The organism is Tersicoccus mangrovi (genome assembly GCF_036881825.1).
Classification (GTDB): Bacteria; Actinomycetota; Actinomycetes; order Actinomycetales; family Micrococcaceae; genus Tersicoccus; species Tersicoccus mangrovi.
Window position 1 is genome coordinate 32,206 of sequence record NZ_JBAJMW010000003.1, and the last position, 179,623, is coordinate 211,828.

At 72.4% G+C, this 179,623-nt stretch carries 159 protein-coding genes, 6 tRNA genes, 1 other RNA gene and 4 riboswitches; of the genes, 74 read left to right on the forward strand and 92 right to left on the reverse strand.

Features of this window, described 5'->3' with window-relative positions; all coding sequences use genetic code 11:
* Positions 1-88: 88 nt before the first annotated feature.
* Complete coding sequence (locus V6N00_RS06255) at positions 89-808, reverse strand: HAD family hydrolase (RefSeq protein ID WP_334231226.1); 720 nt, start codon at positions 806-808, stop codon at positions 89-91.
* A 169-nt stretch (positions 809-977) separates the two neighbouring features.
* Here V6N00_RS06255 and V6N00_RS06260 point away from each other — a divergent pair.
* The 3 genes from V6N00_RS06260 to V6N00_RS06270 all read left to right on the forward strand — a co-directional run bounded on the left by V6N00_RS06260 (position 978) and on the right by V6N00_RS06270 (position 3,989).
* Positions 978-1,050: transfer RNA gene (locus V6N00_RS06260), tRNA-Thr, on the forward strand.
* A 190-nt stretch (positions 1,051-1,240) separates the two neighbouring features.
* A complete protein-coding gene (locus tag V6N00_RS06265; RefSeq protein ID WP_334231227.1) occupies positions 1,241-1,747 on the forward strand; it encodes a DUF805 domain-containing protein in 507 nt (168 codons plus the stop codon).
* Between the two features lie 184 nt (positions 1,748-1,931).
* Positions 1,932-3,989, forward strand: a complete 2,058-nt coding sequence (locus tag V6N00_RS06270) for a phosphocholine-specific phospholipase C (protein ID WP_334231228.1) — start codon at positions 1,932-1,934, stop codon at positions 3,987-3,989.
* 130 nt (positions 3,990-4,119) lie between these two features.
* On the opposite strand, the gene V6N00_RS06275 is transcribed toward V6N00_RS06270, so the two are convergent.
* The gene (locus tag V6N00_RS06275) at positions 4,120-4,965 is read right to left on the reverse strand and encodes a sigma-70 family RNA polymerase sigma factor (RefSeq protein WP_334231229.1); all 846 of its coding nucleotides are present in this window, start codon (positions 4,963-4,965) and stop codon (positions 4,120-4,122) included.
* 212 nt (positions 4,966-5,177) lie between these two features.
* On the opposite strand from V6N00_RS06275, the gene V6N00_RS06280 reads away from it, so the two are divergent.
* Positions 5,178-5,729, forward strand: coding sequence for a hypothetical protein (locus V6N00_RS06280; protein ID WP_334231230.1), 552 nt, complete (start codon positions 5,178-5,180; stop codon positions 5,727-5,729).
* Positions 5,730-5,776: 47 nt separating this feature from the next.
* Here V6N00_RS06280 and V6N00_RS06285 read toward each other — a convergent pair whose 3' ends face one another.
* The 29 genes from V6N00_RS06285 to V6N00_RS06425 form a co-directional block, all read right to left on the reverse strand.
* Positions 5,777-6,022 (reverse strand): carbon storage regulator, encoded by a 246-nt coding sequence (locus tag V6N00_RS06285; protein ID WP_334231231.1) that lies wholly within the window; start codon positions 6,020-6,022, stop codon positions 5,777-5,779.
* Between the two features lie 84 nt (positions 6,023-6,106).
* Positions 6,107-7,513, reverse strand: a complete 1,407-nt coding sequence (locus V6N00_RS06290) for a hypothetical protein (RefSeq protein ID WP_334231232.1) — start codon at positions 7,511-7,513, stop codon at positions 6,107-6,109.
* Complete coding sequence (locus V6N00_RS06295) at positions 7,485-9,521, reverse strand: flagellar biosynthesis protein FlhA (protein WP_416385041.1); 2,037 nt, start codon at positions 9,519-9,521, stop codon at positions 7,485-7,487. Before V6N00_RS06295 ends, V6N00_RS06290 begins: the two co-directional genes overlap by 29 nt.
* A gap of 64 nt (positions 9,522-9,585) precedes the next feature.
* Entirely contained in the window at positions 9,586-10,707 is a 1,122-nt protein-coding gene (locus V6N00_RS06300) for an EscU/YscU/HrcU family type III secretion system export apparatus switch protein (RefSeq protein ID WP_334231233.1), read from the reverse strand.
* A 1-nt stretch (position 10,708) separates the two neighbouring features.
* Positions 10,709-11,464, reverse strand: a complete 756-nt coding sequence (locus V6N00_RS06305) for a flagellar biosynthetic protein FliR (RefSeq protein WP_334231234.1) — start codon at positions 11,462-11,464, stop codon at positions 10,709-10,711.
* Complete coding sequence (gene fliQ / locus V6N00_RS06310) at positions 11,461-11,742, reverse strand: flagellar biosynthesis protein FliQ (protein WP_334231235.1); 282 nt, start codon at positions 11,740-11,742, stop codon at positions 11,461-11,463. Before fliQ ends, V6N00_RS06305 begins: the two co-directional genes overlap by 4 nt.
* Positions 11,739-12,581, reverse strand: coding sequence for a flagellar type III secretion system pore protein FliP (gene fliP / locus V6N00_RS06315; RefSeq protein WP_334231236.1), 843 nt, complete (start codon positions 12,579-12,581; stop codon positions 11,739-11,741). Before fliP ends, fliQ begins: the two co-directional genes overlap by 4 nt.
* A complete protein-coding gene (locus tag V6N00_RS06320; RefSeq protein WP_334231237.1) occupies positions 12,578-13,342 on the reverse strand; it encodes a FliO/MopB family protein in 765 nt (254 codons plus the stop codon). Before V6N00_RS06320 ends, fliP begins: the two co-directional genes overlap by 4 nt.
* Positions 13,342-14,049 (reverse strand): flagellar motor switch protein FliN, encoded by a 708-nt coding sequence (gene fliN / locus V6N00_RS06325; protein ID WP_334231238.1) that lies wholly within the window; start codon positions 14,047-14,049, stop codon positions 13,342-13,344. Before fliN ends, V6N00_RS06320 begins: the two co-directional genes overlap by 1 nt.
* Entirely contained in the window at positions 14,046-14,942 is an 897-nt protein-coding gene (locus V6N00_RS06330) for a flagellar motor switch protein FliM (RefSeq protein WP_334231239.1), read from the reverse strand. Before V6N00_RS06330 ends, fliN begins: the two co-directional genes overlap by 4 nt.
* Before the next feature lie 106 nt (positions 14,943-15,048).
* Positions 15,049-15,882: an OmpA/MotB family protein gene (locus V6N00_RS06335; RefSeq protein ID WP_334231240.1), complete on the reverse strand. Its 834-nt coding sequence runs from the start codon at positions 15,880-15,882 to the stop codon at positions 15,049-15,051.
* Entirely contained in the window at positions 15,879-16,709 is an 831-nt protein-coding gene (locus V6N00_RS06340) for a motility protein A (RefSeq protein ID WP_334231241.1), read from the reverse strand. Before V6N00_RS06340 ends, V6N00_RS06335 begins: the two co-directional genes overlap by 4 nt.
* Before the next feature lie 131 nt (positions 16,710-16,840).
* Entirely contained in the window at positions 16,841-17,161 is a 321-nt protein-coding gene (locus V6N00_RS06345; protein ID WP_334231242.1) for a flagellar FlbD family protein, read from the reverse strand.
* A gap of 297 nt (positions 17,162-17,458) precedes the next feature.
* A complete protein-coding gene (locus tag V6N00_RS06350) occupies positions 17,459-18,634 on the reverse strand; it encodes a flagellar hook protein FlgE (RefSeq protein ID WP_334231243.1) in 1,176 nt (391 codons plus the stop codon).
* A gap of 143 nt (positions 18,635-18,777) precedes the next feature.
* On the reverse strand, positions 18,778-19,215 hold the full coding sequence (locus V6N00_RS06355; RefSeq protein ID WP_334231244.1) for a flagellar hook assembly protein FlgD: 438 nt from the start codon (positions 19,213-19,215) through the stop codon (positions 18,778-18,780).
* 58 nt (positions 19,216-19,273) lie between these two features.
* Complete coding sequence (locus V6N00_RS06360) at positions 19,274-21,379, reverse strand: flagellar hook-length control protein FliK (RefSeq protein WP_334231245.1); 2,106 nt, start codon at positions 21,377-21,379, stop codon at positions 19,274-19,276.
* Positions 21,376-22,659, reverse strand: a complete 1,284-nt coding sequence (locus V6N00_RS06365) for a C40 family peptidase (protein WP_334231246.1) — start codon at positions 22,657-22,659, stop codon at positions 21,376-21,378. The genes V6N00_RS06360 and V6N00_RS06365 overlap by 4 nt, the downstream gene beginning before the upstream one ends.
* A 2-nt stretch (positions 22,660-22,661) precedes the next feature.
* Positions 22,662-23,087 carry a flagellar FliJ family protein gene (locus V6N00_RS06370; protein ID WP_334231247.1) on the reverse strand — a complete coding sequence of 142 codons (426 nt, stop codon included), beginning with the start codon at positions 23,085-23,087 and terminating at the stop codon, positions 22,662-22,664.
* Complete coding sequence (locus V6N00_RS06375) at positions 23,084-24,454, reverse strand: FliI/YscN family ATPase (RefSeq protein ID WP_334231248.1); 1,371 nt, start codon at positions 24,452-24,454, stop codon at positions 23,084-23,086. The genes V6N00_RS06370 and V6N00_RS06375 overlap by 4 nt, the downstream gene beginning before the upstream one ends.
* Positions 24,451-25,125 (reverse strand): FliH/SctL family protein, encoded by a 675-nt coding sequence (locus tag V6N00_RS06380; protein ID WP_334231249.1) that lies wholly within the window; start codon positions 25,123-25,125, stop codon positions 24,451-24,453. Before V6N00_RS06380 ends, V6N00_RS06375 begins: the two co-directional genes overlap by 4 nt.
* A complete protein-coding gene (gene fliG, locus V6N00_RS06385; RefSeq protein ID WP_334231250.1) occupies positions 25,115-26,137 on the reverse strand; it encodes a flagellar motor switch protein FliG in 1,023 nt (340 codons plus the stop codon). The genes V6N00_RS06380 and fliG overlap by 11 nt, the downstream gene beginning before the upstream one ends.
* Entirely contained in the window at positions 26,134-27,786 is a 1,653-nt protein-coding gene (gene fliF / locus V6N00_RS06390) for a flagellar basal-body MS-ring/collar protein FliF (RefSeq protein ID WP_334231251.1), read from the reverse strand. Before fliF ends, fliG begins: the two co-directional genes overlap by 4 nt.
* Positions 27,786-28,097 carry a flagellar hook-basal body complex protein FliE gene (fliE, locus tag V6N00_RS06395; protein WP_334231252.1) on the reverse strand — a complete coding sequence of 104 codons (312 nt, stop codon included), beginning with the start codon at positions 28,095-28,097 and terminating at the stop codon, positions 27,786-27,788. The genes fliF and fliE overlap by 1 nt, the downstream gene beginning before the upstream one ends.
* Positions 28,094-28,489: a flagellar basal body rod protein FlgC gene (locus tag V6N00_RS06400; RefSeq protein ID WP_334231253.1), complete on the reverse strand. Its 396-nt coding sequence runs from the start codon at positions 28,487-28,489 to the stop codon at positions 28,094-28,096. The genes fliE and V6N00_RS06400 overlap by 4 nt, the downstream gene beginning before the upstream one ends.
* Positions 28,486-28,830: a flagellar basal body rod protein FlgB gene (locus V6N00_RS06405; protein WP_334231254.1), complete on the reverse strand. Its 345-nt coding sequence runs from the start codon at positions 28,828-28,830 to the stop codon at positions 28,486-28,488. The genes V6N00_RS06400 and V6N00_RS06405 overlap by 4 nt, the downstream gene beginning before the upstream one ends.
* A gap of 169 nt (positions 28,831-28,999) precedes the next feature.
* A complete protein-coding gene (locus V6N00_RS06410; protein ID WP_334231255.1) occupies positions 29,000-29,452 on the reverse strand; it encodes a hypothetical protein in 453 nt (150 codons plus the stop codon).
* Complete coding sequence (gene fliS / locus V6N00_RS06415) at positions 29,445-29,873, reverse strand: flagellar export chaperone FliS (RefSeq protein ID WP_334231256.1); 429 nt, start codon at positions 29,871-29,873, stop codon at positions 29,445-29,447. Before fliS ends, V6N00_RS06410 begins: the two co-directional genes overlap by 8 nt.
* An 11-nt stretch (positions 29,874-29,884) precedes the next feature.
* Positions 29,885-31,294 carry a flagellar filament capping protein FliD gene (gene fliD, locus V6N00_RS06420; protein ID WP_334231257.1) on the reverse strand — a complete coding sequence of 470 codons (1,410 nt, stop codon included), beginning with the start codon at positions 31,292-31,294 and terminating at the stop codon, positions 29,885-29,887.
* A gap of 140 nt (positions 31,295-31,434) precedes the next feature.
* A complete protein-coding gene (locus V6N00_RS06425) occupies positions 31,435-32,307 on the reverse strand; it encodes a flagellin N-terminal helical domain-containing protein (protein ID WP_334231258.1) in 873 nt (290 codons plus the stop codon).
* A 230-nt stretch (positions 32,308-32,537) separates the two neighbouring features.
* Between V6N00_RS06425 and V6N00_RS06430 the strand changes: the two genes are divergently transcribed.
* Positions 32,538-33,683 (forward strand): AI-2E family transporter, encoded by a 1,146-nt coding sequence (locus V6N00_RS06430; RefSeq protein ID WP_334231259.1) that lies wholly within the window; start codon positions 32,538-32,540, stop codon positions 33,681-33,683.
* Positions 33,684-33,701: 18 nt separating this feature from the next.
* Here the strand turns inward: V6N00_RS06430 and V6N00_RS06435 are convergent, their stop codons facing one another.
* On the reverse strand, positions 33,702-34,406 hold the full coding sequence (locus tag V6N00_RS06435) for an alpha/beta fold hydrolase (RefSeq protein ID WP_334231260.1): 705 nt from the start codon (positions 34,404-34,406) through the stop codon (positions 33,702-33,704).
* A 335-nt stretch (positions 34,407-34,741) separates the two neighbouring features.
* Between V6N00_RS06435 and V6N00_RS06440 the strand changes: the two genes are divergently transcribed.
* From V6N00_RS06440 to V6N00_RS06460, 5 genes are all read left to right on the forward strand, one after another.
* Positions 34,742-35,224 (forward strand): flagellar protein FlgN, encoded by a 483-nt coding sequence (locus tag V6N00_RS06440; protein ID WP_334231261.1) that lies wholly within the window; start codon positions 34,742-34,744, stop codon positions 35,222-35,224.
* Between the two features lie 16 nt (positions 35,225-35,240).
* The gene (gene flgK, locus V6N00_RS06445) at positions 35,241-36,656 is read left to right on the forward strand and encodes a flagellar hook-associated protein FlgK (RefSeq protein WP_334231262.1); all 1,416 of its coding nucleotides are present in this window, start codon (positions 35,241-35,243) and stop codon (positions 36,654-36,656) included.
* On the forward strand, positions 36,656-37,543 hold the full coding sequence (locus tag V6N00_RS06450) for a flagellin N-terminal helical domain-containing protein (protein WP_334231263.1): 888 nt from the start codon (positions 36,656-36,658) through the stop codon (positions 37,541-37,543). Before flgK ends, V6N00_RS06450 begins: the two co-directional genes overlap by 1 nt.
* A 73-nt stretch (positions 37,544-37,616) precedes the next feature.
* Entirely contained in the window at positions 37,617-37,985 is a 369-nt protein-coding gene (locus V6N00_RS06455) for a flagellar assembly protein FliW (RefSeq protein WP_334231264.1), read from the forward strand.
* Between the two features lie 230 nt (positions 37,986-38,215).
* Entirely contained in the window at positions 38,216-39,376 is a 1,161-nt protein-coding gene (locus tag V6N00_RS06460) for an acyl-CoA dehydrogenase family protein (RefSeq protein ID WP_334231633.1), read from the forward strand.
* Positions 39,377-39,504: 128 nt separating this feature from the next.
* On the opposite strand, the gene V6N00_RS06465 is transcribed toward V6N00_RS06460, so the two are convergent.
* From V6N00_RS06465 to V6N00_RS06480, 4 genes are all read right to left on the reverse strand, one after another.
* Positions 39,505-39,963, reverse strand: a complete 459-nt coding sequence (locus V6N00_RS06465) for a hypothetical protein (RefSeq protein ID WP_334231265.1) — start codon at positions 39,961-39,963, stop codon at positions 39,505-39,507.
* 2 nt (positions 39,964-39,965) lie between these two features.
* Positions 39,966-40,214: a YbdD/YjiX family protein gene (locus V6N00_RS06470; protein WP_334231266.1), complete on the reverse strand. Its 249-nt coding sequence runs from the start codon at positions 40,212-40,214 to the stop codon at positions 39,966-39,968.
* Positions 40,214-42,520, reverse strand: a complete 2,307-nt coding sequence (locus tag V6N00_RS06475; protein ID WP_334231267.1) for a carbon starvation CstA family protein — start codon at positions 42,518-42,520, stop codon at positions 40,214-40,216. The genes V6N00_RS06470 and V6N00_RS06475 overlap by 1 nt, the downstream gene beginning before the upstream one ends.
* A gap of 145 nt (positions 42,521-42,665) precedes the next feature.
* Positions 42,666-43,643: an NAD(P)H-quinone oxidoreductase gene (locus V6N00_RS06480; RefSeq protein WP_334231268.1), complete on the reverse strand. Its 978-nt coding sequence runs from the start codon at positions 43,641-43,643 to the stop codon at positions 42,666-42,668.
* Between the two features lie 84 nt (positions 43,644-43,727).
* On the opposite strand from V6N00_RS06480, the gene V6N00_RS06485 reads away from it, so the two are divergent.
* Positions 43,728-43,815 (forward strand) — tRNA-Ser (locus V6N00_RS06485).
* A gap of 334 nt (positions 43,816-44,149) precedes the next feature.
* Positions 44,150-48,808: an ExeM/NucH family extracellular endonuclease gene (locus tag V6N00_RS06490; protein WP_334231269.1), complete on the forward strand. Its 4,659-nt coding sequence runs from the start codon at positions 44,150-44,152 to the stop codon at positions 48,806-48,808.
* A 117-nt stretch (positions 48,809-48,925) separates the two neighbouring features.
* On the opposite strand, the gene V6N00_RS06495 is transcribed toward V6N00_RS06490, so the two are convergent.
* The gene (locus V6N00_RS06495) at positions 48,926-50,950 is read right to left on the reverse strand and encodes an FAD/NAD(P)-binding protein (RefSeq protein ID WP_334231270.1); all 2,025 of its coding nucleotides are present in this window, start codon (positions 50,948-50,950) and stop codon (positions 48,926-48,928) included.
* 76 nt (positions 50,951-51,026) lie between these two features.
* On the opposite strand from V6N00_RS06495, the gene V6N00_RS06500 reads away from it, so the two are divergent.
* Complete coding sequence (locus tag V6N00_RS06500; RefSeq protein ID WP_334231271.1) at positions 51,027-53,228, forward strand: prolyl oligopeptidase family serine peptidase; 2,202 nt, start codon at positions 51,027-51,029, stop codon at positions 53,226-53,228.
* Between the two features lie 52 nt (positions 53,229-53,280).
* Here the strand turns inward: V6N00_RS06500 and V6N00_RS06505 are convergent, their stop codons facing one another.
* Positions 53,281-55,257, reverse strand: a complete 1,977-nt coding sequence (locus V6N00_RS06505) for a hypothetical protein (protein WP_334231272.1) — start codon at positions 55,255-55,257, stop codon at positions 53,281-53,283.
* 235 nt (positions 55,258-55,492) lie between these two features.
* Positions 55,493-55,581: transfer RNA gene (locus tag V6N00_RS06510), tRNA-Ser, on the reverse strand.
* Positions 55,582-55,710: 129 nt separating this feature from the next.
* Here V6N00_RS06510 and V6N00_RS06515 point away from each other — a divergent pair.
* Both V6N00_RS06515 and V6N00_RS06520 read left to right on the forward strand, forming a co-directional pair.
* Positions 55,711-56,364: an ArsR/SmtB family transcription factor gene (locus tag V6N00_RS06515; protein ID WP_334231273.1), complete on the forward strand. Its 654-nt coding sequence runs from the start codon at positions 55,711-55,713 to the stop codon at positions 56,362-56,364.
* On the forward strand, positions 56,361-56,576 hold the full coding sequence (locus V6N00_RS06520; protein ID WP_334231274.1) for a hypothetical protein: 216 nt from the start codon (positions 56,361-56,363) through the stop codon (positions 56,574-56,576). Before V6N00_RS06515 ends, V6N00_RS06520 begins: the two co-directional genes overlap by 4 nt.
* Positions 56,577-56,668: 92 nt before the next feature.
* On the opposite strand, the gene V6N00_RS06525 is transcribed toward V6N00_RS06520, so the two are convergent.
* Together V6N00_RS06525 and V6N00_RS06530 are read right to left on the reverse strand one after the other, a co-directional pair.
* Positions 56,669-58,138: an MFS transporter gene (locus V6N00_RS06525; protein ID WP_334231275.1), complete on the reverse strand. Its 1,470-nt coding sequence runs from the start codon at positions 58,136-58,138 to the stop codon at positions 56,669-56,671.
* Between the two features lie 60 nt (positions 58,139-58,198).
* Complete coding sequence (locus V6N00_RS06530) at positions 58,199-59,416, reverse strand: MFS transporter (RefSeq protein WP_334231276.1); 1,218 nt, start codon at positions 59,414-59,416, stop codon at positions 58,199-58,201.
* Positions 59,417-59,513: 97 nt separating this feature from the next.
* Between V6N00_RS06530 and V6N00_RS06535 the strand changes: the two genes are divergently transcribed.
* Positions 59,514-60,950 carry a phosphomannomutase/phosphoglucomutase gene (locus tag V6N00_RS06535; protein WP_334231277.1) on the forward strand — a complete coding sequence of 479 codons (1,437 nt, stop codon included), beginning with the start codon at positions 59,514-59,516 and terminating at the stop codon, positions 60,948-60,950.
* A gap of 204 nt (positions 60,951-61,154) precedes the next feature.
* Here the strand turns inward: V6N00_RS06535 and V6N00_RS06540 are convergent, their stop codons facing one another.
* Positions 61,155-62,099: an endonuclease domain-containing protein gene (locus V6N00_RS06540; protein ID WP_334231278.1), complete on the reverse strand. Its 945-nt coding sequence runs from the start codon at positions 62,097-62,099 to the stop codon at positions 61,155-61,157.
* Positions 62,100-62,331: 232 nt separating this feature from the next.
* Positions 62,332-64,200: a phosphoenolpyruvate carboxykinase (GTP) gene (locus V6N00_RS06545; RefSeq protein WP_334231279.1), complete on the reverse strand. Its 1,869-nt coding sequence runs from the start codon at positions 64,198-64,200 to the stop codon at positions 62,332-62,334.
* 305 nt (positions 64,201-64,505) lie between these two features.
* Here V6N00_RS06545 and V6N00_RS06550 point away from each other — a divergent pair.
* The 6 genes from V6N00_RS06550 (at position 64,506) to V6N00_RS06575 (ending at position 70,866) form a co-directional block, all read left to right on the forward strand.
* Positions 64,506-64,578, forward strand: a tRNA-Arg gene (locus tag V6N00_RS06550).
* A 233-nt stretch (positions 64,579-64,811) separates the two neighbouring features.
* A complete protein-coding gene (locus tag V6N00_RS06555; RefSeq protein ID WP_334231280.1) occupies positions 64,812-65,237 on the forward strand; it encodes an organic hydroperoxide resistance protein in 426 nt (141 codons plus the stop codon).
* 3 nt (positions 65,238-65,240) lie between these two features.
* Positions 65,241-66,686 (forward strand): dihydrolipoyl dehydrogenase family protein, encoded by a 1,446-nt coding sequence (locus V6N00_RS06560; RefSeq protein WP_334231281.1) that lies wholly within the window; start codon positions 65,241-65,243, stop codon positions 66,684-66,686.
* Between the two features lie 132 nt (positions 66,687-66,818).
* A complete protein-coding gene (locus V6N00_RS06565) occupies positions 66,819-67,643 on the forward strand; it encodes an ABC transporter ATP-binding protein (protein ID WP_334231282.1) in 825 nt (274 codons plus the stop codon).
* Positions 67,640-70,186, forward strand: a complete 2,547-nt coding sequence (locus V6N00_RS06570; protein ID WP_334231283.1) for a YhgE/Pip domain-containing protein — start codon at positions 67,640-67,642, stop codon at positions 70,184-70,186. Before V6N00_RS06565 ends, V6N00_RS06570 begins: the two co-directional genes overlap by 4 nt.
* Positions 70,183-70,866 carry a TetR/AcrR family transcriptional regulator gene (locus tag V6N00_RS06575; RefSeq protein WP_334231284.1) on the forward strand — a complete coding sequence of 228 codons (684 nt, stop codon included), beginning with the start codon at positions 70,183-70,185 and terminating at the stop codon, positions 70,864-70,866. Before V6N00_RS06570 ends, V6N00_RS06575 begins: the two co-directional genes overlap by 4 nt.
* A gap of 36 nt (positions 70,867-70,902) precedes the next feature.
* On the opposite strand, the gene V6N00_RS06580 is transcribed toward V6N00_RS06575, so the two are convergent.
* The 3 genes from V6N00_RS06580 to V6N00_RS06590 form a co-directional block, all read right to left on the reverse strand.
* Complete coding sequence (locus V6N00_RS06580; RefSeq protein ID WP_334231285.1) at positions 70,903-71,421, reverse strand: SixA phosphatase family protein; 519 nt, start codon at positions 71,419-71,421, stop codon at positions 70,903-70,905.
* A 49-nt stretch (positions 71,422-71,470) separates the two neighbouring features.
* Entirely contained in the window at positions 71,471-72,274 is an 804-nt protein-coding gene (locus V6N00_RS06585; protein WP_334231286.1) for a winged helix-turn-helix domain-containing protein, read from the reverse strand.
* A gap of 381 nt (positions 72,275-72,655) precedes the next feature.
* Positions 72,656-73,888: a hypothetical protein gene (locus tag V6N00_RS06590; RefSeq protein ID WP_334231287.1), complete on the reverse strand. Its 1,233-nt coding sequence runs from the start codon at positions 73,886-73,888 to the stop codon at positions 72,656-72,658.
* A 452-nt stretch (positions 73,889-74,340) separates the two neighbouring features.
* Between V6N00_RS06590 and V6N00_RS06595 the strand changes: the two genes are divergently transcribed.
* The 9 genes from V6N00_RS06595 (at position 74,341) to gcvH (ending at position 88,682) form a co-directional block, all read left to right on the forward strand.
* Positions 74,341-75,090, forward strand: a complete 750-nt coding sequence (locus tag V6N00_RS06595; RefSeq protein WP_334231288.1) for a response regulator transcription factor — start codon at positions 74,341-74,343, stop codon at positions 75,088-75,090.
* Between the two features lie 105 nt (positions 75,091-75,195).
* On the forward strand, positions 75,196-76,701 hold the full coding sequence (locus V6N00_RS06600) for a sensor histidine kinase (RefSeq protein ID WP_334231289.1): 1,506 nt from the start codon (positions 75,196-75,198) through the stop codon (positions 76,699-76,701).
* Between the two features lie 139 nt (positions 76,702-76,840).
* Positions 76,841-77,584, forward strand: coding sequence for a S1 family peptidase (locus V6N00_RS06605; protein WP_334231290.1), 744 nt, complete (start codon positions 76,841-76,843; stop codon positions 77,582-77,584).
* Between the two features lie 264 nt (positions 77,585-77,848).
* Positions 77,849-79,285, forward strand: coding sequence for a bifunctional glycosyltransferase family 2/GtrA family protein (locus V6N00_RS06610; RefSeq protein ID WP_334231291.1), 1,437 nt, complete (start codon positions 77,849-77,851; stop codon positions 79,283-79,285).
* Positions 79,282-81,459 (forward strand): glycosyltransferase family 39 protein, encoded by a 2,178-nt coding sequence (locus V6N00_RS06615; protein WP_334231292.1) that lies wholly within the window; start codon positions 79,282-79,284, stop codon positions 81,457-81,459. The genes V6N00_RS06610 and V6N00_RS06615 overlap by 4 nt, the downstream gene beginning before the upstream one ends.
* 129 nt (positions 81,460-81,588) lie before the next feature.
* A complete protein-coding gene (locus tag V6N00_RS06620) occupies positions 81,589-83,706 on the forward strand; it encodes an ArnT family glycosyltransferase (protein ID WP_334231293.1) in 2,118 nt (705 codons plus the stop codon).
* Positions 83,707-83,928: 222 nt separating this feature from the next.
* Positions 83,929-84,020, forward strand: a riboswitch (glycine riboswitch).
* A riboswitch (glycine riboswitch) is annotated at positions 84,021-84,124 on the forward strand.
* 49 nt (positions 84,125-84,173) lie between these two features.
* Positions 84,174-87,035: an aminomethyl-transferring glycine dehydrogenase gene (gene gcvP / locus V6N00_RS06625; protein ID WP_334231294.1), complete on the forward strand. Its 2,862-nt coding sequence runs from the start codon at positions 84,174-84,176 to the stop codon at positions 87,033-87,035.
* A 57-nt stretch (positions 87,036-87,092) separates the two neighbouring features.
* Positions 87,093-88,247, forward strand: coding sequence for a glycine cleavage system aminomethyltransferase GcvT (gene gcvT, locus V6N00_RS06630; RefSeq protein WP_334231295.1), 1,155 nt, complete (start codon positions 87,093-87,095; stop codon positions 88,245-88,247).
* Positions 88,248-88,301: 54 nt separating this feature from the next.
* Entirely contained in the window at positions 88,302-88,682 is a 381-nt protein-coding gene (gene gcvH, locus V6N00_RS06635) for a glycine cleavage system protein GcvH (RefSeq protein ID WP_334231296.1), read from the forward strand.
* A gap of 193 nt (positions 88,683-88,875) precedes the next feature.
* Here gcvH and ligD read toward each other — a convergent pair whose 3' ends face one another.
* The 3 genes from ligD to upp all read right to left on the reverse strand — a co-directional run bounded on the left by ligD (position 88,876) and on the right by upp (position 92,218).
* Positions 88,876-89,859 (reverse strand): non-homologous end-joining DNA ligase, encoded by a 984-nt coding sequence (ligD, locus tag V6N00_RS06640; protein ID WP_334231297.1) that lies wholly within the window; start codon positions 89,857-89,859, stop codon positions 88,876-88,878.
* A gap of 75 nt (positions 89,860-89,934) precedes the next feature.
* A complete protein-coding gene (locus V6N00_RS06645; RefSeq protein WP_334231298.1) occupies positions 89,935-91,470 on the reverse strand; it encodes an ATP-dependent DNA ligase in 1,536 nt (511 codons plus the stop codon).
* Between the two features lie 109 nt (positions 91,471-91,579).
* A complete protein-coding gene (gene upp, locus V6N00_RS06650; RefSeq protein WP_334231299.1) occupies positions 91,580-92,218 on the reverse strand; it encodes a uracil phosphoribosyltransferase in 639 nt (212 codons plus the stop codon).
* Between the two features lie 33 nt (positions 92,219-92,251).
* Here upp and tadA point away from each other — a divergent pair, with 33 nt between their 5' ends.
* The 6 genes from tadA to V6N00_RS06680 all read left to right on the forward strand — a co-directional run bounded on the left by tadA (position 92,252) and on the right by V6N00_RS06680 (position 96,283).
* On the forward strand, positions 92,252-92,734 hold the full coding sequence (gene tadA / locus V6N00_RS06655) for a tRNA adenosine(34) deaminase TadA (RefSeq protein ID WP_334231300.1): 483 nt from the start codon (positions 92,252-92,254) through the stop codon (positions 92,732-92,734).
* A 52-nt stretch (positions 92,735-92,786) separates the two neighbouring features.
* A tRNA-Ser gene (locus V6N00_RS06660) sits at positions 92,787-92,873 on the forward strand.
* 193 nt (positions 92,874-93,066) lie between these two features.
* Positions 93,067-94,098 carry an aldo/keto reductase gene (locus V6N00_RS06665; protein ID WP_334231301.1) on the forward strand — a complete coding sequence of 344 codons (1,032 nt, stop codon included), beginning with the start codon at positions 93,067-93,069 and terminating at the stop codon, positions 94,096-94,098.
* Positions 94,095-94,874 carry a histidine phosphatase family protein gene (locus V6N00_RS06670; RefSeq protein WP_334231302.1) on the forward strand — a complete coding sequence of 260 codons (780 nt, stop codon included), beginning with the start codon at positions 94,095-94,097 and terminating at the stop codon, positions 94,872-94,874. Before V6N00_RS06665 ends, V6N00_RS06670 begins: the two co-directional genes overlap by 4 nt.
* Positions 94,858-95,709 carry an ADP-dependent NAD(P)H-hydrate dehydratase gene (locus tag V6N00_RS06675; RefSeq protein WP_334231303.1) on the forward strand — a complete coding sequence of 284 codons (852 nt, stop codon included), beginning with the start codon at positions 94,858-94,860 and terminating at the stop codon, positions 95,707-95,709. The genes V6N00_RS06670 and V6N00_RS06675 overlap by 17 nt, the downstream gene beginning before the upstream one ends.
* A gap of 79 nt (positions 95,710-95,788) precedes the next feature.
* Positions 95,789-96,283: a GNAT family N-acetyltransferase gene (locus V6N00_RS06680; protein ID WP_334231304.1), complete on the forward strand. Its 495-nt coding sequence runs from the start codon at positions 95,789-95,791 to the stop codon at positions 96,281-96,283.
* A 66-nt stretch (positions 96,284-96,349) separates the two neighbouring features.
* Here the strand turns inward: V6N00_RS06680 and V6N00_RS06685 are convergent, their stop codons facing one another.
* Positions 96,350-96,688, reverse strand: a complete 339-nt coding sequence (locus V6N00_RS06685) for a hypothetical protein (RefSeq protein ID WP_334231652.1) — start codon at positions 96,686-96,688, stop codon at positions 96,350-96,352.
* Between the two features lie 31 nt (positions 96,689-96,719).
* On the opposite strand from V6N00_RS06685, the gene V6N00_RS06690 reads away from it, so the two are divergent.
* The 6 genes from V6N00_RS06690 (at position 96,720) to V6N00_RS06715 (ending at position 105,748) form a co-directional block, all read left to right on the forward strand.
* Entirely contained in the window at positions 96,720-97,103 is a 384-nt protein-coding gene (locus V6N00_RS06690; protein WP_334231634.1) for a DUF4232 domain-containing protein, read from the forward strand.
* A 56-nt stretch (positions 97,104-97,159) separates the two neighbouring features.
* Positions 97,160-102,202 (forward strand): Lhr family helicase, encoded by a 5,043-nt coding sequence (locus tag V6N00_RS06695; RefSeq protein WP_334231305.1) that lies wholly within the window; start codon positions 97,160-97,162, stop codon positions 102,200-102,202.
* Positions 102,195-103,019, forward strand: coding sequence for a DNA-formamidopyrimidine glycosylase family protein (locus tag V6N00_RS06700; protein WP_334231306.1), 825 nt, complete (start codon positions 102,195-102,197; stop codon positions 103,017-103,019). The genes V6N00_RS06695 and V6N00_RS06700 overlap by 8 nt, the downstream gene beginning before the upstream one ends.
* Before the next feature lie 108 nt (positions 103,020-103,127).
* Complete coding sequence (locus tag V6N00_RS06705; RefSeq protein WP_334231635.1) at positions 103,128-104,063, forward strand: pseudouridine synthase; 936 nt, start codon at positions 103,128-103,130, stop codon at positions 104,061-104,063.
* Positions 104,064-104,097: 34 nt separating this feature from the next.
* Positions 104,098-104,835, forward strand: coding sequence for a DedA family protein (locus V6N00_RS06710; RefSeq protein WP_334231307.1), 738 nt, complete (start codon positions 104,098-104,100; stop codon positions 104,833-104,835).
* A 37-nt stretch (positions 104,836-104,872) separates the two neighbouring features.
* On the forward strand, positions 104,873-105,748 hold the full coding sequence (locus V6N00_RS06715) for a tryptophan-rich sensory protein (RefSeq protein WP_334231308.1): 876 nt from the start codon (positions 104,873-104,875) through the stop codon (positions 105,746-105,748).
* Between the two features lie 109 nt (positions 105,749-105,857).
* Here the strand turns inward: V6N00_RS06715 and V6N00_RS06720 are convergent, their stop codons facing one another.
* Both V6N00_RS06720 and V6N00_RS06725 read right to left on the reverse strand, forming a co-directional pair.
* Complete coding sequence (locus tag V6N00_RS06720) at positions 105,858-106,424, reverse strand: SRPBCC domain-containing protein (RefSeq protein WP_334231309.1); 567 nt, start codon at positions 106,422-106,424, stop codon at positions 105,858-105,860.
* Positions 106,421-107,194: an SDR family NAD(P)-dependent oxidoreductase gene (locus V6N00_RS06725; protein WP_334231310.1), complete on the reverse strand. Its 774-nt coding sequence runs from the start codon at positions 107,192-107,194 to the stop codon at positions 106,421-106,423. Before V6N00_RS06725 ends, V6N00_RS06720 begins: the two co-directional genes overlap by 4 nt.
* A gap of 148 nt (positions 107,195-107,342) precedes the next feature.
* Here V6N00_RS06725 and V6N00_RS06730 point away from each other — a divergent pair, with 148 nt between their 5' ends.
* Positions 107,343-108,503: a glycoside hydrolase family 76 protein gene (locus V6N00_RS06730; protein WP_334231311.1), complete on the forward strand. Its 1,161-nt coding sequence runs from the start codon at positions 107,343-107,345 to the stop codon at positions 108,501-108,503.
* Positions 108,504-108,559: 56 nt separating this feature from the next.
* On the opposite strand, the gene V6N00_RS06735 is transcribed toward V6N00_RS06730, so the two are convergent.
* On the reverse strand, positions 108,560-109,366 hold the full coding sequence (locus V6N00_RS06735) for a phosphatase PAP2 family protein (protein WP_334231312.1): 807 nt from the start codon (positions 109,364-109,366) through the stop codon (positions 108,560-108,562).
* A 97-nt stretch (positions 109,367-109,463) separates the two neighbouring features.
* Between V6N00_RS06735 and V6N00_RS06740 the strand changes: the two genes are divergently transcribed.
* Complete coding sequence (locus V6N00_RS06740; protein ID WP_334231313.1) at positions 109,464-110,006, forward strand: NUDIX hydrolase family protein; 543 nt, start codon at positions 109,464-109,466, stop codon at positions 110,004-110,006.
* Between the two features lie 2 nt (positions 110,007-110,008).
* Here V6N00_RS06740 and V6N00_RS06745 read toward each other — a convergent pair whose 3' ends face one another.
* Together V6N00_RS06745 and V6N00_RS06750 are read right to left on the reverse strand one after the other, a co-directional pair.
* Positions 110,009-111,031: an FUSC family protein gene (locus V6N00_RS06745; protein WP_334231314.1), complete on the reverse strand. Its 1,023-nt coding sequence runs from the start codon at positions 111,029-111,031 to the stop codon at positions 110,009-110,011.
* Between the two features lie 290 nt (positions 111,032-111,321).
* A complete protein-coding gene (locus tag V6N00_RS06750) occupies positions 111,322-112,242 on the reverse strand; it encodes a hypothetical protein (RefSeq protein ID WP_334231315.1) in 921 nt (306 codons plus the stop codon).
* Between the two features lie 350 nt (positions 112,243-112,592).
* Here V6N00_RS06750 and tgt point away from each other — a divergent pair, with 350 nt between their 5' ends.
* Positions 112,593-113,876 carry a tRNA guanosine(34) transglycosylase Tgt gene (gene tgt, locus V6N00_RS06755; protein ID WP_334231316.1) on the forward strand — a complete coding sequence of 428 codons (1,284 nt, stop codon included), beginning with the start codon at positions 112,593-112,595 and terminating at the stop codon, positions 113,874-113,876.
* Positions 113,877-113,913: 37 nt separating this feature from the next.
* Here tgt and V6N00_RS06760 read toward each other — a convergent pair whose 3' ends face one another.
* Together V6N00_RS06760 and V6N00_RS06765 are read right to left on the reverse strand one after the other, a co-directional pair.
* Positions 113,914-114,507 carry a DUF4126 domain-containing protein gene (locus V6N00_RS06760; protein ID WP_334231317.1) on the reverse strand — a complete coding sequence of 198 codons (594 nt, stop codon included), beginning with the start codon at positions 114,505-114,507 and terminating at the stop codon, positions 113,914-113,916.
* Between the two features lie 59 nt (positions 114,508-114,566).
* Positions 114,567-115,280: a queuosine precursor transporter gene (locus V6N00_RS06765; RefSeq protein WP_334231318.1), complete on the reverse strand. Its 714-nt coding sequence runs from the start codon at positions 115,278-115,280 to the stop codon at positions 114,567-114,569.
* A 342-nt stretch (positions 115,281-115,622) separates the two neighbouring features.
* Between V6N00_RS06765 and V6N00_RS06770 the strand changes: the two genes are divergently transcribed.
* Positions 115,623-116,477, forward strand: coding sequence for a hydroxymethylpyrimidine/phosphomethylpyrimidine kinase (locus V6N00_RS06770; RefSeq protein ID WP_334231319.1), 855 nt, complete (start codon positions 115,623-115,625; stop codon positions 116,475-116,477).
* Positions 116,478-116,508: 31 nt separating this feature from the next.
* Here V6N00_RS06770 and V6N00_RS06775 read toward each other — a convergent pair whose 3' ends face one another.
* Positions 116,509-117,345, reverse strand: a complete 837-nt coding sequence (locus V6N00_RS06775; RefSeq protein ID WP_334231320.1) for an alpha/beta fold hydrolase — start codon at positions 117,343-117,345, stop codon at positions 116,509-116,511.
* A gap of 345 nt (positions 117,346-117,690) precedes the next feature.
* Between V6N00_RS06775 and V6N00_RS06780 the strand changes: the two genes are divergently transcribed.
* On the forward strand, positions 117,691-121,743 hold the full coding sequence (locus V6N00_RS06780; RefSeq protein ID WP_334231321.1) for a S8 family peptidase: 4,053 nt from the start codon (positions 117,691-117,693) through the stop codon (positions 121,741-121,743).
* A gap of 93 nt (positions 121,744-121,836) precedes the next feature.
* Here V6N00_RS06780 and V6N00_RS06785 read toward each other — a convergent pair whose 3' ends face one another.
* On the reverse strand, positions 121,837-122,475 hold the full coding sequence (locus V6N00_RS06785; protein WP_334231322.1) for a LytR C-terminal domain-containing protein: 639 nt from the start codon (positions 122,473-122,475) through the stop codon (positions 121,837-121,839).
* Between the two features lie 82 nt (positions 122,476-122,557).
* Positions 122,558-122,857: a type II toxin-antitoxin system VapB family antitoxin gene (locus V6N00_RS06790; protein ID WP_334231323.1), complete on the reverse strand. Its 300-nt coding sequence runs from the start codon at positions 122,855-122,857 to the stop codon at positions 122,558-122,560.
* A gap of 86 nt (positions 122,858-122,943) precedes the next feature.
* Between V6N00_RS06790 and V6N00_RS06795 the strand changes: the two genes are divergently transcribed.
* A complete protein-coding gene (locus tag V6N00_RS06795) occupies positions 122,944-123,837 on the forward strand; it encodes a hypothetical protein (RefSeq protein WP_334231324.1) in 894 nt (297 codons plus the stop codon).
* A gap of 47 nt (positions 123,838-123,884) precedes the next feature.
* Here V6N00_RS06795 and V6N00_RS06800 read toward each other — a convergent pair whose 3' ends face one another.
* The 9 genes from V6N00_RS06800 to V6N00_RS06840 all read right to left on the reverse strand — a co-directional run bounded on the left by V6N00_RS06800 (position 123,885) and on the right by V6N00_RS06840 (position 129,887).
* The gene (locus V6N00_RS06800; protein ID WP_334231325.1) at positions 123,885-124,793 is read right to left on the reverse strand and encodes an urease accessory protein UreD; all 909 of its coding nucleotides are present in this window, start codon (positions 124,791-124,793) and stop codon (positions 123,885-123,887) included.
* The gene (gene ureG, locus V6N00_RS06805; protein ID WP_334231326.1) at positions 124,790-125,401 is read right to left on the reverse strand and encodes an urease accessory protein UreG; all 612 of its coding nucleotides are present in this window, start codon (positions 125,399-125,401) and stop codon (positions 124,790-124,792) included. Before ureG ends, V6N00_RS06800 begins: the two co-directional genes overlap by 4 nt.
* A gap of 52 nt (positions 125,402-125,453) precedes the next feature.
* Positions 125,454-126,224, reverse strand: coding sequence for an urease accessory protein UreF (locus V6N00_RS06810; RefSeq protein WP_334231327.1), 771 nt, complete (start codon positions 126,222-126,224; stop codon positions 125,454-125,456).
* Positions 126,224-126,709: an urease accessory protein UreE gene (gene ureE, locus V6N00_RS06815; RefSeq protein ID WP_334231328.1), complete on the reverse strand. Its 486-nt coding sequence runs from the start codon at positions 126,707-126,709 to the stop codon at positions 126,224-126,226. The genes V6N00_RS06810 and ureE overlap by 1 nt, the downstream gene beginning before the upstream one ends.
* 60 nt (positions 126,710-126,769) lie before the next feature.
* Positions 126,770-128,497, reverse strand: a complete 1,728-nt coding sequence (ureC, locus tag V6N00_RS06820; RefSeq protein ID WP_334231329.1) for an urease subunit alpha — start codon at positions 128,495-128,497, stop codon at positions 126,770-126,772.
* Between the two features lie 58 nt (positions 128,498-128,555).
* Positions 128,556-128,864 carry an urease subunit beta gene (locus tag V6N00_RS06825; RefSeq protein ID WP_334231330.1) on the reverse strand — a complete coding sequence of 103 codons (309 nt, stop codon included), beginning with the start codon at positions 128,862-128,864 and terminating at the stop codon, positions 128,556-128,558.
* 11 nt (positions 128,865-128,875) lie between these two features.
* Positions 128,876-129,178 carry an urease subunit gamma gene (locus V6N00_RS06830; RefSeq protein ID WP_334231331.1) on the reverse strand — a complete coding sequence of 101 codons (303 nt, stop codon included), beginning with the start codon at positions 129,176-129,178 and terminating at the stop codon, positions 128,876-128,878.
* Between the two features lie 138 nt (positions 129,179-129,316).
* Positions 129,317-129,401: transfer RNA gene (locus V6N00_RS06835), tRNA-Ser, on the reverse strand.
* A 156-nt stretch (positions 129,402-129,557) separates the two neighbouring features.
* Positions 129,558-129,887, reverse strand: coding sequence for a hypothetical protein (locus V6N00_RS06840; protein WP_334231332.1), 330 nt, complete (start codon positions 129,885-129,887; stop codon positions 129,558-129,560).
* A gap of 243 nt (positions 129,888-130,130) precedes the next feature.
* Here V6N00_RS06840 and ffs point away from each other — a divergent pair.
* The 5 genes from ffs to V6N00_RS06865 all read left to right on the forward strand — a co-directional run bounded on the left by ffs (position 130,131) and on the right by V6N00_RS06865 (position 137,276).
* Positions 130,131-130,227: signal recognition particle sRNA small type (gene ffs, locus V6N00_RS06845), an RNA gene on the forward strand.
* 79 nt (positions 130,228-130,306) lie between these two features.
* On the forward strand, positions 130,307-134,119 hold the full coding sequence (locus V6N00_RS06850) for a DNA polymerase III subunit gamma and tau (RefSeq protein ID WP_334231333.1): 3,813 nt from the start codon (positions 130,307-130,309) through the stop codon (positions 134,117-134,119).
* Between the two features lie 120 nt (positions 134,120-134,239).
* Complete coding sequence (gene recR / locus V6N00_RS06855) at positions 134,240-134,833, forward strand: recombination mediator RecR (protein WP_334231334.1); 594 nt, start codon at positions 134,240-134,242, stop codon at positions 134,831-134,833.
* Between the two features lie 153 nt (positions 134,834-134,986).
* Positions 134,987-136,270: an aspartate kinase gene (locus V6N00_RS06860; RefSeq protein ID WP_334231335.1), complete on the forward strand. Its 1,284-nt coding sequence runs from the start codon at positions 134,987-134,989 to the stop codon at positions 136,268-136,270.
* A 55-nt stretch (positions 136,271-136,325) separates the two neighbouring features.
* Positions 136,326-137,276 carry a 3-methyladenine DNA glycosylase gene (locus tag V6N00_RS06865; RefSeq protein WP_334231336.1) on the forward strand — a complete coding sequence of 317 codons (951 nt, stop codon included), beginning with the start codon at positions 136,326-136,328 and terminating at the stop codon, positions 137,274-137,276.
* A 21-nt stretch (positions 137,277-137,297) separates the two neighbouring features.
* On the opposite strand, the gene V6N00_RS06870 is transcribed toward V6N00_RS06865, so the two are convergent.
* Positions 137,298-137,516, reverse strand: coding sequence for a hypothetical protein (locus V6N00_RS06870; protein WP_334231337.1), 219 nt, complete (start codon positions 137,514-137,516; stop codon positions 137,298-137,300).
* Positions 137,517-137,595: 79 nt separating this feature from the next.
* On the opposite strand from V6N00_RS06870, the gene V6N00_RS06875 reads away from it, so the two are divergent.
* Positions 137,596-139,203 (forward strand): amidohydrolase, encoded by a 1,608-nt coding sequence (locus tag V6N00_RS06875; protein WP_334231338.1) that lies wholly within the window; start codon positions 137,596-137,598, stop codon positions 139,201-139,203.
* A 6-nt stretch (positions 139,204-139,209) separates the two neighbouring features.
* On the opposite strand, the gene V6N00_RS06880 is transcribed toward V6N00_RS06875, so the two are convergent.
* Both V6N00_RS06880 and V6N00_RS06885 read right to left on the reverse strand, forming a co-directional pair.
* Positions 139,210-139,782 carry a TetR/AcrR family transcriptional regulator gene (locus tag V6N00_RS06880; RefSeq protein WP_334231339.1) on the reverse strand — a complete coding sequence of 191 codons (573 nt, stop codon included), beginning with the start codon at positions 139,780-139,782 and terminating at the stop codon, positions 139,210-139,212.
* A 5-nt stretch (positions 139,783-139,787) separates the two neighbouring features.
* Positions 139,788-140,561, reverse strand: coding sequence for a CPBP family intramembrane glutamic endopeptidase (locus V6N00_RS06885; RefSeq protein ID WP_334231340.1), 774 nt, complete (start codon positions 140,559-140,561; stop codon positions 139,788-139,790).
* 220 nt (positions 140,562-140,781) lie between these two features.
* Between V6N00_RS06885 and purS the strand changes: the two genes are divergently transcribed.
* From purS to purL, 3 genes are read left to right on the forward strand one after another with little or no spacing between them, the layout of a single operon-like run.
* On the forward strand, positions 140,782-141,051 hold the full coding sequence (purS, locus tag V6N00_RS06890) for a phosphoribosylformylglycinamidine synthase subunit PurS (protein ID WP_334231341.1): 270 nt from the start codon (positions 140,782-140,784) through the stop codon (positions 141,049-141,051).
* Positions 141,048-141,806: a phosphoribosylformylglycinamidine synthase subunit PurQ gene (gene purQ / locus V6N00_RS06895; protein ID WP_334231342.1), complete on the forward strand. Its 759-nt coding sequence runs from the start codon at positions 141,048-141,050 to the stop codon at positions 141,804-141,806. Before purS ends, purQ begins: the two co-directional genes overlap by 4 nt.
* Before the next feature lie 18 nt (positions 141,807-141,824).
* A complete protein-coding gene (gene purL, locus V6N00_RS06900; RefSeq protein WP_334231343.1) occupies positions 141,825-144,215 on the forward strand; it encodes a phosphoribosylformylglycinamidine synthase subunit PurL in 2,391 nt (796 codons plus the stop codon).
* 119 nt (positions 144,216-144,334) lie between these two features.
* Here the strand turns inward: purL and V6N00_RS06905 are convergent, their stop codons facing one another.
* Positions 144,335-145,249 (reverse strand): hypothetical protein, encoded by a 915-nt coding sequence (locus V6N00_RS06905; RefSeq protein WP_334231344.1) that lies wholly within the window; start codon positions 145,247-145,249, stop codon positions 144,335-144,337.
* Positions 145,250-145,398: 149 nt separating this feature from the next.
* On the opposite strand from V6N00_RS06905, the gene V6N00_RS06910 reads away from it, so the two are divergent.
* Positions 145,399-145,905 (forward strand): mycothiol transferase, encoded by a 507-nt coding sequence (locus V6N00_RS06910; RefSeq protein WP_334231345.1) that lies wholly within the window; start codon positions 145,399-145,401, stop codon positions 145,903-145,905.
* A gap of 61 nt (positions 145,906-145,966) precedes the next feature.
* On the opposite strand, the gene V6N00_RS06915 is transcribed toward V6N00_RS06910, so the two are convergent.
* Positions 145,967-148,462 (reverse strand): alpha-amylase family glycosyl hydrolase, encoded by a 2,496-nt coding sequence (locus V6N00_RS06915; protein WP_334231346.1) that lies wholly within the window; start codon positions 148,460-148,462, stop codon positions 145,967-145,969.
* A 114-nt stretch (positions 148,463-148,576) separates the two neighbouring features.
* Here V6N00_RS06915 and cls point away from each other — a divergent pair, with 114 nt between their 5' ends.
* On the forward strand, positions 148,577-150,049 hold the full coding sequence (cls, locus tag V6N00_RS06920; protein ID WP_416385051.1) for a cardiolipin synthase: 1,473 nt from the start codon (positions 148,577-148,579) through the stop codon (positions 150,047-150,049).
* Positions 150,050-150,139: 90 nt separating this feature from the next.
* On the opposite strand, the gene V6N00_RS06925 is transcribed toward cls, so the two are convergent.
* The 4 genes from V6N00_RS06925 to V6N00_RS06940 all read right to left on the reverse strand — a co-directional run bounded on the left by V6N00_RS06925 (position 150,140) and on the right by V6N00_RS06940 (position 155,252).
* Positions 150,140-152,284 carry an AMP-binding protein gene (locus V6N00_RS06925; RefSeq protein ID WP_334231636.1) on the reverse strand — a complete coding sequence of 715 codons (2,145 nt, stop codon included), beginning with the start codon at positions 152,282-152,284 and terminating at the stop codon, positions 150,140-150,142.
* Between the two features lie 17 nt (positions 152,285-152,301).
* The gene (locus tag V6N00_RS06930) at positions 152,302-153,153 is read right to left on the reverse strand and encodes an ABC transporter permease (RefSeq protein ID WP_334231348.1); all 852 of its coding nucleotides are present in this window, start codon (positions 153,151-153,153) and stop codon (positions 152,302-152,304) included.
* Positions 153,150-154,199 carry an aliphatic sulfonate ABC transporter substrate-binding protein gene (locus V6N00_RS06935; protein ID WP_334231349.1) on the reverse strand — a complete coding sequence of 350 codons (1,050 nt, stop codon included), beginning with the start codon at positions 154,197-154,199 and terminating at the stop codon, positions 153,150-153,152. The genes V6N00_RS06930 and V6N00_RS06935 overlap by 4 nt, the downstream gene beginning before the upstream one ends.
* A 180-nt stretch (positions 154,200-154,379) precedes the next feature.
* Positions 154,380-155,252 carry an ABC transporter ATP-binding protein gene (locus V6N00_RS06940; protein ID WP_416385042.1) on the reverse strand — a complete coding sequence of 291 codons (873 nt, stop codon included), beginning with the start codon at positions 155,250-155,252 and terminating at the stop codon, positions 154,380-154,382.
* Between the two features lie 9 nt (positions 155,253-155,261).
* Positions 155,262-155,354: riboswitch (SAM riboswitch) on the reverse strand.
* 133 nt (positions 155,355-155,487) lie between these two features.
* Between V6N00_RS06940 and V6N00_RS06945 the strand changes: the two genes are divergently transcribed.
* The 4 genes from V6N00_RS06945 (at position 155,488) to V6N00_RS06960 (ending at position 159,304) form a co-directional block, all read left to right on the forward strand.
* Entirely contained in the window at positions 155,488-155,913 is a 426-nt protein-coding gene (locus tag V6N00_RS06945) for a CoA-binding protein (protein WP_334231350.1), read from the forward strand.
* A gap of 97 nt (positions 155,914-156,010) precedes the next feature.
* Positions 156,011-156,112: riboswitch (SAM riboswitch) on the forward strand.
* 97 nt (positions 156,113-156,209) lie between these two features.
* The gene (gene sfnG / locus V6N00_RS06950) at positions 156,210-157,382 is read left to right on the forward strand and encodes a dimethylsulfone monooxygenase SfnG (protein ID WP_334231351.1); all 1,173 of its coding nucleotides are present in this window, start codon (positions 156,210-156,212) and stop codon (positions 157,380-157,382) included.
* A gap of 3 nt (positions 157,383-157,385) precedes the next feature.
* On the forward strand, positions 157,386-158,777 hold the full coding sequence (locus tag V6N00_RS06955; protein WP_334231352.1) for an O-acetylhomoserine aminocarboxypropyltransferase/cysteine synthase family protein: 1,392 nt from the start codon (positions 157,386-157,388) through the stop codon (positions 158,775-158,777).
* Positions 158,774-159,304 carry a CoA-binding protein gene (locus tag V6N00_RS06960; protein WP_334231353.1) on the forward strand — a complete coding sequence of 177 codons (531 nt, stop codon included), beginning with the start codon at positions 158,774-158,776 and terminating at the stop codon, positions 159,302-159,304. Before V6N00_RS06955 ends, V6N00_RS06960 begins: the two co-directional genes overlap by 4 nt.
* Positions 159,305-159,344: 40 nt before the next feature.
* On the opposite strand, the gene V6N00_RS06965 is transcribed toward V6N00_RS06960, so the two are convergent.
* Positions 159,345-159,962 (reverse strand): winged helix-turn-helix domain-containing protein, encoded by a 618-nt coding sequence (locus V6N00_RS06965; protein ID WP_334231354.1) that lies wholly within the window; start codon positions 159,960-159,962, stop codon positions 159,345-159,347.
* 93 nt (positions 159,963-160,055) lie between these two features.
* On the opposite strand from V6N00_RS06965, the gene V6N00_RS06970 reads away from it, so the two are divergent.
* Together V6N00_RS06970 and V6N00_RS06975 are read left to right on the forward strand one after the other, a co-directional pair.
* Complete coding sequence (locus V6N00_RS06970) at positions 160,056-161,405, forward strand: MFS transporter (protein WP_334231355.1); 1,350 nt, start codon at positions 160,056-160,058, stop codon at positions 161,403-161,405.
* A gap of 97 nt (positions 161,406-161,502) precedes the next feature.
* Complete coding sequence (locus V6N00_RS06975; RefSeq protein WP_334231356.1) at positions 161,503-162,036, forward strand: GNAT family N-acetyltransferase; 534 nt, start codon at positions 161,503-161,505, stop codon at positions 162,034-162,036.
* 50 nt (positions 162,037-162,086) lie between these two features.
* On the opposite strand, the gene V6N00_RS06980 is transcribed toward V6N00_RS06975, so the two are convergent.
* Genes V6N00_RS06980 through V6N00_RS06990 form a run of 3 tightly spaced genes read right to left on the reverse strand, consistent with a single transcriptional unit; the run spans position 162,087 to position 163,931 of the window.
* Entirely contained in the window at positions 162,087-162,725 is a 639-nt protein-coding gene (locus V6N00_RS06980; protein WP_334231357.1) for a DUF1990 family protein, read from the reverse strand.
* On the reverse strand, positions 162,718-163,104 hold the full coding sequence (locus tag V6N00_RS06985) for an MmcQ/YjbR family DNA-binding protein (protein WP_334231638.1): 387 nt from the start codon (positions 163,102-163,104) through the stop codon (positions 162,718-162,720). The genes V6N00_RS06980 and V6N00_RS06985 overlap by 8 nt, the downstream gene beginning before the upstream one ends.
* A gap of 11 nt (positions 163,105-163,115) precedes the next feature.
* Positions 163,116-163,931 carry a carbon-nitrogen hydrolase family protein gene (locus tag V6N00_RS06990; protein WP_334231358.1) on the reverse strand — a complete coding sequence of 272 codons (816 nt, stop codon included), beginning with the start codon at positions 163,929-163,931 and terminating at the stop codon, positions 163,116-163,118.
* 161 nt (positions 163,932-164,092) lie between these two features.
* Here V6N00_RS06990 and V6N00_RS06995 point away from each other — a divergent pair, with 161 nt between their 5' ends.
* Positions 164,093-164,944, forward strand: coding sequence for a DUF1206 domain-containing protein (locus V6N00_RS06995; protein WP_334231359.1), 852 nt, complete (start codon positions 164,093-164,095; stop codon positions 164,942-164,944).
* A gap of 54 nt (positions 164,945-164,998) precedes the next feature.
* Here V6N00_RS06995 and V6N00_RS07000 read toward each other — a convergent pair whose 3' ends face one another.
* Positions 164,999-166,285: an adenylosuccinate synthase gene (locus V6N00_RS07000; protein WP_334231360.1), complete on the reverse strand. Its 1,287-nt coding sequence runs from the start codon at positions 166,283-166,285 to the stop codon at positions 164,999-165,001.
* A 240-nt stretch (positions 166,286-166,525) separates the two neighbouring features.
* A complete protein-coding gene (locus V6N00_RS07005; protein ID WP_334231361.1) occupies positions 166,526-167,155 on the reverse strand; it encodes a thymidine kinase in 630 nt (209 codons plus the stop codon).
* Between the two features lie 70 nt (positions 167,156-167,225).
* Between V6N00_RS07005 and V6N00_RS07010 the strand changes: the two genes are divergently transcribed.
* Genes V6N00_RS07010 through V6N00_RS07020 form a run of 3 tightly spaced genes read left to right on the forward strand, consistent with a single transcriptional unit; the run spans position 167,226 to position 169,629 of the window.
* Positions 167,226-168,134 (forward strand): DUF72 domain-containing protein, encoded by a 909-nt coding sequence (locus V6N00_RS07010; RefSeq protein ID WP_334231362.1) that lies wholly within the window; start codon positions 167,226-167,228, stop codon positions 168,132-168,134.
* A 38-nt stretch (positions 168,135-168,172) separates the two neighbouring features.
* Positions 168,173-168,835 carry an HAD family hydrolase gene (locus V6N00_RS07015; RefSeq protein WP_334231363.1) on the forward strand — a complete coding sequence of 221 codons (663 nt, stop codon included), beginning with the start codon at positions 168,173-168,175 and terminating at the stop codon, positions 168,833-168,835.
* The gene (locus tag V6N00_RS07020; protein WP_334231364.1) at positions 168,832-169,629 is read left to right on the forward strand and encodes an alpha/beta hydrolase family protein; all 798 of its coding nucleotides are present in this window, start codon (positions 168,832-168,834) and stop codon (positions 169,627-169,629) included. Before V6N00_RS07015 ends, V6N00_RS07020 begins: the two co-directional genes overlap by 4 nt.
* A 195-nt stretch (positions 169,630-169,824) precedes the next feature.
* On the opposite strand, the gene V6N00_RS07025 is transcribed toward V6N00_RS07020, so the two are convergent.
* Positions 169,825-170,592, reverse strand: coding sequence for an SDR family oxidoreductase (locus V6N00_RS07025; RefSeq protein ID WP_334231365.1), 768 nt, complete (start codon positions 170,590-170,592; stop codon positions 169,825-169,827).
* Between the two features lie 126 nt (positions 170,593-170,718).
* On the opposite strand from V6N00_RS07025, the gene V6N00_RS07030 reads away from it, so the two are divergent.
* Positions 170,719-170,967, forward strand: coding sequence for a hypothetical protein (locus tag V6N00_RS07030; RefSeq protein ID WP_334231366.1), 249 nt, complete (start codon positions 170,719-170,721; stop codon positions 170,965-170,967).
* 146 nt (positions 170,968-171,113) lie between these two features.
* Here V6N00_RS07030 and V6N00_RS07035 read toward each other — a convergent pair whose 3' ends face one another.
* Positions 171,114-172,478 carry a kynureninase gene (locus V6N00_RS07035; protein ID WP_334231367.1) on the reverse strand — a complete coding sequence of 455 codons (1,365 nt, stop codon included), beginning with the start codon at positions 172,476-172,478 and terminating at the stop codon, positions 171,114-171,116.
* 70 nt (positions 172,479-172,548) lie between these two features.
* Between V6N00_RS07035 and V6N00_RS07040 the strand changes: the two genes are divergently transcribed.
* Positions 172,549-173,199, forward strand: a complete 651-nt coding sequence (locus V6N00_RS07040; protein WP_334231368.1) for a hypothetical protein — start codon at positions 172,549-172,551, stop codon at positions 173,197-173,199.
* A gap of 32 nt (positions 173,200-173,231) precedes the next feature.
* Here V6N00_RS07040 and V6N00_RS07045 read toward each other — a convergent pair whose 3' ends face one another.
* Positions 173,232-173,759 (reverse strand): VOC family protein, encoded by a 528-nt coding sequence (locus V6N00_RS07045; protein ID WP_334231369.1) that lies wholly within the window; start codon positions 173,757-173,759, stop codon positions 173,232-173,234.
* 86 nt (positions 173,760-173,845) lie between these two features.
* Between V6N00_RS07045 and V6N00_RS07050 the strand changes: the two genes are divergently transcribed.
* Positions 173,846-174,754, forward strand: coding sequence for an AraC family transcriptional regulator (locus V6N00_RS07050; protein ID WP_334231370.1), 909 nt, complete (start codon positions 173,846-173,848; stop codon positions 174,752-174,754).
* A 37-nt stretch (positions 174,755-174,791) separates the two neighbouring features.
* On the opposite strand, the gene V6N00_RS07055 is transcribed toward V6N00_RS07050, so the two are convergent.
* Positions 174,792-175,445, reverse strand: a complete 654-nt coding sequence (locus V6N00_RS07055; RefSeq protein WP_334231371.1) for a hypothetical protein — start codon at positions 175,443-175,445, stop codon at positions 174,792-174,794.
* Between the two features lie 137 nt (positions 175,446-175,582).
* Between V6N00_RS07055 and V6N00_RS07060 the strand changes: the two genes are divergently transcribed.
* Positions 175,583-176,233, forward strand: a complete 651-nt coding sequence (locus V6N00_RS07060; RefSeq protein WP_334231372.1) for a MarR family winged helix-turn-helix transcriptional regulator — start codon at positions 175,583-175,585, stop codon at positions 176,231-176,233.
* Positions 176,234-176,304: 71 nt separating this feature from the next.
* Here V6N00_RS07060 and ald read toward each other — a convergent pair whose 3' ends face one another.
* From ald to fbaA, 4 genes are all read right to left on the reverse strand, one after another.
* Positions 176,305-177,420 carry an alanine dehydrogenase gene (gene ald / locus V6N00_RS07065; protein WP_334231373.1) on the reverse strand — a complete coding sequence of 372 codons (1,116 nt, stop codon included), beginning with the start codon at positions 177,418-177,420 and terminating at the stop codon, positions 176,305-176,307.
* Between the two features lie 131 nt (positions 177,421-177,551).
* On the reverse strand, positions 177,552-177,866 hold the full coding sequence (locus tag V6N00_RS07070; RefSeq protein WP_334231374.1) for a hypothetical protein: 315 nt from the start codon (positions 177,864-177,866) through the stop codon (positions 177,552-177,554).
* Positions 177,867-177,869: 3 nt separating this feature from the next.
* The gene (locus V6N00_RS07075) at positions 177,870-178,310 is read right to left on the reverse strand and encodes a DUF3151 domain-containing protein (protein WP_334231375.1); all 441 of its coding nucleotides are present in this window, start codon (positions 178,308-178,310) and stop codon (positions 177,870-177,872) included.
* Positions 178,311-178,410: 100 nt separating this feature from the next.
* Positions 178,411-179,430: a class II fructose-bisphosphate aldolase gene (gene fbaA, locus V6N00_RS07080; protein ID WP_334231376.1), complete on the reverse strand. Its 1,020-nt coding sequence runs from the start codon at positions 179,428-179,430 to the stop codon at positions 178,411-178,413.
* Positions 179,431-179,623 lie beyond the last annotated feature (193 nt).

The following is a 179,623-nucleotide window of genomic DNA, read 5'->3' on the forward strand; positions in this document are numbered from 1 at the left end:
CCCCCCCCCCCCCCGGGAGGGGCCCCTCCGACGGCGTGCAACGCCCGGACCACCCCGGGGCCGGCACCGCGCGAGGGGCGAGCAGCCCTCAGGCCGCGTGGGAGGCGAGCACGCCGGGCACGGCCCGGACGGACGGAACGACGACGTCGGCCCCGGCCTCGAGCAGGTCCGCCTCGCCGTGCGGCCCGGTCAGCACCCCGATGTTGGCCCCGGCGCCCGCGCGGCGGCCGGCCAGCACCGCGGCCCGGCTGTCGCCGACCGTCATGACCGCGCGCACGTCGTCCAGGTCCAGGGCGAGCAGGGCGGTCAGCACCATGTCGGGGTAGGGCGCGCCGCGGCCGGCGTCGTCCGGGCACAGGCTCAGATCCACCAGGCCGGTCCACCCGAGCAGATCGAGGATCTGGTTCTGCGTCTGGCGGGAGAAGCCGGTGGTGAGGGCCACGTGCACGCCCTCGTCGCGCAGGCGCAGCAGGACGTCCACGGCGCCGTCGACGGCCCGGACGCGGCCGCCCGACGCCGCCGACGCGTATCCCCGCTCGAACACCCGGTTCGCGGCCAGCGCCGGCCCCGGCGCCGCGCCGAACAGGCGCTTGAACACCTCGAGGCGGGAGGAACCCATCGTCTGTTCGACGAAGCTGAGCATGGTCTGGTGGGCGGCGCTGCCGGGGGCGATCCCCTGGCTGGCCAGCGCCTCCCCGAAGCACTCGAGCACGAGCCCGTCGTCCTCGACGGTGGTGCCGTTCATGTCCAGGCAGACCAGGCGCGTGGGCACGGTCGACGATGACCGGTAGGTGTCCTGCGCGAGCATGGCGATGCGTCCTCTGGATGGGTGGGTGGGCCCGTCGCCTCAGCGTGCCGGGACCGGACGGACACCGGCTGAATGGCCACCCAACGGGGCGTGAACGCCACCGGTGGATCGCGTTTTGCCGTCCGATCCGCGCTGCCGTAGAGTATCGGAGGCGTGCTCGCGCGCCGGTGCCTCCTTAGCTCAGTCGGTAGAGCGTCTCACTCGTAATGAGAAGGTCGCCAGTTCGATTCTGGCAGGAGGCTCCCCCGGGCCCCCGTCGTTCCGTTCCACGGATCGGCGGGGGTCTCTCCGTTCCCCGGGCTCTCTCATCCCCGCGGTGACGTGCGGCGACATGCGCACCCCTTACGGACCGCCGGCGCCTGCCGACCGTACGATCAGCATGCATCCATCACCATGATGCATGCATCCGTTCACCATCAGGGGGAAACCACCATGTCCGCACCGTCCTATTCGACCCAGCCCGCCGGCCGCACGAGTGCGCCGCTCTCGGCGCCCCTGTACGGGGCCTCGTTCAAGCAGGCCGTGCAGCGCTTCTTCGCCAAGTACACCGTGTTCTCCGGCCGCGCGAGCCGCAGCGAGTACTGGTGGTGGTACCTGGCCTCCATCATCATCGTCGCCGTCCTCTACGCCGTGTTCTTCGCGGGCATGACGCCCACGACCACCACCCTGAGCTCGGGTGAGACGGCCACCGTCCCGGTTCCGGGGCCGCTGTCCGTCGTCGCGGGCATCGTGCTGGCCGTCTACGCCCTCGCCGTGCTGATCCCGCAGCTGGCCCTGACCGTGCGCCGGCTGCACGACGGCAACTTCAGCGGCTGGATGATCCTCCTCGGGCTCATCCCCTTCGTGGGCGGCCTGATCGTCCTGGTCCTGACCCTGCTGCCGTCCAACCCGCAGGGTCAGCGCTTCGACGAGGGCGCCGGCGCCGGCTACCGGGTCTGAGGGGGCCGGCCCCGGACATCACGCGGGGCCGCCCGACCCGACGCAACGACGACGAAGCCCCCGACCGCGCGGTCGGGGGCTTCGTCGTCCGCCGCGTCCAGTGTTCACTCGGTCTCCACCCGTCCGTCACCCGGCGGGGGCAGGCTTGCGCGGTGGTTTCCATCCCCCGCACGAGGAGCACCTGATGACCAACCTGAACCGTCGACGTTTCCTCCAGCTCTCCGGCGCCGGTGTGGCCGGCACCGCGATCTCCCAGATGCTCGGGCAGAGCATCGCGCGCGCCGCGTCGATCCCCGCCCACCGCGCCACCGGATCCATCAAGGACGTCGAGCACGTCGTGGTCTTCATGCAGGAGAACCGCGCCTTCGACCACTACTTCGGCACGCTCAAGGGCGTGCGCGGCTTCGCCGATCCCCACCCGGCGATCCTGCCCAGCGGCAAGGACGCCTTCCACCAGAACGACGGCACCCGCGACGTGCTGCCGTACCACCCGACGGCGCCGAACCTCGGCATGCAGTTCCTCGAGGACCTGGACCACTCGTGGAAGATGACGCACGAGGCGTTCAACGCGGGCCGGTACGACCGGTGGCTGCCGGCCAAGTCCGACGCGACGATGGCCTTCTACGAGCGCCGCGACATCCCGTTCCACTTCGCCCTGGCCGACGCCTTCACGGTGTGCGACCAGTACCACTGCTCGATGCTCGGCCCGACCGACCCCAACCGCTACTACCTGTTCACCGGCGGCGACGACCCGCACGGCCACGGCGGCGGCCCCGACCTGTGGAACGCCGAGAAGGGCTACTGGTGGAGCACCTACCCGGAGGCCCTCGAGAAGGCCGGGGTCAGCTGGAAGGTCTACCAGGACGCCGGTGACGGCCTCGACGCCGCCGACTCGTGGGGCTGGACGAAGGACGCCCACATCGGCAACTACGGCGACAACTCGCTGCTCTACTTCAAGCAGTACCAGAACGCCCAGCCCGGCAGCCCGCTGTACGAGAAGGCCCGCACCGGCACGAACGCGAAGGCCGGCGACGACCTGTTCCGCGTGCTGCGCGACGATGTGAAGCGCGGGACCCTCCCGCAGGTCTCCTACGTCGTCGCCCCCGAGGCGTACACGGAGCACTCGAACTGGCCGCCGAACTTCGGGGCCTGGTACGCGGCGAACGTCCTGGACATCCTGACCTCCGACCCCGAGGTGTGGAGCCGGACCGCGGTGTTCTTCATGTACGACGAGAACGACGGCTTCTTCGACCACCTCGTTCCCCCGCACCCGAACACGCCGCAGATCCCCGGCGCCTCGACGGTCTCGACCGACGGCGAGTGGTACGACGGGTCCGCCACCGCGTACGGCAACACCGACGTCCCCGGGCACTTCGGTCTCGGGGTGCGGGTGCCCCTGATCGTCGCGTCGCCGTGGAGCACGGGTGGCTGGGTCTGCTCGGAGACCTTCGACCACACGTCGGTCGTCCGGTTCCTCGAGACGCGGTTCGGCGTGCAGTCCCCGAACATCACGCCGTGGCGCCGCGCCGTCTGCGGGGACCTGACCAGTGCGTTCGACTTCTCGGCCGAGGGCGGTGCCCCTGCCCTGCCGGACACGTCCGCGTACCGGCCCGCCGACCACGACCGGCACCCCAACTACGTGCCCACCCCGCCGGCGGTCAACACGATGCCGGGCCAGGAGCCGGGGACCCGCCCGTCCCGCCGGCTCGGCTACGCGCTCGACGTCGAGACCCGCGTGTCCGGTGGCCGGCTCAGCGCGCACTGGGTGAACCGGGGCGCCGTGGGCGCCCACGTGCAGGTCCGCTCCCGGCAGCTGCCGGCCGGCCCGTACTCCTACACCGTGGGGGCCGGGGCGGCCCTGGACGCCTCGTGGACGCTGGGCGCGGAGTACGACGTGCAGATGCACGGACCCAACGGCTGGTACCGGCGCCTGGCGGGCACGACGGCGGAGGCGGACCTGCGCGTGACCGTCGCGGCGGACGGGAAGGCCGGGCACGCCCGGTTCCGGGTCACCAACGCCGGGACGGCACCAGCGGCGCTCACCCTGACGGACGCCTACCGCACCGGCACGCAGGAGCTCTCCGTGCCGACCGGTCAGAGCCGCACGGTGGTGGTCCCGACCGCGGGCGGCTGGTACGACGTCACGGTCACGTCCGCGCACCGGCCCGGCCTCGTCCGGGTGCTCGCCGGACGGCTGGAGAACGCCGGCCCGCTGACGAGCGACCCGCAGCTGGGCCGCTGACCCGCTGATTCCCGGGCCCGGCGGCCCGGGCCCGGGCGAACGAAGCCCCCTGACCGGCCGGTCAGGGGGCTTCGTCGTCATCCACGGGACCGCGGCCTGGCGCCGCGACCTCGCAGGGTCGGGGGCCGGGTCAGCCGGCGGCCGCGATCACCGGCGCGGTGCGCGGCGTGGTGGGTCGGTGGAAGGCGGTGGTCAGGTCGGCCAGGGCGCCGAGGTAGGCGCTGCGGCGACCGGCGGCCAGCTGCGGGCTGGCGACCGGCTCACGGGTGGGGTCGTCGGCGTAGTGCACGGCCAGGCCGTCACGCAGCAAGCGGATGCCCTCGGCCCGACGCTGCGAGACCGCGGCGTGCGTGACACCGAGCTCGGCGGCGACGTCCTTGACGGCCCGCCCCTGCAGGTAGACGGCCTCGACGACGATCCGGATGCTCTCGGGCAGCGCCTCGACGGCGGCGGCCAGGTAGCGGGAGCGCTCGGCGGCGAGGGTGGCCTCCTCCGGGCCGACCGCCGAGGAGGCGACGCGGTCCTCGACCGTCTCGTCGATGGTCGACACGGTCCGGGCGGCGTCCGCCAGAGCGGCGTCGACCTCGGCGCGCGTGGAACCCAGCGCGGCGGCGATCTCGTCGGAGGTGGGCGTCCGGCCCAGCGACGCGGTCAGCGTCTCGGAGACGGCGAGGGTGCTCTTGATGCGTTTGCGGGCGGACCGGGTGGCCCAGTCGCCTGCACGCAGGTCGTCCAGGAAAGCGCCCTGGATGCGGCGCCGGGCGAAGGCCCCGAAGGGGACACCCAGCTCTTCGTCGAAGGCGTCGGCGGCGAGCACGAGGGCCAGCGCACCGGCGGCGGCGAGATCGTCACGCGAGAGATGCGTGGCTCGCGCGCAGAGGTCTGAGACCAGGTAGCCGACGAGGGGCAGGTTCTCCACCACCAGCCGGTTACGGCGTTCGATATCCAATTTTCCCCACTTGAGACCAGTGGCCATCCGATTCCCCTACACCACGAGGACCGTCAGACCTGATGGGAGTCCGTCCGCGGTGCGGCCGGGCGACGCGAGATCAACCCCCAAAGCCGATCTGCGCGTTATGGGTAAAATATCACAAGCTTCAAGTTTTGGAAGAGGGAATATTACCCGGGACGGCGTGTCCCGCGGGATGAGGTTCTTCGGCGTGTCGCACTGGTGGGGAGGGGGAAATCGTGGTTGCTGCTGATCTGTCGAGCTTCGTGTGGAACGAACGGCGTGAGCTCGACGAGGTCCTCTATGCCCTGCAGACCGTGCGGCTGCATCTGGAGCACTCCGGCGAGCGCTGGCTCGAGCGCACCCTGGACGCGCTGCTCGTCTCCGTCGAGGCGCTCCGGGTGGCGACGCTCGAGCGCACCGTCATGTCGACGACCGACGTGGACCGTTCGCTGCGCGAGCTGGCCGCAGACGCGGACGCCCCGATGGACGCGATCCTCATCGACCACCGGACGGCCATGCGCGAGCGCATCCACGAGATCGAGGAGGAGAGCGCCCGGATCGTGACGCTGCTGACGGTCCGGGAGACCGCCGGCTCCGCCCCCGTGCAGCTCGACACGGATCTGGAGAGCGTGCTCAGCGCCGATGCGGCGGAACCCGTCGACAACTTGGACGTCGACCACGACGTCGACGCGGAGATCGCGGCGGCGCTGGCGGGGCAGGCGCGGCTGCGGGCGCGCGTCGCACTGACGGGCCTGGTGCCCTCGGAGCTGCGGGACCTGCTGCGCTGAGCCGGCACCGGCGGTGATGCGCGGCTCCCGGCTCGGAGGAGTGTGCCTCAGCCCTGGCCGGGCACCGGCGGAAGCTGGCCGAGCAGCGTCTGCTCGGTGGCCGGCGACTCGGCGGCCGCCTGCCGGTTGGCGTCGGCGACCGCGGTGAAGATCTCGTGGCGCTTGATCCGCACGTGGCGGGGCGCGTCGATCCCGATGCGGATCCCCTCACCCCCGCGGTTCTCGAGGAACGTGATGACGATGTCATCGCCCAGCATGATCTTCTCGCCGGGCTTGCGGGTCAGGACCAGCATCGGCGGACTCCTTCCCTGGATGGCGCCGTGGCGGCAGAATGCCTCCGGGTCGCCGTCTCGCTCCCGCTCACGGGAAGCCCCCGGTCACAGGAACGCGCGGGCCGCCGGACCGCCGTCGACCCAGCCTACCGGCAGGCCGAGCTCGTTGACCGTCTCGGGGCTCGCGGTCTCCTCCACGCCGACCACGGCGAGTGCGTCGATCGGCACCCGGGACGCGATGCGCCGTACCCACGGCTCGATGTCCTCGACCTTGTGCCGCGCGTCGACGACGAGCCACACCTGGTCCGCGCCGAGCCCGACGGCGGTGGACAGCTGCGCGGTCACCTCGGCGCGGGTGCCGAGGCTGATCGGCGAGCCCAGCCCGTAGCCGACGACCGCGCTCGTGCCCGCGCGGACGGCGCCGGCCCGGGCGGCGATCGCGGAGCGGGGGCTCTGCAGGCGCGGCAGCGTCGTGTCCTCCGCGGTGCCGGCGGTGTGCAGCTGGGCACCGATGGACGCAGCCATGGTGCGCGCAGCGGTGACGGCCCGGTTCCCGACGCCGAGGACGACGACCAGATCCCCGGGTGCGCCGAGGACGGCGGGCACGGGCGGCCCGGCGACGGCGGCCGTGACGGTCGGCACGAGGGCGGCCGGGGCTGAGCCGGCTGGACCGTCCGGCAGGTCGACGACGTCGAGGGCGTCCCCGGACTCACCGGTGGTGGGGGCACCGTCGAGGACGGCCGGGGCGGGCACCGCCGCCACGGACCCGGTCCACGGTTCGGTCCGGCGTTCGAGGCCGGACAGCGCCGTCACGGGGTCGGTGACGGCGGCCGCGAGGACGAGAGCGCTGTTGGCCGAGGGCGACGGACCGGCCGGCGGAGTGGTGGCCGGCGCGGCACCGCGCGCCTCGCTCCCGAGCCGGCTCAACAGGGCCGCGAAGTCGCGGCCGCGCGTGGCCGGAGTGTCGAGCTCGGGCACGACGGCGGCCGGCCGCGCGGGCGCGACGGGACGCGGGACGGCCGGAACGGCGGTGTCCGGAGCAGCAGTGGTCGAAGCAGCAGTGGTCGGGACAGCGGCGTCCGGGACGGCCGGCGTCGCCCGCGGGATCGGCCCGGTGCCCGGTCCCGCTGTCGGTGCCGTGGACAGGCCCGCGGAAACGCCGGCCGCCGTCCCCGGCGCGTGCAGCAGTTCCTCCTCGTCGTCGGCGGCGGCGAGCAGTGCCGCGAGGCCGGACCGGCCCGTCAGCTCGTGCGCCGCGGCACCGCGCGCGGCGGTCGATCGCAGCTCCGCGGCGGGGTCGCCGGCCGGGGACCCGGCCGCGTCGTCGTCGATCGCCATGCCCTCGGGCAGCTCCGCGACGACCTCGACGTGCCAGCGGCCGAGCAGACCGGCGATCCCGCCGTCGCGGACCTTGTCCGCGGAGACGAGCCGGGCCGCCCCGCCGTAGCGGCTGTGCAGGGTCTCGCGGACCTGCTCGAGCGTGTCACCGCTCAGGTGCAAGTGCGGCGCCATGGCGGACCACTCCGATCGTCTCGATGTTCACTGCGCTGGCGGTCACCTCGCTGTAGGACAGCACCGGCACGCCCGCGGGAGGGTGCGGCAGCAGGCGGCGCATCGCGGGGCGCAGGGCCGGCGCACACACGAGCACGCCCGCGCGTCCGGTCTGCTCGGCCGCGGAGACCGCCACGGTGAAGGCGTTCATGAAGGCGTCCAGGCGGGGCGCCTCGAGCACGAGCTGGGTGCCGTACTCCCCCGGCCGCAGGTCGGCCAGCAGGCTCATCTCGAGCGCCGGGTCGAGGGTGATGACCGGCAGGACGCCGTTCTCGGCGTGCTTCTGCACGATGACGGGGCCGAGTGCGTGGCGGGCCGACTCGATGAGCCCCTCGGGGTCGGCCGAGGACTTGGCGCGCAGGGAGAGCGCCTCGAGGATGCGCGGCAGGTCGTTGATCGGCACCTGCTCGGCGAGCAGCCCCTGGAGCACCCGGTGCAGTTCCGGCAGCGACAGCAGGGACGGCACGAGCCCGTCGACCGCCGCCGGGTGCGCCTCCTTGACCGCGTCGGTGAGGGCCTTGACGTCGTCGCTGGAGAGCAGCCGGGCCGCGTGGGCGGTGACGATCGAGGAGAGGTGGGTGACGATCACGGACACGCGGTCGATCACCGTGGCACCGGTCATCTCGGCGCTGTGCGCGAGCTCGGCGGGGATCCAGCGGCCGGCCAGCCCGAACACCGGTTCGACGACGGGGATGCCGGGCAGGGCGTCGAGGAACTCGCCGAGGGCGAGGACGGACCCGGCCGGCGCGGTGCCGCGCCCGACGTCGACCCCGGCCACGCGGATCAGGTAGGTCGCAGGCGGCAGCTCGACGCTGTCCCGGGTGCGGACCGGGGGCAGCACCATGCCCAGCTGCATCGCGATCTCCTGACGCAGCACCTTCACGCGCGAGAGCAGGTCGTCCCCGCCGCAGCCGACGAGGTCGATGAGGTCGGGGGCGAGCAGGATCTCGACGGGCTGGGCGCGCATCTGCTGCATCAGCACGGCTGTGGGGTCCGGCTCCGGGGCCGGCTCCGTCACGGCCTCGTCGGCCACGGACCGGTCCTTGATCCGCCGCGACGCGATGATCAGCACGGCGCCGACGGCGAGGAACGGCAAGGGCGGCATCCCGGGGATGAGCGCCATCGCGATCGCGGCGATCCCGGCGACGAGCAGCGCCGTGCGGGACTGGCTCAGCTGCGCCGACGCGGTGCGGCCGAGGTCCGCCTCCGCATTGGAGCGGGTGACGATCATGCCGGTGGAGACGGCCATCAGCAGGGCGGGGATCTGGGTGACGAGGCCGTCGCCGATGGTGAGCAGGCTGTAGGTGTTGATCGCGTCGGGCAGCGCCTGGCCGCGCTGCAGCATGCCGATCGCGATGCCGCCGATGATGTTGATGGCGATGATGACGATGCCGGCGATGGCGTCGCCCTTGACGAACTTGGACGCACCGTCCATCGCGCCGTAGAAGTCGGCCTCGGCGGAGACGTCCGCCCGGCGCTCGCGGGCCTGGGTGTCCGTGATCAGGCCGGCGTTCAGGTCCGCGTCGATGGCCATCTGCTTGCCGGGCATCGCGTCGAGGGTGAAGCGGGCGCCGACCTCGGCGACGCGCTCGGCGCCCTTGGTGACGACGATGAACTGGATGACGACGAGGATGAGGAAGATGACGGCGCCGATGATGAGCGAGCCGCCGACCGTCACCTGACCGAACGCGGCGATCACCTGCCCGGCGTGGCCCTGCCCGAGCACGAGGCGGGTCGAGGCGACGTTCAGGCCGAGCCGGAAGAGGGTGGCCACGAGCAGCAGCGACGGGAACACCGAGAAGTCCAGGGGCTTCTTGACGAACATGCTGGTGAGCAGGATGACGAGCGCCAGCAGGATGTTGCAGACGATCAGCACGTCCAGCAGGGCGGCCGGGATGGGCACGACGAGCAGCAGGACGATGCCGACGATGCCGACGGGCACCGCCATGCGGGTCAGTCCACGGTTCACGGTCGGGCTCCTTCGCAGGTCACGGGGGCGACGGGGGTCGAGTGGATCGAAGTGGTGCAGCGGGTCATCGGACGGCCACCCGCGGCCCGAGCAGCGCACCGGCCGCGTGCGGGGAGGTGGCGATCTCGTGCATCCCGCCGGTCACGCCCCGCGCGGCCAGGGACATGACGAAGGCGAGCACGCCGGCCACGGCCGTGTACAGCTCGATCGGGATCTCCTGGCCGATGTCGCACGCGCCGTGCAGGGCGCGGGCGAGCGGGATGTCCTTGACCATGGGTACGCCCTTGTCCTTCGCCTCGGCGCGGATCCGGTCGGCGATGCGGTCGGCGCCCTTGGCGACGACGCGCGGCGCGGACCGGCCCGGCTCGTACTTGAGGGCGACGGCGACGTGGGTCGGGTTGACGAGCACGACGTCGGCGTCGCCGATCGCGGCGATCATCCGGTTCCGGCTCATCGCCATCTGCCGGGCGCGGCGCTGCGAGCGGATCAACGGGTCGCCCTCGCTGGTCTTCGTCTCGTCCTTGACCTCGCGCTTGGTCATGCGGGTCTGCTTGCGGTTCCGGCGGGCGACGACGAGGACGTCGAGCCCGGCGAGGATGAGCCCCGCGGCCACCGCGCCCTGGAGCAGCGAGACGGCGCCACCCCCGGCCGCGGACAGCAGCCCCGCGATGGGCAGGCCGCCGGCCGTCATGAGCACCGGCACGAGGGACTGGATCGCGAACACGAGGACGACGCCGACCACGGCGGTCTTCAGCAGCGCCTTGGCGCCGCCCCACAGGGCCTGGGTGCCGAACATGCGCCCGAACCCGGCGACGAGGTTGAAGTGCTCCCCCGTGAGGCGGAACTTCTTGACGTGGATCCCGCCCTGCAGCACCGACCCGGCGAGCACGGCGGCCACGACGACGGCGAACAGGGGCCCGAGGACGCCGCCGAGGTCGGAGAACGCGTCACCGAGGGCCCGGGTGGCCGTCTCGGGATCGGGGTGGGCGATGACCTGCGGGACGACGGCGAGCTGCTTGCGCAGGGCGGCCTCGCCGGCGCCGATCGTGGGCACGAGCATGACGGCGGCAGCACCGACGGCGAGCCACGCGGTGGCGTCCTGCGAGCGGGCGAGCTTGCCCTTGGACCGGACCTCCCGCATCCGCTTGTCGGTGGCCTGCTCGGTTCTCTCCTGCGCGTCGGCCATGTCACCCCGCCCCGGTCAGGGCCTGGGCCGCGTCCCCGGCGAGCGCCGCGACGACCCGCGGCAGCGCGAGGAAGAGGATGGACCCGAGCGCCAGCGTCAGCATGATCTTCAGCGGGAAGCCGAGGGAGAACGCGTTCAGCGCCGGCGCCACGCGGGTCAGCAGCCCGAGCCCGACGTCGGCGAGGAAGAGGACGACCACCAGGGGCCCGGCGATCTGGACGGCCGAGACGAGCATGCCGCTGACGGCGGTGGTCAGCGCCTGCACGGGCCGGGCCAGGTCGAGGCCCCCGGCCAGCGGGATCGCGGAGAAGGAGCCGGTCAGGCCGGTGAGGACCAACTGGTAGCCGTCCGAGGCGATGAGCAGGGCGAGGGCCGTCATCTGCAGCAGCCGGGTGAACTGGGCGCCGTTGACCTGGGTCTGCGGGTCGTACATCTGCGCCATCTGGAAACCGCTGAAGACGTCGATCAGGGAGCCGGCCGACTGCACCGCCGAGAAGATGACGGAGACGAGGAAGCCGAGCGCGAGCCCCGTGGCCGCCTCGAGGGCGAGCCCCGTGATGAGGGTGACGGGGTCGACGTCGCCCCCGTGGTGGATCCGCCCGGTCACGGCCAGGGCCAGGCCCACGCCGAGCATCGCCTTGATCCGCGCGGGGAAGGCCGGCGAGGAGAAGGGCGGGGCGATGACGAGGAACGCGGTGAACCGCACGGCGGCCAGGCCGAGGGTCTGCAGCCATGCGAAGTCGATGGGCAGCGTCATCCGATGCCCCCCGCGAGCAGGTCGGGGATGCGGTCCATCATGTCGTGGGTGAAGCCGACCATCTCGGTGATCATCCAGTGGCCGCAGATCAGCAGGGCGAGCGCGACGGCGATCGCCTTGGGGACGAACGAGAGGGTCATCTCCTGGATCTGCGTGATCGACTGCAGCAGGGAGATGGCGAGGCCGACGACGAGGGCCGTCACGAGCACGGGCGCGGAGAGCTTGGCGGCCGTCAGCAGGGCCTGCAGGCCGATGTCGAGGACGGCACTGGTGTTCATCCGGTCCCCTGATAGCTCTTGATCAGCGACGTGATGATCAGGCCCCACCCGTCGACGAGCACGAACAGCAGGATCTTGAACGGCAGGGAGATGATCACCGGAGGCAGCATCATCATGCCCATCGACATCAGGGCCGCGGAGACGACCAGGTCGATGACGAGGAACGGGATGAAGATGACGAACCCGATGATGAAGGCCGCGCGCAGCTCCGAGATCATGAACGCCGGGATGAGGGTCTGCAGCGGCACCGCCGACGGGGTGGCCGGGTTCGCCAGGCCGGCGGCCCGGGTCATCAGGGCGATGTCCTCCTGGCGGGTGTGCGCCACCATGAACGTCTGCAGCGGCGCCGAGCCCAGCCGCAGCGCCGTGTCCACGGTGATGGTGCCGTGCAGGTAGGGCTGGATCGCGTCGGTGTTGATGTGCGAGACCACCGGGAACATGACGAACAGGGAGAGGAACAGCGCGAGCCCGGCGAGCACCTGGTTCGGCGGGATGGACGGCAGGGACAGCGCGTTCCGGGTCATGGCCAGGACGACGAAGATCTTGGTGAACGACGTCATCATCAGCAGCAGCGCGGGCGCCACCGAGAGCAGGGTGATGCCGATCAGGGTGACGACGGCGGCCGAGGGGGTGCCGTTCGCGCCGTTGATCTGCAGGTTCAGGCCGCCGGTACCGCCGGAGCCGGGCGCGGCCGGGGCGGTGGGGGCGGTCGGGACCGCGGGAGCGGTGGGAGCGGCGTGCGCGCCCGCCGCCGAGAGCAGGAGCACCGCGAGCACGAGGGCGGCGACCAGTCCGAGCGCGGCGAGCACGGACGGGAGGCGGACCCGTCCGGTCGTCACGACCGTCGCCCGCCGGCGACCCACCGCGCGGCGTCGCGAGCCTGCCGCCAGGTGTTCAGGTCGAGGATCGAACCGCTGAGCGGGCTGGTGGACACGGGCACGGCGGCCGCGTGCCGGCCGCGGGGGCGCACGTCGTCGGTGCGCGGGGCCGTGCTCGACGGGGCCGTGCTCGACGGGTCGGCCACGGGCACCACGGCGGGCGCGGTCGCGGCGAGCAGGATGCTGCCGTGGTCCGGTCCGCTGAAGGACGTGGTGACAGCCGCGGTGCCGGCGGGCAGATCCAGCGGCGGGGTCTTCGCCGCGGCCGGCAGGGCCGCCGTCGGCAGCGACGAGGCGCTCCGGCGTGCCGCGAAGCGCGACGGCGCGGACGGGAGGTGACCGAACGGAGCAGCGGCGGAAGCGGTGGCGTCGTCGAAGGTGGCAGTCGCGGCCGAGAGGGTGGAGGCGAAGGACCCGGTCCCACCGGCGGCGGGGGCTGCAGCTGCAGCCTGGACCGGCTCGGCGGCCGGGGTGGCCTCGGCACTGCGCAGCACGGAGACGCCGTGCTCGGTGACGCCGAGCAGCAGGCGCTGCCCGTCGGCGTCGAGCAGCACGACGGAGGCCTTGTGGCCGATGCCCTGCCGGCTCAGCACGCTGATCGCGGGGCCGGCCGCGCGCACGAGGCCGCCGCGCCGCTTGACCCGTCGCTGGAGCACCCAGATGAGGCCGAGGACCGCACCGAGGGAGACGAGGACCCGCAGGCCGAGGACGAAGGAATCCATCAGTTGGGCGCCTCGGCCACGTCGAGGATGCGGGTGATGCGCACGCCATAGTCCTGGTCGACGACCACGACCTCCCCGAGGGCGATCCGGCGGCCGTTGAGCATGATGTCCGCGGGCGCACCGGCGGAGCGGTCGAGCTCGATCACGTGGCCGGGCTCGAGGGCGAGGGCGTCGATGATCCGCATCCGGGCGCGGCCGATCTCCACCGTCAGGTTCATCTCGACGTCGTTGATGCGGCCGAGCCGGTCCGCGAAGGAGGCGTCCAGCACGCCGGCGGGGCCGGTGGCCCCACCCACGGCGGCGCGGACGCGGATGGCGAACCAGCCGAACACGGCGAGACCGTCGGAGATCTCGTAGACCTCCGTCTGCGGGTCGAGCAGCAGGTCCGTCGCGTCGGTCTCGGCCAGGTCGGAGAGGGCGCCGGGCGCGAACGGCTCGACGGCGTGCTCGACGGCCGGGCGCAGCACGTCGGTGGCCTGCACGAGGTCGCTCGCGCCTGCCCCGGCCGCGGCGGCCAGGAAGGCGGTGTCCCGCAGCAGGACCGCGACGTCGACGGCGTTCGCACCGACGTGACCGGCGGTCACGGCGCGCGGGGCGAAGGCGACGGCGGCGGAGGGCTCCACGCGGCCGGTCACGGCCAGGCCCGGGTGCGGCAGGTACGCGGCCAGCAGGTCGGCGGACTGGGCGCCGGTGGTGGTGACGGTCAACGGAGGTTCTCCTCGGTGCTGATGATGAGGGCGCCGGTGCGGGCGCCCGTGCGGGTGGCGGTCGCGCCGGCGAGGGGGACGCCGTCGACGGTCACCCGGAAGGGCTGGTGGGTCCCGTGCGGGAGCATCACGGTGTCGCCGACCGCGAGGCGGAGCACCCCGTGGCTGGTGACCCGCCGCGGGGTGAGGGTCACGGCCACGTCCACGGGCACCTCGGCCAGCTGCGCGCGGACCTGGCCGGGCGCGTCGGCCGCGGCGATGGTCGGGTTGACGGCGCCGAGCCGGGGCAGCAGCACCGACGCGGGCAGGACGACGGTCGCGGGCGCGGCCGTGTGGGCGACCCGGACGATGAAGGTCGCGACGACCATGACGTCACCGGGAGCGGCCGCCTGGGCGAACTGGGGGTGGTGCTGGATGGACTCGACGCGGGAGGAGCCGGGCAGCAGGTGCCCGAGCGAGTAGTGCAGGTCCTCGAGCGCCTCGTTGATGAGCCGCTGAATGAGTTCCTTCTCGACCGGGGTGAAGATGCGGTCCGCGTCCTGCCGCTCCCCCGTGCCGCCGAGCATCCGGGCGATCCAGCCCAGCGCGGCGGCGGTCGGGAACTGGACGATGATCGTGTCCTCGCTGTCCATCGGGACGCAGAGGACCATCGCGGTGGTCGCGGGCAGGCTGGCCGCGTACTCGTCGTAGGTCTGCACGATCAGGGACTGCAGGCCGACGCTGGACGTGACGCGGACGCGGGCGGTGAGCTGGGTGCCCCACTGGCGGGCGAAGGTCTCGAAGCCGAGTTCGAGGATGCGGCTGTGCCGGCGAGCCAGCGTCGTGGGGCGACGGAAGTCGTACACCGCCACCTGCTTGTCCTCGACCGGGGACTCCGCTTCCTGCACGCTCACGCCTCTGACTATCGGCCCGGGCCCCGTTCGGGTAAGGCCCGCGGCGGGTCGGTGCGGGGCGGCGACCGGCCGCGGAGGGGTCCCGACGTGGGGCGGGACGGCCGGGTCAGTGCTTCGTCGAGGTGGCCGCTGCGGCCCTCTCCGCGGTCGCGGCGGCGGCGGGCAGCAGCTTGCGCACGGCGTCGGGCTGGTCCGAGAGCAGCACGATGTCGACGCGCCGGTTCCGCTCGTGGTCCGCGGCGGTGCGACCCGTCGTCAGGGGCCGGGAGGAACCGAAACCGGTCGCGCGGATCACGTCCGCGGGCACGCCGTCGTGCTCCACCAGGCGGCGCAGCACCGTGGTGGCCCGGGCGGTGGACAGCTCCCACACGGACGGGTAGACGGTCAGCAGGTCCGCGGTGTGGCCCTCGATCGAGATCTGCTTCTTCGACGCGGTCATCGTCGACGCGATGGTGTCGAGGACCCGGTCCGCGTGGGCGTTCAGGTCGGCGCTGTCGGGTTGGAAGAACGTCTGCGTGCCGACCAGGCGCACGGTCAGGCCCCGGGAGTCGACGGTCATCGTCACGTTGCCGGACAGGCCCGCCTTGTCGAGGGCCGTCTGCATCTTCTTCTGCAGACCGGTGAGGTCCTTCGCCTCGGCGACGGCGAGGGTCTGGTTGCCGCTGAAGCCCTGGGCGTCCTTGTTGACGTCCTTGGCGGGCACGACGGTGCCCTCGGCCGTGTCCACGCTCGTGGAGACCGTGGTCCCGAAGCCCGTGGCCAGCGAGTTGCGCAGCTTCTCGAACTTCGCGGAGTCGACCGTGGACATCGCGTACAGCACGATGAACATGCACATGAGCACGGTGACCATGTCCATGTAGGACGCCATCCACCGTTCGTCGACGTGGTGCTCCTCGCCCTCGTGGTCGGAGCGACGGCGACGACGGCGGGACGCGCTCACGCCGCGTCCAGCGTGAGGGAGTCGGCGGTGGCGCCGGCCCCGGACTTCGCCTTGCCGGCCTTGGCCTTGCCGTCCTTGCGCTGGGTCACGGGGACCATCGCCTTGAGCCGCTCGGCGAGCAGCAGCGGCTGGGTGCCGGACTGGACGGCGAGCAGGCCCTCCATGAGCAGGAGCATCCGCTCGCTCTCCAGCTCGGCGAGACGGCCGAGCCGGCCCGAGAGGGGCAGCCAGATGAAGTTGGCGGACAGCAGGCCCCAGAGGGTGGCGACGAAGGCGCTGGCGATCATGTGCCCGAGCTCCTCGGGCTTGGAGAGGTTCTCGAGCACGTGGGTCAGGGACACGACGGTGCCGACGATGCCGATGGTCGGGGCGTAGCCGCCGAGGACGGCGAAGAACCTGGCGGCCGCCTTGTCCGACTTCGAGCGGGTGGACATCTCGTCCTCGAGCAGGATGCGCAGGTCCTCCGGGTCGGTGCCGTCGGCGATGTTCTGCAGCGCACCCGCCAGGAACGGGTCCTTGCTGCTCGCGGCCTCGGACTCGAGGGCGAGCAGGCCGTCCGCGCGCGCCTTCTCGGCCAGGCCGATGATCGTGTCGATGCTCTGCTGCGGGGGCGTGGTCTTGCCCATCAGGGCCCGCGGGATCGACGAGAACGCATGAATCCCGTCCTTGAGGGTGTTGCCGGCGAACCCGACGGCGATCGTGGCGCCGAACACGAGGATCATGGGCGCCGGCAGGAGCAGCGCGGTGATCGAGGCACCTTCGAGGGTGACCATGGCGACGACGGAGCCGAACGCCAGCACCAGGCCGATCAGTGTGGCGGGATCCAAGGGGTGCTCCTCGTGCTGGTGTGGATGGGGCTCGGTGGTGCTGTCCGACGAGGGAGGCCGTTTGGGGGACGGCCGCCCCGGACGCCGGTGGGGGCGGCGGTGCGGTCAGGTGGGTGGAACGGTCAGGCGGGTCAGGGAGCCGGGTGCAGGACGGTCGGCACCGCGGCGGTGGTCAGTTCGGGGACGAGCCCGGCGCCCTGCACGTCCCGCGGATGCGGGTCGGGGACCAGGCTCAACCGGGGGGCGACCTCGTCGCTGAGCGAGCGGGCCGTCGCGACCACCCGCGCGCGGTACCGGGCGATCAGGTCGATCACCGTGTCCATCGACTCGGAGACCACGTAGGTGGTGCCGTCGACCATCACCAGGTAGGTGTCGGGGCTGGCGTGGACCCGCTCGATCAGATCGGGATTGACCGCGAAGCGGGTCCCGTTCAGCCGGGTGACGACGATCATGGGCGCGGTTCCTCGTCCGAAGTGGTCGCGTCCGGTCGAACGCGTCACCGGTCACTGTCGGCACGTCGGGCCCCTCCGGTAAGGCCCGGCTCGCGGTCCTGCTCGCGGTCCGAGCGGGCCGCGGACGTGCCCCGGCCGCAGATCGGACGAGCGCCGGAGGAGCGCCGGCCGAGCGCCCGACGCGCTCCCGAGAATGGCACGGATGTGGCGCCGGAACGGACGCCGGGAACGCCGACGGCCCGGATCCGGCAGTGCCGGATCCGGGCCGTCGGACGTGCGGGACGCCGGGCCGAGAGGTCAGCGCTTGAGGTCGACGAGCTCCTGCAGCACCTGGTCGGACGTCGTGACGATGCGGGCGTTGGCCTGGAAGCCGCGCTGCGCGACGATCAGGTTGGTGAACTGCTGGGAGAGGTCCACGTTGGACATCTCGAGCTGGCCGCCGGAGAGGGAGCCGAAGCCGCCGTTGCCGGCCGTGCCCAGCTGCGGGACACCCGAGTTGGCGCTGGGCTGGAAGGCGGTGTTGCCGACCTTCTCCAGGCCCGCCGGGTTGGTGAAGCGGGCGAGCGCCACCTGGCCGATGACGAACTTGCCGCCGTTGCTGAACGAGCCGGTGAGCGTGCCGTCGGACCCGAGGCTGAAGGACTCGAGGGTGCCCGCCGCCGAGCCGTTGGTCGCGCTGCCGGTCACGGTGTTGACCCCGGCGTAGCCGGTCAGGTCGCCCATGTCGACGGTCACGCCCCCGACCTGCAGCGGGCCGGTGGACTGCAGCTGGCCGCCGGTCAGGGTGAGGCTCGTGGCCCCCGTGCCGCCGTTGCCGTCGGTACCGGTGATGTCCCAGCCGGTCGCGGTGCGGGTCATGGTCAGGCTGAGGGTCCGGGCGGCGCCGAGCTGGTCGAACACGCGCACGTCCTTCGTCGTCGTCGAGCCCGTCGCGATGTCGGCGGGCAGGTTGCCCTCGAGCTTGGCCTGCGTCGTCGTGCTCGCCGGCATGGTCAGGGTCCGGGGCACGGACAGGTCGGTCGGCTGGGCGCCGGTGGTGACCCTGCCGTTGGCGTCCGCCATCCAGCCCTGCAGGATGGCGCCGTCCGGGCTGACCAGGCGGCCCATGCCGTCGAAGTCGAAGGAGCCCGCGCGGGTGTAGGTGGTGCTGCCGCCCTTGCTCGTGACGAAGAAGCCGTCACCGGAGATCATCATGTCGGTCGCGCGGCCGGTGGACTGCGCGGCGCCCTGGGTGAAGTCGTTGGTGACGGCGGCGACCTGCACCCCGAGGCCGATCTGCGCCGGGTTGGTGCCACCGGTCGTGCCCTGCGGGGCGCCCGCGTTCTTGGTCAGCTGCGAGAGCGTGTCCTGGAACTGGGTCGTCGAGGCCTTGAAGCCGGTGGAGTTGGCGTTGGCGATGTTGTTGCCGGTGACGTCGAGCATCGTCTGGTGCGCGCGCAGGCCGGAGATGCCGGAGTACAGGGAGCGGAGCATGATGCCGCCTTTCGGTGTCGGGGGCCGGTCGGTGCCGGCCGGTCGCCGTGGGTGGTGGTGGAGGTTCGAGTCGGGGTACGCGTTCGAGCGGGAGCTGCGGTGACGGTCGGGTCTGGTCTGGCGGGTCTGGCGGGTCTGTCGGGTCAGGCGTCGACGCCGAGCACGTCCGCGTAGTGCACGCGGGTGCCGCCGATGGACAGCGTGGGATCGGAGCCCTTCTGGGTGTCGGAGCCGGCGTAGGTGACGCCGTCCACCAGGCCGGTGGTCGTCGCACCGTCGGCGCCGCGGTAGGACACGGTCTTGCCCACGAGCGCGGCGGACGCGGCCCGGACCTGGGTGTCGCGGGCGGTGGTCGTGTCCTCGGCCAGCTGGGTGAGCTTCTCCATCATCGACAGCTGGGTCGTCTGGGAGATCATCTGCCCGGTGTCCATCGGGGAGCTCGGGTCCTGGTTCTTCAGCTGCGTGACGAGCAGGGACATGAACACGTCCGAGCCCATGGTCTGCACCGGGGTGCGGGTGGCCGTGGTCGTGGTGGCGGTGCCGGTGGCGCCGCTGACGCCGCTGACGGGGTCGATCGACATGGTGCTCCTTCTCTGCGGGTCGGTGGTGCTGGTCAGGTGGTCGGTGCGGTGCTGCGGGTCAGGCGAGGACGTCGAGCCGGCCGTGGGAGCCGGCCGCGGACAGCGTCCCGGGCGGGGCCGCCCGGGACGTCGCGCCGACGGCGCCGAGCCGGCCGCTGTCCGCCGAGGATCGCGACCGCCCTCGGCCGCCCGTGGTGCCGGGCTGGCCTCCCGGCTGGCCCCCCTGCTGGCCGAAGGTCTGGGGAGCTGACCGGTCCGAGAGGTCGAGGTCGGCGGTCAGGCCGGTCTCGGCGAGCGTGCGTCGCAGGTCGGCGAGCGCGGACCGGACGGCGTCGCGCCCGGCGTCCGTCGGCGCGAACAGCTCGATCCGCACCGTGCCTCCCTCGATCAGGGCCTGCACGGTGATGGGGCCGAGGTCGCGCGGGTGGACGTCGATGGTCAGCTCGTGCCGCCCCTCCCCCGCGGTGCGCAGGCCGGCCAGGGCCCGGCCGAGCTGGGCGTGCAGCTGCGGGGGCACGGGCGGCTGGGACGTCACGGTCGGTGCGGCGGCGCCGGCCGGTGACGTGGCCGTCGCCCCGGTGGGAGTGGCCGCGGCGGCGAAGGCGCTCGCGGCGTCGGTCGACGCCGTTCCGGTCGCCTCGGCGGCACCGGTCCGGGTCGGCCCGGCGCCCCGGAGGGTCGTGCGGGCGCCGTCCGCGGACAGGGCAGCCGTCGCGAGCAGGGCTGGGGTGGCCGCCGCCGTCGGTGCCGCTGTCGCGGGCGCCGCGGTGGTCGCGGTGGCGGGCACCGGCGAGCCGGCGGCGGTGGTGCCGGCGGCGTCGGTGCCGGTGGTCCCGGTGCCGGTGGGCGTGGCCGTCGGGATGCCGTCGGCCTGGGCGCCCGCCTGCTGGGTCCCGGTGTGCTGGGTCCCGGTCTGCTGGCCACCGGACTGCTGCGAAGCCGTGCCCACGGAACCGGCGTCACCGGACGGGGTGGTGCCCGCGCTCGTCGCCGAGCCGGCCGCGGCCGTCACGGAGCCGCTCGAGGCCGTCACAAAGCCGTCCGTGCCGTTCTCCCTGGCGGTGTCGGCGGTGGTCGCCACGGCAGTGGTCGGCGGGACAGTGGTCGGCGCGGCAGTGGTCGGCGCGGCAGCGGTCGGCGCGGCAGCGGTCGGCGCGAGAGCGGTCGGGGCCGTGCCGGCAGCGGTGGCCGAGGCCGTCGAGGTGGCGGCAGCCGTCGTGCCGGTCGCCGGGGTGCCGGTCGCGCCCGTCGGGGGCCGAGCCGAACCGGTCCCGGTGGCCGTCGGTGCGGCAGCGGTGACGGTGGCTCCGGCCGCGGTGCCGGTCGCGGTCCCCGCGGTGACGGCCGGGGTGTCGGTCGTCCGCTCAGCTCGCGGCGCGAGCACCGGCAGGGCGCGGTGGGCACCGGCGTGGACGTGTCCCGTCGCCCCTGTTCCGGTCGCGCCGGCGCCGAACACGTTCGCGGCGGTCAACCCGGTGGCGTCCGACGGCGTGAGGGTGGTGGTCCCGGTCCCCGTCGCGGCCGTCATGCCGGTGGCCGTCGCGGCGGCCGTCGTGGAAGTAGCGGCCCCGGACACCGGAGCGGCACCCGAGACGGTGGTCGTCGGGGCAGCAGTTTCCGAGGTGGCAGTCCCCGGGACAGCAGCTCCGGCGGCGGCCGCCGCGGCGGCACCGGTCGCCGGATCCGCCGTCGCGCCCGTCGTGGACGACACCGTGGCGCCGGCGTGGTCGTGCGGGTTCGCGCCACCCGTCGACACGGGCGCCGTCGCGTCCGCCGATGCATCGGTGCGCGGCGTTCCGTCGCTGGTGCGCGCCGGTTCCCCGTGCCGGGCCTGCGCCCGCGGAGTGCCGGCCAGGCGCTGATCGGCCAGGCGCTGATCAGCACGGTCACGGTCGGCGCGGCACAGCTCGGCGCGCGTCAGGCCGCGTGCCTCCGCCGGGGTATCCCCACGCGTCGAGGTGGCGCGCCCGTCGTCCGCCGGTCGCGCGTCGTCGCGGCGGGTCACCGAGGCCGGCGCGGTCGACGCCGTGTCCGCGCCGCCGAGCAGGTCGGAGAGCCGGTCGGCGAACCGCTGGCCGGACGCGGCGTCGCCGGTCGACCGGGGGCGCGGGTCGGTCGCACGGTTCGCGGGAGCCGTCGTCATCGTCGTCGGAAGGCTGGTCATCGGGCCACCACGCTCAGGTCCTGGGCCAGCTGACGTGCCTGGCTCTCCCACTTGGCATACGCGTCCGGGTACGCGGAGACCTGGACGCGCTGGGCGGCCACGGTCAGGGGCAGCTGCTGCCAGCCCGGGATGGTCTGCAGCCGGTCGAGGAACATGTCGGTCGACCGCGTCGGGTTCATCGCGTCGGAGACCGTGCCCCACGAGAACATCGAGCCGTTGACCTGCTGCTGGAACAGGCCGACGGAGTAGCCGTCCACGCCCTGCGCCGACTGGTCGGGCGCGAGGGCCTGCGAACCGGGAACCTTCGGGTTCCAGTACATGCGCAGGTTGGACTCCTGCATCGCGGTGGCGAGCGCGATCTCGGCCGCCCGCTGCGGCAGCCCGCGTTCCTTGACCCGGTTGACGATCTGCTGGGCGTACTGCTTCTGCGACGCCGTCAGCGGCACCGACGTCGCCCCCACCGTGACGGGCGCGGACGCGGCGGCGACGCCGACCGTGGACCCGGTCCCGGTCAGCGCGGTCCCCGTCGGGCCGATGAGGGCGGAGGTGGCGGAGCTCGAGGTGGAGTCCGGGACGATGCGGCGGATCGCGGTGAGGTTGCTGTACTTCTCCCACGCGTCGCGCACCTGGATCGTTTTGCCGGGCACGGGCGCGTCGATCGCCTTGCCGTCGCCGACGTAGATGGCGATGTGGTCGCCGCCGAAGCTGATCAGCAGGTCGCCCGGCTTGGCGTCCTTCAGCGACGCGACGGGCGTGCCGTGCGTCATCTGGTCGCGGACGAGGCGGGGCAGTTGGATGCCGACGTCCTTGAACACCCGCTGGACGAAGCCGGAGCAGTCCATGCCGACCGCCGGGTCGGTGCCGCCCCACACGTAGGGGACGCCGACGTACTTCTTCGCGGCATCGACGACGTCGGTGCCGGTCACTCCCCCCGCAGCGGTCCCGACGGTCGCTGCGCCCGAGACGGCGTCGACGGACGAGGCGCTCGCGAGCGCCGAGGCGGCAGCCGTGGCCGGGTCGGTGATCGAGGAGAGGCCCGAGTACGTGGACAGGCCCGGCACCGCGGAGGCGTCCAGTCCCGTGGAGGCGGACGACGAGGAGACGGCGCCGGCCGCGAGGGCCTTCGCCAGGGCCGCCTGGAAGGCCGGCGAGTTCGTCGACGTCGAGCTGGACGTGCCGGACGATCCGCTGCCGACGGCGGCGGTGGACGTGGTGCGCGTGGGGGCGAGGGAGGCGAGGGTCGCGTGGATCTGCGCCATCCGGCCGAGGGCCTCGGTCATGCTCACGGGGTCGGCCCCCGTCCGTGCCGGGTGACAGCCAGTTCGTCCAGGGCTGCCTGGTCGGCCGCGAGTTCGGCGTGGGCGGTCCGCTCGTCGTGCCGTTCCTCGAGCTTCTCCAGGCCCGCGGTCGCGGTGCGGGCGGCGGTCCACGCGTCCCTCAGGTCGCGCTCGGCCTGCTCGGCGGTCATCGTCGCGGCGTCGAGCTCCGCGAGCAGGGCCACCGTGGAGGACCGGGCGGCGGCGATGGCGCGCAGGCTCGCGACGCTGTCCGGCGTCGTGTCCCCCGCGACGGCGCGCCCGTACAGGTCGTCCCGGCGGGAGCGGGCGGCGCGGTGCTCGGCGGCGGCGGAGCCCCAGCGCGCGGCGGCGGCGTCCTCGTTCAGGCGCCGCAGCCGGAGCAGGCCGGCCAGCCGGAACGGGGCGCTCATGCGGCCACCCCCAGCAGCCCGCACAGGTCGCCGAGACGACGCCAGGCGTCGGCCGGTGCCGTGCTCTCCTCGATCGGCTGGCGCAGGAACCCGTCGATTGCGTCGCGGTGGGCGACGGCGGCGTCGACGAGCGGGTTGCTTCCGGGCTGGTACGCGCCGACGTCGAGCAGGTCCTGGGCGGAGCGGCGGGCCGCGAGCACGCGGCGCAGCCCGGTCGCCAGGGCCTTCTGCCGCGGGTCGGTGACCTTGGACGCGAGGCGGGAGACGGAGCCGAGGGCGTCGACGGACGGGAAGTGGCCGGACACGGCGAGCGCCCGGTCGAGGACCACGTGCCCGTCGAGGATGGACCGGGCCGAGTCCGCGACGGGGTCGTTGTGGTCGTCACCGTCGACGAGCACGGTGTAGATGCCGGTGATGGACCCGGTCGACGCGGTGCCGGCGCGCTCGAGCAGCCGGGCGAGGACGGCGAAGGTCGAGGGCGGGTAGCCGCGGGTCGCGGGCGGTTCGCCGGCGGACAGGCCGATCTCCCGCTGCGCCATGGCGACGCGGGTCAGGGAGTCCATCATGAGCAGCACGTCGGAGCCCTCGTCGCGCAGCGCCTCGGCGATCCGGGTGGCGGTGCCGGCGGCGCGCAGGCGCATCAGGGCCGGCTCGTCGCCGGTCGCGACGACGACGACGGAGCGGGCCAGGCCCTCGGGGCCGAGGTCGTCCTCGAGGAACTCGCGCACCTCGCGGCCACGCTCGCCGACGAGGGCGATGACGGCGACGTCGGCAGCGGTGCCGCGCGCGACCATCGACAGCAGAGACGACTTGCCGACGCCGGAACCGGCGAACAGGCCGAGCCGCTGGCCCCGCCCGACGGTGGTCAGCGTGTCCAGGACACGGACACCGGTGGCGATGGGGTCGGCGATCCGGGCGCGGCCCATCGCGGACGGCGCGGTGTTGGCCCAAGGGACGGTGTGCACGCCGGTCAGCGAGCCGCGGCCGTCGATGGGCCGGCCGAGGCCGTCGATGACGCGGCCGAGCAGGCCCCGGCCGACGGGCACGGTCGAACCGCCGGGACGGCGGCGCACCGGGTCGTCCACGCGGATGCCCTCGAGCGGGCCGAGCGGCATGCAGGTCAGGGTCTGCGCGGCGGCGACGACCTCGACCTCGACGCCGGCGCCCTCACCGACCGCGAGCACGTCGCCGACGGAGCCGGGCAGGCCGGCCACGGTCAGACCGAGGCCGCGCACGGCGGTGACGGCGCCGCGGCGCTCGGGAGCGGCGGCGCGCAGGGCGGCGGCCAGGCGCGCCGGCACGGGGGTGCGGCGGGTCGCGGGGGCGGCGTCGAGCGCGTCGAGGAGGGGCAGGGTCACGATGCTCATGCGACGTCCTCCGCCCGCGGAGCGAGAGGCGCAGAGAGCGGCGCGGAGAGCGCGGCCCGGACCCGCGCGACGGCGGTGCCGAGCCGGGCGTCGAGCGTCCCGGCGGAGTAGTCGGCGAGGGCGTCGCCCGCGGCGACGGCCGGGTCGGCCACGAGGGCCGCGCCGACGGGCACGAGCTCTGCGGCGAGGCCGGCGTCCTGCACGAGCGCGGCGTCGGCGGGGTTCAGGCGCACGCGGACGACGTCGTCGGCGTCGTCGGCCGCGACGGCCCGGGTCAGGGCGGCGCGGGCGGCGGCGAACGGGTCGCGCTGCGTGTGGTCGCCGAGCATCGCCTCGGCCAGGTCGACGACGGCGTCCACGAAGCGGGCGTCCCACTCGGCGAGCACGGGGGCGGTGCGGGCGCGCAGCTGGCCGGCGGCGAGCTGCAGGGCGACGGTCGCGGCCTCGAGCCGGGCGTGGTCGGCCTCGGCCCGGGCGCGCTGCTCGGCCTCGTACCGGTCCTGGCTCAGCCGCGCGGCCACCTCGGCGCTGCGCAGCCCGGCCGCGTAGCCGGCGGCGTGGCCGCGGGTGAAGCCCTCGGTCTGGCCCTGGTCGGCCCCGGGCGCGGAGACGCGCGGGAAGACGACGGGCACGGGCTGGGCCCGGCGCACGGTGGGCGTGTCAGTCGACAAAGTCGTCCTCCCCTCGGCGCAGGGTGATCTCGCCGTCGGCCTCGAGCGCCCGGATGCTGCGGACGACCTCGGCGCGGGCCTGCTCGACCTCGGAGGCGCGCACCGGTCCGGTGGACGCCATCTCCGCCTGCAGGATCTCGCGGTTGCGGTCCGAGACGTTGCAGAGGACGACCTCGACGACGGGGGCGGGCGCGCCCTTCATGGCGCGGGCCAGCAGGGCCGGGTCGAGGCCGCGCAGGATCCGCTGGACGTCGCGGCGTTCGAAGGTCACGAGGTCCTCGAAGGTGAGCATCCGGGCGCGGACCTCCTCGGCGAGCACGGGGTCGCGCTCGTCGAGGCCGTCCAGGACGGCCCGCTCGGTCGCGACGTCGGCCCGGTTGATGATGTTCAGCAGGGGCTGCAGGCCGCCGACGGTGGCCGCGCGGCGCGGCACGCCGGAGGTGCCGACGCGGGCGCGCAGGGTCTCGGCGACGACGCCGATGGCCTCGGGGGTGGCGGTGCCCATGACGGCGATCGCGCGGGCGATCTCGACGGACCGGGACCGGTCCAGACCGGCGAGCACGGCGGAGGCCTGCTGCGGGTCCAGGTGCGCGAGCACGAGCGCGGCCGTCTCCGGCAGTTCCCCGTCGAGCAGGTTGACCAGGTCGCCCGCCTCGATGTCCTCGAGGAACTCGAAGGAACGGCCCGCGGCGGTGGAGGTGACCCGGTCCATCACGCCGGCGGCCCGCTCGGCCCCGAAGGAGGCCTCGAGCAGATCGGCGGCCACACCACGGCCGCCGAGCGGCGTGCGCCGCCCCGACAGGGCGAGATCGTGGAACTCGGCGATGACCGACTCGGCGGTCTCCGAGTCGACCCGGTTCAAGCGCACGATCTCGCCGGCGATCTCCTCGGCCTCGGCCTCGCTGAACTGTGCGAGGACGCGCGCGGCGTTCTCGGCGCTCATCTGCATCAGCACGACGGCGGCCTTCTGGGTGCCGTTGAGGGGGCGCGGCAGCGCGGCGGGCTGGTTCACACCCGGGCCCGATCATCCATCATGCCGCGCAGGTAGTCGGCCGCGACCTTCGGGTCGGCGCCGCCGAGGGCGTCGACCTGGGAGCGGCGCAGCTCGACGTCGGAGTCGATCGGGGTGATCGCCTCGAGCGGGGCCGCCAGCGGGATCGCCGAGGTCATCGGGGCGGGGCCGATCGCCTCGACGGCGGGACCCTCGACGGCGACGGGGCCGTCGACCATCTCCTGCAGCGTCAGCGGGGAGCCGCCGAGTTCGAGGGGCTGGCGCGCGGTGCGGCGGGACCGCAGCCACAGGATGCCGACGATGATCAGGAGCAGGAAGAGGCCGCCGACGCCGAGGAAGATGTTGGTCCACATCTGCTGGTTGGCGCGGGCGTCGGCCTCGGCCTGGGCGGCCTTCAGGGCGGCGTCGGCCTGCTGGGCCGCGCTGGTGCTGAAGGGGACGACCTGCAGGGACAGGGTGTCGCCGCGCTGAGCGTTGATGCCGGCGGCCGCGGACACCAGCTGGTTCAGGGAGGCGACGTTCAGGCCGCCCGCGGCGCTCTGGTTGACGGCCACGGAGACCGACTGGCGCTTGAGGGAGCCGGCCGGGAGGGAGCGCTGCTCGGTGACCTTGTCCACGGCGTTGTTCCGGGTCGTGGAGCTGGACGTGTAGTTGCCGTTGCCGTTGGCCGCGGCGCTCGCACCACCCGAGGCGGTGTTGCCCGGGACCGCGATGTTGTCCGGCCCGAGCACGCCGGTGGAACCGCCGTTGCCGGTGCCCTTGTACGCCTCGGTGGTGGTGGTCTCGCTGAGGGGCTCGGTGCCCTTGGTGGTCGTGAAGGACTCGGTGGTCCGGTCCGCGGACTGGGTCTCGATCTCCGGGGTGACGGCGACGGTCGCGTTGCCCGGCCCGACGACGCGGTCGAGCACCGCCTGCACGGACGCCTGGGTCTGCTTCTGGTAGTCCGAGGCCTGGGCGCCGACCGTGCCCGTGGTCCCGGTGCCGACGGCCGAGAGCACCGCGCCCGTGCTGTCCACGACGGAGACGTTCTTGGGGGTCAGCTTCTCCACGGACGCGCTGGTCAGGTGGACGATCGCCTGCACCTGGTCGGTGCTGACGGTCTGGCCGGGACGGGTCTTGATGAACACCGAGGCCGTGGGATCCGCCGTCTGGGCCGTGAAGACCGTCTGGTCCGGGATGGCCAGCTGCACCGAGGCCGTCTCGACGCCGTCGAGGTGGCTGATGGTCGCCGCGAGCTCGCCCTCGATGGCGCGCTTGTAGGTGACCTTCTGCTGGAACTCCGAGGAGGTCACGCCCATCTTGTCCAGCAGCGAGTATCCGGTGGCCGGGGCCGCGGGCAGGCCGGCGGCCGCGGCCTTGAGCCGCTCGTCGTAGACCTTGTCGTCGGGCACGAGCACGGTCGAGCCGCCGTCGGCGATCTGGTACGGAACGCCGTCCTTGCGCACCTGGTCGACGACGGCGCTCGCGTCGGCGTCCTTCAGGCCGGAGAACAGGGGGCTGTAGGTGGGGCGCGTCAGCCAGCTGGTCAGGGCGATGCCGCCGAGCACGAGCACGGCGATGCCGATCAGGGCGATCGTGCGCTGGCCGATCGTGAACCGGCCCCAGATCGCGGAGAAGCGGCGAGCGAGGTTGCTCAGGGCGGGAGGCATCAGGCCTGCATCCTCATCATCTCGTTGAAGCCGCTGATCGCCTGGTTCCGGACGGTGGCGATGAGCTCCATGGTGGTCTGGGCGCGGGCGGCCGCGATGGTGGCCTTGTGGATGTCGGTGAGGTCACCGGTCACGGCCTGCACGGCGAGGGTGTCGGACGTCGTCTGCTGCTGCTGCACGCCGTCGAGCACACCGGACAGGGTGCCGGCGAAGGCGCTCCCGCTGCCGGACGTGCCGGTGGTCGCGCCCGTGCCCGCGGCGGCGGGCAGGTACCCGGTGCCGGTGACGGCGCCGATCGCCATCTGGCTCATGAGTTCTTCCCGATCTGCAGGGCGGCCTGGTAGGTCTCCTTGGCGCGGTCCACGACCGCGGCGTTCGCCTGGTAGCCGCGCTGGGCCATGATCAGGGACGTCATCTGCTCGTTGAGGTCCACGTCGGGGTACCGGACGTTGCCGTTCGCGTCGGCCAGCGGGTGGTCCGGCTGGTGCACGATGCGGCCCGTGGCGTCGCCCTCGGGGGTGCTGCGGATGTAGACGCCGCTCGTGCCGGCCCCCGCCTGCGCCTCGATGTACCGGGCACGGAACGCGGAGTCGGAGGTGCGGGTGACGGTGTTGACGTTGGCGATGTTGTCGGAGATCGCGTCCAGCCACTTGCGGTGCACGGTCAGGGCGGTGCCGGCGATGCCGATCGCGTCGAAGGTCATGACGCCGTCCTCATCGCGGCGCGCAGCGCGTTGGACTCGTTGCCGATCGCGGAGGACGCGAACTGGTAGCGCAGCACGGTGTCGACGTTGGAGAGGGTCTCGGTGTCGAGGTTGACGTTGTTGCCGTTCAGCTGCGTGGGCTCGAGCGACAGGGACGTCGTGGGGGTGACCTGGCCGCTGCCGGCGTCGACGGAGGCGGCGAGGGCGCTCTCGAAGGACACCCGCTGGGCCCGGTAGTTGGGGGTGTCGACGTTGGCGATGTTGTCCGCAATGGCACGCTGCCGCGCCGCCAGCCCGTCGAGGGCGCTGGCGAGCGCGGTGTTCGTCACGGAATCGAGCACGGCTGTCCTGCCTGTCCTGCAGCAACGACGGCCGATCCGTGGCCGGGAGGTGAGCGATCCGTGCTCACCGGCCACTATCGGCCGTCGTCGCAGAGGCGTTAGCCGTGGTCAGAGGCGTGTTCTGGTCCCTGCTCCGGGCCTTGTTCCGGCGCCTGTTGCCGGGCCGGCGTCAGCCGACGACGTCGATGTACGCGGGCCCGTGCACCGCGGTGTTGGCACGGACCGCATGGACCGCTGCCAGGTGCCGCGCGGTGGCGCCCTTGGCCGCCTCCAGCAGGGCGGCCGTGGCGCGCTGGCGGGTGATCAGGCGCTGCACCCGACCGCCGAGGTACTCGGGGACGGGGCCGAGCCCCGGCGGCGGGACCCAGGGGTCCCGCCGCAGCCCGGACGCGTCGGCACCGGCAGCCACCGATGCCGACGCGCCGGTGGGTGCCGGTCCCCCGACCGGAACCCCCCGTGTGGCCGCCGGTGACCCGGTTCCCCCCAAGCCGGCGGCCGACGGATCCGCGAGCAGTCGGTCCGCCTCGTCGAGCGCGAGCTCGAGCGCATCCAGGACCGCGAGCCAGCGGACGGTGTTGAGCTCCCCGTAGGAGCCCAGTAGATCGGGGAGTGGCTCAGCCAACGCTCCACCCTCCCGCAGCCGGGGCCGGAGCGGCCGGGGCGGGGACGGCGTCGGCCGCGATGTGCCAGCTCTCCTGCAGGGGCGCGAGCAGGGCGATGGCCTCCCGCGTCCGCTCGACATCGCGGCGCACGTTCGCCGTGATGAGGGCGGTGTGCACGTAGGTGTAGATGCCGCGCAGGCCGTCGGCGCCGTCCCACAGGTCCGAGCGCAGGCTCGCGGAGAGCTCGGTGATGATGTCCTGGGCGTGCAGCAGCTCGGTGGAGGCGGCGGCCCACCGCTGCTCGAGCTGCGCGGCCTCGGCGCGACGCAGATCCAGCAGCAGGCGGTCGTAGAGCATGGTCAGCAGGCGGGCGGGGCTGGCGGAGAGCACGGCGTCGCGGGTGTACTGCGCGCGCTGGCGGGCCTGCAGGAGGGTGGTCATCGTCGCGGTCCTTAGTTGGAGCTGGAGCTGGAGCTGTAGCTCGTGGACGGGAGGCTGGAGATCTGGCTGGTGAGCCAGGACTGCTGGCTCTTCAGGGCCCCGAGGGAGCCCTCCATGGCGTTGTAGAGGGACTGCAGGGTCGCCCTGCGGGCGGCCAGGCGGGTGTCCCAGCTGCTGATCTGGTCGGTCAGGTCGGAGTCCTCCGCCTGCCGGCCCTGGATCATGGTGGACAGGCTGCCCGACGCCGGGGAGGACGCGGAGTTCGCTGCGTCGGTCACCCGCGTCGCGAGGGCCGCGAGGGCCGCCTGCGTCCCGGCGGGGTCGGTCGCCAGGGCGGAGCGCAGCGTGTCCTCGTTGAAGGTGAACGTCCCGTCCTTGTTCAGCTCGATACCCCACGTGGCCGGGGACTTCCCGTTGATCGGCTGGTATGCGGCGGCCCCGATCTGGTCGCTGACCATCGAGACCGTCGAGTTACCGGTGAACACCCCCGACGTCACGCTGCTCGTGCCGGTGGTCGAGGTGGTGGTGACGCTGCTCTTGGACGAGATCGCGGAGAGCACGCCGTTGACGGCGTCCACCAGGGCGGACGTCCGCTTGACGACGCCGTCCTTGTCCAGGCCCACGGAGATCGTCACCGGGCTGTCCGGCACGGTCGTCGCGGTCACGTCCACCCCGGGCAGCACCCCGGTGAACGTGTTGGTCGAGGAGGTGATGACCTGTTCGGCCGCGGTACCGGCATAGAGCCGCGCCGAGGCGTCCTGGGCGGTGCTGACGACGGCGGCCCCGGACTCGCCCATCAGATCGGTCGCGGTGCCGGCGGTGACGTCGGCGGCCGTGCCCCGGTAGACGGTGAAGCCGCCGGCGGCACCGGAGGTCGTCGCGCTGAACTGCAGCCGGTACTGGGCCGTTCCGTCCGCCGCGGTGCCGGCCTTGACCTTGACCGCGGTGGCCGGGCCACCGGAGGCGTTGACCGCGTCGACGACGTCCTGCAGGGACGTCGAGGCGGGGGTGATCTCCGTGGTCCTGCCGGTGGCGTCGACGAGCGTGAGCGTGGCGACCGAGCCGTCCGCGTTGGTGGGCCAGGCGGTCATCGTCCCGGTCACGTCGACCTGGCTCTGGGCGAGTCGGTCGATGGTCAGGGCGAAGGTGCCGGCGGGCGCGCCCGTGGCGGCGGTGGCCGTCACCGAGGGGGCCGACGTCGTGGCGGTGAGCGCCGAGGTGGCGGTGGGGCCGCCGAGCGTGCGCCCGGTGTCCGCGAGCGCGGCGACCTTGGTGTTGAGCTGCTGCAGCGCCGAGATGAGGGTCTGGCCGGTCTGCTGGCGCAACTGGAGCTGCTGCTGCGGCAGCTGCTCCACCTTCATCAGGGAGTTGATCAGCGACGTCGTGTCCAGTCCACTGGCGAGTCCGTCGATCGAGGCCATGGTTCCTCCGTAGCCGAGGGGTCGTACCGTCCCCGGTCACCGGGGCCTGCGTGGCCCGGGGGCGGCGGCGGTCGGCGCACTGTCGCGCCGGCCACCGCCGTCCCGGGTCACCGGGGCCGCCCCTGCGGGCGGCCCGGCTATCAGCCGAGGAGCTTCAGGACGCCCTGGCCGGACTGGTTGGCCTGGGCCAGCATGGCGGTACCGGCCTGCGCGATGATGGAGTCCTTGGTGTAGGTCACCATCTCGGCCGCCATGTCGGTGTCCGTGATGTGCGACTGGGCCGCCGACAGGTTCTGCGCGGTCACGTTCAGCGAGTTGATCGCGTGCTGGAACCGGTTGGAGACCGCGCCGAGGGAGGCGCGCGCCGTCGAGACGTCCTTGATCGCGGCGTCGACCGTGGAGATGGTGGTCAGCGCGGCGGAGGAGCTGGCGAACCCGTCGGTGGTGACGATGGAGGTCTTCAGGTTCGTCGCCAGGCTCTTGATGTCGGCGCCGGTCATGCTGCCCAGGTCGACGGTGATCTGGTCGTTCGCGGTCGAGCCGGCACCCACCTGGAAGGTGAGCTTGCCGTCGTTGGCGGGACCCGAGGTGGCGCCCTGCAGCAGGTTGATCCCGTTGAAGTTGGTGTTGTCGGCGAGCCGACCCAGCTCGTCGACGAGACCGGTGACCTCGGTGGTGATCGCCTTGCGGGAGTCCGCGTTGTTCGAGTCGTTGCCGGCCTGCACCGCGAGGTCGCGGACACGCTGCAGGATGGAGTGCACCTCGTTGAGGGCGCCTTCCGCGGTCTGGACCACGTTGACGCCGTCCTGGGCGTTGCGGGCGGCGATGTTGTTGCCGTTGACCTGCGAACGCAGGCCCTCGGAGATCGCCAGGCCGGCCGCGTCGTCGGACGCCGTGTTGATGCGCAGGCCGCTGGAGAGCTTCGCCATCGACTTGGACATATCCGTCTGCGTCTTGGACAGGTTCAGGTAGGCGTTGTTGGCGGCCAGGTTGGTGTTGATGGTCATAGCCATGGTGGTTCATCCTCCGTGATTGGTGTTCGTGTACTGCCTGAGCCCGTCCGTGGGCTCGCAATCAGACCTATCGGCACCGGTCACGGGGTGGTTAGGCGCGGCGTCGAGAAGTTCTCCGCCGGCCCGTCCTGCCTGGACACGAGCCGATGCGACGCCGATGAGAGAACACATCCGGGCCTGGAGGCGTAGAACTGTCAGCAGACTTACTCATCGTTCTCAGGGAGGTCACCATGGCGAGCACAGCCCAGGAAACCGACGCGACCCCGTCGACCCTCGCGGGCGCGAGCGCCGTACCGCGCCGTCTGCTCTGGCAGGACGACTACGGCCGGGTCGCCACCCGGGCCGGCCAGACGCTGCTGATCGTCGGCCTGATCGCCGTGATCGTCTGGGCGATCACCCGGGTGCCCCTGGCACTCATCCCCGTGATCCTCGCCCTGATCCTGGCGTCGGCGATCACGCCGCTGGTCGGCTGGCTGTCCCGGCACCGGTGGCCCCGGTGGCTCGCGGTGCTCTCGTCCTTCGTGCTCATCCTGGCCATCTTCGCCGGCGTCATCACCGCCGTCGTCGAACTCGTGCGCGCCCAGTGGCGGGGTCTGGAGTCGAACGCGGTGAGCAGCGTCGACCGACTCCACGCCTTCCTCACCGGCCCACTCGGGCTGACCGATCAGCAGATCGAGGACACACGGCAGCAGGTGACGCACTTCTTCTCGAGCGGGGCGGTCGGCAGCGAGGCCCTCACCGGGGTGCGGGCGGTCGGCGAGGTGGCCGCCGGTGGGGTGCTGATGGCGGTCATCCTCTTCTTCTTCCTCAAGGACGGCGGGAAGATCAGGGCCTTCCTGTTCGGGTTCCTGCCCGAGCCCCAGCGGGACAAGGCCCATCGCGCGGCGGAACTGAGCACGCACGTGCTCGGCGGTTACGTGCGCGGTACCGCGATCATCGCCGCCATCGACGCCATCATCGTGTGCGCGGCCCTGCTGATCCTGCGGGTTCCCCTCGCCGTGCCCCTGGCCGTCTTCGTCTTCATCGGCGGGTTCATCCCGATCGTCGGCGCCACCGCCGCCGGTGTCCTCGCCGTCGTGGTGGCCCTCGCCTTCAACGGCCCGGTGCCGGCGCTGATCGTCCTCGTGGTGCTCGTCGGGGCGAATCAGCTCGAGCACCACGTGCTCCAGCCCGTCCTGATGGGCAAGGTCCTGCACATCCACGGCCTGGCCATCCTGTTGTCCCTGACGGTGGGCGCCTTCCTGGCCGGCATCGTCGGCGCGCTGCTGGCCGTGCCCGTGGCCGCGGTCAGCTGGACCGTGTACAAGGTGTGGGCCGGCCGGGACACGCCCGGCCCTCAGCCGATCGACCCCGCCCAGCCCGGAGCGGTCGTCTGACCCGACCGGGCACCGCCCTCAGCCGGCGAGCAGGGCCTCGATCTGCTCGACGACGAGGTCGGGCCGGGTGATGAAGGGGTGGTGTCCCGTGGGCAGGTCGGCCGAGCGGGTCGCGCGGCGGGCGTGCTCCCGCTGCAACCCGACGGTGGTGCTGCGGTCCTCGGTGCACACGAGGTAGCTGGAGTCGACGTCGACCCATCCGGCGGCCGTCGTCGGCGTGACGAAGGCACCCGCCGCCTGGGCCGTGACGCGGCTGAACGCCTCCTGCTGGGTGCGGGCGTCGGCGTCCTGGAGGAACCGCTGTCCGAACGAGGCCGCGTCGTACCCGGCGATCTGCAGGAGCCCGTCCCCCGCGTCGCCGACCGCCACCGGGTCGGGCTCGTCCCCCATGATGGCGGCCTGCGCCTGCCCGATCTCGGACAGGTACGAGGACACGTACACCAGGTGGGACACGGCGGGGTGCCGCCCGGCCTCGGCGATGACCGTGCCGCCGTAGGAGTGGCCGACCACGATCGCCTCGTCGAGGGTGTCGAGCTCGCGGCGCAGCGCGGCCGCGTCGGCCACCAGCCCTCCCGCGGCCTCGCCCGGGGTCGTCTCGCCGCACGAGGGCAGGGCCAGGGCGCGGCTGCGGATGCCGGTGCGCTGCTCGAGCAGCTCGCCGGTCGGCCGCCACCACCAGACGCCGTCCCGGACCAGGGCACCGTGCACGAAGATCAGTTCCACCTGCGTTCCTTTCCGGACATTCCTGTTCCTCCTGGTCGGGCGACCATCTCCGTCGATTCTGCTGCGCGGATCCGTCGCGGAGGGCGTTCCGCGACGGATTCCGCCGACGCCGAGAGCGAACGGCCGGCCGGGGGCGCCCGACTCCCGTTGCCTTCTCCCCGTCGCCGTCGCCGCCCTCATTGCCGCAGCTGAACCTCCTTACCCATCGGCGAGCAATGCCAATAGAGAGGGGTACGGCGTCGAGCACACGGCGCCGGTCGGCCCGAGCGATCGGCCGACCATTGAGGCCTCCGCGGACGTCACCGGGTGGCCGATCACGAAGGAGTAGCCCGGGCATGTCGTTCACCGACCTGTCAGCCCAGCTGTGGCGCGAGCGCGAACTGCTGGACACGCTGACCTTCCGCCTCGAGGTGGAGCAGCTGCTGCTGACCGCGGGCCGGACCCGGCGCCTGCCGCAGGCGACCGCGGAGGTGGAGCAGGTCGTCGACCAGCTCGCCGTCGCCGGGCTGGAGCGGACCGTGATGGTCGCGGCGCTGGCCCAGGAGTGGGGCACGCCCGCTGACGTCACCCTGCGGGAGCTGGCCGAGGCCGCCCCCGACGGCGCGTGGCAGGACATCCTGGCCTCCCACCTGGCCGCCATGGTCGAGCAGACCGCCGCGATCCGGTCGCTGCGGGACGCCAACGACCAGTTCCTGCGGGCCGCCTCCCGCGCCACCGAGGAGACGATGGCGACCCTGACCCCGTCGTCGCGCACGTACGACGCCACCGGCTCCGCGGCTCCCTCGTCGCTGTCCCGGTTCCTCGACCAGACCCTCTGAGCACCCGAAAGGCACCATGAGCAGCTTCGCGGGACTCCAGCTCGCCCAGCGCGGACTCAACGCCGCCCAGCAGGCGCTGGCGATCACGGGTCAGAACATCACCAATGTGTCGACGCCCGGCTACACCCGGCAGCGGGTCGAGCAGGCCGCCGTCGCGCCGACCGCCGCCACCTTCGGCACCCTCGCTTCCCCCGTCGGCTCCGGCGTCGCCGTGACCGGCATCAGCCGGCTCGGCGACGCGCTGCTGGACACCGGGGTGCGCACCAGTGCCGCCGCGGCCGGGTACGCCGACGTCCGCGCCACCACGTACAGCTCGCTCGAGGACGCGTACGGAGAACCGGGGACGACGGCGATCTCCGGCCGGCTCTCCGCGTTCTGGTCCGCCTGGGGCGACTTCTCCAACAACCCGGACCAGCCCGGGGTCGGCGCGACCGTGCTGCAGACCGGCAGGGATCTCGGTGACGCCCTCTCTACCGCCCGCGCCGCCGTCACCACCCAGTGGCAGGACCGGCGCGCCGACGTCGACACGATGACCACGCAGGTCAACGACACCGCCGCCCGCATCGCCGACCTCAACCGGGCGATCAACACCACCACCGCCACGGGCGGCAACGCGAGCGAACTGATGGACGAGCGGGCGCGGCTGGCGGAGGACCTCGCGTCGACCGCCGGGGCCACCGCCCGGGTCGAGGCCGACGGCGGGATGACCGTGCGGCTGAACGGCACCTGGCTGGTCAGCGGCACGTCCGCCCGCACCCTGACCGTCACCGGGCCGACCGACCCGTCCGCCGGCGGCACCGTCGGCGTCGCCTGGCAGGACGCGCCCGGCACCCCGGTCGCCCTCACCGGGGGCCGGCTCGCCGCGACGCTGGGCGTGCTCGCCCCCGCCGACGGCAACGGCACCGGCGGCGCGATCGCCGAGGCCGCCGCGACCCTCGACGGGCTCGCCACAACGATCGCCGATGCCGTCAACGCCGCCCACCGGGCCGGCACGACGAGCAGCGGCGCCCCCGCCGGCGACTTCTTCGCCCTCACCCCCGGCCGGCCGGCCGCCGCGGCGCTGACGGTGGTCCCCACCGACCCGTCGGGCCTGGCGAGCGGGGCCGCGGGCAGCGGGCCGCTCGGCGGCGCGGGAGCGGACGCCGTCGCCCGCGTGGGCAGCGGCGCGAACGCCCCCGACCGGCAGTGGGCCACCGCTGTCGCCTCCCTCGGGGCCGCTGCCCGATCCGCGACCGGGCAGCAGACCATCACCGCCGCCTCGGCCACCGCCGCCAAGACCGCGCAGACCTCGTCGTCCTCCGTCAGCCTGGACGAGGAGAACGTCTCCCTGCTCGCCGCGCAGCATGCCTACCAGGCGGCCGCACGCGTGCTGACGACGATCGACCAGACCCTCGACACCCTCATCAACCACACCGGGACCGTAGGACTCTGATGACCTTCCGCATCACCACCCAGACCATGGCCGCGGCCGCGAGCCGGAATCTCGCCGCCGCGCAGACCCGGCTCGCCGGCGCGCAGGAGACGGCCACGTCGCTGCGCCGCATCACCCGGCCCTCCGACGACCCCGCCGGTGCCGCGCAGGCGATGCGGGTGCGCGCCGACGCCGCCGCGAACGCACAGTACTCGCGCAACATCGACAACGGCACCGCGTGGCTGACCAGCGTCGACTCGGCCCTCGGCGACGCCACGGACCGGCTCATCGCCGCCCGGGACCAGGTGCAGCAGTCCCTCAACGACGCCCGCACCCCCGCCGACCGTGCCGCGATCGCGCAGGTGATCGACGGACTACGGGCGGACCTGCTGGCGACCGCGAACACCACCCACCAGGGCCGCAACATCTTCGCCGCCACGGCCGACGCCCCGGTCGCCTTCGCCGACGGCAACCCGCCGACCTACACCGGCGTCGCCGGCGACACGGTGCAGCGCCGGTACGGCCCGGACCAGACGGTGCGGGTGGACGCCGACGGCGCCGCCGTCTTCGGCACCGGCACCAGCTCCGTCTTCGGTCTGCTCGACTCCATCTCCGCCGAGCTGCGCGCCGGCGGCACCGGTGCCGGTCGCCTCGCCCAACTCGACACCGCCATCACGACCGTCACCACCGCCCGCGCGGACGCCGGCGCCAGGCTGTCCAGCCTCACCGCCGCGAAGGATGCCAACGCGACGGCCAAGGTCGCCCTCGAGGCCAACCGATCCGCGATCGAGGACGTCGACCTCGGCACCGCCGTCCTCGACCTGCAGGTGCAGCAGACCAGCTACCAGGCCGCGCTCGCCGTGACCGCGAAGACCCTGCAGCCGACGCTGATGGATTTCCTGCGCTGATCCTCGGTCTTCTGCGACGATGATGGACCTGGTGTGATGACGACGAACCACCGATGAGGATGGACTGCCTTCGATGAGCGTGCTGACCCTGACCGAGCCGATGCCGGGCCTGGATCCGTGGACGGACTACACCCTCGAGGCCGTGACCGGCGCCCCGGGGCTGTTCAGCCTCCGCCCCGCCGCGGAGACCGACCTGCGGTTGTTCCTGCTCGACGCCTCCGTCTACGTCCCCGCGTACGCGCCGGACCTCACCGACGCCGCCGAGGGCCTCGGCCTGGCCGCCGGGGAGGCGGCCCGCGTGCTCGTCGTCGCGACACCCGGCAAGGCGACGACGACGGTCAACCTCCTCGCCCCCGTCGTCGTCAACGAGCGCACCGGCACGGGCGCCCAGGTGATCCTCAACGACCAGGACTACCCGCTCTCGGCGCCGCTGTCCCGCTGACCCGGTCGGCCCTTCCCCGGCCGGTTCCCCGACCCACGGATTGAGCGGTCGGCCCGTCCCCGTACCGTCCCGGTCCGCCGGCACCCGCGCGCGACGTGGCCGTCGTCACGTCGGCGTGGCATTCTGGCAGGATGACCGCGCACCCGGACACCACCGACCGCACCAGCTCCAGCTCCAGTTCCCGCACTGCAGCCGAGGTCCCCGCCGACCCGTCGGCCGGCATGGGCACCATGGCCGATCCCGGCGACCTGATCGGCCTGGACGCCCTGCTCAGCCAGGACGAGCGGGACCTCCGCGACCGGGTGCGCACCTTCGTGGACGAGTCGATCCGCCCCCACATCGCCGACTGGTACGAGGACGCGGTGTTTCCGCTGCACCTCGTCCCCGAGTTCGGCCGGCTCGGGCTGCTCGGCATGCATCTGGAGGGCTACGGCTGCCCCGGCCGGTCCGCCGTCGAGTACGGCCTCGCCGCCGCGGAGCTCGAGGCCGGTGACTCCGGGCTGCGCACGTTCGTCTCGGTGCAGGGATCGCTCGCGATGACGGCGATCCACCGGCACGGCTCCGAGGAGCAGAAGACCGAATGGCTGCCCCGGATGGCGGCGGGCGAGGTGATCGGCTGCTTCGGGCTGACCGAGCCGACCGCCGGCTCGGACCCCTCCTCGATGGCCACCGTCGCCAGGCGCGACGGCGACGACTGGGTGATCAACGGCGCCAAGCGCTGGATCGGGCTCGCCTCGGTCGCGCAGATCGCCGTGATCTGGGCGCAGACCGACGACGGTGTGCGCGGCTTCCTCGTCCCGACCGACGCCCCGGGGTTCACCGCGACCCCGATCGCGCCCAAGCTCTCGATGCGCGCCTCGATCCAGTGCGACATCGAACTGACCGACGTGCGGCTGCCCGCCTCGGCGATGCTGCCCGGAGCGCGCGGGCTGCGCGGGCCGTTCACGTGCCTGAACGAGGCGCGCTACGGCATCATCTGGGGGTCGATGGGCGCCGCCCGGGACAGCTTCCAGGCCGCCCTCGCGTACGCGAAGCAGCGGCTGCAGTTCGACCGGCCGCTCGCCGGCTACCAGCTGACCCAGCAGAAGCTGGTCGACATGGCCGTCGAGATCAACAAGGGTCTCCTGCTGGCGCTGCACCTGGGCCGGCTCAAGGACGCCGGGCAGCTGGCCCCGCACCAGATCTCGCTGGGCAAGCTCAACAACTGCCGGGAGGCGATCGCCATCTGCCGCGAGGCGCGCACCGTGTTCGGTGGCAACGGCATCACCCTGGATCACGCGCCGCTGCGGCACGCCAACAACCTCGAGTCGGTGCGCACCTACGAGGGCACCGACGAGGTGCACACCCTGATCCTCGGCCAGCACCTCACCGGCGAGTCGGCGTTCCGCTGAGCCGCTGACCTGCATCGCTGGACCGGGCGGCCGCGCCCGGCCGGCGGCGGCCCCGGTCCTCGTGTGGCGGTCCGAGCCGGCGCCCGGCTCGGCCGTCACAGGCCTCCCGACGACGCGCTGAGCCGGGCTCAGTCCTCGCCGGGGCCGGCGGCGAAGGCGTCCTCGGCAGCGCTCACGAACTCCGCGACGCCCGCCGCCCGCCGGTGGACGGCGTCGAGGCCGCCGGCGCCGAGCCGGACCATGGCCGCCGCCTCGGCGGTCGCGGCCAGCGCGTTGCCGCTGCGCGTCAGGGCCCGGTGCACGTCGGAGAGCCAGCCGTGCGCGGAGGCGGGGATGTCGGTGCCCTCGCTCGGCGCCGCCCGGTGCGCCCCCTCGCAGACCACGCGCACCCGGGGCAGCAGGCTTGCGAGCTCGTCGCCGGTGATGACGAGCGCGTTGGCCGTCGCGACGTCGGGGATCTCCTCGATCACCTGGTGGTAGCGGTCCAGCGCCCGCTGGAACCGGTCGTGCGCGCGGCGCCACACCCCGCGGCCGAGCCGTGCGTCGTCACGGCGGGCAGCGCGCCCCCCGGAGAAGAAGCCGGCCATGGTCAGCAGCAGCGCCCCTGCGGGTTCTTGTCCTGCCAGTCGTTGCGCGCCCGCCAGTAGTCGCGCTCGCTCATCACAGGTTCACCCGGGTGCGTGGCCTGCCGGTGCGCCACGTACGTCTCGTAGGCGTCCTCCCCCATCACGCCGCGCACGTACCAGCGCACCGTCGCCCACCAGCCGCTCGGGCGGCGGGCCGATCCGCAGGACCGTCCGCCCGTGGCGGACGGTCCCGGGAACGGGGTGGAGGACATCAGTGGCCCACTCGCTGCGGCTGCGACTCGGCCGGCACCTCGGCCCAGCGCCCTTCCAGCGCCTTCTCCGAGGGCGTGGTGATGAACCCGGCGGGTGCGTAGATGCGGGACGCCACCGGGGTGTCCTCGGTGTTCGGGCCGCCGCGGTGCCGCAGAGCCCGGACCGTCGTGACGATCGCCGCGACGATGACGATGATCGACAGCGTCACGAAGACGATCGACAGGGTGCCCTGGATGAACGAGTTGCGGACCACCGCCTCCATCGCCGCGGTCGTCTTGGCGGTGCCCAGGCTCGTCTTCCCGGCCGCCAGCGCGTCCCGGTACAGGGCGTGCTGCGCCCAGTAGCCCACGGCCGGCACCGGCGAGAAGATCTTGAACATCGACGCCGTGATGGTCACGACCGCCGCGAAGGCCAGTGGTAGGGCCACGACCCACAGCTTCCCGACCACCCCGCGCCGGGCGACGATCGCCATGCACACGGCCAGCGCGATCGCGGCGAGGAGCTGGTTGGCGATGCCGAACAGCGGGAAGAGGGTGTTGATGCCGCCGAGCGGATCGGTGACGCCCATGATCAGGATGGCGCCCCACGCGGCCACCATGACCGCCGTCGCGATCCACGAGCCGACCACCCACGAGGTGTCACGGAAGCGCGGGATCACGCTGCCGAGCCAGTCCTGCAGCATGAAGCGGGCCACGCGGGTGCCGGCGTCCACCGCGGTGAGGATGAACAGCGCCTCGAACATGATGGCGAAGTGGTACCAGAAGCTCATCATCCCGCCGCCGCCGAACCACTGCTGCATGATGTGGGCCATGCCGACGGCCAGCGTCGGGGCGCCACCGGTGCGGGAGATGATGCTCTGCTCCCCCACGTCGTTCGCCGTCTGGGTGAGCATGTCCGGGGTCAGGTTGACTCCCTGCAGGCCCAGGCTGTTGACGAAGGCGACGGCGCCCTGCACGGTGCCACCCGTCGAAGCGGGCGAGGAGTTCATCGCGAAGTAGATGCCCCGGTCGATCGAGATCGCGGCGACGAGCGCCATGATCGCGACGAAGGACTCCATGAGCATGCCGCCGTACCCGATCAGGCGGGTCTGCCGCTCCTTCTCGATGAGCTTCGGCGTCGTGCCCGAGGCGATCAGCGCGTGGAAGCCGGAGAGGGCACCGCACGCGATGGTGACGAAGAGGAACGGGAAGAGGGAGCCGGGCACCACGGGCCCGTTCTCCTTGCTGGCGAACTCGCTGAAGGCAGGCACGGAGATCTCGGGCCGGACGACGATGATCGCGATGGCCAGCAGCGCGATGGTGCCGATCTTCATGAACGTCGAGAGGTAGTCGCGCGGTGCGAGCAGCAGCCACACCGGCAGCACGGCGGCGATGAACCCGTAGATGATGATCATCCACGCGAGCGTCACCTTGTCGAGGTGGAACAGGGCGTTGCCCCACTCGCTCGCCCCGACCCAGCGGCCGGCCACGATCGCGAGGATGAGCAGCACGAAGCCGATGATCGAGACCTCGGTGACCCGGCCCGGCCGGATGAACCGCAGGTAGACGCCCATGAAGAGGGCGATCGGGATGGTCATGCCGACGGAGAAGACGCCCCACGTGCTCTCGCCCAGGGCGTTGACCACGACGAGGGCGAGGATCGCCACGATGATGACCATGATGACGAGCGTCGCGATCTGCGCGGCGATGCCGCCGATGACGCCGAGCTCGTCGCGGGCCATCTGCCCGAGCGACCGGCCGCCGCGGCGCATGGAGAAGAAGAGGACCAGGTAGTCCTGCACGGCGCCGGCGAGCACGACGCCGACGATGATCCAGATGGTGCCGGGCAGGTAGCCCATCTGCGCGGCCAGGACGGGCCCGACCAGCGGACCGGCGCCGGCGATCGCGGCGAAGTGGTGGCCGTAGAGCACCCGGCGGTCGGTCGGCATGTAGTCGCGGCCGTTGGCCTTGTACTCGGCCGGGGTGGCGCGCCGGTCGTCGGGCTTCGTGATCCAGCGCTCGATGTACCGGGAGTAGAAGCGGTAGGCGATCAGGTAGGTCGCGACGGCCGCGAACACGAACCAGATCGCGTTGACGGTCTCACCGCGCACGAGGGCGAGCATCACCCAGGCGACGCCACCGAGCAGGGCGATGGCCACCCAGAGGGCGATCTTGGCCGGCGTCCACTTCCGGTGGTCCGCCTCGAGCACGTCGGCGTCGACCGCCGCGGGCGGCAGATCGGGGTCCGCCTGCAGGGTGTCCGCCGACGGGCGCACCGCGCCGTCTCGTTCGTCGTCCGGGCGGTCGTCACTGCGGTGTGAACCCATGACCCTCTCCTCGAGTGCTCGTGATGATGGCGAGCGCGTGGCGCCGCAGGCTGCCCGGCCTGCGGCGTCGCTCGTCCTTCGAGGTTACCCCCGGGCACCGACCGAACGTGGCGGCGGTCACGGAAGGGGTCCGTGCGAGCGGCTCTCAGGTCGTGAGCAGGACCTTGCCGATATGGCTGCCGGAGTCGAAGTACTCGTGGGCCGCGGCTGCCTCGGCGAGCGGGAACCGGCGGTCGATCAGCGGCGCGAGGCGCCCGGACTCGATCAGCGGCCACACGTGCTCGCGCACGGCGGCGATGATCTGCGCCTTCTCCGGCCGGGGCCGGGCGCGCAGCGTCGTACCGATCACCGAGGCGCGCTTGCCCATCAGCCGCCCGATGTTCAGCTCGGCGCGGCTGCCCTGCTGGGTGGCGATGATGACGAGCCGCCCGTTCGCGGCGATGGCCTGCAGGTTGCGGTCCAGGTAGGCGCCGCCGACGACGTCGAGGATGACGTCGACGCCCTTCCCGTCGGTCAGCTCCCCGATGCGCTCGACGAAGTCCTCGGTCGTGTAGTCGATCCCGGCGACGGCGCCCAGCTTCACGGACGCGTCGATCTTCTGCTGCGAGGACGCGGTGACGTAGACGTGGGCGCCCACCGCGGTGGCGAGCTGGATCGCGGTGGTGCCGATGCCGCCGGCGCCGCCGTGGACGAGCAGGGTCTCGCCCTCCTGCAGGCGCGCGTGCAGCGACAGGTTGGCCCAGACGGTCGCGACGGTCTCGGGCAGCCCGGCGGCGTCGACCAGGTCCACCCCGGCCGGAACGGGCAGCACCTGCCCGGCGGGCACGGCGACCTTCTCGGCGTAGCCTCCGCCGGCGAGCAGGGCGCACACCTGGTCTCCGACGGCGAAGCCGTCCACGCCGTCGCCGACCGCGCTGACCGTGCCGGAGACCTCCAGGCCCGGCAGCTCCGACTCCCCGGGCGGCGGCGGGTAGTGGCCCTTGCGCTGGTTGACGTCGGCGCGGTTGATGCCGGCGGCGGCGACGTCGATGACGACGTCACCCGGTGCGGGCTCCGGATCCGGCAGGTCGGTGAGGACGAGCGACTCGGGGCCGCCGAACGTGGGCAGCTGGATGGCCTTCATCTGCCCCATTGTGCCCCGTCGGTCTTCGGTCCGTCGGTGTCGCTTTGTTGCCGCACAGCTGCCCGTGACAGACTGGCAGGCCCAGGAAGGTTGTCCGAGCGGCCGATGGAGCTGGTCTTGAAAACCAGTGTGCGGTGACCCCGTACCGAGGGTTCGAATCCCTCACCTTCCGCTCCTGAGGTCGGCCGGCCCGGTTCCCTCTCGTGTTCGGCCGAGAGTGACATCTTCGGCCGAATTCCCGGCCGATGATGTTGTTCCCGACCGACCGGACGTCCGCTCGGTCCCGCGCAACGACGCACCGCCCCCGCGTCGCCGCCCCGCCTCACCGCTCGGCGGATCCCCGTTACCCGCCGGTCACCGGCAGCAATCCCCTGTTCACGCAACCCTGATGGGATGCCCTCGGACGGTTGTGTCGGAGGTCACCACTAGCCTCCGGGACACCGGCACCACCATCACTCGCACCGGCCGTCTCATCACCGGCCGGGCCCGAACGGGAGTCCCTGCACATGCCCTTCCTGAGAGCCCCATCAGCCCGAGATCTCCAGCGAGGAGCGGTCAGCGCCGTCCTCGCCACCGCCCTGATCGTTTCCCCCCTGCTCGCCTTTCCCGCCGCGGCGGTGGACGCGCCCGCCACATCATCGACGCCCGGCGTCGTCATCAGTGAGGCCTACACCAACGGCGGTAGCGCCAACGCCCCGTACAAGAACAAGTTCGTCGAGCTCTACAACGGCGCCGACGCCGCCGTGAGCGTGGACGGCTGGTCCGTCCAGTACCGTGCGGCCAGCAGCACCGCCGCCCCGACCGGCGTCATCCCGCTGACCGGCAGCATCCCGGCGAAGGGCCACTACCTGGTGGCCGCCTCCTCGAACGGCGCCAGCGGCGCGGCCCTACCGACCGCCGACGCCACCGGCGGCACCTCCTTCGCCGGCACCGCCGGCACGATCGTGCTGGCGAATCAGGCGACCGCGGTCTCCGGGCTGCCCACCGGCTCCGTGACCGGCGCGCAGCGGCCCAGCGGCGTCGTCGACGTCCTCGGCTACGGCACGTCCAACACCTTCGAGACGAAGGCCGCCGCGGCGCCCGCCGCGAACACCGACCCGAAGTCCATCATCCGGACCGGCGCGGACACCGACGACAACAGCGCCGACTTCGCCCTCACGTCCGACGTGACGCCGCAGAACACGGCGTCGTCGACGGGTGAGCCGACGCCGCAGCCCACCGCGACCGCGTCGCCCACGGCCAGCCCCACGGCGACCGCCTCGCCCACGGCCAGCCCCACCGCCAGCCCCACGGCGACCGCATCGCCCACCGCCACCGCCACCGCCAGCCCGACAGCCACGGCCTCCCCGACGGCTCCGGCCGACGTCACGCCCATCGCCCAGATCCAGGGCACGGGTCCGACCAGCGGAATGGTCAACCAGACGGTCACGACGCGCGGTCGCGTCACCGCGGCCTACCCGACGGGCGGCTTCAACGGCTACTACATCCAGACCGCGGGCACCGGCGGCGACGTCGACCCGGCCACGCACCGGGCCTCGGACGCGATCTTCGTCTACTCCCCCGCGACCGTCGCCGACGTGAAGGCCGGCGACTACGTGCAGGTCACCGGCACCGTCGGCGAGTACTACGGCCTCACGCAGCTCATGGTCGCGGCCGGCGGTCTCACCCGGCTGACCGAGGCCGCACCCGAGGTCAAGGCCGCCACGGTCGGCCTGCCCACGGACGAGGCGCAGAAGGAGTCGCTCGAGGGCATGCTCGTCGCCCCGGCCGGCGACTTCACCGTCACCGACAACTACAGCCTCAACCAGTACGGCGAGATCGGCCTGACGCCGGGCACGAAGCCCCTCGTCAACCCGACCGCGGCCGTCGCGCCCGGTGACGCCGCGAAGGCGGCCGCCGCCGACAACACGGCCAGGACCGTCACGCTGGACGACGGCGCCACCACGAACTTCCTCGGCAGCGCCGCGAACAAGGCGATCCCCCTGCCCTACCTGACGCCGGAGAGGTCCATCCGCGTCGGGGCGGCGGCGACCTTCGCCACCGACGTCGTCCTCGACTACCGGAACAACGCCTGGAAGTACCAGCCGCTCACCGCGCTGACGGCCGGGAACGCGGCCACGGTGCAGCCGGCCACCTTCAGCGACACCCGGCAGGCCGCCCCGAAGAACGTCGGCGGTGCCGTCAAGATCGCCACGTTCAACGTCCTGAACTACTTCACCACCACGGGTGACTCGCTCGCCGGCTGCAAGCCCTACACGGACCGGGACGGCCAGCCCGTCACGGTCAGCGGTGGTTGCGACGCCCGCGGCGCCTGGGACGCGGCCAACCTCAAGCGACAGCAGGACAAGCACGTCGCCGCCATCAACGGCCTGACCGCCGACGTCGTCGCGCTCGAGGAGATCGAGAACTCCGCGAAGTTCGGCAAGAACCGCGACGACGCCCTGAAGAACCTCGTCGCCGCGCTCAATGCCGGCACCGGGGCGGACACCTGGGCCTACGTCCCGTCGCCCGCCGCCGTGCCGCCGCTCGCGGACGAGGACGTCATCCGGTCCGCCTTCATCTACAAGAAGGCCGTCGTGGAGCCGGTCGGCGAGTCCGTCATGCTCCTGGACTCCCTCGCCTTCAGCAACGCCCGGGAGCCGCTCTCCCAGGTGTTCAAGCCGGTCGGCGCCCCGGACGCGTCCCGGTTCATGGTCATCGGCAACCACTTCAAGTCCAAGGGCTCCTCGGGGGCCACCGGGGCGGACGTGGACTCCGGTGACGGGCAGGGTGCGTACAACGCCGCCCGCACGAAGCAGGCCGACGCCCTCCTCGCCTTCGCCGACGCCCGGAAGAAGGACACCGGCGTCAGCAAGCTCTTCCTCGTCGGTGACTTCAACTCCTACGACCACGAGGACCCGGTGCAGCACATCCTCGCGGCGGGCTACGTGAGCCAGGAGGCGAAGACCGGCAAGCAGACCTACGCCTTCGGTGGAGCCGTCGGCTCCCTCGACCACGTGTTCGCCACCCCCGAGGCGAACACCGCGGTCACCGGCGCCGACATCTGGGACATCAACGCCGACGAGTCGGTCGCCCTGGAGTACAGCCGATGGAACTACAACGCGACGACCTTCTACCGGCCCGACGCCTACCGGTCCAGCGACCACGACCCCATCGTGGTCGGCCTGAACCCGGCACCACCGGCACCGGCCACCACCGACATCAATCTGCTGAACATCAACGACTTCCACGGGCGGATCGACGGCAACACCGTCGCCTTCGCCGGCACCGTGGAGCAGCTCAAGGCCGCCGCGCCCACGGGGCAGACGGTGTTCCTCTCCGCCGGTGACAACATCGGCGCCTCCCTGTTCGCCTCCTCCGTGGCGCAGGACCAGCCGACCATCGACGTCCTGAACGCTCTCGGCCTGAAAGCATCCGCGGTCGGCAACCACGAGTTCGACCAGGGCTGGGCGGACCTGCGGGACCGGGTGCGCACGGCCGCGGACTTCACCTATCTCGGCGCCAACGTCTACGCGAAGGGCACGAAGAACCCGGTGCTGGACGAGTACCGGATCGTCGACGTCAAGGGCGTGAAGGTCGCCGTGATCGGCGCCGTCACGCAGGAGACACCGAGCCTCGTGAGCCCCGGCGGCATCGCCGACCTCGACTTCGGGGACCCGGTCGAGGCGGTCAACCGCGTGGCCACCCGGCTGCACGATCAGAAGCTCGCCGACGTCATCGTGGCCGAGTACCACGAGGGTGCGGGCGCCGGTACGCCGGAGAAGGCGACCCTCGAGCAGGAGATCGCCGCCGGCGGAGCGTTCGCGTCCATCGTCACCGGCACCAGCCCCTGGGTGAATGCCATCTTCACCGGTCACACGCACAAGCAGTACGCGTGGGACGGGCCCGTGCCGGGCCAGGCCGGCAAGACCCGCCCGATCCTGCAGACCGGCAGCTACGGGGAGAACATCGGCCAGATCGCCCTGGCCTGGGACCCGGCCGCCTCTGCCGTCAGCGGGTACACCGTGCGGAACGTTCCGCGCACGACGACGCCGGCCGATCAGCTGGTGGCGACCTACCCGGCCGTCGCGAAGGTCAAGCAGATCACCGACGCGGCGCTGGCGAAGGCGGCCGAGGTGGGCAACCAGCCGGTCGGCAAGGTGACCGCGGACATCACGACCGCGTTCTCCGGCGGGGTGCGGGACGATCGGGCGAGTGAGTCCACCCTCGGCCACCTGGTCGCGGACGCCCTGCTGGACCGGCTCAAGGACCCGACGGTCGGCGGCGCCGAGATCAGCGTCGTCAACCCCGGCGGCCTGCGCAATGAGCTCTACTACGCCTCTGCGGACGGCAACCAGGACGGCACCATCACCTACGCCGAGGCCAACGCGGTGCTGCCGTTCGTGAACAACCTGTGGACCACGTCGCTCACCGGCACCCAGGTCAAGGAGCTGCTCGAGCAGCAGTGGCAGCCGGCCGGCAACTCCCGGCCGTTCCTGGCACTGAGCGTCTCGAAGAACGTGGCGTTCACGGTCGATCCGGCGCAGCCGGCCGGCTCGCGCGTCACCTCCGTGCGGATCAACGGGGCGCCGCTTGACCCGGCCCGGTCCTACCGGGTCGGCACGTTCAGCTTCCTGGCGCAGGGCGGTGACAACTTCACCGCCTTCACGAAGGGCACCAACACGAAGGACTCGGGGCTGATCGACCGGGACGCCTGGATCTCCTACCTCAAGGCGAACAGCCCGGTCTCGCCGGACTTCGCCCGGCGCGGCGTGCAGGCCACCGGCCTGCCGACCGGTCCGGTGACGGCCGGGTCGTCGGTCAGCATCGCGCTCTCCTCGCTCGACCTGACGTCGCTCGGCAGCCCGGCGAACACGGCCGTTACGGCCACGTTCACGGACGCGAAGGGCGTCACGACGACGCTCGGCACCACCCCGGTGTCGAACGGGGCGGCCTCGGTCACGGTCACCGTCCCGGCGAAGGCGGCCGCCGGCGCGGGCACGCTGCGGCTGGTCACGGCGCCGACGTCGACGACCGTCACGGTGCCGGTCACCGTCCAGGCGGCCACCCCGCCGCCGGGGCAGCAGTGCGTGCCGCCGACGCCGCCGACGTCGGGCGGGATCGCGGCCTGGCTGAAGTACCTGGCCGACCTGATCAGGTACGGCATCTGCCGCGTCCGCGGCTGATCTGCCTGACGACGGCTCCCCGATCGATTCGCAGGGGCATCCCGGTTCACACCGGGATGCCCCTGTGGCGTTCCCGGGCAGCCCGGCGACGTTTGGGGGCGCGGTTCCGAGGCGGCGTCAGGCGTTGGTGGCGGCGGCCGTCGCGATGATGTCGGCGGCGATCCGGTCGGCGTCCCACAGGGTGCGGCCGCCGGATCGGGCGGAGCTGTGCGCCTCAGCCGCGATCGCCGTCCCGAGCTGCACGGACGAGAGGGGAAGGCCGATGACGTACAGGCCGTCCACCGTACGGCCGGCCGCGTCGATCGCCCGGTACGGCGGCAGGGTCACGTCCACGCCGGAGGTCACCTCGGGGGTGCCGGTCACGCCCATCATGGACCGCGGGCGGATCAGCCCGTCCGCGAGCATCCCGGTCAGCAGCGGCGACTCGGCCCGGGCGATCGCGTTGGCCGGGGCCGTCGCCTCGAGCATGACCCGCGCCGTCACCGGCGGGCGCGCGACCCACGGGGACGAGGCGACGAATGCCTCTCCGGACTCCTCGACGCCGAACTGCGGGTCGGGCCCGAGAAAGTGGACGACGCCGGCCTCGGCGAGCGCGATCAGCTGTTCGATCCGCTGCACGGGCGGCCCGCTGGCCAGGCCTTCGACGAACGGCTCGAACCAGCCGCGCAGCTCCCGCAGCCACGACTCGTCCGTGATGCCGCCGTCGGCGACCACGGTCTTGAGCAGGTACCGGCCAGCGTTCAGCGCGCCGATCGCGACCTTGAGCGGGTCGTCCTCCCCGCGGGCGGACCCGGCGGCGTCCCCGTGCAGGTACTCGAGCACGTCGGCGTCGAACGCCTCGGCGCTCTCCCAGGACCGGCGGCCGAGCGGCTGGGCGAGCTTGTCCGGGTTGATCCGGGCATGCTCGTGCACGTACTGCGCGGTCAGTTTCCCCAGCCGGTCGTCCCACGCCGGGTCGTCGCCGCGGGCCGGCTCGGTGAGCAGCGCGTCGAGCTCGGTCAGGAAGCGGGAGCCATCGCCGAGCAGGTCGGACGGCGTGGTCTCGGCCATCGTCGCGTAGTAGGCCCAGAGGGCGTCCCGCCGCATCAGCGGCCAGAGATCGTGCCGGAACGTCAGCGTGGCGCCCTCCCGGCGCAGCGACCGGGCGGCGTCGTCGGTGAAGAACCGCAACCGCACCCGGCGCGGCACGTAGGTCTGCAGCACCGCCTTGGCCCGGTAGGGCACCCCCCGGCGCGAGGCGGCATGGAGCACGGGCTCCCGACCGGACGGCCGGTAGGTGTAGCGGGTGCGGCCGCCGTCCTGCCACGGCTCGAAGACCCCGCCGCGGCCCTCCGTCAGCTCGGCCATCAGGTCGAAGAAGTTCAGCCCGAGTCCGCGCACGAGCACCGGTTCCCCGGCGCGCACGTCGGTCAGGTCGACGTCGGCCGGGATGGCGGGCGGCTGGTAGCGCAGCCCGTGGGTGGCGGCCGCGTCGCGCAGCAGCTGCTGGTCCGGCCGCAGCCGGCTCTCCTGGTGGCCGTAGGCGAGGGCGACGGCGTCGGCCTCGAGGGTGACAGTGGTCCTACCGTCCTCCTCCGTCCTGTTCCGGTCCCCGTCGTCCAGCGTCAGCGAGAAGCGTCGCGCACCGGCGGCCGGCTCCGCGCCGGCTTTGCGCCTGGTCACTCCGGTGACCGTCGCGCGATGCTCGGTGACGGTGACGTTGCCCGGGGCGGCGGCCCGCAGTTCGGCGAGTGTCGCCGCGAGGTAACGCCCGTACAGCCGCCGGGTGGGGAAGTCGCTGGAGGTGAGCCCGCACAGCTCGCCCCACTCGCGCCCGTCGAGCCCGGACCCGGTACGGTCGTCCTCGCCCTCGCGGGTCAGCCGTTCGCGCCAGGCGTCGAAGGTCGACCCGGCCACGCCGGGCACCTCGAGTGCACCGTCGGGCACGACGGTCGGGAAGAGGGACGGCGTGTTCATCAGGGGCAGCCGCGACTGGTCGGCGCGCCACACGCGCCCCGGGCCGGGCGGGAAGGGGTCGATCAGGTGGAGGTCCACGTGCACGTCGGGGTTCACCCGCGCGTGGGCCAGCAGCCGTTCCAGGACCGAGGTACCGCGGGGCCCGGCGCCGACGACGGCGACCGTGACCTCCCGTGGTTGACCCATTCGGTCAGCCTATCGGGCGGCACCGCGTCTTCCCGCCGGCGGCAGAACCGTCGGAGGGCCGCCCTACGATGGCTCCATGAGCGACCCCCGCGCCACCAGCGCCGCATCCACCAGCTCGTCCAGCACCCCCGCCACCACCAGCAGCGATCCGGCCGGCAGTGACCCGATCGCCACCATCGCCCCCGAGCCGGCCGACGAGTTCCTCTGGCTCGAGGACATCCACGGCACGGAGCCGCTGGCGTGGGCCGAGCAGGAGAACGCGCGCACGGAGGCCGCGCTCGATGCCGATGCGTACGATCACCTGCGCGAGCAGATCCTTGCCGTCCTGGACGACACCGCCAAGATCCCGGACGTCACCAAGCGCGGTCCGTACTACTACAACTTCTGGCGGGACGAGACGAATCCGCGTGGCCTGTGGCGGCGCACGACGTGGGCGTCCTACCAGCAGGAGCAGCCGGAGTGGGACGTGCTGCTCGACATCGACGCGCTCGCCGCGGCCGACGGCACCCCGTGGGTGTTCTCCGGAGCCAACCTGCTGCGTCCCGAACCCGGTGAACCCTGGCGGCGCGGACTGGTCAAGCTCTCCCCCGACGGCGGCGACGCGGTGCGGGTGCGCGAGTTCGACGTCGAGGACAAGGCGTTCGTCGCCGGCGGCTTCGATCTGCCGACCGCGAAGACGCAGGTCAGTTGGGTGGACGCGGACACGATCTTCGTCGGCACCGACGTCGGTCCCGGCTCGATGACGACGTCGTCCTACCCCCGCACCGGACGACGGCTCACCCGCGGCCAGGACCTCACCGACGCGCCCGTGCTGTGGGAAGTGCCCGAGGAGCACCTGATGGCCGTCCTCGCGCACGACCGCACGCCGGGCTTCGAGCGGGACGTCGCCGTCGACGTCATCGACTTCTTCCGCAGCCGCACGCATGTCGCGCGCGACGAGAGCAGCGGCGGGTCCGGCCCGACGTGGCAGCACATCGACGTGCCCGACGACGTCAACATCGACCTGCACCAGCAGTGGCTGCTGTTCCGCCCGCAGACGGACTGGGACCACGACGGCACCACTGTGCCGGCCGGCACGCTCGCCGTCGCCCCGCTCGAGGCGTTCCTCGCGGGGCAGCGGGAACTGACCACCGTCTTCGCGCCGGACGAGCGGACGTCCCTGCAGGGCTGGAGCTGGACCGCGAACCACCTGATCCTCACCCTGCTCACCGACGTCGCGTCCCGCGTGCTGGTCCTCGACCCGTCGGCGGGCTTCACCGGGACCGAGCTGCCCGACGCGCCGGAGCTGAGCACCGTGCACGCCGCGGCGGTCGACGACGAGGACCCGGAGGACGGCGACGACTACTGGCTCACCGTCTCCGGTTTCCTCACCCCGACGACGCTGCAGCGCGGCCGACTCGGCGGCACCGGCAGCGAGGGAGAACCGGCGCGCACCGTGAAGACCTCGCCGTCGTTCTTCGACGCGGACGACCTGCAGGTGGAGCAGCACTTCGTCACCTCGGCCGACGGCACGCGCGTGCCCTACTTCCAGATCGGGCCGAAGGATCTCGAGCTCGACGGCGCCAACCCGACGCTGCTCAACGGGTACGGCGGCTTCGAGATCTCCCGCACGCCTGTCTACAGCGGGGCGATCGGGCGGAGCTGGCTGACCCGCCGCACCGCCGAGGGTCGCCGCGGCGTCTACGTCATCGCGAACATCCGCGGTGGCGGTGAGTACGGGCCGGGCTGGCACCGGGCCGCCCTGCAGGCCAACCGGCCACGCGCGTACGAGGACTTCGCCGCCGTCGCGCAGGACCTCATCGACCGCGGCGTGACGTCCCGTGCCCACCTGGGCTGTTCCGGTGGGTCGAACGGCGGCCTGCTGGTGGGCAACATGCTCACGACGTACCCGCACCTGTTCGGCGCCATCTCCTGCGGCGTGCCGCTGCTGGACATGCGCCGCTACACGAAGCTGTCCGCCGGGTACTCCTGGATCGCCGAGTACGGCGACCCGGACGACCCCGAGCAGTGGGCGTTCATCCGCACCTTCTCGCCGTACCACAACCTCGTTCCGGGCACTGACTACCCGGCGACGCTGATCTACACCGCCACCTCCGACGACCGGGTCGGGCCCGTCCAGGCCCGCAAGATGGCCGCCCGGATGGAGGCGATGGGCGTCGAGAACGTCTGGTTCTACGAGGCGCTGGAGGGCGGCCACGCGGCGGCGTCGGACAACCGGCAGGCGGCCCAGATGGCGGCGCTGAGCAGCCAGTTCCTGTGGCAACAGCTCGCCGGCTGAGGCAGACGCCCCGCGCGGACCACCGGGACGGCGGAGGCTGGAGGGGCTGCCGTCAGCGGATGTACCAGACGACGTCGTCGTTGTACCCGTTGGCGTAGGCGACCCTGCCCTGCCCGACGTCGCCGTTCAGGTCGAACGCGAGCTTGCCCTGCGTGCACTGACCGCGGGCGAGTGTCACCGTGCCCAGCTCGCCCGAGCCGACCCCGGTGCGGGTCGCCCGGAGCGCTCCGCCGCCCCAGAGGACGAAGTCGCCGGGCGCCACCCGCTGCTGGATGCTCGGACTCACACCGCGGGCCCGGGTGTCCTCGCCGGCGCAGAAGTCGACGGTGAGGGTCGTCCGGGTCCCGTAGGCGCCCGATCGGACGGTGTCGACGTTCCTCACGGTCACCGTCGACCCGTTCCCGAGTTTCACCGTCTCGCCGACGGACACGCGTTCCTGCACGGGACCGGGCGCGCCGAACGCCTGGGAGATGGCCATGAAGGCGATGAAGCCGAGCATCAGGACCGCGAGGACGACGACGGGGCGCAGCCACCGGCGTGACCGGAGGCCGAGGGCCCGGATGGCCGCGGTGCGTTCGGAGTCGGTGGAGCGGGCCCGTGGCACGCCCTTCAACCGGCGGTCGAGCAGGGAGCGCAGCGCCTTCGGGCGCTGGAACGTGTCGACGACGAAGGACACCCGGCGCATCGCGGCGTCGACGACCGTCATCCCGGAGGCATCGTCCTCGACGACGATCACGGCGTCGGCCAGACTGACGCCCGCGTCGGCCCCCGGCCGGGTGCCCCCGTGGTAGTCGGGGCGCAGCATGGTGGGTCCGATGCCGAGCTTCGCGGGCGCATCCGCGACCCGGGGATCCCGCTGCCGGGCGATCCAGGTGCTGAAGGAGCGGAGGTGTTCCGTCGGCAGGTCGGGCACCAGGGGGTCGAACCCGGGCACCGGCTCGCTCCCGCGTTCCCGCGCCAGGTGCACGGAACCGAGGGCCAGCCCGAGGGCGGACCGCACCTGGGCGGCAGTCGGCGGGGCCTCCTCGGGCAGGCCGAGCACCCGCCGTTCCCGCTGCCACGCCGGGGAGGGCGCCTGCGCCCGGTTCTCGACGGCCGTGTCGACGGCTCGGTCCGGGATGGGCAACGGAGCGAGGGCCAGGCGGTCGATCACCCGGTCGCGGGGCTCACCGGTGAGCGTCTCGGCGGTCTGCAGCGTCAGGATCAGGTGCTCGTGCAGCTCGGTCACCTGCACGCCCACGGGCACGTCGGTCCCGGCGACGTCGGCGACGGTCTCGGCCAGACAGCCGGCCAGCACGTCCGCGGCGGCCAGCCCGGCGAGGCCGCGGGGCACGACGACGGAGAACAGCACCGAGCCGCCCGTGGCCTCCAGCGTCCCGGCCCGGTCGACGGTCGGCCCGTCGGACCGGCGCACCGGTTCGCGGGAGCGCATGTCGGCGCCGCCGGCCAGGACGCGACCGGGCAGCTCGGCGTCGTTGGTGAAGAAGACGCCGGGGACCTCACCGGTGAACGGCGAGAGCCGGCGCAGGAGGGCACGGCCCCGTTCGAGCGCGTCGGGAACCGTGACGCCGAGCCAGATCAGGGAGAGAGCACTGGCGCCACAGCGCGCGGCCACGTCGGTGCCCCAGACGGACACGCGCGCCGGCACCGGGTCGACGTCGTCGTCCAGGTGCGGAGCGACGGCCAGGTCACCCATCGGACCACTGGTCGCACCGTCGACCGGGCCACCGACCACCGCGGGCAGGCGCTCCCATGCCGACACGACGGCGTCCCGTCGCCCGCGCACCGTCACGGTCAAGGTCGTCTCCTTGACCAGCGCGGCGACCTCGGGAACGGACACGTCGCCGGCCCCCAGCTCCACCGGACGCCCGAGTTCGCGCCGGAGCACACCGGCCGCGTACCGCAGGGCGCCCAGGTCCGCGGCGGTCTCGTCGAGCAGCCCGTGCGCGACCGTCCAGCCGATCACGGTCTGGTCGACGTCGTCCTCGAGTACCTGCCAGTCGACTCCGTCGACCTTCTCCCACGCCATCGGCGTCCCCCTCCGGTCCGGACGCCGCGTGCGCGGCGGCCCTGTCGATTGAACCATCGACCGGGCCGAGCTCGATGTCAGCATGGCCGTCGGTCACCCCGCGCCACGCTCCGCGACCGTGCCCATGACCGCGGCGCACGAGACAGGACGAGGCAGAAACGACGAACGGCCCGGACCCTCGAGGGGTCCGGGCCGTTCCCGGTGCTGCAACCGGCATCCATGCGGACGCCGTTCGCGGAGACGGGGGGATTTGAACCCCCGGTCGAGTTTTAGCCCGACCCTTCATTAGCAGTGAAGTCCATTCGGCCGCTCTGGCACGTCTCCAGCGCTGTCACCAGCCTCCCTAGGGTAACCAGAACCGGTCAGACTGCACAAAACACCGCGTCGATGCGGGTGTCGCAGATCACAAACCTTTCTTTGCAAATATATCTTTGCAATGCTATCGTGGTGGTCATGTCCGAGATCCCGCCCACCGATGCCCTCCCCGTGCTGGCCGGTCCGGTCCGGGACGTCGGCGTCGAGTCCCTCAAGGCCCTCGGCCACCCGCTGCGCGTGCAGATCCTCAACACGCTCAGCCAGTTCGGGCCCCAGACCGCCAGCTCGCTCGCCGAGCGCCTCGGCGGCACCAGCGGGTCCTTCAGCTACCACCTGCGCCAGCTGGCCCGGCACGACTTCATCCGGGACGTGCCCGACCGCGGCAACGCCCGCGACCGCTGGTGGGAGCGCACCCCCGGCTCCATCAACGTCAACCCGCTCGCCGTCGCCGACAACCCCGCCGGCGTCGAGGCCGCCCACGTGATCCTGCGCGAGTGGGGTCGCAACCGCGCCGCCCTGCTCGCCGCCTTCGAGGAGCGGGGCGAGCAGGAACTCCCGCGCCCCTGGTTCGAGGCGAGCGTCCTGGAGGCGGCCAACGTCCGCGTCACCGCCGAGGAGCTGGATCGCATCAGCCACCAGGTGACCCGTGCCGTGGAGGCGATCATCGCCCCCTACCGGAACCGCGAGCCGGCCGAGGACGCCCGCGCCGTCCAGCTCCAGCTCAACGTGTTCCCGATTCTCGATCCGCCCGTCATCCCCACCACCACCACCTCCGAAGGAGAAGTCCGATGAGCGCCCTGGACACCAGCGCCCTGATGATCGTCCGTCCCACCACCCCGCGCACCCCCGCCACGCTGCTGACCCGGCTGCTCAAGCCGGCCACCACCGGCCGCACCGTCGCCCGCCGCGAGCGCTACCTCCAGCAGGTCGAGGACTTCCGCACCACGCACAGCGACCACGGCACCCTCCGCACCGGCGGCAGCGCCTGGCCCGAGTTCGACTGACACCGGCCCGGCACAGCCCGGACGGTCCCGCGTCCGCATCCGGGTGACACGAAGCCCCGGCACCGTCACGGTGCCGGGGCTTCGTCGTCGCGTCAGGCGGTCGCCCGTCGGCGGGGGGAGACCGCGGGCTGCTGCGAGGAGACCGGTGCCGCGATGTCCTCCAGCGACTTCCGGGCGGCGTCGACGCCGAGGACGATCTCCACGACCCCCGCGGCGATCATCAGTCCGGCGCCGATGAAGTAGCCCATGGCGACCGCACCGATCCCCTGCTCGACGAAGGTGCCGAAGAGCAGCGGTCCGATGATGCCGCCGAGACCCGTGCCCACGGCGTAGAAGAAGGCGATGGCCATCGCCCGGGTCTCCATCGGGAAGATCTCGCTGACCGTCAGGTACGCCGAACTGGCGCCGGCGGAGGCGAAGAAGAACACGATGCACCAGCACACGGTCAACGCGACCGCGCTGAGCACCTGCGCCTGGAACAGCAGCCCCGTCACCACGAGCAGCACGCCCGAGCCGATGTAGCTGCCGGCAATCATGGGGCGCCGTCCGAGCGTGTCGAAGAGCCGGCCGAGGACGAGCGGTCCGGCGAAGTTGCCCAGCGCGATCGGCACGAGGAACCACGGGGCGGCGCCGCCCGAGACCCCGAGCAGCTTGGTCAGCACGAGCGCGTACGTGAAGAAGACGGCGTTGTAGAGGAACGCCTGCCCCACGAAGAGGCTCAGTCCCAGCACGGACCGCTTCGGGTACTGCCCGAAGGCGACCTTGATGATGGTGCCGAAGCCGGTCGACTTCCGCTGGTGGATGGTCAGCGACTGCTGCACCGGTTCGAGCGTCGCCCCGGTCTCGCCCTCCACGCGGTGCTCGATGCCCTCGACCAGCTGCTCGGCGTCGTCGTTGCGGCCGTGGATGAACATCCACCGGGGCGACTCGGGCACGTGCCGCCGGACGAGCAGGATGACGAGGCCGAGCACCGCACCGAGGCCGAACGCGAGCCGCCAGCCGAGGTCGGCGGCGAAGAGGTGGGTGTTGAGCAGGACCACGGAGAGCACAGCTCCGGCCGCCGCGCCAAGCCAGTAGGACCCGTTGATCGCCAGGTCGACGACGCCGCGGTGCCGGGCGGGGATCAGTTCGTCGATCGCGGAGTTGATCGCGGCGTACTCGCCGCCGATGCCGGCACCGGTGAAGAACCGGCAGATGAAGAAGAAGATCGGGTTGAAGGAGAACGCCGTCGCCACGGTGGCCGCCAGGTAGAGCAGCAGCGTGATCATGAAGAGGCGTTTCCGGCCCCAGCGGTCCGTCAGGTAGCCGAACACGAGCGAGCCCACGCACGCGCCGGCCACGTAGATCGCGGCGGCGAGGCCGATCTGGCCGGCCGTCAGGCCGAGCCCTGAGGCGCCCTCCGTGAGCCGATCGCTGATCGAGCCGATGATGGTGACCTCGAGGCCGTCGAGGATCCAGACGGTGCCGAGCCCGACGACGATCATCCAGTGCCAGCCCGCCCACGGCAGCCGGTCCAGCCGGCCGGGGATGCGGGTCTTGATGGTCTCCAGTCGTTGCGTCATCGATAAGCCCCCTTGCGATTGCTGCCTGTCCGGGCAGCATAGACCCGTCCAGGCCGCCGGTCAGGCGGTGGCGGGTCTTGCCTCTCCGCGCGGGAGCACGAGCAGGGCGAGGACGCCGGCGAGGGCGGCGAGCCCGATGACGAGCGTGACGGTCCCCGACCACCCCCACCAGCCGAACAGGACGCCACCGAGCCAGCCGAACACGCTGGAGCCGAGGTAGTACGCCAGGTTGTAGAGGGACGTGGCCTGGGCGCGCCCCGTCGTCGCCTGGAACCCGGCCCAGCCCGAGGCGATCGAGTGGGCCCCGAAGAAACCGGCGGTGAGCACGAGCACGCCGGCGAGGATCACGGGCAGCCACGGCGTCGTCGTCATGAGCACCCCGGCGCTCATCACCGCCGTCGAGCCGAGCAGCACCGTGCGCCGCCCCCGTCGCGCCGCGAGCCGGCCCGCCAGGGGCGAGGAGACGGTGCCGGCGAGGTAGGCCACGAAGATGGCGCTGATCAGCGCGTGCGGCAGGTGCCACGGCGGCCCCTCGAGCCGGAACCCGAGGTAGTTGTAGATCGCGACGAAGCCGCCCATCAGCAGCATGCCCTGGGCGAAGACGGTGAGCATGCGCGGGTTGCGCAGGTGCATCAACAGGAGGACGACGACGCCCTCGGCCCGGTCCTGCCGGCGGACGGCGACGAAACCGCGGGGCCGTGGTGCCAGCAGCACGAACCCGACGGCGGCGATCGCGGCGAGGATCGAGACGGTCAGCATCCCGGCACGCCAGCCCAGCCATTCGCCCACGGGCCCGGCGGTGATCCGGCCCAGCAGGCCGCCGACCGTGGTCCCCGCGACGTACGTGCCGGCCGCGAGCGCCGCGTGGAACGGGTGGACCTCCTCGTTCAGGTACGCGACGGCGAGGGCGGGCACCCCGCCCAGGGCCACCCCCTCGGCCACGCGCAGCGTCAGCATCACCCCGTAGTCCGGGGTGACGGCAACCGCGAGACCGAGCACGGTGGCGAGCACGATGGCGGCGCGCATCGCCTGCACCCGGCCGAACCGGTCGGCCACAAAGGACCAGACGACGACGGAGAGGGCGAGCCCGGCGGTGGCCGCCGAGATGGTCAGCCCGGCGTCGGAGGCACTGATCCTCAGGTCCGCGGCGATGAGCGGGAGCACGCCCTGCGGAGAGTAGAGCTGGGCGAAGGTGACGACGCCGGCGCAGGCCAGGGCCGCGATGACGCGTCGGTAGCCCGGGGTACCCCGCAGGTACCCGGCGAACTCAGCGGTCATCGATCTCGCTCACCGGTCCACGGTAGCCCGACCTCGGGTTCGTCCCGTCCACGGTGCGCCCGGGTGCGCGGTGCCGCCGGTTCGTTACCCTTGTCGCGTGAACCAGCAGACTCCCGTGAATCAGCAGACGCCCGAGACGATCGACCTCTCCGCGTCCTTCAAGGCCTACGACGTGCGCGGCATCGTCGGGGAGACCATCACGGAGGAGACGGTGCGCGCCACGGGAGCCGCCTTCGTCGACGTCCTCGGCCTGTCCGGCCGGACGGTGCTGATCGGCGGCGACATGCGCCCCTCCTCACCCGCGTTCGCGAAGGCCTTCGCCGACGGCGCCGCCACCCGCGGAGCCGAGGTGCAGCTGCTGGACCTGATCTCCACGGACGAGCTCTACTTCGCGTGCGGGACGCTGGACGCCGCGGGCGTCACGTTCACCGCCTCGCACAACCCCGCCGAGTACAACGGCATCAAGATGTCGCGCGCCGGCGCCGTGCCCGTCTCCTCCGAGTCCGGCCTGAACGAGATCCGCGACGCCGCCCAGCAGTACCTGGCCGCGGGCACCATCGAGCCGGCCGGGCAGCGGGGTGAGATCGGCCTGAGCGACGTGCTCCCCGACTACGCCGCGTACCTTCGCTCCCTCGTGGACCTGAGCGGCATCCGACCGCTGAAGGTCGTGGTCGACGCGGGCAACGGCATGGCGGGGATGACGACGCCGGCGGTCCTCGGCGACGCGATGCTCCCCGCCCTGCCGCTGGACATCGTGCCGCTGTACTTCGAGCTGGACGGCAGCTTCCCGAACCACCCGGCCAACCCGCTCGAGCCGGAGAACCTGGCCGACCTGCAGGCCGCCGTCGTCGAGCACGGCGCGGACCTGGGCCTGGCGTTCGACGGCGACGCGGACCGCTGCTTCGTCATCGACGAGAAGGGGCAGCCCGTCTCGCCGTCCGCCGTCACGGGCCTCGTCGCGAGGCGGGAGATCGCCCGCTCGCGGGCCGCCGGCGAGGAGCACCCCGTCATCATCCACAACCTCATCACCTCCCGGGCGGTGCCCGAGCTGGTGGAGCGGGAGGGCGGCCGGCCGGTGCGCACCCGCGTGGGGCACTCGTTCATCAAGGCGGTGATGGCGTCGGAGGGCGCCGTCTTCGGCGGCGAGCACTCCGCGCACTACTACTTCCGCGACTTCTTCAATGCCGACACCGGCATGCTCGCGGCGATGCACGTGCTCGCGGCCCTCGGCGAGCAGGACCGACCGCTCTCGGAACTCGGCGCGGAGTACGAGCCGTACGTCTCCTCCGGGGAGATCAACTCGACGGTCGAGGACAAGGCCGCGGCGGTGGACCGGGTGCGTGAGGACTTCGCCGACGACGACGTCACCGTCGACGAGCTCGATGGCACGACCTTCAGCGCGGCCGACGGCTCCTGGTGGTTCAACCTGCGCCCGTCGAACACTGAGCCGTTCCTGCGGTACAACGGGGAGGCCGCGGACCGGGCGCTGATGGAGCGGATCCGGGACCGGGTGCTCGCCCTCGTCCGGGCGTAACGGCACCGCCCTCGGTCCGGCCAGGGCCGCGGCGCGCGGCGCGGCGTGTCCTCTCCCTCGGGCGCCCCCCAGGACCGGCCCCCTCGGCAGTTGGGCCTGTTACTCCCGCCGAGGTGGTGGTGATGCCACCCCTTCCGGTAGTACCTGTCCCATCCGCGACGTGGATCCCCGGGAGCCCGGCCGCATCCGTACAGGCAGCTCCCTTCAGCCCACCGCTGGCCGTTGCGTCGACGCGGCAAGCGCCACGGTGATGAGTCGACGGAAGGCCTCGGTGTTCCGTGTCACGTCCGCCCAACCGATTCGAATGACGCGCCAACCCGCGTTGATGAGCGCCTTCTCCCGACGTCGCTCTTCGTAGAGGGCCTCGGCGGTCGGCCGGTAGTCGAAGTACTTTCCGCGACCGTCGAATTCGAGAACGATGCGGCGGTCCGGCCACGCGAAGTCCACGCGATGGTCGCCGATGGCCGTCGGGATCCAGCACTGGCTGACCGGGAGGGGAACCGCCCATTCGTGCAGGAGGACGCGTGTCAGGGTCTCCCCCGCGGACTCAGCGGCCGGATCCAGCCGGTCGATGACGAGCGCGAGACGGCGCACGCCGTGCCGCCCCGGGTTGTCGGCGATCCAGGACCGGAGCGCACCGCTGTCGAGTCCGCGTCGAGCTGCTTGATCGGCGATGACGAGGGCCTCCCGGTGGGACGCCACGGTCGCCACGTCTCGGACGACGTCTTCCAGGCCGCTGATGTGCAGCCCGTGCGCCGTCGTCGTCGGAACGATCTGCACGGCCAACCGGTGGTACGACACCCCGGTGCGCGTCCCCCGCCCGGAGACCGGTGCCGCAACACGCGCGTGCATCTGATCCGGCACGGCGAGCAGATGCAGACCATGCAGCGCAGCCGCGGAATGGTGGCTGATCACGGCAGCGTCCGACAAGGAGAAGCCGCCGGCATAGACCACCACGCGGTAGCGATCGTCGGCGTCGAGGCGTTGCCAGCGGTCCTGGCTGATGTACCACCCACGCCTGACCCGTCGCAGCACGCCACGATCGACGAGCCGCCTCACCCGATTCGGCGGGTACCCCGACAGTTCGAGCGTGCGGCTGGAGCGCAGACCCAACGCGTCAGGTGAGGGCGCCGGCCGGATCTCGTGCATGCGCACACTGTCGCAGGAGAGACCGCCCAGAGACAGGATCGGGTCCGCTCCTGTGGACAAGTCCGACGGCGTCCGTCGGCCGCCGTGACAATAAGGGACCTGCGTGACAACGTCAGAAGGGACAGTTCCTCCCACTCCGCTGGTGCCGTGCACCGCCTCGCCGGGAGGAACTGTCCCTTCTGGCGGAGGGCCGAGTGCTCGGCCGAGCAGCCGAGCCGGTGTCCCGGAGGCGTCACACCTCCAGGCGGACCTCCAGCCGGTGGTACTGGCGCACCATCTCCGGCGGCAGCGAGTCGTGCAGCACGTTGAACCACTGGTGGATGCCCGGCAGCTCCTTGCGCCACTCCTCGACGTCGACCTTCAGCGCGTCGCCGAGCTGCTGCTCCGAGATGTCCAGGCCGGTCAGGTCGAGGTCCTCGGGACGGGGCACGATGCCGATCGGCGTCTGCTCCCCCGACGCCTCACCCTCGAGCCGCCCGACGATCCACTTGAGCACCCGCGAGTTCTCCCCGAATCCGGGCCACGCGAACTTGCCGTCCCGGTCCCGCCGGAACCAGTTGACGTAGAAGATCTTCGGCATGTGCCCGGCGTGGGTCTTGCCGAGCTTGACCCAGTGCGCCAGGTAGTCGCCGGCGTTGTAGCCGATGAACGGCAGCATCGCCATGGGGTCGCGGCGCACGACGCCGACAGCACCGGACGCGGCGGCCGTCGTCTCCGAGGACAGCGTCGCACCCTCGAACACGCCGTGCTCCCAGTCGAACGACTCGTGCACCAGGGGCACCGTCGTCTTGCGCCGGCCGCCGAAGATGATGGCCGACAGGGGCACGCCGTCCGGGTCGTCGTACTCGGGGGCAAGGATGTCGACCTGCTTGATCGGCGTGCAGAACCGGGAGTTCGGGTGCGCGGCCGGGTTCTTCGACGCCGGGGTCCAGGACCGGCCCCGCCAGTCGGTCAGGTGCGCGGGCACCTCGTCGGTCATGCCCTCCCACCACACGCCGCCGTCGTCGGTCAGGGCGACGTTGGTGAAGATGGTGTTGCCCTTGGCGACGGCGCGCATCGCGTTGGGGTTGGTGGACCAGCCGGTGCCGGGCGCGACGCCGAACAGGCCGGCCTCGGGGTTGACGACCCGCAGGGTGCCGGACTCGTCGAACCGCATCCACGCGATGTCGTCGCCCACCATCTCGGCCTTCCAGCCCTCCACGGTCGGCTCGATCATGGCGAAGTTCGTCTTGCCGCACGCGGACGGGAAGGCGCCGGCGACGTAGTGCGCCCGCTGCTGCGGGTCGGTGATCTTCAGGACGAGCATGTGCTCGGCGAGCCAGCCCTCGTCGTGCGCGATGGCCGACGCGATCCGCAGCGCGTAGCACTTCTTGCCCAGCAGGGCGTTGCCGCCGTAGCCGGAGCCGTAGGACCAGATGGCCCGGTCCTCGGGGAACTGCACGATGTACTTGGTCTCGCTGCACGGCCACGGCACGTCGTCCTGGCCGTTGTCCAGGGGCTGGCCCACCGAGTGCAGCGCCTCGACGAAGAACGCGTCCGTCGCGGTCATCTTGTCCAGGACGGCGGAGCCGATCGTGGCCATGATCCGCATCGAGCAGACGACGTAGGGGCTGTCGGTCAGTTCGACGCCGAACTTGGGGTCGGTCGCGTCGAGGCTGCCCATGACGAAGGGGATGACGTACATGGTGCGCCCGTGCATGCTGCCCCGGTAGAGGCCGCGCAGGGTGGCCTTCATGTCCTCGGGGTCCATCCAGTTGTTGGTGGGCCCGGAGCCGCGCTCCTCCTTCGAGCAGATGAAGGTCTGCTCCTCGACGCGGGCGACGTCCTCGGGATCGGAGAACGCCGCGAAGGAGTTGGGGAACTTGTCCTCGGCCAGGCGGACCAGGGTGCCGGTCTCGACCATCTCGTCGGTCAGGCGGGTCCATTCGGCCTCGCTGCCGTCGACCCAGACGAGCGTGTCCGGCTCGGTCAGGTCGGTGACCTCGCGGACCCAGGCGAGCAGCCGGGCGTGCGTGGTCGGCGCGTTCTCGAGCGCGTCCCTCACGGCAGCGTTCGCGCCGCTCGGACTCGCCGTGCTCGTTTCCTGAACCGTACCGGCCATGGCATTTCCCTTCGTTGGGATCTGGGGTGCCCTCATCGTAGGGGGACCGTTGGTGCGCGAACCCCGGACCGGGCGGCCGTCGGCCGTCCCACGAGGGCGGCGGCACGCCGTCGCTAGGAGGGAGACTAGATGGTCGTGATCCAGGTCACGTAGACCGGTATAGACGTGTGACGCCGGACGCGCCATCCCACGTCATCCGCGCACGCCCGCCGGATTTGGGCGTGAACCCGGCCCCGGTGTATGGTTTTATCCGGCCCGTTCGCCGTTGTCACCCTCCAGTTCGGAGCGTCAACACGGCGGGCCACGCGCCCGTAGCTCAACGGATAGAGCATCTGACTACGGATCAGAAGGTTGGGGGTTCGAATCCCTTCGGGCGCACTTTCCTGACAGCAGCCCCGGTTCCTCGCGGACCGGGGCTGCTGTCGTTCCCGGGCCGGTACGGCCCTGCGACGGCCGACGACGCCGCGACGGGCCGGCGCCACCTCCGTTCCCCGACCGGGAATGAACCTTCCTCCGCCCACCTTGGCACCGGTGACGGGCCTCGTCATGATGGACGAGTGCCACGGGTGGGCCGACCGGCTCGCCCGCCGCCCCAGGGAAGGTGCGAACCCATGGAACCGCTCTACACCGCCGAAGCCCTCGCGACCGGAGCCGGCCGCAACGGCCACACCCGGACGCCGGACGGCAAGGTCGACTTCGACCTCTCCATCCCCACGAGCATGGGCGGGGACGGCGTCGGCACCAACCCCGAGCAGCTGTTCGCGGCCGGTTACGCGGCGTGCTTCCACAGCGCCCTGCAGGGCGTGGCTCGCAAGGCGAAGGTCGACCTGGGCGACTCCACCGTCGGCGCCCGTGTCTCGATCGGACGCAACGACGACGGCGAGGGCTTCGGTCTCGCCGTCGAGCTCGAGGTGACCATCCCCGACCTGCCGCACGAGCAGGCGCAGGAGCTCGCGGACGCCGCCCACCGGGTCTGCCCGTACTCGAACGCCACCCGCGGCAACATCCCCGTCACCGTCACCGTCTCGGACGACTGAGCCGTGTCCGACGCAGCGGGACAGCAGAACACCCTGACCACCGACGTCGTCGTCATCGGCGCCGGGCCCGTCGGCGAGAACGCGGCCGACCGGGTCATCGCCGGCGGCCTGACGGCCGTCGTCGTCGAGGCCGATCTCGCCGGCGGCGAGTGCTCCTACTGGGCGTGCATGCCGTCCAAGGCGCTGATCCGGCCGCTGACGGCAGTGCACGCCGCGCGCTCGGTGGACGGTGCCGCCCAGTCGGTCACCGGGTCCGTCGACGTCGACAAGGTCTTCGCCCGCCGGGACGAGTTCACCTCGCACTGGGACGACGCCGGGCAGGTCGAGTGGATCGAGGGCATCGGCGCGACGTTCCTGCGTGGCCACGGCCGGATCAGCGGCGAGCGCGAGGTCACGGTCACCGGGCAGGACGGCACGACGACGGTGATCACCGCGCGGCAGGCCGTCGTCCTGGCCACCGGCTCGACGCCGGTGACCCCGCCGATCGACGGCCTCGACGGTGTCGACTTCTGGGGCACCCGCGAGGCCACGTCGGCGCACGAGGTGCCCGGCCGGCTGGCCGTGCTCGGCGGCGGCGTCGCCGGCATGGAGATGGCCCAGGCGTTCGCCCGGCTCGGCTCGACGGTCACCGTGATCGCCCGCTCCGGCGTGCTGGCCAAGTTCCCCCGGCCCGCGGTCGAGGTCGTCCTGGACGCCCTGCGCGAGGAGGGCCTGACCGTCCACGAGAACACGGCGACCACGCGGGTCGAGGCGGCCGAGGATGGCACGATCACCGTGACGCTCGACGACGCGGAGCCGGTCGTCGCGGACCGGCTGCTCGTCTCGACGGGCCGCCGGCCGAACACCGGCGACCTCGGACTCGAGCACGCCGGCGTGCAGCTGACGACGAAGGGCGGCCTGCCTGAGGTCGCCCCCACCGGGCAGGTCGCGGGCTCGGACTGGCTGTTCGCCGTCGGCGACGTCGCAGGCAAGGTGCTGCTGACCCACCAGGGCAAGTACGAGGCACGCGCGACGGGCGACTTCATCGCCGCGCGCGCCGAAGGCTCCACCCCGGATGCCGGGCGATTCAGCAGGTATGCCGCGACGGCGGACGAGGTCGCGGTCCCCCAGGCCGTGTTCACCGACCCCGAGCTGACGATGGTCGGCCGCACCGCCGAGCAGGCCCGCGACGCGGGACTGGACGTGCGGACCGTCGAGCTGCCGATCGCGGTCGCCGGCTCGTCCCTGCACGCCGACGGATACACCGGCTGGGCGCAACTGGTGATCGACACGGCCGACGACACCCTGGCCGGCGTCACCTTCGCCGGCCCCGACGTCGCCGAGCTGCTGTACTCGGCGACCGTCGCCGTGGCCGGCCAGGTGCCACTGGACCGCCTCTGGCACGCGGTGCCCGCGTACCCGACGATCAGCGAGGTGTGGCTGCGCTTGCTGGAGAAGGCGGGTCGCTGACCTCCTCTCCGCCTCGACACCGGATCCGCCCGGCCCGTCCCGACGGACCGGGCGGTTCCGTGTTCCCGAGATCACCGTCGCGCACGAGACGTCCTACTTGAACTGACCGGTCAGTCTAAATAGAATTCTCGGGTGCTCACGGCCCGACGCGTCCTCGTCCACGGACGCCACAGCGATCTCCTCCCTCCCACGACGCTCACCGCCCTGGAGTCCGAACCCCATCTCGTCCTGGCCACCACGGCCGAGGAACGCACCGCACTCGCCCTGACGCTCAGCGGCCGGATGCGTCCGGACGGCGGCACCGTGATGTGGGGTCACGACGACGGGATCGGCAAGCTCCGCTCGCACGTCGGCCTCGTGGACTCCCCCGGAGTCAACGAGCCCGAGCGGCACCAGCGGATGCGCGACGTCATCGCCGAGGACCTCTCCCTGCTGCCCCGGCCCATCCGGCGTCGAGCAGCGGTGCGCGGCTGGGCCGTCGACCACGGTCACGCGGACCTGCTCGACCAGTGGCCCGACCAGCTGAGCGCGACGCGCCGGCTGCGCCTGCTGGCCGACCTCGCCCTCGCCGACGACCGGGTCTCAGCACTCGTGCTCGACGGCCCCGACCGGCTCACCTTCGACAGCGCCGCCTGGCTCGACGTCGTGACGGATTTCGCCGCCCGCGGCCTCGTCGTGATCGCCGTCGTCACCGACGTCCCCGACGGCTGGACCGGGCCGGTCACCGTGATCGGCGCGGCGACGGAAGAGCCCGACGAGGGCCGCCGCCCGGATGACACAGAACCCTCGGACGATGCGCTCGACACCGCCCTGCCCGTCCCGGGTTTCCCGGACGAGCACGAACCGGACGAGGGCGAACCGGCCGACCCCGAGCCGGTCGAGCCCGCGACCGCACCCCTCACCACCCACGACCTCACCCACGAACCGACCGCCGAGACGGCGAAGGACGACCGATGACCACCCTGAGACTGGCCCAGTCCGAACTGAAGCGCATGACGAGCGGGCGCCTGCCCCGCCTGGCCCTCGTCGCGATGATCCTCGTCCCGCTCCTGTACGGCGCCATGTACCTCTACGCGAACTGGAATCCGTACGGCAATCTCGGCAGCATCCGTGCCGCCCTGGTCGTCGACGACGACGGGGCGACGATCGGCGGCAAGCAGCAGAACGTCGGCGACGAGATCGCGAGGAACCTGACGGACTCGAAGACCTTCGACTGGGTACGGGTGACGTCCGCCGACCGCGCGAACGCCGGCGTCGAGTCGGGCGACTACGCCTTCGCCGTGACCATCCCCGCCGACTTCAGCACGCGCCTCGCGTCGCCCGACAACCTCACGACCGGCAGACCCGCGCAGCAGGCCGCGCTGTCCATCACGACCAACGACGCCAACAACTACCTGCTCGGCACCATCGCCGGGAAGGTGACGACGCAGATCCACGACTCGGTCGCCAAGCAGGTCAGCACCAAGACCGCCGACGCGCTGCTCACCTCGATCGGCACGATCCACGACCAGCTCGGCAAGGCCGCCGACGGCGCCGGGCAGCTGAAGGACGGCGCCCAGCAGCTCGCGGACGGCGCGGGCAGGCTCAAGGACGGCACCGCCCAGGGCGTCACCGGCACCGTCTCCCTCGTCGACGGCGAGAAGAAGCTGGTGGCCGGCACCGACCAGCTCAGCACCGGCGCGACCCGGCTGAACAGCGGCCTCGGCACCCTCCAGCAGAAGACAGCGGACCTGCCCGCCCAGACCCGGCAGCTCGCCGACGGCGCCGCCCAGCTGAACAGCGGCCTCGGCACCCTGCAGCAGAAGACCGCCGATCTGCCCGCCCAGAGCCGACAGCTCGCCGACGGCGCCGCCCAGCTGAACACCGGGCTCGGCACGATCGAGGACGGACTGGCCGGCCTGCCCGCGCAGACCCGGCAGCTCGCCGACGGTGCGGCGCAGCTGAACACCGGCCTCGGCACCCTCCAGGAGCAGACCGCGGGCCTGCCGGCGCAGACCCGGCAGCTCGCCGACGGCGCGGCGCAGGTCGCGGCCGGCGACGCGGCGCTGTCCACCGCGGTGCAGGGCATGGCGCAGCAGCTGGACGCGGTGCCCGACGCCGCGCGTCAGCGGATGGTCGCCACGACCGATCAGTTGCGCGCCGACGGCGTGATCGACGACGCGACCGCGAAGCAGATCATCGCCCGCTACGACGCCGCTCCGACCTCGCCCGCACTGGACGCCGCCCGGCAGCGCGTCGGCCAGGCGGCCGGCCAGGTCGAGGCGCTCTCGACCGGCGCCGGTCAGGTCTCCGCCGGTGCCGCGAAGCTCGCCGACGCGGCCCCGGCGCTGAGCAACGGCATCGCCTCCGCCCACACCGGCGCGGGACAGCTGGCCGACGGCACCGCGAAACTCGCGGACGGGACGGCAGCCCTGGGCAGCGGCATCGCCTCCGCCCACGCCGGTGCGGGCCGGCTCGCGGACGGCACCGCGAAGCTCGCGGCCGCCGCCCCGGCTCTGACCGACGGCATCGCCTCCGCCCACACCGGTGCGGGCCGGCTCGCCGACGGCACCGCGAAGCTCGCCGACGCCACCCCCGCCCTCACCGACGGCATCGCCTCCGCCCACGCCGGCGCCGGGCAGCTCGCCTCGGGGGCGTCCAGCCTCTCCGCAGGCCAGCACGACGCCCTCACCGGTGCGGAGAAGCTCGCCTCCGGCACCGCACAGCTCGACTCCGGCGCGCAGAGCCTGAAGGACGGCGCGACGAAGCTGGCCGGTGGCGCGACCCAGTTGCACGACCAGCTCGCCCGCGGTGCCGGCCAGGTGCCGAACCCCGACGCGACACAGAAGCAGAACTACTCCCAGGTGATCGGCGACCCCGTGTCCGTCGGTGCGGTCAACCAGGCCAAGGCGACCTCCTACGGCGCCGGGCTCGCCCCGTTCTTCATGGTCCTCGCCCTGTGGATCGGCCTGTTCATGCTCGCCCAGACGATGCGCCCCATCTCCGAGCGCGCCCTGGCGTCGAACGGTCAGGCCTGGAAGATCGCCGTCGGCGGCTGGCTCCCGTTCGTCGCCGTCGCCGTCGTGCAGGCCACCGTGCTGTACCTCGTCGTGCTGTTCGCGATCGGCCTGGACGTCGCGCATCCCGTGCTCACGTGGCTGCTGATGCTGGCGGCCGCCCTGGCGTTCAGCGCCCTCATCCAGGGGCTGATCGCCCTGCTCGGGGCCGTCGGGAAGTTCCTGGTCCTCATCCTGCTGGTCCTCCAGCTGGTCGGCTCGGGCGGCACGTTCCCGTGGCAGACCGTTCCGGCGCCGCTGCAGTTCGTCCACGTGGTGCTGCCGATGGGCCGGGTGATCGACGAGATGCGCACGCTGATCTACGGCGCGGACCTCTCGTTCCTGCCCGCGGTGTTCCTCAGCCTGCTCGGGTACGTGATGATCGGAGTGTGCCTCTCGACCCTCGCCGCCCGCCGTCACCGGTTCTGGACGCTGTCCCGCCTCCAGCCGCAGATCGCGCTGTGAGCGCCGTCGCCGCCGACCCGGTCCCAGCCACGGCCCCGGCCCCGGCTCCGGCCGAGGACTCAGGCCCGGCGGTCCGTTCCGGCGGTGGGCGGGGCAGCCGCCCGGGCCGCACCGCCCGTACCCGGGCGAAGCTGTTCGAGGCGGCCATCACGCTGCTGGGCGAGCGCGGCCCGGCGAACGTGTCGATCGACGAGATCGCCGCGGCCGCCGGCGTCTCCAAGGGCACGGTCTACTACAACTTCTCCAGCAAGGCCGACCTCGTGGCGAAGGTGCTCGAATCCGGGGTCGACCTCATGGAGGAGCGGCTGCTCGGCGTCGACGACACCGCCGATCCCGTCGACCAGGTCGCCGACATGGTGGGACGTGCTCTCGACTTCCTCACCGAGTACCCCTCCTTCACGCGACTGTGGATGAGCGAGATGTGGCGCCCGATGAGCCAGTGGTATGCGGAGCTGAATGCGCTGCGGGGCCGGCTGCTGAGCCTGATCCAGGACCGGCTCGAGGCCGTCGCCGGGACCCACGACGTCGATCCCACCCTCCCGATCGAGCAGCTGGCGGTGACCCTGATGGGCTCGACCATGTTCACCGGCCTGTCCCGCGACACCCACGGCGCGACACTGGACCGCGCGACCGCGGTCGCCGTCGTCATGGCCGCGGTACGCGGGTGGGTGCGCGACTGACTCGCGACGACGCGGGACTCGTCAGCGCGGGACTCGTCAGCGGGGGACGGCGAACGCGGTGACGGCGGCGTCGCGCCGGTCGAGCTCTGCCCAGGGCAGGTCCAGCTCCAGCACGGCCAGGCCGAGGGTCGGGTAGTCGGTGCCGAGGTCGGTCACGGCGTCCTGGTCCGACTCCGGCGAGGCCAGCCGGAGGGCGACGTTCTGCACCGCCGGGAAATGGGCGACGACCAGCAGGGTGCGCACCGTCTCCGGCACGTGGTTGATGACCGTGAGCATGCCCGTCGTGCCCGCGTTGTAGAGGTCGTCGCGCAGCTGCGGCGTCGGCGCCTTCTCCCCCAGCTCCTGGCACACCCAGGTGGTGGTCTGCCGCGTCCGCAGGGCGCTCGAACAGAGGATAAAGTCCGGGACGACGTCGTGCTCGCGCATCCAGCGGCCGGCGGCCGGGGCCTCGTCGTGACCGCGCGCCGCGAGCGGCCGGTCATGGTCGGTCACCTCGGGCGCCGTGGCCGCCTTGGCGTGGCGCAGCAGCAGGAGACGACGCTGATCGGGGCTCATCCGGCGAGTCTATCCAGCCGGACGAACCCCGATCGGTCGGGTCGGATCGCTAGATGGAGTACTCGGGCGCGGCCCAGACGACGACCTCGGGGTGGTCGTAGAACCGGTAGCCCTGGCCGCGCACGGTGCGGACCGTGTTGGCGAGCCGGCCGAGCTTGGAGCGCAGCCGGCGGATGTGCACGTCGATGGTGCGCTCGTTCGGCGCCTCCTCGGCGTTGCGCCACAGACCGGTCAGCAGCTCGTCCCGGCTGACGGTGCGGGTGCCGTTCTCCACGAGGAAGTTCAGCAGCTCGAACTCCTTGAACGTGAGGTTCAGCAGTTCGCCGTCGAGGAACACCTCGCGCCGCGACAGGTCGATGAGGACGCCGGTCGGGCGGTTGACGGTCGGCACGGGCGCCGGTTCGGGCTGCCGCGACCGGACGCCGGTGATGGTCGGGTCGCCGAGCGTGCTGCGGACGACCTCGAGATCGCTGCCGACGGCGTCGTTGGGTGCCAGAGCGACCGCCGCGTAGCTGTCGGCACCGGGGACCACGGAGCGCACATGGGCGCGCAGCTCCTGGACGAGCTTGACCAGGCTGGTGCCGCTCTCGGCGGCCGCCTGCTCGTCGAGGCCGACGTAGATGACGAAGCCGCGGGCCGAGCTCTCGGACTCGGCGGCCGTCACCTCGTCCGGCGCGGGCGCGGCAGCGGTGTCAGTGCCGGACGGCACCGAGCGCAGACCGGAGAAGTGGCCGACGACGGGCATGGGACCGGTCGGCGGAAGCGGGCGGCGAGTGACGAGACCACGCGGCGCAGCGGACTTCTGGCGGTTGCGCAGGGAGATGTGGACGTATCCGGACGAGGCGACAGACATGGGAACCTCACGTGACGACGAAGGTGAACGACTCAGGAATGCGGGCGCGATCCGATCGGATCGAGCGCGGACGCGACGGCTGGCTGGATGAACCGATTCAGCGGGGCATTCGTCGACAACACATTCGCCGCACGGTGGGGTCGACACCGATGCGAGAGATCACGGTCGTGTTGTTCACGTCTCGATTGTGTCGCGCAATCGACCGTACGTGCAAGTAACATAGGCTTCTTTTGTCCACATCGTGAGACGCGTTGTCTCATCTCACTTTCGTCACGAACGCAGAGCGCCGGGCATCGACACCGCCACACGCCTCTGACGTGGGCAGATGTTGATCACCCGGCGTTCTGCGCCTTACTCGCGCACGAACCCGAAAATCAAGTGCTAGCTGGTGGTGCCGTCCGACCCGCTCATCGTGCCGCCGGAGTTGCTCGAGCCGCTGGAGCCGTTGGAGCTCGAACCACTCGAGCTCTGGCCGCTCTGGCTCTGGCTCTGGCTGGTGGTGGACACGGTGGTCAGCCGGATGCTCGTGGCCGTCGCGGAGCCGGACGACGACGTCGTGGCCACCACCGTGACCGTGGCCCCCGTCGTGAGGTCGCCGGCCGACAGCCCGGACGAGGAACTCCCCGACTGACCCGACTGGCCCGACGACGAGTTCCCGGACTGGCCCTGGCCGGACTGACTCTGGCCGGCCTGGCCGTCCCCGTCCTGGTCGAGGTCACCCGGTGGCATGCCACCAGAACCCTGCATGCCACCAGAACCCTGCATGCCACCAGAGCCCTGCATCCCGCCGGGGCCCTGCTGAGTGCCCTGGTTCTGCAGCCCCTGCTGGCCGCGGTCCCCGCCGAGCGAGGTGCGGGTGATCTGGGTGCTGCTGTCGATCGCGTACGTCTTGCTGTACCCGTCGCTGCTCTTGACGGTGATCGAGGTCGTGCTGGCCGCCGTGATGGTGCCGTTCTGCAGCAGCATCGTGACCGTGCTGCCGCTGCGCGAGGTGACGAACTCGCCGTGGAGCGCCGAGCCGAGCTCCGAGCTGACGCCGGTGCCGAGTCCGCCGCCGAGGCCGGACTGGCCGAAGCCGCCGCGGCCCAGGCCGGCGAACCCCTCGCCCGCACCTCCGCGGCCACCCGCCTGCGTCGAGGTCGCCGAGGATGCCGCGACCGCCGCGGCCCCGCCGCCGAGGGCGACGCCGACCGCGACGCCGGCCGCGAGCAGGGACTTCTTCAACGTCCAGGGCCGGGACGACGATGCCGACGGGGGCGCGCCCCACGTCGTGCGGCCCTGCCAGCCGTCGCCGTACGCACCATGCGCCGGCTGACTGGGGGGCATGGCGCGCCCGTCCGTGCCGTCGGGACCAGAGTAGGGCTGCGAGTACGGGCCGGTGGAGGAATCGGGGTACGACCCGGAGTACGGGCCGGACGCGGGAGCCGAGCCCCACGGCTGCGAGCCGGAGGTCGAGCCGTTCGCCGCGCCGGACGTGTGACGGCCGGGGGAGGTCGGCGGGAGCGGAGGCAGCGCGGACGGGCCGGCACCCGGGTCGGAGTGCTGGGCATCGGCACCGCTGGCAGCGCGGCGGGCCTCGGGGTCGCGCGGGTCATGCGGGTACTGCTCGGACATGGGGGTCCTTCCTGTGGGGCTGCCGGAGCAGGCCGGGTACGTCGATGTCTCGAGTCTTCGATCGGGGCCTGTGTCGCGGCTGTGCCCGGTCCCACGCGTCACTGTGCAGTTGAGGTGACCGGTGCAGTTGAGACGACCGGTGCAGTTGAGACGACCGGTGCAGTCGGACGTGCCGGTGCAGTTGGATGTGCCGGTGCAGATGAGGATCCCCGGGCGATACCGAGCGGTCGCTCATCCAGCCGCCCCCGCCGACCCGGCGCGGATCGGGCCGGCCGGACGGCGACGAGACTAGGCTGGGCGCACGATCCTGTGGCCCGGAGCGGAGCCGCGACGCCGCGTTCGCATGCGCCGTGCAGCTCAGTCGATCCCCACCTCACAGCTCTCTCACACGCACAGCTCCGTCACAGGTTCGGCCCAGCAGGGAGCTACCCCGGGACCGGAGACTCGATGTCATGACCGCACGCCAGCAGCGCACCGCCCTGATCGACAGCCTTCCCCGCCTCGAGCACCCGGACGGCTCGCCGATCCGCGCGCTCGTCGTGGACGACGAGCCGTCGCTGGCGGAACTGGTGAGCATCGGGCTGCGGATGGTCGGCTGGGACGTCGAGACCGTGCACGACGGCGAGAACGCCGTCACCGTCGCCCGCTCGTTCCGGCCCGACGTCCTCGTCCTGGACTGGATGCTCCCGGGCTTCGACGGCGTGCAGACGTTGCAGCGCATCCGGCAGTTCGCTCCCGATGTCCCCGCGCTCTTCCTCACCGCGAAGGACGACGTCGAGGACCGCATCCAGGGCCTGAGCGCCGGCGGCGACGACTACGTGACCAAGCCCTTCAGCATGGAGGAGGTGCTGATCCGCCTGCACCGGCTCGTCCAGCGGTCCGGCGTCGCGGCGATCGACGACGCCGAGCTCGTCGTCGGGGATCTCACCCTGAACGTCGACACCCGGGAGGTCACCCGCGGCGGCGACGCGGTCGCGCTGACCGCCACCCAGTTCGAGCTGCTGCGCTATCTGATGGAGAACCCGCGACGTGTGCTCTCCAAGGCGCAGATCCTGGACCGGGTGTGGAACTACGACTTCGGCGGCCAGGCCAACATCGTCGAGCTGTACATCTCCTACCTGCGGAAGAAGATCGACGTCGGCCGCGAACCGATGATCCACACCGTCCGCGGGGCCGGTTACGTGATCAAGCCGGCCGCCTGAGCAGCACGGCCCGGAGCTCGACCGACCCGACCACCCACCCCGAATCGCCACCCAGAACTGCACGACCCAGAACAGCGCGACACCGTCGAACGGAGGCACGACACGATGAGCACGCTCGCGGGCGCTCCGGCGACCCGGGTCCGGGGCCCGGCCGGCTGGCACCTGCGCACCCGGGTCATCGCGGTCGCGCTGCTGATGCTCGCCACCATCTGCGTCACGGTGGGCCTCGTGACCCTCACCGCTGTCAACCTGTTCGTCACGAACCAGCTCGACGGGCGCCTCCACGAGGCGTCCCAGCGCGCCGTGAACTTCAGCGCTCCCCCGCCCGGCGGCGGCGACCACGACGCCTCGGACCCGCTGCAGGCGCGCGGGCAGGGTGCGGGCACCCTCAACGCCCTCATCGTCGGCGGCGCCGTCAACACGTCCGGCGTGATCGACCGGAACGGCAACCGGCAGTCCCTCTCGGCGTCGGACCGCTCGGCACTCGCCTCGCTGCCGACGACGTCGGAACCGGCCGAACGCAACCTGTCCATCGGCGACTACCGGCTCGTGGCCACCCAGGTCACCAACGGCGTCGTGGTCACCGGGCTGCCACTGACCGACCGCAACGACCTCCTCCGGGACATCACCGGCACCTTCGCCCTCGTCTCGCTCGGCGGCCTCGCGCTGACCGGCGTCATCGGCGTCGTCGTCATCCGGCGCACGCTGCGCCCGCTCGAGGACGTCAGCGCCGTCGCCACCCAGGTCGCACGGTTGCCGCTGGACGCCGGCGAGGTGCGGCTCGCGCAACGGGTGCCCCCGCGGCTCGCGGACCCGCACACCGAGGTCGGCTCGGTGGGCCACGCACTGAACCAGATGCTCGACAACGTCTCCTCCGCCCTCGACGCCCGCCAGCGCAGCGAGACCCGCGTGCGGCAGTTCGTCGCCGACGCCTCGCACGAGCTGCGCACCCCGCTCGCGGCGATCCGCGGCTACACCGACCTGGTGCGGATGACGGAGGACCTGAGCGAGGACGGCGCCCGATCGCTCGGCCGGGTCGAGTCCCAGTCGCGGCGGATGACGTCGCTCGTCGAGGACCTGCTGCTGCTCGCGCGGCTCGACGAGGGCCAGCAGCCCGAGTTCGCCGACGTCGACCTGGGCGAACTCGTCGTCGAGGTCGTCACCGACGCGCAGGTCACCGCGCGGGATCACCACTGGGTCATCGCCGTGCCCGACGACCCGGTCCCCGTGCGCGCCGATCCCCGGCAGCTCACGCAGGTGCTGACGAATCTGCTCTCGAACGCCCGCAAGCACACCGACGCCGGCACGACCGTGACGACCACGGTGAGCCGGTCGAGCGACGGGCGCGACGCGGTCCTCTCCGTCGTCGACACGGGGCCCGGCATCGACCCCGAGTTCCTCGAGCAGATCTTCGCCCGGTTCGCCCGGGCCGACGCCGCACGCAGCGGCACCGACGGCACCACCGGACTCGGCCTGGCCATCGTCGAGGCCATCGTGGCGGCACACGGCGGCCGGATCGAGGTATCGTCGCGGCCGGGGCGGACCGAGTTCGCCGTCCGCCTGCCGCTCGTCTCGCGCAGCCGGCCCGCCGTCGGGGCCGGAGCCGCCTGATGTGACAACAAGTTGTCAACACATTTGTCACAGGATGTTGTCACGCGTGATTGACAAACCTGTGTGATCTGCGCGACGCTGATCCGGTGATCCCGCACCGGAGCGGATGCCCGGTGCCACTCGAGGAGAGGGCACGACCATGAGAACGTTGACGAAGCTCGCTGCCGCGCTCACGCTGGCGACGGTACCCTTCCTGGCCATCGCCCCCGCCGCTTCCGCCGCGCCGTACGGCAAGAGCGCCCCGAGCGGCTCGACCATCCAGATCGTCGGCGGCGAGCAGGCCCCGGCAACGCCGTGGGCCGTGCAGCTGATCTTCAAGCAGGGCACCGGCACGTACGGCTGCACCGGCGAGCAGGTCAACGCCCGGTGGGTCCTCACGGCCCGCCACTGCGTCGACGGCACGACGGCGATGAACGTCTACCACAGCAACAGCACGACCAACCGCGGCACCCCCACCGCCGCGGACTCGTGGGGCTACGGGCCCGCCGGCGACGTCGCGCTCGTGCACCTGAGCACCGCGGTGAACCTGAGCAGCTACCCCTCGCTCAACCTCTCCTACTCGCCCACGAAGACCGGCACGGCCACCATCATGGGCTACGGTCTGCGCGCCGACGCGACCCCCTCCACGGGTCTGTACCAGGCCACGGTGCAGCGCAACGGCCGCACCCGGGACGCCTACCGCGGCATCGCCCAGCACGTCAACGGCGTGACCGGCGCGTCCAACCACGGCGACTCCGGTGGCCCGATCATCGTCAACGGCGCCATCGTCGGCGTGTGCTCCACCGGTGACTCCGCCGATCCGGGCAGCGACATCCACGCCGGGTCGAACTACGCGGTGCTGTCCCAGGACGCCAGCTGGATCCGCACCACCATCAGCCAGTGAGCTGATCCGTCAAGACCCGGGAACAGGGGATCCCCCACCTCTGAACCCGTGATCCGAGCCCGGGGTCTCCCCCACCCCAGCGCTGCTCGGACCGATCGAGGCTGGCCGCATCATCGATGCGGCCAGCCTCGACTGCTTTCCGGGAACGGTCCGCTGACCGGTCGATCCGGCTGACGCCGGGCATCCCGGGGTTCGCCGACATCCACAGTCGTCGCACAGCCACCCGCTACGAGCGGCAAAAGTGGCGTCACGACAGTGGTCGGTATGACAGCTCCGATCTCCGCTCCCCTGCTCGTCGCCGGTGTCGCGACGGACCCCCCGACGGTGGCGCCGCGCCTGCAGCGGGGACCCGTGGACACCACCGGCCCCGTCCCCGTCCTCGACGTCACCATCCCCGTGTACAACGAGGAGAAGGACATCGAGGCGGCGCTCCGTCGCCTGCACCGGCACCTGACGGACCAGTTCCCGCACAGCTTCGCCATCACCGTCGCGGACAACGCGAGCACCGACGACACGCTGCCGGTCGCCGAGCGGGTCGCTCGGGAGCTGCCCGAGGTGCGAGTCGTCCACCTCGACGAGAAGGGGCGGGGGCGGGCGCTGCGCCGCGTGTGGTCCGACTCCCCGTCGCCCGTGCTCGCCTACATGGACGTCGACCTCTCCACCGACCTCGCGGCGCTCGGCCCCCTGGTGGCACCGCTGATCTCGGGCCACTCGGACGTCTCCATCGGCACCCGCCTGGCTCGCGGCTCCCGCGTCGTGCGCGGTGCCAAGCGGGAGTTCATCTCCCGCTCGTACAACCTGCTCCTGCGCTCCTCCCTCGGCGCCCGGTTCTCCGACGCGCAGTGCGGCTTCAAGGCCATCCGCGGGGACGTCGCCCGGATGCTGCTGCCCTACACCGAGGACAACGCCTGGTTCTTCGACACCGAGCTGCTCGTCCTCGCCGAACGCAGCGGCCTGCGGATCGCCGAGGTGCCGGTGGACTGGACGGACGATCCCGACTCGACGGTCGACATCGTGCGGACGGCCGTCGACGACGTCAAGGGGATCGTGCGGATCAGCCGGGACCTCGTCCGCGGGCGGATCCCTGTCGAACAGCTGCGCACCGCCGTCGGGCGCGGCACCATCCCCGGCCAGACGTCGACCCTGTTCACCCAGGTCGTGCGCTTCGGCGTCGTGGGCGTCGCCTCGACGCTCGCCTACCTCGGGATCTTCGTGCTGTTCCGGCTGTGGGTCGACCCGCAGGCGGCCAACCTGATCGCGCTGCTGACGACCGCGATCGGCAACACCGCCGCGAACCGGATCTTCACCTTCGGCGTCAGCGGCTCCGCGGGGGCGCTCAAGCACCACGTGCAGGGGCTGATCGTCTTCGGCATCGGCCTGGCCCTCACCTCGGGCGCCCTCGCCGCCGTGCATGCGTCCGGTTCCCCGCACCGCGCCGTCGAGGTGGCCGCCGTCGTCGGCGCCAACCTCCTCGCCACCCTCGTCCGGTTCCTCCTGTTCCGGCTCTGGGTGTTCCGGCCCGGCTCCCGCGGCGCGAGCCGGACGGGCGGCACTCCCGTCTCCGACGTTCCCGTGACCACCGCGCCGGCCAACCCGCTGGCTGACGCCATCGCCGGAATGGCGCCGACCCCGGCCCTCAGCACCCCCTCGATCCCCGCCTCCCCCGCCTCCCCGGCCTTCACGAAGGACACGAACCGATGAGCACCTCGACCTCCGCGACCGGCACCCCGGAGCGCCGGACCACCGCCCCGCCCCGCTACCTCCTGGACGCGACCTCCGCGACGGACGTGATCGATCACCCGCAGCAGCACGCGGACCGGCACGCCGCCCCTGACGACGAGCGGACCCGCCGGTCCCACGCCGCCGGTCGGGGGATCGGCCGCTGGGTGACGGGCGGCGACCAGCCCCGCCGGGTCCGGCCGTCCGCCCTGGGCCTGCTGCTGGGCACCGGGCTCCTCTACTTCTGGAACCTGACGATCTCCGGCTACGGCAACTCCTTCTACGCCGCCGCCATCCAGGCCGGGACGAAGAGCTGGACGGCGCTGCTGTTCGGCTCCCTCGACGCCGGCAACGCCATCACGGTGGACAAGCCGCCGGCCTCCCTGTGGCTCCCGGCCCTGCTCGGCCGCCTGTTCGGCTTCAACTCGTTCACGGTGCTCGCCCCGCAGGCCCTCATGGGCGTGGCCGCGGTCGGGTTGCTGTACGCCGCGGTCAAACGGACGAGCGGCCCCGCGGCCGGGCTCATCGCCGGTGCGGCGCTCGCCCTCACGCCGGTCGCGACCCTGATGTTCCGCTTCGACAACCCGGACGCCCTGCTCACGCTGTGCCTCGTCGCGGCGGGCTACGCGGTGGTGCGGGCTTGTCAGAAGCACGGCGCGCGCTGGCTCTTCCTCGCCGGCGCGCTGCTCGGCCTGGCGTTCCTGACCAAGATGCTGCAGGGCTTCCTCACCATCCCCGCGCTCGCCCTCGCCTACCTGTGGGCGGCGAACACCGGGATCGGTCGGCGCCTCCTGAACCTGCTCGCCGCGCTCGGCGGCATCCTCGTCGTCGCCGGCAGCTACCTGCTCGTCTTCCAGCTCACCCCCGCGGATGCGCGGCCCTACATGGCCGGCACGCAGACCAACAGCTTCCTCGAGCTCACCTTCGGCTACAACGGCCTCGGCCGCATCTTCGGCGGCGAGGGCAACGGCGGCGGTGGCGGCGGCATGGGCGGAGGCGGCAACACCGGCTTCGGCGGCTCCACCGGCGTCCTGCGCATGTTCAACTCCGCGTTCGGCTCCGAGGTCTCCTGGCTGATCCCGGCCGCCGTGATCCTTCTCGTCGCCGGCCTCTGGTTCACCCGGCGAGCGCCGCGCACCGACCTGACGCGGGCCTCCCTCATCCTCTGGGGCGGCTGGATGATCGTGACCGCCGGCATCTTCTCCTTCATGGAGGGCACGATCCACCCGTACTACGCCGTCGCCCTGGCGCCCGGCATCGCCGCCCTCGTCGGCATCGGCGCCGTCGAGCTCTGGCGCGGCCGGACGTACCTCGCCCCGCGCATCGTCCTGGCGGTCAGCATCCTCGCGACCGCCGTCTGGTCCTTCGCCCTGCTGTCCACCGCATCGAGCTGGCTGCCGTGGCTGAAGTGGGTGCAGCTCGCGCTCGGCGTGCTGACCGCGACCGCGCTGGTGTTCCGGCTCGACGCGGTGCGCCGGATGGGCGTGGCCGTGATCATCGCGGCCCTGCTCTCCTCGGGCCTCGGCATGGGCTCGTGGGCGATCGCGACGGCGGCGTCGGCGCACTCCGGGTCGATCCCGACGTCCGGCCCGGCGAGCGCCGGCGGCGGCATGGGTGGCGCTCGGGCCGGCGGTATGCCCGGCGGTACGACGGGCCAGGCACCCGGCGGCACGACGGGTCAGACTCCCGGCGGCACGACGGGTCAGACTCCCGGCGGCACGACGGGCCAGAACGGGACGACCGGCCAGGCTCCCGGCGGTACCACCGGCCAGGCACCGACGGGGCAGGCACCCGGCGGCATGGGTGAGGCGGGCGGCGCCAACGCCGAGCTGACGGCGCTGCTGCAGAAGACGACCACCACCTGGTCCGCGGCCATCTCGGGGGCGACCGGTGCGGCCGATCTCGAGCTCGCGTCCAACACGTCGGTGATCGCGCTCGGCGGCTGGAACGGCTCGGATCCCTCCCCGACGCTGGCCCAGTTCCAGCAGATGGTCCGCGACGGGAAGATCAGCTACTTCATCTCCGGTGGCGGCATGGGCGGCGGCGGAGGGATGGGCGGCGGCTCGTCGTCCTCGTCCGAGATCGCCCAGTGGGTGGCCGCGAACTACACCGCCACCACCGTCGGCTCGAGCACGGTCTACGACCTGCGCTCCTGACCCCACCGCCACCATCTGACCCCCACCTCCCGCCAGCTCGTCGATAGACGTTCACCGGTGCTCCGATTCGGGCCCGATCGAACATCTGTCGACGAGCTGGCGGACCCCTCTCCCCGAAGGAGAAGACGCATGACGACCTCCCTCGCCGGCTCGACCGGCACGTTCGACGCCGCGGGCCCCGGCCGGGGAACCGACGCCCACGCCGATGACCCGGCCGGCAGCCCGTCCGCTCGACGCAGCCGGCGCACCGCCCGCCGCGTCGCGGGCGACCCCGGCCGGACCCGCCTGGCCCGGGGTGCTTCCCGGCTGGGCAGCCGGGTGCGGCCGACGCGGCAGACCTGGCCGGTGTACGCGCTGCTCGTCGCGACCGCCGTCCTCTACCTGGCGGGCCTGGACGCCTCCGGCTGGGCCAACCCCTTCTACTCCGCGGCGGCACAGGCCGGGTCGCAGAATTTCACGGCCTTCCTCTTCGGTTCCTCCGACGCCGCCAACGCGATCACCGTGGACAAACCGCCGGCGTCCCTGTGGTTCATGGCGATCTCGGTCAAGCTGTTCGGCCTGAACTCGTTCGCCATCCTCCTGCCGCAGGCGCTGATGGGCGTCGCGGCCGTCGGCACCGTGTACGCCGCGGTGACCCGGGTGGCCGGCCGGGTCGGCGGCCTGATCGGCGGCGCCGCCCTCGCGGTGACGCCCGTCGCGACGCTGATGTTCCGATTCAACAACCCGGACGCGCTGCTGGTGCTCCTCCTCAGCCTCGCCGCGTACGCCACGGTCCGGTCCATCCAGAGCGGCCGGGCCCGCTGGCTGATCGCCTGTGGCGTGCTCATCGGCTTCGCCTTCCTGACCAAGCAGCTGCAGGCCCTGCTCGTCGTCCCCGGCTTCGGGCTGGTCTACCTGGTGGCCGCGCCGCACCGCGTCGGCCGGCGGCTCCTGCACCTGCTCGGGGCGATGGCCGCGCTCGTCGTCTCGGCGGGCTGGTGGATCGCGCTGGTCGAACTGACCCCGGCGCAGTACCGCCCGTACATCGGCGGCACGCAGACCAACTCGATCCTCGAGCTGACCTTCGGCTACAACGGGTTCGGCCGGCTCACGGGCGACGAGGTGGGCAGCGTCGGCGGCGGCGGGGCGACGTCGACGACGGGTCTGTGGCGAATGTTCTCCGCCTCCTTCGGTGGCCAGATCTCCTGGCTGCTGCCGGCCGCCCTCGTGCTGATGATCGCCGCCCTGTGGATGACCCGGCGGGCGCCGCGGACCGACCCCGCCCGCGCCGCGCTGCTGGTCTGGGGCAGCTGGCTGCTCGTCACCGGCCTGGTGTTCAGCCTCATGGCGGGCATCATCCACGAGTACTACTCGGTGGCGCTCGCCCCGGCCATCGCGGCCGTCGTCGGGATCAGCGCCGGGCTGCTGTGGTCGCAGCGGGACGCCGGGCGGCCGGCCCCGGTGCCCGCCCTGCTGCTCGGATCGACCGTGATGATCACCGCGTTCTGGGCGTACATCCTCCTCGCCCGGACGCCGACCTTCCTGCCGTGGCTGCGCTGGGTCGTCCTCTTCGGCGGGATGCTCGCCGGCGTCGGGCTCGTGATGCTGCCGCACCTGACCCGGCCCGCAGGGCGGGCGGTGGCCGCCGTCGCCGTCGTCCTCGCCCTCGCGGGCCCGGCGTCGTACGCGGTGCAGACCGCCTCGACCGGCCACACCGGCGCCATCGTGACCGCCGGCCCGTCGACCGGCATGGGCTTCGGCGGCCGCGGTGGGATGGCCCCTGGTGGCGCGATGCCGCAGGGCATGGGCCAGACGGGCGCGGGCCAGACGGGTGCGGGCCAGACGGGTGCGGGTCAGGCCACCGGCCAGCAGGCCGGCCCCGGCGGCCAGGGCGGCGCGGGCGGCATGGGAGGACTGCTCAACGCCACGACGCCGGGCACCGCCCTGGTCGCGGCCCTGACCCAGAACGCCGGGACCTACACCTGGGCGGCCGCCGTCGTCGGCTCGAACAACGCCGCCGGGTACCAGCTGGCCACCGGGCTGCCCGTCATGGCGGTCGGCGGCTTCAACGGCACCGATCCCGCCCCGACGCTCGCCCAGTTCCAGCAGCTGGTGAAGGAGGGGAAGATCCACTACTGGATCGCCGGCACGATCGGGATGCAGGCCAACGGTGGGTCCGACGCGGCCAGCCAGATCGACGCGTGGGTGCAGGCGACCTACACGGCGACGACGATCGACGGCGTCACCGTGTACGACCTCACTTCCTGACCGCTCCACCCGCCAGCTCGCGCACGTTCGGTCCAGTGCGACACATTCGGTCGAGGGTTCGACCGACCATGTCGTTCTCGGCCGAACGTGCGAGCACCACGTCTCGGGATCGCGCCACCCCGGGGAGGGCGGGGCCGCCGTTCATCCCGCCGAAACACGCGGTCGAGTATCCTGATGTGACGCAGGACGCCCCGCCGCCAACGGGGGTCGTCCGGCAGGCTGTGATCCGCGGCGGGAGAGTCCCGCACCTGCGGGCGCCGAAGGAGCAATTTCCTCCCCGGGAATCTCTCAGGCCCCTGTACCGCCGTGGCGAGCCACCTCTGGAAAGCAGCCCTCGCGGGCTCACCGACGGTGCAAGCCGGCCCGACCGACACCCGGACCCGGCGGAATCTCTCAGGTCCGATACAGAGCGGGGAGGGACCCGTCCGTACCGGCACCCGCCGGCTGACCGACCTCCGGAGTTCCTCATGATCTCGTCCACCCCCGCGGCGTTCGTCGACCGCCACATCGGCGCCCGGCGCGACGAGCACGTCAAGCACATGCTCAACGCCATCGACCTCGACTCGGTCGAGGCGCTCGCCGCGATCGCCGTTCCCGACAGCATCAAGCAGGACGAGCCGCTCGAGCTCGGCACGGCCCTGAGCGAGTCCGACACCCTCGCCGCCCTCCGGGCCCTGGCGACCAAGAACGTCCAGCGGGTGCAGATGATCGGCCAGGGCTACTACGACACCGTCACCCCGCCGGTCATCCGCCGCACCGTCGTCGAGAACCCCGCCTGGTACACCGCCTACACCCCGTACCAGCCCGAGATCTCCCAGGGTCGGCTCGAGGCCCTGCTGAACTTCCAGACCGCGGTCGCGGACCTGACCGGGCTGCCCATCGCCAACGCCTCCCTGCTCGACGAGGCCACCGCCGTCGCCGAGGCCGTCCTTCTCATGCGCCGGGCGAACAAGAACAAGGACGCGAAGAACGGCATCACGGTCCTCGACGCCGACCTGTTCCCGCAGACCATCGCCGTCGTCACCGGCCGCGCGAAGGCGCTCGGCTTCGAGGTCGTCGTCACCGACCTCTCCGCCGGCCTTCCCGAGGGCCCCGTCAACGGCATCGTGCTGCAGCAGCCGGGCGCCTCCGGCCGCGTCGAGATCGCCACCGAGCTGATCGATGCGGCGAAGGAGCGGGGTGCGATGGTCACCGTCGCCGCCGACCTGCTCGCGCTGACCCTGATCACCTCCCCCGGCGAGCAGGGTGCCGACATCGCCGTCGGCTCCGCCCAGCGCTTCGGCGTCCCCTTGTTCTACGGCGGCCCGCACGCCGCGTTCATCGCCGTCCACCAGGGCCTGGAACGGCAGCTGCCGGGCCGGCTGGTGGGCGTCTCCAAGGACGACGCCGGCACCCCCGCGTACCGGCTCGCCCTGCAGACCCGCGAGCAGCACATCCGCCGGGAGAAGGCGACGTCGAACATCTGCACCGCGCAGGCGCTGCTCGCCATCGTCGCCGGGATGTACGCCGTCTACCACGGTCCCGAGGGCCTGAAGGCGATCGCCGAGCGCGTGCATGGCCACGCCCGCGAGGTCGCCACGGCGCTCGACGCCGCCGGCGTCACCGTGGCACACGCGAGCTTCTTCGACACCGTCACCGCGTCCGTGCCGGGTCGGGCCGACGAGGTCGTCGCCGCCGCCGAGCGCGAGGGCGTGAACCTGCGCCGGGTCGACGCGGACACCGTCAGCATCTCCTGTGACGAGCTGACGATCAGCGCCCACGTCCTGACGGTCGCCCGGGCGTTCGGCTCCGACGTCGACGCCGCCCCCGCGCCCGACGCGCGCTTCACCCTGCCGGCCGAGGCCCGGCGGTCCAGCGACTACCTGACCCACCCGGTGTTCCACACCTACCGCTCCGAGACGCAGATGATGCGATACCTGCGTCGCCTCTCGGACCGGGACCTGGCCCTGGACCGCACCATGATCCCGCTCGGTTCCTGCACGATGAAGCTGAACGCGACGGTCGAGATGGAGGCCATCACCTGGCCCGAGTTCGCCGGCATCCACCCGTTCGCCCCGGACTCCCAGACCGCCGGCTGGCGCGAGCTGATCGGCGAACTCGAGGCCGACCTGGCCGCGATCACCGGGTACGACCGGGTGTCCATCCAGCCCAATGCCGGGTCCCAGGGCGAACTGGCCGGCCTGCTCGCGATCCGCGGCTACCACGTCAGCCGCGGCGACGACCAGCGCACGGTCTGCCTCATCCCGGCGTCGGCGCACGGCACGAACGCCGCCTCGGCGGTCCTCGCCGGCCTGAGCGTCGTCGTCGTCGCGACCGCCGACAACGGCGAGATCGAGCACGACGACCTCGCCGCGAAGATCGAGGCCAACCGGGACACCCTGGCCGCGATCATGATCACCTACCCGTCGACCCACGGCGTGTACGACGCCGACGTGCGCATGGTGTGCGACGCGGTGCACGAGGCGGGCGGCCAGGTCTACATCGACGGGGCGAACATGAACGCCCTCGTCGGCCTCGCCCGTCCGGGCCGGTTCGGCGGCGACGTCTCCCACCTGAACCTGCACAAGACGTTCTGCATCCCCCACGGCGGCGGCGGCCCCGGCGTCGGACCGGTCGCGGTGCGCGAGCACCTGGCGCCGTTCCTGCCCGGCGACGCGGCGACGTGGAACGTCGGCGACGACGGTGTCGGCATCCCCGTGTCCGCCTCGCTGTTCGGCTCCGCCGGCGTGCTGCCGATCTCGTGGGCGTACATCAAGCTGATGGGCGGCGAGGGCCTGACCCAGGCGACGACGTCGGCGCTGCTGGCGGCCAACTACGTGGCCCGCCGGCTCAACGAGCACTTCCCCGTCCTCTACACCGGCGAGGCCGGCCTGGTGGCGCACGAGTGCATCCTCGACCTGCGGGACCTGACCGCCCGCACCGGCGTCACCGCCGAGGACGTCGCCAAGCGGCTGATCGACTTCGGCTTCCACGCCCCGACCCTGTCCTTCCCGGTGGCCGGCACCCTCATGGTGGAGCCCACCGAGTCCGAGGACCTGGCCGAGCTGGACCGGTTCGTCGACGCGATGGTCGCCATCCGCGCGGAGATCGACGCCGTGGCCGACGGCGCGATGGCCGTCGCCGAGTCCCCGCTGCGCCGCGCCCCGCACACCGCGGCCGCCGTCGTCACGAGCGACTGGGACCGCCCCTACACCCGCGAACAGGCCGCCTTCCCGGGCGCGACCCGCACGCAGGACAAGTACTTCGCTCCGGTCGGCCGCATCGACGGCGCCGGTGGGGACCGCAACCTGGTCTGCGCGTGCCCGCCGCTGAGCGCGTTCGAGAACTGACGTCCTCGCCGCTCACACCGACCTCTCACGCCGACCTCACGAGACCGGAGTATCCCCATGACCGAGACCACCACGCAGCGCTTCACGGCGCTGTACGACGTCCACGCCGCCCTCGGCGCCTCCTTCACCGACTTCGGCGGCTGGCAGATGCCGCTGAAGTACGGGTCGGAACTCGCCGAGCACCGCGCCGTCCGCTCCACGGCGGGCCTCTTCGACCTCTCCCACATGGGCGAGATCCAGGTGCACGGCCCGCGGGCCGGCGCCTTCCTCGACCACGCCCTGGTCGGCCGGCTGTCCGCCATCGCGGTGGGCAAGGCCAAGTACTCGCTGATCTGCGCCGAGGACGGCGGGATCATCGACGACCTGATCGTCTATCGGCTGGAGGAGGACGAGTACCTTGTCGTCCCGAACGCCGGGAACGCGGCGACCGTGTCCTCCGAGCTGGCGACCCGGCTGGCCGCCTTCACCGGCATCGACGCGGACGGCGTCACCCTGAGCGACGTGTCCGCGGAGACGTCGCTGATCGCCGTGCAGGGCCCGAACGCCGAGGCGATCGTGCGCGCCGTCGTCCCGGCGGAGCAGGCCCGGGCCGTCCCCGGCCTGCGGTACTACGCGGCCGTGCGGGTCACGGCCGCGGGCGTGCCCGTGCTGCTGGCCCGCACCGGGTACACGGGCGAGGACGGCTTCGAGCTGTTCGTCGCGAACGACGACGCGGCCGGCCTCTGGGCCGCGCTGCGGACCGCCGGCGAGCCGCACGGCCTCGTGCCCTGCGGGCTGGCGGCCCGCGACTCGCTGCGCCTCGAGGCGGGGATGCCGCTGTACGGCAACGAGCTCTCCCGCGACCGGACGCCGTTCGCGGCGGGCCTCGGCGGCGTGGTCGCCCTGGCGTCCAAGGAGGACGACTTCGTCGGCCGTGCCGCGCTGCAGACGGCGAAGGACGCCGGCGAGGGCGCCACCAGCGGTCAGCGCCTGGTCGGGTTGAAGGGCCTGGGGCGGCGGTCCGCCCGCTCGCACTACGCGGTGCTGGCCGACGGCGCGCAGGTCGGCGAGGTCACCTCCGGCCAGCCCAGCCCCACCCTCGGCTACCCGGTCGCGATGGCCTACGTCGACGTCGCCCTGTCCGAGCCCGGCACCCGCCTCGACGTGGACCTGCGCGGGAAGGCCGAACCGTTCGAGGTCGTCGCCCTGCCGTTCTACCGGCGCGAGCAGTAGTCTCTCCCCCCGCTTTCCCGCACGAGTCTCCCGCACGAGAAGAGGAACCCCTCCATGAGCTCTGTCCAGACCGGCCTGCGCTACTCCGTCGAACACGAGTGGATCGACACCGAGGCGTCGCCCGCGAAGGTGGGCGTCTCGAAGGTCGCCGCCGACGCCCTCGGCGACGTCGTCTACGTCGACCTGCCCGAGGTGGGCGCCACGGTGACCGCGGGTGAGACCTGCGGCGAGATCGAGTCGACGAAGAGCGTCTCGGACCTCTACTCCCCCGTCACCGGCACGGTGGCCGCCGTCAACGACGACGTCGCCGACAACCCGGCCCTGGTCAACGAGGACCCGTACGGCGCCGGCTGGCTGTTCACCGTCGAGGTCGAGACGGAGGGCCCACTGCTGTCGGCCGAGGAGTACGCGCAGCAGAACGACGTGACGCTGTAGGGTCACGCGTCCGGCGATCAGGCCGGTGGGTCACGGCTTCGCGCCCTCCTCGGGGGGCCCGTCACCGGCCTGTTGTCGTTGTCCGGGTCCCCGTTGAGCGGCGGACGTGGTCGGTCGAAAGCGACCTGATCGGTCGTCTGTTCGGCCGAACTCGTCCTTCGCGACCGAACCAATCGGAGTCATGCCGGTGCCGTCAGGGCTTCGCGCCCTCCTCGGGCTCCGGCGGGGTCTCCTTGCCGGCGGCCTCGTCGCGGGCGGCCCACTCCAGCAGCGGCGCGATGTCGTAGACGGCCTCGTCGATGCCCTCGTGCAGGTCGCCGAGTTCGGCGAACCGGGCCGGCATCGTCGCGATGGTGAAGTCGCCCGGCTCGGCGTCGTCGATCTCGTCCCAGCGCAGCGGCGCCGAGACGGTGCCGATGTCGTTGCCGCGCACCGAGTAGGCGCAGGCGATGGTGTGGTCGCGGGCGTTCTGGTTGAAGTCGACGAAGACGGCGGACGGGTCGCGGTCCTTGCGCCACCACGTCGTCGTCACGTTGTCGGGCAGCCGCCGTTCGACCTCACGGGCGAAGGCCAGGGCGCCGCGGCGGACGTCGCCGAACCCGTGCTCGGGCGCGATACGGACGTAGACGTGCAGGCCGTCACCGCCGCTGGTCTTGGGCCAGCCGGTGGCGCCGAGCTCGTCGAGGATCTCGTGGGCCACGTGCGCGGTCTTCCGGACGTCGGCCCAGGTGGCGTCGGGCATCGGGTCGATGTCGATGCGCCACTCGTCGGGCTTCTCGGTGTCGGCGCGGCGGCTGTTCCACGGGTGGAACTCGACGGTGCTCATCTGCACGGCCCAGACGACGTCGGCCGGCTTGGTCACGCACAGCTCGTCGGCGTGCAGGTTCCAGCGCGGGAAGTGCAGGCGCACCGTCTCCACCCACGGCGGGGCGCCGTGCGGCAGCCGCTTCTGGTGCACCTTCTTGCCGGCGGCGCCGTCGGGGAACCGGTGCAGCATGCACGGACGGTCGCGCAGCGCACGGACGATGCCGGGCCCCACGCTGCGGTAGTACTCCGCGAGGTCCCGCTTGGTCTCCCCGCGGGCCGCGAAGTACACGCGGTCGGGGCTGGAGAGGCGCACGTCGTAGCCGTCGACGTCGAGCACGACCGGATCCCCGAACTCACCCTTGGTGGACATGCCCCCACGCTCACCGATCCCCGGCGACTCGTCAAGTGACGACGAGAGAGACGTGGTCCGGAGTGACCGCGCACGTCAGGCGCGCAGCAGGGACCGCAGGGTGCCGATCGTGTCGGCGTCCGCGGGCTGCTTGTCCTCCCGGTACCGCTTGACGCGCGCGAAGCGCAGCGCGACGCCGCCGGGGTAGCGGGTCGAGGACTGCACGCCGTCGATGGCGATCTCGACGACGGTGACCGGCTCGACGTACACGGTGTGCGCGGTGCGGCGGGTCTCGATCTCGGCGAAGCGCTCGGTCTGCCAGCGCAGCAGCTCGTCGGTCAGCCCCTTGAACGTCTTGCCGACCATGACGTACCCGCCCGGCTCGCCGAACTCCCCGTCGAGGTCCAGCGCCCCCAGGTGCAGGTTGGACAGCCAGCCCTGGCGCCGGCCGGAACCCCACTCGCACGCGAGCACGACGAGGTCGTACGTGTGCACCGGTTTGACCTTGATCCAGCTCGACCCGCGCCGGCCCGCGGCGTAGGGCGAGTCGATCGCCTTGACGACGACGCCCTCCTGGCCGGCGGCGAGCGCCTCGGCGGACACCCGCTCGGCGGTCGCGGCGTCGTCGGTGACCGTCCCGGGCACCCGCAGCTCCGGCGCTATCCGCTCGAGCTCGGCGAGGCGCACGGACAGCGGCTCGTCGAGCAGATCGCGCCCGTCCACGTGCAGGACGTCGAAGAACCACGGCGTCAGCACCGTCTCCCGCGCGGTCGCGGAGTCGGCCATCGTGCCGAACCGGGACATCGTCTGCTGGAACGGACGGGGCGCACCGGCCTCGTCGAGGGCGAGGGTCTCGCCGTCGAAGATGACGTCCCGCACCGGCAACCCGCGGACCGCCTCGACCACGTCGGGAAGCCGGTCGGTCACCTCGGCGAGGCTGCGGGTGAAGACGCGCACGTCGTCCCCGGCGCGGTGGACCTGGATGCGGGCACCGTCGAGCTTGTACTCCACCGACGCCTCCCCGGTCGTCCCGAGGGCGTCGGTGGGGGTGGCGGCGGTCGCGGCGAGCATCGGCAGCACGGGGCGGCCCACGACGAGGCCGACGGCGGCGAGCGCGTCCGCATCCTCGGTGAGCGCGAGGCGGGCGGTGCGCCCGAGATCGCCGGAGAGCATGACGGCGCGCCGGACGAGGGCGACAGGGTGCTCGGAGGCGGCCGCGACGGCGTCGGTCAGCACGCCCTCGAGCGCCCCGGTGCGGACATCACCGAGCAGGACGCGGGCGATGAAGTCCTGCTCCGCGGCGGTGGCCCGCGCCATGAGCGCGGCCAGGTCGCGGGAGCGGACGGCGTCGGACCCGGACCCGGTCGTGGCGAGCAGCCGGTCGAGGAACACGTCGAGGTCGGCGACGGTCAGGGACGGCTCCGCGGCGGGGTCGCCGGTGATGGCGCCGATGCTGCGGTAGCCGACGCCCACCCGGCCCTGCCGTGGCCGGCCGATCAGGAACCCGACGGCGGGCGCGACGTCATCGGGGTCGAGGCGGCGCAGCAGGTCCGCGAGCGCGTCGACCTTGGCGAGCCGGGAGCGGGTGGCGGTGACGGCGGTGGTCGTCGCGACGACGTCATCGAGGAGCACGAGCCCAGTCTGTCACCGGCCCCCGCGCTGACTGGTCAATAGATGCCGCTTTCGACCGGTCCTCACCCGCTGGAACCGTCATCTATCGACCAGTCAGCGGGAGGGGGGGTCAGTCGACGACGCCGTAGAGGCGGTCACCGGCGTCACCGAGGCCCGGCACGATGTACCCGTTCTCGTCGAGCTTCTCGTCGATCGAGGCGAGCACGATGGTGACCCGGTCGTTGTCGCGGAGCTTCTCCTCGAGCGCAGCGAGGCCCTCGGGCGCGGCCAGCAGGCAGATGCAGGTGACGTCCTCGGCGCCGCGGGCGAAGAGGAAGTTGATCGCCTCGCGCAGGGTGCCGCCGGTCGCGAGCATCGGGTCGAGCACGAACACCTGGCGGCCGGTCAGGTCGTCGGGCAGGCGCTCGGCGTAGGTGACGGCCTCGAGGGTCTGCTCGTTGCGGGCCATGCCGAGGAAGCCGACCTCGGCGGTGGGCACCAGGCGGGTCATGCCCTCGAGCATGCCGAGACCGGCGCGCAGGATCGGGACGACGAGCGGGGTCGGCTTGTCCAGCCCGGTCCCCGTGGTGGTCGCGACGGGGGTGGTCACCTCGACCTCGTGCACCCGCACGTTGCGGGTGGCCTCGTAGGCCAGCAGCGTCACCAGCTCCTCGGTCAGCTGCCGGAAGACGGGCGAGTTGGTGCTCTCGTCGCGGAGCACGGAGAGCTTGTGGGCGACGAGAGGGTGGTCGACGTGGCTGACGCGCATGGTGCCAAAACTACCAGCGGGCACAATGGCCTCATGCGCCTGCCCGCCCTCTCCCCCGTTGCGCGTGAGCAGCACCACGCCTGGATGGGTCTCGCGCTGGCGGAGGCGGACGCGGCCCTCGCCCACGACGACGTTCCCATCGGCGCCGTCGTCGTCGGCCCGGACGGGACCGTGCTGGGCGCCGGGCACAACCGGCGCGAGGCCGACGCCGACCCGACCGCGCACGCCGAGGTGCTCGCGATCCGGCAGGCGGCGGCCCGGCTCGGCCGCTGGCGGCTGGAGGACTGCACCCTCGTCGTGACCCTCGAGCCCTGCGCGATGTGCGCGGGGGCGACTGTGCTCGCCCGCATCCCGCGCGTGGTGTTCGGGGCGTGGGACGAGAAGGCCGGGGCCGCGGGGTCCGTGTTCGAGGTGCTGCGGGAGCCGCGGCTGAACCACTGGGTGGAGGTCTACCCGCGGGTGCGGGAGCACGAGTGCGCCGACCTGCTGCGGAACTTCTTCGCCACGCACCGGTGACGGCCGCGCCGATTCGTCTCCGGAGCCGCCCAGCCGGTACAGTATCCGGGTTGGTGACGTGTCCGAGCGGCCGAAGGTGCAACACTCGAAATGTTGTTTGGTGTCAAAGCCAACGTGGGTTCAAATCCCACCGTCACCGCCGTGTGATGCAGTCGCATCGACCGCATCCCCGAGGGGCTCCGACCACGCCGGTCGGGGCCCTTCGTGCGTTCCTGGGATCCCCGGATCCCGGATGTGACCGGGACGACACGGTATAGCGTGGGAGGAGTGTCGGGGCCTGAAGAAGCCCGGGTCCGGCTGTCAGTGATCGGACCACCGAGAGGGACACCCCCATGGACTACCGCACACTCGGACGCAGCGGCGCCGTCGTCTCCACCTACGCCCTCGGCACCATGACCTTCGGTGCGGAGGCCGACGTCGAGACCTCCCACGCCCTGCTCGACGCGTACGTCGACGGCGGCGGCACCTTCCTCGACACCGCCGACGTCTACTCGCGCGGCGTCTCGGAGGAGATCATCGGCGCCTGGTTCGCCGCCGACCAGGCCCGCCGGGACCGCGTCGTGCTCGCCACCAAGGGCCGCTTCCCCATGGGCGAGGGTCCCAACGACCTCGGCACGTCCCGGCGCCACCTGCGCCGGGCGCTCGAGGACTCGCTGCGCCGCCTCCAGACCGACCACATCGACCTCTACCAGATGCACGCGTGGGACCCGATCACCCCGCTCGACGAGACCCTGCAGTTCCTCGACGACGCCGTGACCGCCGGGCACATCGGCTACTCCGGCTTCTCCAACTACACCGGCTGGCAGCTGACGAAGGCGGTGCACGTGGCGAAGGCGCACGGCTGGCACCCGCCCGTCACCCTCCAGCCCCAGTACAACCTGCTGGTGCGCGGTATCGAGGCGGAGATCGTGCCTGCCGCGCTCGACGCCGGCATCGGCCTGCTGCCCTGGTCGCCCCTGGCCGGTGGCTGGCTGACCGGCAAGTACCAGCGGAACACCGAGCCGACGGGCACCAGCCGCCTCGGGGAGAACCCGAAGCGCGGCATGGAGGCCTACGAGGCCCGCAACGCGGACGAGCGCACCTGGCGGGTCATCGACGCCGTCACCCGCGTCGCGAAGGATCACGACGTCAGCGCGGCCCAGGTGGCGCTCGCGTGGCTCGCCGCGCAGCCGGCCGTCACGTCCGTCATCCTCGGCGCCCGGCACCTCGAGCAGCTCCACGACAACCTCGGCGCCGCCGACCTCGTGCTGACCGAGGACGACCTGGGCGTGCTGACCGCCGCGAGCGACCCCACGTGGCCCGACTACCCCTACGGCACCCCCGGCCAGGAGCAGCGCTCCCGCAAGATCGAGGGCGGGCGGTGACCGGCCCGTCCGGGGTACGCCGGCTGATCCTGGCGCGGCACGGCGAGAGCGAGGCGAACCGGGCGGCGGCCGAGGCCGACGCCGCGGGCGCCGACCGGATCGCCGTCCCGGCCCGGGACGCCGACGTCGAACTCTCCCCCACGGGGCGGGAGCAGGCCGAGGCGCTGGGCCACCACCTCGCCCCCGGCGAGAAGGCAACAGAAGCCGACGCCTCGCTCACGCCGGACGCCATCTGGGTCTCGCCCTACGTGCGGGCCCGGCAGACGACGCGGATCGCGCTGGACACCGCCGGCCTGGGCCTGACACCCCGGGTCGACGAGCGGCTACGGGACCGGGAACTGGGCATCCTCGACGCCCTGACCGGCCGCGGCGTGCGCAACCTGCACCCCGACGAGGCGGAGCGCCGACAGTACCTCGGCAAGTTCTACTACCGGGCGCCGGGAGGTGAGTCGTGGGCGGACGTCGCCCTGCGGGTCCGCTCGGTCCTCGCCGACGTCGACGCGACCGACGCGCAGACGGTGCTGATCGTGTGCCACGACGCCGTCATCTCCCTCATCCGGTACGTGTGCGAGCGGATCGAGGAGGCAGACCTGCTCGAGGACGCCCGCGTCAACCCGATGCCGAACGCCGCCGTGACCGTGCTCGAGCGCGTCGACGCCGCGACCGGCGCCGAACCGGAGTGGCGGGCCGTCCTGGTCAACGACGTCACCCACCTGGACCGGCACGACGCCGCGGTCACGCGCCACAGTGGAGAATCCGATGACACGACGCCCTGACCCCGTCACGCCGCGGCTGCTGCGCCGCCACCCGCTCCCGACCGCCAGCGGCGGCAAGCGTCAGCGCGGGTCCGTGCTCGTGGTCGGCGGTTCCCGCCGCACGCCCGGTGCCGCCGCCCTGACCGGCCTGGCCGCCCTGCGCGTCGGGGCCGGACGGCTCACCCTGGCGATGGCCGAGTCCGTCTCCCCCGCCGTCGCCGTCTCCTTCCCCGAGGCCGGCGTCGTCGGGCTGCCCGAGGACGCCGACGGCTCCCCCCTGGGTGACTGCGCAGACACGCTGCTCGCCGAGGACGCCGACGCGATCGTGATCGGGCCGGGACTGACCGACATCGACCAGACGACGGCCCTTCTCCAGGGGCTGCTGCCGCGACTCTCGGCGGACACCACCGTCGCCCTGGACGCCTTCGCCCTCGGCGCCCTGGCCAACCATCCGGAGCTGGCGAAGCCCGTCGCGGGCCGGCTGCTGCTCACCCCCAACTCCACGGAGGTCGAGCTTCTGCTCGGTCAGGCGCCGAAGGACGACGCGACCGGGGCTCGGGACACCGCCCGCCGGTTCGACGCGGTCGTCTGCTGCGGCGGGGTGGTCGCCGGGCCGGACGGGCTGGTCGAGGTGCGCGAGGGCGGCCCCGGGCTCGGCACATCGGGCAGCGGGGACGTGCTCGTCGGCGCGGCCGGCGGGCTGCTCGCCCGCGGCGCCTCGCCGCAGACGGCCGGGATGTGGGCCACCTGGCTGCACAACGCGGCGGGAGAACGGATCGCCCGGCAGGCCGGCCCCATCGGATTCCTCGCCCGCGAACTGGCCGACGGCCTCCGACACCAGCTCACCGCGACCTGACCGCACGCCCGGGTCCGCGTCCGCGGGTCCGGGCCACCGGGCAGAATCGGGGGACGACGCACCGACACGGAGGAGACCCATGGCCGACGGGCCGCACCTCTTTCATCCCGAATCGCGGCACATCCCCGAACTGGCCGACCTGCTCGCCGGCTGGAAGCCGGGCAAGACGGCGTCGCTCGGGCCCCAGACGCCGAACCTGCCGGCGACCGTCGCAGAACTGGACGGCCGGCTGGTCGGCTTCCTGACGGGCCACCACCGGTTCCGGGACTGGAACGCGCTGGTCGACCTGCGGCACCTCGCCGGGACCGACGGATCCTGGCTGGCCGAGCTGTTCGTCCACCCGGCGCACCGCCGCACCGGCATCGGCGCGGCCCTGGTACGGCACTTCGTCGGCGAGTCGATCGCCGCGGGCTGCAGCGCCGTCATCGTCCGCCCCGACGCGAGCGACTCCCTCGAGGAGCAGGAGACCCGCAAGGCGTTCTTCGTCGAGCTGGGATTCAGCGCGCTCCGGCTGGACCCCGGTATCCGGTTCCTGCCGGACTGGCTCATGGGCCGTCCCAACGACCTCGGGTGAGGGCCGTCCGACCTGCATGAACATCCGATAACGACACGCGGGGGTCGTTGACCCGGGTACCCCGGATCAGAACACTGGACCCATGACATCGAAGAAGTCGACGTCCGCGGTGGTTCTGGGGATCACCGCGGTCGCCCTGGCTCTCAGTGCGTGCGCCCCCAGCTCGACCAGCACGACGGCCTCCTCCGGCAGTGCGGAGGCGTCCTCCGGGTCCGCCTCCGCCAGCGCCCCGGCGGCGACCGGCAGCACGTCCTCCACCGCCTCCGGGAGCGCGTCGGCGCCGTCGTCGTCCAGCGCACCGGCCCCGGCGTCCTCCAGCGCGTCCTCCTCCCCCTCGACGTCCGCGTCGGCGAGCGCGACCGCCGCCCCGTCGACCCCGGCCGCCGGGGACGCCCCTCTGTGCACGGCGTCGAAGCTCTCCGGTACCGCCGCGGCCCTGCCCGGTGGTGGCGCCGCCGGCAGCGTCTACGCGGGGATCACCGTGCGCAACACGTCCGACGCCGCGTGCCGCCTCTCCGGCTACCCGGGCGTCGCCTTCGTCGGCGGCGGAACCGGGCAGCAGATCGGCGTGCCGGCCCAGCGGGACACCACCCAGGCCCCCGTGGCGATCACGCTGAAGCCCGGCCAGAGCGCCCGCGCCCGGCTGCAGATCACCCGCGCCGAGAACTACGGGCAGGTGTGCAACATCCAGCCCGCCGACGGCTTCCGGGTCTACCCGCCGAGCGCCACGGACGCGCTGTTCCTGCCCTACACCGCCAACGCCTGCGGCAACCCGAAGATCGTCCTGCTGCACGTCGGAGCCTTCCAGCCGCTCGGCTGAGCCCGTCCTCCACCCCGTCGGCGAGTTCTGTCGGCGGCGGGGTGGATGATGGACCCGTGGACGTCCTCGACCGGTTCAGCCCCGCGACCAGCATCTGGTTCCGCGGTGCATTCTCGGCGCCCACGGCCGCGCAGGAGGGCGCGTGGGAGGCCATCTCGGGGGGCCAGCACGCCCTCGTCGTCGCCCCCACCGGCTCCGGCAAGACCCTGGCCGCGTTCCTCTGGGCTCTCGACTCGTTCCTCGGCCGCACGGCCGGCTCGCCGGCGGCCGCCCGGGGCCGTACGGGCCCGGACACCGACGACGACGGCGAGGGACGCACGGGCACCCGTGTCCTCTACATCTCGCCGCTGAAGGCGCTCGGCGTCGACGTCGAACGCAATCTGCGGGCCCCGCTCATCGGCATCACCCAGACGGCCCGCGGCCGCGGCGAGACGCCCCCGGACATCAGTGTGGGCGTGCGTAGCGGCGACACCCCCGCCGCCGATCGCCGGCAGCTGCTGACCAATCCGCCGGACATCCTCATCACGACCCCCGAGTCGCTGTACCTGATGCTGACGTCGAAGGCACGGGACACCCTGACCGACGTGCACACGGTGATCGTCGACGAGGTGCACGCCGTGGCCGGCACCAAACGCGGCGCCCACCTGGCCGTGACGCTGGAGCGGCTCGACGCGCTGCTCGAGCGGCCGGCGCAGCGCATCGGCCTGTCCGCGACCGTGCAGCCGCGCGAGACGGTTGCGCGCTTCCTCGGCGGCAACGCCCCCGTCACGATCGTCGCCCCGCCGTCGGGCAAGTCGTGGGACCTGACCGTCACCGTGCCGGTCGAGGACATGACCGAGCTCGGGCCGGCCCCGGTGATGGTGGGCTCGTCCGCGGGCACGACGCCGCAGGCCTCCATCTGGCCGCACGTCGAGGAGAAGGTCGTCGACCTCATCGAGGCGAACCGGTCGACCATCGTCTTCGCCAATTCCCGGCGCCTGGCCGAACGGCTCACCGCGCGGTTGAACGAGATCCATGCGGACCGGCTGCTGCTCGAGCAGGGCGACGCCGAGGACGTGTGGGCCACCGGCACGGACGGCGAACCGGTGCCCGCCACCGCCTCCACCCGCACCGCCACGAAACCGCCCGCGCAGCTGATGGCCCAGGCCGGGTCCACCTCCGGCGCCCCACCCGTGCTCGCCCGCGCACACCACGGCTCGGTGAGCAAGGACCAGCGCGCCGAGATCGAGGACGACCTGAAGTCCGGGCGGCTGCGCTGCGTCGTCGCCACCAGCTCGCTCGAGCTCGGCATCGACATGGGGGCCGTGGACCTGGTGATCCAGGTCGAGTCCCCGCCGTCGGTGGCCAGCGGCCTGCAGCGCGTCGGCCGTGCCGGGCACCAGGTCGGCGAGATCTCCCGCGGTGTCCTGTTCCCCAAGCACCGCGGCGACCTCGTCAACAGCGCCGTCACCGTCGAGCGCATGGTCGCCGGGGCGATCGAGTCGCTGACCATCCCCGCCAACCCGCTGGACATCCTCGCTCAGCAGACCGTGGCCGCGGCCGCGCTCGGCACCATCGACGTCGAGGAATGGTTCGACACCGTCCGCCGCAGCGCCCCGTTCGGCACCCTGCCGCGCTCCGCGTTCGACGCGACCCTCGACCTGCTGGCCGGCCGCTACCCGTCGGACGAGTTCGCCGAACTGCGCCCCCGCATCGTCTGGGATCGCACCGAGGGCACCATCACGGGCCGGCCCGGCGCCCAGCGGCTCGCCGTCACGAGCGGGGGCACCATCCCCGACCGTGGCCTGTTCGGCGTGTTCATCGTCGGCGAGGAGACCGGCAAGAACCCGCGCCGCGTGGGCGAGCTCGACGAGGAGATGGTCTACGAGTCCCGGGTCGGCGACGTGTTCGCGCTCGGCGCCACCAGCTGGCGCATCGAGGACATCACCTACGACCGGGTGCTCGTCTCCCCCGCCTGGGGCCAGCCGGGCAAGGTGCCGTTCTGGAAGGGCGACTCCCTCGGCCGGCCGGTCGAGCTCGGCCGGGCCCTCGGCGCCTTCGTCCGGGAGCTGTCCGCCGCACCGCCGGAGGAGGCTCGGGAGCGCCTGGCCGGGAACGGCCTGGACGCGTGGGCGTGCGACAACCTGCTGGCCTACCTCGGCGAGCAGAAGGAGGCCACCGGCCAGGTCCCCGACGACCGCACCCTCGTCGTCGAACGGTTCCACGACGAGCTCGGCGACTGGCGGATCGTGCTGCACTCCCCCTTCGGCATGCCCGTGCACGCCCCGTGGGCCCTCGCCGTGGGCGCACGGCTGCAGGAACGGTACGGCCTCGACGGTGCCGCGATGGCCAGCGACGACGGCATCGTGCTGCGGGTGCCGATGATGGAGGACGACCCGCCCGGCGCCGAGCTGTTCCTGTTCGAGGAGGACGAGCTCGACGGCCTGATCACCGCCGAGGTGGGCGGCTCGGCCCTGTTCGCGTCCCGCTTCCGCGAGTGTGCCGCCCGTGCCCTGCTGCTGCCGCGCCGCAACCCCGGCAAGCGCTCCCCGCTGTGGCAGCAGCGGCAGCGCTCGGCCCAGCTGCTCGACGTCGCCCGGAAGTACCCGACGTTCCCGATCATCCTCGAGACCGTGCGCGAGGTGCTGCAGGACGTGTACGACGTCCCGGCGCTCAAGGACATCAGCGCGCAGGTGGCGCGGCGGGAGCTGCGGATGGTCGAGGTGACGTCGCAGCAGCCCTCCCCGTTCGCCCGGTCCCTGCTGTTCGGGTACATCGCCGGGTTCCTCTACGAGGGCGACAGCCCGCTGGCTGAGCGCCGCGCCGCCGCCCTGTCGCTGGATCCCACCCTGCTCAACGAGCTGCTCGGCCGCGCCGAACTACGGGAGCTGCTCGACCCGGGCGTCATCGAGCAGACCGAGGCACAGCTGCAGCACGTGGCGCCGGGCTGGCGGATGCGCGGCGTCGAGGGCGTCGCGGACCTGCTGCGCCTGCTCGGTCCGCTGACCGCCGAGGAGCTCGCGGCCCGCACCGAGGATCCGGACGCGACGGCCACAGCGGTCGGAGGGTCCACGGCCGGTGGGTCCGCGCTCGCCGCGGCGGACTCCGACGTCGCCGCCCTCGAGCGGTCCGCACCGGGCGCCTCGACGGCCGATGCTGAATCGACCAGCGCTCACCCGTCCAGCCCCGACCCGTCCGAGGACGCGGAACCTTCGGCCGCCCCGCCCACGCCGACCGCGTCCGTGGAGACGGTCACCGCCTGGGCCGACGAGCTGGTGCGGGCCAACCGCGCCCTCGCCGTGTCGATCGCGGGGGTCGCCCGCTACGCGGCCGTCGAGGACGCCGCCCGGCTCCGCGACGCCGCGGGCGTCCCCCTGCCGATGGGGGTGCCCACCGCCTTCATCGAACCGGTACCCGACCCCCTCGGCGACCTCGTCGGCCGGTACGCCCGCACCCACGGCCCCTTCCTGGCCGCCGAGGCCGCGCACCGGCTGGGCCTCGGCGTCGCCGTCGTCGTCACCGCCCTGCAGCGCCTGTCCACCGAGGGCCGCGTCGCGGAGGGCGAGTTCCGTCCCGCGGCGCTGCAGCCCACCGGGTCCGCCGGGGTCACCGAGTGGTGCGACGTCGAGGTGCTGCGGCGCATCCGTCGCCGCTCGCTCGCGGCGCTGCGCCACGACATCGAACCCGTCACGCCCGAGGTGTACGCGCGGTTCCTGCCCGCGTGGCAGCACATCGGCCCGGACCGCGGCAGCCTGCGCGGGCTGGACGGCGTGCTCACCGTGGTCGACCAGCTCGGCGGCGTGCCCGTTCCCGCCAGCGCGTGGGAGCCGCTCGTGCTCGCGAGCCGGGTCTCCGACTACGCCCCGGCGATGCTGGACGAGCTGATGTCCACCGGGGACGTGCTGGTCAGCGGCGCCGGGGAGCTCGCCGGCAATGACGGGTGGCTCAGCCTTCACCTGGCCGAGTCGGCGGACCTGACCCTCACCCGGCAGCCCCTCTTCGTGCCCACCGGCCTGCAGCAGGCGATCATCGACTTTCTCGCCCGCGGCGGTGCCTGGTTCTTCCGGCAGCTCGCCGACGCCGTCCGTGGCGTGGCCGTCCCACCGCCGGCGGACTCGGGCGAAACCGGCGGGACCGCGGAACCCGCGCGCCCGGCCACCGACGACGAGGTCGCCGCCGCGCTGTGGGGACTCGTGTGGGCCGGGGTCGTCGGCAACGACACCTACGCTCCCGTGCGCTCCCTGCTGGCCGGAGGCCACACCGCCCACACCGCCAAGCGGGCGCCCGCACGGGCCCGCAGCGGCGGCGGCCGCTTCGGGCGGGCCCGGCTGTCCGGGCACCGTCCCGGCCGGGACGGGCTGGCCGCCGCGGGACGCGAGTCGACGCTCGGCCGGGGACCGGACCTGCGCTCCTCCGCCATCCGCAACCAGACGTCCCGCCCCGCCGCCCTGCCGACCACGGCCGGCCGCTGGTCGCTGCTGCCCGAGTCCTCCCTCGACGCGACGGTGCAGGCCCACGCCATGGCCGAACTGCTGATGGACCGCTACGGGGTGCTCACCCGCGGCTCGGTGGCGGTCGAGGGCACACCCGGCGGCTTCGGCACCGTCTACAAGGTGCTCAGCCGGCTCGAGGAGATGGGCCAGGCGCGCCGCGGCTACTTCATCGACGGGCTCGGCGCCGCCCAGTTCTCGGTGCCGGCCACGGTGGACCGGCTGCGCTCCTTCTCCGAGGAGACCGAGGTGTCCCGCCGCGACCCGGTGGCGCTGTGCCTGGCGGCCACCGACCCGGCCAACCCCTACGGCTCCGCGCTGGCGTGGCCGTCCCTGGAGGGCACGGGCCACCGGCCCGGGCGGAAGGCCGGCGCCCTGGTCGCTCTCGTCGACGGCACCCTCGTGCTGTACGTCGAACGCGGCGGCAAGACGCTGCTCGTCTTCGACGAGGAGCCGGAGGCCCTCGCGCTGGCGGCGCGGGCGCTCGTCGCCGTCGTCCGCCGCGGCGCCGTGGACAAGCTCGCCATCGAGAAGGTCAACAGCAGGTCCGTGCTGGACACGCCCACCGGCTCGGCGCTGGCCGAGGCCGGGTTCTACTCGACACCGCGAGGATTGAGGATCCGTGCCTGAAGGCGACACCGTGTGGCGCAGCGCCCGCAACCTCAACCGCGCGCTCGCCGGGCAGGTGCTCACGCGGTGCGACCTGAGAGTCCCGTCCGTCGCGACCGTCGACCTGACCGGGCAGACCGTCCACGAGATCGTCTCCCGTGGCAAGCACCTGTTGATGCGCATCGGCGACCAGACCATCCACTCGCATCTGAAGATGGAGGGGTCCTGGCACCTCTACCCCGTCGACGGGCGATGGCGGCGCCCGGCGTACTCGGCTCGGGCGGTGCTCGGGACCGCCACCGCCACGGTGGTCGGTTTCTCCCTCGGCAAGCTCGAGGTGTTCCCCACCGCCGAGGAGGAGGACCACGTCGGCTACCTCGGCCCCGACCTGCTCGGACCGGACTGGGACGCCGACGAGGCGCTGACCCGGCTCCGGTCCCGGCCCGGGCGCACGATCGGGCAGGCCCTGCTGGACCAGCGCAACCTCGCCGGCGTCGGCAATATCTACCGCTGCGAGGTGTGCTTCCTCACCGGCGTGCACCCGCTCACCGCGGTCGACGACGTCAAGGACCTGCCCCGCCTCGTCGACCGCGCGTACCGGCTGCTGCAGCTGAACCGGGAGAGCGCGGTGGCCATCGTGACCACGGGCAACACGCGGCGCGGCGAGGAGAACTGGGTGTACGGACGGGCCGGGCGGCCCTGCCGGCGCTGCCGGACGCCCATCGTGCGCGCCGAGGTGGGCAACACCGACCTGGACGTGCGGGAGTACTACTTCTGCCCGCGCTGCCAGCCGGTGCCCGAGCACCCCGGGGAGGCCGTCATCCCGGCCGAGGACTGACAGCCGCCGAAGACCGCACCGACGGAGGCGGGTGCCGCCCTGTTCGAGCACTCGACGGGCGACCCCACCGACGGCGGCGCACGGCGTGCCGCCTAGGATGGACCGGTGATGTCCTCGCCGCTGCCCGTGCGCAACGGCGTCAACGCCACCCGCGTGCGGCTGCCGGCGGACGGCCCCTGGACCACGGCGCTGGACTACCTGCTGGACCGGTGGGGGCACGTCGATCCGGACGGCATCCGCGCCCGGTTCGACGCCGGTGAGGTGTCCGCTGCGGACGGCACTCGGCTCACCGCGGCCACCCCGCTGAACGCCCACACCTTCATCTGGTACTACCGGGACCTGCCCACCGAGACGCCGATCCCCTTCGAGGTCGACATCCTCCACGAGGACGAGCACCTGCTCGTCGCCGACAAACCTCACTTCCTGCCGACGACGCCGGGCGGCGGCTACGTCAGCGAGTCGGCCCTCGTCCGGCTGCGGGTGCGCACCGGCATCGACGACCTGACCCCCATCCACCGGCTGGACCGGATGACGGCCGGCGTCGTCCTCTTCGCGAAGGATCCCGCGACCCGCGGCCGCTACCAGGTGCTGTTCGAGCGCCGGCACGTGCGCAAGGAGTACGAGGCCCTCGCCGGAGTGCGGGACGACCTCGAGCTGCCGGTGACGGTGCGCAGCCGCATCGAGAAGTCCCGCAGCTATCTGCTCGCCCGAGAGGTGCCGGGGCCGCCGAACGCCGAGACCGTCGTCGAGCTCGCGGAGATCCTCGACGCTCGTGCAGGTCACGGGCCCGGGGATCGCGGCGGCGAGGACCGAGTCGGCCGGTACCGGCTGCTCCCCCACACCGGCAAGACCCATCAGCTGCGCGTGCACATGGCGTCCCTCGGGCTCGGCATCCGCGGCGACCGGTACTACCCGGTGCTGCAGGACGAGGCGCCCGACGATCACGCCCGGCCCCTGTGCCTGCTCGCCCGGTCGATCGCGTTCACCGACCCGGTCACGGGCCGGGACGTCAGTTACACCAGCCGACGCACCCTCTCCTCCTGACGAGTCCCCAGCTCGCGGCCCTATAGTCGTCACCGTGGATCCGGGTGTGCTGGCGTCGTTCCTCCCCGTGCTGTACCCGGCCATCTTCCTGGCGGTCGCCGTCGACGCATTCATCCCGCCGCTGCCCGCGGAGGTCCTGACCATCACGTCCGGGGCGATGAGCGCGCACGGTGATGCGAACTTCGGCCTCGGGTGGCTGGCCGCGTTCCTCGGCTGCTGGGCCGGCGACCTCGCCGTCTACATCCTGTTCCGCCGCCGGTTGACCGGGCTGCTGGTGCGGTGGCGCTGGGGCCGCGCCGTGCAGCGGCAGCTCGATGCGGCGATCGCCCGCGCCGGACGATCCGCGACCGACGCCGCCCTCATCGCCGCCCGCTTCCTGCCCGGGGGCCGCACCGCGTCGATGGCCGCGGCCGGCATCAGCGGGGTGGCCACCCGCCGGGTGATCCTGCTCGACGCCGTCGGCGCCGCCCTGTGGGCGGTGTGGACCGTCGGTCTCGGCTTCGTCACCGGCAGCACGGCGGACCTGCCCACGTGGGCCGGCGCCCTGCTCGGCAGCGTCATCGGCCTGAGCAGCGGTGCGTTGATCGCGGCCGTCCTCGCCTGGCGAACACGGCGTGCGCGCCCGGTGACCTCCCACGACGGCGATCGCGCCGGCGTGCGATCCGGTGGCGCGTCGCCCGTCCCGTCCGGTCAGCACGACGCCGCGCGCGACACCGGCCGCCATGACACCGACCGACACGACACCGCGCGCGACGATACCGCGCAGCCATGACACGACGGCGGGCGCATCCCGCCGATACGCTCGTGCCATGAGCTCGACGCCAGCTCGGCACCCCGCCCCCGCGCGCAGCACCGATCGCCCGGATCCCGGCCGGCCCCGCCGCCGACGCCGGTCCGACGTCACCCGGCAGGTGGTCGTGCTCGTGTGCCTGGTGCTGGCGCTGGCTGGCTCCGCCTGGGGGTCCGGCGCCTTCGGCGGCAGCGGCATCCAGAACGCCGCGAGCGGCGCCCTCGGCCCGGACGCCACCCTGCTCGCCCCCGCGCGGCCCGCCTTCGCCATCTGGAGCGTCATCTACCTCGGGCTGACGCTGTACGCCGTCTGGCAGGCACTGCCGCGACAGCGCACGAACCCCCGGCAGCGCGACACCGGCTACACGGCCGCCGTCTCGATGCTCCTGAACGCCGGGTGGATCCTCGTCGCCCAGGCCGGCTGGTTGCCGCTCACCGTCCCCGTGATCGTGGCGCTGCTCGTCGTGCTCGTCGTCCTGTACCGGCGGCTCATCACCGGCCCGAACCCTCGGCCGCTCGAGGCCGTCCTCGTCGACGGCACCTTCGGCCTGTACCTGGGGTGGGTGAGCGTCGCGACCACCGCGAACGTCACCGCGGCCCTCGCGGGACCGCTCGCGGCGGCGGGCCTCGACCTCGACGGCGGCGCCGTCTGGTGGGCGATCCTCGTCATCGCCGTGGTCGCCGTCGTCGGTGCGGGCCTCGCCCTGTCCGGGGACGGACGCGTCACGCCCGCCCTCGCCCTCGCGTGGGGGCTCGCGTGGATCGCCGTCTCCCGGCTCGACGGCACCCTGCGCTCGACGCCGACCGCGGTCACCGCGATCGCGGCGGCCGTGCTGATCCTCGGGTGGACGGCCCTGGTGCGCGGACTGACCACCCGCCGGCGCCGACCCGCCTGACCCGGAAACCCAGCAGAACGGCTGTTTCAGGCAGCGAGCGCACAGCAGCGACGTGGAAAGCCGGGCGAGCCGGAACGAGCGGGGCCCCTGGAGCAACGCCCCGCGTCCGTCAGCCCGCCAGCAACCGGCTCTCGTAGCGGGCGTTGAGCCGCTCCCACAGCGGGTACCACTCGTCCCACCACGTGTCCCACCGCACCGGATGACCGTCGAGCGCGTCGTGCAGGTGCTCGAGGTGCAGGTGCCAGCCGGCCATGATCGTGGCCACCTCGAGCGGCGCGAGGACCACCTCGTCCGTGAACCGCAGCCGGGACCCGCCGTCGTTCGCGGCCGCGAGATCGAACTCGAGCCGGCCGTGCTCGCTGTTGGTGATGGCGAACATCTCGTCCTGGCGCGCGGTCAGCACGCGACCCTCCCACCAGGGCAGCGGATCGGGCCGGCCGTTGAGCCAGCGCAGGTCGAAGCTCGCGCCCTCCCGCGCCTCGCCGCGCGTCTCCGCCCACCACTGCACGGTGTGGGCGGAATCGGTGACCAGGCGCCACACCTCGTGCACGTCGTGCAGATAGTCCCGCTCGAACTCCAGGCGCACCACTCCGCCCTCGCGCTCGGTGACCGTACCGAGCGGGTGGCGGTTGATCAGGGGCTGCAGTCGGGAGACGTCGCCGTCGCCGGCACTCACCGCGGCGCCATCCGGATGGCGCCGTCGAGCCGGATGGTCTCGCCGTTGAGCATCGCGTTGCCCACGATGTGCTCGACGAGGGCCGCGTACTCGGCCGGCTTGCCCAGCCGCGACGGGTGCGGCACCTGCGCGCCGAGCGAGTCCTGGGCGGCCTGCGGCAGGCCGGCCACCATCGGCGTCTCGAAGACGCCGGGGGCGATCGTCATGACGCGGATCAGGGAGCGTGCGAACTCGCGGGCCAGCGGCAGCGTCATCGCGGCGACGCCGCCCTTGGACGCGGAGTACGCGGGCTGGCCGATCTGCCCGTCGAATGCGGCCACCGAGGCCGTGTTGACGATGACGCCGCGCTCCGGGCCGAACTCGCCGTCGACGGGCTCGATCGCGGTCATCGCCTCCGCGGCGAGCCGGATGACGTTGAACGTGCCGATGAGGTTGACCTGGATGACCCGGGTGAACCGCTCCAGCGGCAGCACGCCCTCCTTGCCGAGCACCTTGCCGGGCGTGCCGATGCCGGCGCAGTTGACGACGATGCGCAGCGACCCGAGTTCCCCGGCGGCGGCGATCGCGGCGCTCACCTGCGCCTCGTCGGTCACGTCCGCGGCCACGAAGCGGGCCCGCTCGCCGAGCTCGGCGGCGGCGTCGACCCCGCGCGAGGTCGGCAGGTCGACGAGGACGACGGCGGCACCGGCGTCGTACAGGACCTTCGCGGTCGCGGCGCCCAGACCGGACGCACCCCCCGTGATCAGCGCGACGGAACCCTCGATCTGCATGCCATCCCCTTCGATGTCGGTGACCCGGCCACCCAGCGGCGCCGGTCGCGGCACGGCCACCGGGGCCGCCCATCGCTGTCAGCCTAACGCCGGGCGGGCGTGGCCCCGTGCGGACGCCGTCGCCGGCCGCCGTCCGTAGGCTGGCCCCATGAGTGAGCCCGCGAGCAGTCCTGCCCCGGTGCGCGCCGCCGTCGCCGCCGGCTCCGTCACCACCCTCTTCGGCCACCGGTTGCTGCACCTGCCCGGCACGCACCTGGCCGCGGTGCGCTGGCCGCGCGGCCGGGCGTCGGACCTGCACGGACCCTGGCACTACTGGTGGCAGGCGCACTACCTCGACTGCCTCGTCGATGCCGGCTGGCGCGAGCACCGGGCGGGGCTGCCCCCGGAGTCCCTGCACCGGGGCCAGGAGCTGCTGCTCGGCATCCGGCTGCGCAACCTGTTCCGCTACCCCAACCACTTCTACGACGACATGGCGTGGCTCGCCCTCGCCGCGGAGCGCCTGGAAGGCCTGACCCGGGCGGTCACGGGCGACGACGGGCACCGCTGCCGCGCCGTCGTCTCCGCCCTGGGGCCGCGCCTGGTCGGCGCGAGCACCGACGACGCCGGCGGCGGGGTCTACTGGAACACGCGGCGCAACTTCAAGAACACGCCGGCGACGGCGCCGGCGGCGCTGTTCTTCGCCCGGGCCGGCCGGCTCGAGCGAACCCGCGCGCTCACCGACTGGCTGCGGGAGAAGCTCCTCGACGCCGACTCCGGCCTCTACCTGGACGGGCTGCGGCTGCGCCGCGGCGGCATCGAGACGGTCCGCGACCGCTACACGTACAACCAGGGCCCCGTGCTCGGCGCGCTGCTCGCCCTCGGTGAGCCGCACGACCTGGCCGCCGCGGCGCGGCTGGTCCACGCCGTCGACGCCGAGCTGACCCACCCCTCGGGCACCGGGGACAGCCGGGTGCTCATCACCCACGGGGACGGTGACGGCGGCCTGTTCACCGGGATCCTCACGCGGTACCTCGCCGTCGCCGCGACGGACGTTCGGCTGGATCCGGCGGCACGGTCGACGGCTGCCCGGCTGGTCGCCGAGACGGCCGAGGCGTTCTGGTCGGGTCGGCGGCGGGTCGGAGCGGACGAGTCGCCGTCGGTCGCGGCGGGCGGGCCGGACGCCGGCGCACTGGTGTTCTCTCCCGATCCGCGGGTGGACGCCGCGACGAGCTACCCGCCGGGGGCGCCCGTCGAGCTGTCGACCCAGCTGCAGGCGTGGATGGCCCTGGAGGCGGCGGCCGTGTGCGCCGACGGGACGCCGGGCGCCTGACGGGCGACGTCAGGCGTCAGCGGGAGGCGTCGGGAGGCGTCAGGCGCCCGGAGGCGTCAGGCGCCGGGACCGGCGGGTGCCGACGGCCGACCGGCACTGCGGTTCGGCCCGGTGCCCACCCCGGGCTCCACCGAGTGCCGCGCCGTCGGGCGCCACGTGTCGACGGCGATCACGACGCCGAGGATCGCGACGGCCAGCAGCGCGGAGGCCGTGACGTCGGTGAGCCAGTGGTAGCCGAGGTAGAGCCGGCTGAACGCGACGACGAAGACCGCCACGAGCGCCCCGGCCGCCGCGACCCACCGAGCGGCACCGCGTCGTGCCGTCGTCCCCGGCCGGAAGAACAGCAGGTACACGAGCACGAAGGTGAAGGTCGCCGTCCCGAGGGTGTGCCCGGACGGGAACGAGTAGGAGGCGTCCGCGCCCATCAACATGTCCGCCACCGGCGGCCGTCCCCGCCCGGCGATGGACTTGATGCCGACGATGCAGGCGACGGCCACCGCCATGGCCCCGGCGAGGAGCACCGGCCGCCACCAGTGCCGGCTGCGGGCGAGCCATACCACCACGGTGACGAGGCTGATGATGATCATGCCGGTCGGGGCGGTGATCGTGGTGATCACCTCGAGCGTCACCGTCAACGGCGGGATGCGGTGCTGCAGCAGCCAAGCCAGCAGCGGGATGTCCCAGCGGGAGAGGTCCTCCTTGTGGGTCCACCAGTCCCAGATGCGCGTGAACATCAGCAGGCCCACGACCAGCAGGACCGCGGCGACGATCAGCCGGGTCCGCCGTGAACCCGGGACGGGCGGCTCGGCGAAGCGCTCGGCGAACGAGAACGGATGCCGGCGGATCGGTGCGGTGGAGGCCATGAGGGCAGACTAGGCCACGCACCTCGGGGCACGCCCGGCGCGGAGGAGGCTGCGTGGCGGTGGGGCGCCCGGCCCTCGATCGGATAGAACAGAGGACATGAGCAACGTGCGCACGCCCGACCCGTACCCCGGATGGCTCTCCCCGGAGGATCTGCACGAGGCACGCCAGCGGCTGCCGATGGTCTACGTCGAGGCGCTGCCGGTGCGGGTCGACACCCTGGGCTACGTCACCGAGATCGGGCTGCTGCTGACCGCGAGCGACGAGGGTGAGATGGTGCGCACCTTCGTCTCCGGCCGCGTGCTGTACCGCGAGTCGATCCGCGCCGCGCTGCTGCGGCACCTGGAGAAGGACCTCGGACCCTTCGCCCTGCCGCAGATCCCGCCGTCGCCGGTGCCGTTCACGATCGCCGAGTACTTCCCGTCGCCGTCGCCGTCGCCCTACACGGACGACCGGCAGCACGCCGTCGCCCTCGCCTACGTGGTCCCGGTGACCGGCGAGTGCACGCCGCGGCAGGACGCCCTGCAGTTGTCGTGGCTGACGCCGGACGAGTGCCTCAGCGACGGCGTGCAGGCGGAGTTCGTGGGCGGCCGCGGCAACCTCGTGCGGCAGGCGCTGGCCCACGTCGGCTGGGGCCGCTGACCTCAGTTCGTGGCTGACCGCTGCTGCCGGATCCGTTCGACGACGGGGCTGAGCAGCACGACGACCACGACCGCCACGGCGGCGCCGATGACCGTCTCGACGGCCCGGCTGAAGACCAGCTGCTCGACCGGCATCGGGTTGCCCAGCTGCACCATGCACAGGGCCAGCGGGGTGATGAAGATCAGCGCCGTCGCGTAGTGCCGGATGACGAACAGTTCACCCAGGAACTGCAGGACGACGACGACGATCGCGAGCGGCCACGGCCCCGGGTGGACGCCGAGGATCACCGCCGTCAGTGCGACACCGGCCAGGGTGCCTACGACGCGGTGGATGGCTCGGCTCACCCGTGCGGGCGCGTCCGGCGCGGCGATCGCGGCGATGCCCGCGACCATCGCCCAGTTGCTGTGGCCGGCGCCGGAGAGCTGACCGAGGAAGCCGGCGACGAGGGCGACGACGAGGAACTGGCTGCCGTGCCACGCGAGCTGGGCCGGGCTGAACGAGCCGCCGGGCATCGCGACGCCGTCCCCCATGCCGGGCAGGACGCGGGAGAGCACGCCGAGGACCACGCAGAAGATGACGGTGGTGGCCGCGACGACCATGCCGGAGAGGAACGACGGTGGGGTCGGCAGGGCGGCGATCGAGGTGAAGGCGAAGACGAAGAACACGGAGCCACTGGGCTTGAACCCGACGTTCGCGGCGATCACCGCGCCGACGGCGGCGACGACGGAACCGACCAGCACGATGGTCGGCCCGCTGACCTGCGCATGCGCGCAGCCCAGGCCGATCGCGAGGCAGACGAGGATGACCAGGCCGGCGAGGGACTGGTGGAACATGCGGCGGCGCAGCGTCTCCCGCTTCGCGTAGATCCCGGTGAACGAGCCGAAGGCGGCGAACACGGCCAGGTCGGTGCGTCCGAGGAGCATCACGATGAGCAGAGGCACGGCGACGCCGACGGCGATCCGGGCAGCGGAGAGATGGTCCGCCTGCGCGGGACCGAACCGGAAGAACTCGCGCACACCTGCCACGCCGTCCAGCACATCACATCCGGGCCGCCCGGACCGGGTTCCGGCCGTTCCCGTCTCCGATCTCACACCGCCGACGTCGTTCTCCGCGTTGACTATTCGATTCCTGTGCCACAAGGCCTTCAGAGAGCGAGAAAGTGAATAGTCATGGCAGCGAGCGCGCCGCAACGGCGACGGCGACGGCGACGGCGACGGCGACGGCGACGGCGACGGCGACGGCGACGGCGACATGAGCGTCCGGCGATCTGGACCCGACCATCCGTTCTGGACGTGACCATCGGGGAAGAGGCTGCTCAGCGCGGCGACCAGCCGCGTGCGCTCAGAGCGGCCGCGATCTTGGCCACGGCTCGAGGAACCACCCCGAGAGCAGGAAAGACGACGAGGCTGGTCAGATCCGCCGCCGCGACGCGGACCTCAAGCCACCCGGCTGCCGCGGTGAGGTCAGCCCGTTCGATGTCGAGCGCGTGCTGACGCGGATTGCCGTGGTGGATGCCGTCGTACTGGACCGAGATGCGCTGTTGGCGGTATCCCAGATCGGGCTCCACGACCTGACGCCGGCCACCGACATGAATCCACATGTTCAGCTCCGGTTCGGGCAGTCCTGCGCGAACGAGCATCAGACGGAGGCGTGTCTCGGGTTCCGAGTCGGCGCCGACGCGCACGAGGTCGAGCGCAGCGCGCGCCGTGCGGATGCCGCGGACATGGCGCACCTCATCGACCCTCCGCTGCAGGACCGCGAGCCGGACGAGTGGCTCGGCCGGTTCGAATCCCCGGGGATCGGGATGCCAACACACCATCGCGTCCCCGAGTGCGGTGAGCTCGTCGGGAGTGAGACAGCCTGCGAGGTCGAGGAACACCCGTGCAGGGGTGGTCACCCGCACGCCGTGGCGTTCCGTCACATCCGTCGCCGGAAGGGCCGCAAGGTGGCCGACGACACCCCGCCGCCGTGCAGCGGTCGTCCGGGTCATCACCGCGGCATGCGTGACGTGCACGGCGTCGCGCTCCTGCAACCGACGCGGAAGGGGCAGGTCCCAGACGATCGCCGCTGTCGCATGACTGATCACCGACCCAGGCATGGCCGCCGTCGCTGCCAATGCCCGGTGAAGCGCGCACATGGTCAGCTCCGGCGCGAGACGCGCTCCCGTGATTCCCGATGCCAGGCCCGGATCCTGGAGCCGGCTTGCGGTCACGCCGAGGACGAGCGCCTCGCGCACGGAGAACGCCCGGCCGGCCAACGACGACGGCAAAGGCCTGCGGCTCCTCACCGCACCAATCCCATGCGCCCATCGTTGCCCGACGGCGGCCTCGCCGGGACGTCGTCCGTCGCCGCTGTGGACAACTCCGTCCAGCAGCGGCGTCCACCAGCACGCTTCGCCGCTCGTCGTGCCGCCCTTCCGAGCGTTGACTATTCACGTTCTGGGCTCAAACGCCGCTGTGATCGCAGAGATCGAATAGTCAACGCATCCGAGCCGAACAGCACATCCGCCATGATCAACGCCTCCGCGCCCACCCTCCCCCGCGCCAGCCACCACCCCCGCCGTCGGCCCGCTGGCAGAATGGACCGGTGCCCCACGACGACTTCTCCTTCCGCGTCACCGCCCGCCTGAACGAGACGACGTCGTCGACGGCGGCGGGGCGCACGGGCGTCATCGACACCCCGCACGGCCAGATCCGCACCCCGGCGTTCATCCCCGTCGGCACGCAGGCGGCGGTCAAGGCGGTACTGCCGGAGTCGATCGCCGACCTCGGCGGCCAGGCCGTCCTCGCCAACGCCTACCACCTCTACCTGCAGCCCGGCGCGGACATCGTCGACGAGGCGGGCGGGCTCGGCCGCTTCATGAACTGGCCGGGCCCCACGTTCACCGACTCCGGCGGCTTCCAGGTGATGAGCCTGGGCAGCGGCTTCAAGAAGGTCATCACCATGGACCTGCCGGCCGGCGAGCAGGGCGCCGACGACGCCGTCGCCCCCGGCAAGGAGCGCCTCGCGAACGTCGACGAGGACGGCGTCTGGTTCCGCTCCCACCTGAACGGCGACCGCCACCGGTTCACGCCCGAGGTGTCCATGGGCATCCAGCACCAGCTCGGCGCGGACATCATGTTCGCCTTCGACGAGCTGACCACGCTGATGAATTCCCGCGGCTACCAGGAGGAGTCCCTCGAGCGGACCCGCCGCTGGGCGCAGCGCTGCCTCGACGAGCACGCCCGGCTGACAGCGGAGCGGGAAGGCAAGCCCTACCAGGCGCTGTTCGGCGTCATCCAGGGCGCCCAGTACCAGGACCTGCGCCGGAAGGCCTGCGCGGATCTGGCGGAGATGCGCGCGGCGACGGCCGACGACGCCGGCCACGGCTTCGACGGCTACGGCATCGGCGGCGCGCTGGAGAAGGAGAACCTCGGCACGATCGTCGGCTGGTGCGCCGAGGTGCTCCCCGAGGACCGGCCCCGGCACCTGCTCGGCATCTCCGAGCCGGACGACGTGTTCACCGCGATCGAGAACGGCGCCGACACCTTCGACTGCGTCTCCCCGACCCGCGTGGCCCGCACCTCGGCGGTCTACACCCGGGACGGCCGGATCAACCTCGCCGGCGCGCGGTACAAGCGCCAGTTCACGCCCATCGACGAGACCTGCGACTGCTACACCTGCGCGCACTACACGGTCGCCTACCTGCGACACCTGTTCAAGGCCAAGGAGATGAACGCCGCCACCCTCGCCTCGATCCACAACGAGCGGTTCGTCGTGCGGATGGTCGACGACGCGCGGCGGGCGCTGGACGACGGGACGTTCTTCGACCTCAAGACCGAGGTGCTGGGCCGCTACTACGGCACGCGCGCGACGACGCCCGCCGGCTGAGGCAGGATGCCGCGACGGCGGCGGGCGAGCGGGGCGGTCAGGCCACGGACCGCGCGCGCCGCCGTCGCCGGAAGCTGCGGTAGAGGAAGCCGAGCCCCACCGCGGCGACGATGAGGACCACGAGCACGAGCACCGGGATGAGCACGGCCGCGACCGACAGGGCGACGGCGGAGGCGTCCTCCGCGGTGCTCAGCACCGGGGCGGCGGTGCCGACCGACGCGGCGTTCGCCACGGGCCGCGCGGTCGCCTTGACCACATGGACGGCGAGCGCGGTCACCACGCCGACGACGATCGGCACCCACTGCTGGCTGGTGAAGAACGACGCCGGGTCGGTGACCGTCGCGGTCTGCGAGGCCGATCCGGCGCCGAAGACGATGCCGCCGGACGTGGGGCGGACGACGGTCTGGACCCAGTCGTTGACCGAGTCCACGGCCGGGATCTTGTCGGCGACCACCTCGAGCACGAGCAGCACCCCGAGGATCCCGAGCACCCACCCGTTGGAGAGCCACGCGAAACCCGACGGCAGGGTGACCACGTTCGTGAACCGGTCCAGCAGTCCGAGGACGAGCAGCGGGATGTAGGCGTTGAGGCCGGACGACGCGGCCAGTCCGGCGCCGGTGAGGATCTCCATGCCGCTCTCCTCTCGGTCACCCTTCCAGGACGGCGGCGGCCGTCAGGCTCAGGGTAGCGTCAGGCCGCGGGCGGCGTCGCGTAGTCGGGCTCGCGGGCCTTGATCGCCCGGATGACGACCATGGTGAGCGGGCTGACGACGATCTCCACGAGGCACTTGTACACGTACCCGGTGATGACGTAGTTGACGAACTGCCCGGCGTCGGCGATGCCGATCACCGGCGTCGCGATGGAGCAGAAGATGATCGTGTCGGCCAGTTCGCCGACCCCGGTGGAGCCGATGAGCCGCCCCCACAGCGCGGACTCCCCGGCGCGCTCCTTCATGCGCACGAGCACCCAGGAGTTGAGCAGCTGGCCCACCACGTAGCCGGCCATGCTCGCGAGCACGATCTGCGGCACCTGGCCGAGCGCCCCCTCGAGGGCGGACTGCTTCGCGATGCCGTAGTCGTCCGAGAAACCGGGCAGCGCGATGATGACGACGAATGCCAGCGAGGCGAGCAGCGACAGGGTGAACCCGGTGATGACGGTGCGACGGGCGGCCGCGAAGCCGTACACCTCGCTCAGCACGTCACCGAGGACGTAGGCCAGCGGGAACAGGAAGAAGCCGCCGTCGGTGACGATGGTGAAGTCCCCGAACACCGGCCCGATCAGCACACCCTTGGACGCGCCGATGTTCGACAGGATGAGGATGACGCAGAACAGCGCCACGATGATGTCGAAGTAGCGGCGGTTCCGGGTGGCGAACGCGGCGCGATGCGGCGTGGCGACGCTCATGGCAGGCCTCTCGAGGTGGATGACGATGGGGGCGGTGAGTGTCGACGTCGGCACCGCGCCGGACGACGGGTCCGACGGCGAGACGACGGCGGCACCCGTGCCGAGACGACCACCCGCATGCGAGGGGACGCCGTCGGGGTGGTTCCCGGACCGGATGCGTCGACGCTCGCGGGCACCGGACCGCCTGCCACCCGGCCGGTGCACGCCCGTGTCACGGGCAGGGTTATTGTTTCACGCGGCGGTCACAGCGGCGAGAACGCCGGAGGCGGACAGACGCGCGACTGCCGGACGAGCGCGGACGGCCGCACAGCGGTGGCCGACGCCGAGGTGAAGAATGGGCCCATGGCACAGCTCACTCCCTCGACCGACGCGTCCACGCCCGACTCCTCCGAACCCGGGCGTCCGCCCGTCGTCCTGACCATCGCCGGATCCGAGGCGACCGGCGGTGCCGGCGCCCAGACCGACCTGAAGACGTTCCAGCAGTCCCGGGTGTTCGGCATCGCGGCCCTGACCTGCATCGTCTCGTTCGACCCGAAGGACAACTGGAACCACCGCTTCGTGCCGGTGGATCCGCAGGTGATCGCGGACCAGCTCGAGGCCATCACGGCGGCGTACCCGATCGACACGGTCAAGATCGGCATGCTCGGCACCCCTGCGACCGTCGAGGTCGTCGCGGGCTGGCTGGCCGACAACTCGCCGCGCACCGTGGTGCTGGACCCGGTGCTGATCTGCAAGGGCCAGGAGCCCGGCGCGGCCCTGGACACCGACCAGGCGCTCAAGCAGCACATCCTGCCCCGCGCGACGTTCGTGACGCCGAACCACTTCGAGTCCGAGCAGCTCTCGGGCGTGGACGGCATCGCCTCGATCGAGGACCTGACCGAGGCCGCCCGCCGGATCCACGAGGCGAGCGGTGCCGTGGTCCTCGCCAAGGGCGGCGTGCGGCTCTCGGGCGACCAGGCGCAGGACGTGTTCTACGACGGCAGCCGGGTGGACGTGCTCACGGCCCCGAAGATCGGCGAAGTGGCCGTCAGCGGTGCGGGCTGCACCCTCGCGGCCGCGGTCGCCGCCGAACTGGGCAAGGGCGCCGACCCGCTGACCGCGGCCCGCTCGGCCAAGTCGCTGGTCACCGCGTCGATCCAGGGCCGGATGACGTCGAACGCCCCGTTCGACGCCGTGTGGCAGGGCGCCGCAGGCTGAGGACAGCGCCGCCGGCTAGGACAGCGCCGCCTCAGCGGCCGAGGAAGTCCAGCACCACCCGGTTCCACTCGTCGGCGTGACTGACGTTGACGCCGTGCGGGGCGCCGGCCACGACGTGCAGTTCGCTGCCGGCGATCGCGGCGTGGGTACGGGCTCCGGACCCCTCGAACGGGACCGTCGCGTCGCCGTCGCCGTGGATCACGAGCGTCGGCACGGTCACGGCGGACAGGTCGTCCCGGAAGTCGGTCGTGCCGAAGGCCGTCATGCAGGCCAGGGCCGCCTTCTTGTCCGCCTGCAGGGCGAGGGCGACGGCCTTCTGCCGCTCCTCCTCGGAGACCTTCAGCTGACCGTCGACGGAGAAGAATTCGGTGGTGAACTGGTCGTAGAACGCCGCCTGGTTCGCGGTCAGCGAAGCCGTCATCGCGGCGGCCTGCTTCTTGGTCAGCGGGCCCTCCGGGTTGTCGGAGCCCTGCATCAGGTACGGCGTGACGGCGGACGCGAACACGACGCTGCGCACCCGCTCCCCACCGTGCTTCGCCAGGTACCGGGCGACCTCGCCACCGCCCATCGAGAAGCCGACGATCGTGGCGTCCCGCACGTCGAGCGCCTCGAGCAGCGTGCTCAGGTCCTCGGCGAGCGTGTCGTAGGTGTACCCGGTCAGCGGCTTGTCACTGCGGCCGAAGCCGCGGCGGTCGTAGGTGATGACGCGGTAGCCGGCGTCGGCGAAGGCGCCGACCTGGTGCTCCCAGGACTCCCCCGACAGCGGCCAGCCGTGGATCAGGACGACGGGGCGGCCGGAGCCACCGGTGTCGTCGACGTGCAGGTCGGTGTCCTTGAACAGGCCGTGGTGAGCGGTGATCTCGGTCAAAGCTGTTCCTTCCGTCGTCACCGGCCCGGCCGGGCCGGTGGGGGCGCCGGGCACTCGCCGGTCCCCGTGTCCATGCTTCGGAACCGGGCCTGCTGCCGGATGGGATATTGACAGTAGGCTTGCTTTCAGCATCGCGGCGGGTCACGGCATGGTCAAGATCTGGCCACGCCTCGTTGACATGTGACCGATTCGACATGAGGGTTGTCTCAACCACTGTCGATCGACGGTGGCCACCGGATCCTCTTCCGGGTCATCACCGCATGCGAGCAGGACTTCCCCGTCGCGTCGCTGCGTCCCGATCGGACACACGGCGCGATGTTCTGTTCGCCCTCTTCGAGGAGAACCATGAATAGAGCGCGCAACAGGGCCCTGGGACGGGCGCTGCTGGCGACCTTGACCGGTGCCGCACTTGTCACGAGTTTCGCGACACCCGCCATGGCCGACCAGAAGTCCGACCCGACCAGCCCGGCGCAGGGACTGAAGTCCCAGCCCGTGAAAGCCTCCAAGATCTCGCCCCGGCTCGCCAGCGCGTCGGGGCAGATTTCTGTCTACGTCCAGTTCACCGGCCAGGGCGCATTCGACCGCACCCAGCCTGCCGCGGTCAAGAGCGGCGCCCAGAAGCCGGTCGCGAACGTGGCCGAGGTGAAGGCCATCCGCGCGTCGATCCAGACGGCGGCACGGGCCGCGGCCGGGGCAGCCCGGGCGACCACGCTCTACACCACGACCAACACCATCCCCGGCGTCGCGCTCCGCGGCGACGCGGCCGCGCTGCGCGCGCTCGCCCAGCAGGCCAACGTCGTCAAGATCACCCCGCTGGTCACCAAGCACGTCGACAACAAGGGTACGGACATCGACACCCGTGCCCTGGACTCCTGGGTCCAGACCAAGGCGACCGGTCAGGGCACCACGATCGCCGTGATCGACACCGGCCTGGACTACACGCACACCGACTTCGGCGGCCCCGGCACCTCGGCGGCCTTCGCCCAGGCCAAGGCGTCCCCGACCATCCCGGCCGGCCTGTTCGACCCGAACAAGTTCGCCGGCGGCTACGACCTGGTCGGCGACGACTACGACGCCGATCCGAGCTCGGCCACGTACCAGCCGGTGCCCAAGCCCGACGAGAACCCGCTGGACTGCAACGGTCACGGCTCGCACGTGGCGGGCACCGCCGCCGGGTACGGCGTCAACAACGACGGCTCGACCTTCACGGGCGACTACGGAACGCTGAACGCCGCGACGGTCAACGGCATGCGGATCGGCCCCGGCTCGGCCCCGAAGGCCAAGCTGGTCTCGCTGCGCGTCTTCGGCTGCAACGGGTCGTCCGACGTCGTGGGCGAGGCCCTCGACCGGGTCCTCGACCCGAACGGTGACGGCGACTTCAGCGACCGCGCCCAGATTGTCAACATGTCCCTCGGCAGCGACTGGTCCCCGACCGACGACCCCGAGAACGCCATCGTCGACAACCTGACGGACCAGAACATCCTCTCCGTGGTGGCCTCCGGCAACGCCGGCGACAGCTACGACATCGGAGGTTCCCCGGGCAACGCCAAGTCCTCGCTGACCGTCGCCAACAGCATCGGCTCGAAGGTCACCCTCGACCGCATCGACGTGCTCGCGCCGTCCGATGTGGCCGGCCAGGTCCAGGGCCAGTACTCGGTGAACTTCGACTACAACGCCTCGACGGTCACCCAGGCGCAGCTGACCGGCACCGTGGTGCTGCCGCCGGACGTCGCGACGAACAAGTTCGGTTGCACCGCGTTCAACGACCCGAACGGCACCCTCAAGGGCAAGTGGGTCTGGCTGACGTGGGAGGAGAACGGCGCGTTCCCGTGCGGCTCGGTCGCGCGGTTCAACAATGCGGCGGCCGCCGGCGCCAAGGGTGTCGTCCTCGACTCCCCGCGGGACGTGTTCGACGCCGGCATCTCCGGTAACGCCACCATCCCGGGCGTCCAGCTGAACCGGACCTCCTCGGACAAGCTGCGGGCGGCGGCCACCGCCGGCACCCTGCAGGTGCGGCTGAGCCCCGACTACATCGGCACCGCCGACGGCCCGTCGGGCCAGCTGGACCAGCTCAACTCCAGCTCCTCGCGCGGGGTCCACGGCTCGAACGGCATCATCAAGCCCGACGTCGCGGCTCCCGGCACCCTGATCGGGTCGGTCGCCGTGGGCAGCGGGAACAAGCCCAATGTCAAGACCGGCACCTCGATGGCGACCCCGCACGTGGCCGGCATCGCGGCGCTGGTGCGCGGCAAGTACCCCTTCCTCACCGCGACGCAGACGAAGGCGGTCGTGATGAACACGGCCAACCACGACGTCGTGACCGCGGACGGGGCGGTGTACGGCCCGAACCGGGTCGGCTCCGGCCGCGTCGACGCCCTCGACGCGCTGAGCACGCCGACGTACGCGTTCGCCGCGAACGACCCGACGCTGACGAGCATCAACTTCGGCGTCCAAGAGGTGGGCACCCAGCCGGTGACGGTGACGAAGAACGTGACCGTCCGGAACAACACGACGTCCGCGATCACCTACTCGGCCGCCTACAAGGCGTCCAGCCAGGTGCCCGGCGTCGCGTACGCGGTTCCCGCGACGGTGGCCGTCCCGGCCTCCGGCTCGGCGACCGTTCCGGTCACGATGACGATCGCGGACCCGAAGGCGCTGGCCAAGTCGGAGGACCCGTCCCTGGAGGCCACGCAGAGCGACATCGCGCGGCAGTTCATGGCGGAGGCCGCCGGCCGGCTGACGCTGACCGCCGCCGGCAAGCCGAACCTGCGGATCCCCGTGTACGCGTCCGTCAAGCCCGTCTCGGCCATGTCGGCCGGCGCGGTCGCGTTCGGCGCGAACCCGACCAGCACCCTCGTGCCGCTCTCGGGACGCGGCAACACGCAGACCGGCTTCGGCGCCGTCGTGGGCGGCTTCCAGCTCGGTGCCTCCAGCACCAGGCTGCCCGCCTCGACCCAGCCGCAGCGTGACGTCCTCGACCTGCAGTACGTCGGGGCGAACAGCTCCGTCCCGGCGGTCGCCGCCGCGGGCGGGAACACGAACAACGCCGTGGTGAACTTCGGCATCTCCACCTGGGCCAACAGCCCGGTGATCGCCGGAGGCACCGAGTACGACATCGAGGTGGACACCAACGGGGACGGCACGGCCGACTTCGTCACCTTCACGACGCGGATCCCCGACGTGGACCTGCCCGTGGCCGCCACCTACCCGATCGTCAACGGCGCGCTGGGCAAGCAGGTCGACCTGGAGCCCGTCAACGGCCAGCTCGGGAACGTGGACACCAACACGTTCGACACCAACGCCTTCACCGTCCCGGTGCAGGCCGCGGCGTACGGGGTGGACCTGACGAAGTCCGCGCCGATCCAGTACCGCGTGTCCAGCTACAACAGCTACAGCAGCGCGGCGATCGACTCGACCAACTGGATCGCGTACAACGTGACCCAGCCGAGCGTCGCGTTCGGCAACGCGGACGGCAACGTCCTGTTCAGCGACGTGCCGGGCACGGGCCTGCCGGCCCAGCGGTCGGCCTCCGGTGGCGCGGCGCAGGCGCTCTTCCTGCACCTGCACAACGCGACCGGTGACCTCTCCGGCAAGGCGACCACCGGTGACACGGACGGCGGCCGCGCCCAGGTGGTGCCGGTGACGGTGGTCACCCCGCCGGCGAAGCCGTCCATCCCGTCCGTCTCGACGGTCACCGCTGTCGACCCGGCCGGCAACCTGTGGGCCTACCCGGCCGACGGGAACGGCAGGCTCGGTGCCCGCACGAAGATCGGCTCCGGCTGGCAGAACGCCAAGTCGACGTCGGTGGTCGACTGGAACGGCGACAAGGTGCTCGACGTCGTCGCCCAGTGGAAGGACGGCCACCTGTCCGTCTACCCGGGTCGCAGCGGCGGCGGGTTCGCCCCCGCGGTGACCCTGGCCGCCTCGGGCTGGGGCGGGAAGGCGACGGTGCTCGCCACGCAGTGGACCCGCACCGGCGCTCCCGGCATCCTCACGGTCGAGACCAACGGTGATCTGCGGTACTACCCGAACACCAGCGGCTCGGTCGGGCCGAGCTCCGTGATCGGCCGCGGCTGGTCGGGGCTCGAACTGAGCGACGCCGACTGGGACAAGGACGGGTCGACGGACCTGCTGGCCCGCCGCAGCAACGGTGACCTGCTGGTCTACCGGAGCAACGGCGCCGGCGGCATCGTCTCCGAGAACCGTCCGGTGGTCGGCCGGGGCTGGAACGGCCTGTCCTCGATCGTCGCGCGCGCGGACTTCTCGGGCCCCGGGTCGCTGAGCGTCCTCGGCATCGACTCGAGCGGCCAGCTGCGCAACTACCCGGTGGTCGACAAGTCGATCCGCTCCGCCATCATCATCGGTGGCGGTTGGGCCGGGTACCGCCTGAGCGAGTGAGTACGGCTCGGCGGTCCCTCCCCGGAGGGACCGCCGAGTGATCGGACCGAGGGCCGGTGGCGTCACGCCACCGGCCCTCGGTGCGTTCGGGCGTCATTTCCCGCAGCGCAGGCGGCCGGGGCGCGTCGTGTCGACGGAGCGGGCGTCGGCGACCTGCTTGAAGCCGGTGCCGAGCACCAGGTCGACCGCGGTGCCGGTGCGGGCGTCCTCCCGGTACACCGACCCGGGCAGTTGCCGCTGGACGGCGAGCGCCGCGGACCGGCCGGCCCGCCCGGCGACGACCGTCACCGCCGCGGGATCGGCGACGGTCCGGTTGCCGATGCCGGTGATGACCATGCCGCGCTCGCGCAGCCGCGCGGCCACCGAACCCGCCAGCCCGGGGGTCGACGTCGCGTTCAGCACGTCCACCTGCACCCGGTTCGCGGCGGCGGGGACCACCGGCACGGTCGGGCAGCCCGCCGCGTTGACGGTCGGCGTCGGCTTCGCCGTGGCGACCGCCGTCCGGGCCGGCGCGGGGAACGGCCGGTATCCCTGCACCATCGCCAGCACGAGGACGAGCGCCGAGGCGAGGACCACCAGCGCGAAGATCAGCACCAGGCCGTGCAGCAGCCGGCGGCGATGGCGGAATCGCTCCCGGTCGGCCTCGTCGGCCTGCAGGGTGCGGGCCAGTTCCTCGTTGGTGACGATGTGGAGCCCGTGCAGGTCCAGGGGGTCGATCGGGCGTCGCGCCACAGGATCCGCCTTTCAACTGTCGGTTCGGCTCGTGGACCAGCAGGTTCGTGGGCCTTCGGGTCGGTGGACCTGCGGTCCGGTCTCAGTCGTCGATCTCGAGCACCCGGGCGTGCAACACCGCTCGCCGGTGCAGGGCGGAGCGCACCGCCCGGTGCAGCCCGTCCTCGAGGTACAGCCGACCCTGCCACTTGACCACGTGCGGGAACAGATCTCCGTAGAAGGTGCTGTCCTCGGCGAGCAGCGCCTCCAGGTCCAGCGTCCGCCGGGTGGTGACCAGTTGGTCGAGGCGCACCTGCCGTGGAGGCACCGCCGCCCAGTCCCTCGGGGTGGCCAGGCCGTGGTCAGGATAGGGTCGGCCCTCACCGACCGCCGCGAAGATCATGGGGACCATGCTAGGCAATGGTCCGGAACGCCCCGGGCGGCCTGCTGCCAGACTGGTGGCATGACTTCCGCGTCGAGCCCCGTTCGATGAGCGCCGCACCACGGCCGTTCGCCACCTCCGCCCCGCCCTTCGGGCTTCTGCTGGACGTCGACGGCCCGATCGCGAACACCGTCACCCGGACCATCGCCGTCCCGGGCATCGCCACCGACCTGGCCGCCCTGGGCAACGCCGGCGTGCCCGTCGTGTTCAACACGGGCCGGTCGGCGAACTTCCTGTGGCGCGAGGTGGTGCCGCCGCTGCGGGACGCGGGCCTGGATCCGCGGGCACGCGTGCACGCCGTCGGTGAGAAGGGGGGCACCTGGTTCAGCTTCATCGAGCCCGACGACGCGGTGCACGTCGATCCCTCGGTCCAGCTGCCCCCCGTCGTCGCCGCCCTCGTGCGGCCCCTGCTGGAGGGCCGCTCCGGCGCGCACATGTTCCTCGACGAGACGAAACTGGCGATGGTCTCCCTCGAGCAGTCCACCGCGGTGTCCAACGACGCCTACCTGCGGGTGCAGCCCGACTTCGAGGCGGAGCTGCTCGCCGCGCTGACGCACGAAGGGATCGGCTGGATCCACGAGGTGTACGACCGGCGGTTCCACCCGGACGAGCACGGCGCCACGCCGGTCCGGGTCGAGCCGACCATCATCTCCACGGATATCCAGCACGAACGGTCCGGCAAGGCGCTCGGGGCCGAACGCGCCCTGGCGCTGCTCGGCGAGGACGGCGCGATGCCGCGGCGGTGGTACACGGTCGGGGACACCCCGTCGGACTACGCCATGGCCGACTGGCTGCACGAGCACGGGCACGACGTCGTCCACGTCGACGTGCGGCCCGTGCCGCGCCGGGATGAGCCGCCCTACCCCGTGGACCTCGTGGACGACCTCGAACCGGACGTCGCGACGGCGCGGTTCCTCGCCGCGCGCGTCGCCGAGGTGTGACCGGCGCCCTGACGCCGCAGTTCGCGCCCCGGCCCGCGCGGTGCGGATCAGTACTTCCGCAGGTCCACCGGGCCCTGGCCGTACCAGGCGGCCCGCAGCCCGTCGACGACGGCGTGGATCGCTGCGGTCACCGCGCCGGTGGAGTCGCCGAGCACCCGCAGGGCGAGACCCGGCACCGCGAGGGTCGTCGCGCCGCCGAGGAGTTCGGGACGGCGCGCCAGCTGGGCGCGGGCCGCGTCGACGTCGTCGGCGGTGATGCGCGGGTCGACGACGAGCAGGGTGCCGACGTGCGTGCGCCCCTCGAGCAGGCCCGGCGCGGTGGGGTCGGTGTCCCCGTCGCCGTGGGCCAGCTGCAGGTTGTCGACGACGACGCTGCGGCCCTCCATGGTCACGGCGGTGCGCAGCCGCAGCGCGTCGTACCGGAACGGTTCGCCGCCGGGCGACCAGCCCGGGGTGACGACGTCGGCGAGGACGAGCGAGGCGGACGGGTCCATCTCGACCCGGGTGTCCTGCCGGTAGCGCGCGCCGCGGTAGGCGATCAGCTGGTCGGGCAGGTACTCGAACCGGCTGCCCGCCGCGAGCCGGGCGGTGAGCGTCTGGGTCGCCCCTGTGCGCGGGGTCCGGTAGATCTTCGTGGCGGCCTGGCCGGTCAGCAGCAGCTGAGCGGCCGGGGCGAGGGTCACCTGGATCCGGTACCGGTCCCCGTCCAGGTACGCACCGCCGGGGTTGACGACGACGTAGGTCACCTGTCCCGTCGCGTCCGGGTGTCCGATCGGGTCGAGGTACAGCGGGCGCAGCACGCGCAGCGCGCCGCGGTGGAACTGGTGGCCGGCCACCGAGCGCCCGTGCCGGGGCTCCACGGTCAGCTCCAGTTCGCCGCGGAAGCGCTCCGGCTCGCGAGCCCCGCCGCCGGGCGCCCGGGCGGCGGCGACGCTCACGCCTGCCGGGCCGCTCACGCGAGGTCGAGCATCAGGACGTCGTGGCGCAGCCAGTGGATCACCTGGTCCAGCCCGTCGTCGGTCCTGAGGTTGGTGAAGCAGAACGCCTTCTCGCCGCGGAAGTCCTTCGAGTCGGCCTCCATCACCGCCAGATCCGCGCCGACGTACGGGGCGAGGTCGGTCTTGTTGATGATGAACAGGTCGGACTTGATCATGCCCTGCCCGGCCTTGCGCGGAATCTTCTCCCCCTGCGCCACGTCGATGATGTAGATCGAGAAGTCGACCAGTTCGGGGCTGAACGTCGCCGAGAGATTGTCGCCGCCGGACTCGACGAAGATCACCTGCAGGTCCGGGTGGGTGGCCTGCAGGTCGTCGATCGCGGCCTGGTTCATCGAGGTGTCCTCGCGGATGGCGGTGTGCGGGCAGCCGCCAGTCTCGATGCCGACGATCCGGTCCAGCGGCAGGACGCTCGTCCGGGCCAGGATCTTCGCGTCCTCGATCGTGTAGATGTCGTTCGTGATCGCGGCCATCGAGATGTCCTCGCTCAGCGCACGCGTGAGGCGTTCGATCAACGCGGTCTTGCCCGCCCCGACCGGTCCGCCGATGCCGATCTTCACCGGTGTCATGGTGTGTCCTTCCCTTGCTTCTGTGGGTGCTCGCCGTCGTGCGCGGTGGTCGTCAGCTCATGAACATGCGGGCCCGCTGCATCTCGTGCTGCATCTGGGCGATCTCCAGGCCCGGAGGCACCGCCCCGAGGTCGTCGCCGGTCAGCTGCCCGATCCGCTGCGTGGCCGCCCGGACCGCCGGACCCATGCCGGCCAGCACCCGTTGCCCGGCGTTCTGCCCGAGGGGGATGCCGCGGACGGCGTTCTGGGTGAGCGCGCCGAGCGTCGAGAACAGCCAGGCGGGGACCAGGACCGACGCCGTGGCCCCGTGGTCCACGCCGATGAGGGCGAACGCGATCGACGGGTGGGCGTGACAGCGGCCCGCCGCGACGAGGGACGCGTAGGCCCCCAGCAGCGGTCCCGGCAGCGCCTCGCGGCCGATCTCGACGAGCCGCCGTCCCATGGTCACACCGGCCTGGCGGATCTGGGCGGGCAGGGCCTGCGCGTGCATCAGGTCGTCCAGTTCCGCGAGCCGGTCGGTGAGGGACGCGGGCACGTCGACGGTGCCCTCGCCGCCGCTCCCCTGCCGCGATGATTCCGCCGCCTCGGCCGTCAGCCGCACGGCGAGCCCGTCGGCGTGCACGAGCTGCAGGTCGAGGAAGCGCGTGAGCCACGCGGCGAAGGTCGCTTCGTCGGTCACGGTGCCGCGGTGCAGGTAGGTCTCGAGGCCGAACGAGTGGGCGAAGGCGCCGGTGGGCAGCGCGGAGTCGCTCAGCTGCTGCAGGGCGAGCAGGGCGCCGACGGGCAGGAACCCGCCGGCATCGTCGTCGTCGAGCGCGGGCACTAGTGCGTGTGCTCCGCGTGCCGGAACGGGACCGGCAACACCCGCTCCTGCCGGTCGAACGGCACCCCGTGCTGCTCGAGCCAGCCCTGCACCGTGTGGTCGTACTGGACGACCATGACGTCGGCGGCGTACCCGGAGTCGGCCCCGAAGAACTGGGCCTGCAGGTGCCGGTTGCCGAGGGCGTGCGCGGTGACGCCCATCTGCAGCACGGACTCGGGAGCGATCACGAGCACGTCCGTGGGCAGCACCGCGACGGCGACGAGGCCGGCGTCGTCGCGGAGCAGGATGTCGCCGTCCTTGAGGTCGCCGTCGGGCCCCGGCGCCGCCCGCAGCCGGAGCCCGAGTTCGCGGCCGTGGTCGGTCGTGACCCGCTGGATGCGTTTGACCAGGGCGGCGCTCGGCAGCACGACGCGCTCGACGTGGACGCCGGCGCGCTCCTCGTCGGTCAGCTCGGCCAGGTTGCCGGCGATCTGCTCCACGATCACGCTGTGCTCTCCTCCTTGCTCGTCGTCATCCGCTGCCCTGCCTCGGAACGCCCCGGTGCATCAGAACAGGAAGTACCGCTGGGCCATCGGCAGCACGTCGACGGGGTCGCATGTGACGCGCTCCCCGTCGACCCGCACCTCGTAGGTCTCCGGGTCGACCTCGATGTCCGGCGTCGCGCCGTTGTGCACGAGGTCGGACTTGCGCAGCGTGCGGATGCCGTGGACGGCGCGAATCTGCTTGCGCAGCCCGAGCTGCTCGGGCACCCCGGCGTCGACCGCGGCCTGCGACAGGAACGTGATCGACGAGGCGTGCACGGCCGTGCCCATCGCGCCGAAGGACTCGCGCATCAGCTGCGGCTGCGGCTTGGGGATGGACGCGTTGGGGTCGCCCATCACCGAGGTCACGGCCTGCCCGCCCTTGAGCACGAGGGCCGGCTTGACCCCGAAGAACGCCGGCTCCCACAGCACCAGGTCGGCGAACTTGCCGACCTCGATGCTGCCCACCTCGTCGGCGATGCCGTGCGCGAGGGCGGGGTTGATCGTGTACTTGGCGATGTACCGCTTCAGCCGCGCGTTGTCGCCGCGCTCGGTGTCGCCGTCGAGCTTGCCGCGCTGTTTCTTCATCTTGTCCGCGACCTGCCACGTGCGCAGCACCACCTCGCCGACCCGGCCCATGGCCTGGGAGTCGGACGAGGTGATGGAGAAGACGCCGAGGTCCTGCAGCACGTCCTCGGCCGCGATCGTCTCGGGCCGGATCCGCGAGTCCGCGAACGCCACGTCCTCGGGGATGTCCGGGTTGAGGTGGTGGCACACCATGAGCATGTCCAGATGCTCTTCCTCGGTGTTGCGCGTGTACGGCAGCGTCGGGTTGGTCGACGCGGGCAGCACGTTGGGCAGGCCGGCGATCCGGATGATGTCCGGCGCGTGCCCGCCCCCCGCACCCTCCGTGTGGTACGTGTGGATCACCCGGCCGTCGATCGCGCGGATCGTGTCCTCGACGAAGCCGCCCTCGTTGAGGGTGTCCGTGTGGATGGCCACCTGCACGTCGTACTCGTCGGCCACCCGCAGCGCGTTGTCGATCGACGACGCGGTGGCACCCCAGTCCTCGTGGATCTTCAGGCCGATCGCCCCGGCACGGATCTGCTCCGCCAGAGGTTCCGTCGTCGCCGCGTGGCCCTTGCCGAGGAAGCCGACGTTCATCGGCACGTTCTCGACGGCGCGGAGCATGTTCGCCAGGTTCCAGCGGCCCGGGGTCACCGTCGTGGCCTTGGTGCCCTCCGCGGGCCCGGTCCCGCCGCCGATCATCGTGGTGATGCCGGAGGTCAGGGCCGTGACGAACTGGTCGGGGCTGATGAAGTGGATGTGCGAGTCGATCCCGCCGGCGGTGACGATGCGGCCCTCGCCCGCCACGGCCTCCGTCGCGGGGCCGATGACGATGTCGACGCCGTCCATGATGGTCGGGTTGCCGGCCTTGCCGATCCCGAGGATGCGGCCGTCCCGCAGCCCGAGATCCGCCCGGTAGATGCCGGTGTGGTCGAGCACGATCACGTTGGTGATGACGGTGTCCGCGACCGGCGCCTCGTCCGGGCCGCCGTCGCGCACCGCGGTGCCGTCCTGGCCCATGCCGTCGCGGATCACCTTGCCGCCGCCGAAGACCACCTCGTCGCCGTGGGCGGTCAGGTCGTCCTCGATCTCGAGGAACAGGTCGGTGTCCGCGAGGCGGACGGCATCGCCCGTGGTCGGGCCGTACAGGTCGGCGTACTGGCGCCGGCTCATCGAGAAGCTCATGGGTGTCCTTCCGCGCGGTGACGGATCAGTCGAGGGGACATTCAGTCGAGAGAAGCGTTCAGTCGAGGGGGCCGTCGACGGCGCCGGTGAAGCCGTGGACGGCACGCGCCCCGGCCATCGCGACGAGGCGGACCGACTTCCGGTCGCCCGGCTCGAAGCGGACCGCGGTGCCGGCGGGGATGTCGAGGTGGAAGCCGCGGGTCAGGGCGCGGTCGAACGCGAGTGCGCGGTTGACCTCGAAGAAGTGGAAGTGGGAGCCGACCTGCACCGGGCGGTCCCCCGTGTTGGTCACCTCGATCTCGACGGTCTCGCGGCCCTCGTTGATCAGGACCGGTTCGTCGCGCAGCACGTACTCGCCGGGGATCATCGCGTCCTCCGTCAGCGGATGGGGTGGTGGACGGTGACGAGCTTGGTGCCGTCGGGGAAGGTCGCCTCGATCTGCACGTCGGCGACCATCTCGGGCACGCCCTCCATCACGTCGTCGCGCGTGAGGATCGTGGTGCCCCAGCTCATCAGGTCGGCCACCGTGCGGCCGTCCCGGGCGCCCTCCATCAGCTCGTAGCTGATGATCGCCACCGCTTCGGGGAAGTTGAGTTTCAGGCCGCGGCCCTGCCGGCGGCGCGCGAGGTCGGCGGCGACGACGATCTGCAGTTTCTCCTGCTCGCGGGGCATCAGGTGCATCGAAGTCCTTCGGGACGCGGGACGAGGTGATCCCACCCTAGGCCCGCGCACCGACAGTGCGCGACGTCGTCCACCGACGCGAAGAGCCCCTCCCGGACGGGGAGAGGCTCTTCGTGCGTCGGTGCGGACACCGATCTGCGGAGGATGGGGGATTTGAACCCCCGAGGGCGTGAACCCAACACGCGTTCCAGGCGTGCGCCATAGGCCGCTAGGCGAATCCTCCTGGTGCTGCTCGCGAACGAGCAGACCTCAGGCTACCCGATGGCCGCACCACCGAGCCAATCGACGCGCGAAGCACAACGGCATCGGGAAGCGCTCGGGTCTAGGCGTGCCGCCCGTCGCGCCGTCCGGCGTGCCGGACGGCTGCTCGCTCGGGGGATCAACCCCGGTCGGTGTCGACCTCGGGCTCCTCGGCGCCCGGCTCGTCCAGGCCGCGCTGGGCCCGGTCGGCCTCGGGCGAGGCCTCCTCCGGAAGGGGGTCGGTGGCCGGCGGGACCTCGCTCGGCGCGTAGTCGGCGATCCCGGCGTCGACCCGCTCCTCCTCGGTCGCCTCCTCGAGCTCGTCCAGCTCCTCGTCGTCGACCGGTTTCGCGCCGCCGTGGTAGCTGCGGTCGCGTCGCGGCAGGGCATCGTCCTCGGGCTCCAGCACGTCGTCGAGATCCGTGCGGGGCTGGTCGGTCTGGTCGTTCTGGTCGTTCGGGGTGCTCACGATCGTCTCCTTCTCCGCCGTGTTCCGCGGTGCGGTCCGGCCCGGCAACGCGGTTCCGAGGTCGTTCGCCACCGCGCTCCCGACCACCGCGATCCAGCACCGTGCGGCAGTCCACGCGCTCTCCCTGGCGACGGCCTCCCTCGCAGACTAGCCACCCGGTGCGGGCCCGACCAGAGCTCCGGGTCGACGTCGGGCCGGGATGAGGGCGGCGTGAGAGGGGGCGGTTGATCCGCTAGACTCGAGACCAGCCCCTCGTGCGGCGTCATCCTGTTGAACTCCCCCAGGACCGGAAGGTAGCAAGGGCAAACGGGCTCTGGCGGGTGTACGAGGGGTCTCTACGTTGTGCGCCCGTGCCGGTCCCGTCCGGGCTCGGCACCGGCCGGCCAGTTCTGTCAGTGCCAGTCGATAGGGTTTCATCCGTGAGCACCGCCCTCTACCGCCGCTACCGTCCCGAGACGTTCGCCGACGTCATCGGTCAGGAGCACGTCACCGAACCCCTGATGACGGCGCTGCGGAAGAACCGGGTCAATCACGCCTACCTCTTCTCCGGTCCCCGCGGGTGCGGCAAGACGACCTCGGCCCGGATTTTGGCCCGCTGCCTCAACTGCGCGCAGGGCCCCACGGACACCCCGTGCGGCGTGTGCGACAGCTGCGTCGAGCTGGCCCGCGACGGGTCCGGCAGCCTCGACGTGATCGAGATCGACGCCGCGAGCCACGGCGGCGTCGACGACGCGCGGGACCTCCGTGAGCGGGCGACGTTCGCCCCCGTGCGGGACCGCTACAAGGTGTTCATCATCGACGAGGCCCACATGGTCACCTCGGCCGGGTTCAACGCCCTCCTCAAGATCGTCGAGGAGCCGCCCGAGCACATCCTCTTCATCTTCGCGACCACCGAGCCGGACAAGGTGATCGGCACCATCCGGTCCCGCACGCACCACTACCCGTTCCGGCTCGTCCCGCCCGAGCCGCTGCTCGCCTACCTCGAGCGGCTGTGCGCCGAGGAGAACGTCCCGGTGGCGCCCGGCGTCCTCTCCCTGGTCATCCGCGCCGGTGGCGGCTCCGTCCGCGACACCCTCTCGGTCCTGGACCAGCTGATGGCCGGGGCCGGGGACGAGGGCCTGAGCTACGAGATGGCCATCGACCTGCTCGGCTACACGCATGCCTCGCTGCTCGACGACGTCGTGGATTCCCTCTCCGCGGGCGACGCGTCGACCGTGTTCGGCGCGGTCGACCGGGTGATACAGACCGGTCACGACCCGCGCCGCTTCGTCGAGGACCTCCTCGAGCGGTTCCGCGACCTGATCATCGTCGGCGCGATGGAGGAATCGGCTCGGCACGTGCTGCGCGCGGTGCCCGAGGACGCGATCGCCCGGATGCAGAACCAGGCGCGCCAGCTCGGCCGTGCGGAGCTCTCGCGGGCCGCCGACATCACCAACGCGGCGCTGACCGAGATGACCGGCGCCACCTCGCCGCGCCTGCACCTCGAGCTGCTGTGCGCGCGCCTGCTGCTGCCCGGCGCGGACGCCGGGGAGCGTGGGGTCGCTGCCCGGGTCGACCGGATCGAACGGCGGCTGAACTACGCGGCGCCCGACGCCGGACGCGGACCGGCCTCGGCGATCTCGGGCGCCGTCGAGCACGGCGTGGAGCACGTCGGTCTGACGCCCGCCGCCGGAGCGCCCACGGCCGCGGCGACCGACGGCGCACTCACCGACGCCTCGCGTGGTGACGGTGCGCGTGCTGATCGTTCTGACCGCCCGCAAGCCGACGACGCGGGCGACCGGCCGGCTCGCGGGCCGTCTCCCGTTGCTGCCCGGCCCATTCCGGCCACCGACGGTGCAGCCCGTCCCACGCCGGCCCGGCCCGCGCCCGCCCGCCCGGCACCGGCGTCCACGGACGAGTCGGCCGCCGTTTCCGCCCCCGAGCCTGCCCGGCCGGCTCCGTCGCGGCCCTCTCTCGCGAATCCGCCGACGCCGGACGTCGCGGGTGACGGCGCGGCAGAGGCACCCGCTCGCGTCGACGAGGAGACCGCCGGCGATGCTGCGGTCACCGAGAACGTGTCCGACGCCGTCGACGGAACAGATCGGACCGCCCCGGGCGACCCGACCGAGGACCGGGACGTGCCCACCGACCACGACGAGTCGCCGGTCGCGGCCGCCCCCGTCGACCCGGAGGACCTGCCCGAGCCCCCGCCGTCCCGGCAGCCCGGTGGCAACGCCGCAGCCGAGGACGACGAGCCCGGTGACGCCGTCGCCCCGTCGTCCGACGCAGAACCCACGCCCACGCCCGCACCTTCGGACGGTGGCTCGTCCGACGTCGACATGGTGCGTCGAGCCTGGCCGGAGGTCCTCGAGGCGCTGGGCCGCACCAGGAAGGTCGCCTGGATCCTCGTCTCGCAGAACGGCACGGTCCGCGCGCTGCGGGAGAACACCCTCTATCTCGAGTTCCCCACCCCCGGCATCGCCGAGCAGTTCGGCCGCCACGAGGAGCACCTGCGCGAGGCCCTCGGTTCCGTTCTCGGCCTGCAGGCGCGGATCGTCGCGGTCCACCCGGGTTCCGCGCCGCCGTCGGAGGCATCCCGCGCCGGAGCCGACTCCGCCGCTGGGGGCAGCCGCCCAAAAGCACCCGCTGAGTCCGCCGGCCGCCCCACGCGTCCGGCCGATCCCGGGCGCGCCGGCTCCGGCGGCGCCGCGCCCGCTTCGCCGTCGACGGCGCGAGACGGCGGATCAGCGACTGCTGCAGCACCGCCGGATCGAGCGCAGTCTGATCGAGCCCAGTCCGGGGCAGCACAGTCCGGGGCATCGCATGACGACGGGTCGCAGTCGGGCCGGGCCCAGTCCGGTGCTGCACAGTTCGATCGAGCACAGTCCGGAGCAGCGCAGTCTGATCGAGTGCAGTCCGGGAACGCGGCCTCCGACGGGACGCCCGCCGGAACCGCCGGGGCGAATCCGCGCGAGCGCGTGTGGTCCCCTTCCGGTCCGACTCCGGCACCGGCACCGGGGGCACCCCGTGACGCGTCGTCGTCCGCGCAGCCGACGCCCCGCTCCTCGGAGTCGGCGCCGGCACAGTCCGGCGCGCCGGAAGCGGCTCCGTCAACGTCAAGCCCGTCGCGACCCGCTGACGCGACCTCCATCTCGACCTCGACTCTGACCTCGACGGGATCGACGTCGGAACAGCCGTCCTCGCCCCAGCACGACTCGACACAGACCGGCCCGACACCGTCCGACTCGACACAGCCCGACTCGAAGCCGTCACCGGCCACCGGGCCCAGCACGGCGGCGACCAGCTCGAGCGACTCGGGTCCGTCGTCGTCCGGCACGGGTACCGGCCGGGCGGATGCCCCCGATGAGCCCGCCGATCGGTCGCGCGGGAAAGCGTCCACCGAGTCCGCTGCCGAGCGGGAGGCGACCGACCGCGCCGACGGCTCGAACCGCGAGAGCGCCGGTCGCCCGACCGCTCAGTCACCGGCCACCGCGGTGTCCGCCTTCCCGTGGGACGACGAACCGCCCCTGCCGGACGAGCCCGATCTCGACGAGCCACCGTTCCCCGACGACGAGTACGTCGGGGCAGGCCGGCACGCGCCGGGTCGTCAAGCCTCGATGCCGGCCGGCGACCAGCAGCCAGCGCGTCCCCGGGCGGCGCGCCCAGCTCAGAGCAGTCTGGCCGCAGGCAGTCCGGCGGGGGAGGCACCGGCACGTCCGGCCCCGGGTGCGTCTCGCGGTGCCGACGCACCGGCTCGCCCCGCACCCGGCGCAGCCGGAACCCCCGCCCGTCCCGCACCTGCAGGGCTCCGCGACGGCGACGCTCCCGCGCGCCCCGCCCCGGGTGCATCCCGGGGAACCGACGCTCCCGCGCGCCCGGCCCCGGGCTCGACGAATCAGGCCGACGCTCCGGCGCGCCCGGCGCCCGGCGCGTCGGCGGACGCTCCTGCGCGGCCTGCCCCGGGTATCGTCACCGAGACCGAGGGCCGCCCCGCGCCGGGGACCAACGGCCGTCGGCCGGCCGCCGTCGATGCCGCCCCGGCCTCCGACGGCACGGAACCTCCGGCCGCCGAACCGTCGGCCGCGGCACCGAGTCCCACGCCGGCGGCACCCGCCACGGTCCCGACGCCGATGGAGGACATCCCGAGCGAGGACGACCTCGTGCTCGAGGACTCGGGCCGCGCCGGCCGGGCTGCGGCCGAGCGGGTGCTCGGCGCGCAGCTCATCGACGAACGCGAACTGCTGCGCGACTGACGGCAGCACCGCAGCGCACGGTCCACGGTGAAGGACCACCAGCACAGACCACCACCCGGCGCGATCCACCCACCGGCCGGTCGCACCGGTCCCGCACGACCCGAAGGATAAGGTGACAGCGTGTACGAAGGAGCCGTCCAGGAGCTGATCGACGAGCTCGGACGCCTTCCCGGGATAGGCCCCAAGTCGGCCCAGCGCATCGCCTTCCACATCCTCGAGGCGGACACCGCGGACATGCGCCGGCTCGCCACCGCCATCACCGACGTCAAGGAACGCGTCAAGTTCTGCTCGATCTGCGGCAACGTCTCCGAGTCCGAGACCTGCTCCATCTGCCGTGACCCGCGCCGCGACCCCAGCGCCATCTGCGTCGTCGAGGAGTCCAAGGACGTCATGGCGATCGAGCGCACCCGCGCCTTCCGCGGCCGGTACCACGTCCTCGGGGGCGCCATCAACCCGATCGGCGGCGTCGGCCCCGAGCAGCTGCGCATCCGCGAACTGCTCAACCGGCTCTCGGACGACACGATCACCGAGGTCATCATCGCGACCGACCCGAACCTCGAGGGCGAGGCCACCGCCACGTACCTCGGCCGCATGCTCGCCACCCTGGGCATCCGCGTCACCCGGCTCGCTTCCGGCCTGCCCGTCGGCGGCGACCTCGAGTACGCCGACGAGGTCACCCTGGGCCGCGCCTTCGAGGGCCGCCGCACCCTCTGAGCGCCCGGCCGCACGGCGTCGTCGGCCCACCGGCCACACTGCGGACGCAATTGAGAGCGGCTCATGCCCGCGGACTACACTTTCCGTGGCGTCCGCGCGCCCGTCGCGTGTGACCCGTCCCGTGTCCGTCAGCCCGGCAGGAGCGCCACACCCGTGAGCCTGATCGTCCAGAAGTACGGCGGTTCGTCCGTCGCCGACGCCGAGGGCGTCAAGCGCGTCGCCCGCCGGGTCGTGGACACGCAGCGCGCCGGGCACGACGTCGTCGTCGTCGTGTCCGCGATGGGCGACACCACCGACGAACTGCTGGACCTCGCCGACCAGATCACCACGGCCCCGCCGGCCCGCGAGATGGACATGCTGCTGACCGCCGGCGAGCGGATCTCCATGGCCCTGCTCGCCATGGCCGTCACCGACCTCGGCGCCAAGGCTCAGTCCTTCACGGGCAGCCAGGCCGGCCTGATCACCGACAGCCTGCACGGTCGGGCGCGTCTGGTCGAGGTCGACCCCCACCGGATCCGCACCTCCGTGGACAAGGGCAACGTCGCCATCGTCGCCGGCTTCCAGGGCATGAGCCGCACCACGATGGACATCACCACGCTCGGTCGCGGCGGCTCGGACACCACCGCCGTCGCCCTGGCCGCCGCCCTGCACGCCGACGTGTGCGAGATCTACACCGACGTGGACGGCATCTACACCGCGGACCCGCGCATCGTGCCGAACGCGCAGAAGATCGGCCGCATCAGCAGCGAGGAGATGCTCGAGATGGCCGCGTCGGGGGCGAAGGTGTTGCACCTGCGCTCCGTCGAGTACGCCCGCCGCTTCGGGCTGCCGCTGCACGTCCGCTCCTCGTTCAGCCACCACGAGGGCACCTGGGTCATCCCCGACCCCGCCACGGCGCACGACATCAGTGAAGGAATCACCTTGGAACAGCCCATCATCTCCGGCGTCGCGCACGACCGTTCCGAAGCCAAGCTGACCGTCGTCGGCGTCCCGGACGTGCCCGGCAAGGCCGCCCGCATCTTCGAGGTGATCGCGGCGGCCGCGGTGAACATCGACATGATCGTCCAGAACGTCTCCACCACGCGCGGTCGCACCGACATCTCCTTCACCCTCGGCATGAGTCAGGGCACGACGGCGGTCGAGGCGCTCGAGGCGGCGCAGGAGGAGATCGGTTTCGAGTCGCTCTCGTACGACGACTCGATCGGCAAGCTGTCGCTGGTCGGCGCGGCGATGCGCTCCAACCCGGGCGTCTCCAGCCAGTTCTTCTCCGCCCTCTCGAAGGCCGGCGTCAACATCGGGATGATCTCCACCTCCGAGATCCGCATCTCCGTCACCACGCGCGCCGACTCGCTCGACGACGCGGTGCGCGCCGTGCACCAGGCGTTCGGGCTGGACGGCGAGACGGAGGCGACGGTCTACGGCGGCACCGGCCGCTGAGCCGTCGTCCTCGCTCCGCGGCGCCCCGCGCCGTGCCGGCACCCGTGAGCCCCTCATGACCGCCCCGTCCCCCGAACGCGCTCGCGCCGGCGTGCCGCTCGTCGTCCTGCCCGCCGCGGACGCGACCGACCGCGCGGACCGCCATCTCGCGCACGCCGCCCGGTACACCGAGCCGTTCCGTGCGCGGCGATCGGCCGGGATCAAGCACCCCGTCGAGGACTTCCTCTTCACCTACTACGCGCTCAGCCCGGGCAGGCTCGAGCGGTGGCACCCCGGGGCCGGGTCCGTGCTCACGGGGCCGGCGGCACTGGAGCGGGCCGTGTGGAAGGACCACCGGACCCTCGACGCCGCCGAGCGGGAGCGGCTGGGCCTGACACCGGACGAGCCGGCCGTGACCGCCGACGTCGAGGGGTTCCTCGCCCGACGGTCCGCCACCGTCGCCTTCGCCGCGCGCCTCCTGGCCTCGACGGCGTCGCGACCCGGCCAGTTCGGGTGCTTCGGCCTGCACGAGTGGGCCATGGTGTACCGGCAGGGCGCCGACGACCGCCGGCACGAGCAGCTGCCGCTGCGGCTCGGCGCCGAGGGCACCGACGCCGTCGTCGAGGGCCACCGGCTGCGGTGCACGCACATCGACGCCTTCCGCTTCTTCACCCCGGAGGCGACCGGCCGCAACGAGCTGACGCCCACGCGGGAGCGGCAACCGGACCTCGAACAGCCCGGCTGCCTGCACGCGACGATGGACCTCTACAAGTGGGCGTTCTCGCTGCTGCCGCTGATGCCGAGCGAACTCGTGCTCACCGCGCTGGACCTGGCGTCGGACGTGCGGGAGGTCGACATGCGGGCCTCCCCGTACGATCTCACCGCGCACGGCCTGGCGCCGATCCAGATCGAGACGGCCGCCGGCAAGGCCGAGTACGTGGCCGCGCAGCGCGGCTTCGCCGACCGGGGCGCGGACCTGCGCCGCCTCCTGTTGGCCGAGCTCGACCGGTGGGCCGGCACGGCCTGATCCGGGTCAGGCGGGCTGCGCTCAGACCGGCCGGTCCGTGGCGGACGGCGTCGCGGGGTCCGGCCGGCGCAGCGGGTGCTCGCCGTGCCGTTCCTGGGCCGCCCGCAGCGACTCCTGCACCCGGCGGCGGCGCTCGTCCTCGCGCTGGCGTCGCGCCTGGGAGAACAGGATCCCGCCGAGTCCGACGACGACGGCGCCGGCCATGATGAACGGCAACGCTGACTTCGATTCCTCACCCATGCGATCAGCGTAGTCGCGCACCCCGGCGGTGATCCCGGCAGGATGGGGTGAGAGTGACCGTCCACCGGCGAAAGGCATCATGAGCGCGACCCTCTACACCGCGGCGACCGTGCACACCCTGGCCGGCCCGGCCGCCGCCCCACCCGTCCGCGGCATCCTGGTCCAGGACGAGCGGGTGCTGGCCACCGGCGACCCCGCGGAGCTAGCGGCCCACGCCCCGGCGGGAACCCGCACCGTCGACCTGGGCGATGCCGTCGTCGTCCCCGGCCTGACGGACGCCCACGTGCACCTGACGCACCTGGCCGACGAGCTCGCCGGCGTCGACCTGCGCTCGGCCACCTCCGAGGAGGAGTGCCTGCGCCGGGTCGCCGGGCACGTCGGCACGCTGCCCCCGGGGACCTGGGTGTTCGGCGGATTCTGGAACATCAACGCGTGGGACACGCCGGAGCCACCGCACCGGCGAGGCCTCGACGCCGTGACCGGGGACCATCCCGTCGCGCTCGTCAGCTCGGACGCGCACACCATCTGGGCGAACAGCGCCGCCCTCACCGCCCTCGGCATCACCCGTGACACTCCGGACCCCGACGGTGGGGAGATCGTGCGCGACGCCGACGGGGAGGCGACCGGGGTGCTGCGCGAGTCGGCGGTCTTCCCCGTGCGCGCCCTGCAGGACGGCCCGGCCGGCGGCGATCCGGACGACCGCTTCGCGCGGGTGCAGCGGCACCTGCTCGCCCAGGGCCTGACCGGGGTGCACGACGTCGACGGCATGACGGTCCTGTCCTCGGCGCAGCGGCTGCGGGAGCGCGGCGAGCTCGATCTGCGGCTGGTCAAGCTGCTGCCCGTCGCCGCCCTGGACGAGCACATCGCCGCCGGCCGCCGCACCGGCGACGGTGACCCATGGATCCGGATCGGCCCGGTGAAGATCTTCGCCGACGGTGCCCTCGGGTCGCACACGTGCCTGATGAGCCACCCGTTCCCGGCCGGGGACCCGCGCGTCGTCGTCGAGCCGAGCGCCGCGCACGGCGTCGAGGTCACCGGTCCCGCGGCGCTGGACGCGCTGCTGGACCGGCTGATCGACAACGGCCTGGCCGCCGCGGTGCACGCGATCGGCGACCGCGCGAACACCCAGGTGCTCGACGCCCTCGCCCGCGCCGCGCACGCGAGCCGCACCGCGGGGCTGCGGCACCGGATCGAGCACGCCCAGTTCGTCCGGCGCGAGGACCTGCCCCGGCTCGCGCAGCTGGGCATCATCGCGTCGATGCAGCCGCAGCACTACGCCCCGGACCTGGCCCTGCGCACCCTCGTGCCGGACCCCGCGATCGCCGCGTACGCCTGGCGTTCCGTGCTCGACGCCGGGGCGACACTGGCGTTCGGCTCCGACGCCCCGGTGGAACCGCCCCGGCCGCTGCACGGGCTCGCCGCCGCGATCGCGCGCTGGGATCCGGACGGCGCCCCCGGTACGTGGCAGCCGGAGGAGCGCCTCACGGCCCGGCAGGCCCTCGCCGCCTACACGACAGGGGCGGCGGCGGCCTCCGGGGAGAACACCACCAAGGGAACCCTGGCGCCGGGCATGGTCGCCGACCTGACGGTGCTCGACGTCGACCCGCTCACCGCCCACCCGGAGGCGATCCGCGACGCCACGGTGCTCGCCACCGTCGTGGGCGGCCGCGTCCGGTACGAGGCCTGATCCGGCTCAGTCCAGGAGAGCGCCGACGGTGACGTCCAGTCGTGCCCGGAGCTCCCCCTCGAACTCCGGGCGGTAGAGCAGCTGCGCGGCGAGCCCCTGGGCGAGCGCGAGGATCGACCACGCCGCGATCTCGGGATCGACGTGCAGGGGGATCTCCCCCTCGGCCTGTGCCCGACCGATGAGCGAAGCGAGGAGCCCGCGCACCTGCGCGTCGCTCTGGGCGATCGCTCCGGCGATCCCCGGATCCGCGAGCGCCTGTTGCGCGAAGGCGTCTCCTCTTCGCTGCGCCGCACGGCGCTCGTCATCGAGCGGGAGGATCCCCAGCAGCAGGGAGACGAGCCAGGCCCGCAGGGTCGGCCGTCCGGGTTCCCCGGGGGGCAGCGGGGCGGCGTTCTCGCGCAGTCGGGCGAAGGACGCCGCGAGCATGCGCTCCTTGGAGGGAAACGCCTTCTGCACCGAGCCGAGCGAACAGGCCGCCTCGGCAGCGACCGACCGGAACGAGAGGGCCGGCATGCCGTCCCGTCCGATGATGCGCAGCGCCGCGTCCGCGAGTTCCTGCTGCCGCTCGGTCAGTTCCACGCCGTTCAGGATGCCACGGACGCGCGGAACAGTCGGCGCCACAGCACCGTCGCGACGGCCAGCATCACGAGGCAGGCGCCCGCGATCCCGGCCAGAGCGACGGCGGTGGTCGCGTTTCCTCCGACGAAGTTGGCGAAGTCCCACGCCGCGTGCCAGGCGATCACCGGCCATAGACTCGTGGTCAGGATCGCCACCTCGGCGGCGACGACGCCGAACAGCAGAGCGAACACCACCTGGAGAAGAGCGGCGGGGGCATCCGCACCGCCGGCGAGGTTCGCCAGGTGGAGCACGGCGAAGAGGATCGCACTGGCGACGACGGCCAGCCGCATCCCGCCGCGCCGCAGCATCGCGAGGATGATGCCGCGGAACCACACCTCCTCGTTGACCGCGACCGCGCAGACCAGCACCGCGTACGCCGCGATCACCGCACCGGCCACGTGGAGGCCCTGCGTGACCACCGCCATCAGAACGGTGGCCACCAGCGGAAGACCCCACCACACGGCTCGTCCGTTCCGTGGCATCCCGAATCCGGCCACCGGCGAGCTCCGACGCCGTCGCATCACCACCATGCCGATCGCGGCGGACACCGCGGCCCCGGCGGCGACGATCAGGGCCGCCGTGACGTCGTCGGCATTCAGGATCTGTGCGAACGCGGAGCCCGCGGCCGTCCAGAGCACCGGAATCAGAGCCAGGCCCACGCCCGTCAGAACGGTGCGTACCCGGGACACGACGGACCGCATCGCGTCCCCGTGCTCCGAGGTGGCCAGAAGAGCGGTCATGTCGACTCCTTTGTAGGATACGCTTGTATTCTTAGAATACGGTCGTATTCCAGAGGTGTCAACAGCCGGGCGCGGTATCGCCCCGATCACACGGCGTCCGATGCCTCCCGCTCGGGCGATAGACTGACCCGGCAAGCTCGCGGAGCGCCGGTCCGGCGTGAGACGGCACCCTCCAGCGAGCCGAAGTCCGGATTCCCCCTCAGCCGCAGGAGTCGCCCGCATGCAGCGGATCGTCGTCGAAGTCATGCCCAAGCCCGAGATCCTGGACCCGCAGGGCAAGGCCATCGTGAACGCCCTCCCCCGGATCGGCATCGAGACCTTCAGCGGCGTCCGGCAGGGCAAGCGGTTCGAGCTGACCGTCGACGGCGAGGTGACGGACGCCGACCTGGCTGCCGCCCGCGAAGCCGCCGAGACGCTCCTCTCCAACCCGGTGATCGAGGACGTCGTCTCCGTGTACGCGGTCGACGCCGCCGCGGACGCCACGCGATGAGCACCCCGACCGACCTGCCCCTGATCGGCGACTACGCCGCCGGCGGCCCGGTCCTGACGGACGCCCGCATCGGCGTCGTCACCTTCCCCGGCACCCTCGACGACCGGGACGCCGCCCGCGCGGTGCGCCTGGCCGGCGCCACCCCGGTGTCCCTGTTCCACGCGGATGCGGACCTGCAGGACGTCGACGCCGTCGTGCTGCCGGGCGGGTTCTCCTACGGGGACTACCTGCGGGCCGGCGCCATCGCCCGGTTCGCGCCGCTGATGGAGCGCCTCGTCGACGCCGCGAGCGGCTCCGGCTCCTCCGCCGGTGGTCCGCTGCCGGTGCTCGGCATCTGCAACGGCTTCCAGATGCTCACCGAGGCGCATCTGCTGCCCGGCTCGATGATCAAGAACGACCACCTGCACTTCATCTGCCGCGACCAGGCGCTGCGCGTCGAGAACACGGACACCGCCTGGACCGGCGCGTTCGAGGCCGGCCAGCGCATCGTCGTGCCCCTGAAGAACCAGGACGGCCAGTACGTCGCCGACGACGCCACCGTCGACGAGCTCGAGGGCGAGGGACGGGTCGTCTTCCGCTACCTCGACGTCAACCCCAACGGCTCGCGCCGCGACATCGCCGGCATCACCAACGCCGCCGGCAACGTCGTCGGCCTCATGCCCCACCCGGAGCACGCCGTGGAGGACGGGTACGGCCCGTCCCTGGACGGCCTCGGCCTGTTCACCTCCGTGCTCACCACGCTCGTCCATCGCTGAGGAAGACTTCACTCCCCCATGTCTGAAGACACCGCCGAGAACGTCACCGAGAACATCGCCGCGGCCCCCGGGACGAGTGCCCCGGACACCTCCCGCGCCTTCAACCTCGACACCGTCGAGCACGCCGCGACCACGCCGGACACCGAGCTGCCCTGGGCCGAACTGGGCCTGAAGGAGGACGAGTTCGCGCGGATCGGGGAGATCCTCGGCCGGCGACCCACCGCCGCCGAGCTCGCCATGTACTCGGTCATGTGGTCCGAGCACTGCTCCTACAAGTCCTCCAAGATCCACCTGCGCCAGTTCGGCGACAAGGTCACGGACGCCATGAAGGAGCACCTGCTCGTCGGCATCGGCGAGAACGCCGGCGTCGTGGACATCGGCGACGGCTGGGCGGTGACCTTCAAGGTCGAGTCCCACAACCACCCGTCGTTCGTCGAGCCCTACCAGGGCGCCGCGACCGGCGTCGGAGGCATCGTCCGCGACATCATCTCGATGGGCGCCCGCCCGGTGGCCGTGATGGACCCGCTGCGGTTCGGCGCCATCGACCACCCCGACACCGCCCGGCTGGTGCACGGCATCGTCGCCGGCATCGGCGGCTACGGCAACTCCCTCGGCCTGCCCAACATCGGCGGCGAGCTCGTGTTCGACCCGGTCTACCAGGGCAACCCGCTGGTCAACGCCCTGGCGGTCGGCGTGCTGCGGCACGAGGACATCCGGCTCGCCAACGCCTCGGGCACCGGCAACAAGGTCGTCCTCTTCGGCGCGCGGACCGGTGGCGACGGCATCGGCGGCGCCTCCGTGCTGGCGTCCGAGTCCTTCGAGGGCTCCGGCAAGCCGGCGAAACGGCCCGCCGTGCAGGTCGGCGACCCGTTCGCCGAGAAGGTGCTCATCGAGTGCTGCCTCGAGCTGTTCGCCGGCAGTGTCGTCGAGGGCATCCAGGACCTCGGCGCGGCCGGCATCTCGTGCGCCACGAGCGAGCTGGCGTCCAACGGCGACGGCGGCATGCACGTCGAGCTGACGAACGTGCTGCTGCGGGACCCGTCCCTGACGCCCGGCGAGATCCTGATGAGCGAATCACAGGAACGCATGATGGCCGTCGTCGCGCCCGAGAACGTCGCCGCGTTCGAGGCGATCATGGGCCGCTGGGCCGTCGAGTACTCCTGGCTCGGCGAGGTGACCGACACCGGCCGGCTCGTCATCGAGTGGGACGGCGAGGTCATCGTCGACGTCGACCCGCGCACCGTCGCCCACGAGGGCCCCGTCTACGACCGGCCGCAGGCCCGGCCGGACTGGCAGGACACCACGCAGGCGGACCGGTTCGCCGGCTCAGCCGCGGACGCGGACCGGCCCTCCGGCGCCGCCCTCGGCGACGCCGTCGTCGCGCTCATGTCCTCCCCCAACCTGTGTGCCCCGGACTGGGTCACCGACCAGTACGACCGCTACGTGCAGGGCAACACCGCGCTCGCGATGCCCGACGACGCCGGCGTGGTCCGCGTCGACGAGGGCACCGGGCTCGGCGTCGCGATCGCGACCGACGCCAACGGCCGGTACGCCTACCTCGACCCGTACGAGGGCGCGCGGCTGGCCCTGGCCGAGTCCTACCGCAACGTCGCCACGACGGGCGCGCGGCCGCTGGCCGTGACCGACTGCCTGAACTTCGGCTCACCCGAGGACCCGGCCGTCATGTGGCAGTTCGTCCAGGCGGTCACCGGGCTCTCCGACGCGTGCCGCGACCTCGGTGTGCCCGTGACCGGCGGCAACGTCTCGCTGTACAACCAGACCGGCGGCGTGCCGATCCACCCGACGCCCGTCGTCGGTGTCCTCGGCGTGTTCGACGACGTCGCCCGGCGCACCCCGTCCGGCTGGCGCGAGGACGGGCAGGCGATCTACCTGCTCGGCTCCACTCGCGACGAGCTCGACGGGTCGGCCTGGGCCGGCCTGCGCGGGCACCTGGGCGGGCGGCCCCCGGCGGTGGACCTGGCCGCGGAGAAGTCGCTGGCCGAGATCCTCATCAACGCCTCCCGTGACGGCATGGTCGACGCGGCGCACGACCTGTCCACCGGCGGCCTCGCGGCGGCCCTGTCCGAGTCGTGCCTGCGGTACGACGTCGGCGCGCGGGTCGGGCTGGACGAGGCGGCCGAGCGCGACGGCGTCGACGTGTTCACCCTCCTGTTCTCGGAGTCGCAGGGCCGGGCGCTCGTCGCCGTCCCGCGGTCCGAGGAGGTGCGGTTCACCGACATGTGCACCGCCCGCGGCTACCCGGCGATCCGGATCGGCGTCGTCGACTCCGTCGGCACCGGCTCGGACGAGGCCCCGGCCCCGTCGCTGGACGTGCAGGGCCACTTCTCCCTGCCGCTGGCGCAGCTGCGGGAGGCGTGGTCGGCCACCCTGCCGTCGCACTTCGCCTGAGCCCGTCTCCGTCCCTTTCCCACGTTGACTGGTCACTCCCCGGGCGTTTCCCGCTCTGTACTGAGCGGTAATGCCCATCGAGTGACCAGTCAACGGGTCGCGCGAAGCGGAGCGCGAGTTCAGCCACGCCAACCGCGGGCCACCAGCGCCTGCCTGACCGCGCGAACTGCCGCGTAGCCGGTGCCGAGCATGTCGGCGGCGGTGATCCGGACCTCGATCCATCCGGCTTCGGCAGCGCGCCGGGAGCGGCGGACGTCGTGCAGCATCTGCTCCTCGCCGCCGTGGTGCGCCCCTTCATACTCGACCGCGACCCGGTAGGTCTCGTTGGACAGGTCCGGCTGATGCAGACGTCGGCCGTCCCGATCACGGATGACCCGGTTGGCCTCGAAACGGGGCAATCCGGCGTCCTCCAGGCGCAGTCGTAGGCGCGTCTCCGGCGGCGAGTCGGCTCCGACACGGATCAGCGGCACAGCCGCGCGCGCGGTGACGATCCCACGCTTCTTCGGGTGCGCTCGAATCGTCCGTTCCAGGTCGTCGAGCGTCGCATACGGGTGCTCTCGGCCCTCCCACGCGAGTCGTGGCACCCGCACGAGGTGGTCTCCCACCACGACCATCGTCTCCACGCTGCGCGTCTGAGCCAGGTCGAGCCACGTGCGGACCCGGGACGTAAGCGGACCGACCGGCGTGACGACGACCTCATCCTCGCGCACCAGCGCTTGATGGACGACGACGCCCGGGCGCCGGACTCGAGCGGAGCCGAGGGGCACCAGCAGGTGGAGGCCACCGGGGCGAGGGGCGAGCGGGAAGCCCCACAGCTGCGCTGCCGACTCGTGCGAGACGACAGCACCGGTGACCGCGGTGAGCAGACCGGCCAGCTCGGCCAGCGCGGGGTCGTGGCCGGCCTGGACACGCAGTCCGCGGCCCGCGGTGCACCAGATCAGCCGCCGCATCTGGTCGTCGGTCAGGCCGGCTGCCCGGCCCTCGGCGACGGTGAAACTCGTCGAGCGGGCGATCGCCCCGGGAAGCGGCAACATCCCCTCATCCTGCGACGGCCGGTTCCTCCGCCGTCGTCGTTGTCCACATTTTTCCGATGACTGGTCACTTACCGGGTGTTCTTCGAATCAGCGCCGGGCAAAACGCCCATCTATTGACCACTCAGCGGAGGGGACGGAAGGATCGAACGATGGATGCACGCGATGTCTACCGCACGATCTTCGATTCGATCGCCGAGACGGTCGACCGCACCGTCGGCGGCCTGAGCGCCGATCAGGTCAACCAGCAGCCCCTCGGTGAGGCGAACTCGATCGCCTGGCTGATCTGGCACCTGACCCGGGTGCAGGACGACCACCTGGCCGACGCCTTCGACCACCGGCAGGTGTGGCCCCAGCGCTGGAGCACGGAGCTCGCCCTCGGGCTGCCGGAGGGCGATACCGGGTACGGGCACAGCGCCGACGAGGTGGCGCAGGTCCAGGTGACGTCGGTCGACCAGCTCATCGGCTACCACCGCGACGTCCACCGGCAGACCCTGGTCGATCTCGAGAGTCTGACCCCGGAGTCGCTCGACGAGGTCATCGACGAGCGGTGGGACCCGCCCGTCACCCGCGGCGTACGGCTGGCCAGCGTGGTCGGCGACTGCTACCAGCACCTCGGCCAGGCCGGCTTCGTCCGGGGTCTGCTCCCGCACCTCTGAGACAGACGTCCGTCCCCTCCCCCGGCCCGCGGGTGGAGAAGGGGACGGAGTCCGGCGCGGGTCAGTTGTTCGAGATGATGTGGGTCGCGTGGTCGTACGTGAACGTCACCGACCGGGCGGCGTCCAGGTGCAGCGCGATGTTGCCGCCGTTCGGCGCCCCACCGGACCCGTAGTTCTCGTCCCACTTCTTGTTCAGCGCGGCCTTGTACTCGTAGTCACCGGCGGGCAGCGTGACCGTCAGCTTCCACAGGCCCGTGGCCGGGTCCTTCGTCATCTGCGCCTGGTTGCACGCCGGATCCCAGTCCGCCGCGCAGCCGATCTCGGTGTCCAGCGACCCCGCGACCGCCACGTTCGTCGGCTCCGGTGTCTGCACCGGCCCCGTCGGCGCGGGCGTCACCGGCGTCGGGACGGTCCCCGCCGCGGCGGCGCTCGTCGAGACGTGGCCGGCGTTGTCCAGCACCAGCGCCCGGTACTCGATCGACGAACCCGGGGTCAGCGCGCTCGTGTCGTGGAACACCTGGTAGGGCGCGGTGTCGTCGGTGCCGATGTCGTGCCAGTCGCCACCGGGCGTGCGCGCCTGGAAGGTCACCTCGTAGAACGAGGAGCCCTGGACGTCGGCCCGCACATTGAGCCGGGTGTGGTCCGCCCCGGCCGTCTCGACGGCGCTGATCTGCGCCGACGGTGCGACGTGCGACGGGGGGATCCGGCCGTTCGACGCGTAGACCGTGGCCGAGAGGCCCGGCGCACCGACGCGCACCGTGCCGCCGCCGTCGCTGAACGCCAGCTTCGGGCCCGACCCGTAGATCCGGGTGAAGGAGCTGCGAGGCAGGAACGTCGTGACCGGCGCGGTCTTCGCCGTCGTCGCGTTGTTGAGCACGACGACGTACTCGCGCTGCGTCGCCCGGTCGATCCGGGAGAACGCGTAGATGCCCGGACCCGAGTCGGCATACCGGTTCTGGTGGGCGCCGTTGCGCAGCGCCGGGTACTTCCTGGTCAGCGCCGACAGCTCCGCGATCGAGCGGTAGAGCGGGTGCGTCGTGACGTAGTTGTCGGTCGCGTGCGTCGCCGTCGTGCCGATCAGGTCGTCCGTCAGGTACTCGGGCACCTTCGAGGCGAACATCGTCTGCCGTGCGGACTGGTCGCCACCCGGGCCGGTGAAGCCCTGCTCGTCGCCGTAGTAGACCACCGGGTTGCCGCGGGAGAAGTACATCAACTCGTGCGCGAGCCGGTCCTTGGCCAGCCACACGCCGTCGCCGGCGCCGGCGTTGTCGGCCTCGATGAACGAGCCGATGCGGCCCATGTCGTGGTTCCCGAGGAACGTCGGCAGCTGGTAGACGTTCGAGTCCGCGTCCGTGTACCAGTCGTCACCGGCGAAGAACGCCTTCAGGTCCGCCGCCGACGTGCCCTTCGACGCGTAGTTCCGGGCAGCGTCCTGGAACGGGAAGTCGAGGACCGACTGCATCTTGTTGGTCGTCGTGTACCGGCTGGTGAAGTCGCGGGTCGTGTCGTAGACCTCGCCGAACATGAAGAACTGGCTCTTGCCGGCCTCGTGGGCGAACTGGAGCACCTGTGGCCCGAACTTCTGCCAGAACTCGTCGTTGACGTGCTTCATCGTGTCGATGCGGAAGCCGTCGACGCCGAAGTCCTTGATCCACTTCTCGTAGATGCTGATCATCCCGTCGACCACCTGCGGCTTCTCCGTGAACAGGTCGTCGAGGCCGGAGAAGTCACCGTACGTGGAGTTCTCGCCCTGGTAGGTCGTGTTGCCGCGGTTGTGGTAGTTCGTGACGTCGTTGAGCCAGTCCGGCACCTTCAGGTGCGTGTCCGCGGGATCGAGGATCGGGACGTACGGGAAGGAGACCTTCGGGTCCAGTGCCGGGAAGGTGTCGGTGCCCGCGTAGGTCTTGTCGTCGAAGGCGGTGCCGTTGGCGTCCTTGTAGGGAAACAGCGCCTTGGTGATGTAGTCCGGCCGGGGCTTCGGGGCGTACTTGATGACGTCGGCCGTGTGGTTGGTGATGATGTCGAAGTAGACCTTCATGCCGCGCTGGTGGGCGGCGGCGATGAGCGTCTTCAGGTCGTCGTTGGTGCCCAGGTGCGGGTCGATCCGCGTGAAGTCCGTGATCCAGTACCCGTGGTAGCCGGCCGACGGGCCGTCCTCGAGCTGCACCGCCTTGTTCTTGAAGCTCGGCGTCAACCAGATGGCCGTCGTGCCGAGCCCCTTGATGTAGTCGACCTTCGACGTCAGGCCCTTGAGGTCGCCGCCGTTGTAGAACCCCTTGTTCGTCGGGTCGAAGCCCGAGACCAGCCGGTCGGTGCCCAGGCCGCCGGTGTCGTTGGCCTTCGTCCCGTTGGCGAACCGGTCCGCCATCACGAAGTAGAAGTTCTCGTTGGTGACGGGGGCCCGCAGGGAGTGCCCGGCGAGGTCGGACGGCGACGGCGGCGGAGCGGCCTGCGCGGCCGTCCCGCCCAGCAGCGTCGTCGCGGTCAGCGCCGTCGTGAGCGCGGCCGCGAGGGCAGCGCGAGACAGGCGTGGAGAGAGCAGGGGTCGTGGGAGCACGCGGAACCTCCGAGGGGTGAGACCAGAGTGATGATGCCCCAGCGTGACCTGTCTCACAGGAAGTGTCAATCGCCCTGTCCGCCATGACACCGCCGATACACTGCGGCTGTGGATCTGTCGGTCGTCAACCTCAACGCGCTGCCGCTGGGTTGGGCGATCGCGGTTGCCGCCCTCGAGTTCGTCATCCGCATCGCGGTGCTCGGCATCGTGCCGCACAAGCGCCGTCCCTCCGTGGCCCTGGGCTGGCTGCTGGCGATCTACCTCATCCCGTTCGTCGGGCTGATCCTCTTCCTCCTGCTCGGCAGCTACCGGTTGCCGAAGGCACGCCGGGAGAAGCAGCGCGAGATGAACCGGCTGATCCGGCAGAACTCCCCGACCGAGGCGGTGATCGGTGAGGGCCACCCGATGCCCGTCTGGGTCCGCTCGGCCGCCGTCCTGAACGACCGGCTCGGCGCCCTGCCGATGATCGGCGGCAACGAGCTGACCCTGCTGGACGGGTACGACACCGCGTACACCGCCATGGCGGAGGAGATCCGGCACGCGAAACGGTACGTGCACGTGGAGTTCTACATCGCCGCCGACGACGCGACCACCGCTCCCCTGCTGGACGCGCTCGACGAGGCCGTCGCCCGCGGGGTCACGGTCCGCTTCCTCCTGGACCACCTCGGCTCCGCCGGTTACCCGGGCTACCCCGAGCTCGTGCGCCGGCTCGACGCGTCCGGCATCCAGTGGGCCCGCATGCTGCCGTTCCGGCCGTGGAAGCTCGAGTACACGCGGCCGGACCTGCGCAACCACCGCAAGATCGTCGTCATCGACGGCGACGTCGCGTTCACCGGGTCGCAGAACTGCATCGACCGCTCCTACAACAAGCGCCGCAACCGCCGCCGGGGCCTGCAGTGGGAGGACCTGTGGCTGCGCGGCATCGGGCCCGTCGTGGACGCCCTCAACGCCCTCTTCGTGACCGACTGGTACTCGGAGACGGACGAGCTGCTCATCCACGAGGCGCAGGACGCGCTGCCGACCGAGGCGTCGGGCGGGCTGATGACCCAGGTGGTCCCCTCCGGTCCGGGGTTCGAGAACGAGAACAACCTGCGGATGATCAACACGGTGCTCTACCACGCGCTCGACCGGGTCGACATCGTCAGCCCGTACTTCGTGCCGGACGAGTCCTCGCTGTCCGCGGTGACGAGCGCCGCCCAGCGCGGGGTGCGGATCAACCTGTACGTCAGCGAGATCAGCGACCAGTTCTTCGTCTACCACGCGCAGCGCTCGTACTACGAGGAACTGCTCGAAGCCGGGGTCTGCATCTATCTGTACCGGTCGCCGACCATCCTGCACACCAAGGCCATCGTGATCGACGACGCGGTGGCCGTCGTCGGCTCCTCGAACATGGACATGCGCTCGTTCGCCCTCAACCTCGAGGTCTCCACCCTCGTGCACGGCAAGGACTTCGTGAGCGCCCTCGACGCCGTCGTCGCCCGGTACCGCGAGAACAGCTCCACTCTGGATCTCGACGAGTGGCGGAACCGCCCGCTCGCCGTGAAGTTCCTCGACAACGTCTGCCGGCTCACCAGCGCCCTGATGTGAGGGCGGGCGTGCCCGCTGGCGCGTCGACTATTCGATTTCTGGGCTCTACCGCGCGGGAGAGCCCAGAAATCGAATAGTCGACGAGTGGAATCAGCGCCCCTGCTGGTCCGCGACCGCCCGGGCGATCCCGTCGACCGACGACTCGTCCTGCAGGCTCGTCGTGTCCCCCAGCGTCGTGCCCTCCCAGAGCTGGGTCAGCAGGCGCCGCATGATCTTCCCCGAGCGGGTCTTGGGCAGGTCCGGGACGGCGACGACGATCTTCGGCTTGGCGATCGGTCCGATCACCGCGCCGACGTGCGCCCGCAACTCGTCGGCGTCGACCGCGGACCCCGCCCGCAGCACGACGAACGCGGCGACCGCGTGCCCCGTGAGCGGGTCGCCGATGGGCGCGCAGCCCGCCTCGATCACGTCCGGGTGGGTCACGAGCGCCGACTCGATCTCGATCGTCGAGAGCCGGTGCCCCGAGATGTTGATGACGTCGTCCACCCGGCCGAGGATCCAGATGTCGCCGTCCTCGTCGTACCGGCCGCCGTCGCCGGCGAAGAACCAGCCCCGGTCGGCGTACTGGCGCCAGTAGGAGTCGGCGTAGCGCTGCGGGTCCTTCCACACGGTGCGCGCGATCGACGGGCCGATCGCGTCGACGACGACGAAGCCCTGCGCGCCGGGGGCGGACCGGTTGCCGTCCTCGTCGACCACGGACGCGTTGACGCCGGGCAGGGCGCGGGTCGCGCACCCGGGCTTGGGGCCGCCGGGCTCGCCGTCCTCCCGGTCGAACGCGGCGTCGTGCGGCCGGGGCGAGAGGATGGTCGATCCGGTCTCGGACTGCCACCACGTGTCGATCACCGACGCGGCGCCGCCGCCGATGTGCTGCCGGAACCACCGCCACGCCTCGGGATTGGTGGCCTCGCCGACCGTGCCGATCAGGCGTACCGAGTCGAGGTTGTAGGTGGCCGGGACGCCGTCGGGGAAGGCGCCCATCAGGGAGCGGACGAGGGTCGGCGCCGTGTAGTAGTTCGTGACGCCGTACCGCTCGATGATCTCCGGGTGTCGCCCGAAGTGCGGGGTGTTGGGGGTGCCCTCGTAGATCACCTCGGTGACGCCGTTGACCAGCGGCCCGTAGATCTCGTACGTGTGGGCGGTGACCCAGGCCAGGTCCGCGGTGCACCAGTGCACGGTGGCGTCCCGCCGCACGGGATCGACGGCGGTGGAGAGCTCGTCGACCCTCCTCTCCCCGGCTGCACCGACCGCCGCAGGCAGCAGGTCGAACAGCAGCGCGTGCGTGTAGGCGGTCTGCACGAGGTAGCCGCCCATCGTGTGCACGAGGCCCTTCGGACGGCCCGTGGTCCCGGAGGTGTACATGATGAACAGCGGGGACTCGGCGTCGAAGGCGATCGGGGTGTGGGTGTCCGGCACGGTGGCCAGCAGCTCGTGCCACCACACGTCCCGGCCCTCGGTCCACGGCACGGCGCTCTCGGCGGTCGACCGGGCGCCGCGCGCGCCGATCGGGACGACGCCGGGTCGACCGCTCGCGGCGCCGGGCTTGGCGGTGCGGCGCACGACGACGACGTGCTCGATGTTGTTGGTGCCGCTGACGGCGGCGTCGGCGAATCCCTTGACCGGGACGGCGGCGCCGCGCCGGTACTGCCCGTCGGACGTGACGAGCACCTTCGCCCCGGTGTCCTCGACACGGAAGCGCAGCGCCTCGGCCGAGAACCCGCCGAACACGAGGGAGTGGACGGCGCCGATGCGGGCGCACGCCAGGGTGATGATGACGGTCTCGGGGATGACGGGCAGGTAGATGACCACCCGGTCCCCCGCGACGACGCCGAGCTTCTCGAGCGCGTTGGCGGCGCGGCTGACCTCCCGCTGCAGGTCCGCGTACGTGTAGGTGTGCCGGTCGCCGGGCTCGCCCTCGAAGTGCAGGGCGACGTGGCCGCCGCGGCCGGCCTCGACGTGCCGGTCGACGCAGTTGTACGCCACGTTCAGCTTGCCGCCGGCGAACCACTCGATGACCGGCGGGGCGTAGACCGGCTCGCCGTCGTCCGTCACCTGTCCAGCAACGGCGGCCGCCGGCTCGAACCGGTGCGCCGTGTGCCACGGCTGAGCCCAGTCCAGCCGCTGCGCCTGCCGCTCCCAGAACGCGACGCGTGCCTCGTCGCCCTCGTGGGCGGGGTTGACGACGTCCCCGCGTCGTTCGTCCTCGGCGGTCAGGCCGGTCCGCACCCCGTCGTCCATCTCGATCACTCCGTCCGTCATGCCCATGTCCGTTCCGCTGCCCGCTGCGCGAGGCCCAGCACCGCGTCGGTCACCTTGCCGAGGATCGCGAGCAGCACGATCGCCAGCAGCAGCCGGTCCGTCCGTCCATTGTTCTGCGAATCGATGAGCAGGAAGCCCAGGCCCATCGAGGAGGCGAGCAACTCGGCCGCGACGAGGAACAGCCATGCCTGGGCCAGCGCGAGCCGCAGCCCCGAGACGACGGCGGGCAGGATCGCGGGCAGCTGCACGGTCAGCAGCAGCCGCACACCGCCGTAGCCGAAGGCCCGGCCTGCCTCGACCAGGTGGGGGTCGACGTGGCGGAGGGCGAGCGCGACCGTCGTGTAGACGGGGAAGAACGCGCCGATGGCGATGAGCAGGACCTTGGAGTTCTCACCGATGCCGATCCAGAGCAGGAGCAACGGCACCCAGGCCAGCGACGGCACGGCCCGGAAGGCGCCGATGGTGGGCGCGAACAGCAGGGAGGACAGCCGGGACAGCCCGACGAGGGCGCCGGCGGCCAGGCCCACGACGGCCCCGAGGAGGAACCCGAGCAGGACGCGCTGCGTGGAGATCCACACGTGCGTGCCCAACTGCCCGCGGCGCAGCAGCTCCACGCCGGCGGCCAGGACATCGGCCGGCGGGGGCAGCTGCACGGGCGTGAACACGCCGAGGGCGGTGGTCACCTGCCACAGGGCGAGCAGCAGGAGGGGGACGACGAGGCCGGCGGCCCAGCGCAGGCCGCGCGGGATCCGGCGGCGGCCGGGGGTTGACGCCCCGCGCGCCGCCGGGCCCGCTGTGGAGGCCGCCGTGGGGGCGTCGACCCGGGTGTCGGGGACGGGCGAACTCACTTGGTGGTCACCGCCGAGGGATCGGCCTTGGTGACCAGCTCGTCGTCGAGCAGGGCGTTCAGGGCGGCGTCGACGGTGCCGGCGTCCTTGACGTCGCCGGAGTCGACGATGATCTTCCCGACCTTCTGCAGCACGGCCCGCTGCTTCGCACCCGGTGCCGGGTCGACGCCGAGGTTGGTGCGGGCGATCACCTGGGTGGCGACGGTCTTGTCGATGCTCGCGACGTCGGCGAGGATCGCCGCGGTCTCCGCGGTGTGTCCCTTGGCCCACGCCCGGGCCGCCTCGTACGTGTTCACGACGGTCTGGGCGATCTCGGGCTGGCTCTTGAGGAAGTCCTCGCGGGCGTTGAGGAACCCGTAGGTGTTGAAGGCGACGTTGCGGTAGAAGAGCTTGTCGCCGTTCTTCTGGGCCGCGGCCATGATCGGGTCAAGACCGGCCCAGGCCTGCACGGATCCGTTGTCCAGCGCCGTGCGGCCGTCGGCGTGCTGCAGGTTCTGCACGGTGATGTCCGACGCCTTGAGGCCGTTGGCGGCGAGCGCCTGCAGCAGGAAGAAGTAGGGGTCGGTGCCCTTGGTCGCGGCCACGGACTTGCCCTTCAGGTCGGCCACCGAGGTGATGCCGGTCTTCGGGGTGGTCACGAGCGCGGACCACTCGGGCTGCGAGTAGATGTCGACGGTGCGGATGGGCGAGCCGTTGGCGCGGGCGAGCAGCGCGGCCGAGCCGGCGGTGGATCCGACGTCGATGGCACCCGAGCGCAGCGCCTCGTTGGCCTTGTTCGAGCCCGCGGACTGCACCCAGGTGACGGTCACGCCCTTCTCCTTCAGCGCCGCCTCGAGCCAGCCCTTCTGCTTGATCACGAGGGAGAGCGGGTTGTACGTGGCGAAGTCGATGGTCAGGGTCTTGCCGTTGCCACCCCCGCCCGCGGCGGCTGCGGTCGACGAGCCGGAGCCCTCGCCGGCGCACCCGGTCAGGGTCAGGGTCGCGGCGGTGACGACGGCGACGGCGGTGAGGGCGGAGCGGACGAGACGGGCAGGGCGGCGGGCCATGGTGATCCTCTGGAGGTCGAGACGGACGACGTGATGGTACGGAGAAGAAGGGACAGGTGGAGCGAAACAGAACAGGGTCGAACGGGAGGGGTGCGCACACGGTCGCGCCACGGGCGCAGGCCGCGGCGCTGCGGGACCGCGCAGCTCGCCGGCTCGCTGATCCGGTGGACCGGCGGGCGGTCAGTGGGCGTCGACGCCGAGCGCGGTGAACAGGTCGGCGCGCATGCGCGCCAGATCGGCCGAGCCACGGTCCCGAGGTCGCGACCCCGGCACGGTGTGCACGGAGCGCACGCCCGCGGGCGCCCGACCGGGTGCTCCCACACCGACCTGACCGGTGCTGCCGCCGTCGGTCGAGCCGAGGAGGACGACGCGGTCGGCGAGCTGGAGCGCCTCGTCGACGTCGTGGGTGACGAGCAGGATGGTCGCCGGGGAGGCGTCGTGCACGGAGAGCAGGAGGTCCTGCATCTTCAGGCGGGTGAGGGCGTCGAGGGCGCCGAACGGCTCGTCGAGCAGGAGCACCTGCGGGTCGCGTGCCAGCGCTCGGGCGAGGGAGGCGCGCTGCGCCATGCCGCCGGAGACGGCCCGCGGGCGGTGACCGGCGAATCCGGACAGGCCCACGAGGGCCAGCAGCTCGTCGATGCGGGCGTCCTGCGCAGCGGTCCGGCGGCGGCCGGTGCGGGGCAGCCCGAGCGCGACGTTCTCCCGCAGCGTGCGCCACGGCAGCAGGCGCGGTTCCTGGAAGGCGACCGCGCAGCGCGGGTCCCAGGGGCGCACCGGGGCGTCGCCGATGACGACGGACCCGGCACTCGGGGCGTCCAGCCCGGCGGCGAGGCGCAGCAGGGTCGACTTGCCGCAGCCGCTCGGGCCGAGCACCGCGATCACCTCACCGGGCGCCACCTCCAGGTGGACACCGGCGAGGACGTCGTGCGGGCCGAAGCTGCGGCCGACCCCGTCGAAGGTGATGCCGGCGTCCCCGTCGCTCCAGAAGTGCGGGGAGTCCGCCGGGTCGGCCACCCCGGAGGCGGCATGGCGCGCGGGCGAGAACAGAGACACGTGAGATCAACTCCATCGATCCTGGCGGTAGCACCCTTCCGACGGATCGGTGGGTTGCTGCGGCGTCGACGAGCCAGATCTCTCGGCCGCTCGGGATGGTATGCCGCCACTGTAACGGCACGACGGGGCCGTCCGGCAAGTCGGTCGGCGGCGGGACCGCCACGGCGCGTCACACTCGACCCCCACCGCCGACTCGATCGACGAGCCGGCGGGAACAGGGGCGGAGAATGAAGCCATGAGCCACCGGAACGACCCCGAGACGATCCGCCGCCTGCTCACGACGCCCGGGCGCTGGGCCGTCGTCGGCCTGAGCGAGAACCCACGCCGGGTGGCGCCCCGCATCGCGGCGATGCTGCGGGACCACCTCGGCATGCGCATCCTGCCGGTCAACCCGCGCGGGGAGGCGGCCCTGGGGGAACCGGGACACCGCACGCTGGCCGACGCCGTGCAGGCCGGCGGTCCCGTCGACGTCGTCGACTGCTTCGTCAACTCGACGAAGGTCGGTGCCGTGGTGGATCAGGCCATCGCCGTCGGCGCGGGCGCCGTGTGGCTGCAGCTCGGCGTGGTCGACGAGGACGCCGCCGCCCGGGCCGCCGCGGCCGGGCTCGACGTCGTGATGGACACCTGCCCCGCGATCGAGGCGCCCCGCTTCGGCCTGTAGACGAAGCCCGAGGTCGCTCCCGCGAGTTCACGCCGGGACGTGACGCCGCATGGCGGACACGGGTTGATCCGCCCGACGACGGCGGAGCACAATGGCAGCACCATCCCGAGCGGCCGAGAGATCTGGATCGATGACGCCGCAGCAACCGTGGTCGAAGAAACCGCTGACCACACGGTGCTACCGCCAGAAGCGATGGAAGAGAGCGCACAGCAATCTTTGAGCATCGGCCAGGGCCGTCCCCTGTCCGGCTGCGCATTGCCGGGACCCGCGAGCGGTACGTCAGTGAAGGAAGCCCGATGAGCAGCATCGACGAGCGAGTCAATCTCGCCGAGCCCCTCAAGTTCGCGTACTGGGTGCCGAACGTCTCCGGCGGCCTCGTCGTCTCCACGATCGAGCAGCGCACGAGCTGGGACTTCGACTACAACAAGAAGCTGGCCCGGATCGCCGAGGACGCCGGCTTCGAGTACGCCCTCTCGCAGACCCGGTACGCCGCCAGCTACGGCGCGGACAAGCAGCACGAGGCGACGTCGTTCTCCCTCGCCCTGCTCGCCGCGACCGAGAAGCTCAAGGTGATCGCCGCCGTGCACCCGGGCATGTGGCACCCCGGCGTGCTGGCGAAGTACATCATCACCGCCGACCACATCTCGAACGGCCGGGCCGCCGTGAACATCGTCTCCGGCTGGCTGCGTGCCGAGTTCGACGGGTTCGGGCTGCCCTGGCTCGAGCACGACGAGCGGTACGCCCGCACCGAGGAGTTCATCTCGATCCTGCGGGGGCTGTGGACCGAGCAGGACTTCTCGTTCCACGGGACGTACTACGACATCTCCGACTTCACGCTCTCCCCCGCCCCGGTCGACGTGCCCGGCCGCGCCCACCCGGACGTCTTCTTCGGCGGCAACTCGACCGCCGCGCGGATCGCCGCGGGCCACGTCGCCGACTGGTACTTCTCCAACGGCAAGGACTTCGACGGGTTCGACGAGCAGTTCAACGACGTGCACGCCTCGGCCGCCGCGATCGGCCGGACGGCCCCACGCTTCGGGCTCAACGGGTTCGTCATCGCCCGGGACAGCGAGAAGGAGGCCCGGGACACGCTGCGGGAGATCGTCGAGAAGGCGCACCGGCCCGCCGTCGAGGGCTTCCACGACGCCGTCCAGGAGGCCGGCCCGGCCACCAAGGACGGCAAGGGCATGTGGGCGGACTCCTCGTTCGAGGACCTCGTCCAGTACAACGACGGATTCCGCACCCAGCTGATCGGCACTCCCGAGCAGATCGCGGAGCGCATCGTCGCCTACAAGCAGCACGGCGTGAACCTGCTGCTGACCTGCTACCTGCACTTCCAGGAGGAGGTCGCCGCGTTCGGCCGGGACATCCTGCCGATCGTGCGTGAACTCGAGGCCGACCTGGCCCGCAAGCACGGCGTCGAGCTCGGGGACCCCGAGCTGACCGCCACGACGACAGGAGGACGCTGACCCATGGCCGACCACCGTTTCGGATTCCGCACCCGCGCGCTGCACGCGGGTGGCACCCCCGACGCCGAACAGGGCGCCCGGGCAGTCCCCATCTACCAGACGACGTCGTTCGTGTTCAAGGACACCGCCGACGCCGCCAACCTCTTCGCGCTGCAGAAGTACGGCAACATCTACTCGCGGATCGGCAACCCGACGGTCGCCGCGTTCGAGGAGCGGATCGCGTCCCTGGAAGGCGGCATCGGCGCCGTCGCCACGTCCTCGGGCATGGCCGCCGAGTTCATCACGTTCGCGGCGCTGACCGGGGCGGGCGACCACATCGTCGCGTCCTCCCAGCTCTACGGCGGCACGGTCACGCAGCTCGACGTGACGCTGCGCCGCTTCGGGGTCGAGACGACGTTCGTCTCCGGCACCGACCCGGCCGACTACGCCGCCGCGATCCGGCCCGAGACCAGGGCCGTCTACACCGAGGTCGTCGCCAACCCGTCCGGCGAGGTCGCGGACCTGGCCGGACTCGCCGCGGTGGCCCACCAGGCCGGCGTGCCGTTCGTCGTCGACGCGACCCTGTCCACCCCGTACCTGATCCGCCCGCTCGAGCACGGCGCCGATATCGTCATCCACTCGGCGACCAAGTTCCTCGGCGGCCACGGCACGACCCTCGGCGGCGTCGTCGTCGAGTCGGGCCGGTTCGACTGGGGCAACGGGAAGTTCCCGGTCATGACGGAGCCGGTCCCCTCCTACGGCAACGTCTCGTGGTGGGGCAACTTCGGCGAATACGGCTTCCTGACCAAGCTGCGCTCCGAGCAGCTGCGCGACATCGGCCCGTCCCTGTCCGCGCAGTCCGCGTTCCAGCTGCTGCAGGGCGTCGAGACGCTGCCCCAGCGCATGGACGCGCACTTGGCGAACGCCCGAGCGGTCGCCGAGTGGCTGGATGCCGACGAGCGGGTCTCCTACGTCAACTGGGCCGGCCTCCCGTCCCACCCGCACCACGAGCGGGCCGAGCGCTACCTCCCGCTCGGCCCCGGCTCGGTGTTCAGCTTCGGCGTCCGCGGTGGCCGGGCGACCGGTGAGCGGTTCATCGAGGCGCTGCAGCTGGCCAGCCACCTGGCCAACGTCGGCGACTCCCGCACGCTCGTGCTGCACCCGGGCTCGACGACCCACCGGCAGCTGACCGCGGAGCAGCTCGCCGCGGGCGGTGTCAACGAGGACCTGATCCGCATCTCGGTGGGCCTCGAGGACGTCGAGGACATCCTGTGGGATCTCGACCAGGCGCTCACCGCGGCCCAGCAGGTCGCGGAGGAGTCCGGCGAGCTGGAGGAGAACGACGACACGTTCGTCACGCCGGAGGCCGGCGCGGCCGACGACGAGGCGTCACGCGAGATCGGAGCACGCGCATGAGCACCACGACCAGCTCGAACACCAGCGGAACCGAACAGCAGGACGGCCGCACCTGGGTCGGCCCCACCGCGCCCGAGCGGCTGTCCATCCTGCGCGACGCGAAGGTCGTCGCCATCGTCGGCGCCTCGGACAAGCCGTCCCGCGCGTCCTACTTCGTCGCCACCTACCTGCTCTCCTCCTCGCCGTACCGGGTGTACTTCGTCAACCCGGTCGCGAAGGAGATCCTGGGGCAGCCGGTGTACGCGTCCCTGGCGGACCTGCCGGAGAAGCCGGACATCGTCGACGTCTTCCGCAAGCACGACGACCTGCCCGGGGTGCTCTCCGAGGCGATCGATGCCGGCGCGAGCACGATCTGGCTGCAGCTGGGCTCGTGGCACGAGGGCGTGGCCGCCGACGCCGAGGCCGCCGGGCTGAACGTCGTGATGGACCGGTGCGTGAAGATCGAGCACGCGCGGTTCCACGGCGGCCTGCACCTGGCCGGCTTCGACACCGGGGTGATCTCCTCGAAGCGTCAGGTCGTGGCCTGAGAGCCCGTCGCCACCCGGACGCATCACCGACCAGACAGCGTCAGGTGTCGTCGCGAGCGGCCATGAACGTGTAGTCCCACACGCGGACGCCGGCGGCCTCGTCGGCGTCCGTGCTCTCGTGGTGGAGGGATCGCGCGCGGTCCAGGACCGCCTCGACGTCGTCGAACACCTGCCGGGCCTCCGCGGTGGTCAGCCGCAGCGCCCCGATGCTGATCTCGCCCCGCGGCTCGAGGTCGCGGCCCGCGGCACGCTCCTGAGCCCAGGCGGCCAACCGCGCCATCATGTCCTGCTGGTCGATCGTCACCTGGTGCAGGTAGGCGGCGAGGGAGCCCTCCTCCTCGGGGGCCAGCGGCTGCTGCGGACTGCCCGCCTGCCAGGACTGGTTCACCGCCTTCCACACCCGGTCCCGCCGGTCGCGGGCGAACTCCGGGGCCTCCTCGACGAAGCCGGCGTCGGCGAGCGCCCGCAGGTGGAAGCTCACGGCGTTCGCGGGGACGTCGAGCTGCCGCGCGAGGTCCGCGGCGCGGGCGTGGTCCACGGCACCGAGGACCGAGACGATCCGGCGGCGGACGGGATGCGCCATCGCCTTGAGCATCGGCGAGGTCATCACCGTGGGCACGAGGTCGGGAGCGCTGCGCGTCGGCTGATCGGCGTCCATGGGACCACTCTAGGGAAACCGGTCGCCGTACGCGCACGTCCGGTTGCGCACTAGCTATTGCGCAACTGACGTTGCGGATCTAGGCTGTCCGCCATGGCACGCGTTCGCCGAGGTTCCCACTCCCCTGATCCCGTCCCGCTGTGGCGCAACGCGGACTACCGCTGGTGGCTCGCGGCCGACACCTCACCGGCCCTCGGTCGCTCCCTGCTCACCCTCGCCGTGCCGCTGCTCGCCCTCGCGGTGACCGGCAGCCCCGCGCAGGCCGGCGTCGTCACCGCGGTCGGCGCGGTCGGCCGGGTGCTGGCGGTGCTGCCCGGCGGAGTACTGACGGACCGGCACGACCGGCGGGTCCTCATCCTCGCCGGCGCCGGGGTCGGCGTGGTGGTCGCCGCGACGCTCGCCGTCCTGCTCGCGTGCGGGCTGCTCGACTTCTGGCTCCTGACCTTGCTCAACCTCGTGCTTGCCGTGCGCAGCGGGCTCGTCGACGCGACCCCGAACGCCGCGCTTCCGTCGGTCGTCGACTCGTCCCGGCTGGGTTCCGCCGTCGCCGCGAACCAGGGGCGCGACGCCGTCGTGAGCCTGACGGGCGGCCCGATCGGCGGCGTGCTCATGGCCGTCGGGCACGCGGTGCCGTTCGTCGCCACGGCGATCCTCTACGCGGGTACCGCGGTCGCCGTGCTGCGGATCCGCGCCGACCTCCGACCCGGCGCCGGCGCCCCTGGGACGGCGGACGCCGCCTCGGTTCGGGACGAGGCGAGCGCCGAGCGGGTGCACGGCACCGACGAGCGCCCCGCGCACCCCGGCTGGTTGGCGGAGGCCTGGGCCGGGTTCGCCTGGCTGGCCGGCCGCCCGGAGCTGCGCGGGGTCATGGCCGTCTCCACGATCGTCAACCTCGGCATCGGTGCGGCGATGACCGCGGTCGTCTTCGGCCTGCAGCAGCGCGGCGAGTCACCCGCGACGATCGGCCTGACGTCGGCGTCCGTCGGCGCCGGGCTCCTGGTCGGGTCACTGGTGGCGCCGTTCCTCGTGCAGCGCGTGCCCACCGGTGTGCTGGCCGGGACCGGTCTGGTCGCCCTGGCGGGCGCGCTGGCGGTCCTGCCCTTCGTGCACGCCGTCCCGGCGGTGTGCGCCGCTCTGGCGGCCGGCATGGCGGCGGCGCCCGCGATCAACGCCGGGCTGCTCGGCTACTTCATGGTCGCCGTGCCGTCGCGGTTGCTCGGCCGGGCGTCCAGCGCCCTCGACCTCCTGGCGCTCGGCGCCGTTCCGCTGGCCCCGCTGCTCGCCGGCTTCGGCTACACCGCGTGGGGCTGGTCCGGTGTGCTCACGCTGTGCGCGGGGATCGGTGGGATCGCTGCCGTCCTCGCCCTCGCCAGCCGCGGCCTGCGCAGCCTGCCTTCCGCGCCGCGCTGGTCGGAACACGCCGCAGGCGCCGCGGCCGGCTGATCGATCGAAGGGCTCGGCCGGCGCTGCGGCGCCCCCGATGTTTAACGTGTAAGGCGCGGGGTGGGGAACGGTTGGGTATCACCCCCATAATGGGTGCATGCAGATCAGCCCCGGAGATCTCGATCCCGCCGTGGGCGTGGGAACGGAGCGCCTCATCCTCCGTCCCATGACCGCGAGTGACGTCGCCGCCATCCTGGCGGGCGCGCATCCCGTCGAGTGGGCCGAGGACTTCCCCCAGCCCGGTGACGTGGACACCGCCCGCCTGCTCGAGTTCGGCGGGGGTGCGTTCGACGTCTCGACGTCCTTCGGGCACCTCGCCATCGTCGAACGCGGGTCCGGCCTGGTGGTCGGCCTGATCGGGTTCGAGGGTCCGCCGATCGACGGGGTGGGCGAGTTGATCTGCAGCATCTGCCCGTCCCGCCGCAACCAGGGCTACGCCACCGAGGCCACGACCGCCCTCGTCGACTTCGCCTTCTCCTTCCCGGCGATCAGCGCTGTGCAGGCGAGCACCCCGTGGGAGGACGAGGCCGCCCAGCGCGTGCTGGTCAAGTGCGGCTTCACGGCCGAGGACGACGACGCCGAGGAGACGTTCGAACGCGGCTTCCGGCGGGCTCGCCCCGACGCCGTCTGATCCGGGCGTCCGCCCGTCAGCGCGCGATTCCGCTGACGCCGAGCCGCGGCCTAGCCGCGTGAGGCGGCAATGCGGGCCGCGTCGACGTACCCGTCGGTGATGTGCCGCTGCAGCCGGCGGCTGACCGGGCCGCCGAGCGTGAGCAGCGCCGTCGCCGGCCGGCTGAACGCCCGCACCTCGAACTCGACGTCGCCGCCTTCGTACAGGTGGGCGAGGAACGCCTCCTCGCCGCGGGCCGGGTGCCCGGGCAGGGTGCCGTAACCGAACCCGGCCGTGGCGGCCGGAACCCGGCCGGTCAGCGGGACGACCGGGGTGCTCGCGGCCACCCACACGACGCGGCACGGTGCCGTCGGGCCGCGCCGGAGCAGGCGGTCGACCGGCCCCGGGAGACGACCGAGGACGGGGTCGAGGGCCCGGATCACCGTGGCCGCGCCGACGGTGCTGCACACCCGCACGCCGGGCCGCGCGACGTCCTCGTCCGCCTCGACCGTCAACCCCGCGCCGGCGAGGATCCGCCATCGGGCGATGGCGTCGCCGAGCGCGGCGAACGCGTCGCCACCGTGGCCCACCACGCTCCGCCGGCGCACCGAGGACCACCCCGGCGGCCACCACCCGCTCGCCGTCCACCCCACCTGCCGGTACGTCAGGCCGCGCGCGAACTCCTCCGGCACCGCGCGCCCCTCACCCATCGACGCGCTCCCGCCACGCGAGCATCTCGCGGTCGCGCCGCGGCAGCCCCGCGACCACGAGGTCCCACGAGTCCTCGATGAGGTCCGCGACCGTCGCCTCGTCCAGTTCCCCGTCGAGCGCGACGCCGTTCCAGTGCGTCTTGTTCAGGTGCCACGCCCCGGTGATCTCCGGGTGGGCGGCGCGCAGGGCGACCGCGAGCGCCGGCTCGCACTTGAGGCTGATGCTCAGCGGTGTCGCGGCGAGCGCGGACAGCGCGAACATGCGGGCCACGCCGCTGCCGGCCCGCACCTTGAACACACTGGTCTCGGGACCGAACGGGAAGTCCTCCCAGGCCCCCGGCAGGCGCAGACACAGCTCCCGGACGCGTTCGGGGCGCAGCGCCGGCACCGTCAGTCCCCGTTCGGGGCCGGCACGACGGTGCGCGAGCTGAGCAGCCGCCGGTTGCGCAGCACGGGAAGGAACTCGCGGACCTCGTCGATCCGCCGCCGCGTGACGTCGACCGTCACGAGGCCCTGCGGCTCCTCCTCGAGGAAGTCCGACGGCACCCCCATCGGGTCGATGATGGCCGAGTGCCCGATGGTGTGGGCGCTGGAGGTGCCCGCGGCAGCCACCCAGCAGGTGTTCTCGATGGCCCGCGCCTTCAGCAGCGTCTCCCAGTGGTCGACCTTGTGATCGCCGCGGAACCACGCGGACGGCACCGCGATCAGGTCGGCGCCGTCCTCGGCGAGCACGCGTGCCACCTCGGGGAAGCGCAGGTCGTAGCAGGTCATCACGCCGACGTTCAGGCCCCCGAGGTCGACGTTCTTCGGCCCCTCGTCCCCCGCGGCGATGCGGCTGGACTCCCGGTGCGAGAAGGCGTCGTAGAGGTGCAGCTTCCGGTAGGTCTCCACCACGCGGCCCTCGTCGTCGATCACGACGAGGGTGTTGTACGGCCGGTGGTCGGTGGACGGCTCGTAGCCGCCGGCGATGACGGCGATGTGCAGCTCGTGGGCGATCGCGGTGAGGTCGCGGACGAACGCGGACCAGTGGGCCGCGACCGCGGCGGCGAACTCGCCCTCCACCTTGCCGATGCTGCACATCGACTCCTCGGGGAAGATGACGAGCTGGGCGCCCTCGGCACGGGCCTGCGTGGCCAGCGTGCGCATCACCGCGACGTTGGCCTCCGGCGAGCCCGCCGGGTCGAACTGACCGACACTGACCAGCATGTGCCCTCCTCCTCCTCGAGACCGGGGAACTGCTCCCACAGTAGAGGATCGCCCACCCCGCAGCAGCCGGGGAACGCCCCGGTGAGCGCGGCTTCGACGACGATGGTGCCGATGACCGACCCGTCGAGGATGATGGGGTCACTCATCATCGGGAGGTCACCATGGGCGATCAGTCATCCGCGAGCGGCCGTGCCCGCAGCGCGGCCGAGAACGGCGTGCGGAACGCCGCCGGCAACGCCGAGCGGGCGGCCGACTCACCGGCCGCACGCGGGGTGGCGCGCGCCGGCTTCGTCGTCGTCGGCCTGCTGCACCTGCTCATCGCGTGGCTGGCCCTCCAGGTGGCCACGGGCGGGTCGCGCCAGCAGGCCGACCAGTCCGGCGCCGTCCAGCAGATCGCCTCGGCGCCCGGCGGCCCGCTGCTGCTGTGGACCGGGGGCCTGTGCTGCGCGGCGCTCGCGGTCTGGATGGTCATCCGCGCGGTCAGCCTCTTCCGGGGTCGGGGGAAGGCGACCACCGGCGTCGGCCACGTCGGGACCGCCGTGGCCTACCTGAGCATCGCCTCGCTGTTCGTCAGCTCCGCCGTCGGGCAGCGCAAGTCGTCGAGCCAGCAGTCCGAGCACACCACCGCGACCGTGCTCTCGATCCCGTTCGGTCCCGTGGTGCTGTTCCTCGCCGGGCTCGTGATCCTCGGCATCGGCGTCTACTTCGGCTACCGCGGGGTGACCCGGAACTTCCTCGGCAAGGACGCCCAACCGGACGAGTCGGCCCCGCGCTGGGTCGCGGTCGTGGGCGGCGTCGGCTACGCCGCGAAGGGCGTGGCCGTCGCCGTCGTCGGCATCCTCGTCCTCGTCGCGGCCGTGCGGCACGACCCGGGGCAGCAGTCCGGCCTCGACGGGGCGCTCAAGAGCCTCGCCGCCCAGCCCTTCGGCACCGTGATCCTCGTCGTGGTCGCGCTCGGGCTGGCCTGCTACGGCATCTACTGCGGCGCCCGAGCCCGCTACAGCAGGCTCTGACGCCGACGGCAGGTCACCCCGCGGGGTGACCGGCCGTCGTGGCGGTGGCGCGGGTCAGCCGATGAGGTCGTGCACGACGATCGTCTGCTCGCGGTCCGGGCCGACTCCGACGGCGGAGAATCGGGTGCCGCTCATCGCCTCGAGCGCCTCGACGTAGGCGCGGGCGTTGGCCGGCAGGTCGGCGAGCGAGCGGGCACCGGAGATGTCCTCGGTCCAGCCGTCGAAGTACTCGAACACGGGCGTCGCGTGGTGGAACTCCGTCTGGGTCACGGGCATCTCGTCGTGCCGCACGCCGTCGACGTCGTAGGCCACGCACACCGGGATCCGCTCGATGCCGGTGAGCACGTCGAGCTTGGTGAGGAAGAAGTCGGTGAACCCGTTGATGCGGGAGGCCTGCCGGGCCAGCACCGCGTCGTACCAGCCGCAGCGCCGCGGCCGGCCGGTATTGACGCCGAACTCGCCGCCGGTCTTCTGCAGGTAGGTGCCCCACTCGTCGAACAGCTCGGTGGGGAACGGGCCGGCGCCGACGCGGGTCGTGTAGGCCTTGATGATGCCGACGGCGCGGCTGATCCGGGTGGGCCCGATGCCGGAGCCGACGGAGGCGCCGCCCGCGGTCGGGTTGGACGAGGTGACGAACGGGTACGTGCCGTGGTCGACGTCGAGGAACGTGGCCTGGCCGCCCTCCATGAGTACGACCTTGCCGGCGTCGAGCGCGTTGTTGAGCACGTGCGTCGTGTCGACCATCATCGGCTCGAGCCGGTCGGCGAAGCCGCGGAAGTAGGCGACGATCTCCTCGACGTCGATGCTGCGCCGGTTGTACAGCTTGACCAGCAGCTCGTTCTTCTGCCGCAGCGACCCCTCGACCTTCTGCCGCAGGATCGACTCGTCGAACACGTCCTGCACGCGGATCCCCAGCCGGCCGACCTTGTCCATGTAGGCGGGCCCGATGCCGCGGCCGGTGGTGCCGATCGCGCGCTTGCCGAGGAACCGCTCGGTGACCTTGTCCATCGTCTGGTGGAACGGGGCCACCAGGTGGGCGTTGGCGGAGACGAGCAGACGGGAGGTGTCCGCGCCGCGGCTGGTGAGCCCGTCGATCTCCTCGAAGAGCGCCTCGAGGTTGATGACGACGCCGTTGCCGATCACCGGGATGACGTTCGGGGACAGGATGCCGGCGGGAAGGAGCTTCAGCTCGTACTTCTCGCCGCCGACGACCACCGTGTGCCCGGCGTTGTTGCCGCCGTTGGGCTTGACCACGTAGTCGACGCGTCCCCCGAGCAGGTCGACGGCCTTGCCCTTGCCCTCGTCGCCCCACTGGGCCCCGACCACGACGATCGCTGGCATCGGATCACTCCTTCATTGCGATGCGGGTGACGCCGATGCCGCTCGGCGGCCACATGAGAAAGCCCCTCGTGTCCTGCGGGAACCGCGGACCAGGGGGCGCTTCGGTGCCGAGTCTACCGGAACGGCGTCGTCGCCCCTCCGGGCCCACCGCTGAGTGGTCAATTGATGCCGGTTTCGCCGGCCGGGGCGCCCTCGAACGGTCATCTATTGACCACTCAGCGCCGGCGACTCCTCGACTCCTCAGCTCAGCCGTCCCCCGGACTCGTCCAGATAGCAATTGGCGCACAGCGACTCGTACGTGACCGCGACGCCGTCGATGGCCACCTGGTCCCCCTCGAACACGAACCGGTCGCCGACGCGGCGGGCGTTGAACATCGCCTTCCGGCCGCACCGGCAGATCGTCTTGAGCTCCTCGAGGGCGTGCGCCAGCTCGAGCAGCCGCGCCGATCCGGGGAAGGACCGGGTGCGGAAGTCGGTGCGGATGCCGTAGGCCATCACGGGCACGTTCTGCTCGACGGCGATGCGCAGCAGGTCGTCGACCTGGGCCGGTTCGAGGAACTGCGCCTCGTCGACGAGCAGGCACGCGACGGGCTTGATCACGGCGTCCACGTGCTGCAGCAGCGCGGCCGGGTCGTCGCCGACGGCGTGCCGGTGGAACAGCTCGCCGACGTCGGCGCCGGCGGGGACGAGGAAGTCCACGGAGCGGGCCACGCCGAGCCGGGAGAGGATCTGGTCCTCCCCCTTGACGTCCACCTGCGGCTTGGCGAGCAGCACCCGCTGCCCCCGCTCCTCGTAGTTGAAGGCAGCCTGCAGCAGGCCGGTCGACTTGCCGGAGTTCATCGCCCCATAGCGGAAATACAGCTTGGCCACGATGGACCATCGTATCGGCGGCCCGCCGAACCGGCTGACGAGCGGGCCGGGCGGCCGGTAGCGTGCGGGCATGACGACGGGCGAGGTCACGAGCACCGGGACGGCCCGGATCGGCATCTCCGGCTGGCGGTACGCCCCGTGGCGCGGCTCGTTCTACCCGACGGGCCTGCCCCAGCGGCGCGAGCTCGAGTACGCCTCGGCGCACCTGGGCACCATCGAGATCAACGGGTCCTTCTACTCGCTGCAGCGGCCCTCCAGCTACCGGCAGTGGTACGCGGACACCCCGGAGGACTTCGTCTTCACGGTCAAGGGCGGCCGGTACATCACCCACCTGCTGCGACTGCGCAACGTGCACGCGGCGCTGGCCAACTTCTTCGCCTCGGGCGTGCTGGCGCTGGCGGACAAGCTCGGCCCCGTGCTGTGGCAGTTGCCCGAGCGGGTCGAGTACGACGCCGAGCTGCTCGAGCAGTTCCTCGCCCAGTTGCCGCGCAGCACCGCGGAGGCCGCCCGGCTCGGCGCGGACCACGACGACAAGCTGACGGCGGACCGCACCTGGCTCGACGTCACCGAGGACCGGCCGCTGCGGCACGCCCTCGAGATCCGGCACACCAGCTACGACACCCCCGCCTTCGTCGACCAGCTGCGCCGGCACGAGACCGCCCTCGTCGTCGCCGACACCGCGGGGCGGTGGCCCGACCTGCGGCACGTGACCGCCGATGTCGTCTACGTGCGGCTGCACGGCGCGGAGGAGCTGTACACCTCCGGCTACACGGACGCCGACCTCGACCGGTGGGCGGCGCTCGTGGACGGCTGGCGCACCGGGCGGGACTGTCCCGACGGCCGGGGCCGCGACGTCTTCGTGTACTTCGACAACGACGTCAAGGTCCGCGCCCCCGTCGACGCGATGGGCCTGGCCCGGCGCCTCGGGGTCGGCCCCGACCCCGCCGTCGTCGACCCTCCGCGCCCCGACGACGAGTAGCGTGCACAGGGAGAACCATCCCCGAGGGAAGGCGAGACATGGCGGACACCGCGATCTTCGACGTCGACGGCACCCTGGTCGACACCAACTACCAGCACGCGCTCGCCTGGTACCAGGCGTTCCGCCGCCACGACATCACCCTCCCGGTGTGGCGGCTGCACCGGGCGATCGGGATGGGCGGGGACCAGCTCGTGGCCCACGTCGCCGGCGACGACGTCGAGGAGCGGCTCGGCGAGGACCTGCGCACGGCGTGGGAGGAGGAGTTCGACGGCATGATCGACTCCGTCGCCGCCTTCGAGGGCGCTCGCGAGCTGCTCGCCGACGTCAAGCACCGCGGCTTCCGCCTCGTGCTGGCCAGCTCGGGCAAGAAGAAGCACGTCGAGCACTTCCTCGACCTGATCGGCGGCACCGACGTCGCCGACGCCTGGACCACGTCCGAGGACGCCGAGGCCTCCAAGCCCGCGCCCGATCTCGTGCAGGTGGCCCTCGCGAAGGTCGAGGGCACGGACGCCGTCATGATCGGCGACTCGACCTGGGACGCCATCGCCGCCGGCAAGGCCGACATCCCGACGATCGCCGTGCGCACCGGCGGCTTCTCCGTCGAGGAGCTGACCGAGGCGGGCGCCGTCGCGGTGGTCGAGTCGCTGCCCGATCTGCGGGACGGCCTCGACGACGGCCCGCTGAACCGGCCCACCCGATGAGCGGCGACGGCACGGTGGCGGGCAATCGGCCCGGCCCCGAAGCGGCGGACGACGAGCAGCGGTCGTTGACGGCGCTGCAAGCGGACACGGGCCCGGGCGGGACGGTGTGGTCGTACGGCACCGGGCCGGACCAGGTCGCGGAGTTCTTCGGGCCTGAGGACGGGCCTCTCGTCGTCGTGGTCCACGGCGGTTACTTCCGCCCCGGCACCGACCGCTCCCACGCCCGGCCGCAGGCCCGCGCGCTGGCCGCGGAGGGGTACCGCGTGGTGCTCGCCGAGTACCGGCGCGTGCCCGGGTCACCGGACACGACCGTCGAGGACCTGCGCGCGTTCGACGCCGCCCTCACGGCAGACCGGGGCCCAGCCGTCGCCTGGGTGGGTCACTCCGCCGGTGGGGCGCTCGTGCTGCTGCGCGCGCTGGCCGGCGATCTCACGCCGGTGCCCGTCCTCTCGCTCGCCCCGGTGGCGGACCTGCAGGTCGCCTGGCGTGACCACCTCGGCTCCGACGCCGTGCGGGACTGGATCGGCGGCTCCCCGGCCGAGCACCCGGACGAGTACGCGCGTCTCGACCCGCAGGCCCTCCTGGTCTCCGACGTCGAGCCGGCGGCGCCCGTCACCGTCCTGCACGGCACACGGGACACGATCGTCCCCGTCGCACTGACGACGGGCCTGCCGGCTCACGCCCGGCTGCGGACGCACATCCTGGACGGGGCGCACCACCTGGATCTGATCGACCCGGACAGCCCGTACTGGGGTGTCGTGCTCGAGGAGCTGCGCCGGCTCACCGCCGGCTGAGGTCGCTCGGGGGGCCGACGGGCTCCGCCGTGAGCCCGTCGGTCGCGTGCCGCCGAGTCCCGTGAGCCCTGCCGCTCGTGAGTCCGTCAGTTCCGCCCTGACGCCCCGGTCATTGACCACCCCTTGAGGGCACAACTGACGGACTCAGCGTGAGTCCGTCAGTCGTGCCCTGACGCGAGCGACGGGGCGACCGGGTCACCAGGACAGGGTGCCGTACCCGCCGTCGCCGTCGCCCTCGGTGGTCCACAGGTGACCGTAGAGCACGCCGGACGGCCCGTCGTCGGGCAGCGTGGCCAGGTGCACGCTCGGCTCGGCGCCCTGCTCGACCGGCCGGATGCCGCGGTGGCCGTTGAACTCGGTGTCGGTGAAGCCGGGGTTCGCGGCGTTGACCTTGATCGGGGTGTCGGCCAGTTCCTTGGCGTACTGCGCGGTGAGCATGTTGACCGCGGCCTTCGACGACGGATACTGCGCCGACGCCGGCATCGCGCTCAGCGGCGAGCCCGGATTGGAGGTCGCGTCGATCGAGCCGACCTCGCTGGACACCTGGACGATCCGGGCGGCGGGGGCCTTCCGCAGCAGGGGCAGCATCGCGTTGGTGACCCGCACCAGCCCGAACACGTTGACCTCGAAGACGGCGCGCATGTCCTCGATCGACGTCTCGCTGGGGGTCGCGCGGCGGCCACTCGCGCTGGGGATGCCGGCGTTGTTGACGAGCACGTCGAGGCGGCCGAAATCCTTCTCGATCTGCTCGGCCGCGGCGGTGACCGACGCGTCGTCGGTGACGTCGAGGCTGATGAAACGGGCGTCGATGCCCTCCTTCGTCAGCGTGCGCGCGGCCTCGGCGCCCCGGTCGGCATCCCGCGCGCCGACCAGTACCGTCATGCCGCGCGCGCCCAGCTGCCGAGCGGTCTCGAGTCCGATTCCCTTGTTCGCTCCGGTGATCAGAGCCACGGTGTCCGTCATCGTCCCAGTATGCGCGCGGACGATGGCCGCTTCGCGGTGGGATGACAGGCGGCGACGTCGTGCACGACCGGCACTATGCTGCCCCGCAAGGACCCGTCGGGGTCGGCGCGTGAGAGGAGCGATCCGATGGACGAGCGCGAACGCGTGACGGTGCAGCCCATGGTCCACGTCGAGGACATGCCGTCCTCGGTGGCGTTCTACGAAGCGCTCGGAGCGAGCGTCGTCAACGGTTCGCGCGACGGCGACTTCGTCCTGCTGGCCCTCGGCGACACGCAGTTGTCCGTGCTGGCGCACCCGCCGAACCCGGCGCAGGACGAGGGCGTCGTCGAGTTGAACTTCCAGGCCGGCGATCTCGACTCGCGGCGCTACGGCTGAGTCAGCGGGTCCCGCCCGAAACACATGCTCAAAGAGCCGTGCATTCGGGCGCGAACCGCTGACTCACCAGTCACGGCACGGGCGGGAGCCGCTGACTCACGTGGCACAGCGCGGTCCGCTCGCTCGGGGACGGAGGACGCCGGCCGTCAGCCGAGCAGGTCGTCGATCCGGGTCAGCGCCACCGCCACCTCGGCGTACGACGTCGAGAGCGGCGCCAGGCCGAGCCGGATGCCGTCGGGCTCCCGGAAGTCCGGCACGATGCCCTCGCCCCACAGCTGCCGGTACAGCTCCCGGCACCGCGGATGGGCGATCGTCACGTGCGCGCCGCGCTGCGCCGGGTCCCGCGGGCTGACCACCCGCACCCCGTGCCGGGCGAGCAGCCCGTCCACGACGGCGAGGACGAACTCGCCGAGCGCCGTCCCCTTCGCCCGCACGGCGTCGAGCCCCACCTCGTCGATGAGATCGACCGTGTCCTCGATGCCGGCCATGCCGAGCACCGCGGGCGTGCCCGAGACGAAGCGCCGCATCCCGAGCCCGGCGGCGTAGTCCGGGCCCATGGTGAACGGCTCGGCGTGGCCCATCCAGCCCGTGATCGGTGACGCGAGGTCGGCCTGCAGCCGGGCAGCGACGTACCCGAACGCCGGGGCACCGGGACCGCCGTTGAGGAACTTGTAGGAGCAGCCCACCGCGAGGTCGACGTCGTGCTCGTCGAGGTCGACCCGCACCGCCCCGGCGGAGTGGCACAGGTCCCACAGCACGAGCGCCCCTGCGTCGTGCGCCGCCTCCGTGATTGCCGGCAGGTCCGCCAGCCACGCGGACTTGTACGCGACCTGGGAGACCAGCACGACGGCGGTCCGCTCCCCCACCGCGTCGCGCACCTGCTCGACGGTCACCCCGGCGGCCGGGTCCGGGTCGATCCACACCAGCTCCGCGCCGAGCGCGTCGGCGAGCGTCGCGGCGACGTACCGGTCGGTCGGGAAGTTCTCCCGGTCGAGAACGAGCTCGACGCGGCGACCCCCGCTGACGGTCCGCTGGTGCGTCAGTGCCGCGTGCAGCAGCTTGTAGAGCATGACGGTCGTCGAGTCGCCGATGACCGTCTGCCCGGGGGCGGCGCCGAGGCACACGGCCCCGAGCCGGTCGCCCAGCCGGTAGGGCAGAGCCATCCACTGCTCGTCCCACGAGCGGATGAGGCCGGTGCCCCACGCGCCGCGCACGAGGTCGTGCAGGCGGGTCTCGGTCGCGCGCAGCGGGCGGCCGAGCGAGTTGCCGTCCAGGTAGGCGGTGACGGGCACGCCGGCGCCCGGGTGGTCCGCGGGAACGAAGAGGTCACGGCAGGCGGCGAGCGGATCGGCGGCGTCGAGCGCGGCGGCGGCGGCGCGGACCCTGGCCGCCGTCCTGAGATCGGAACCCGGATCGGGCGTCCCACCGCCTGCCGCGGTCGGCCCCGTGTCCGCGGCGCGGGTATCGCTCGGGGCGGTGTCGGTGGCAGGCTCAGGGGTGCGGGAGGTCACACGGACCATCCTGCGTCACGCGGGGCCGCTCGTGCCACCGCGGCCCGCTCGCCTCGACCAGGGAGAACCCGTGCCGGAATCCGTTCGCGACCGTTTCGACGGCCACATCGCCGGCTTCGGCACGGGCAGCCGCCTGCGCGTCGTCGTCGGCCACTGGCACACCTCGCCGTTCGGCACGTTCACCGACGTCATGATGCAGGCGGCGGACGGCACGCGCACCCTGCTCGCGCCCGACCGCGCGATCGCCGACTACGTCTCCGCGACCTACCGGTTCGACGAGGTGCGCATCGAGTCCGTCTCCTGCGCGATCGCCCCGGTGATCCGCACGCGCGGCGACGCCCACGACGGCGCCCTCACCGCGACCCTCGACCTCGCCGCAGCCGGCCTGACCCTGACGGTGGGCATCGGTGGCCGCACCGGCTGGGGCCGGCTGCTCCGGCTCGTGCCCGGGCCGCTCGCGGCCGCGCCGGCGTGGCTGCAGCTGATCGACCCGCTCGCGGGACGGCTGGTGCGCGGGGTGCACACGGCCGGTACCGCCGGGGCGGGCCGGCGCGAGTTCTACGGGGTGCGGGACCTGCACCACGTGCTGTCCGTCGACGGCGACGACGACGGCACCGACCTCGGCGGACTGCGCCCGCTGGAGCCGGCGGTGACGTTCGGCTTCTCCTCCGCCCCGGCGGCGCCGTCGCTCGCCCGGGTCACGACGACCATCGTGCGCTGACCGCTCCGGCCCCGGACCGGCGCGCGCAGGCGTCAGGGGGAGGACTGCTCCGCCGCCCAGGCGTCGACGCGGCGGGCGCTCTCCTCCTCGGAGAGGTCCTCCACCCGGCTGAGGATCGACCAGCGCACACCGAACGGGTCCCGGATGCTCGCGAACCGGTCGCCGGAGACGAACGTGGTCAGAGGCTCCCGGACGGTGGCACCGGCCGCCTCGGCACGACGGGTCACCTCGTCGGCGTCCTCGACGTACAGGCCGAGGGAGTAGCAGTCGTCCTCCCCGGCCGGCGGCGCGACGAGGTGGTAGTCCGGCATCGGTTCGCCGAGCTGCAGGTGGCCCTGCCCGAAGTCCAGTTCCGCATGGGCGACGACGCCGCCCATCTCGGTCACGGCGACGACGCGGGCACCGAAGACGTCGCGGTAGAACGCGACCGCATCGGCCGCCCGGGGGACGGCGAGGAACGGGGTGAGGCTGGTGACGCCGTGCGGGACGCCGGCGGTGGTGTGCCGGCCGGTGACGCCCGTGACGGCGCCGGAATCCTGGGTGCTGGTGTTCTCGGTCATGGCACGACGGTAGGCGCGCACGGCGGCCCGACGCTTGCAGATTCCCGCCACGGACCGGCGCTCGAGGGCGGCGCTAGGGTGTGGCCATGACGGCGACGACCCGCGGCGTGCTCTACCCCGCCCGCCTGCCCCGGCTGACCCGCCTCCCGGCGCCGGGGCGGATCGCGTCCCTCGTGCGCTGGTTCTGGATCCCGGAGTGGGACATCGCCCCCGGCCGGTCCTCCCGGCAGTACGTCGTGGCCTTCCCCGCGTCCAATCTCGTGGTCGAGCTCGACGGCGTGGGTCTCGCCGGGCCCACGACGCGCCGCTCGCACCGCGATCTGCGCGGGCGCGGCTGGGCTGTCGGAGCCATGCTGCGTCCAGCGGCCGTGCCGGCCTTCACCGACGACCCGGCCGCTCTGCGCGACGCCTACCGTGCCGTGGGCGACAGTGAGCCGGGCGGCACCGGTCCGGACGGCGGACGAGAACCGACCGCCGGGGAGCTCCACCGCGCCGTCGCGGAGGCGATGGATGCGCCGGAGGAGAACGACGCCGTCCGCCACGAGCGGGCCGTCGACGCGTTCGCGGCGTGGTTGGAGGCACGCATCCCGGTCGTCACGGAGGCCGGCTCGACGGCGAACGCGCTGGCCGACCTGATCGAGACGGATCCGTCGATCCGCCGGGTCGAGGACGCCGCGGATCGGCTCGGCCTCTCGGTGCGAACGGTACAGCGCCTGACAGCGGCGCACGTCGGGCTCTCGCCCGCCGCGATGATCCGCCGCCGCCGGTTGCAGGAGGCGGCCGAACGGCTGAGGGACGATCCGACCGTCTCACTCGCGGACCTGGCCGCCGACCTCGGCTACGCCGATCACGCCCACCTGACCAACGACTTCCGCCAGGTTCTCGGCGTCACTCCCAGTGCCTACCGGCGCGAAGTAGCGCGGCCGGGAGCCGGCACACCCGCGCAATCAGGCGATGGGCGTGCCGGGGACGAGAGGGACGGAGGGAGTCGTTGACGGCCGGGGGCTGCGGCCGCTACGACAGGAACAGGTGTCAGGCGGAGACCGGACGCTCCGCGTGAAGGCAGGTGACCTCGTCGGAGGCGGTCGGCGCGGAGGCGGGAGCCGCCGGCGCGGTCTCGGCGGCCGCGATGCCGGTGACGCCGTGCCGCTCCAGCAGCGCCGCGATCTCGGTCTCCTCGATGCCGGACTCGCGAGCGATGTCGGTCACGGACACCCGGTTGCCGAGCGCCAGCAGGAGCTCGGCCTCCAGCGCGCGGGTGGCGTCGTCCAGGTCGGCCGTCAGCTGGTCGTCGATCGCGTCGCCCACGGCGGACGCCCCCCCGTCACGGCTCTGGTCGAGGTCCCACTCCGCGGACTCGGCGCGCCCGGCCGCGGCGAGCACGCGCCGGCCGAAGAACCCGACGAACAGCCGCGGGTCGGCGTCCTCCGGCACGAGCACCGCTTCGCCCGTCACGGGCTGCTCCTGCAGGAATCCGCACTCGCAGGCGAGCACCCGCCGCCCCTCGAGGGCCGCCTGCACGATGACGTGGTTGGCCCGGTCGTGCGCGGCGCCGAACTCGAGTCTGCGCTGCTGCATGGGGCTGCCGCAGTGGGAGGGGAGCTGCTCGTCCGTGGTCTCCGCGGTCGGCAGCACGAGGAGATCACCCAGTTCCTGTTCCGGGGTCTCCATCAGTCCGCTGTCCATCGTCCCTGGTCCTCTTCACTCGTGCCGGGCGGCTGGACGTCGTCGAGCCGCTGTGTCTGGCTTCACTCAACACGATGAACTATTAGTTTGTCTAGTTATACGTTAGCCATGATGCATGGGCGTCGTATGATTGCCTCATGCAGCACGACGATCGCGCCTCCTCCGGCTACTGGTACGGCTCCGCCCAGCCGTCCGCTGCCCCGGCACGCCCGTCGTCGCCCGCGCCGTGGCGCGGTCACGACCACGGTGAACCCGCCGTCCAGGTGCTGAACGCACTGCGCGACTACCGCACCGCCGAGGCCGCGATGCGCCGTCGGTCCCGTGACGCCATGGGCATGGGCGAGAAGGACATGCTGGCCCTGCGCTACCTGCTGGAGGCGGACCGCGCGGGCTCACCCCTGACGCCGGGGGACCTTGCCCGCCGGCTCGGCATCTCGACCGCCTCGACGACGACACTGCTCGACCGCCTCACCCGCAGCGGCCACGTCCGTCGAGCTCCCCACCCCACCGACCGTCGCGCCCTCGTCGTGCTGCCGACGGCCGACACCGACGGCGAGGTACGCAGCACCCTGGGCAGCATGCACGAGCGGATGCTCGACGTCGCCCGGTCGCTGGACCCCGTTCAGGCCGAGACGGTCACCGCCTTCCTCACCGCGATGGCGGAGCAGGTGGCGGCCCCGCTGGACCCGCCGCACCCGGACGTCCACGCGACACCGGCACGCGCTGCCGGCCGGGCGGGTGGGAAGCAGAAGCGCAGCACAGCACCGCAGTCGGCCGCCGCGGACTGAGCCCTTCCGGTCGACACACCGCGGTTCCGGCCGGCGGTGAACCGGCCGGAACCACCACGGAGTGACGTCGGTCAGCCGGCGGCGGAGAGCTGACGCAGCGACGCGGGCAGGTCGCGGAAGGCGGCGGCGACGCCGGGGTAGGCGATCCGGCCGCCGGCCACGTTCAGGCCCTTCGCGAGCGCCGGGTCGGCGCGCAGCGCCTCCTCGGTACCGAGCCGCGCGAGCCGCTGCACGTACGGCAGGGTCGCGTTGATCAGCGCCTTCGTCGACGTCCAGGGCACGGCGCCGGGCATGTTGGCGACGCAGTAGTGCTGGATGCCGTCCACCTCGAACACCGGGTCGTCGTACGTCGTCGGGTGGGAGGTCTCGAAGCAGCCGCCCTGGTCGATCGCGACGTCGACGAGCAGCGAGTGCGGCTTGAGCAGACGCAGGTGCTCCCGCCGGACGACCTTCGGCGCGGCGGTGCCCGGCACGAGCACGGCACCGATGACGGCGTCGGCGCCGGCGAGCTCGGCCTCCAGGGTGTGCGGGTCGTTCATGAGCACGCGGACCCGGCCGGAGAACATCTCCTCGAGCTGCCGGATCCGGGACGGGTTGGTGTCCAGGACGGTGACCTCGGCGCGCAGCCCGAGGGACATCAGGGCCGCCTGGGTGCCCACGACACCACCGCCGATGACGACGACGCGGGCCGGGCGCACCCCGGGCACGCCGCCCATGAGGATGCCGGCACCGCCGAAGGGGGCCTGCAGGTACATGGCGGCGGCCTGGCCGGCGAGCCGCCCGGCGACCTCGCTCATCGGCGCGAGCAGCGGCAGGCCGGTGTGGTCCTGCACGGTCTCGTAGGCGATGGCGGTGGCGCCGGAGCGCAGCAGCGCCTCGGTCAGCGGCCGGTCCGCGGCCAGGTGCAGGTAGGTGAAGAGAGTCTGTCCCGCGTGCAGGTGCGGGTACTCGGCGGCGACGGGTTCCTTGACCTTGACGAGCAGGTCCGACCCGGCCCAGACGTGCTCGGCGTCCGCGATGGTCGCGCCGGCGGCCTCGTAGTCCGCGTCCGCGTGGCCGGCACCGGCCCCGGCTCCCGGTTCGACGAGCACGCGGTGCCCCTCGTCGGTGAGCGCCTTCGCGCCGGAGGGGTCGAGCCCCACGCGTCGCTCCGCTGGTTTGATCTCCTTGACGACTCCGACGCGCATGACGCTCCGTCTCTCTCGGTGCCGCACCGAGCGGATCTCGCCGGCGCGATGGCCGGCGCCGCAGGGTCAGCGGACCGGTCCCTCCAGCGTGGAGGGACCGGGTCGGAAAGTCCAGAGGTACGGGCGGCTCGTCAGCCCCGGGCGGCGGCCAGGGCGACCTCGGCGAGCCGGTTCCACTCGGAGACCTGCTCGACGGGCACGGCGACCCAGCCGGGCTCGACCGCACCGTCGCCGGCGGGTGAGAAGTCACCGGCACCGTCGATGCGCAGGGCGTCCTGCGCGGCGGGGGTGTCCTGCCCGAGCCGGAAGGCCATGGTGTCCCGCTTGAGGCAGGCGAACGGCGTGCCGTCGGCGAACAGGCCGGACCCGCCGTACAGCTCGCCGGTCGTCACCCCCTCGTCCTGGAGGTCGACCGCCAGCTGCGTGAACAGTGCTTCGACGTCCACCCCTCAGCCCGCCGCGCCGAAGCCGGCGTCGCGCATCGCGTCCACGGCCGTCGGGTCCGAGTCGCGCAGGAACACGGTGATCCGTTCGGCCTCGTCGATCTCGCCGATCTGCGCGGCGGCCGCGCCGAGGGCGGCGAGGGAGCGCAGGAAGCCGCGGTTGGGCTCGTGCCGGAACGGCACGGGTCCGGCTCCGCGCCACCCGGCACGACGCAGGGCGTCCAGCCCGCGGTGGTAGCCGACGCGGGCGTAGGCGTATCCCTCGACGACGCGCCCGTCGGCGAGGGCGTCCTCGGCCAGCAGGGCCCAGGGCAGGGAGGTCGCGGGGAACTGGCGGGCGAGGTCCTCCGCCTCGTCCCCGGCCTCGACGCGGGCGTCGAGCTCGGGCTGCTCGGGCAGCAGGGTGGGCTCGGGTTCGAGCAGGTTGCGGTGCGGGTCAGCGCTCATGGGAGATCCTCTCGGGACGGGAAGACGCCGGGTCCGCGCCGCGGGATGCGCGGCGCGGACCCGGCGTCATGGTGCTGCGGGGACGACGATTTCCCGCGGCTCAGAAGGTGTGGCCGGCGGACCCGAGGTGGCGGGCCGCCTCGGTGACGCGGGCGGCCATGCCGGCCTCGGCGGCGGCGCCCCACACGCGCGGGTCGTACTGCTTCTTGTTGCCCACCTCGCCGTCGACCTTCAGCACACCCTCGTAGTTGGAGAGCATGTGCCCGGCCACGGGGCGGGTGAACGCGTACTGCGTGTCGGTGTCGATGTTCATCTTGATCACGCCGTACGAGACGGCGTCGGCGATCTCCTGCTCGGAGGAGCCGGAGCCGCCGTGGAAGACGAGGTCGAACGGGCGCTCCTTGCCGAGCTTCGCGCCGACCTCGTCCTGGATCTGCTTGAGGATCTCGGGGCGGAGCTTGACGTTGCCCGGCTTGTAGACGCCGTGGACATTGCCGAAGGTCAGGGCCGTGATGTAGCGGCCCTTCTCGCCGGAACCGAGCGCCTCGACGGTCTTCAGGCCGTCGGCGGCCGTCGTGTAGAGCTTGTCGTTGATCTCGTTGGCGACGCCGTCCTCCTCGCCGCCGACGGTGCCGATCTCGACCTCGAGGATCATCTTCGCGGCCGACGTGCGGGCCAGCAGCTCCTCCGCGATCCGCAGGTTCTCCTCGAGGGTCTCGGCGGAGCCGTCCCACATGTGCGAGTTGAAGATGGGGCCGTCGCCGCGCTTGACGGCGGCCTCCGACTCGGCGAGCAGCGGCAGGACGAAGCCGTCCAGCTTGTCCTTGGGGCAGTGGTCGGTGTGCAGCGCGATGTTCACGGGGTACTTCTTCGCGACCTCGCGGGCGAACGCGGCGAAGCCGAGGGAGCCGGCGACCATGTCCTTGACGGAGGCTCCGGACCAGTACGCGGAGCCACCCGTGGAGACCTGGACGATGCCGTCCGAGCCGGCGTCGGCGAAGCCCTGCAGCGCGGCGTTGAGCGTCTGGGAGGACGTGACGTTGACCGCGGGGTAGGCGAAGCCGCCCTCCTTGGCGCGATCGATCATCTCGACGTACTTCTCGGGCGATACAACGGGCATGACCGTCTCCTTGATCCGTCGGGGCGACGGCCGTCATGCCGTCGCGGCTGTGCTGGCGGGCCGGTGGCACCGGCCTCCGCCCAGGACTTCCGCCCCCATCCTAGTCAGCACGGAACCGCCCCCGCCGGGCGTGACGGCGGCTTTCGGCCGTGGACACGACAGCGCCCCGGCGCGTCGTCCCGTCAGGGACGAC

What these genes read in the sequence shown, in the direction of transcription:
- V6N00_RS06910 (WP_334231345.1), top strand. Translation starts at nt 145,399, where the DNA reads ATGGATGCACGCGATGTCTACCGCACGATCTTCGATTCGATCGCCGAG.
- V6N00_RS06905 (WP_334231344.1), bottom strand. Translation starts at nt 145,249, where the DNA reads ATGTTGCCGCTTCCCGGGGCGATCGCCCGCTCGACGAGTTTCACCGTC.
- fliD (WP_334231257.1), bottom strand. Translation starts at nt 31,294, where the DNA reads ATGGCCTCGATCGACGGACTCGCCAGTGGACTGGACACGACGTCGCTG.
- V6N00_RS06605 (WP_334231290.1), top strand. Translation starts at nt 76,841, where the DNA reads ATGAGAACGTTGACGAAGCTCGCTGCCGCGCTCACGCTGGCGACGGTA.
- V6N00_RS06875 (WP_334231338.1), top strand. Translation starts at nt 137,596, where the DNA reads ATGAGCGCGACCCTCTACACCGCGGCGACCGTGCACACCCTGGCCGGC.
- V6N00_RS06275 (WP_334231229.1), bottom strand. Translation starts at nt 4,965, where the DNA reads ATGGCCACTGGTCTCAAGTGGGGAAAATTGGATATCGAACGCCGTAAC.
- V6N00_RS06925 (WP_334231636.1), bottom strand. Translation starts at nt 152,284, where the DNA reads ATGGACGACGGGGTGCGGACCGGCCTGACCGCCGAGGACGAACGACGC.
- V6N00_RS06320 (WP_334231237.1), bottom strand. Translation starts at nt 13,342, where the DNA reads ATGGATTCCTTCGTCCTCGGCCTGCGGGTCCTCGTCTCCCTCGGTGCG.
- V6N00_RS06505 (WP_334231272.1), bottom strand. Translation starts at nt 55,257, where the DNA reads ATGGCGTGGGAGAAGGTCGACGGAGTCGACTGGCAGGTACTCGAGGAC.
- fliE (WP_334231252.1), bottom strand. Translation starts at nt 28,097, where the DNA reads ATGAGCCAGATGGCGATCGGCGCCGTCACCGGCACCGGGTACCTGCCC.
- V6N00_RS07060 (WP_334231372.1), top strand. Translation starts at nt 175,583, where the DNA reads ATGCAGCACGACGATCGCGCCTCCTCCGGCTACTGGTACGGCTCCGCC.
- V6N00_RS06610 (WP_334231291.1), top strand. Translation starts at nt 77,849, where the DNA reads ATGACAGCTCCGATCTCCGCTCCCCTGCTCGTCGCCGGTGTCGCGACG.
- V6N00_RS06705 (WP_334231635.1), top strand. Translation starts at nt 103,128, where the DNA reads ATGTCCTCGCCGCTGCCCGTGCGCAACGGCGTCAACGCCACCCGCGTG.
- V6N00_RS06350 (WP_334231243.1), bottom strand. Translation starts at nt 18,634, where the DNA reads ATGCTCCGCTCCCTGTACTCCGGCATCTCCGGCCTGCGCGCGCACCAG.
- fbaA (WP_334231376.1), bottom strand. Translation starts at nt 179,430, where the DNA reads ATGCCCGTTGTATCGCCCGAGAAGTACGTCGAGATGATCGATCGCGCC.
- V6N00_RS06270 (WP_334231228.1), top strand. Translation starts at nt 1,932, where the DNA reads ATGACCAACCTGAACCGTCGACGTTTCCTCCAGCTCTCCGGCGCCGGT.
- V6N00_RS06515 (WP_334231273.1), top strand. Translation starts at nt 55,711, where the DNA reads ATGTCCGAGATCCCGCCCACCGATGCCCTCCCCGTGCTGGCCGGTCCG.
- V6N00_RS06375 (WP_334231248.1), bottom strand. Translation starts at nt 24,454, where the DNA reads ATGAGCATCGTGACCCTGCCCCTCCTCGACGCGCTCGACGCCGCCCCC.
- fliQ (WP_334231235.1), bottom strand. Translation starts at nt 11,742, where the DNA reads ATGAACACCAGTGCCGTCCTCGACATCGGCCTGCAGGCCCTGCTGACG.
- ald (WP_334231373.1), bottom strand. Translation starts at nt 177,420, where the DNA reads ATGCGCGTCGGAGTCGTCAAGGAGATCAAACCAGCGGAGCGACGCGTG.
- V6N00_RS07020 (WP_334231364.1), top strand. Translation starts at nt 168,832, where the DNA reads ATGAGCGGCGACGGCACGGTGGCGGGCAATCGGCCCGGCCCCGAAGCG.
- V6N00_RS06530 (WP_334231276.1), bottom strand. Translation starts at nt 59,416, where the DNA reads ATGACCGCTGAGTTCGCCGGGTACCTGCGGGGTACCCCGGGCTACCGA.
- purQ (WP_334231342.1), top strand. Translation starts at nt 141,048, where the DNA reads ATGAGCACCCCGACCGACCTGCCCCTGATCGGCGACTACGCCGCCGGC.
- V6N00_RS06290 (WP_334231232.1), bottom strand. Translation starts at nt 7,513, where the DNA reads ATGGCGCCGCACTTGCACCTGAGCGGTGACACGCTCGAGCAGGTCCGC.
- V6N00_RS06885 (WP_334231340.1), bottom strand. Translation starts at nt 140,561, where the DNA reads ATGACCGCTCTTCTGGCCACCTCGGAGCACGGGGACGCGATGCGGTCC.
- V6N00_RS06305 (WP_334231234.1), bottom strand. Translation starts at nt 11,464, where the DNA reads ATGACGCTGCCCATCGACTTCGCATGGCTGCAGACCCTCGGCCTGGCC.
- V6N00_RS06765 (WP_334231318.1), bottom strand. Translation starts at nt 115,280, where the DNA reads ATGAGCGTCGCCACGCCGCATCGCGCCGCGTTCGCCACCCGGAACCGC.
- V6N00_RS06960 (WP_334231353.1), top strand. Translation starts at nt 158,774, where the DNA reads ATGAGCACCACGACCAGCTCGAACACCAGCGGAACCGAACAGCAGGAC.
- V6N00_RS06490 (WP_334231269.1), top strand. Translation starts at nt 44,150, where the DNA reads ATGCCCTTCCTGAGAGCCCCATCAGCCCGAGATCTCCAGCGAGGAGCG.
- V6N00_RS06760 (WP_334231317.1), bottom strand. Translation starts at nt 114,507, where the DNA reads ATGGAGATCCTCACCGGCGCCGGACTGGCCGCGTCGTCCGGCCTCAAC.
- purS (WP_334231341.1), top strand. Translation starts at nt 140,782, where the DNA reads ATGCAGCGGATCGTCGTCGAAGTCATGCCCAAGCCCGAGATCCTGGAC.
- V6N00_RS06735 (WP_334231312.1), bottom strand. Translation starts at nt 109,366, where the DNA reads ATGGCCTCCACCGCACCGATCCGCCGGCATCCGTTCTCGTTCGCCGAG.
- V6N00_RS06495 (WP_334231270.1), bottom strand. Translation starts at nt 50,950, where the DNA reads ATGGGTCAACCACGGGAGGTCACGGTCGCCGTCGTCGGCGCCGGGCCC.
- V6N00_RS06425 (WP_334231258.1), bottom strand. Translation starts at nt 32,307, where the DNA reads ATGGCTATGACCATCAACACCAACCTGGCCGCCAACAACGCCTACCTG.
- tadA (WP_334231300.1), top strand. Translation starts at nt 92,252, where the DNA reads ATGCGCCTGCCCGCCCTCTCCCCCGTTGCGCGTGAGCAGCACCACGCC.
- V6N00_RS06935 (WP_334231349.1), bottom strand. Translation starts at nt 154,199, where the DNA reads ATGGCCCGCCGCCCTGCCCGTCTCGTCCGCTCCGCCCTCACCGCCGTC.
- V6N00_RS06285 (WP_334231231.1), bottom strand. Translation starts at nt 6,022, where the DNA reads ATGCTGGTCCTGACCCGCAAGCCCGGCGAGAAGATCATGCTGGGCGAT.
- V6N00_RS06945 (WP_334231350.1), top strand. Translation starts at nt 155,488, where the DNA reads ATGAGCCACCGGAACGACCCCGAGACGATCCGCCGCCTGCTCACGACG.
- V6N00_RS06265 (WP_334231227.1), top strand. Translation starts at nt 1,241, where the DNA reads ATGTCCGCACCGTCCTATTCGACCCAGCCCGCCGGCCGCACGAGTGCG.
- V6N00_RS06440 (WP_334231261.1), top strand. Translation starts at nt 34,742, where the DNA reads ATGTCGTTCACCGACCTGTCAGCCCAGCTGTGGCGCGAGCGCGAACTG.
- V6N00_RS06865 (WP_334231336.1), top strand. Translation starts at nt 136,326, where the DNA reads ATGACCGCCCCGTCCCCCGAACGCGCTCGCGCCGGCGTGCCGCTCGTC.
- upp (WP_334231299.1), bottom strand. Translation starts at nt 92,218, where the DNA reads ATGCGCGTCAGCCACGTCGACCACCCTCTCGTCGCCCACAAGCTCTCC.
- V6N00_RS06460 (WP_334231633.1), top strand. Translation starts at nt 38,216, where the DNA reads ATGGCCGATCCCGGCGACCTGATCGGCCTGGACGCCCTGCTCAGCCAG.
- V6N00_RS06480 (WP_334231268.1), bottom strand. Translation starts at nt 43,643, where the DNA reads ATGAAGGCCATCCAGCTGCCCACGTTCGGCGGCCCCGAGTCGCTCGTC.
- V6N00_RS06570 (WP_334231283.1), top strand. Translation starts at nt 67,640, where the DNA reads ATGACCACCCTGAGACTGGCCCAGTCCGAACTGAAGCGCATGACGAGC.
- V6N00_RS06620 (WP_334231293.1), top strand. Translation starts at nt 81,589, where the DNA reads ATGACGACCTCCCTCGCCGGCTCGACCGGCACGTTCGACGCCGCGGGC.
- V6N00_RS07030 (WP_334231366.1), top strand. Translation starts at nt 170,719, where the DNA reads ATGGACGAGCGCGAACGCGTGACGGTGCAGCCCATGGTCCACGTCGAG.
- fliS (WP_334231256.1), bottom strand. Translation starts at nt 29,873, where the DNA reads ATGACCACCCTCCTGCAGGCCCGCCAGCGCGCGCAGTACACCCGCGAC.
- fliF (WP_334231251.1), bottom strand. Translation starts at nt 27,786, where the DNA reads ATGCCTCCCGCCCTGAGCAACCTCGCTCGCCGCTTCTCCGCGATCTGG.
- V6N00_RS06770 (WP_334231319.1), top strand. Translation starts at nt 115,623, where the DNA reads ATGGCACAGCTCACTCCCTCGACCGACGCGTCCACGCCCGACTCCTCC.
- V6N00_RS06585 (WP_334231286.1), bottom strand. Translation starts at nt 72,274, where the DNA reads ATGTCTGTCGCCTCGTCCGGATACGTCCACATCTCCCTGCGCAACCGC.
- V6N00_RS06715 (WP_334231308.1), top strand. Translation starts at nt 104,873, where the DNA reads ATGAGCTCGACGCCAGCTCGGCACCCCGCCCCCGCGCGCAGCACCGAT.
- gcvP (WP_334231294.1), top strand. Translation starts at nt 84,174, where the DNA reads ATGATCTCGTCCACCCCCGCGGCGTTCGTCGACCGCCACATCGGCGCC.
- V6N00_RS06400 (WP_334231253.1), bottom strand. Translation starts at nt 28,489, where the DNA reads ATGACCTTCGACGCGATCGGCATCGCCGGCACCGCCCTGACCGTGCAC.
- V6N00_RS06365 (WP_334231246.1), bottom strand. Translation starts at nt 22,659, where the DNA reads ATGACCGAGGCCCTCGGCCGGATGGCGCAGATCCACGCGACCCTCGCC.
- V6N00_RS07015 (WP_334231363.1), top strand. Translation starts at nt 168,173, where the DNA reads ATGGCGGACACCGCGATCTTCGACGTCGACGGCACCCTGGTCGACACC.
- V6N00_RS06830 (WP_334231331.1), bottom strand. Translation starts at nt 129,178, where the DNA reads ATGCACCTGATGCCCCGCGAGCAGGAGAAACTGCAGATCGTCGTCGCC.
- V6N00_RS06870 (WP_334231337.1), bottom strand. Translation starts at nt 137,516, where the DNA reads ATGGGTGAGGAATCGAAGTCAGCGTTGCCGTTCATCATGGCCGGCGCC.
- V6N00_RS06465 (WP_334231265.1), bottom strand. Translation starts at nt 39,963, where the DNA reads ATGGCCGGCTTCTTCTCCGGGGGGCGCGCTGCCCGCCGTGACGACGCA.
- V6N00_RS06740 (WP_334231313.1), top strand. Translation starts at nt 109,464, where the DNA reads ATGAGCAACGTGCGCACGCCCGACCCGTACCCCGGATGGCTCTCCCCG.
- V6N00_RS06520 (WP_334231274.1), top strand. Translation starts at nt 56,361, where the DNA reads ATGAGCGCCCTGGACACCAGCGCCCTGATGATCGTCCGTCCCACCACC.
- V6N00_RS06615 (WP_334231292.1), top strand. Translation starts at nt 79,282, where the DNA reads ATGAGCACCTCGACCTCCGCGACCGGCACCCCGGAGCGCCGGACCACC.
- V6N00_RS06795 (WP_334231324.1), top strand. Translation starts at nt 122,944, where the DNA reads ATGAGCGCCGCACCACGGCCGTTCGCCACCTCCGCCCCGCCCTTCGGG.
- sfnG (WP_334231351.1), top strand. Translation starts at nt 156,210, where the DNA reads ATGAGCAGCATCGACGAGCGAGTCAATCTCGCCGAGCCCCTCAAGTTC.
- gcvH (WP_334231296.1), top strand. Translation starts at nt 88,302, where the DNA reads ATGAGCTCTGTCCAGACCGGCCTGCGCTACTCCGTCGAACACGAGTGG.
- V6N00_RS06545 (WP_334231279.1), bottom strand. Translation starts at nt 64,200, where the DNA reads ATGGCCGGTACGGTTCAGGAAACGAGCACGGCGAGTCCGAGCGGCGCG.
- V6N00_RS06980 (WP_334231357.1), bottom strand. Translation starts at nt 162,725, where the DNA reads ATGGGTGAGGGGCGCGCGGTGCCGGAGGAGTTCGCGCGCGGCCTGACG.
- V6N00_RS06580 (WP_334231285.1), bottom strand. Translation starts at nt 71,421, where the DNA reads ATGAGCCCCGATCAGCGTCGTCTCCTGCTGCTGCGCCACGCCAAGGCG.
- V6N00_RS07075 (WP_334231375.1), bottom strand. Translation starts at nt 178,310, where the DNA reads ATGAGCGCTGACCCGCACCGCAACCTGCTCGAACCCGAGCCCACCCTG.
- V6N00_RS06975 (WP_334231356.1), top strand. Translation starts at nt 161,503, where the DNA reads ATGCAGATCAGCCCCGGAGATCTCGATCCCGCCGTGGGCGTGGGAACG.
- V6N00_RS06430 (WP_334231259.1), top strand. Translation starts at nt 32,538, where the DNA reads ATGGCGAGCACAGCCCAGGAAACCGACGCGACCCCGTCGACCCTCGCG.
- V6N00_RS06370 (WP_334231247.1), bottom strand. Translation starts at nt 23,087, where the DNA reads ATGAGCGCCCCGTTCCGGCTGGCCGGCCTGCTCCGGCTGCGGCGCCTG.
- V6N00_RS06680 (WP_334231304.1), top strand. Translation starts at nt 95,789, where the DNA reads ATGGCCGACGGGCCGCACCTCTTTCATCCCGAATCGCGGCACATCCCC.
- V6N00_RS06725 (WP_334231310.1), bottom strand. Translation starts at nt 107,194, where the DNA reads ATGCAGATCGAGGGTTCCGTCGCGCTGATCACGGGGGGTGCGTCCGGT.
- V6N00_RS07010 (WP_334231362.1), top strand. Translation starts at nt 167,226, where the DNA reads ATGACGACGGGCGAGGTCACGAGCACCGGGACGGCCCGGATCGGCATC.
- V6N00_RS06675 (WP_334231303.1), top strand. Translation starts at nt 94,858, where the DNA reads ATGACACGACGCCCTGACCCCGTCACGCCGCGGCTGCTGCGCCGCCAC.
- V6N00_RS06475 (WP_334231267.1), bottom strand. Translation starts at nt 42,520, where the DNA reads ATGGGTTCACACCGCAGTGACGACCGCCCGGACGACGAACGAGACGGC.
- V6N00_RS06360 (WP_334231245.1), bottom strand. Translation starts at nt 21,379, where the DNA reads ATGACCAGCCTTCCGACGACGATGACGACGGCTCCCGCGAACCGTGCG.
- V6N00_RS06540 (WP_334231278.1), bottom strand. Translation starts at nt 62,099, where the DNA reads ATGCACGAGATCCGGCCGGCGCCCTCACCTGACGCGTTGGGTCTGCGC.
- V6N00_RS06595 (WP_334231288.1), top strand. Translation starts at nt 74,341, where the DNA reads ATGACCGCACGCCAGCAGCGCACCGCCCTGATCGACAGCCTTCCCCGC.
- V6N00_RS06825 (WP_334231330.1), bottom strand. Translation starts at nt 128,864, where the DNA reads ATGATCCCCGGCGAGTACGTGCTGCGCGACGAACCGGTCCTGATCAAC.
- V6N00_RS06525 (WP_334231275.1), bottom strand. Translation starts at nt 58,138, where the DNA reads ATGACGCAACGACTGGAGACCATCAAGACCCGCATCCCCGGCCGGCTG.
- V6N00_RS06345 (WP_334231242.1), bottom strand. Translation starts at nt 17,161, where the DNA reads ATGATCGTCGTCACCCGGCTGAACGGGACCCGCTTCGCGGTCAATCCC.
- V6N00_RS06455 (WP_334231264.1), top strand. Translation starts at nt 37,617, where the DNA reads ATGAGCGTGCTGACCCTGACCGAGCCGATGCCGGGCCTGGATCCGTGG.
- V6N00_RS06955 (WP_334231352.1), top strand. Translation starts at nt 157,386, where the DNA reads ATGGCCGACCACCGTTTCGGATTCCGCACCCGCGCGCTGCACGCGGGT.
- ligD (WP_334231297.1), bottom strand. Translation starts at nt 89,859, where the DNA reads ATGTCCACCAAGGGTGAGTTCGGGGATCCGGTCGTGCTCGACGTCGAC.
- V6N00_RS06470 (WP_334231266.1), bottom strand. Translation starts at nt 40,214, where the DNA reads ATGTCCTCCACCCCGTTCCCGGGACCGTCCGCCACGGGCGGACGGTCC.
- V6N00_RS06790 (WP_334231323.1), bottom strand. Translation starts at nt 122,857, where the DNA reads ATGATCTTCGCGGCGGTCGGTGAGGGCCGACCCTATCCTGACCACGGC.
- V6N00_RS06990 (WP_334231358.1), bottom strand. Translation starts at nt 163,931, where the DNA reads ATGCTGGTCAGTGTCGGTCAGTTCGACCCGGCGGGCTCGCCGGAGGCC.
- V6N00_RS07000 (WP_334231360.1), bottom strand. Translation starts at nt 166,285, where the DNA reads ATGCCAGCGATCGTCGTGGTCGGGGCCCAGTGGGGCGACGAGGGCAAG.
- V6N00_RS07045 (WP_334231369.1), bottom strand. Translation starts at nt 173,759, where the DNA reads ATGACCGAGAACACCAGCACCCAGGATTCCGGCGCCGTCACGGGCGTC.
- V6N00_RS06995 (WP_334231359.1), top strand. Translation starts at nt 164,093, where the DNA reads ATGGGCGATCAGTCATCCGCGAGCGGCCGTGCCCGCAGCGCGGCCGAG.
- flgK (WP_334231262.1), top strand. Translation starts at nt 35,241, where the DNA reads ATGAGCAGCTTCGCGGGACTCCAGCTCGCCCAGCGCGGACTCAACGCC.
- V6N00_RS06600 (WP_334231289.1), top strand. Translation starts at nt 75,196, where the DNA reads ATGAGCACGCTCGCGGGCGCTCCGGCGACCCGGGTCCGGGGCCCGGCC.
- V6N00_RS06255 (WP_334231226.1), bottom strand. Translation starts at nt 808, where the DNA reads ATGCTCGCGCAGGACACCTACCGGTCATCGTCGACCGTGCCCACGCGC.
- ureC (WP_334231329.1), bottom strand. Translation starts at nt 128,497, where the DNA reads ATGAGCTTCTCGATGAGCCGGCGCCAGTACGCCGACCTGTACGGCCCG.
- V6N00_RS06665 (WP_334231301.1), top strand. Translation starts at nt 93,067, where the DNA reads ATGGACTACCGCACACTCGGACGCAGCGGCGCCGTCGTCTCCACCTAC.
- ureG (WP_334231326.1), bottom strand. Translation starts at nt 125,401, where the DNA reads ATGACACCGGTGAAGATCGGCATCGGCGGACCGGTCGGGGCGGGCAAG.
- V6N00_RS06450 (WP_334231263.1), top strand. Translation starts at nt 36,656, where the DNA reads ATGACCTTCCGCATCACCACCCAGACCATGGCCGCGGCCGCGAGCCGG.
- V6N00_RS06730 (WP_334231311.1), top strand. Translation starts at nt 107,343, where the DNA reads ATGAGTGAGCCCGCGAGCAGTCCTGCCCCGGTGCGCGCCGCCGTCGCC.
- V6N00_RS06780 (WP_334231321.1), top strand. Translation starts at nt 117,691, where the DNA reads ATGAATAGAGCGCGCAACAGGGCCCTGGGACGGGCGCTGCTGGCGACC.
- V6N00_RS06300 (WP_334231233.1), bottom strand. Translation starts at nt 10,707, where the DNA reads ATGGCCGACGCGCAGGAGAGAACCGAGCAGGCCACCGACAAGCGGATG.
- gcvT (WP_334231295.1), top strand. Translation starts at nt 87,093, where the DNA reads ATGACCGAGACCACCACGCAGCGCTTCACGGCGCTGTACGACGTCCAC.
- V6N00_RS06965 (WP_334231354.1), bottom strand. Translation starts at nt 159,962, where the DNA reads ATGGACGCCGATCAGCCGACGCGCAGCGCTCCCGACCTCGTGCCCACG.
- V6N00_RS07055 (WP_334231371.1), bottom strand. Translation starts at nt 175,445, where the DNA reads ATGGACAGCGGACTGATGGAGACCCCGGAACAGGAACTGGGTGATCTC.
- V6N00_RS07025 (WP_334231365.1), bottom strand. Translation starts at nt 170,592, where the DNA reads ATGACGGACACCGTGGCTCTGATCACCGGAGCGAACAAGGGAATCGGA.
- V6N00_RS06355 (WP_334231244.1), bottom strand. Translation starts at nt 19,215, where the DNA reads ATGTCGATCGACCCCGTCAGCGGCGTCAGCGGCGCCACCGGCACCGCC.
- V6N00_RS06500 (WP_334231271.1), top strand. Translation starts at nt 51,027, where the DNA reads ATGAGCGACCCCCGCGCCACCAGCGCCGCATCCACCAGCTCGTCCAGC.
- V6N00_RS06970 (WP_334231355.1), top strand. Translation starts at nt 160,056, where the DNA reads ATGGCACGCGTTCGCCGAGGTTCCCACTCCCCTGATCCCGTCCCGCTG.
- purL (WP_334231343.1), top strand. Translation starts at nt 141,825, where the DNA reads ATGTCTGAAGACACCGCCGAGAACGTCACCGAGAACATCGCCGCGGCC.
- V6N00_RS06555 (WP_334231280.1), top strand. Translation starts at nt 64,812, where the DNA reads ATGGAACCGCTCTACACCGCCGAAGCCCTCGCGACCGGAGCCGGCCGC.
- V6N00_RS07050 (WP_334231370.1), top strand. Translation starts at nt 173,846, where the DNA reads ATGACGGCGACGACCCGCGGCGTGCTCTACCCCGCCCGCCTGCCCCGG.
- V6N00_RS06590 (WP_334231287.1), bottom strand. Translation starts at nt 73,888, where the DNA reads ATGTCCGAGCAGTACCCGCATGACCCGCGCGACCCCGAGGCCCGCCGC.